The 196,043-nt window shown below is 71.9% G+C and carries 174 protein-coding genes, 1 tRNA gene, 4 pseudogenes and 1 riboswitch (1 of these 180 running past the window's edge); of the genes and pseudogenes, 75 read left to right on the forward strand and 104 right to left on the reverse strand.

The annotated features are described in order from the left end of the window. Positions 1–76, forward strand: partial view of a hypothetical protein gene (locus ABH937_RS00665; protein WP_280689087.1) — the end only. It extends 170 nt beyond the left edge of the window; 76 of the gene's 246 nt are visible here — the last part of the coding sequence; its start codon lies off the left edge, out of view; it ends in the stop codon at positions 74–76. A 305-nt stretch (positions 77–381) separates the two neighbouring features. Here ABH937_RS00665 and ABH937_RS00670 read toward each other — a convergent pair whose 3' ends face one another. From ABH937_RS00670 to ABH937_RS00680, 3 genes are all read right to left on the reverse strand, one after another. After that, positions 382–1,062, reverse strand: coding sequence for a DUF6629 family protein (locus ABH937_RS00670; protein ID WP_370216750.1), 681 nt, complete (start codon positions 1,060–1,062; stop codon positions 382–384). A 44-nt stretch (positions 1,063–1,106) separates the two neighbouring features. Then, positions 1,107–1,385, reverse strand: a complete 279-nt coding sequence (locus ABH937_RS00675; protein ID WP_370216751.1) for a hypothetical protein — start codon at positions 1,383–1,385, stop codon at positions 1,107–1,109. 63 nt (positions 1,386–1,448) lie between these two features. Then, positions 1,449–2,051: a superoxide dismutase gene (locus ABH937_RS00680; RefSeq protein WP_370216857.1), complete on the reverse strand. Its 603-nt coding sequence runs from the start codon at positions 2,049–2,051 to the stop codon at positions 1,449–1,451. 260 nt (positions 2,052–2,311) lie between these two features. Here ABH937_RS00680 and ABH937_RS00685 point away from each other — a divergent pair. The 5 genes and pseudogenes from ABH937_RS00685 to ABH937_RS00705 all read left to right on the forward strand — a co-directional run. Further along, positions 2,312–3,172, forward strand: a pseudogene (locus ABH937_RS00685) (HD domain-containing protein); the annotation flags it as partial. Positions 3,173–3,247: 75 nt separating this feature from the next. Then, positions 3,248–4,255: an ADP-ribosylglycohydrolase family protein gene (locus ABH937_RS00690; protein ID WP_370216858.1), complete on the forward strand. Its 1,008-nt coding sequence runs from the start codon at positions 3,248–3,250 to the stop codon at positions 4,253–4,255. A 274-nt stretch (positions 4,256–4,529) separates the two neighbouring features. After that, complete coding sequence (locus ABH937_RS00695; protein WP_280689091.1) at positions 4,530–5,186, forward strand: ScbR family autoregulator-binding transcription factor; 657 nt, start codon at positions 4,530–4,532, stop codon at positions 5,184–5,186. Continuing rightward, on the forward strand, positions 5,183–6,199 hold the full coding sequence (locus ABH937_RS00700; RefSeq protein ID WP_370216752.1) for an NAD-dependent epimerase/dehydratase family protein: 1,017 nt from the start codon (positions 5,183–5,185) through the stop codon (positions 6,197–6,199). The genes ABH937_RS00695 and ABH937_RS00700 overlap by 4 nt, the downstream gene beginning before the upstream one ends. A gap of 23 nt (positions 6,200–6,222) precedes the next feature. After that, positions 6,223–6,450: a hypothetical protein gene (locus ABH937_RS00705; RefSeq protein WP_370216753.1), complete on the forward strand. Its 228-nt coding sequence runs from the start codon at positions 6,223–6,225 to the stop codon at positions 6,448–6,450. Positions 6,451–6,542: 92 nt separating this feature from the next. On the opposite strand, the gene ABH937_RS00710 is transcribed toward ABH937_RS00705, so the two are convergent. After that, entirely contained in the window at positions 6,543–6,848 is a 306-nt protein-coding gene (locus ABH937_RS00710) for a hypothetical protein (protein WP_280689093.1), read from the reverse strand. 267 nt (positions 6,849–7,115) lie between these two features. Here ABH937_RS00710 and ABH937_RS00715 point away from each other — a divergent pair, with 267 nt between their 5' ends. The 4 genes from ABH937_RS00715 (at position 7,116) to ABH937_RS00730 (ending at position 10,956) form a co-directional block, all read left to right on the forward strand. Continuing rightward, entirely contained in the window at positions 7,116–7,604 is a 489-nt protein-coding gene (locus tag ABH937_RS00715; RefSeq protein WP_280689094.1) for a glutathione peroxidase, read from the forward strand. Between the two features lie 187 nt (positions 7,605–7,791). Then, positions 7,792–8,532, forward strand: a complete 741-nt coding sequence (locus tag ABH937_RS00720; protein ID WP_280689095.1) for an ABC transporter ATP-binding protein — start codon at positions 7,792–7,794, stop codon at positions 8,530–8,532. Then, positions 8,529–10,274, forward strand: coding sequence for a hypothetical protein (locus ABH937_RS00725; RefSeq protein WP_370216755.1), 1,746 nt, complete (start codon positions 8,529–8,531; stop codon positions 10,272–10,274). Before ABH937_RS00720 ends, ABH937_RS00725 begins: the two co-directional genes overlap by 4 nt. Positions 10,275–10,383: 109 nt before the next feature. Then, positions 10,384–10,956, forward strand: a complete 573-nt coding sequence (locus ABH937_RS00730) for an HAD domain-containing protein (RefSeq protein ID WP_280689097.1) — start codon at positions 10,384–10,386, stop codon at positions 10,954–10,956. On the opposite strand, the pseudogene ABH937_RS00735 reads toward ABH937_RS00730, so the two are convergent. Both ABH937_RS00735 and ABH937_RS00740 read right to left on the reverse strand, forming a co-directional pair. Further along, positions 10,895–11,179, reverse strand: a pseudogene (locus tag ABH937_RS00735) (N-acetyltransferase family protein); the annotation flags it as partial. The gene ABH937_RS00730 and the pseudogene ABH937_RS00735 sit on opposite strands and share 62 nt — an antisense overlap. Positions 11,180–11,532: 353 nt before the next feature. Beyond that, a complete protein-coding gene (locus ABH937_RS00740; RefSeq protein ID WP_370216756.1) occupies positions 11,533–11,979 on the reverse strand; it encodes an anthrone oxygenase family protein in 447 nt (148 codons plus the stop codon). Positions 11,980–12,069: 90 nt separating this feature from the next. On the opposite strand from ABH937_RS00740, the gene ABH937_RS00745 reads away from it, so the two are divergent. Beyond that, the gene (locus tag ABH937_RS00745) at positions 12,070–12,648 is read left to right on the forward strand and encodes a TetR/AcrR family transcriptional regulator (protein WP_370216757.1); all 579 of its coding nucleotides are present in this window, start codon (positions 12,070–12,072) and stop codon (positions 12,646–12,648) included. Between the two features lie 224 nt (positions 12,649–12,872). Here the strand turns inward: ABH937_RS00745 and ABH937_RS00750 are convergent, their stop codons facing one another. Further along, the gene (locus ABH937_RS00750; protein ID WP_370216758.1) at positions 12,873–13,571 is read right to left on the reverse strand and encodes a TetR family transcriptional regulator; all 699 of its coding nucleotides are present in this window, start codon (positions 13,569–13,571) and stop codon (positions 12,873–12,875) included. 86 nt (positions 13,572–13,657) lie between these two features. Here ABH937_RS00750 and ABH937_RS00755 point away from each other — a divergent pair, with 86 nt between their 5' ends. Then, entirely contained in the window at positions 13,658–14,128 is a 471-nt protein-coding gene (locus ABH937_RS00755; protein ID WP_370216760.1) for an anthrone oxygenase family protein, read from the forward strand. Between the two features lie 6 nt (positions 14,129–14,134). On the opposite strand, the gene ABH937_RS00760 is transcribed toward ABH937_RS00755, so the two are convergent. After that, positions 14,135–14,293, reverse strand: a complete 159-nt coding sequence (locus ABH937_RS00760) for a hypothetical protein (protein ID WP_280689103.1) — start codon at positions 14,291–14,293, stop codon at positions 14,135–14,137. Then, the gene (locus ABH937_RS00765) at positions 14,290–14,706 is read right to left on the reverse strand and encodes an ATP-binding protein (protein WP_370216761.1); all 417 of its coding nucleotides are present in this window, start codon (positions 14,704–14,706) and stop codon (positions 14,290–14,292) included. Before ABH937_RS00765 ends, ABH937_RS00760 begins: the two co-directional genes overlap by 4 nt. A gap of 577 nt (positions 14,707–15,283) precedes the next feature. On the opposite strand from ABH937_RS00765, the gene ABH937_RS00770 reads away from it, so the two are divergent. The 7 genes from ABH937_RS00770 (at position 15,284) to ABH937_RS00800 (ending at position 24,277) form a co-directional block, all read left to right on the forward strand. Then, on the forward strand, positions 15,284–16,381 hold the full coding sequence (locus tag ABH937_RS00770) for a hypothetical protein (protein ID WP_370216762.1): 1,098 nt from the start codon (positions 15,284–15,286) through the stop codon (positions 16,379–16,381). A gap of 4 nt (positions 16,382–16,385) precedes the next feature. Beyond that, positions 16,386–16,742, forward strand: a complete 357-nt coding sequence (locus tag ABH937_RS00775) for a hypothetical protein (RefSeq protein ID WP_370216764.1) — start codon at positions 16,386–16,388, stop codon at positions 16,740–16,742. Positions 16,743–16,939: 197 nt separating this feature from the next. Next, entirely contained in the window at positions 16,940–18,433 is a 1,494-nt protein-coding gene (locus tag ABH937_RS00780; RefSeq protein ID WP_370216765.1) for a cytosine permease, read from the forward strand. 76 nt (positions 18,434–18,509) lie between these two features. Continuing rightward, complete coding sequence (locus ABH937_RS00785; RefSeq protein ID WP_370216766.1) at positions 18,510–20,354, forward strand: RNA ligase family protein; 1,845 nt, start codon at positions 18,510–18,512, stop codon at positions 20,352–20,354. Then, a complete protein-coding gene (locus tag ABH937_RS00790; protein ID WP_370216767.1) occupies positions 20,354–23,182 on the forward strand; it encodes an RNA repair domain-containing protein in 2,829 nt (942 codons plus the stop codon). Before ABH937_RS00785 ends, ABH937_RS00790 begins: the two co-directional genes overlap by 1 nt. 82 nt (positions 23,183–23,264) lie before the next feature. Then, entirely contained in the window at positions 23,265–24,008 is a 744-nt protein-coding gene (locus ABH937_RS00795; protein WP_370216768.1) for a dienelactone hydrolase family protein, read from the forward strand. A 2-nt stretch (positions 24,009–24,010) separates the two neighbouring features. Then, positions 24,011–24,277, forward strand: a complete 267-nt coding sequence (locus ABH937_RS00800; RefSeq protein WP_280689113.1) for a DUF6295 family protein — start codon at positions 24,011–24,013, stop codon at positions 24,275–24,277. Positions 24,278–24,309: 32 nt separating this feature from the next. Here ABH937_RS00800 and ABH937_RS00805 read toward each other — a convergent pair whose 3' ends face one another. Both ABH937_RS00805 and ABH937_RS00810 read right to left on the reverse strand, forming a co-directional pair. Then, positions 24,310–25,911 carry a glycosyltransferase 87 family protein gene (locus ABH937_RS00805; protein WP_370216769.1) on the reverse strand — a complete coding sequence of 534 codons (1,602 nt, stop codon included), beginning with the start codon at positions 25,909–25,911 and terminating at the stop codon, positions 24,310–24,312. A gap of 124 nt (positions 25,912–26,035) precedes the next feature. After that, on the reverse strand, positions 26,036–29,062 hold the full coding sequence (locus ABH937_RS00810) for a tetratricopeptide repeat protein (protein ID WP_370216771.1): 3,027 nt from the start codon (positions 29,060–29,062) through the stop codon (positions 26,036–26,038). Between the two features lie 465 nt (positions 29,063–29,527). Here ABH937_RS00810 and ABH937_RS00815 point away from each other — a divergent pair, with 465 nt between their 5' ends. The 7 genes from ABH937_RS00815 to ABH937_RS00845 all read left to right on the forward strand — a co-directional run bounded on the left by ABH937_RS00815 (position 29,528) and on the right by ABH937_RS00845 (position 37,201). Beyond that, positions 29,528–30,094 carry a peroxiredoxin gene (locus tag ABH937_RS00815; RefSeq protein WP_280689115.1) on the forward strand — a complete coding sequence of 189 codons (567 nt, stop codon included), beginning with the start codon at positions 29,528–29,530 and terminating at the stop codon, positions 30,092–30,094. 170 nt (positions 30,095–30,264) lie between these two features. Further along, positions 30,265–32,154: a methylmalonyl-CoA mutase family protein gene (locus ABH937_RS00820; RefSeq protein ID WP_370216773.1), complete on the forward strand. Its 1,890-nt coding sequence runs from the start codon at positions 30,265–30,267 to the stop codon at positions 32,152–32,154. Beyond that, the gene (gene scpA / locus ABH937_RS00825) at positions 32,151–34,358 is read left to right on the forward strand and encodes a methylmalonyl-CoA mutase (RefSeq protein WP_370216774.1); all 2,208 of its coding nucleotides are present in this window, start codon (positions 32,151–32,153) and stop codon (positions 34,356–34,358) included. Before ABH937_RS00820 ends, scpA begins: the two co-directional genes overlap by 4 nt. A gap of 12 nt (positions 34,359–34,370) precedes the next feature. After that, positions 34,371–35,357, forward strand: a complete 987-nt coding sequence (meaB, locus tag ABH937_RS00830; RefSeq protein WP_370216775.1) for a methylmalonyl Co-A mutase-associated GTPase MeaB — start codon at positions 34,371–34,373, stop codon at positions 35,355–35,357. Positions 35,358–35,598: 241 nt separating this feature from the next. Then, positions 35,599–35,919, forward strand: coding sequence for a hypothetical protein (locus tag ABH937_RS00835; protein WP_370216776.1), 321 nt, complete (start codon positions 35,599–35,601; stop codon positions 35,917–35,919). Positions 35,920–35,921: 2 nt separating this feature from the next. Beyond that, the gene (locus ABH937_RS00840) at positions 35,922–36,998 is read left to right on the forward strand and encodes a putative T7SS-secreted protein (protein ID WP_370216777.1); all 1,077 of its coding nucleotides are present in this window, start codon (positions 35,922–35,924) and stop codon (positions 36,996–36,998) included. Then, the gene (locus ABH937_RS00845) at positions 36,995–37,201 is read left to right on the forward strand and encodes a hypothetical protein (protein WP_370216778.1); all 207 of its coding nucleotides are present in this window, start codon (positions 36,995–36,997) and stop codon (positions 37,199–37,201) included. The genes ABH937_RS00840 and ABH937_RS00845 overlap by 4 nt, the downstream gene beginning before the upstream one ends. Positions 37,202–37,275: 74 nt before the next feature. Here the strand turns inward: ABH937_RS00845 and ABH937_RS00850 are convergent, their stop codons facing one another. Then, positions 37,276–38,247, reverse strand: coding sequence for a hypothetical protein (locus tag ABH937_RS00850; RefSeq protein WP_370216779.1), 972 nt, complete (start codon positions 38,245–38,247; stop codon positions 37,276–37,278). Between the two features lie 298 nt (positions 38,248–38,545). Then, positions 38,546–39,298, reverse strand: a complete 753-nt coding sequence (locus ABH937_RS00855) for a helix-turn-helix domain-containing protein (RefSeq protein WP_370216780.1) — start codon at positions 39,296–39,298, stop codon at positions 38,546–38,548. A 152-nt stretch (positions 39,299–39,450) separates the two neighbouring features. Here ABH937_RS00855 and ABH937_RS00860 point away from each other — a divergent pair, with 152 nt between their 5' ends. Further along, complete coding sequence (locus ABH937_RS00860) at positions 39,451–39,627, forward strand: hypothetical protein (RefSeq protein WP_370216782.1); 177 nt, start codon at positions 39,451–39,453, stop codon at positions 39,625–39,627. 268 nt (positions 39,628–39,895) lie between these two features. Here the strand turns inward: ABH937_RS00860 and ABH937_RS00865 are convergent, their stop codons facing one another. The 6 genes from ABH937_RS00865 to ABH937_RS00890 form a co-directional block, all read right to left on the reverse strand. After that, positions 39,896–42,442 carry a collagenase gene (locus ABH937_RS00865; RefSeq protein WP_370216783.1) on the reverse strand — a complete coding sequence of 849 codons (2,547 nt, stop codon included), beginning with the start codon at positions 42,440–42,442 and terminating at the stop codon, positions 39,896–39,898. A gap of 176 nt (positions 42,443–42,618) precedes the next feature. Beyond that, complete coding sequence (locus tag ABH937_RS00870; RefSeq protein WP_280689120.1) at positions 42,619–43,563, reverse strand: LysR family transcriptional regulator; 945 nt, start codon at positions 43,561–43,563, stop codon at positions 42,619–42,621. A 64-nt stretch (positions 43,564–43,627) separates the two neighbouring features. After that, complete coding sequence (lnt, locus tag ABH937_RS00875; RefSeq protein WP_370216785.1) at positions 43,628–46,393, reverse strand: apolipoprotein N-acyltransferase; 2,766 nt, start codon at positions 46,391–46,393, stop codon at positions 43,628–43,630. 30 nt (positions 46,394–46,423) lie between these two features. Further along, complete coding sequence (locus ABH937_RS00880) at positions 46,424–46,702, reverse strand: dsRBD fold-containing protein (RefSeq protein WP_280689122.1); 279 nt, start codon at positions 46,700–46,702, stop codon at positions 46,424–46,426. Between the two features lie 104 nt (positions 46,703–46,806). Next, complete coding sequence (locus ABH937_RS00885; RefSeq protein ID WP_280689123.1) at positions 46,807–48,111, reverse strand: flotillin family protein; 1,305 nt, start codon at positions 48,109–48,111, stop codon at positions 46,807–46,809. 29 nt (positions 48,112–48,140) lie between these two features. Then, positions 48,141–48,365, reverse strand: a complete 225-nt coding sequence (locus ABH937_RS00890; protein ID WP_370216786.1) for a hypothetical protein — start codon at positions 48,363–48,365, stop codon at positions 48,141–48,143. A gap of 229 nt (positions 48,366–48,594) precedes the next feature. On the opposite strand from ABH937_RS00890, the gene ABH937_RS00895 reads away from it, so the two are divergent. Beyond that, positions 48,595–49,065, forward strand: coding sequence for a VOC family protein (locus ABH937_RS00895; RefSeq protein WP_280689125.1), 471 nt, complete (start codon positions 48,595–48,597; stop codon positions 49,063–49,065). Positions 49,066–49,076: 11 nt separating this feature from the next. Further along, positions 49,077–49,604: a pyridoxamine 5'-phosphate oxidase family protein gene (locus tag ABH937_RS00900; protein ID WP_370216788.1), complete on the forward strand. Its 528-nt coding sequence runs from the start codon at positions 49,077–49,079 to the stop codon at positions 49,602–49,604. A gap of 58 nt (positions 49,605–49,662) precedes the next feature. Here the strand turns inward: ABH937_RS00900 and ABH937_RS00905 are convergent, their stop codons facing one another. After that, entirely contained in the window at positions 49,663–50,691 is a 1,029-nt protein-coding gene (locus ABH937_RS00905) for a glycosyltransferase family 2 protein (protein WP_370216789.1), read from the reverse strand. A gap of 419 nt (positions 50,692–51,110) precedes the next feature. On the opposite strand from ABH937_RS00905, the gene lysA reads away from it, so the two are divergent. From lysA to metG, 3 genes are all read left to right on the forward strand, one after another. Then, positions 51,111–52,364, forward strand: a complete 1,254-nt coding sequence (gene lysA, locus ABH937_RS00910) for a diaminopimelate decarboxylase (protein WP_370216790.1) — start codon at positions 51,111–51,113, stop codon at positions 52,362–52,364. A 165-nt stretch (positions 52,365–52,529) separates the two neighbouring features. Next, positions 52,530–54,473 carry an LCP family protein gene (locus ABH937_RS00915; protein WP_370216791.1) on the forward strand — a complete coding sequence of 648 codons (1,944 nt, stop codon included), beginning with the start codon at positions 52,530–52,532 and terminating at the stop codon, positions 54,471–54,473. 109 nt (positions 54,474–54,582) lie between these two features. After that, positions 54,583–56,292: a methionine--tRNA ligase gene (gene metG / locus ABH937_RS00920; protein WP_280689130.1), complete on the forward strand. Its 1,710-nt coding sequence runs from the start codon at positions 54,583–54,585 to the stop codon at positions 56,290–56,292. A gap of 27 nt (positions 56,293–56,319) precedes the next feature. Here the strand turns inward: metG and ABH937_RS00925 are convergent, their stop codons facing one another. Both ABH937_RS00925 and ABH937_RS00930 read right to left on the reverse strand, forming a co-directional pair. Next, complete coding sequence (locus tag ABH937_RS00925; protein ID WP_370216792.1) at positions 56,320–57,189, reverse strand: ABC transporter permease; 870 nt, start codon at positions 57,187–57,189, stop codon at positions 56,320–56,322. Beyond that, complete coding sequence (locus tag ABH937_RS00930; RefSeq protein ID WP_280689132.1) at positions 57,189–58,178, reverse strand: ATP-binding cassette domain-containing protein; 990 nt, start codon at positions 58,176–58,178, stop codon at positions 57,189–57,191. The genes ABH937_RS00925 and ABH937_RS00930 overlap by 1 nt, the downstream gene beginning before the upstream one ends. A 221-nt stretch (positions 58,179–58,399) precedes the next feature. Between ABH937_RS00930 and ABH937_RS00935 the strand changes: the two genes are divergently transcribed. Next, positions 58,400–59,620 carry a cytochrome P450 gene (locus ABH937_RS00935; protein WP_280689133.1) on the forward strand — a complete coding sequence of 407 codons (1,221 nt, stop codon included), beginning with the start codon at positions 58,400–58,402 and terminating at the stop codon, positions 59,618–59,620. After that, complete coding sequence (locus tag ABH937_RS00940) at positions 59,617–59,850, forward strand: ferredoxin (protein WP_280689134.1); 234 nt, start codon at positions 59,617–59,619, stop codon at positions 59,848–59,850. Before ABH937_RS00935 ends, ABH937_RS00940 begins: the two co-directional genes overlap by 4 nt. 48 nt (positions 59,851–59,898) lie before the next feature. On the opposite strand, the gene ABH937_RS00945 is transcribed toward ABH937_RS00940, so the two are convergent. Beyond that, a complete protein-coding gene (locus ABH937_RS00945; RefSeq protein WP_370216793.1) occupies positions 59,899–61,743 on the reverse strand; it encodes a Xaa-Pro dipeptidyl-peptidase in 1,845 nt (614 codons plus the stop codon). Positions 61,744–61,861: 118 nt separating this feature from the next. Further along, positions 61,862–62,134, reverse strand: coding sequence for a DUF1876 domain-containing protein (locus ABH937_RS00950; RefSeq protein ID WP_370216859.1), 273 nt, complete (start codon positions 62,132–62,134; stop codon positions 61,862–61,864). 238 nt (positions 62,135–62,372) lie between these two features. On the opposite strand from ABH937_RS00950, the gene ABH937_RS00955 reads away from it, so the two are divergent. The 5 genes from ABH937_RS00955 (at position 62,373) to ABH937_RS00975 (ending at position 67,374) form a co-directional block, all read left to right on the forward strand. Further along, positions 62,373–62,807 carry a hypothetical protein gene (locus ABH937_RS00955; protein WP_280689136.1) on the forward strand — a complete coding sequence of 145 codons (435 nt, stop codon included), beginning with the start codon at positions 62,373–62,375 and terminating at the stop codon, positions 62,805–62,807. Between the two features lie 164 nt (positions 62,808–62,971). Continuing rightward, entirely contained in the window at positions 62,972–63,688 is a 717-nt protein-coding gene (locus ABH937_RS00960; RefSeq protein WP_280689137.1) for a class F sortase, read from the forward strand. A gap of 56 nt (positions 63,689–63,744) precedes the next feature. Continuing rightward, a complete protein-coding gene (locus tag ABH937_RS00965; protein WP_370216794.1) occupies positions 63,745–65,334 on the forward strand; it encodes an alpha-amylase family glycosyl hydrolase in 1,590 nt (529 codons plus the stop codon). A 130-nt stretch (positions 65,335–65,464) separates the two neighbouring features. Continuing rightward, positions 65,465–66,334 (forward strand): polysaccharide deacetylase family protein, encoded by an 870-nt coding sequence (locus ABH937_RS00970; protein WP_370216795.1) that lies wholly within the window; start codon positions 65,465–65,467, stop codon positions 66,332–66,334. Between the two features lie 116 nt (positions 66,335–66,450). After that, positions 66,451–67,374, forward strand: a complete 924-nt coding sequence (locus tag ABH937_RS00975; RefSeq protein ID WP_370216796.1) for a nuclear transport factor 2 family protein — start codon at positions 66,451–66,453, stop codon at positions 67,372–67,374. Positions 67,375–67,414: 40 nt separating this feature from the next. Here the strand turns inward: ABH937_RS00975 and ABH937_RS00980 are convergent, their stop codons facing one another. Continuing rightward, on the reverse strand, positions 67,415–68,233 hold the full coding sequence (locus tag ABH937_RS00980) for an SDR family NAD(P)-dependent oxidoreductase (RefSeq protein WP_370216797.1): 819 nt from the start codon (positions 68,231–68,233) through the stop codon (positions 67,415–67,417). A 234-nt stretch (positions 68,234–68,467) separates the two neighbouring features. Between ABH937_RS00980 and ABH937_RS00985 the strand changes: the two genes are divergently transcribed. Together ABH937_RS00985 and ABH937_RS00990 are read left to right on the forward strand one after the other, a co-directional pair. After that, a complete protein-coding gene (locus ABH937_RS00985; protein ID WP_280689142.1) occupies positions 68,468–69,337 on the forward strand; it encodes a 3-hydroxybutyryl-CoA dehydrogenase in 870 nt (289 codons plus the stop codon). Between the two features lie 203 nt (positions 69,338–69,540). Next, positions 69,541–70,368, forward strand: coding sequence for a GH25 family lysozyme (locus ABH937_RS00990; protein ID WP_370216798.1), 828 nt, complete (start codon positions 69,541–69,543; stop codon positions 70,366–70,368). Between the two features lie 452 nt (positions 70,369–70,820). Here ABH937_RS00990 and ABH937_RS00995 read toward each other — a convergent pair whose 3' ends face one another. The 8 genes from ABH937_RS00995 to infC form a co-directional block, all read right to left on the reverse strand. After that, positions 70,821–71,552: a hypothetical protein gene (locus ABH937_RS00995; RefSeq protein ID WP_280689144.1), complete on the reverse strand. Its 732-nt coding sequence runs from the start codon at positions 71,550–71,552 to the stop codon at positions 70,821–70,823. A 140-nt stretch (positions 71,553–71,692) separates the two neighbouring features. Continuing rightward, positions 71,693–74,212 carry a phenylalanine--tRNA ligase subunit beta gene (gene pheT, locus ABH937_RS01000; protein ID WP_280689146.1) on the reverse strand — a complete coding sequence of 840 codons (2,520 nt, stop codon included), beginning with the start codon at positions 74,210–74,212 and terminating at the stop codon, positions 71,693–71,695. Next, entirely contained in the window at positions 74,212–75,333 is a 1,122-nt protein-coding gene (gene pheS / locus ABH937_RS01005) for a phenylalanine--tRNA ligase subunit alpha (RefSeq protein ID WP_280689147.1), read from the reverse strand. Before pheS ends, pheT begins: the two co-directional genes overlap by 1 nt. A 237-nt stretch (positions 75,334–75,570) precedes the next feature. Next, positions 75,571–76,704, reverse strand: coding sequence for an ATP-binding protein (locus ABH937_RS01010; RefSeq protein ID WP_280689148.1), 1,134 nt, complete (start codon positions 76,702–76,704; stop codon positions 75,571–75,573). A gap of 66 nt (positions 76,705–76,770) precedes the next feature. Next, positions 76,771–77,661, reverse strand: a complete 891-nt coding sequence (locus ABH937_RS01015; protein ID WP_280689149.1) for an RNA methyltransferase — start codon at positions 77,659–77,661, stop codon at positions 76,771–76,773. A 126-nt stretch (positions 77,662–77,787) separates the two neighbouring features. After that, positions 77,788–78,183: a 50S ribosomal protein L20 gene (rplT, locus tag ABH937_RS01020; RefSeq protein ID WP_280689150.1), complete on the reverse strand. Its 396-nt coding sequence runs from the start codon at positions 78,181–78,183 to the stop codon at positions 77,788–77,790. A 107-nt stretch (positions 78,184–78,290) separates the two neighbouring features. After that, positions 78,291–78,485 (reverse strand): 50S ribosomal protein L35, encoded by a 195-nt coding sequence (rpmI, locus tag ABH937_RS01025; RefSeq protein WP_280689151.1) that lies wholly within the window; start codon positions 78,483–78,485, stop codon positions 78,291–78,293. Positions 78,486–78,626: 141 nt separating this feature from the next. After that, entirely contained in the window at positions 78,627–79,403 is a 777-nt protein-coding gene (infC, locus tag ABH937_RS01030) for a translation initiation factor IF-3 (protein ID WP_280689265.1), read from the reverse strand. 494 nt (positions 79,404–79,897) lie between these two features. On the opposite strand from infC, the gene ABH937_RS01035 reads away from it, so the two are divergent. Then, positions 79,898–80,230, forward strand: coding sequence for a DUF1844 domain-containing protein (locus ABH937_RS01035; protein WP_280689266.1), 333 nt, complete (start codon positions 79,898–79,900; stop codon positions 80,228–80,230). A gap of 16 nt (positions 80,231–80,246) precedes the next feature. Here the strand turns inward: ABH937_RS01035 and ABH937_RS01040 are convergent, their stop codons facing one another. Then, on the reverse strand, positions 80,247–80,981 hold the full coding sequence (locus tag ABH937_RS01040; RefSeq protein ID WP_370216799.1) for an SseB family protein: 735 nt from the start codon (positions 80,979–80,981) through the stop codon (positions 80,247–80,249). A gap of 49 nt (positions 80,982–81,030) precedes the next feature. Here ABH937_RS01040 and ABH937_RS01045 point away from each other — a divergent pair, with 49 nt between their 5' ends. Together ABH937_RS01045 and ABH937_RS01050 are read left to right on the forward strand one after the other, a co-directional pair. Next, a complete protein-coding gene (locus ABH937_RS01045) occupies positions 81,031–82,125 on the forward strand; it encodes a WD40/YVTN/BNR-like repeat-containing protein (RefSeq protein ID WP_370216800.1) in 1,095 nt (364 codons plus the stop codon). A gap of 39 nt (positions 82,126–82,164) precedes the next feature. Next, entirely contained in the window at positions 82,165–83,364 is a 1,200-nt protein-coding gene (locus tag ABH937_RS01050; protein ID WP_370216801.1) for an alanine racemase, read from the forward strand. A 101-nt stretch (positions 83,365–83,465) separates the two neighbouring features. On the opposite strand, the gene ABH937_RS01055 is transcribed toward ABH937_RS01050, so the two are convergent. Beyond that, on the reverse strand, positions 83,466–84,707 hold the full coding sequence (locus tag ABH937_RS01055) for a DUF2510 domain-containing protein (RefSeq protein ID WP_370216802.1): 1,242 nt from the start codon (positions 84,705–84,707) through the stop codon (positions 83,466–83,468). 219 nt (positions 84,708–84,926) lie between these two features. Here ABH937_RS01055 and ABH937_RS01060 point away from each other — a divergent pair, with 219 nt between their 5' ends. From ABH937_RS01060 to ABH937_RS01070, 3 genes are all read left to right on the forward strand, one after another. Next, positions 84,927–86,039, forward strand: coding sequence for a cation diffusion facilitator family transporter (locus ABH937_RS01060; RefSeq protein WP_370216804.1), 1,113 nt, complete (start codon positions 84,927–84,929; stop codon positions 86,037–86,039). A 48-nt stretch (positions 86,040–86,087) separates the two neighbouring features. Beyond that, entirely contained in the window at positions 86,088–86,939 is an 852-nt protein-coding gene (locus tag ABH937_RS01065; protein WP_370216805.1) for a PhzF family phenazine biosynthesis protein, read from the forward strand. A gap of 77 nt (positions 86,940–87,016) precedes the next feature. Continuing rightward, the gene (locus tag ABH937_RS01070; RefSeq protein WP_280689267.1) at positions 87,017–87,931 is read left to right on the forward strand and encodes a 5'-3' exonuclease; all 915 of its coding nucleotides are present in this window, start codon (positions 87,017–87,019) and stop codon (positions 87,929–87,931) included. A gap of 18 nt (positions 87,932–87,949) precedes the next feature. Here ABH937_RS01070 and ABH937_RS01075 read toward each other — a convergent pair whose 3' ends face one another. Both ABH937_RS01075 and ABH937_RS01080 read right to left on the reverse strand, forming a co-directional pair. Next, positions 87,950–88,507, reverse strand: coding sequence for a hypothetical protein (locus ABH937_RS01075; protein WP_370216806.1), 558 nt, complete (start codon positions 88,505–88,507; stop codon positions 87,950–87,952). Positions 88,508–88,703: 196 nt separating this feature from the next. Further along, positions 88,704–89,933 carry a hypothetical protein gene (locus tag ABH937_RS01080; RefSeq protein WP_370216808.1) on the reverse strand — a complete coding sequence of 410 codons (1,230 nt, stop codon included), beginning with the start codon at positions 89,931–89,933 and terminating at the stop codon, positions 88,704–88,706. A 414-nt stretch (positions 89,934–90,347) separates the two neighbouring features. Here ABH937_RS01080 and ABH937_RS01085 point away from each other — a divergent pair, with 414 nt between their 5' ends. Next, positions 90,348–91,400, forward strand: a complete 1,053-nt coding sequence (locus ABH937_RS01085) for a sphingomyelin phosphodiesterase (protein WP_370216809.1) — start codon at positions 90,348–90,350, stop codon at positions 91,398–91,400. 82 nt (positions 91,401–91,482) lie between these two features. Here ABH937_RS01085 and ABH937_RS01090 read toward each other — a convergent pair whose 3' ends face one another. After that, positions 91,483–94,326: a DEAD/DEAH box helicase gene (locus tag ABH937_RS01090; protein WP_370216810.1), complete on the reverse strand. Its 2,844-nt coding sequence runs from the start codon at positions 94,324–94,326 to the stop codon at positions 91,483–91,485. A 311-nt stretch (positions 94,327–94,637) separates the two neighbouring features. Between ABH937_RS01090 and ABH937_RS01095 the strand changes: the two genes are divergently transcribed. Continuing rightward, positions 94,638–95,012: a hypothetical protein gene (locus ABH937_RS01095; protein WP_280689162.1), complete on the forward strand. Its 375-nt coding sequence runs from the start codon at positions 94,638–94,640 to the stop codon at positions 95,010–95,012. Here the strand turns inward: ABH937_RS01095 and ABH937_RS01100 are convergent. From ABH937_RS01100 to ABH937_RS01130, 7 genes are all read right to left on the reverse strand, one after another. Then, complete coding sequence (locus ABH937_RS01100; protein WP_370216812.1) at positions 94,981–96,168, reverse strand: aminotransferase class V-fold PLP-dependent enzyme; 1,188 nt, start codon at positions 96,166–96,168, stop codon at positions 94,981–94,983. The genes ABH937_RS01095 and ABH937_RS01100 overlap by 32 nt on opposite strands. Before the next feature lie 4 nt (positions 96,169–96,172). After that, on the reverse strand, positions 96,173–97,951 hold the full coding sequence (locus ABH937_RS01105; RefSeq protein WP_370216813.1) for a glycoside hydrolase family 36 protein: 1,779 nt from the start codon (positions 97,949–97,951) through the stop codon (positions 96,173–96,175). A gap of 76 nt (positions 97,952–98,027) precedes the next feature. Further along, positions 98,028–99,014, reverse strand: a complete 987-nt coding sequence (locus tag ABH937_RS01110) for an ABC transporter ATP-binding protein (protein WP_280689165.1) — start codon at positions 99,012–99,014, stop codon at positions 98,028–98,030. Further along, positions 99,008–100,006 carry an ABC transporter ATP-binding protein gene (locus tag ABH937_RS01115; RefSeq protein ID WP_370216814.1) on the reverse strand — a complete coding sequence of 333 codons (999 nt, stop codon included), beginning with the start codon at positions 100,004–100,006 and terminating at the stop codon, positions 99,008–99,010. The genes ABH937_RS01110 and ABH937_RS01115 overlap by 7 nt, the downstream gene beginning before the upstream one ends. After that, positions 100,003–100,992 carry an ABC transporter permease gene (locus ABH937_RS01120; RefSeq protein WP_370216815.1) on the reverse strand — a complete coding sequence of 330 codons (990 nt, stop codon included), beginning with the start codon at positions 100,990–100,992 and terminating at the stop codon, positions 100,003–100,005. Before ABH937_RS01120 ends, ABH937_RS01115 begins: the two co-directional genes overlap by 4 nt. Beyond that, positions 100,989–101,939: an ABC transporter permease gene (locus ABH937_RS01125; RefSeq protein ID WP_370216816.1), complete on the reverse strand. Its 951-nt coding sequence runs from the start codon at positions 101,937–101,939 to the stop codon at positions 100,989–100,991. Before ABH937_RS01125 ends, ABH937_RS01120 begins: the two co-directional genes overlap by 4 nt. Before the next feature lie 16 nt (positions 101,940–101,955). After that, positions 101,956–103,689, reverse strand: a complete 1,734-nt coding sequence (locus ABH937_RS01130) for an ABC transporter substrate-binding protein (protein WP_280689169.1) — start codon at positions 103,687–103,689, stop codon at positions 101,956–101,958. Between the two features lie 309 nt (positions 103,690–103,998). Here ABH937_RS01130 and ABH937_RS01135 point away from each other — a divergent pair, with 309 nt between their 5' ends. Continuing rightward, the gene (locus tag ABH937_RS01135; RefSeq protein ID WP_370216817.1) at positions 103,999–105,444 is read left to right on the forward strand and encodes an aminopeptidase P family protein; all 1,446 of its coding nucleotides are present in this window, start codon (positions 103,999–104,001) and stop codon (positions 105,442–105,444) included. A gap of 36 nt (positions 105,445–105,480) precedes the next feature. On the opposite strand, the gene ABH937_RS01140 is transcribed toward ABH937_RS01135, so the two are convergent. After that, positions 105,481–106,641: a hypothetical protein gene (locus tag ABH937_RS01140; RefSeq protein WP_370216818.1), complete on the reverse strand. Its 1,161-nt coding sequence runs from the start codon at positions 106,639–106,641 to the stop codon at positions 105,481–105,483. 307 nt (positions 106,642–106,948) lie between these two features. Here ABH937_RS01140 and ABH937_RS01145 point away from each other — a divergent pair, with 307 nt between their 5' ends. Further along, positions 106,949–107,365, forward strand: a complete 417-nt coding sequence (locus tag ABH937_RS01145; RefSeq protein WP_280689269.1) for a PPOX class F420-dependent oxidoreductase — start codon at positions 106,949–106,951, stop codon at positions 107,363–107,365. 154 nt (positions 107,366–107,519) lie between these two features. Here ABH937_RS01145 and ABH937_RS01150 read toward each other — a convergent pair whose 3' ends face one another. Together ABH937_RS01150 and ABH937_RS01155 are read right to left on the reverse strand one after the other, a co-directional pair. Further along, positions 107,520–108,278, reverse strand: coding sequence for a GNAT family N-acetyltransferase (locus tag ABH937_RS01150; protein ID WP_370216820.1), 759 nt, complete (start codon positions 108,276–108,278; stop codon positions 107,520–107,522). Positions 108,279–108,589: 311 nt separating this feature from the next. After that, positions 108,590–109,636 carry an NAD(P)H-dependent flavin oxidoreductase gene (locus ABH937_RS01155; RefSeq protein WP_370216821.1) on the reverse strand — a complete coding sequence of 349 codons (1,047 nt, stop codon included), beginning with the start codon at positions 109,634–109,636 and terminating at the stop codon, positions 108,590–108,592. Positions 109,637–109,793: 157 nt separating this feature from the next. Between ABH937_RS01155 and ABH937_RS01160 the strand changes: the two genes are divergently transcribed. Continuing rightward, complete coding sequence (locus tag ABH937_RS01160) at positions 109,794–110,723, forward strand: hypothetical protein (RefSeq protein ID WP_370216822.1); 930 nt, start codon at positions 109,794–109,796, stop codon at positions 110,721–110,723. Between the two features lie 229 nt (positions 110,724–110,952). Further along, positions 110,953–111,900, forward strand: coding sequence for a hypothetical protein (locus ABH937_RS01165; protein WP_370216823.1), 948 nt, complete (start codon positions 110,953–110,955; stop codon positions 111,898–111,900). Between the two features lie 184 nt (positions 111,901–112,084). On the opposite strand, the gene ABH937_RS01170 is transcribed toward ABH937_RS01165, so the two are convergent. Further along, a complete protein-coding gene (locus tag ABH937_RS01170; protein ID WP_280689176.1) occupies positions 112,085–113,092 on the reverse strand; it encodes a LacI family DNA-binding transcriptional regulator in 1,008 nt (335 codons plus the stop codon). Between the two features lie 391 nt (positions 113,093–113,483). On the opposite strand from ABH937_RS01170, the gene ABH937_RS01175 reads away from it, so the two are divergent. Together ABH937_RS01175 and ABH937_RS01180 are read left to right on the forward strand one after the other, a co-directional pair. Then, complete coding sequence (locus tag ABH937_RS01175; RefSeq protein WP_370216825.1) at positions 113,484–117,104, forward strand: choice-of-anchor D domain-containing protein; 3,621 nt, start codon at positions 113,484–113,486, stop codon at positions 117,102–117,104. Between the two features lie 203 nt (positions 117,105–117,307). Further along, positions 117,308–117,850, forward strand: coding sequence for a YceI family protein (locus tag ABH937_RS01180; RefSeq protein ID WP_280689178.1), 543 nt, complete (start codon positions 117,308–117,310; stop codon positions 117,848–117,850). Positions 117,851–117,999: 149 nt separating this feature from the next. Here ABH937_RS01180 and ABH937_RS01185 read toward each other — a convergent pair whose 3' ends face one another. Then, on the reverse strand, positions 118,000–118,638 hold the full coding sequence (locus tag ABH937_RS01185; RefSeq protein WP_280689179.1) for a response regulator transcription factor: 639 nt from the start codon (positions 118,636–118,638) through the stop codon (positions 118,000–118,002). Further along, a complete protein-coding gene (locus tag ABH937_RS01190) occupies positions 118,635–120,197 on the reverse strand; it encodes a sensor histidine kinase (RefSeq protein WP_370216826.1) in 1,563 nt (520 codons plus the stop codon). The genes ABH937_RS01185 and ABH937_RS01190 overlap by 4 nt, the downstream gene beginning before the upstream one ends. Positions 120,198–120,485: 288 nt before the next feature. On the opposite strand from ABH937_RS01190, the gene ABH937_RS01195 reads away from it, so the two are divergent. Continuing rightward, complete coding sequence (locus tag ABH937_RS01195; RefSeq protein WP_280689181.1) at positions 120,486–121,559, forward strand: ABC transporter permease; 1,074 nt, start codon at positions 120,486–120,488, stop codon at positions 121,557–121,559. Positions 121,560–121,570: 11 nt separating this feature from the next. Continuing rightward, positions 121,571–122,281 carry an ABC transporter ATP-binding protein gene (locus ABH937_RS01200; protein WP_280689182.1) on the forward strand — a complete coding sequence of 237 codons (711 nt, stop codon included), beginning with the start codon at positions 121,571–121,573 and terminating at the stop codon, positions 122,279–122,281. Between the two features lie 12 nt (positions 122,282–122,293). Here the strand turns inward: ABH937_RS01200 and ABH937_RS01205 are convergent. The 26 genes and pseudogenes from ABH937_RS01205 to arc form a co-directional block, all read right to left on the reverse strand. Continuing rightward, positions 122,294–122,806 (reverse strand): annotated as a pseudogene (locus ABH937_RS01205) (Uma2 family endonuclease); the annotation flags it as partial. A 228-nt stretch (positions 122,807–123,034) separates the two neighbouring features. Beyond that, the gene (locus tag ABH937_RS01210) at positions 123,035–123,745 is read right to left on the reverse strand and encodes a GntR family transcriptional regulator (RefSeq protein ID WP_280689183.1); all 711 of its coding nucleotides are present in this window, start codon (positions 123,743–123,745) and stop codon (positions 123,035–123,037) included. 195 nt (positions 123,746–123,940) lie between these two features. Further along, positions 123,941–124,843, reverse strand: a complete 903-nt coding sequence (locus ABH937_RS01215; protein ID WP_348533634.1) for an ornithine cyclodeaminase family protein — start codon at positions 124,841–124,843, stop codon at positions 123,941–123,943. Further along, a complete protein-coding gene (locus tag ABH937_RS01220) occupies positions 124,840–125,823 on the reverse strand; it encodes a proline racemase family protein (RefSeq protein ID WP_370216827.1) in 984 nt (327 codons plus the stop codon). Before ABH937_RS01220 ends, ABH937_RS01215 begins: the two co-directional genes overlap by 4 nt. Next, on the reverse strand, positions 125,823–127,184 hold the full coding sequence (locus tag ABH937_RS01225) for an aldehyde dehydrogenase (protein WP_280689185.1): 1,362 nt from the start codon (positions 127,182–127,184) through the stop codon (positions 125,823–125,825). Before ABH937_RS01225 ends, ABH937_RS01220 begins: the two co-directional genes overlap by 1 nt. Next, positions 127,181–128,185, reverse strand: coding sequence for a proline racemase family protein (locus ABH937_RS01230; RefSeq protein WP_280689186.1), 1,005 nt, complete (start codon positions 128,183–128,185; stop codon positions 127,181–127,183). Before ABH937_RS01230 ends, ABH937_RS01225 begins: the two co-directional genes overlap by 4 nt. Before the next feature lie 135 nt (positions 128,186–128,320). Continuing rightward, a complete protein-coding gene (locus tag ABH937_RS01235) occupies positions 128,321–129,184 on the reverse strand; it encodes a dihydrodipicolinate synthase family protein (RefSeq protein WP_280689271.1) in 864 nt (287 codons plus the stop codon). Between the two features lie 274 nt (positions 129,185–129,458). Beyond that, on the reverse strand, positions 129,459–130,865 hold the full coding sequence (locus ABH937_RS01240) for an FAD-dependent oxidoreductase (RefSeq protein ID WP_370216828.1): 1,407 nt from the start codon (positions 130,863–130,865) through the stop codon (positions 129,459–129,461). Then, entirely contained in the window at positions 130,849–131,160 is a 312-nt protein-coding gene (locus ABH937_RS01245; protein ID WP_370216829.1) for a (2Fe-2S)-binding protein, read from the reverse strand. The genes ABH937_RS01240 and ABH937_RS01245 overlap by 17 nt, the downstream gene beginning before the upstream one ends. Positions 131,161–131,213: 53 nt before the next feature. After that, entirely contained in the window at positions 131,214–132,359 is a 1,146-nt protein-coding gene (locus tag ABH937_RS01250) for an NAD(P)/FAD-dependent oxidoreductase (RefSeq protein WP_370216830.1), read from the reverse strand. A 154-nt stretch (positions 132,360–132,513) separates the two neighbouring features. Further along, positions 132,514–133,422 (reverse strand): twin-arginine translocase subunit TatC, encoded by a 909-nt coding sequence (tatC, locus tag ABH937_RS01255; RefSeq protein ID WP_370146328.1) that lies wholly within the window; start codon positions 133,420–133,422, stop codon positions 132,514–132,516. Positions 133,423–133,532: 110 nt separating this feature from the next. Then, positions 133,533–133,808 (reverse strand): twin-arginine translocase TatA/TatE family subunit, encoded by a 276-nt coding sequence (locus ABH937_RS01260; protein ID WP_280689191.1) that lies wholly within the window; start codon positions 133,806–133,808, stop codon positions 133,533–133,535. Between the two features lie 203 nt (positions 133,809–134,011). After that, positions 134,012–134,191, reverse strand: a complete 180-nt coding sequence (locus ABH937_RS01265; protein ID WP_280689192.1) for a hypothetical protein — start codon at positions 134,189–134,191, stop codon at positions 134,012–134,014. After that, the gene (locus ABH937_RS01270) at positions 134,188–134,433 is read right to left on the reverse strand and encodes a hypothetical protein (RefSeq protein ID WP_280689193.1); all 246 of its coding nucleotides are present in this window, start codon (positions 134,431–134,433) and stop codon (positions 134,188–134,190) included. The genes ABH937_RS01265 and ABH937_RS01270 overlap by 4 nt, the downstream gene beginning before the upstream one ends. Beyond that, positions 134,430–135,383 carry a WYL domain-containing protein gene (locus ABH937_RS01275; protein WP_280689194.1) on the reverse strand — a complete coding sequence of 318 codons (954 nt, stop codon included), beginning with the start codon at positions 135,381–135,383 and terminating at the stop codon, positions 134,430–134,432. Before ABH937_RS01275 ends, ABH937_RS01270 begins: the two co-directional genes overlap by 4 nt. Further along, positions 135,380–136,381, reverse strand: a complete 1,002-nt coding sequence (locus ABH937_RS01280; protein ID WP_370216831.1) for a helix-turn-helix transcriptional regulator — start codon at positions 136,379–136,381, stop codon at positions 135,380–135,382. The genes ABH937_RS01275 and ABH937_RS01280 overlap by 4 nt, the downstream gene beginning before the upstream one ends. Before the next feature lie 141 nt (positions 136,382–136,522). Further along, positions 136,523–136,897, reverse strand: a complete 375-nt coding sequence (locus tag ABH937_RS01285; protein WP_280689196.1) for an FKBP-type peptidyl-prolyl cis-trans isomerase — start codon at positions 136,895–136,897, stop codon at positions 136,523–136,525. 172 nt (positions 136,898–137,069) lie between these two features. Then, positions 137,070–138,395 carry an FKBP-type peptidyl-prolyl cis-trans isomerase gene (locus ABH937_RS01290; RefSeq protein WP_370216832.1) on the reverse strand — a complete coding sequence of 442 codons (1,326 nt, stop codon included), beginning with the start codon at positions 138,393–138,395 and terminating at the stop codon, positions 137,070–137,072. Between the two features lie 152 nt (positions 138,396–138,547). Beyond that, positions 138,548–139,540, reverse strand: coding sequence for an FKBP-type peptidyl-prolyl cis-trans isomerase (locus tag ABH937_RS01295; protein ID WP_280689198.1), 993 nt, complete (start codon positions 139,538–139,540; stop codon positions 138,548–138,550). Between the two features lie 155 nt (positions 139,541–139,695). Further along, on the reverse strand, positions 139,696–141,057 hold the full coding sequence (gene pafA, locus ABH937_RS01300) for a Pup--protein ligase (protein WP_280689199.1): 1,362 nt from the start codon (positions 141,055–141,057) through the stop codon (positions 139,696–139,698). A gap of 153 nt (positions 141,058–141,210) precedes the next feature. Beyond that, complete coding sequence (gene prcA / locus ABH937_RS01305) at positions 141,211–142,059, reverse strand: proteasome subunit alpha (protein WP_370216833.1); 849 nt, start codon at positions 142,057–142,059, stop codon at positions 141,211–141,213. A 36-nt stretch (positions 142,060–142,095) separates the two neighbouring features. Beyond that, complete coding sequence (gene prcB / locus ABH937_RS01310) at positions 142,096–142,938, reverse strand: proteasome subunit beta (protein ID WP_280689201.1); 843 nt, start codon at positions 142,936–142,938, stop codon at positions 142,096–142,098. A 68-nt stretch (positions 142,939–143,006) separates the two neighbouring features. Continuing rightward, positions 143,007–143,483, reverse strand: a pseudogene (locus ABH937_RS01315) (endonuclease domain-containing protein); the annotation flags it as partial. A 6-nt stretch (positions 143,484–143,489) separates the two neighbouring features. Further along, on the reverse strand, positions 143,490–143,708 hold the full coding sequence (locus ABH937_RS01320; protein ID WP_280689202.1) for a ubiquitin-like protein Pup: 219 nt from the start codon (positions 143,706–143,708) through the stop codon (positions 143,490–143,492). 178 nt (positions 143,709–143,886) lie between these two features. Beyond that, positions 143,887–145,398 carry a depupylase/deamidase Dop gene (gene dop, locus ABH937_RS01325; protein ID WP_280689203.1) on the reverse strand — a complete coding sequence of 504 codons (1,512 nt, stop codon included), beginning with the start codon at positions 145,396–145,398 and terminating at the stop codon, positions 143,887–143,889. A 139-nt stretch (positions 145,399–145,537) separates the two neighbouring features. Next, complete coding sequence (arc, locus tag ABH937_RS01330; protein ID WP_280689204.1) at positions 145,538–147,304, reverse strand: proteasome ATPase; 1,767 nt, start codon at positions 147,302–147,304, stop codon at positions 145,538–145,540. Between the two features lie 221 nt (positions 147,305–147,525). On the opposite strand from arc, the gene ABH937_RS01335 reads away from it, so the two are divergent. Beyond that, positions 147,526–147,828 (forward strand): ferredoxin, encoded by a 303-nt coding sequence (locus tag ABH937_RS01335; protein ID WP_280689205.1) that lies wholly within the window; start codon positions 147,526–147,528, stop codon positions 147,826–147,828. 65 nt (positions 147,829–147,893) lie between these two features. Here the strand turns inward: ABH937_RS01335 and ABH937_RS01340 are convergent, their stop codons facing one another. From ABH937_RS01340 to ABH937_RS01350, 3 genes are all read right to left on the reverse strand, one after another. Next, positions 147,894–148,544, reverse strand: a complete 651-nt coding sequence (locus tag ABH937_RS01340; RefSeq protein ID WP_370216834.1) for a hypothetical protein — start codon at positions 148,542–148,544, stop codon at positions 147,894–147,896. A 175-nt stretch (positions 148,545–148,719) separates the two neighbouring features. Then, entirely contained in the window at positions 148,720–149,676 is a 957-nt protein-coding gene (locus ABH937_RS01345) for a tRNA (adenine-N1)-methyltransferase (RefSeq protein WP_370216835.1), read from the reverse strand. A 76-nt stretch (positions 149,677–149,752) separates the two neighbouring features. Next, on the reverse strand, positions 149,753–150,979 hold the full coding sequence (locus tag ABH937_RS01350; RefSeq protein WP_280689208.1) for a site-2 protease family protein: 1,227 nt from the start codon (positions 150,977–150,979) through the stop codon (positions 149,753–149,755). Positions 150,980–151,158: 179 nt separating this feature from the next. On the opposite strand from ABH937_RS01350, the gene ABH937_RS01355 reads away from it, so the two are divergent. Both ABH937_RS01355 and ABH937_RS01360 read left to right on the forward strand, forming a co-directional pair. Further along, on the forward strand, positions 151,159–152,073 hold the full coding sequence (locus ABH937_RS01355) for a RecB family exonuclease (protein WP_370216836.1): 915 nt from the start codon (positions 151,159–151,161) through the stop codon (positions 152,071–152,073). Further along, positions 152,074–152,745, forward strand: coding sequence for a response regulator transcription factor (locus tag ABH937_RS01360; RefSeq protein ID WP_280689210.1), 672 nt, complete (start codon positions 152,074–152,076; stop codon positions 152,743–152,745). Between the two features lie 124 nt (positions 152,746–152,869). Here ABH937_RS01360 and ABH937_RS01365 read toward each other — a convergent pair whose 3' ends face one another. The 3 genes from ABH937_RS01365 to metH all read right to left on the reverse strand — a co-directional run bounded on the left by ABH937_RS01365 (position 152,870) and on the right by metH (position 159,118). Beyond that, on the reverse strand, positions 152,870–154,486 hold the full coding sequence (locus tag ABH937_RS01365) for an ABC transporter substrate-binding protein (RefSeq protein ID WP_280689211.1): 1,617 nt from the start codon (positions 154,484–154,486) through the stop codon (positions 152,870–152,872). Between the two features lie 302 nt (positions 154,487–154,788). Continuing rightward, positions 154,789–155,493 (reverse strand): HAD family phosphatase, encoded by a 705-nt coding sequence (locus ABH937_RS01370; RefSeq protein WP_280689212.1) that lies wholly within the window; start codon positions 155,491–155,493, stop codon positions 154,789–154,791. 91 nt (positions 155,494–155,584) lie between these two features. Beyond that, a complete protein-coding gene (gene metH / locus ABH937_RS01375) occupies positions 155,585–159,118 on the reverse strand; it encodes a methionine synthase (protein ID WP_280689213.1) in 3,534 nt (1,177 codons plus the stop codon). Between the two features lie 225 nt (positions 159,119–159,343). Between metH and ABH937_RS01380 the strand changes: the two genes are divergently transcribed. Continuing rightward, positions 159,344–160,375: a hypothetical protein gene (locus tag ABH937_RS01380; protein WP_370146327.1), complete on the forward strand. Its 1,032-nt coding sequence runs from the start codon at positions 159,344–159,346 to the stop codon at positions 160,373–160,375. Positions 160,376–160,497: 122 nt separating this feature from the next. Here ABH937_RS01380 and ABH937_RS01385 read toward each other — a convergent pair whose 3' ends face one another. Beyond that, complete coding sequence (locus ABH937_RS01385; protein WP_280689214.1) at positions 160,498–161,124, reverse strand: disulfide bond formation protein DsbA; 627 nt, start codon at positions 161,122–161,124, stop codon at positions 160,498–160,500. 307 nt (positions 161,125–161,431) lie between these two features. Here ABH937_RS01385 and ABH937_RS01390 point away from each other — a divergent pair, with 307 nt between their 5' ends. Beyond that, positions 161,432–162,172 (forward strand): alpha/beta hydrolase, encoded by a 741-nt coding sequence (locus ABH937_RS01390; RefSeq protein WP_280689215.1) that lies wholly within the window; start codon positions 161,432–161,434, stop codon positions 162,170–162,172. A 37-nt stretch (positions 162,173–162,209) separates the two neighbouring features. Here the strand turns inward: ABH937_RS01390 and ABH937_RS01395 are convergent, their stop codons facing one another. The 3 genes from ABH937_RS01395 to ABH937_RS01405 form a co-directional block, all read right to left on the reverse strand. Further along, positions 162,210–162,611: a hypothetical protein gene (locus ABH937_RS01395; RefSeq protein ID WP_280689216.1), complete on the reverse strand. Its 402-nt coding sequence runs from the start codon at positions 162,609–162,611 to the stop codon at positions 162,210–162,212. Then, positions 162,608–162,805 carry a hypothetical protein gene (locus ABH937_RS01400; protein ID WP_280689217.1) on the reverse strand — a complete coding sequence of 66 codons (198 nt, stop codon included), beginning with the start codon at positions 162,803–162,805 and terminating at the stop codon, positions 162,608–162,610. The genes ABH937_RS01395 and ABH937_RS01400 overlap by 4 nt, the downstream gene beginning before the upstream one ends. 73 nt (positions 162,806–162,878) lie before the next feature. Continuing rightward, positions 162,879–164,027 carry a phosphoribosylaminoimidazolecarboxamide formyltransferase gene (locus tag ABH937_RS01405; RefSeq protein WP_280689218.1) on the reverse strand — a complete coding sequence of 383 codons (1,149 nt, stop codon included), beginning with the start codon at positions 164,025–164,027 and terminating at the stop codon, positions 162,879–162,881. A gap of 38 nt (positions 164,028–164,065) precedes the next feature. Next, a riboswitch (ZMP/ZTP riboswitch) is annotated at positions 164,066–164,151 on the reverse strand. A gap of 83 nt (positions 164,152–164,234) precedes the next feature. Between ABH937_RS01405 and ABH937_RS01410 the strand changes: the two genes are divergently transcribed. From ABH937_RS01410 to ABH937_RS01430, 5 genes are all read left to right on the forward strand, one after another. Beyond that, complete coding sequence (locus ABH937_RS01410; protein ID WP_280689219.1) at positions 164,235–164,942, forward strand: haloacid dehalogenase-like hydrolase; 708 nt, start codon at positions 164,235–164,237, stop codon at positions 164,940–164,942. 77 nt (positions 164,943–165,019) lie between these two features. After that, positions 165,020–165,796 carry a GNAT family N-acetyltransferase gene (locus tag ABH937_RS01415; protein ID WP_280689273.1) on the forward strand — a complete coding sequence of 259 codons (777 nt, stop codon included), beginning with the start codon at positions 165,020–165,022 and terminating at the stop codon, positions 165,794–165,796. A gap of 45 nt (positions 165,797–165,841) precedes the next feature. Then, positions 165,842–166,675 carry an SGNH/GDSL hydrolase family protein gene (locus ABH937_RS01420; RefSeq protein ID WP_280689220.1) on the forward strand — a complete coding sequence of 278 codons (834 nt, stop codon included), beginning with the start codon at positions 165,842–165,844 and terminating at the stop codon, positions 166,673–166,675. A 269-nt stretch (positions 166,676–166,944) separates the two neighbouring features. Next, complete coding sequence (locus ABH937_RS01425) at positions 166,945–168,060, forward strand: PAC2 family protein (RefSeq protein ID WP_280689221.1); 1,116 nt, start codon at positions 166,945–166,947, stop codon at positions 168,058–168,060. 312 nt (positions 168,061–168,372) lie between these two features. Then, the gene (locus ABH937_RS01430; RefSeq protein ID WP_280689222.1) at positions 168,373–169,413 is read left to right on the forward strand and encodes a slipin family protein; all 1,041 of its coding nucleotides are present in this window, start codon (positions 168,373–168,375) and stop codon (positions 169,411–169,413) included. Positions 169,414–169,479: 66 nt separating this feature from the next. Here the strand turns inward: ABH937_RS01430 and mshC are convergent, their stop codons facing one another. The 5 genes from mshC to ABH937_RS01455 all read right to left on the reverse strand — a co-directional run bounded on the left by mshC (position 169,480) and on the right by ABH937_RS01455 (position 174,380). Next, complete coding sequence (gene mshC / locus ABH937_RS01435; RefSeq protein ID WP_280689223.1) at positions 169,480–170,709, reverse strand: cysteine--1-D-myo-inosityl 2-amino-2-deoxy-alpha-D-glucopyranoside ligase; 1,230 nt, start codon at positions 170,707–170,709, stop codon at positions 169,480–169,482. Between the two features lie 172 nt (positions 170,710–170,881). After that, entirely contained in the window at positions 170,882–171,712 is an 831-nt protein-coding gene (locus ABH937_RS01440; protein ID WP_370146326.1) for an SCO1664 family protein, read from the reverse strand. Positions 171,713–171,801: 89 nt separating this feature from the next. Further along, complete coding sequence (locus ABH937_RS01445) at positions 171,802–172,377, reverse strand: DUF3090 domain-containing protein (protein ID WP_280689224.1); 576 nt, start codon at positions 172,375–172,377, stop codon at positions 171,802–171,804. 159 nt (positions 172,378–172,536) lie between these two features. Beyond that, positions 172,537–173,241 (reverse strand): histidine phosphatase family protein, encoded by a 705-nt coding sequence (locus ABH937_RS01450; RefSeq protein WP_280689225.1) that lies wholly within the window; start codon positions 173,239–173,241, stop codon positions 172,537–172,539. Positions 173,242–173,333: 92 nt separating this feature from the next. After that, positions 173,334–174,380 carry an LLM class F420-dependent oxidoreductase gene (locus ABH937_RS01455; protein WP_280689226.1) on the reverse strand — a complete coding sequence of 349 codons (1,047 nt, stop codon included), beginning with the start codon at positions 174,378–174,380 and terminating at the stop codon, positions 173,334–173,336. Positions 174,381–174,547: 167 nt separating this feature from the next. Between ABH937_RS01455 and ABH937_RS01460 the strand changes: the two genes are divergently transcribed. After that, positions 174,548–175,546: an aldo/keto reductase gene (locus tag ABH937_RS01460; protein ID WP_280689227.1), complete on the forward strand. Its 999-nt coding sequence runs from the start codon at positions 174,548–174,550 to the stop codon at positions 175,544–175,546. Next, entirely contained in the window at positions 175,543–177,741 is a 2,199-nt protein-coding gene (locus tag ABH937_RS01465; protein ID WP_370216837.1) for an ATP-binding domain-containing protein, read from the forward strand. Before ABH937_RS01460 ends, ABH937_RS01465 begins: the two co-directional genes overlap by 4 nt. Before the next feature lie 112 nt (positions 177,742–177,853). Here the strand turns inward: ABH937_RS01465 and ABH937_RS01470 are convergent, their stop codons facing one another. Continuing rightward, the gene (locus ABH937_RS01470; protein ID WP_280689229.1) at positions 177,854–178,459 is read right to left on the reverse strand and encodes a hypothetical protein; all 606 of its coding nucleotides are present in this window, start codon (positions 178,457–178,459) and stop codon (positions 177,854–177,856) included. Positions 178,460–178,872: 413 nt separating this feature from the next. Here ABH937_RS01470 and ABH937_RS01475 point away from each other — a divergent pair, with 413 nt between their 5' ends. Beyond that, on the forward strand, positions 178,873–179,067 hold the full coding sequence (locus tag ABH937_RS01475; RefSeq protein ID WP_266301036.1) for a DUF5703 family protein: 195 nt from the start codon (positions 178,873–178,875) through the stop codon (positions 179,065–179,067). Between the two features lie 195 nt (positions 179,068–179,262). On the opposite strand, the gene ABH937_RS01480 is transcribed toward ABH937_RS01475, so the two are convergent. From ABH937_RS01480 to ABH937_RS01490, 3 genes are all read right to left on the reverse strand, one after another. Next, positions 179,263–180,171 (reverse strand): chaplin, encoded by a 909-nt coding sequence (locus ABH937_RS01480; protein WP_348533635.1) that lies wholly within the window; start codon positions 180,169–180,171, stop codon positions 179,263–179,265. Between the two features lie 294 nt (positions 180,172–180,465). After that, on the reverse strand, positions 180,466–180,708 hold the full coding sequence (locus ABH937_RS01485; RefSeq protein WP_280689231.1) for a chaplin: 243 nt from the start codon (positions 180,706–180,708) through the stop codon (positions 180,466–180,468). Between the two features lie 328 nt (positions 180,709–181,036). After that, positions 181,037–182,374, reverse strand: a complete 1,338-nt coding sequence (locus tag ABH937_RS01490) for a M20/M25/M40 family metallo-hydrolase (RefSeq protein ID WP_280689232.1) — start codon at positions 182,372–182,374, stop codon at positions 181,037–181,039. 255 nt (positions 182,375–182,629) lie between these two features. Between ABH937_RS01490 and ABH937_RS01495 the strand changes: the two genes are divergently transcribed. Together ABH937_RS01495 and ABH937_RS01500 are read left to right on the forward strand one after the other, a co-directional pair. Continuing rightward, a tRNA-Leu gene (locus ABH937_RS01495) sits at positions 182,630–182,717 on the forward strand. 400 nt (positions 182,718–183,117) lie between these two features. Further along, complete coding sequence (locus tag ABH937_RS01500; RefSeq protein ID WP_280689275.1) at positions 183,118–184,005, forward strand: aminoglycoside phosphotransferase family protein; 888 nt, start codon at positions 183,118–183,120, stop codon at positions 184,003–184,005. Positions 184,006–184,144: 139 nt separating this feature from the next. Here ABH937_RS01500 and ABH937_RS01505 read toward each other — a convergent pair whose 3' ends face one another. From ABH937_RS01505 to ABH937_RS01515, 3 genes are all read right to left on the reverse strand, one after another. Next, positions 184,145–186,880, reverse strand: a complete 2,736-nt coding sequence (locus tag ABH937_RS01505) for a SpoIIE family protein phosphatase/ATP-binding protein (protein ID WP_280689233.1) — start codon at positions 186,878–186,880, stop codon at positions 184,145–184,147. 273 nt (positions 186,881–187,153) lie between these two features. Continuing rightward, positions 187,154–187,480 carry a nuclear transport factor 2 family protein gene (locus ABH937_RS01510; protein ID WP_280689234.1) on the reverse strand — a complete coding sequence of 109 codons (327 nt, stop codon included), beginning with the start codon at positions 187,478–187,480 and terminating at the stop codon, positions 187,154–187,156. 15 nt (positions 187,481–187,495) lie between these two features. After that, positions 187,496–187,630 (reverse strand): hypothetical protein, encoded by a 135-nt coding sequence (locus ABH937_RS01515; RefSeq protein ID WP_280689235.1) that lies wholly within the window; start codon positions 187,628–187,630, stop codon positions 187,496–187,498. 179 nt (positions 187,631–187,809) lie between these two features. Between ABH937_RS01515 and ABH937_RS01520 the strand changes: the two genes are divergently transcribed. After that, positions 187,810–188,550 carry a class I SAM-dependent methyltransferase gene (locus ABH937_RS01520; protein ID WP_280689236.1) on the forward strand — a complete coding sequence of 247 codons (741 nt, stop codon included), beginning with the start codon at positions 187,810–187,812 and terminating at the stop codon, positions 188,548–188,550. A gap of 49 nt (positions 188,551–188,599) precedes the next feature. Here the strand turns inward: ABH937_RS01520 and ABH937_RS01525 are convergent, their stop codons facing one another. Further along, positions 188,600–188,806 (reverse strand): hypothetical protein, encoded by a 207-nt coding sequence (locus tag ABH937_RS01525; RefSeq protein WP_370216839.1) that lies wholly within the window; start codon positions 188,804–188,806, stop codon positions 188,600–188,602. Between the two features lie 297 nt (positions 188,807–189,103). Here ABH937_RS01525 and ABH937_RS01530 point away from each other — a divergent pair, with 297 nt between their 5' ends. Both ABH937_RS01530 and ABH937_RS01535 read left to right on the forward strand, forming a co-directional pair. Continuing rightward, on the forward strand, positions 189,104–190,246 hold the full coding sequence (locus ABH937_RS01530) for a cytochrome P450 (RefSeq protein ID WP_280689238.1): 1,143 nt from the start codon (positions 189,104–189,106) through the stop codon (positions 190,244–190,246). 369 nt (positions 190,247–190,615) lie between these two features. Continuing rightward, positions 190,616–191,548, forward strand: a complete 933-nt coding sequence (locus ABH937_RS01535; protein ID WP_370216840.1) for a hypothetical protein — start codon at positions 190,616–190,618, stop codon at positions 191,546–191,548. 556 nt (positions 191,549–192,104) lie between these two features. On the opposite strand, the gene ABH937_RS01540 is transcribed toward ABH937_RS01535, so the two are convergent. From ABH937_RS01540 to ABH937_RS01555, 4 genes are read right to left on the reverse strand one after another with little or no spacing between them, the layout of a single operon-like run. Beyond that, entirely contained in the window at positions 192,105–192,737 is a 633-nt protein-coding gene (locus tag ABH937_RS01540; RefSeq protein WP_370216841.1) for a hypothetical protein, read from the reverse strand. Further along, positions 192,734–193,261: a hypothetical protein gene (locus tag ABH937_RS01545; protein ID WP_370216843.1), complete on the reverse strand. Its 528-nt coding sequence runs from the start codon at positions 193,259–193,261 to the stop codon at positions 192,734–192,736. Before ABH937_RS01545 ends, ABH937_RS01540 begins: the two co-directional genes overlap by 4 nt. Before the next feature lie 28 nt (positions 193,262–193,289). Further along, positions 193,290–195,572 carry a DUF6571 family protein gene (locus ABH937_RS01550; protein ID WP_370216844.1) on the reverse strand — a complete coding sequence of 761 codons (2,283 nt, stop codon included), beginning with the start codon at positions 195,570–195,572 and terminating at the stop codon, positions 193,290–193,292. A gap of 11 nt (positions 195,573–195,583) precedes the next feature. After that, the gene (locus tag ABH937_RS01555; RefSeq protein ID WP_370216846.1) at positions 195,584–195,925 is read right to left on the reverse strand and encodes a type VII secretion target; all 342 of its coding nucleotides are present in this window, start codon (positions 195,923–195,925) and stop codon (positions 195,584–195,586) included. Between the last annotated feature and the right edge of the window lie 118 nt (positions 195,926–196,043).

Raw genomic sequence — 196,043 nt, forward strand, 5'->3', positions numbered from 1 at the left:
CCCCACCGAGGCCCGCGCCCTGGCCCAGCTGCTCCTGGCCCAGGTGGCCCACGCGGAGCACGACGCGGCGGGCTGACGCCGGCCGGGCCACGTCCGTCGCAGCCACGCACAGGTTCAGGCAGTGCTATCTGGCGACTCCCCGCGGGCCTACGCGATCAAGGCCGTGCGTGCGACAGCCTCCGGACGGGAGGGTGAGAGCGCCGGCAGGCTCGAGTGCCGCTGGCAGCGCGAACAGCTCCCGGAGGTGATTCGCGAACTCGTCCTGGATGATCAGCGGTTGCGCAACGAGATCTGCTGGTCGGTCTTCGACTGTTGACGGGCGTGATGGCGTGTCTGGACTGCCCGACCACACGCCGTGGCCCGACGAGCCTCCGGCCTCGCCTACCGCTCCGCCACCGCCCGAGCCCCGCCACGCCCCGCCGAACCGATCCAGCGCAGCAGCACCACGCTGACCAGCGCGGCCAGCGCACACCAGGTCGAGATGAACGCCAGCCGCCAGAGCAGCGCACACACCACCGCCGCGCCACCCACCAACCAGCCGAGCAGCCGCAACAACCGGTCACCGCTCGCCAGCAGCGCGCCCACGGTCGCCAGCAGGTAGCCGGTCAGCAGCAGCGGGACGTACGGGATACCCGTACCGAAGGTCAGCAGGTGCCGGTGGGCCTCGGCGGTGACCGGGTGGGTCAGTACGGCTGCCAGCAGCAGGGCGGCGACCGTGACGCCGAGCAGCGCGAAGCCGGCCCGGCGCCGGTGCGCGGCGATCGACGAGGCATCCGCACTCGGCGGCCCCAGGGCGCACCAGACACCCGCCGGGACCAGCGCCGGCAGCACCGGCAGCGCGATGAGCACCCAGGCGGTGCGTGCCCAGAGCGCGGGACCGGCGCTGATCCGGCCGTCCACGCCGAGCCAGACGGCCGCCTCGGTCAGCTGATGGACGCCCAGCAGCAGTGGCACCGCCGCCAGCGGCAGGTCCCGTGGCCGCCGGACCCGCGCGAGGCAGAGCAGCCCGAGCCCGGCGACAGCCGTGCCCGTGACGAGATCGGCCTCGGCGCTCCAGCACATCCCGGCCTCCTGCGGCTCCCCGCCCGGAACTCTCTGACAGCAGCTCAGAACGGCGCCGGACCACCGCTGGAGACGAGCAGGCCGCCGGAGCCGATCTCGTTGCCGGCCCCGTCGAAATCCGCCTCGCGGCCGTCCGGCAGCCGCAGCCGACCGGCGCCGACCTCCGCCATCAGCTCGAAGTCCTCCTCCCGGTCCGCCTGGAGGTGTCCGCCCCAGCCCTGGCTCCCGTCCGGCGAGCGGCGGGTGGCCAGGTCGGCGTGGACCACGATCTCGAAACCCCGGTCGATCAGGGTTGCCAATCCTCGATACACGTTCTCTGTCACGCCGCCAGTCTCGGCTCTCCCCGCCCCACCCGCATGCCGGGCGGCGCGATCCGGCGGCCGGTGTCAGCCGCCCTGGACGGCGGCGAACCGGGTGGCGACGTCGTTCCAGTCGACGACGTCCCAGAGCTTCTCGACGTAGTCCGGGCGGACGTTGCGGTACTGCAGGTAGTAGGCGTGCTCCCAGGCGTCGAAGGCCAGCAGCGGGGTGGTGCCCTGGCCGACGTTGCCGTGGTGGTCGTAGACCTGCTCGACGACCAGGCTGCGGCTCAGCGGCTCCCAGGCCAGCAGGCCCCAACCCGAGCCCTGGACGCCGACGGTGGCAGCCGTGAGCTGCTTGCGGAACGCCTCGAAGCCGCCGAAGTGCTCCTCGATCGCGGTGCCGAGCGCGCCGTCGGGGCGGTCGCCGCCGTCCGGGGAGAGGTTCTGCCAGAAGAGCGAGTGCAGCACGTGCCCGGAGAGGTGGAAGGCGTGGGTCTTCTGCAGGCCCACCAGGTTGCCGAACTGGTCCCTGGAGCGTGCCTCGGCGAGCTGCTCCAGGGTGTCGTTGGCGCCCTTGACGTAGGCGGCGTGGTGCTTGGAGTGGTGCAGTTCCAGGATCTCGGCGCTCATCGCGCGCTCCAACGCCGAGTAGTCGTACGGGAGGTCGGGAAGCGAGTAGGTGCCCATCGGGACACGGCCCCTTTCGATCGTGATGATCATGCCTGGGCTCACTATTGCGTATATGTTGCAATAGCGTCCACTATGCATCAGCATGGTCGAGCGCGAGGTCGGCCCCGTCAGCCGTGGACAGCACTCCCCCTGTGGGCGCACGTCCTTCCTGATGACTGACGATCGTCTTCCCAACCGGCGCCCGCCGGGACATCCGGGCCGGCCTCGCCTCAGGGCCACCCCTCGGTCGCCAAAGGCGCCGGTAGTACAGTGCGCTGATGGTCTTTCTGAGCCTGGCCGAGGTCGAAGCGGTGGCACGGCGCGCTCATGCGAGGCAGCTGGACAAGGCCGGCCGGCCGTATGCCGAGCACCTGGCCGCGGTGGCGACGTCCGTGGCCCGCCGGAAGGGCAGCGAGGAGCAGATCGCCGCCGCCTGGCTGCACGACGCGATCGAGGACGGCGTGCTCTCGCCGCAGTGGCTGGCTTCGGCGCCACTCTCCGCGCACACCAAGGATCTGGTCCTCGCGCTGACCAAGCGTCCCGGCGAGGACCCGCGGGAGTACGCGGCGCGGATCAGGGCCACCCCCGGCGCGGTCGAGATCAAGGAAGCCGACCTCTCGCACAACTCGGACCCGGACCGCCTGGCGCGTCTGGACTCGGCGACGCGGATCCGGCTGCGGCAGAAGTACGCCCGGATGCGCCGACTGCTCCGCCCTTCCCCTGCGGCCGCCGAGCCGGTCACGCCGCCCGACCCCGCGCAGGACCCGGGGGACGCGGCGCTGCTCGCCGAGCTGGACCGCGGCCGGAGCGCCGACTGGCTGCTGCTCGGTGCGCTGGTGCGCGACTGGGTGGTCGAGGACGACGACGTCCGCTGGACCCTGCCCGCCGGCGGGTTCCCGTACCCCGCCTACGGGGAGCGGGTGAACCTGCTCACCGGGCTGCTGGCGACCGTGGGAGCGGTGACGCCGAGCTACGCCTGGATCAACTTCCGCCTGCCGCAGCTGACTTGGGAGGAAACCTACACGCCGGGCGACGCGGTCCGGGCCGCCACGGCCGTGGTGCGCGGGGAACGCTTCAGCGACGGCACCATCGCCACCGCGTACCTCGACGGCACGCTGTACGCGATCGCCGCCGCGCTGGTGGCCTGGCACCAGGCCGGCGCGGCAGGCGACGCGACGGGCGGATCGACCGGCGCCCGACCCGCGCCCCGCGCGCTGCGGAGGCCCGCCACCGGCGCACTGCTCGGGCTGGCGATCGGGGACGCGATGGGCAAGCCGACCGAGTTCAAGACGTTCGAGCTGATCAGGTCGCACTGGCCCGACTGGCGTGAACTTCCGCTGCCGAAGCAGGCGTTGGTCACCGACGACACCCAGATGACGCTGGCCCTGGCCCGTGGCCTGCGCACCGCGCTCGACCGCGGCCCGCTCACCCCGTTGCGCCTGGCGCCGCCGGTCCGCGAGGAATTCGTCGACTGGTCGAAGTCCCCCGACAACAACCGCGGTCCAGGCCGGACCTGCCTGGAGGCCTGCTGGCTGCTCAGCGCGCCCGACCGGCCCTGGCAGGACGCCAGCCAGGTCGGCTCCAAGGGCTGCGGCGCGAACATGCGGGTCGCCCCGATCGGCCTGCTGCCGGACCTGACGGAGCGTCAGCGCTCCGGCGCCGCACAGCTGCAGTCCGCGCTGACCCACGGCCACCCCACCGCGCTGGCGGCCAGCGACCTCACCGCGCACGCCGTCTGGCTGCTGGCCGAAGGCGCGGCGCCCGCCGAACTGCCCGGGCTGCTACGGGCGTACGCGCTCGCCCACCGGACCAGGTACGACGACTTCTGGCTCGGCGACCTGGTGTCACGCGCACACGATCACTCGGCCGCCGAGTTCATCGCCCGGGGCTGGGACGACTGCCTGGACGCGCTCGACCGGCTGGACGCGGCACTCGCCGCCCCCGACCTCGACGCCGACCCCTGCCTGGCCACCGGCGAGGGTTGGATCGCCGAGGAGGCCCTGGCCACCGGACTGCTCTGCTTCCTGCTGCTGCCCGACGACCCGGTGGCGGCGGTCCGCCGGGCTGCCTACTCCTCCGGTGACTCCGACTCGATCGCCTGCCTGACCGGCGCCTTCGCCGGCGCCCACGCCGGGGCGGACGCCTGGCCGCAGGAGTGGGTGCGGCGGATCGAGTACCGCGACGAGTTGCTCGCCTTCGGCGCGCTCTGGGACGGCAAGTAGCGGGGCCAGCAGCCTCCCGGTCCTGACCCTCGTTCGAGCCCGTTCGGCGCGGTGGCCGCAGTGCCGCCGCGCGCCGAACCATGCCCGCCGGCCGCCCCGGTCCGCCGCGCTCCCGGCCGCTGCGGCCGGGCAAGGTGACGAAGTCTCCACCCGTACCGGCCCGTAGGCCGTTCGCATCCTTCGAGGCAAGCCCTTCTCTCGTACAGTGAGGAACTTGCCGTGCATAACGTAACGAATGCTCGTTTTGTTTATCGAGGCGTGAGGGAGATCTTCGATGGCGGAGCCGAAGCAGGAGAGAGCGATCCGGACCAGGGCCGTGCTCATCCGCGCGGCGGCGGAGGTCTTCGACGAGCTGGGATTCAGCGGCAGCAGCCTCAACAAGATCCTGCAGCGGTCCGGCACCACCATGGGAGCGCTCTACTTCCACTTCGAGTCCAAGGAAGCGCTGGCCAGGGCGGTGATGGCCGCACAGGCGACCGATCTGGCACTGCCGCCCGGCGTGGACGGGCTGGCCCGCCTGATCGACATCACCAGGGACCTGGCCCGCCAGCTCCAGCACAATGTGCTGTTCCGGGCCGGCGTCCGATTGGCCGTCGAGCAGGGGGCGTTCGGGCTACGGGACGGCACCGCGTACGAGCTGTGGATCGCGGAGTTCGAGCAGCAGTTGGCGGCGGCGCGACGGCGCGGCGAGTTGCTGCCGGAGGTGCATGGGCCGGAGTTCGCCCGGCTGCTGGTCGGGGCGTTCAGCGGCACCCAACTGCTCTCGCAGATCGCCACCGGGCGCGCGGATCTGCCCGAGCGGATCACCGCGCTCTGGCGCTACCTGCTACCCGGGATCGCCGTCGCGGAGCTGGTGCCGCAGCTGCGTTCGACGCTCGATGCCGGCGCCACGGCTGCGAGGGCCACCGCCGGTGTCGGGGTGAACCGGTGAGGCCCTGGACGGTCGTCCTCACCGGAGCCGGCGGGTTCATCGGCGGGGCCACGCTCGACGCGCTGCGGCGGACGCACGAGCCCGACGGCCGTCCGGTGCGAGTGCGGGCGGTCGTCCGGACCCCGCCGCCGAGCGACGCCGACCGCGCTCCCGGGGTGCGGTGGGTGACGGCGGATCTCACCGATCCGGCATCGCTGCACGGCCTCTTCGAGGGCGCGGACGCGGTGGTGCACGCCGCCTCGTACGTGGGCCCGGACGAGGCGACGGCCGACGCCGTCAACCGGGCGGGAACCGCGAGCCTGATGGCGCGGGCGAGCGCGGCCGGCGTGCCACGGCTCGTCCAACTCTCGACCGTCGCGGTCTACGGCCGCGGCCCGCACCGGGGCGCCGCCGAGGACGAACTGGCCCCCGCTCCGGGCTCGGTGGCCAGTCGCACGCGGCTCGCCGGCGAGCCGTCGACGCTGGCCGCAGGTGGCCTGGTGCTGCGCGCCGGGCTGGTCCTCGGCGCGGGTGACCGCTGGGTGGTGCCGGCACTCGCGGATCTGGTCCGACGGGTGCCGGCCCACTGGGACGGCGGGCAGGCCCTGCTGTCGGTGGTCGCGGTCGAGGACCTGGCCCGACTGCTCACCGCCGCCGCGCTGGCACCGCGCCCGGTCACCGGCGTCTACCACGCGGGCCACCCGGCGCCGGTGCGCAATCGCGACCTGCTGGCGGCGCTCGCCGAACACGACCTGCTGCCACCCCTGGCAGCCGACCTGCCGTGGCCCGACTGCCTGCGCCGGCTACGGTCCACCGACGGATGGGTGAGCGAGCGCCAGTTCGTCCTGCTGGGCCGCGACCACTACTACCGCAGTGACCGCGCCTGGCAACGGCTCGACTGCCCGCCCGGGCCGGGGCCACTGGCCCGCCTCGACTCGGCAGCCGCGTGGTACCGGGACCACCTTCGGATCAGCACGTCAGGAACTCGTTCGGAAGGGCGCTCGGCAGCTCGCGCCTGCGATCCGGCGGTCTAGAGATCCAGCGGTCTAGAGTTGGCGTGTCCCGGCTGTACCTCCTCGACCCCAACGACTTCGCGACCACCACCTCGCCCGAGGTCGCCTACGACGCACGGGTCCAGACCGCCTACCTGCTCTCGCTCCAGGGCCACCACGCCGATTGGCTCGCCCCGTACCTCGACCTGCCCGCGGAAGCCGCCCGCACCATCGCCGAACACGCCGAACGCTCGGGCCCGGCCGGGCCCGCTGCCAGGCCGCCGCGCCGCTGAGCCCGAAACCGCCGGCCACCGGAACAGCCGCGCAGTGGCCGTCCCGGCCCACTGCACGGCTGCCAACTCGGCCGAGTTCCGGCGGGTTTGACTCAGCCCCCGCTGTTCGGCACGTCCGGAACGCAGAACAGGCCCTCCAGGTAGCGGAAGACGATGTGCTGACCGTCCGGGCACCAGGCCTGGCCCGGGTCCTTGTCGAACGGGATGCCGTTGTAGCTGCCGCCCGAACAGAACGCCTTGCCGGCGCTGTTGTAACCACCGTAGAAGCCATGGTTGTTGAAGCACTGATCAGCGGTGACGGTGGTCGGGGTGGTGGCGGCGGAGGCAGCGGCGGTCGCCATCGGCGCGAGCGCGAGGGTGGCCCCGGCGGCCAGGGTGGCCAGAATGCGGTGACGCAACGTCAACTCCTTGATCTTTCACGGGATATGGCTTGTCCTACCGCCGCTCATGCTTCCCCCTGACTCCCGGTGGGCCAACCCGGGGAACCGGCCGCCAGCCCCCTATCCGTCCCCTACGCGTCCCCTATCCGGACACGCGCGCACGCGGAGCGACGTTCCGGCGCCCGGACGGACTCGTCCACCGCCGGTCCCCGGCCGTCCGAGAGCCGCTGATAGAAAGGACCTCCAGCACCTTCAGCCCGCTCGACCCATGACCCGGAGGCCACCATGTCACTCGCCGACATCCCCCTGCAGACCCTGACCGGACAGCCCACCACCCTCGCCGAGTTCGCGGGCAAGGCGGTGCTGCTGGTGAACGTGGCCTCCAAGTGCGGGCTGACCCCGCAGTACACCGGGCTGGAGCAGTTGCAGCAGCAGTACGCGGAGCGCGGGTTCACGGTGCTGGGCGTGCCGTGCAACCAGTTCGGGGGGCAGGAGCCGGGCACCGCTGAGGAGATCCAGACCTTCTGCGCGGTCAACTACGGCGTCTCCTTCCCCATGCTGGCGAAGATCGAGGTGAACGGCGAGGGCCGGCACCCGCTGTACCAGGAGCTGACCGAGCTCGCCGACGCCGCCGGTGAGGCGGGGGACGTGCAGTGGAACTTCGAGAAGTTCCTGATCTCGCCCACCGGCACCGCGGTCGCACGGTTCCGGCCGCGCACCGAGCCGGCGGACGCGGAGCTGGTGGCCGCGATCGAGGCCCTGCTGCCCGCCTGAGCCGTGCGTAGTGGACCTCGCGGTCACCGCCCGGGCCCCGAGGTCCACCGCTCAGCCCGCCAAGGCGATGATCAGCAGCCCGGGGACGAGAACAGACCGGCGAGCCCTCCGTCCCGTCCGCCCCGGCGATCCCCGATCTCAGGTCGCTAGGCTGGCCGGACGCTTACCTCGAGAGGACTCCGTCCGGATGGCCAAGAAATCCGCCGCAGCGCGCACCACGACGCGCCCGGCCCTGCTGAAACTGACCGGGGTGAGCCGCTCCTACGGTGACCGTGAGGTGCTGCACCCGGTGAACCTCGCGCTGGCGGCCGGTGAGTGCGTCGCGCTGCTCGGCCACAACGGCTCGGGCAAGTCGACCCTGCTGCGGGTCGCGGCCGGGCGTGACCTGCCGACCAAGGGCACGGTCCACTTCGACGGACTCCCGATGGACGAGAACGACCCGCGGATCCGGGCCCGGGTCGCGGTGGTCGGCGACACGGTCGCGCACTATCCCGACCTGACCGTGCGCGAGCACCTGCTGCTGGTCGCCGTCGCGCACGGCGTGGCCGACGCCCGGAACTGGGTGCAGCAGGTGCTGGACGACCGGATGCTCACCGAGCGGGCCGACGCGCTGCCCTCCGCGCTCTCCTCGGGGCAGTTGCAGGCGCTGCTGCTGGCCTGCGCGCTGGTCCGGCCGCGCGATCTGCTGCTGCTCGACGAGCCGGAGCAGCGGCTTGACCCGGACGCCCGGCGGCGGCTCGCCGACCTGCTGCGGGCCGAGCTGGCGGACGGCGTGGCAGTCCTGCTGGTCACCCATCACACGGACCTGGCACGGGAGTTGGCGGACCGGGTGGTGATGCTGGAGGACGGCCGGATCATCGCCCAGGGCGCGCCGGGCAAGGTACTGGGGCAGGTTCCCGGCCAGGGCGACGCGGTGGGTACCCGGTGACCGCCGAGTCCGACACGGCATCGCGGGAAGCACGGCCCGCCGAGGACGGGACCGAAGCGGCCCTGGACCCGGCCCCCGCCGGTGACGGCTGGGGCGAGGAGGACGACTGGACCGACGAGACCCTCGCCCTGCTCCGCACGCTGCGGGCACCGCACCGGCTGAACCGGGCCAAGCAGGTCGGCTTCGCGCTCTACTGCGTCCTGCTCATGCTGATCATCTGGGGCGGGGTACCCAGTCTCGGTCTCTTCCTCCAGGCCTCGATGGGCGCCGACTACACCGGCCACGGCGGCGACCTGCTCGCGGCGATGCCCAGCGGCATAGCGGCCGTCGGGCTGGCCGTCGTGCTGCTCGCGGTCCGCGACGGGCTCTGGCGCGGTCCGGTGGTGCCGCCCCGGGCGGCGACCGACTGGCTGCTCGCCCACCCGGTGCGCCCGCGCCCGGTGCTGCGCCCGTGGTTCTGGCTCTCCTGCGGCCTGGCGCTCTTCCCGGGCCTGGTGACGGCGGTGGGCGCGATGGTGGCGCTGGGGCTGCTGCTGCGCGTCGGGCTGCCGGCCGCGCTCGGCTGGTCCCTGCTCGGCGGGGCCTGCCTGCCGCTGCTGGCCACCTGCGCCGGGCTGCTGGTGGAGCGCAACGACACCGCCGCCCGCTGGGTCCGGCGGCTCACCCCCGTCGCCACGCTGCTGGTGCTGCTGCTCGCCGCGCAGAGCGGGCTGGCGGTGGCCGGGCACCGGGTGCACTGGCTGGAACTGGTCGAGCTGTGGTCCGGGCCGTGGGGCTGGGCCGGGATCGCCGCCCTCGCGCCGACCCGGGGGTCGGTGCCGGGTGCCTGGGTGGCGGCCGCCCTGCTGCTCGGCAGCACCGCCGCCGGCCTGCTGCTCGCCGACCGGGCCGCCGGTTCGGTGCCGCTGGGCCGGCTGCGCGAGCGGGCCAGGACGGCCGCGGGAGTGCTGGCCGCCCTGCGCACGGTCGAGCTGCGAGCCGCCCGGCTGGCGGTCTCCGGCGCCTCGGGAAGCACCCGGCGGCTGCGGGTCCGGCTGCCGATGCCGCGCCACACCTGGCTGGTGGTGCCCTGGCGGGACGCCACCGCACTGCTCCGCTCCCCCGCCCGGCTCGGCCGGGCGGCGCTGCTCACGGTGCCGGCCGTGCTCTGCGCCGCACTGGCGCACGGGATCGGCAGCAAGCCGTCGGTGCCGACCACGGCCGTCGCGCTGGTCTTCGGCTACCTGGCCGTCGCCCAACTGCTGGAGCCGGCCCGGATCGAGACGGACGACGTGCGCCGGGCCGCCTGGTCGCCCTACCCGTTCGCCGACCTCATGCTGCGCCACGCGATCGTGCCAACCCTGGCCGGCGTGCTGATCGCACTCGCCGGCGCCGCCGCGGCGACGGTGGCGGGCGCCGGCCCGACCGTCTGGCTGGCACCCGCCGTGGTGCCGGCCCTGGTGGCCGCGGGCCTGGTGAACACCTGCCGGGGCGTGATGCGGCGCGACCTGATGTACAAGTCGCCCTCCTCCGGCGGCCTGGGCCTCTTCCTCTTCACCGCCTGGTACGCGGCGGGCCCGGCGGCGGCCGTGCTCGCGCTCACCCTGCCCTTCGCCCAGGCGCTGCGCGCGGACACCATCGCGACCTGCGGCCAGGCGGCCGGAGTGGGCGTCCTGGCAGCGGCCGCCCTGCTGTGGTGGGCACGGACCCGGGCCACCGAACTGACCGGCCTCTCCCGACCGGCCGCCCGGCAGGACGGCTAGCGAACGCTGGCGGCGGCGGTCCGGGGTGAGCAGGCGACAGAGCCTCACCCTGGGCCGCCGCGGTTGGTCGACCGTTCAGCGAAGTCTCGCGCCGCGCTATCGTGCGAGCGTGACCGCTTCCGCCGAGCGCCCGTTGCTCTTCCTCGATGTCGACGGCCCGCTCCTGCCCTTCGGGCCGACGTACCAGCCTCCGTACCGCCCGGCCCCCACCGCAAGCCCTGATGCGAACCCGCTGCTCGCGCGCCTCGACCCCGCGCTCGGCCCGCGACTGGCCGCCCTGCCGTGCACCCTGGTCTGGGCGACCGCCTGGCAGGAGGAGGCGAACGAGCGCCTCGGGCCCCTGCTCGGCCTGCCGCAACTGCCCGTGGTGGAGTGGTCCGAGCTGGCCGAGCAGGACGCCCTGGACCAGCGGGCCGGGCTGCACTGGAAGACCCGCACCCTGCTCGCCTGCGCCGCCGGCCGCCCCTTCGCCTGGGTGGACGACGAGATGACCGACGCCGACCGCCACTGGGTCACCGCACACCACCCGGCCCCAGCCCTGCTGCACCGCGTCGACCCCGGACTCGGCCTCACCGAACCGGACTTCGCGACGCTGGACGCCTGGCTGCGCGATGCGGTCGCTACAGATCGAGCTGGTACAGCAGCGAGTTGTGCGTCGGCCGATAGCCGAGCTCCTCGTTGATCGCCCGCATCGGCCGGTTGCTCGCCGCGGTGTCCGCCAACAGTCCTTCGAGATCCGGGTGTTGCTCGATCACCTGCCGGATCGCCGCCGCCTTCATCCAGCGCCCGAGGCCGTGCCCACGGTGCTCGGGCAGCACGCCGGTCCCGTAGTGCTGCGCGTCGCCCCGGCCGTCACCCGGGACGACCAGCTCGGTGAAGCCGACGATCGCAGCAACCGCGTGCCGACCCCCGCCCGCCCGTAGGAAGGCCGATGCGACCGGCCCGCCATCGGCCGTCGACCCGAGCCACGCCAGGCGGCGGCTGGTGGAACCCGCGTCGGGGTCGGTCAACGCTGTGATGCGAATCGACACGTGCCGCACAGCTCCTTCTCGTCGACGCCGCACGCAGGTCGGACGGCCGGGGCCAGCTACCGGGCGCGCCAGCTCGGCCACAACGGATTTGTGTTGGTGTCCGGGTCCTGGATGTAGATGTAGGTGGCGGTGCCGCGGGCACCGAAGCGCCGGACAGAGCCCTCACGGCACTTCGGGCGCACGGCCGAGCGGTTGCGGCTGACGACCGGGCGGGTGAGCCCGCGGGCTCAGGTGAGGGCGGCGACCAGCAGGGCGAAGGCGGCGATGATGACGGCGACGCGGGCGTAGTGGAAGCGTTCCCAGCGGTTCATCTGCTCCTTCCAGTCGGCGGGCCGGTTCTCGGGGGTCCACGTCTTGTTCCGGTTGTTGATCGGGACGAGCAGCAGGATCGACATGATCACGCTGAGGATCAGCAGCGCGGCAGCGATGACGAGGAGGCCGGTGCCGTGGTGGTGCCATCTGGCGATGGCCCAGACCGCGACGAGGACGAGCGAGGTGATGTACCAGACCGGCATCACGGCGCCGAGCATCCGGCCCCCGTGCGCGCGGCCGAGTTGGCCACTGTCATCGGGGAGTGCGTTGAGGATCCGGTTGATGACGAAGGCGACGGAGAATTCCACCCCCACCATCACGCCGACTACCACGGTGGTGAGGACCTCGAGTGCGTTGAGCATGATGACCCTCTCGGAATCTAGTGCCGCTAGATGATGAGGCAACGCTAGTACTGCTGCCGCTTGCTTGTCTAGCGATGCTAGGATCGAATCATGTCGGTACAGGAACGCAAGGAGCGTGAACGGGCGGGCCGCGAGCGCCTCATCGTGGCGGTGGCCCGCGAACTCGCCGAGCAGCAGGGCTGGGACGCGGTCACCACCCGCCGGCTCGCCGAGCGCATCGAGTACAGCCAGCCCGTCCTCTACAGCCACTTCCGCGGCAAGCGCGAGATCATCGGCGCCGTCGCCCTCGAAGGCGCCGCCGAGATGGCCGCGGCGCTGCGGGCCGCGGCCCGAGCCGAGGACGGCCCGCACAAGCGGGTCGCCGCCCTCGCCCGCGCCTACCTGGACTTCGCCGAACGCAACCCGGCGGTCTACGACGCCATGTTCCAGCTCGACGGCGGCCTGGCATTCGCGCGCGAGGACACCCCGGAACCCCTCAAGGACGGCTTCGCCGCGCTACTGGAGAGCCTGGGCGAGGTCGCCGGGGACGGCGTCCACCCGGGGCTGTTCACCGAGGTGTTCTGGGCGTCCCTGCACGGGCTCGCGACCCTGACCCGGGCGGGACGGCTGCCGCCGCAGGACACCGAGGCCAGGGTGGAACTGCTGGTGGACCGGCTCGCCGCGATCTGACACACCACCCCGGCGGGCGCGCGGCCGGGAGCTGCCTGCCTGCGGCATCGCTCTCTTGGTCACCCGCGCCCACGCGGCGCAGCCGCAGGCCGTCCGCCCCGGCGAATGCCCCCTTCGCCGCGGATGCGGGCTCGTTCGCGGCGTTGCGCGGCCAGGACGTCGGGGGCGGGCATCGGCATTGCGCCAGCGCAGCGCCGGGCTGGGCACCTTCGGTCGACACAGCGTCACCCGAAGGTGCCCAGCCCGGCGTCGAGCAGCCGCGCCGCCCGGTGGACGTCGGCCGTGACGGCGTCCCCGACCTCCGCCGGGGTCACCGACCCGCCCAAGTACTTCCGCAGCGCCCGGTACTGGACGGGCCACAGCCCGAGCAGCGCCGTCGCGGCGATCTGCGGCTCCGGGTCGCCCGGTGCGCCGCCGCTCCGCCGCGCCAACGCCTCTGCGGCCGTTGCGATCAGACGGTCCGTCATCTCCCGCTGGTAGCTGCGCAAGGCCGGCGTGCCCTGGATGAGGGCCGCGAACCGCTGGACCTGTCCGACGGCCAGCTCCGGATCGTCCTGCGCGGCCAACCAGCCGGTCAGCGCGCCCAGTTCGTCGGCCAGGATGCGCAGCACCGCCGCCATGGGCGCCGTCCCGGGGTCGGCCAGGTCGGTCCGCAGCGCGGCCATCGTGGCCTCCGGCTGGTCCAGGACCAGTGACTCCTTGGTCGGGAAGTAGTTGAACACCGTCTTCTCGGAGACCGAGCACGCCTCGGCGATCTCCGAGACCCGCACGGCGTCGAACCCCCGCTCCAGGAACATCTCCGTCGCGGTGTCGGTCAACTGCTGGCGGGTGGCGCGCTTCTTGCGCTCGCGCAGCCCCTCCGCACCCGAGGCCTCGCCCCTCGGTTCACGCAGGGCGGCCCAGTCCACTGTTCGTGCGCTCATGCGTCAAGGATAGTCGGGCCTCGGTATTTTTTCTGCTACTGTAATTTTCTAGTGGCAGCAATGAAGCCGAAGCCGGGAGGCAGATCATGCACACCCTCGAACTGATCAACCTGTTCTTCGCCGGACTGCTGGCGGGCGCCGAGTTCGTGGTCCGCTTCGGCGTCCGCTCGACCATCGGCGTGCTCGACCCGCCCTCCTCGATCCAGCTGCGCCAGGCCCTGATCCGCACCCTGCGGGTGGCGGTGCCCGCCGTCTACCTCCCGACGATGCTCACGGGCATCGCCGCAACGGCCTGGAACGGCACCACCGGACACGGCGGCGGCACCGGCTTCACCGCCCAACTCGCGGCCATGGCAGCGCTGCTCGGCTGGACCGTGGTGACGTTCGCCGGCACCGTCCCGATCAACATCGGCATCCTGGACTGGCAGCTCGACACACCCCCGGCCGACGCACCGGCGATCATCCGCCACTGGGAACGCCTCGACACCGCGCGCACCTGCGCGGCGAGCGCGGCCTTCGCGCTCTTCCTGACCAGCGTCGGGCTGCAACTCGCCTGAGGCTCATCACATCTGAGGGTCCTCGCACAGCGGCCAGGACTTGTAGCGCGGCGCGTAGCTCAGGCGGTCGTCGCCCGAGTACTCCTCACGCTCCACCTCGACCAGCTCGCCGTTCTCGTCCAACTTGCTGACAGTGAAGGTGCAGAACGGCTGCTGCTCGCTCACGCGGTGACCGCCGTGAGCGCGAGGTCGGCGGCGACCACGAAGTGCACCGCCTTGCCCAGCTCCCTCGGCTCCCACCCCCATGAGTACGCGAGGGCGCCGACCAGGGCGAGGCCTCGCCCCGAGCCCCGCTCGATTTCGGGCGTGAGCATCGCGGGCAGCCGGAGCGAACGGTCGGTCACCTCGATCCTGAGGTGCGATCCGGTCCACTCGGCGCGCACCCAGCACTCACCGCCCGCGTGGACCAGGGCGTTGGTGATGACCTCGCTGGCGCACAGCAGCGCGTTGGCCACGGCATCCCGCGACAGCGGTAGTTCCCGTTCCCGGAGGAGCGCAGCGATCCAGCGCCGGGCCTGGGCCACCGCGTCGGCCTCGGCGCCGACGTGGAGAGTCTCGATGGTGGAGAAGTCGGTCACGCCGACCTCCTGCTCCTGGCCGCGATCGTCACCATGCACGGCCACACGCACTCGCAACGGACACACCGGCCATGCGCGCTGCGGTGCTCGTCCAGCAGCATCCGGTCGGCGGTCTGGAGCGCACCGCCAGGGGACGATCGCGCCGGGATCCGCTGCGGCAACAGACTCCCGCGGTCGTTGGCCAGTGCTGCGGAACCGCTGGTCAGATTCCAGGGATGAGGGGATCGGTGCCGGGAGGGGGAGTTCATCGGCGTCTCCGTAGAGCGTTGGTGGATGCGATGTACCCGAGCCGCCGGAGAAGGTCGACGGGTCACCACAGACGGACGGTGAATCGCTATCAGTTACCGTTTCCCAGAGCAGAGTTCAGGCGCTCCGCAGGCGTTTTCCAGGCATTGGCGGCGCTGACGTTGGGCACGTCTTCTACGACGGAGGTGGGTGGGACGGCAACCAAGCGCAATCGTCTTGCGGACCGGCGTATCTCGCTCTCGGCCTGGCCGCTTCTACAGTTGTGCGCTGGGAGAACAACAAGGCCTCACCACGGCCGTACCTGCGACCCAAGATCGCCAAGCTCCTGAAGGTGACCTCCGCCGAGCTGGAGGAGTTGCTCAAGCCCCAGCATCCGTCACCTGCGGGCGCCACCACCCCTGAGACTCTCCTGGACATCGGTGATGCTGACGATATGAAACGCCGCGACGCCCTGGGCCTGCTGACCATCACCGGTGCGCTGATCGTCCTGCCGCGCAGCAGCGTAGAACCGAGCGCCAGCCACACTGAGTTGGACTCGACCGCTGCCGAGACGCTGAATTCCCACCTGTGGAAGACCTTCTCCCTCGCGGACTCCAAGCAGACCGTGTACCCGCTGGTGCACCGTCACCTCCAAGTCCTCGCCCGGCAGCTACGCGAAGCCCGAACCGAGAAGGAGCGGACGCAACTGTGCGCCTGGACCGGTGACCCCTACCAGTTGGCCGGCGAGATCTTCTTCGACGGAAATCGGTACACCGACGCCGCACACTGCTACCTGCTCGCAGCCAGCGCCGCCAAAGAAGCTGGGAACCACGACCTGTGGGCCTGTGCCATGACTCGGCATGCGTTCATCGAGCTGTACGAGCGCCGGTTCACTGTGGCCGCGCCGATACTCTCGGCGGCAGCTCGCGTCGCACAACACGGGGACAGCCGGCTCTCCACCCGGCATTGGGTTGCCGCCGTCCAGGCGGAGGCGTACGCGGGGCTGGGAGACCTGGATGCGTGCAACCGAGCATTGGACCGCGCCGACGAGGTCCACTCGCTGGGCAGCGGGATCCACAACGGCGGCTGGTTGCGGTTCGACGGCTCCCGACTCGCTGAGGACCGCGGCACCTGCTACCTCGAACTCGGACGCCCTGACCTCGCCGAGCAAGCGCTGACAGCGGCCCTGCGGCAAGCGCTGTCCCCACGACGGCGCGGTGCCGTTCTCGCCTCCTTCGCAGCTCTCGGTGCCGAACGTGGCGACCTCGACCAAGTGATGCAGTACGGCAGCGCCGCGATCGAGCTGGCAAGCCTCACGGGCTCCGGGTTCCTCGCGAAGAGACTCGAAGGGCTTCAGACACACCTTGGCCCGCTCATGGCGGATGGCCGGGTCTCAAACCTGCACCACCAGATCTCGGCGCTCTCCCGCGTCGCCCGACGAAATGGATGACCACATGACGAACGACGGCCGCATCTTCCGCGAAGCCTGGATCGCCGGTGTCACCAAGCACTACCCGGGCGAGCCCAAGCCCGGCTACGTCACGCCGTGGGACGAGGCGCCCGACTGGGAGCGGCAGTGCGCCGCCGCCGTGTACGGCCAGGTGCGCGGCTTCGTCCAGGTCAGCGCCGGCAGCACCGCCAGGCTCAGCCGGGAGCAGAAGGGCCGGTTCGTCGCTCTCTGCTGGATCGCTCAGATCCACAAGCACATCGAGAGCCCGAAGCCCGGCTACGTCGCCGACTGGGACGACCTGCCGGCCTGGCAGCAGGAGACCGACGCGGACATCTTCGAGCGGATCGAGCGGAGCGTCTGACGGGCAGATCCGCGAAACCCGCGAGCAGCCGGGACGGATCATCCGTTTAGGAGGAGTACACGGAAAAATCAGACATTCCCGGACCGTCTATGGACGATCGGGCGTGGTCGCAAGCCCGTTAACGCCCGAATGATGGGTGACCTGGCGGGTTTCTGCTCATACGGTGCCCGGCAGTCCGCTTGTCCAGGAAGGCGCCCATGACGAACGACTCAGCCCAGCAGAGCTCCCCGGGGGGACACGCACTCGTCGAGCAGCACGGTGTGGACACCATCCCCGAGGCGGAGCGCACCAGCACCCCGCGTGACGTGCTGAGCATCCTGATCGGGTCGAACCTCGCCTTCGGCGTCGTGGTCTTCGGCTGGCTGCCGGTCTCCTTCGGGCTCTCCTTCTGGGCCAGCTGCACCTCGCTCGTGGTCGGCACCATCCTCGGGATCGTGCTGGTGACGCCGCTGGCGCTGATCTCGCTGCGCACCGCGACCAACCTGTCGACCAGCAGCGGGGCGCACTTCGGGGTGCGCGGGCGGCTGATCGGGTCACTGGTGGGGCTGCTGCTCTCGCTCGGGTACACGGCGCTGGCGCTCTGGGTGGGCGGCGACGTGGTGGTCGGGGCGCTGAACCGGCTGGTCGGCCTGCCGGCCCACGGGCCCGCGTACGTGGCGACCTACACCGTGCTCGCGGTGCTCAGCGCGACGGCGGCCGTCTTCGGCTACCGGCTGCTGCTGAAGATGGAAAAGCTGCTGATGTGGTCGATGTCGATCCTGCTGCTGCTGGGCCTCTTCGCCTACCTGCCGCACTTCAACGGCTCCGCGCACGGCCACTACCTGCTGGGCGGCTTCTGGCAGACCTGGCTGCTGGCCGTGGTCTCGGCCGGCCTGAGCGGCCCGATCGCCTTCATCACGCTGCTCGGTGACTACACCCGGTACGTGTCGCCCATCAAGCACAGCAGTCGCAAGATCTACTGGGCGAACGCGGCCGGGATGTTCCTCGGCATGCTGATCCCGCAGCTGTTCGGCACCTTCACGGCGGTGGCGACCGGGGCCGGGAACAACTACGTGGCGGGGCTGCTGGCCGGCGCGCCCGCCTGGTTCCTGGTGCCGCTGCTGATCAACGGCCTGATGGGCAGCGCGGGCAACACCGGTCTGATGCTCTACAGCATGGGCCTGGACCTGGACGCGATCCTGCCCCGGGCCACCCGGCTGCAGGCCACCTACGTGGTCGCGGCGGTGGCCACCGTGCTGGTCTTCGCCGGGCACTTCGTGTGGAACGCGCAGGACGCGGTGACCTCGTTCGTCCTGGTCCTGACCGCGATCGGCACGCCGTGGGCGGTGATCACCCTGACCGGGTTCCGGCGCTGCAAGGGCGAGTACGACCGCGGGTCGCTGCAGGTGCTCAACAAGCGCAGCCGGGGCGGGATCTACTGGTACCGGGCGGGCTGGAACGTGCCGGCCACGGTGGCCTGGGCGGTCGGCAGCGTGGTGGGGCTGTGCGCGGTCGACACCCCCGTCTACCAGGGGCCGGTACTGCACTGGACCGGCGGGATCGACGTGAGCTTCCTGCTCTCGGGCGCGGTGGCCTGGGCGCTGTACGTGGCACTGTCCAAGCGCTCGGCGCCGACCCCGGCGGTACCTGTGCCGGCGACCACGCGCACCCCGGAGCCGACCACCCCGGAGTTGGCGGAAAGCACCCGGTAATTCGATGGCTCCGCTCCCCGACGGCTCCGTACAGTGAGCGCCACACCACTGCCACCGTCGCCAGGAGCGGATCACCATGCGCGTGCACTATCCCCGCACGCCGCATCTGCCCTGGTCGCCGGGGGTGACGGCGGACGACCTGCGGGTCGGTGAGCTGTCCGGACTGCGCGGCCGCGAGGTGGTGGTCACCGAGAAGCTCGACGGCGAGAACACCACCCTCTACCGCGACGGCCTGCACGCCCGCTCGCTGGACTCCGGCCACCACCCGTCCCGCGCCTGGGTCAAGGGGCTGCAGGGGCGGATCGGCGGCGCGATCCCGCCGGGCTGGCGGATCTGCGGGGAGAACCTCTTCGCCCAGCACTCCATCGAGTACCGGGAGTTGGCGAGCTGGTTCTACGGCTTCTCGGTCTGGGACGAGCGGGACCACTGCCTGGACTGGGACGCGACGGTCCGCTTCCTGCACCGCAGCGGCGTGCCGACGCCCCGGGTGCGGTGGCGCGGGGTCTTCGACGAACGGGCGCTGCGCGCGCTGCGGGTGGACCCGGCGCGCGAGGAGGGGTACGTGGTCCGCACCGTCGAGGGCTTCGCGCGCGCGGAGTTCGGGCGGCGGGTGGCCAAGTGGGTGCGCCCGCGGCACGTTCAGACCGACACGCACTGGATGCACGCCGCCGTGGTCGAGAACGGCCTGGGCCCGAGCGCCGCGCTCTGGGCGGTGCGCTCCGGCGCCGCACCCGAACTTCCCAAGCTGCTGGCCGCGTTGGGGCTGCCACCGACCAACCCGGAGGAGCAGCCCGTCGCCGAGGTGTCCGCCGCGCTCGACCAGCTCGACCTGCTCGGGCGCACCGGCGACGCCCGGCTCGCCGGCGTCCTCGCCACCGTGCTGCACGGCAGCCGCCGAGCCTGGCTGGCGCCCCGACTGGCGGCCACGCTCGGCCTGCCGCTGGCCCGCCGGATCGCCGACCTGGTCGGCCTGCACGCCGCGCTGCACCGCCCGTACCCGGACGAGGACCGGCGCGCCGGCCTCGGCAGTCTCGCGCTCGCGGCCGACCTCGGCGTGCTGCACGCGGTGTCCCGGGCGGTGCTGGCCGGCCGCGCGGACGCGCTGGCGGCCGAGGCGCGCGAGCAGGTCGACTGGTCCGCGCTGCACGCCGAGGAGGCCGGGCTGCTGGGCCCGGATCCGTTCGAGGCGCTGCGGGCGGGCCTGCGCGAGGAGTTCGCCGGTCCGGAGTCCGCCGGTCCGGAGCTCACCGCTCGGGACGGGGCGGCCGCCGACCGCTGCTGGGCCCAGGCACGCGAGGCCTACGCGCGCGGGCGCCTCGGCGGTGTCGCGGCGGGCGGTGTCGCCGAGGCGGTGGCGGCCACCTGGCGCTGGCGCTCCGGGGCGTTCCCACGGCTGATCCAGCTGGTCGGACCGTCCGGCAGCGGCAAGACCAGCTTCGCGGCCGGGCTGCGCGGGATCGACGCCCGGATCTCGCTGGACGACCTGCGCGCGGCCCGCGGCTCTCGCGCCGACCAGCGCGCCAACAGTGACGTGCTGCGCGAGGGCCTGGACCGCCTGGACGCCGCGCTGGCCGCCGCGAGTAGCGGCGGCGGCACGGTGGTCTGGGACGCCACGTCGCTGAACCAGCAGCAGCGCTCCCTGGTGCACACGATCGCGCAGCGCCGTGACGCGCTGGTCACCCACGTGGTGGCGCTGGTGGACGAGGCGGAGTTGGCCGAGCGCAACGCGCGCCGGGCCCACCCGGTGCCCGCCGAGGTGCTGGCCGGGCAACTGCACCGGTTCGGGCCGCCCTACCCCGGTCAGGCGCACCGCACCTGGTACCTGGGCGCCGGCGGCACCGTCGAGGACACCGACGGGACGCTGTACGACGGGACGCCGCACAAGCCCTTGCCCAGCGCGACCGGAGAGGAGCGCCCCTGATGCGCACCAGCGAGCAGATCTACCACCGGGTGCGCTGGGACCCGCAGTTCGACCCGGCCCGGTTCGTCCTCGGGGTCAGCCGCCGCGAGGCCGCACCCAAGCGGGTCCCGCTGCCCGCCTTCGTGCCCGGCGGCGACATCCCCTGGCACCGGGTGCTCTTCATCGAGGCGGACGGCGAGCTGGTCTGGGACCGCGCCACGGGCGTGGACCGCATCGACTCCTCGCCGGCCGGCCGGGCCCGCGAACCACGCCGTCTGCGGGCCCCGTACTTCGCCGCGCGCACCCCGCACCGCTGGCAGCCGGACGGCGGGTGGCGCCCGGACGCCGGCCCGACCGCGCCGACGGCCCCGCCCCCGCCGACCGGCCCGACGCCGCCCACGAGCCCGACGCTGCGCGTGCTGACCTGGAACACCCTCTGGGACCGCTACGACGGCGACCGGATCGACACCGCCCGCCGCCGCCCGCTGCTGCTGGCGGCCCTGCGGCAGGCCGACGCCGACGTCATCGCGCTCCAGGAGGTCGAGGCCGAGCTGCTCGGCCGGCTGCTCGCCGAGCCCTGGGTACGGGCGGACTACGCCGTGGGCGCCCACCCGAGCGGCCGGGACGTCGAGCAGAGCGGCCTGCTGCTGCTCAGCCGGCTGCCGGTGCGCGAGGCGGGCTACCACGTGCTCGGCCCGCACAAGGCGGTCACCGCGATCACCGTCGACACCGCCGCCGGCCCGGTCGTCCTGGCCGCCACCCACCTGAGCAGCGACCACTCGGCGCGCGGTGCGGACCGGCGCCGAGCCGAACTGGGCGAGCTGGCCCAGGGGTTGGCCGGCGTGGACGGCGAGCTGGTGCTGGTCGGCGACTTCAACGACGGCGGCGCGGCCCCGGCCACCGCGCTCGGCCTGCGCGACGCCTGGACGGCTGCGCACGGCCCGGCCGACCGGACGCCGACCTTCGACCCGGTCGCCAACCCGCTGGCCGCCGTCTCCTCGCTGACCGGGCGCGCCGCGCGGCTCGACCGCGTCCTGCTGCGCGCCGGCGGTGCGCTCACCGTGACCGCGGCCGCGCTGCTGGGCGACAGGCCGACGGCGGACGGGCTCTTCGTGTCGGACCATTACGGTGTGGCGGCGGAACTGAGCCTGGACGGAGCCGAGCCGCACGAGGTGCTGGACCTCGCGCCGACGGCGCGCACCGCGCTGGCCTGGCTGCCGCCGGCCGAGCTGTGGCCCGCGATCCAGCAGTTGCGGCAGCGCTACGACCCGCAGCTGCGGCGCTGGCCGCCGCACGTCAACCTGCTCTTCGGCTTCGTCCCCGAGTCCGAGTTCGAGCGCGCAGCCCCGCTGCTGGCCTCGGCGGCCGCCGAGGTCGCCCCCTTCGCCGCCCGGCTGGCGGGCGTCCACACCTTCGGCCATCGCGAGGACGCCACCGTCTGGCTCGACCCGGCCGCGAACGGCGAAGCGCCGTGGCACGCGCTGCACCAGGCCCTGACCGCCCGCTTCCCGCGCTGCCACGGCCGCGCCACGGGCTTCACCCCGCACCTGTCGCTGGGGCGCAGCGCGGATCCGCAGCCGGTCGCCGCCGCCTGCGCCGCAGCGCTTGGCGACCTGTCCGCGCAGGTCGGCGAGCTGGTGCTGCTCTCCCGCCGGGGCGCCGAGCCGATGCGGGTGCGGGCGACGGTGGAACTGGGGACGGGGGTGGTGCGCTGGGCAGCGGAGGACGGCGCGGCCGCGACCACCGCGGCCGCCGAGGACGACCACACCGCCGAGCGGATCGCCGCGCGCCTGTCGGCGGCTCTCCCCGAGGGCGTCGTGCACACCGCGGGATCCCGTCGGATGGGCTGCGCGCTGCCCGGCGCCGACCTGGACCTGGTGGCCGCCCTGCCGGGCGTCGTCGACCTGGCCGAGCTCCGCGCCCGGGTGGCGGCCGCCCTCCCCGAGGCCACCGGACTGCGACCGGTGACCGGCGCCCGGGTCCCCGGGCTGCGCCTGCGGGTCGACCCGCTCGACGTGGACCTGGCGGTGGTCGCCACCGGCTCCCTCGCCCCCGCCGAAGCGGTCGCCCGGCGCGACGAGTTGGGCGAGGCGGCGGCGATCGCGCTGAGCGCGGTCAGCGACGCGGACGCGCTGCGCGCCGCTGTCGGGGACACCGCCGTCGGGGACCGGCACGCCCAATTCGCGCGGCTCGCCAGGCAGGTGAAGGCCTGGGCGAAGGCGCGCGGGCTCGACTCGGCGCCGTTCGGCGGCCTGCCCGGTCTGGCCTGGGCGGTCCTGGCAGCCAAGACCGTACACGAAACTGACGAATCGTCAGATCTGGTGCTCCGCACCCGGTTCTTCGCCGACTGGGCCGCCCACGACTGGCACGGCGCGCCGTCGGTGGCGACCCCCACCCGCCCGGTGCGCAGCTGCACCGAGCAGGTCGGCGCCGGCGGCCTGGAGCTGCTGAGCCAGGAGCTCTACCGCGCCTGGGAGTTGCTGGAGACCTCGACGACCGACCCCTGGCCCGAGCTGCTCGCTCCCCCGCCGCTGCACCGCCGCCATCCGGCCTGGGCGATCCTGACGATCCGTCAGACCACTGGCGAGGACTTCGCCGAGACCCTCGGCCGCACCCGCGGCCGGCTGCGCGCGCTGCTCACCACCCTCGCCGAAGCGGGCGCCCCGGACCTGCACGCCTGGCCTCGCCCCTTCGAGTCCGGCCCGCCTGTCACCCGCTACGCCATCGGCCTGGGCCGCACCCCGCCGGACCGCGCCCGCCTCGCCGACCTCGCCGAGCGCTGGACCCGGGGCCTGCCGGGGGTCACGGTCGAGTGGGCGGAGTGCGGGGCGGTGCCGACGCTGCGCTGACTCGCGGCGTCAGCAGGGCGCAGCGGACCTGGTCGGACAACGCGCCGCCGAGGCGGCGATTTCGACGTGGTATAGCTGACGCATGAGTGATTCCATGACCGCTTCCACCGTCAAGTTCCCCGGCCACGACGGCGATGAGATCGAGGCCTACCTCGCCCGCCCGGACGAGGCGCGGTCGCGCGGCGGCGTCGTCGTCATCCATCACATGCCCGGCTACGACAGGGCCACCAAGGAGATGGTGCGCCGCTTCGCCGAACTCGGCTACGACGCGATCTGCCCCAACCTGTACTTCCGCGAGGCTCCGGGTGCCGCCCCCGACGACGCGGCCGCGGCCGTGCGCGCGACCGGCGGGGTGCCGGACGAGCGGCTGGTCGGCGACGTCGCCGGCGCGGCCGCGTACCTGCGCTCGCTGCCCGGCGCCAACGGGAAGGTCGGCGTGATCGGCCACTGCTCGGGCGGGCGCCAGTCCGTGCTGGCGGCCTGCCACCTGGACCTCGACGCGGCGGTGGACTGCTACGGGGCGTTCGTCACCGGCACCCCGCCGGAGGGCTTCCCGATGAAGGTCACCAACCTGGTCGACCAGCTCCCCGCACTGCGTACCCCGCTGCTCGGTCTGTTCGGCGCCACCGACCAGTTCCCCGGCCCCGAGCAGGTGGCGGAGCTGGAGAGCATCCTCACCCGCGACGGCAAGGACTTCGAGTTCCACACCTACCCCGACGCCGGCCACGCCTTCTTCGCGGTGGACCGCCCCGCGTACAACGTGGCCGCCGCCAACGACGGGTGGGAGCGGATCGCCGCCTTCTTCGGCACGCACCTGGAGGCCTGACCATGTGCACCTACCTGACCGTCAAGGACGAGATCGACGGCAGCGCCAAGGGCGCGGGCGGCAGTTGGCTGCGCGTCTCCGACCTGGCCGTGTACTTCGACCACCCGGTGCACGCGATGGCCGAGCACACGGTCAACATCGACCTCAGCGACCCGTCCAAGGGGCCGTCCGCGCGAGTCGCGCTGGAGCTGACGGCCGAGTCGGCCCGCCGACTGGTGGCCGCCATCCAGGAGGCGCTGGCGGCGGCCCCGCCGGAGCTGACGGTCTGAGGCCGTCCTAGGGCCTGTACGCCCCTAGGGTGCTAGCCCGCCGCTCCCGCCGCTCCCGGAGCGGCGGGCTGGCGACCGCCGGCCGCCTTGGCCGCCCGCCGCCGGCGCAGGATCCGCCACCCGCACCCGACCACGACCACCGCCACCAGCAGCAACTGCGCGTCCGGCACCAGCCGGTAGGCGATCTGCAGCACCAGGCGGTACAGCCACGCCGGGTGCAGCATGTGCGCCAGCCCCGGGTCGTAGACCAGCGTCAGCAGTACCGTGTGCGCGAGCAGCACCCAGTCCAGCCAGGACCGGGCCAGCATCGCCACCAGCACCCACGCCAGCGCGTCGTACCAGGGCCGGACATACGCCGTGCCCAGCAGGTAAGCCAGCACGACGGCCAGCGCCGGACGGGCGGCCAGCCGCGCCGGGTCGGTGCCCTCGGCCGGGTCCAGCGCCGCCAGCAGCAGCCCGGCCAGCACCACGGCCGCGATCAACTCCAGCACGGTGGTGGCCTGATCGGCCCGCGCGGCACCGAACACGGGGACCAGCACGGACCGTTGCAGCAGCTCCCACGGCGTGCCGTCGGCCGCCTGGTTGCTGACCGCCTGGGCATTGTGCACGGCGCGCGGGGTGAAGGCGTAGCCGGCCGCCAGCGCCACCGCGCCGGCCGTCGCGGCCAGGGCCAGGCGGCGCCGGTCGTGCCGCAGGTGCCAGGCGAGCGGGAGCGCGAAGACCCCGGCCGTCAGCTTGATCGCGGCCCCGGCGGCGATCGCCAGCGCGGCCGCGATGCCCGAGCGCCGCAGCGCCCAGAAGCCGACCACCACGCACAGCGCGCAGAGCGTGTCGACATGGGGACCGACCACCAGGTTCCACCACAGCACCGGATTCAGCGTCCAGAGCAGTTGCGAGCGCACCCGCCGGGCCGGATCGGGCCCGGCCAGCCGCAGCAGTAGCGCCCCGGTGGCCAGGAACGCCGCGCCGCCCAGCACCGAGAGCAGCCACACGGTGCGCAGCATCGAGGCGCCGCCGAGCAGCGAGGCCGCCCACTCGGAGACGGTGGCCAGCGGGCCGTAGACGGACGGCGTGTGCAGCCAGGGTTCGGCGAGCGCCAGCTTGCCGACCGGGTCACCGGTCTGCGCCAGGCCGGCCGGCGTCAGCTGATAGGGGTTCAGGCCGAGCGTCTCGATCCGGCCGTAGGCGGCGTAGTTGAGCGGATCGGTGGTGCCGGCCGGCGGCACGCAGAGCAGTGCCAGCACCGCGACCGCACCACCGGCCAGCAGCAGCCGGGGCCGTGGCGCCCAGCCGCGCCGCACCGCGAGCAGCCCGGCCACCACCGTCACCGTGCCGAGCCCCAGCACCGCGGCCACCAGCAGCCAGACCAGCAGGTCCGAGGGGTTCCCCTGGACGAACCAGGGCGGCAGGTCGCCGACCCGCCGCCCGAACACCGGCTCCACGGCGGACGGCCCGAGCAGCCCCGCCGCGACCGCCAACACCACGCACAGCGCGCTCGCCAGCAACGCCCCACCACCGAGCACCCGCCCGCGCCGCTCACCACCACGGCGGTGCCGGCCCCGGGCGGACCCACCCGCCGACTCCGGCCGCGGGCCACGCGCCCAGGTCGGCTGGGGCAGAGCAGATATCGGCACGCGTATGACCCCATCCCTCGTCCGACCAACCGGCAGGAAGACAGGAAGAGGATCCCACAAGACGATTGCACAGCAGCGCCTGACCCGAATATCTGATCGACTCAGCGGCCGGGGCGACCAAGCATCACCAGAGTCCAACCTGCGCGGCGAAGATGTCTGCCATGGCGAAGGCCCGACCCGCCTCCTCCGGATTGCCGTCGGCCAGCTGCGCATTGGCCAGATTGGTCAGGGCGCCGACCATGGCCTGGGTGTCGTCGATCTGGCCGTAACACTCGACAGCCGTGGCGTGCTCGACGGCCGCCTCAGTGAAGCTGCCCAACCCGGCCAGTGCCAGACCCAGATAGGTCCGAGCGTGTCCCTCTCCTGCGGGGTCTGTCCCTCGGCAGGCGGCCGCGGCGTCTCCGAACACTCCGGCCGCCTCGCGAAACCGACCCTGCTCGGCCAGCACGGTTCCCAGGAGCATCAAGCTCCGCGCCGCCGGGCCAGAGATCGGCTCATCCGGGGTACCGGAGCGGCAGCGGAGGGCCACCGCCTCCTCCAACGGCGTCATCGCCTCCTCCAGCTGGCCCGATTCCGCCAGGGCGGCGCCAAGACTGTCGAGCGCGTCGGCGGTGGCTTCGTCGTCGTCCAGCGACCGGTGGACTGTGACCGCCTGCTCCAGGGTCGCCGACGCCTCCGCATACGCTCCACGGTGGTGGAGCTCACTGCCGAGCATGGACAGACCCAGCGCGCGCCTTTCCGTCGATCGCAGCTCAGTGGCAAGGGCGACAAGCTCCCGGAGCAGCACGATGACCTCGGTGTTCCGACCGTCGACCCGCGCAAGGTGGATGAGATGGAGCAGGACATCGAGGCGCCCGGCGCGGTCCCCAAGGGTGGCGAAGGCCGTTGCAGCGGACTCCAGCACGGCTGCGGCCTCCTCGTGATCCCCCTCCGCACACAGACCAGCCCCGAGCAGGGTCTGCGCCGCGGCAAGATCACGGTGCGACGAACTGCCGGCAAGAAGTTCGACGGCTTGCCGGGCCTCCCTCACCGCCTCGGCGGTGCGCCCGACACGGAGGAGGACATGGCCAAGGCGGGTTCGCGTGTTGGCCTCGCGAAGTTCGTCGCCAATGTGCCGGTACAAGCCCAACGCCCGAGTGAGTGCCTCTTCTGCGTCGGCGCACCGATCGGTGCTGCTGAGAGCCATCGCGAGGTTCACCAGGCAACCGGCCTCGAAGTAGAAGTCTCCGGACGCATGGAACTGCTCGATCGCCGCCTTCGTCAGCGCGATCGCCTCGTCCCAGTTGCCCTCGCAGATCTTCGTCGCCGCCAGGTTGCTCAGCGCCTTCACCTCGCCATGGCGGTCGCCCAGGTCGTGCTGCAGAGCCACGGAGGCTGAATGCGCGGCGGCGGACTCCGCGTATCGGCCCACACCCCGAAGGCTCGTGCCCAGGGCGTCCAGGGCCAGGGCCTCGCGCTGAGGGTCGCCCAGTTCGGCCGCCATCGCCCTCGCCTGCCCCAAGGTCGCGATCGCTTCCTCATCCTCCTGCTGACAACTGAGGGCGTTGCCGATGTTGACCAGGAGTGCGCTCTCACCGTGCCGATCGCCGTGCAGACGGAACAACCGCAGCGCCTCGCGCTGTGCGGCCATGGCCTCGTCCGGCAGGCCCAACTCTCGTAGAGCTGTGCCGCGATGACCCAGGAGTGTCGCCTCGGCCAACTCGTCGGGTAGGCAGTTCGGATCGCCGAGCGCCGTGTTCACGACGGTCAGCAGATCGCCGAAGTGCCTGCGCCGATGCAGGAGTTTGACCAACGGAAGCGGGAAGGCCACACCTAGCCCATACGGGACGCACGCAGCTGCCAGCGCGACCAGGTTGGAGCGCTCCCGCTCGAACCATTCGAGCGCGGCGCCAGAGTCAACGAAGACGGCGGTGGACGCTACCGTCCCGCTGAGCCACGCCTCCGCCGCTTCGGTCGTCGTCAGGTAGTACCGGACCAGTCGGGTGAATGCCGCCTCGCGCTCGTCCTCCTCGACCTCCCCGAGCAGCCGTTCCTCCGCGTACAGACGGACCAGGTCGTGCATCCGCCAACGATCGTACGAAGTGCCGGCCTCGACCAGGTGCGAGCGTCCGAGTGCGGCCAGCAGGCGGGAGGTCACGCCCTGCTCGGCGTCGATCAGCTCCGCAGCGACCGGCGCCGAGATCTCCGGGCCGGGATGGACGGCAAGCAGTCGGAACAGGCGAGCCCTGGTGCGGTCCAGTTGACGGTACGACAGGTCAATGGCGGCCCGCACCGAGAGGCCGTCCCGGTCCAGTCCGTCCAGTCGACCGTGTGCGTCGCGCAACTCTCCGACCAACTGACTGAGCGGTCGGTCAGGCCGATCGGCAAGGAATGCGGCAACGATCCGCAATGCCAGCGGAAGACCCTCGCAGAGCACCGCGATCTCCTGCGCGTGCTCCGGTCCGGCATCCACCCGAGCATCCTGTGACCCGCGGGCTTCCCACACGGACCGGCGCAGCACGTCTACCGCCACGTCGGTATCGAGGACCCGAAGGTCCAGCAGGCGCGCGCCGAGCCCTGCCGGCGTGTCACGAGAGGTGACCACTGCCGCGTTGATCCCGTCGGTGGGTAGCAGCGGCCTGGCATGCCCCGCGTGCGCCGCGTTGTCGATCACCACCAACAACCGTCGGCCTGCACGGGCATGGGCAGTGAGGATAGAGGCATACAGCCTGGCCTGAGCGTCCGCAGTTGGCGGGATGGACTCGGCCGGTACGGCGAGCGCATGCAGAAGGGTGCCGAGGGCGTGCTCAGTACTTACTCGGCGTTCGCTGTCATATCCCAGCAGATCGATGAAGAGCACGCCGCCAGGGAACCAGCCGTCCTGCTCGACGGCATACCAGGCGGCTTGGACGGCCAGTTCCGTCTTTCCGACACCAGGCAGGCCCGAGACCGCCGTTACCGCCGGCGACTCGGCCGGGCGAGCTGGATTCAAGGCGGCCAGGAGCGCCTGGTACTCGGTCTGCCGCCCGGTGAAGGCGGTCGACTTGGCGGGGAGCGCGCAAAGAGCGGGGTAGGGCTGCCGAGGCAGCTCCAGCGTCACGTCGTGCGCTTGGACAACCGGGCCGAAGAAGAACCCGCCGTGGATCCGGTTGCTCTGGCCATCACCGCTCACACTGAGGCACCCCTCCATGTCAGGGCGGCCGATGCCCCCACGGGTGAGCCTCCATGCTAGCGATGTCCCGTCACCGGCCAGCCCGGAACGACAGCGCGAGGCCCCGATCACTCGGGGGATGATCGGGGCCTGTGCGCCGACGGCGCCGATCGTCAGCGGACCGGGCGCCAGTGTTCCGGCAGTTCCTCGGGGTCGACCAGGCGCTCACCTCTTGGGGGGACGAGCCAGGCGAACAGCTTCTTGAGCATCATGACCTCCTTTCATCGCGAACATGTCATTGCTATGGCTACACCATGTGCCTGCTCGAATCCACCGAGTGAGACTCCAACTGTCGTGATTCGGCCAAACTTCGGCCGGACCGGCCCTCTTGCCCCCTACCGAGGCGCCCCCGCCGAACCGCCATCGCCCGACTGGCGGGCGCCGTCCCACTCCCGACGCACCGTCAGTCGGCGTACCGTCAGAGGCATGCGCAGAACAGCGAACACCGAGGAGCCGCCGGAGCGGACCGGCGAGGCGTTCGAGCTGGGTGAACGCCTGACCGTGGTCGGCGAGCGGTTGCGGGCCGGCGCCGCCGCGCCCGCCTTCACCCTGGACTGGCTGGCCCAGCCGGACGGTGCCACGAGCCAGGTGCGGCTCTCCGACACCAGCGGCTCGAAACGGCTGCTCAACGTGATCAACTCGATCGACACGCCGGTCTGCCGGATCGAGACCCGCTCCTGGGAGGACCGGCTGGCCGAGCAGGCGGCCGAGGGCGAGGTGCAGCTCTACACCATCAGCATGGACCTCCCGTTCGCCCTGGCCGCCCGCGGCGCCCGCGAGCAGGACGGCACCGGCCACCTGCTGCTCTCCGCCCACCGCAGCGAGCGCTTCGGCCGCGACTACGGGGTGCTGGTCAAGGAGTGGCGGCTCCTGCAACGCGCGGTCTTCGTGATCGACCGGCACGACCGCCTGGCCCACGTCGAGTACGTCGCCGACCAAATGGCCGAACCCGACTACCAGGCCGCGCTGACCGCACTCGCCGAACTGCCGTAGCCGGACCGGCTCGAGCTCTCCCGGCGGTGCGCGCCCATGGCGCTTCGGGGGGATATGACCCGTTAGATACCCCTGCTGCGGCGCGCCACGACCCCTGTCCTGCGAGCGAGGGCAACGTCACACCCCGTAGCTCTGCTACGGCTCAAGGCCAGGGCACTAACCTTCCCACCATGACGGTCCCGCCCGAAGGGCTCCCCCTGGCCGCCGAGTTCCCGGATGCAAGCCGTGAGCAGTGGCGGCGCCTGGTCGAAGGCGTCCTGAGCAAGTCAGGTACGCAGAGCACCGCCGGTACGCCGGCGGAGGACGCACTGGCCACCGCGCTGCAGGACGGTCTGCGCGCTCGGCCGCTGTACACCGCCGAGGACGCCTCGGCGGTGTCCGAAACCGGCTACCCCGGATTCCCCCCGTTCGTGCGCGGCGGCCGCCCGCAGGGCTCGGCGGTCTCCGGTTGGGACGTGCGCCAGCGGCACGCCGACCCGGACCCGGCCCGCACCGCCGAGGCGGTGCTGGCCGACCTGGAGCACGGCGGCGGTTCGATCTGGCTCACCCTGGGTGACGCCGGTCTGCCCGTCGACGCGCTACCGACCGTGCTGGCCGGGGTCTACCTGGACCTCGCGGCCGTCGTGCTGGATGCGGGAGCGCAGACGAAGGCGGCCGCCGAGCGCCTCTTCGCGCTGCTCGCCGAGCGCGCGGTCCCGAACGAGGCGGCCACCGGCAACCTCGGCGCCGACCCGCTCGGCCTGCTCGCCCGCACCGGCGACGACGGCGCCACCGACGCGCTGCTGGCCGAGGCCGCCGAGCTGGCCGCCCGCTGCGCCCGCGACTACCCGGGCCTGCGCGCGCTGAGCGTCGACGCCCTGCCCTACCACGAGGCCGGCGCCTCCCCCGCTCAGGAGTTGGGCGCGGCACTGGCCACCGGCGTCGCCTACCTGCGCGCGCTGACCGCCGCCGGGCTCAGCGTGGACGAGGCAGCCGGGCAGCTGGAGTTCCGCTTCGCCGCCACCGAGGACCAGTTCCTCACCATCGCCAAGTTCCGTGCCGCGCGCCGGCTCTGGTCCCGCGTCACCGAGGTCAGCGGCGCCGGCCCCACAGCCGGTGCCCAGCGCCAGCACGCCGTCACCTCCGAGGTGATGATGACCGCCCGCGACCCGTGGGTGAACATGCTGCGCACCACGGTCGCCACCCTGGCGGCCGGAGTCGGCGGCGCCGACGCGGTGACCGTGCTGCCCTTCGACACCGCCCTCGGCCTGCCGGACGCCTTCGCCCGCCGGATCGCCCGCAACACCCAGGCGATCCTGCTGGAGGAGTCGCACCTGGGCAAGGTGATCGACCCGGCCGGCGGTTCCTGGTACGTCGAGCAGTTCACCGAGGAGCTCGCCCAGGCCGCCTGGAACTGGTTCCAGCAGCTGGAGGCGGCCGGCGGCCAGCGCGCCGCGCTCACCTCCGGGCTGGTCGGCGAGACCATCGCCGCCGGCTGGGCGGAGCGCTCGGCCAAGCTCGCCAAGCGGCGCGAACCGGTCACCGGCGTCAGCGAGTTCCCGAACCTGGGCGAGCAGCCGCTGGTCCGGCCCCCGGCCCCGGCCCCGCTCGGCGGCGGCCTGCCCCGGGTGCGCAGGGCCGAGGCCTTCGAGGCGCTGCGGGACCGCTCGGACGCGCACCTGGCCGCGACCGGCGCGCGTCCCAAGCTGTTCCTCGCCGCGATCGGCCCGGCTGCCGCGCACACCGCGCGGGCCACCTTCGCGGCCAACCTGTTCCAGGCCGGCGGGATCGAGACGGTGCTCGCAGCCGACACCGAACCGGCCGCGCTCGCCAAGGAGTTCGCCGCCAGCGGGGCCACCGTGGCCTGTCTCTGCTCCAGCGACCCGCTGTACGTCGAGCACGCCGAGGCCGTCGCCGCCGCGCTGAAGGCGGCCGACGCCACCCGGGTGCTGCTCGCGGGCCGGCCCGGCGAGCAGCGCGAGGCCTACCAACGAGCCGGGGTGGACGAGTTCGTCTACGCGGGCGGCGACGCGGTCGCGGTCCTCACCTCGCTCCTCGACCAGATCGGAGTGGCGCGTTGATCCCCGACTTCACCACCATCGGGCTCACCGGGTCCCCGGCCGGCGAGCCCCGGACCACCGACGACCAGTGGCGGGCCGCCTGGCGCGAGGCCACCGCCTCGGACGTCGCCGAGCAGCTCTGGGAGACCCCGGAGGGCATCGGCGTCAAGCCGCTCTACACCGCGGACGACCTGGCCGGCCTGGACTTCCTGGGCACCTACCCGGGCATCGCGCCCTACCTGCGCGGCCCCTACCCGACCATGTACGTCAACCAGCCGTGGACGGTGCGCCAGTACGCGGGCTTCTCCACCGCCGAGGAGTCCAACGCCTTCTACCGCCGCAACCTGGCGGCCGGGCAGAAGGGCCTGTCCGTCGCCTTCGACCTGCCTACCCACCGCGGCTACGACAGCGACCACCCCCGGGTGACCGGCGACGTCGGCATGGCGGGCGTGGCGATCGACTCGATCTACGACATGCGCCAGCTCTTCGACGGCATCCCGCTGGACAAGATGTCGGTGTCGATGACCATGAACGGCGCCGTGCTGCCGGTGCTCGCGCTCTACATCGTGGCGGCCGAGGAGCAGGGGGTGGCACCCGAGAAGCTCGCGGGGACCATCCAGAACGACATCCTCAAGGAGTTCATGGTCCGCAACACCTACATCTACCCGCCGCAGCCCTCGATGCGGATCATCTCCGACATCTTCGCGTACACCTCGCAGAAGATGCCGCGGTACAACTCGATCTCCATCTCCGGCTACCACATCCAGGAGGCCGGCGCGACGGCCGACCTGGAGCTGGCCTACACCCTGGCCGACGGCGTGGAGTACCTGCGAGCCGGACTGGGCGCGGGACTTGACGTGGACGCCTTCGCGCCGCGGCTGTCCTTCTTCTGGGCGATCGGCATGAACTACTTCATGGAGATCGCCAAGCTGCGCGCGGCCCGGCTGCTCTGGGCCAAGCTGGTCGGGCAGTTCGACCCGAAGAACGCCAAGTCGCTCTCGCTGCGCACCCATTCGCAGACCTCGGGCTGGTCGCTGACCGCCCAGGACGTCTTCAACAACGTCGCCCGCACCTGCGTCGAGGCGATGGCCGCCACCCAGGGCCACACCCAGTCGCTGCACACCAACGCGCTGGACGAGGCGCTGGCACTGCCCACCGACTTCTCGGCCCGGATCGCCCGCAACACCCAGCTGATGCTCCAGCAGGAGTCGGGCACCTGCCGGGTGATCGACCCCTGGGGCGGCAGCGCCTACGTCGAGAAGCTCACCCACGACCTGGCCCAGCGCGCCTGGCAGCACATCCAGGAGGTGGAGGCGGCCGGCGGCATGGCCAAGGCGATCGACGCCGGCATCCCCAAGCTGCGCGTCGAGGAGGCCGCCGCCCGCACCCAGGCCCGGATCGACTCCGGCCGCCAGCCCGTGATCGGCGTCAACAAGTACCGGGTGGCCACCGACGAGCAGATCGACGTGCTCAAGGTCGACAACTCCTCGGTGCGCACCCAGCAGATCGAGAAGCTGCGCCGGCTGCGCGCCGAGCGCGACGAGGCCGCCTGCCAGGACGCGCTGCACGCGCTGACCCGTTCCGCCGAGGCGGGCCCCAGCAGCTCGCTCGACGGCAACCTGCTGGCGCTCGCCGTGAACGCGGCCCGTGCGAAGGCCACCGTCGGCGAGATCTCGGACGCCCTGGAGAAGGTGTACGGCCGGCACGCGGGCCAGATCCGTACCATCTCCGGTGTGTACCGTGACGAAGCAGGAGCCTCCTCCACCGCCGTGCAGCGCACCCGCGACCTGGTCGAGAAGTTCGAGACCGCCGAGGGCCGCCGCCCGCGCATCCTGGTCGCCAAGATGGGCCAGGACGGCCACGACCGCGGCCAGAAGGTGATCGCCACCGCCTTCGCCGACCTCGGCTTCACGGTCGACGTCGGCCCGCTCTTCCAGACCCCGGCCGAGGTGGCCCGCCAGGCGGTGGAGGCCGACGTGCACATCGTCGGCGTCTCCTCGCTCGCGGCCGGCCACCTGACCCTGGTCCCGGCGCTGCGCGCCGAGTTGGCCGAAGCCGGACGCGAGGACATCACCATCGTGGTCGGCGGCGTGATCCCGCCGCAGGACTTCGAGGCCCTCTACGAGGCCGGCGCCTCGGCGGTCTTCGGGCCCGGCACGGTGATCCCGGACGCGGCGTACGACCTGCTCCAGAAGCTGGCCGCCGACCTCGGCCACGAGCTGTAGGCGGTCCGACTGATGGCCCGCACGATCGATCTCGACCAGTACCGCCGGGGAGTGCTCGACGGCTCGCGCGCCTGGATCGCGCGGGCCATCACCCTGGTCGAATCCACCCGCCCCGACCACCGCGAGCTCGCCCAACGCCTGCTGGTCGACCTGCTGCCGCACTCCGGCAAGGCGATCCGGATCGGGATCACCGGCGTGCCGGGCGTCGGCAAGTCCACCTTCATCGAGGGCCTGGGCACCCGGCTCACCGGGCGCGGCCACCGGGTGGCGGTGCTCGCCGTCGACCCGACCTCCAGCCGGACCGGCGGCTCCATCCTGGGCGACAAGACCCGGATGGAGAAGCTCTCCGCCGACCCGAACGCCTTCGTCCGCCCCTCCCCCACCTCCGGCACGCTCGGCGGCGTGGCCCGGGCCACCCGCGAGTCGATGGTGGTGATGGAGGCGGCCGGCTACGACGTGGTGCTGGTCGAGACGGTCGGCGTCGGCCAGTCCGAGACCACGGTCGCGGGCATGGTCGACACCTTCCTGCTGCTCACCCTGGCCCGCACCGGCGACCAGCTCCAGGGCATCAAGAAGGGCGTCCTCGAACTGGCCGACCTGATCGCGGTCAACAAGGCCGACGGCCCCCACGACCGCGACGCCAAGGCCGCCGCCCGCGAACTGGCCGGCGCCCTACGCCTGCTGCAAGCCCCGGACGCCGTCTGGACCCCACCGGTGCTCACCTGCAGCGGCCTTGACGGCACCGGCCTGGACGAACTCTGGGACCGCCTCACCCAACACCGCGAACTCCTCGACGCCACCGGCGCGTTGACCGCCAAGCGACGCGACCAGCAAGTCGCCTGGACCTGGGCCATGGTGCACGACCAGCTCTTCGCCCAGCTGCATGAGCACCCGGAAGTCCGCCGCCTCACCCCCGAGTTGGAGCAGCAGGTACGGGAGGGCACGCTCACGGCCACACTGGCGGCCCAGCGGATCCTCGCGGAGTTCCGCACCGCCTGACCGGCAGAGACGGGCGGCAGGCGGCCTCGGCCGGTCCGCCACCCGCCACCCGCCACCCGCCACCCGCCACCCGCCACGGACAGCCTGCCCTCGACCTGACCACCACCATCGCTGTCACCACCCAACTCTCCTGCGCAGCGCCTGCCTTGGCGGACATCGTGGCAGCACGACGAAGCCAGCTGGGCGGCCTCGCGGGTTAGGATGAGCCGGACGAGGAAGTCGCCAGGTAGGGGGAGCCACCATGGCCGGTGATTATCACGTGGATTTACAAGCGTTGACGGAAGCTGCTTCGGGGGTGAATGAGACGCTTGACCGGACCTGCGTCCAGAAGGTCAGCGACATCCCCCACGACGAGTCGGCCATCGGCCACCACGCCCTGGCGAGCACACTGTCCGACTTCTTGGACCGGTGGCAGCGCGGCGTGGACAACCTTGCCAAGGACGGCGAGGAGATCGCAACCCGGCTGACGGCGAACGTCAAAGCCTACCGGAATGCCGATCAGGCCGTATATGGCCAGCTCAACCAGATCCTCACGGGCAACAACGATCCCGGGGAGAAGTGACGATGGCGGAACTCGGGCAGACCACCGACCCGAAGGCCCTGGTCCCCGGTGACGCCAGCGCCATCGCGCATACCCAGGCCTCACTGAAGGCGTACGGCGACCTGCTGCATCTGGCCGGCGAGGGCCTGAAGCGCATTGATACCACCGACGGCTGGAGCGGTGACGCCGCCGACGCGTTCCGCAAGGTCTTCCATGGCCAGCCGAGCAAGTGGCTGGACGCCGGCGATGCCTTCCACGACGCGGCGGCCGCGCTGGGGGTCTACGCCCCGACGCTCACCTGGGCCCAGGACCAGGCTACCGAGGCGATCAATCTCTGGGCCTCCGGCGACGCCAATCACCAGGCCGCCCAGGACCAGTTGAACAGCGCCCGCAGTCAGCTGGACAGTGCTGGAAAGACCGCGGACGCCGCCGTCGGAAGAGCCCGCGACAAGGCCCCCGCCAAGCCCGGTTTCTGGTCGCGGGTGGGAGACGATATCGGCGGGTTCTTCTCCGATGCCGGGCATTTCACAAAGGAATTCGGCGAGACGGCGCTGGGTGACCTGGCCTCGGTCGGCAATGCCATGCTGCACGACCCGGGCTCGATGGCCGAGATGGCCGGCGGCCTGGCGCTCGCGTCCGTCGGTGCGGGCGGCGAGGTGCTCGGCGTCGCGCTGGACGCAACTGGGGTCGGCGCCGTCATCGGCGTGCCTGCCAACGTGGTCTCAGCCGGCGCTATCGCGACCGGCGTCGGCCTCATGGGCATGGGCGCGATGAACATCGGCAAGGACGCGGCGGGTTCGGATCGCGTCAATATGAACTCCGACAACGGCGGGGGCGGCGGGGGCAATACGACGGCTCGGGACATCCACGGGACCGGCCGGGTTACCGAGCGCGGGGTCGATGTGGGCCATGTCTGGGACAACGGCGACATGTATATTCAGAGCGACGGGCAAATCGTCAAAGTGCTCGACAATGGAAATGGGACCTGCGACGTTGTCGTTCGCGATATGTCGAATCCGAGTGGGCAGCCGACCACCGTACTGAAGGACGCGAAGCAGAGCTATGTTGACGGGAAGATCGAGAGGGGCGATTGGGAGTGAGTGACGGCGTGGTGGGTGGAGGCGTGTCCGGCCAGCGGCTCCGCTGCTGCATCTGCGGGCAGGGAACCGAGGATGCGCAGGACTATGTCCTGCTCGAAGTGAGCGCCGAATCGAGCGCGGCCCGTCAGTACTTGGGCGCCCATGCCGGGCACCTGAACTCGGTCCTGGCCAAGGGCTTCAGCGTCGAAGTGCACTTGATGTAGCCCCGGGCCGGGCCCTTCTGAGATCAGAAGGGCCCGGCCCGAGTTGCACCGACGTCCACGAGAGCGAGACCCGGTCACCTCAGCCTGACTGCTGCAGCGGTCCTGACCGCCTGCTCCTCCGCCGGATCGTCCCGCAGGCGGACCAACCGCTCCCGCACCTGCGGCAGTTCGGGGGCCGCGGCGATCCCCAGCAGCCGGGACTCCTCCTCACAGTCCCACAGCGACTCGACGAGCAGCTCGTCCACCCCGGGCAAGTCGATCGCCGCCAGCGCCTTCAGGTAGGCGGGACGCTCGTAGGAGTGCGGTGTCTCCAGCCAGTAGCGGCGCAGCAGCGGCTCGGCCTGGGCCGCCTCCGGGCCGAACCGGGCCAGCCCGGCCGCAAGCGTGTCGGGGCCGCACCAGCAGTGCACTTCCCACTGGGCGGCGAGTTCACCGAGCAACACGGGCAGGTCGCGCGACTCTCCATGGGCGGCCAGCACCTCGATACCGAGCCAGGATAGCCACGCCTGCTCGTCCACCGCCCACTCCCGCGCGGCCGGCACCACCTGCGCGCCCAGCCTCCCGACCGCAGGTGAGAGCGAGGGCAGTTGGCGCGTCCCGTCCTTGACGCCCAATGACGGGATCAGCGCGATCAGCGCCGGCTCCTCCGGGCGCCGTGCCAACTCCTGCAGCACACTGACCTTCACACCGTCTGCCACGCCGGGATCGGCAAGAGCAGCGATGAGCCGGTCGCTGCCGACCGCCTGCTGAGGTCCGGCCGGTCGCCGCCCGATCGGGCCGGCGCCGGACCGGAGTTGCCAACGCACCCAGGGCTCCCCACTCCACAGGTCCTCGTCGCCGACCAGCCGCCCCTTGGCCACCGCCGCCAGATCGTCCCACCACTCGACCGGCCAACTCCCTGCGACCGACTCGAGCACATCCACCCAGTGCTCGCCCCGCCGGACGTACTCCCGCAGCGCCTCCCTGGCCTCCCCCACTCCGGCCAGCGCGAGCAGTTCCAACACCCGGACAGCCCGCTCGCAGCTGTCCTCATCAGCCCCGAACAACGCAATCACTGGGCTCAGCGGAAGCGCCAACTCCCTTATCAGCCAGGCCAGATAGCAATGCCGCCCGTCCACCTGCCGATCCCACCGCCAGTCCCGCCGCACGCACCCGTACACCAGCTCAGCCGCTGCCCCCGGATCCTCCGACGCCCGCATCGCACCCAGCCCGCGCCCACGCTGCAGCAACCCTGCCAGCGTCCCGACCGGCGCGTAGCCCTCATCATTCGGCGCATCACTCATCAGCGCGGAGCATGCCCGAGCAGCAGCGCCTCCGCCAGCCGCTATCGGAACCGCGCCCAACTCAGCCCTCGTCCACCGGCGCGCCGTACCGCGCCAGCACCTCAGGGGTCGTCGCCTTGCTGAGCAGGCGCAACTCCCACGGCCCGGTGTTCACGTCGAACTCCTTGCCGAACCCGACCCATTTCCCGGCCATTCGCCGCCCGGTCGGATCCATCAGGAACTGGATCGCACCGTGGTACCGCGCCCCGTGGTAGTAGCCCTGGGGCTCCGTCTCCTCCACCCAGGTCCCGGTGACGACGTTCCGATCGATGGTCAGGTCGATGGTCAGCCGCGAGTCGGGCTCGCCCGAGGCGCTCAACGAACGCCCCTGCAAGCGGTTGCCGTTCTGCGTGAGCAGAACGTGGTGCTGTCCCGTGAACGTCTGCTCGCGACTGCTGCTGTAGAACTCGTAGCGGCTCAACCAGACCCCGGAGTGCTCCTCGGACGCCGGCCGCCCGGCACCTTGGGGCTCGACTTCACCGGTGGCGCGCATGTCGTGACCTCCCTGCCCGTCGACTGACACTCGCTCAGGCAGTTCCGGGACATCGAAGCCGAGCTGACCGGCCGACCTCCCGGTGACCGCCTCCAGCGACCTGAGATAGACGGGCCGCGGTGTCTGGGACTCGCCGGACTCCCAGCGCTGAACCAACCGCTTGCTCGCGTCGTTCGGATCGCCGAGCTCGTCCCCGACCTGCCGGAGACGCCTGGCGAACTCGTCCTGGCTGAGGCGCATCGCAAGTCGTACGTTCCTCAGCGCCTCGTTGGGAGTCGTCATCTCTCCACCATAGGGCCAACCCGCCGCCAATGACGTCGAAATGACGCCTTGCCATGACGGCCGAACAACACCTCTCCGCCGTCGCAACGCCCGGCCCGCCAGATCACCATGAGTAGCACCTTGACTACACATCAGCACCGAAGGGCCTGGCGGTGAAGACGATCGAACAGCAGCGCGCGGAGCGCCTCGCCATGGCACAGCGAACCGACGATCCGCTGGCGGACTACGACCCTGCCTGGTTCTCCCGCGTGTCGCTCCGCAAGCCCGCCGGGTGGCCACCCTGCACTTGCAGCGCGGCGATCTGCCCGGACCGGGACCCCAGCGAGTGAACGCCAACTGTGCCACGCCCGATGGCGACCCGTCACCGGCCGCCGAGTGCACCGAATGCGCCCGACTGCGCGAGCAGACCCGGGCAGCCTACCTCTGCGGCGACGCCTCACGCCTGGCCGACCTCCGAACGATGAGCCGCCTGCACCGGGAATGGCACATCACCCGCACGTCAGGTCAGCCTGAGAGGTCAACTCCCACCCGCCCGAGGCAAGCGGCGGCCCGGAGTCGTGCTCCGGACCGCCGCCGCTGAAGCCACCTGCGCAGGGATCAGTACTGCGTGCTGATGGTCACGCCGCTGAAGTCGGTCTGGGCATAGAGGCTGATGTAGCGGTAGCCGGCCGTCGAGTTGGTGACGGTCAGGGTCTGGCTGGTGCCGCTGTTGAGCGAGCCGTTGGTGTAGGCGCTCATCGTGGCCCAGGCGTTGGGGTTGTAGAGGAGGTAGGCCGTCCCGGTGCCGCCGGTGCTGCGGACGGTCAGCGTGGTCGTGCCGGCGGGCAGGTAGATGTAGTAGTAGTCCAGGTTGTCCACGGTCGCGGACTGGTTGGCCCGGTAGCAGTTCTGCGCCAGCACGCGGGTGTCGGTCGCGGTGCAGGCCGTGGTGCCGCCGCCACCGCCACTGCCGCTGACGGTCACGGACTGGGTGATGGCCGCGGTCTTGCCGTTGCCGTCGGTGACGGTCAGGCTGACGTTGTAGGTGCCGGCCGCGGCGTAGGTGTGCGACGGGCTGGCGGTGGTGGCGGTGGAGCCGTCGCCGAAGTTCCAGGCCCAGGAGGCGATGCTGCCGCCGGACTCGGTCGAGTGGTCGGTGAACTGCACGCTCAGGCCGGCGGGGGCGGCGTCGAACGCGGCGGTCGGGGTGCCGCCCACCGAACAGGCGCCGGCGGCGCAGGCGTCCAGCCAGGTGTTGAAGTCGGCGTCGTACGCGGTGCCGATCGAGTTGTAGACCGCGTAACCGCCGGTGTAGTCACCGGTGCGGAAGTGGCTCAGCATGCTGGCGATGACGTCCGGGTGCTTCTCGACCATGTACCGGACGGCCAGGTAGCCCCACGGGTAGGTGCGGGTCGAGTCACTGTTCTCGTAGGTGTTCTGGAACAGCGTGCTCAGCGCGTAGGTGTGCTTGGGTGCCTCGGCCATCGCGCCGGTGTCGGTCACGTTCCGGTAGGTGTACGAGACGTACTCGGCCACGCCCTCGATCCACCACACGTCCGGGACGGCGATCTGCTGCGTGAAGTCGCCCTTCATGTCGTAGCGGCCGTCGAGGGCGTGGGTGTACTCGTGGTTGAGGTTCCAGATGCCAGCCGTGAAGCCGTCGTTGCCGTTCTGGTAGGTGAGCGAGATCGGCTGGTTGGTGGTGCTGGTCGGGTCGCCGATCAGGGTTATGCCGCCGTTGTTGGTGCTCACCCCGTAGATGCCGCCGGCGTAGGTCTGGTAGTCCTGCGGGCTGGCGAAGACCACCATCTGCAGCGAGGACTCGTACTGGCCCGGGATCGGGCCGTTGTCCTTGACCAGATTGTGGACGAACGGGTCCTGGCCTTGCAGGCTCGCGCAGACCGCGGACAGGTCGGCCGCGGTCAGGCTCTGCGCCAGGATGCTGTGCGTGGCGTCGCAGGTGTGACTGACCGGCAGCGCCGCTGTCCTGAGCTGCTGCGACAGGTTGCAGACGCCGTAGTAGGAGCAGTTGGACTGGTCGTAGTAACTGGCCATGCCGGCCACGCCGACCCAGAGCGGGGCGGTCGGGCCGGTGATCGACGAGGCGTCGAGCAGGCCCTTGATCAGTGGCTTGACCGTGGCCGCCAGCGCCGAGTGCTCGATGAACCGGGACGTCTCCAGCCCGGCGTTGGAGTCCAGGAAGGAGTTGGTGGTGCCCAGCAGGGCCTTGTGGTTGAGCGCGAAGCTGTCGAGCGTGGTGATGATGCTCGGGTCGGCGGTGACCGCGGCGACGTAGGCCGGGTTCTGGTGGCCGCGGAAGAGCGGGGTGTACACCGAGTTGACGAAGTTCACCATGTACCAGGACGCGTCGTACGCGCTGGTGTAGCCGTTCAGCACCTGCTTGTACGTGTTGAGGTACCGGGCCTGCAGGTTGGCGCTGTCGGAGAGGATCATGGCCTCGCCGGCGACCTCGCCGTTGCCGTCACTGACGTCGTTCAGGTGCGGGCTGGCGACGACGGTGTCGAGGGCGGCCTGCACCGCGCTGGTCAGCGAGGCGTCGTAACTGCCGACGTCGGTGGGGTCGTTGTACTGGACGTAGTACCCGCCCTGGAGGAAGTACCCCAGCTGCCACAGGCCGGTCGAGTCGTCACCGGCATAGGAGGCCGCGGCGCTCCGGTACCCGTTGGCGACGGCGGTCATCTGGCTCTCCTTGAACACCCCGGTGGCATTGCCGCCGGTGACGGTGAAGAGCGAGCTGATGCAGTCGATGGTCGAGCCCTGGATGTAGGAGACCAGGGCCGACCCGGTCCGACCGGAGAAGTCGGCCGGGGTGCAGGAGGTGGCGGCATTGGCCGCCCGGCCGGCCGCGTTGGTGCCGGCGAGCCTGGGCGCGGGTGCCTTGGGGGTGGCGGACCGCGGGGAGCGCGGGGGCAGTTGGGCCGGGGCGAGCCGGCCGTTCTGCACGGCGTCCTGGTCGTCGGTGCTTGCGAGGCTGCCGGTCGGCGACACCAGGCCGTGGTGGGGGTTCACGGCCTGGCTGACCTGCTGAGCGGGCTTCACCGTCGCGGCGGCGAAGCTCGGGGTGGCGGCAAAGCCGGCGACAGCCGTACTCGCGGCGGCGAGCACGGCCATGATTCTGGGCAGCCCGAATGGCTGACGCATCATCACTCCTTGGTGGGGGACCAGTGGATGCGCCTCGGATGTAGCGCGTGGAGGCGTGTCAGGCACCGTCGCACGCGCCGTGAGCCAGATCAATGAGATGTGACATACCACATGTCGGATCACGGTCATACCATCGGCCGTGGCCCGGGCCCTGACCGTCCGGCTGGTCCGGTCGGGAGCTACCGGGCTCGGGCGGCCTGGGTCCGGGGGTCGGCGCTCCGGCCGCACAGCTCCTGGTAGGCGGCGGACGCGGCGCTGAACAGGGCCTGCGCGAGCTCCTCGTCGACGGCGCCGCGCCGCCAGACCAGGACGTACCGGCACCACAGTGGCGTGCCGGTCAGCGGTTTCAGCAGGACGCCGGGGATCGGTCGCGTGGTGGCCTGCACCAGCGCGACTCCCAGATCCTCCGCGATCATGTGCTGCAACTGCAGCGGATCCCCGAGGAACTCGTGCACGGCGGGCGGGGTGAAACCGGCCTCCGCACACGCCGCGTAGAAGACACCGGGCCAGCCCGCACCGTCGTCGGGGGTCAGGAACCAGGCGTCCTGGGCGAGCTCGCCCAGCGCGATGTCGGCGCGGTGCCGCAGGCGGTGCCGCGCCGACAGGGCGAGGATGGACGGCTCCGTGGCGATTCCGCGCACCGCGACGGCCTCGGAGTGCCGAAGCTCCAGCCCCGGGTAGTCCACCGCGATTCCGGCCTCCAGCTCGCCCTGCTCCAGCAGTTCGACGATCGCCGAGGAGGCGTAGACGCTGCGCAGCCGGAGGGTGCTGCCGGGCAGTCGGCTGTGCAGCCGGGCCACCATACCGGGCAGCACGGGCGAGTTGGTGACGGCCAGCCGCAGGACGCGTGGTGGGCGGGACTCGGTCTCGGCCGATCGGTGCCCGATCCCCTCCATCCGTGCCAGGACGTCACGGGACTGGGCGATCACCTCGGCGCCGTTGGCGGTCGGTTCGGTCCCGGACCGGGTCCGGACGAACAGCGTCACGCCGAAGTGCTGCTCGATCCTCAGCAGTTGACGGCTCAGCGCGGACTGCGAGCACCCCAGCACCGCCGCGGCCCGACCGAGACTGCCGGCGTCGGCTATCGCGCATACCGCACGCAGGTGCCGAAGCTCCAGTTTCATCCGCCTGTCCCCCCGATTCCCCGCCCGGCCTGGTGTGCTGGCGCTGCCGCCGACGGGGCCATCATTACCGCTCCCGTCGCCGCCCCGGCAACCCCGCCATCGTCCCAGCCGCCGCCAGCACGCTGAAGCTCACCGCCAGCATCCAGTCCCCCGCCCGCTGGTACGGCGTGCTCCCCGACACCAGCGGCACGTCCACCGCGAACGCGCCCCGGTACCCGGCCCCGTGCCAGGCCAGCACCCGCCCGTGCGCGTCGAACGCCGCGCTGTCGCCCGTCAACGACACCTGCACGGCCGGGCGGCCCGTCTCCATCGCCCGCACCGCCGCCAGCGAGGCGTGCTGCGGCTGCGCCCAACTGCCCTGGAACGTCGAGGTGGCCGCCTGGTACACCAACAGCTGGGCCCCGTCAGCGACTTCGGTGCGCGCCATATCGGGGAACGCCGACTCGAAGCAGATCAGCGGCCCGATCGCCACCGGCCCGCTGTGCATCACCGTGGTCCGCTCGCCACGCAGCACGTTGGTCGGGGCAGCCTTGCTGACGCTGGTCGCCCAGCCGAGCATGGAGCGCAGCGGGATGTACTCGCCGAACGGGACCAGCCGGATCTTGTCGTACGTCCCCAACACCCCGCTCCCGCCGATCAGCAGCGACTGCTTGTAGAACCCGGTGCCGTCGGCCGTCGGCGCGTTCCCGTTGACCAGCAGGTCGGTGCCCAGCTGCCCGGCGAAGGCGGCCAGCGACGCGTTCGACGATCCGCCGCTGTTCACGTCGTCGCCCAGGCTGCTCTCCCCCCACACCACCAACCCCGGATGCTGCGACGCCAGTTGGGCCGTCTCGAGCTCCTCGGACGCCTGCTGCTCGGCCGGCGTGCCGAGCACCCCGGGCTGCACCAGCCCCACCCGCACGCTCCCCGTCACCGGCAGCGCGGGCCGTACCGCCGCCCATACCGGGCCGACCGCCAGACACCCGCCCACCGCCACCAATCCCACCACCCGCAACCGAAACTGACGGACCGTCAGAAGCATCACCAGCGCCGTGTTCACCACCATCACCAGGAACCCGGTCAGCCACACCCCGCCCAGCGAGGCCGTCGACAGCAGCTGCGGCTGGTTCCACTGGGTCGCCCCGAGCAACGCCCACGGCCCGCCCAGGCTCTGCCAGGACCGCACCCCCTCCGCGCACACCCACGCGCTCGGCACCACCACCAGCGCGACCGCCAGCCGCCGACCGCCCACCGGCGGCGCCAGCAACCGGTGCACCGCCCACCCCCAGGGCAGCCAGAGCGCGCCCATCAGCAGCGCCAGCAGTCCGAGCGCCGGCCCGACGTCCGGCAGCAGCCAGTACTGGGTGGCCGCCTCGAACCCGGCCATCCCCCACCAGGCCCGCACCACGCCCTCGCGCCGGGTCGGCCCCGCCCGCACCACCAGCATCAGCGGCACCAGCGCGAACCAGGCCAGCCACCACCAGGCGGGCGCCGGGAACGCCAGCACCGGGACGGCCCCGACCGCGAAGGCCAGGCAGCGGCCCTTGTACCGGCCGGGCAGCCGGGCCCGGTGGCGGTGCGGCCGCCAGCCGCGATCCGCCGCCGACAGCACCACCCACCCGAGGGTGAACGCGGCGGCCACCCACCACAGCAGCGCGCGCTCGTGCCCGGTCCGCCACCAGGGCACCATCAGCAGGCCCGCCAGCACGAACGCGACGTTGTAGGCCATGTCGTAGAGCGCGAAGACCCGCCCCCGCGAGCGGTCCGGGGTCGCGCCGCCGAGCAACGCGTCCGTGCAGACCTTCAGCACCTGGAACGCGAAGGCCGCCACCCCGAGGCAGGGCACCAGGACCCAGATCGACGGGTCCAGACCGCCCACGTACGCGGCGGCCGCGGCCGGCAGGAAGGAGGCGGGAACGAGTGCCCGGGCGCCGTAGCGGGCGGCGAGTGGGGTGGCCGCCGCGCTGGCTGCGAAGGTGGCCACGCCGGTGGCGGCGATCGCGATGCCGTAGCCCGAGGCCTTCAGCCGGTACTGCGAGTCCGCGACCAGCACCAGCACCACGAACCCGGCGCCGAGCAGCAGCCGGTGCACGGCCACGGCGAGCAGCGGGCGCCGGATCGCGGTGGTCCGCGCGACCAGCCGGGCCCCGTCCCCGAGGTCGACGGCGACCTGCCGCACCCCGGGCAGGACGAGGTGCCCGGGACTGCCGCCCAGGTAGGGCAGGCGCGTGAAGACGCCCGCCGCCCCGGCGTACAGCACCCCTGCCGCCAGGAACCCGGCCGCCGTCGACCAGCCGACGAACTGCGAACCGCCCACCGCCCCGAGGAACGCCGCCGCCGACCCGACCAGCGCGGAGAACGCGTTGGCCGGCACCAGCCGCTCCCGTGGGACGGTGCGTGGCAGCGCGGCACCCTTGGCGGTCAGCACCAGACGGGAGGAGGAGAGCAGCAGCAGGACCGCCACGTACGCGGGCACCGTCCACCGCTCGGTGACGATCACCGCCCCGGCCAGCACCAGTACCGCCCGCAGCCAGGACACCAGCACCAGCACCCGGCGCCGGTCGAAGCGGTCGAGCAGCACCCCGGCGAACGGGCCGAGCAGGCTGAACGGGAGCAGCGTCACGGCCAGCACGACCGCGATCCGGCCCGGCGTGGCTCCGCGCCCCACGTCGAAGAGGACGAACTGGGCGAACGCGATCTGCGCCAGCCCGTCGGCGCCCTGCCCCAGGCACTGGCCACCGACCAGTCCGCGCAGCGGGCCGCGCAGGTCCTGCCGCAGGGAGCGCGGCCCCGGCGGCCCGGCCGCCGCTGCCGGCACCGGGCCGCCGGAGAGGTCCGTCCGCTCGCTCATCTGCGGCCCGTCATCCCGGGTCCCCGACCCTCAGTAGTCCGGGTAGGCGGGTCTGCGGTTCACGTCCCCGATGTCACCGTCCGCCTGGGCACGCAACTGCTGCGCCAGCGCCCGCAGTGCGCGGGAGGCCGCCAGCTCCTCGCCGAGCCGGTAGACGGGGCGGTCGGCGGTGTTCCGCTGCGCCTGGCCGTAGCCGTGCGCAGCGGGGGCCCGATCGCCGACCAGCCGGGCCTGGCAGGCCGTGGTCGTGCCGTCCTCCTCGAAGCTGAGCTCGACGTCCCACTGGTTGTCCAGCCGGTAGTTCCGCATGCCGCACCTCCAGGCCGCTTCACCGACCAGCCTGCGCCGACCGACCGGCCACGGCAACGCACGGCCGGTTCGCCAATGCACGGCCCGGTTCACCGCAGCGAGCCTCAGCTCAGCCCCGTGCCCTCCTGACCATCCGCACCATCCGCCTGCGGCACCGGAGCCTGCTGCGGTGCCACGACCCGCCCCGCCGCGCCACCCTGCGCCTGGGTCGAGCGCCTCAGCACGTCCAGGATCGCCAGCCCCTGCCCCACGATCCCGGCGGTGACCTGGCTGACGCCTTCGCTGCCGTTGAGGATGGTCAGGTTCGACCCGGCGATGCCCTGCGACGCCGCGTCCACCAGGGCCGGCAGGTTCTCCACCACCCGGCTGGCCGCGATCAGCTCCTGCGCCCCACCGCGCAGCGACTCGGCGCGGGCCGCGTTCGCGGCGGCCTGGGCCTCGGCGAGGGTCCGCTCGGCATAGGCGTCCCCATCGGCCTGCACCCGCACGGCCTGCGCCTCGGCGGTGGCCAGCGTGGTGCGCCGGTAGGCCTCGCCCTCGGCCTGGAACTTGGCCATGTCGCGCTCGGCCTCGGCGATCGCGCGCTGGCGGTAGGCCTCGGCGTCGGCGGGGCGGCGGACCTCGGCCTCCAGGCGCTGGGCCGCGAGCTCGACGTGCCGCTGGGCCAGCGCCGTCTGCTCCTCGATCACCTGCTGCGTGGCCTTCGCCTGGGCGAGCGGTCCGGCCTGCGCGGCGTGCGCGTTGGCCTGCTCGGTCTCGGCGACGAAACCGGCCCGCTTGATCGCGGTGTCGCGCTCGTACTCGGCCTTGAGCGCGAGCGCCTCCTGCTCCCGCTGGGCGGCCTCCTGGTCGGCCTTGGCCTGCGCGATCCGGGCCTGGCTGGCGACGGCGGCGGCATGCGGGGCGGCCAGGTTGGTGATGTAGCCGGTGGCGTCCTCGATCTCCTGGATCTGCAGGGCGTCGACCACGATGCCCAGCTTCTCCATCTCGTTGTGGCTGCCGGCCTTGACCTCCTGGGCGACCCGGTCGCGCTCGCGGATGATCTGCTCCACCGTCAACCCACCGACGATGGACCGCAGATGGCCCGCGAAGATCCGGCCGACCAGCTCCTCCATCCGCTCCTGCTCGGCCAGGAACCGGCGGGCCGCGTTGGCGATCGAGACGAAGTCGTCGCCGACCTTGAAGACGGTGACCGCGCGCACGGTCAGCCGGATGCCCTGCTGGGTGACGCAGTCCTCGGCGATCTCCGCCTCGCGCAGCGCCAGCGACAGCTTCCTGGCCTTCTGCTTGACCGGCATCACGAAACTGCCGTGGCCGGTGACGATCCGGAACTGGGTGGCCTGAGCCTGGCGCTTGGAGCCGGAGATCAGCAGCGCCTCGTTCGGCGCGGGAACCTGCCAGAACAACATCGCGTCCTCCTTGGGAGCGATCGAGCGAGCTAGGTGTGGGGGAACGGAACGACCAGCACGGAACGGGCCGATATCCGCTCCACGACCATGACCTGGGTGTTGCGTGCGATCGGCACGTCGGCCCAGGCCGCGAACGCCTCGCTCCCGCCGCGCACCGGCAACAGCACCTCGCCGGCACCGTCCGGCGGGATCGACACGGTGACCCAGCCGACGGCGCCGACCGGACTCTCCTCGGCCTCTTCCGGCTCCGCCATCAGCCTCACCCGCTCTCCGGCCCCGGCCTCGCCATTCGCACCACCGCGGTGCCCACCGCTGCTGTCCAATCTAACGAGCGGAGCGACCGTTGGGACCGCTCGCCGCGCTTGACCCACCCGATGGACCCCACCGCGCGGCTCGCCGAGGCCGTTCGGCGCCCCGTGACACGCTGGCCGGCGGGAATCCGCACGAGTCCGCGCCCGTCCGTCCACCCCATGGAGGTTGCCCATGAGCACCGTCAAGCCCATCCCGGACAACTACCCCCGCGTGTCGCCCTACCTCTTCATCAGCGGCGCGGCCGCCGCGATCGACTTCTACACCTCGGTGCTCGGCGCCGAGCAGCGCGGCGACCGGATGCTCGGCCCGGACGGCCGGATCGGCCACGCCGAACTGAGCATCGGCGACTCGGTGATCATGCTGGCCGACGAGAACCCGGAGATCGGCGTGCGCAGCCCGAAGACGGTCGGCGGCTCGCCGGTGCTGCTGAGTGTCTACGTGGCGGATGTGGACGCCGTCTGGGCCAAGGCGATCGCGGCCGGCGCGGTGGAACTGCGGCCGCTCGCCAACCAGTTCTACGGCGACCGGACCGGCACCTTCGAGGACCCGTTCGGCCACCGCTGGAGCGTGGCCAGCCACGTCGAGGACGTCCCGCCGGCCGAGATGGCGGCCCGGGCCAAGGCCGTGATGGGCGGCAACTGACGCCCGCGGCGATGACGCCCCAACCAGGGACACCCGAGCCCAGCGCCGCGCGCCCGTACATGCCGGGCTACGGCATCCGGCCCGCCGACCAGGGCACCGGCCTGCTGCCCTGGTCCTGGGCCGAGCGCAGGCTGACCGGCTCGCACGACTACTGGCTCTGCACGGTCCGCCCGGACGGCCGACCGCACACCATGCCGGTCTGGGGCGTCTGGCTGACCGGCGCGCTCTGGTTCAGCAGCAGCCGCCGGTCCCGCAAGTACCGCAACCTGGCCGCCCACCCCGACTGCGCGATCAGCACCGACGACCCGCACCAGCCCGTCGTGCTGGACGGCCGCGCCGAGGTGCTGGCGGGGCAGGCGGAGATCGCCGCCTTCCTGGCCGCCCTCAACGCGAAGTACGACACCGCCTACGGCCCGGACTTCCTCGACCCCGCGGTCAACGCCACCTTCCGGGTCCGGCCCGACTCCGTCTTCGGCCTGACCGACGCCGACTTCACCGGCTCCCCGACCCGCTGGACCTTCGGCCGGGCCAGCCGCTGAACGCTCGGCCGGCCCGAACGCTCAGGCCCGCCCGGACCCGCTCAACCCTGCCGGACGCTCAACTCGCCCGGCCGGCCCGCCCCGCGACCGCCGTGCGCGCGATCTGCGACAGCTTCGCCACCTCGAACGCGCTGTACACGCCGCCGGCCAGCAACGAGAACTTCAGGCCCTCCCGCCCGCCCGGGCGCCGGTAGCCCTCCGGCTGGTAGCGCTGGTAGTGCTCGGCGGCCCGGTGGAAGAACCGCGGGCGGGCCGCCCGGCTGACGCAGCCCGCGAGGTCGAAGACGAAGAGGTAGTGCCGGACCATTCTGGTGAACAGGTACGGTCTCAGCGATTCGCTGCCTTCCACCGCCTCCAGCGCCTCGAAACTCCGCTCGTACTGGTCGAACAGATCGAAGGTGCTGCTGCCGGGCGATCCGGCCGGGTGCACCGTGTGCCGCCGGCGCAACTGCACCAGTTCCTGCGGCAGCACGGCGATCCGCTCCGCCGCCAGCAGCGCCTGGTGCGCCACCGGCACCTCCTCGTACTGCCCCTCGGGAAAGGCCAGGCCCGCCGGAAACGCCAGGCCCGCGCCCTGCCAGACCCGTCGGCTGATCAGCCGGTCCCAGACGTGGGCCGGCGCCCCGAACAGCTCCGGGTGTTCGGACAGCGCGAACACCGAGTCGCCGATCCCGGCCAGCAGATCGGCCGCCGCCCCCGGCCAGATCCGCCCAGCGTGCAGCCGGGTGTGCCCGAAGAGCACCAGATCGGGGTGCTCTGCCGCGCCGACCCGCTCGGCCAGCGCCAGCAACGCCCCGGGGGCCAGCAGATGGTCGCTGTCCAGGAAGAGCAGGTAACGCCCCTCGGCCCGCTCCGCCCCCGCGTTCCGGGCGCGGCCGACCCCCACCGCCGCGTTCAGCCGCAGCACCGACACCCGCCCGTCCCGCGCGGGGTACGGCAACTCGGCGGCGCCGTCCGGCGACGGGTCGGTGACCACGATGACCTCGAAGCCGCCGAAGGACTGGTCGAGAATCGAATCCAGGCAGCTCGCGAGCTGTTCCCGCTGGTCATGGGCGGGCAGGACGATGGAGATGAGCGGTGCGGGCATGCGGCAGAAGGTAGGCCGATGTCCGGAACGCAGCAAGGCCCATCGAGTGAGGAATCGGGCATATGTGACGTTCCGTCGACATGCTCACCACACCCTCACGCGCCCGCCGGGTGACGGGCACAGTCGACGGACCGTCAGGCGGCTGCGGCGCTCCGTGACAGGCCCTGGCGACCATCGGCCGGCAGGTCCAGGACCCGCCCCGCCCTGAAATATTTCTTCGCCGCGCGCACCGGACCGTCCGATTTATCGGCATACCCCGATCGCCCGGGAATTCCTTTTCCGCTTTTCCCGCAAGGGTCGACCCGCAGTACAGTGACGGGAATTCCAGCACCGTCCGCTGTGTGGACACCAGAGCAATTTCCCCGCCCTTTCCGCGACAATTCCTCCGCCCACCCCGCCGGCCGAACAGGACCTCACCCGTGACCACCACCCCTGCCTTCGACGGACCGCAGCTGGCCCGGATCGCCGAGGAGTACGGCACCCCGGCCTGGGTCTACGACGCCGCGCACATCCGCGCCCAGATCGCCCGGCTGCGCAGCTTCGACGTGATCCGCTTCGCGCAGAAGGCCTGCTCCAACACGCACATCCTGCGGCTGATGCGCGCCGAGGGCGTGCTGGTGGACGCGGTCTCGCAGGGCGAGCTGGAGCGGGCACTGACCGCCGGGTACCAGGTCGACGGCCCGAACGAGCCGGTGGTCTTCACCGCCGACCTGCTGGACCGCGCCACGCTGCGCCGGGTGGTCGAGCTTGGCGTGCCGGTCAACGCCGGCTCGCCGCAGATGCTCGACCAGGTGGGCAGCGCCAGCCCCGGGCACCCGGTGTGGATCCGGATCAACCCCGGCTTCGGGCACGGCCACAGCCGCAAGACCAACACCGGCGGCGAGCACAGCAAGCACGGCATCTGGCACGAGCACCTGGCCGACAGCCTCGAGTTGGTCGACCGGCACGGGCTGGACCTGATCGGCCTGCACATGCACATCGGCTCGGGGGTCGACTACGGCCACCTGGAGGCGGTCTGCGAGACGATGGTCAAGCAGGTCAGGCTCTCGGGGCGGGACGTGCGGGCCATCTCGGCGGGCGGCGGCCTCTCGGTGCCCTACACGCCGGGGCAGCCGGAGGTGGACACCGAGCGGTACTTCCGGATCTGGGACGCCGCCCGGCAGGAGCTGGCGGCCGAACTCGGCCACCCGGTGCGGCTGGAGATCGAGCCCGGCCGCTTCCTGGTGGCGGGCGCCGGGGTGCTGGTCAGCGAGGTGCGGGCGCAGAAGCCGGTCGGCAGCAACCACTTCGTGCTGGTCGACGCGGGTTTCAACGACCTGATGCGGCCCGCGATGTACGGCAGCAGCCACCGCGTCTCGGTGCTCGCGCCGAGCGGCCGGCCGCGCCCGGAGCCGGTGTTGGACACTGTGCTGGCCGGTCCGCTCTGCGAGTCGGGCGACGTCTTCACCCAGCTCGAAGGCGGCGAGGTGGAGCCGGTGCCGCTGCCGCGCGCGGAGATCGGCGACCTGGTGGTCTTCCACGACACCGGGGCCTACGGCGCCAGCATGTCCTCCACCTACAACTCGCGCCCGCTGATCCCCGAGGTCCTGGTCGAGGACGGCACGCCCCGGCTGATCCGCCGCCGCCAGAGCGTTGCCGAACTGCTCGCCCTGGAGACCGGCCTGAGCGTCTGAGGGTCCACCGGCCGGTTCGTCGACCGACCTTCGCGTGAGAGTCAGTCAACTGAGCCTGCCCTAACCTCAGTAGCCTCAATTAAAACTATGATCTCAAATTGATATAGTCTCCCGCCAAGCGCCCAGGGGGAGGACCTGGCACAGCCAGAGCTTGGTGGTCACCGCATGACGTTCGACGGCAACGGCCTTACGGGGGACGGCAGTCCGGACCAAGGAGGCTACTCGCCCTACGGCGGTTTCCCGGCGCACGCCACCCCGGTCGAGCCCGCGGAGAGCGCCGCGGCCGCCCCGGGCTCCACCGGCCAGCACAGCACCGCTCCCACCGGCGGCCGGGCCGCCGCCCGCAAGGCCGCCAGGTCGGGCAACGGGCGCCGGGCGGCCGGTCAGCCGACGGACGGCGCCGCCGAGGCCGCCGCGCAGCCGGGCGGGCGGGCCGCCGCCCGGGGCCGTGGCGCCGGCAAGCTCAGCAAGGCCGCCAAGCGCAAACGGATCCTCAAGTACGGCGCGGCCGGCGTGGGTTTCCTGGTGGTGGCCTCGGTCGGTGGTGGCTACCTGTACATCCAGCAGCTCAACTCCAACATCCGCAAGGGCGATCTGAACAACGGCGGCGCCGCGCTCGCCCCGCCCTCCAAGCCGAACGCGGCGGGCCAGACCCCGCTCAACATCCTGATGATCGGCTCCGACGGCCGGACCAGCGCCGCGGACTGCAAACTCGGCGGTTCCTGCGACGGCAGCGCCCCGCACGCGGACGTCGAGATGCTGGTCCACCTGTCGGCGGACCGCAGCAACGCCTCCATCATGAGCATCCCGCGCGACACCCAGGCCGCCATCCCCACCTGCACCAACCCGACCACCAAGGCCGTGCTGAAGGCCCGGCACTCGATCATCACCGACAGCCTCAACGTCGGTGACCCGGGCTGCGTGGTGGACACCTGGGAGCAGCTCACCAAGATCCACATCGACCACTACATGATGGTCGACTTCGCGGGCGTGGTGAACATGGCCGACGCCATCGGCGGCGTGTCCGTGTGCACCAAAGAGAACGTGATGGACTTCCAACCCTCGACGGACGCCCAGGGCGTGCACCACGAGATCGGGTCGCACCTGGTGCTGCCGGCCGGCACCCACTCGATCCAGGGCGAGCAGGCGCTGGAGTGGCTGCGCACCCGGCACGCCTTCGGGGACGGCACCGACATCGGCCGCGCCCAGGCCCAGCACCTCTACATCAACTCGATGATCCGCTCGTTCAAGTCGGCCAAGACCCTCGCCGACCCGCTGAAGCTCAACGACCTCGCGCAGGCCGCCACCAAGGCGCTCCAGGTCGACACCGGCCTCGGCACGGTGGACGCGCTGGCCTCGCTGGCACTGGAACTCAACAAGGTGCCCACCGCCCGGATCACCACGGTGACCATGCCGTGGGCCTACCAGAAGGACCCGGGCAACCCGAGCGCCGACCTCGTGGAGACGACGCCCGACTCGGCCAAGCTGTTCCAGATGATCGCGGCCGATGTCGCGCTCGACCGCAACGCCCCGCCGACCGGCCCCGCGCCGAGCGACCCCGCCGCCGCGAGCAGCGCCCCGGCGAGCAGCGCGCCCGCCGCGCCGCCGGTGGACAAGGCCGCCGTGCGGATCGACGTGCAGAACGGCAGCGGCGGCACCGGTCGCAGCACGGCGGTCACCGACGCGCTCACCGCGCAGGGCTACACGCACGCCACCCGGGACACCACCCTGCCGCCCAAGTCCCCGACCAAGCTGCTCTATCCGGCCGCCCAGCAGGCGCAGGCGAAGGCGGTGGCCGCCTCGCTCGGCCTGCCCGACAGCGCGCTGAGCGAGTCCACCGTCTCAGCGACCCACCTCACCCTGGTGGTGGGCACCGACTGGACCACCGGCACCAGCTTCCCGGGCGGCACCGCCGCCGGCGCGGCGAGCCAGGCTGCCGCTCCGGTGCCCACCGCGCTGCCCACCACCGCGCAGTCGCAGAACGCGCAGGACGACGCCAACCAGTGCATGGACGTCAACCCGGCCCCGTACAGCTCGTTCAAGGACGGCCAGAACCACTACATCTACAGCTGGACGGGCCCGAACACGCCGAACGTGCCGCAGCCCTGAACCGCCGACGTCCGCGGCCGAGCCGCCCGTAATAACGGTTCGGGCGGCTTTCGCCGGGCCGATAGACTGGCGCCACAGTCCGTCACCACGACACGAGGAGCATCCCAGGATGGCTCGACACCTGATCACCAGCGCGCTTCCCTATATCAACGGGATCAAGCACCTGGGGAACATGGTCGGGTCCATGCTCCCGGCGGACGTCTACTCCCGGTACCTGCGCCAGCGCGGCCACGACGTGCTCTACATCTGCGCGACCGACGAGCACGGCACCCCGGCCGAACTGGCCGCCAAGGCCGCCGGCCAGTCGGTGGCGGACTTCTGCGCCGAGCAGCACGACGCGCAGAAGGCGATCTACGACGGCTTCCAGCTCTCCTTCGACTACTTCGGGCGCAGTTCCTCGCAGCAGAACCGCGAGATCACCCAGGAGTTCGCCCGCGAGCTGCAGGCCAACGGCTTCATCGAGGAGCGGGCGATCCGCCAGGTCTACTCGGTCGCCGACGGCCGGTTCCTGCCGGACCGCTACATCGAGGGGACCTGCCCGCACTGCGGCTACGACAAGGCCCGCGGCGACCAGTGCGAGAACTGCACCCGGCTGCTGGACCCGACCGACCTGATCAACCCGCGCTCGGCGGTCAGCGGTTCGACCGAGCTGGAGGTCCGCGAGACCACCCACCTCTTCCTGCTGCAGTCCAAGCTGGCCGACGAGGTCGAGGAGTGGATCGACGTCCACGGCAAGGACTGGCCGACGCTGGCATCCTCGATCGCCCGCAAGTGGCTGACCGAAGGCCTGAACGACCGGGCGATCACCCGCGACCTGGACTGGGGCGTGCCGGTCCCGGCCGACGTCTGGCCGCAGCTGGCGGCCGAGGGCAAGGTCTTCTACGTCTGGTTCGACGCCCCGATCGAGTACATCGGCGCGACCAAGGAGTGGTCGGACGCCGACCCGGCCAACCGGGACTGGAAGTCCTGGTGGTACCAGGCCGAGGACGTGCGCTACACCGAGTTCATGGCCAAGGACAACGTCCCGTTCCACACGGTGATGTTCCCGGCGACCATCATCGGCACCCGGGCGCCGTGGAAGAAGGTCGACTACGTCAAGGCCTTCAACTGGCTGAACTACTACGGCGGCAAGTTCTCCACCAGCCAGCAGCACGGCATCTTCACCAACGCCGCGCTGGAGCTGCTGCCGGCCGACTACTGGCGCTACTTCCTGATGGCCAACGCGCCGGAGTCCGACGACACCAGCTTCAGCTGGGAGATCTTCGCCGCCACGGTCAACAAGGACCTGGCCGACACCCTGGGCAACTTCGTCAACCGGGTGCTCTCCTTCTCGCTCAAGCGCTTCGGCGACACCGTCCCGGCCGGCGACGCGCCGGGCGAGGCCGAGCGGGCGCTGGGCGCCGAGGTCGCGGGCCTGCTCGCCGAGTACCAGGGCCACCTGGACACGCTGCAGTTCCGCAAGGCCGCCCAGGCGCTGCGGGCACTGTGGAGCGCGGGCAACTCCTACCTGGAGACCAAGGCCCCCTGGCTGGAGATCAAGACCAACGAGGCCGGCGCCGCGCTGACGCTGCGCACCGCGATGAACCTGATCCACCTCTACGGGGTGATCTCGGCGCCGTTCATCCCGAGCACCAGCGCCGCGATGCGCGCGGTCTTCGCTTCCGCGGACGGCGCCGAGCCGCAGTGGGTCAGCGCCGAGCAGGCCGCCGCGCTGGAGTTCGTCGCCCCCGGCACGCAGTTCACCATCCCGCCGGTGCTCTTCGCCAAGATCACCGACGAGGACCTGGCGGCCTGGCGCGAGCGCTTCGGCGCCTCGTAGGCACCGCGAGCCTTCCGCCGCCGGATGCTACGACAGCACCCGGCGGCGGAAGTTGCGCAGCCCGAGGCTGAGGAAGAGCACGCAGAAGCCGATCAGCACCGGGTAGACGATGTACAGGTGCATGTGCGAGGCCTCGGTGAGCCCCGCGCGCATGCCCTCGGCGATGTAGATCAGCGGGTTGATCAGCACCAGCGTCTGCAACCAGGGGAACCCGCCGACCTTGACGGCGGCGAGCCTGGTCCACTGGTAGTACGTCCCGCCGAGGAAGACCAGCGGCAGCACCACGAAGCCGAACATCAGCCCGATGTTGCGCGGCTCGAAGGTGGTGCCGAGCACCAGGCCCAGCGAGGTCATCGCCAGGCAGGCCAGCGGGATCAGGGTGACCACGATCCACCAGTGCACCGACAGGTGCGCGTGCACGCCGGGTGCGTGCACCACGGCGGCGATCGGGAAGACCATGATCGCCGAGATCATCCCCTGGGTGGCCCCCGAGAGCACCCGGGAGACCGCCACCAGCCAGAGCGGGCAGGGCGCCTGCACCCGGTCCTCGATCTCCCGGGTGTAGCCGAACTCCTGGGAGAGCTGGATCGCCACCGACTGGATGCCCTGGAACATGATGGTCACCGCGACCACCCCGGGCACCAGCACCGTCGCGAAGTCGGACTCCCCCGCCGTGCCGCCGCCCGAGCCCACCCCCTGGCCGATGCTCGGGAAGACGTAGAGGAAGACGAAGACCAGCAGCAGCGGCTGCATGATGGTCCGCACGGCGAACTCGCCGAAGTGCTTGCGCAGCACCAGCAGGTCGCGTCTGACCAGCGCGCCGAGTGCGGCGCGCGAGGCGGCGAACACCGAGCGCGGCGGCTCGACGCTGATCGTGGGGGTGGTCACGGCGGTCATCAGTCCCGCAGCTCCTTCCCGGTCAGGGTGATGAAGACGGTCTCCAGGGTGGGCTCGGCCACCGACAGGTCGGCCACCTCGAAGCCCCCCGCCTCGGCGGCGCCCAGCACCCGGGGCAGCAGGCGGTTCGCCCCGCCCTTGACGTGCAGCTCCACCCCACCGGGCAGCAGCCGGCTGCGGCTGACCCCGGCCACCTCGCGGGCCAGCATTTCGGCCAGGGCGGCCGGCTCACCGGGCGCCTGCACGGTGACCACGGTGTCGGCGTCCACCGCCTGCTTGAGCGCGGCGGGGGTGTCCAGCGCCAGCACCCGGCCGTGGTCGATGATCGCCACCCGGTCGCAGAGCTGCTCGGCCTCCTCCATGTTGTGGGTGGTGAGCATGATGGTCTGGCCGTCGGCGATCAGGCCGGTCAGCAGCTCCCAGAGCGCGAGCCGGCTCTGCGGGTCCAGGCCCGCGGTCGGCTCGTCCAGGAAGAGCACGGCGGGGCGGTGGTAGATCGCCCGGGCCACCATCAGCCGCTGGGCCAGGCCCCCGGAGAGCGCGTAGACCGAGGCGTCGGCCCAGCGGGTCAGGTGAAAACGCTCCAGCAGCTCGTCGGCGGTGCGCCGGGCCACCCGCCCGGAGCGGCCGAAGAGCAGGCCATGGAAGATCAGGTTCTCCCGCACGGTCAGCGAGCGGTCCAGGGTGTTCTGCTGCGAGACCACCGCGATCACCTGCTTGACCAGGGTCGGCTGGTTGACCACGTCGATCCCGCCGATCCAGGCGCCGCCCGAGGTGGGGATCACCCGGGTGGTGAGCATGCCGACGGTCGTGGTCTTGCCGGCGCCGTTGGGGCCGAGCAGTCCGAAGAGCTCGCCCTGGTGGACCGCGAGGTCCAGCCGGTCCACGGCGGCGATCTCGGTCTTCGGGTAGACCTTGCTCAGCGCGGCCGTGCGGATCACCGGTTCCGGCTGTTCACCGGTCCGCTGGTCACCTCGATCGCCGGCCACTGGACACCTCGTTCCTGAGACCTTTCTCCAGGTTGCGCCGCCGTCGGGCGACCCGCCAACCACGCCCGCCGCCCCCGGTGCACCACCGCCCGCCTCGTGCGCCCGGCGTACGCCTGCCGCGCGCTCCAACTCGTGCGCCACACCCCCTGGTTGGCATGCGCTTGACGCATTACCGTCGGTAGCGAGGCCAACCCGCCTGGTCAACCCGCCTGGCCATCCGCATGGAGGATCTCGTGTCGCTCGATCACACCGACCCGTCGGCCGCCGCGCCGCTCGTCCCGCTGCACTGCCTGCGCGCCGCCGAGGCCGGCCCGCCCACCCTGACCGAGCTGATGACCGGCACGCCGGTCTGGTGGGTCCGCCGGCACGCCGACGTCCGCCAGGTGCTCACCGACCCGAGGCTGAACCGGGTCGACCTCTTCGCACCGGACGCCCCCGCCATCACCGCGTACCCGAACATCCTGGACGACCCGGACACCATCCTGAACATCGACGGCGCCGACCACCAGCGGCTGCGCCGCACCGTGCAACGCGCGTTCACCCCCCGGGCCATCGAGCGCTGGCGCCCCTGGGTGGCGTCCGTGGTGGACGACCTGGTCGACTCGCTGGCCGGCGCCGAGCAGCCGGTGGAGCTGGTCGCCGCCTTCACCCGCCCGCTGCCGGTGGTGGTGATCAGCCGGCTGATGGGTCTGGACGGCCTGGACCTCAAGCGCCTGTCGCACTGGAGCGACCACGCGCTCTCCGCCAGCGCCTACACCCCGCAGGCGGTGCAGGAGGCGATGCTGGACTTCGGTATGTTCGGCGCCCAGCTGATGGCCGAGCGCCGCCGCAACCCGGGCGAGGACCTGGTCAGTTCGCTGGTCAAGGCCGCCGACGAGGACGGCGAGGTGACGGAGCTGCAGATCATCAAGCTGATCATCGGCCTGGTGGTCGCGGGGCACGAGACCACCATGACCACCCTCGGCAACGGTCTGGTCTTCCTGCTCACCGAGGCCCGGCAGGCCTGGCAGGAGCTGGCCGGCGACGAGCAGCGGGCGGCCACGGTCGCCGAACAGCTGCTGCGCTCGGTCCCGCTCGGCGACAGCACCGTCTCCCCCGGCCTGCTGCGCCGGGCGGTGGCGGACGTCGAGATCGGCGGGGTGCTGATACCGGCCGGCGCGGTGGTGGCCGCCGACTCCTTCGCCGCCAACCACGACCCCGAGGTCTACCCCGGCGACTGGCGCCAGGGCCTGCTCGCCCCGCCGAGCACGCCGCACCTGACCTTCGGCGCCGGGCCGCACCACTGCCTGGGCGCCTGGCTGGCCCGGATGGAACTCGAGCTGGCACTGCACCGGCTGGCCCGGCGGCTGCCCGAGCTGCGGCTCGCGGTGCCGGTCGAGGACATCGACTGGCGGCGCGGCCTGGTCACCCGCAGCCCGCAGACCCTCCCGGTGACCTGGTGAGCGCCGAGGAGGTGGTGGTCTCCGTCGACCAGGCCAGGTGCGTGGGGACCGGACTCTGCGCGGCGACCGCCCCCGCCGACCTGGAGCTGGGCCCCGACGGCCGGGCCCGCCCGCGCCGGGCCCGCACCGAGGCGCTGACCGAGGTCACCGAGGCCGCCGAGCTCTGCCCGATGGAGGCGATCGCCGTCCACCTGGCCGCCACCGGCGAGCAGCTCGCGCCCAACTGGTAGACGCGGCAGTGCTGGTGCCCCCTCAAGGTGGGGGGCACCAGCACCCGCTCAGCGCAGCGTCCCGCCACCAACCAGCGGCAGCCGCAGCGTCGAGTCGGCCAGGTCGACGGTGAGGGTGGGCCGGGTGTCCGGCGGGTCGATCAGCCCGTTGTCGGTCCCGGCCACGATCAGCGCCAACCGGTGCCCGGCCGGCACCACATGGTCGGTGGCGGCCAGCCGCACGGTCATCCGGTACGGCGTCCCCGGGGTGAGCGGCACGCCGTGGTCGAGCCCGGCGTAGTGCCCGAGGTCGGCCCAGCCGCGGCTGAACACGGTCTCCTCGACCTTGGTGGTGGCCGCCGCCGTGTCCAGGAAGCAGGCGCTGTCCCCGGCCGTGCTCTCGCCCCAGCAGGAGCGGGTGGTGAGCGTGCTGATCCCCTCCCCGCTGCCCTGGTAGTCACGGATGCTGGCCGGCCCGAGGTCCACCAGCACCGCGCTGAGGTGGGCGCTGCTGGTGCTCGAACCGACCGTCAGCGTCACCGAGCCGCTGCCGGAGAGCCGCAGGTCGTGGGCGAGCGCGCCGGTGGTGAAGGCGGCCTTCTCCGGGGTGGCCTGGTCGACCTCGCCGGCCCAGGCGTTCTCGTCCTTGCTCGGGTCGTCGCTGAAGGAGACCGTCCCGCCGTTCGAACCGCCGCCCAGCGCACCCGGGTTGAGGTGCACGGTGGTCGCCGTGGTGCCGGGCGCGGGCCACCGGGCGTCGGTGGACCACTGGTCGGGGGCCCGCTCGATGTCGGCCATCGGCTGGTTCTGGATCCCGTTCGGCACGCCCATCAGGTAGTGGTCGAACCACTGGTGCAGGGTGTCCACCCAGGCGCCACGCCGGTAGTCGAAGGGGTCGACGTGCCCGGTCTCGGAGAGCCAGATCTTGCGCTGCACCCCGTGCGAGGCCAACGCGTCCCACCACTGACCGAAGTTGACGGTCCGTACGTTGAGGTCCTGCATCCCGTGCACCACGAAGACGCTGGCCTTCACCTTGGCGGCGTCCGCGACGTAGTCGCGCTGCTGCCACAGCGCCGTCCAGTCGCCGTCGTAGGGGGCGCCGGCGGCCAACGCGCTCTGTTCGGCGCCGCAGTGGGCGGCGTCGGCCGGGTCCTCGACCACGCTCGCCAGGTCGGCCGGCGTGCCGCTGTAGAGCGGGGCGCCCTGCGAGCGGTAGTAGTCGTACCAGGAGCTGATCGCGGAGATCGGCACGATGGTCTTCAGGCCGGCCACGCCGGTGGCCGCCACGCCGTTGGCGATGGTGCCGTCCCAGGACTTGCCGATCATGCCGACCGAGCCGTTCGCCCAGCCGGCCGCGTCGACCGGGCTGCCCCCGGCGCGGGAGCTGTAGCCGGCGGCCCGTCCGTTCAGCCAGTCGATCACCGCCTTGGCACTGGTCACGTCGGAGGTCCCGCCGACGTCCACGCAGCCGTCCGAGCGGTTGGTGCCGGCCAGGTCGACCAGCACCACGGCGTAGCCGCGCGGCACGAAGTAGTTGTCGTAGTACAGCGGGAACTGCACCGGATTGCCCTGGGCGTCGTAGGTCTTGACCTGGCTCTCGTTGCCGCGCCCGCAGCATTCGTAGTACGGGCTGGCGTCCATGATCACGGGTATCCTGCGGCCGGCCTGGGCCGGCTCGCGCGGGCGGATGATGTCGGCGGCGACCCGGTCGCGGTGACCGTCGCCTTCACCGTCGAGGCCGGTGTCGACCCAGACGGTCTGGCGGATCGCGTCGGCGTAGGAGTAGACGGGCTGGCTGGCGCCGTCGTGGACGGTGCCGGCCCAGGCCGCGCCGGCAGGTGTCAGCAGCGCGGCGGCGAGAGCGAGCAGCAGGGTGGCGATCCCCGCCACCGGGCGGATGCGGTGGTTTCTCACAAACGGGGACGGTACCCAGTCATGTCCATGCTGACTCGTCAGGTACGCATCAATCCCACGGACCGGCCGTGCCACGGCCGACGGTCCGTCATCTCGTGGCGCAGCCGGCGCCCTCGGGTCACATCAACGGATAGCTCGGCACCGGCCCCACCTCGTCGATCTCGGTGTGCGCCTTCTCCAGCAGCTGCCTGACCAGGTCCTGCAAGGCCCGCGCCGCCGCGACCTCCTCACCCACCCGCAACTGCTCCGGATCGGCGGGGTGCCGGCTGGTGTCGCCGTGCGCCCGCAACTCGCGACCGTCCGGGAGCCTGACCAGCGCGGCCGCCCGGGTGTGCGCGCCCTGCTCGGCGAACTCCAGCTCGATGTGCCATCCGACCAGCGTCTTCGTCATCACCGTCACCTCCAGCGGTACCTCTCCAGGATGCACCTGGGCACCGGGGGACATCTCACGCTGGGTGAGCGAAGCACCGTCCGACACGCCGATCCGCATACCGAATGTCACACATTCGCACGCTGTGTGGTGGCGCCGTCGCGCTGCGCAGCGGACGGTGAAGCAGGCGCCCCGACGTCCCTCTGGCCGGCCCGATGCCGACCCCGTCCGTGGTGCGCCGCCGAAAGGGATCCCACTCATGCGTCGTGTACGTCACCTGGCAGCCGCCACCCTCACCGCCGCCGCTCTGAGCCTGGCCGCTCCGGCCGTCGCCTTCGCCGACACCGTTCCCGGTGTCCCGTCCGACCGCCCGATGAGCTCGTCCCCCCAGGACGACTACAAGAAGACGGACGACTACAAGAAGGCCGACGACAAGAAGGCCGACGACAAGAGCTGGGGCAAGGACAAGAAGACCGACGGCGACCACGGCTGGACCGGCACCAAGGACAAGGACAGCGACTCCAAGGACCCCAGCTCCAAGGACAAGGACCGCCGCCCGCACGGTGGCGTGCACACCGGCGGTGGCTTCGCCGCGCTGAACAGCGGCAGCGCCGCCACCGGCGCGGCGCTGCTGGCCGGTGGTGTCGGCGTCGGCGCCCTGGCGCTGCGCCGCCGCAAGCCCGCCGAGCGCTGACCCGCATCGGCGCCGCCGGCTGACTCCGCTCACCCGACCCACCGTCAGCCGCCCGGCCGACCCGGCCCACACCTCGCGCGCCGCGCCACCGCCCTGTCCCCGGCGGCGGCGTGGCGCGCGACGGCGCTCCCCCACCGGCTCACCCCGTCAAGAAAGGCCTGTCCATGGGCAACCACGCCCCCGCGAACGGCGACCCGACCGGCTACCGCGAACCCCTCAGCCGGCGGCGGCGCAACGTGCTGTTCGCCGCCCTGGGCGCCTGCCTGCTCGGCCTGATCATGATCCACCGGTCGGCCGACCCGAACGCCGGGCTCCCGCCGATGCCCCGGGCCGTCGCCCCCCAGCCCTCGGTCTCGGCCTCGGCCAGTGCCGGCGCATCCCACTCGGCGGCCCGGACGGTGCCCGCGATCGTCGTCCCGGACGCCCACCCCACCCGGCTCAGCATCCCCTCGATCGGCGTCAACGCCCCCTTCACCGGCCTCGGCCTGGACGCGAGCGGGGTGCTGAACGCGCCCCCGCCGGACAACACCAACCTGGTCGGCTGGTGGCAGGGCGGCACCGTCCCCGGAAACCGCGGTCCGGCGATCGTGCTCGGCCACGTCGACACCAAGACCGCGCCCGGCGTCTTCTGGGGCCTCAGCTCGGTGACCCGCGGGACCACCGTCGACATCGCCCGCGACGACAAGGTCACCGCGAGCTTCACGGTGGACAGCGTGGAGGTCTTCGCCAAGAACCAGTTCCCGGACGACCGGGTCTACGGCAAGACGGCCGACGCCCAGTTGCGCCTGATCACCTGCGGCGGCGCCTACGACCGCAAGCGCGGCGACTACACCGCCAACGTGGTGGTCTTCGCCCACCTGACCGGGCTGCGCGAGAGCTGACCGCCGGATCCCGGGAGTGCCGGACAAGCGTCACCCCGGCGTCCTACGCTGGCCGCATGGCGCCCCTGAGTCCCCGTCGGCCCGACGTTCCCGCCTGGCTCGCCGAGGCCGTGCTGTACCAGGTCTACCCGCAGTCCTTCGCCGACTCCGACGGCGACGGCATCGGCGACCTGCCCGGCCTCCTCGGGCGCCTGGACCACCTCGCCGAGCTCGGGGTGAGCGCCGTGTGGCTCAGCCCCTGCTTCAGCTCCGAGTTCGGCGACGCGGGTTACGACGTGGCGGACTACCTCAGCATCGCCCCGCGCTACGGCACCAACGCCGACCTCGCCGCACTGGTCGAGGCGGCCGGGACCCGCGGCATCCGGGTGCTGCTCGACCTGGTGCCGGGCCACACCTCGCACCGCCACCCGTGGTTCCAGCAGGCCGCCCACGATCCCGATGACGACCGTTACATCTGGTCCGACCGGATCACCGCCCCGGTGCACGAGTGGATCCCCAACCAGGGCCGGCGCGGCGGCTTCTACCGCGCCAACTTCTACCCGATCCAGCCCGCCCTCAACTTCGGCTACGCCCGCCCCCATCCGGCCGAGCCCTGGCGCAGCCCGGTGGACGCCCCGGGCCCGCGGGCCAACCGGGCGGCGCTGCGCGAGATCATGGCGCACTGGTTCGCGCTCGGCGTCGCCGGCTTCCGGGTGGACATGGCGGCCTCGCTGGTCAAGGACGACCCCGGGCAGCTGGAGACCGCCAAGCTCTGGGGCGAGCTGCGCTCCTGGCTGGACCGCGAGCACCCCGACAAGGTGCTGATCGCCGAGTGGGGCGACCCGGCCCGCTCGGTCCCGGCCGGGCTGCACGCCGACTTCCTGCTGCACTTCAACGGGCGCGGCCTGCGCTCGCTCTGGGACAACGGCACCGGCAGCCAGGGCAGTTGGGCACACGGCGAGCCCTGCTACTTCGACCAGGGCGGCGGCGGCTCGCCGGCCGAGTTCCTGTCGGCCTGGCAGGCGGCGGACACCGCGATCGACGGCCGCGGGCTGGTCGCGCTGCCCACCGCCAACCACGACTTCTCCCGGCTGGCCTGCGGTCCGCGCACCCGCGAGCAGCTGGCCTGTGCCTTCGCCTTCCTGCTGACCTGGCCGAGCCTGCCGGTGATCTACTACGGCGACGAGATCGGCATGCGCTACGTCCCCGGCCTGCCGGAGCGGGAGGGCAGCCAGTTCGGCACCGAGGCCCGGCAGGGCTCGCGGACGCCGATGCAGTGGGACGACACACCCGGGGCCGGGTTCTCCACCGCCGACCCCGGCGCGTTCTACCTGCCGCTGGACCCGGCCGCCGACCGGCCGAGCGTGGCCGCGCAGCGCGTCGACCCGGACTCGCCGCTGAGCCACGTCAAGCGGCTGATCCGGCTGCGCCGCGACACTCCCGAGCTCGGCACCGGCCACGGCGTCACGGTGGTCGCGGACGGCTACCCGTTCGCCTACCTGCGCGGCACCACCCATCTGGTGGTGGTCAACCCGCGCCGCGAGCCCGCCGAGCTGGCCCTGCCCCAACTGACCCCCGCTGCCGAGCCGCTGCTGGCACACGGGGTGACGGCCACCGCCGACGGGGTCCGGGCCGCCGGATTCTCCTACGGGATCTTCCGGCTCTGACCCGGTCCGCCGGCCCGTTGCGCCGCCCCGTTCGCGCCGACCGGATCCGCTGACCCGGGGTCAACGCCGCGTCGCCGTGTGGTTCCCGTTCGAATCGCAGGGTGTTTCCGCCCTCCTTATGCTGGCGGCGATGAGCGCCGACCGCCGCAGGATTCTGCGGACCACCGCCCAACTGGCCGCCCTGACCGCGGCCGGTCCACTGCTCGCGGCCTGCGGCCAGGAGGCCGCCACCGCCGGGGGCACCGCCGCCGCGGCCGGGTCCGGCCCGCCGCATCCGCATGCCTCGCCGGGCACGCCGACGGTGCTGACACCCAATCGGATCCCGAGCGCCACGCCGAGTTCGACACCCGGCGGCTCGGCCTCGGGCAGCCCGCCGGCGCTGCCACCGCTGGCCGCGAGCACGCCTCCCGAGGTGGTCACCGGCCCCCGGGACCGTCCGCAGATCGCGCTGACCTTCCACGGCCAGGGCGATCCCAAACTGGCGACCGCCCTGCTGGAGGCCGCCGAGCAGCACGGCGCCCAGGTCACCGTGCTGGTGGTCGGCAGCTGGCTGGACCAGCAGCCGCAGATGGCCCGGCGGATCCTGGACGGCGGCCACGAACTGGGCAACCACACGCTCAGCCACCTGGACATCTCCTCGATGTCCGGTGACCAGGCCTACGCCGAGATCGCCGGCTGCGCGGACCGGTTGCGGACGCTGACCGGCTCGATCGGCCGCTGGTTCCGCCCCTCGGCCGCGCAGTACGCCACCGCCGAGGTCAAGGCGCAGGCCCGCCGAGCGGGTTACGAGCACTGCCTCTCCTACGACCTGGACCCACGCGACTACGCCGACCCGGGGGCCGAGGTGGTCCAGCGCCGGATACTCGGCGGCATCAAGCCCGGCTCGATCGTCGCCCTGCACATGGGCCACCAGGGCACCGTGGACGCGCTGCCGGCCGTGCTGGAAGCGCTCCAGCAACGCGGGCTGCGTGCGGTGACGGCGAGTCAGCTCTGCTCGTGACCCGGGCGGTATCGACAAGATGATTGACTCGGTGTCATATTGGAGCTTGACTCGATGCCGGTCCAGCCGCTTGCCCGCGTGACGCAAGCCGCCGGGGACCACCCGAAGGAGCTGCCATGACGCAGGGGGCCCAGCAGCGCCCGGCGGCGGATCTGCGCGATCGGCTCGACGTCATCGCGCAGTGCGGCAGATTCGGCTGGTCGTTCGATCGGCGGGACTGGCCCGCGCTGGCCGAGGTCTTCGCCGAGCAGGTGGTCATCGGGCCGCCCGACGAGCCGCACACGCTGACCCGCGCGGAACTGGTCGACGCCTGCGCGGCGCAGGTGGCGGGGGTGTCCTCGACCGAGCACCGGCTCTCCGACCACCTGGTCATGGTGAACCGGTCGGCCGGCACCGCCAGTTGCACCGCCCAGTACCAGGTGTGGCACAGCCGAGCCGGCGCCTGGCCCGACGCCCGCCTGGAGAACGCCGGCCACTACCGGTTCGACCTGCGGGCCACGCCCGCGGGTTGGCGGATCACCCGGCTGGTGGCCACCCCGACCTGGCGCAGCGGTGACCCCGCGATCCTCACCACCCCGTCGGCACCGGCCGCCCCCGCGCAGGCGCAGGACGCGCAGAGCGTCGCCCGCCGCTTCCTGGGGGCGATCAGCGACCGGGACCTGGCGACCGCCTTCGCCTGCCTCGCCGAGGACGTGGTGCTGGACACGCCCTTCGCCCCGCCGGGCAGTCCGCGGCGCCTCGACGGCGCCGACGCGGTCCGCCGGCGCTACACCGGCGTGGTGACGGCCCTCCGGTCGATCGATCTGCCGGTGGTGCGCACCGAGGCCTTCGCCGATCCGCAGTGGGCGCTGATCGAGTACACCGGGAAGATGGTCCAGCCGAACGGCAAGGACTACACCAACCACTACTACGGGATGTTCCAGGTGGTGGACGGGAAGATCAAGGTGCTGCGCGAGCTGTACGACACCTACCGCTTCGCCGCCCAGGTGTCGGCCGCGGACCGCCAGGCGCTCTGCCAGGTCTCCCTGGGGCGGGCCTAACCCAGGGCCTGGCCAGGACCGGACCTGACTCGGGACCTGTTCAGGCCAGCGGATCGTCCGGGCCGTACGGGCGCAGCCGCAGGGTCCTGGCATCCTGCGCCCGGATCTCGGCCGCCTGGGACACCAGGTGCTCCAGGTTGTCCCGACCCGCGTGGATGAACCGCCCGTGCAGCCCGTCGAACCGCCCGCGCGCGGCGTCCACCGTGACGGCGACCATGTACGGGATGCTGTTCCACTCCTTCATCGTGGCGAACATCGCCATCCCGGCGGTCATGTCGGTGGCCACCGCACCCGGGCTGATGTCCAGCACCACCACACCGTGCTCCGCCAGCGAGTCGGCGATGTTGTCGGAGAGCTGCAGCAGCGCGCCCTTGGAGGTGGCGTAGGCGCTGTAGTGGCCGTCGGGACGGACGGCGAAGCCGGAGTTGAGGTTGACGATCCGCCCCCGCCGGCGCTTGACCATCCCCGGCAGCACGCTGCGCAGCAGGTTGACCGGCCCGCGCAGGTTCGCCTCCATCACCTGCCACCACTGGCCCAGGTCCGCCTCCCAGAACGGGACCTCGGAGCGGTCCACCTGCCCGGCGTTGTTGACCAGCAGGTCGATCGGCCCCAGGTCCCGCTCGATGACCCGCACCGCCTCGCGCACCGGGCCGGGCCGGGCCACGTCCGCGGTCACCGCGACGCCCCTGGCGCCCTGCTGGACGCAGGTCTTGAGTGTCGCGGTGAGCGTCCCCAGGGTCCGTCCGACCAGTCCGACCGCCATTCCCTCGGCGGCCAGGCCCAGCGCGATCTCCCGTCCGATGCCCCGGCCCGCGCCGGTCACCAAGGCCACCTGACCCTCCAGCGAACTGCTGCGCATCGCAGCTCCCTCCGCCCCGTTCGCGCTGTCGAGCCGTCGGCCCCGTACTCCCGGACAGCATGCTGGCTGCGCGCGTCCGGGTGCGCCCGGCCACACGGGCTCGCCCATCGGCCTCACACGAACGGCGCAGCAGCTGATCAGCAGGGCCCCCGCCCCACCGTGCCGCGCCAAGTAGTACGGTCGAGCGACATGGGCGGCGACCCCGCCCGGCTGGAAACCCGGAAAGGCAAGTGAGTGAGCGACATCGCGCGCGTCGGAGTGGTCGGCTGCGGTCTCATGGGATCGGGCATCGCCGAGGTCTTCGCCCGGGCCGGACTGGACGTCCTGGTCTCGGAGGCCACCGGCGAGGCCCTGGAGTTCGGTCGCACCCGGCTGACCAACTCGCTGGACACCGCGGTCAAGCGCGGCAAGCTCACCGAGGAGCAGCGCGACGAGGCGCTGGCCCACCTCTCGTTCACCACCGACCTGGCCGAGTTCGCCGACCGCGACCTGGTGGTCGAGGCGGTCGCCGAGCGCGAGGACATCAAGATCCAGATCTTCCAGACGCTCGATCAGGTGGTGCGCCGGCGGGACGCGGTGCTCGCCTCCAACACCTCCTCGATCCCGATCGTCAAGCTGGCGGCCGCCACCTCCCGTCCGGAGCAGGTGATCGGCCTGCACTTCTTCAACCCGGCCCCGGTGCAGCGCCTGGTCGAGGTGATCCCCACCCTGACCACCTCCGCCGAGACCACCACCCGGGTGGAGACCTTCGCCGTCCAGGTACTCGGCAAGGAGCCGATCCGGGCCCGCGACCGGGCCGGCTTCGTGGTCAACGCGCTGCTGGTGCCCTACCTGCTGTCCGCCGTGCGGATGTTCGAGACCGGTGTGGCCACCGCCGCCGACATCGACAAGGGCATGGAGGCCGGCTGCGCCCACCCGATGGGCCCGCTGCGCCTGTGCGACCTGATCGGCCTGGACACCATCGCCTCGATCGCGGAGTCGATGTACGCCGAGTACAAGGAACCGCTGTACGCGGCCCCGCCGGTGCTCTCCCGGATGGTCGACGCCGGCCTGCTGGGCCGCAAGTCCGGGCGCGGCTTCTACGACTACACGGCGACCGCCTGATCAGGCGACAGCCAGTCGTCAGGAGAGGTCCAGTCCGCTCGGACTGGACCTCTTCCGCGTTTCCGGGCCGCTGGGGACGATGCCCGGGCCGGGTCGACTTCCGCCGTTTCCGTTCGCGCCGCCAGCTATCAGCGAGGCCGGTTCTGGGTAACACCGCGAACGTTCGGGCACACCGCGCACCCACCCGCAGGGGACGGAGCAGCATGGGGATATACGGGCAGGACTGGGCCAGTTACCAGTCATCGACACCGGACACGACCGGGTTGAGCTTCGCCTTCGTGAAGGTCAGTCAAGGCCTGACCTACACCAACCCGGAGTGGAGCGCACAGCGTGACCACGCCCGCGCCGCCGGCCTGGTGGTGGGCTACTACCACTACCCGGAGATGGCCAACTCCCCGCAGCAGGAGGCCGATCGCTTCCTCGGCCTGGCCCAGCCGCAGGTCGGCGAGCTGGTCTGCCTGGACTGGGAGGGCTACGACAGCGCCAACGAAGCGGTCGCGCACAGCACCCAACTCTCCTACAAGGAAGCCTGGCTGCGGTACGTCAAGAGCCGGCTGCCGCACAACCCCGTCGGCCTGTACTGCAACCTGGAGTACTGGCAGAGCATCGACACCACCGGGTACGTCCAGGACTTCCTGTGGATCGCCACCTCCGGCCTGCCCGCCGGCCAGCCCGGCATCAACGCGAACTGGCTCTTCCACCAGTACACCGACTCCGGCAGCACCGACCAGGACTACTGCCACCTCGCCAGCACCGCCGAACTGCGCTCCTGGGCCGGCTCCTTCTCCCCGGCCGGGCCGCCGTGGCCGGGCGAGTACCTGAAACTGCAGACGCCGATGCTGCACGACGGCAACGTGCGCACCTGGCAGCAACGGATGCACGACCGCGGCTGGCCGCTCACCGTGGACGGCTGGTACGGCCAGCAGTCCGACCACGTGTGCCGGCAGTTCCAGCAGGAGAAGGGGCTCACCGTGGACGGGATCGTCGGTCCGGCCAGCTGGGCGGCGGCCTGGGCCGATCCGGTCAGCTGATCGAAGCTCGCCTGGCCGGTGCTCGACTGACCGTCAGTTCTCGGAGATTCGGAAAGAAGGAGGACCCGGGAGCGTAGCCAGCTCCCGGGCCCCTGTTTGCCGCCCAATTGCGCACGCCGGCACGTTGAAGAGTGCGGATCAGCGTTAAATCGACGCGTTCTGCCGTTGAACTACCGTGCCACGAGAGCGGCACAGACAGGATTTGAACCCGCATTCGTCGATATTCGTCCACACCCGGTCGATCCGGCGATCGGCGGCGAATGCTGAGACTGGAGCGAGAGTCTGAGATTGACAGGGACTGCCTCTGCCTGGCTTGGGCTACTCCTGCGTGTTCGTGCAGGAGGAGGGATTCGAACCCCCACTGGATCCCTGGGATCAGCTTCAACATCAGTGTCAGCTTGCGCCGGCTCCCCGGCGCACCCCTCACGCTCGGGTGAGGGGCGTTCATGAGGCTACCCGAACAGGTAGCCGAACACCGCGTCACCCACCCGCTGATCGGTGACCTCGACGTTGTTGGCCTCCTCGCGGGCGAACTTGACGGCCTGCTGGAGCTTCTCCACCCGCTCCTGCAGCTCGTTGACCCGCCGGGCCGGCAGCGCGCCGGAGAACTTCACGGTGGTCCAGTAGCCGACCGGGATGTCCTCGTAGTAGACCTCGACCTGGGCCGGGTGGTTCTCGGTGGCCTCGGCCTTGACGTGGTTGCGGGGCACCTTCTTGGTGCGGATGGTGCGCACCGCCTCGGTCTTCCAGGAGTCGGTCGACGGGTCCAGGTTCCAGGACTCGGCGGCGTCCAGCACCGGCAGCTTGCGCACGAAGGTGAACAGGTCGGTGAGCTGCTTCTCCAGGAAGAGCAGGTAGGGCACCGGCACCTGGGCGAGCAGCAGTTGCCCGTCCACCACGACGTCGGCGCAGGCGGAGCGGTTGGCCCAGTCCTTGGTGGCCGTCACGTCGAAGAGCCGGGTCAGCGTCGCCGCGGTCGCCCGCAGGATGTCCTCGGCCTTCAGCTGCACCCGGGTCGACTCGGGCGGCAGTTGCTCGCCCTCCTCGTCCTTGGGCTGGTAGGTGCGGGAGATCCCGGCCAGCAACGCGGGCTTCTGGACGTCCTGGTGAGCCTGGGTCAGCTCCTGGAACGACTTGGACTTGACGCCCTTTTCGACGGCGATGATCTGATTCAGCTTCGGCACACCCCGGACGCTAGCAGGACGAACAGACGTGCGGCGAACCGGTTTTCGCGCCCAGCTTTCGCACCCGGGCGGTTTCCGGGCGAACGACCGGGGCCCCGGCTCGGATCGCTCCGAACCGGGGCCCCGTGGGCCGGGAGGGACTACGCCCCGCGCAGCACCGCGCCGGTGCTGGCGAGCGCGGCGGCCACCGCGGCCTCGCGGGCGGCCGAGGCCTCGTCCGCGGTCAGCGTGCGGTCGGTGGCCCGGAACCGCAGCGCGTAGGCCAGCGACTTCTTGCCCTCGCCCACCTGCTCGCCGGTGAAGACGTCGAACAGCCGGATCGCCTCCAGGAGTTCGCCGGCGCCCTCGCGCAGCGCGGCCTCCACCTCGGCGGCCGGCACGGCGGCGTCCACGATCAGCGCCACGTCCTGAGTGGCCACCGGGTAGCTGGAGACCGTCGGGCCCTGGGCCTGCAGCTCGCCGTCGGCGGTCAGCAGGTCCAGGTCGATCTCGGCGACCACGGTGCGCTCGGGCAGGTGCAGCGCCTTGACCACCCGCGGGTGCAGCTCGCCGGCGTGGCCGACCACCCGGTCGGTGCCGGCCACCAGCAGCTCGGCGCAGCGGCCCGGGTGCCAGGGCAGGTACTGGCCCTGGCGGACCGTCAGCTCGACGCCCGCCGCGCGGGCCACCGTGCGGGCCGCCTCGACGGCGTCCGCCCAGCTCGCCGGCGCGCCCTTGCCCCACCAGCCGGACGGCAGCCGCTCGCCGGTCAGCGCGACGGCGACCCGGCGCGGCTGGTGCGGCAGCGCGGCGTTCAGCGCGGCGATCTCCTCGTCGCTGGGACGGCGGTCGACCGCCGGACGCGGGGCCACCGGCTGCTCGGCCTCGGGCAGGAAGACCAGGCCGGTCTCGAAGAGCGCCAGATCGGTGTTGCCGCGGCCGATGTTGCGCCGCACCGCGGCGAGCAGCCCCGGCAGCAGCGTGGTGCGCAGCGCCGGCTCCTCGTCGTTCAGCGGGTTGACCAGCTTGACGGTGCGCCGGCGCACGTCGTCCGCGGCCAGGCCGAGGCCGTCGAAGGCCGCCTCACCGAGGAACGGGTAGTTGTGCACCTCGACGTAGCCGGCCCCGGCCAGCGCCACGCCCACCCTGCGGTGCATCCGCTGCACCGGGGTCAGGCCCTGGCCCGGCGGGACGGTGGGCATCCGGGCGGGGACGTTGTCGTAGCCCTCCAGCCGGATGACCTCCTCCGCGAGGTCGTTGGGGTCGGTCAGGTCGGGCCGCCAGGTGGGCGGGGTGACCTCCAGCAGATCCCCGCCGGCCACCGAGCAGCCGACCTCCTGCAGCCGGCGGGCGACGGTCTCGCGACCGTACTCCAGGCCCGCGATCCGGTCCGGCAGGTCGGCGGCGATGGTGATGGTGCGCACCGGGTGCGGGGCCGCGATGTCGGTGACCCCGGCCTCGGCGGTGCCGCCGGCGATCAGCACCAGCAGGTCGACGGCGCGCTGCGCGGCGGCCCTGGAGGCCTCCGGGTCCACCCCGCGCTCGAAGCGCTTGGAGGCCTCGGAGGGCAGCTTGTGCCGCTTGGCGGCGCGGGCGATGGCCACCGGGTCGAAGTGCGCGGCCTCGATGATCACCTCGGTCGAGCCGACCACGGCGCCGGTCTCCTGGTCCACCACCGGGTCGAGGATCTCGGTGGAGGCCCCGCCCATCACGCCGGCCAGACCGATCGGACCGCTGTTGTCGCAGATCAGCAGGTCCTCGGCGGACAGCTCGCGCTTCTGGCCGTCCAGCGTGGTGAGCACCTCGCCGGCCTCGGCGCGACGCACCTGGATCGGGCCGTCCACCCGGCTCTTGTCGTACGCGTGCAGCGGCTGACCGACCTCCAGCATCACGTAGTTGGTGATGTCGACGGTCAGCGAGATCGGGCGGACGTGCATCTTCTGCAGGCGGCGCTGCAGCCAGATCGGCGACTGGGCGGCCGGGTCGATGCCGACCACGGTGCGGGCCACGAAGCGGTCGCAGCCGGCCGGGTCGGCGACCTTGACCAGGTAGCCGTAGGAGTTGGCCGGCGGCACGTCGAGCAGCGCCGGGTCGGCCAGCGGCAGGCCGTACGCGGCGGCGGCCTCGCGGGCCACCCCGCGCATCGACAGGCAGTAGCCGCGGTCGGGGGTGACCGCGATGTCCAGCACCTCGTCGACCAGCTCGAGCAGCTCGATCGCGTCGGTGCCGGGCTCGTAGTGCGAGGGCAGCACGATGATGCCGTCGTGATCGTCGCCCATGCCCAGCTCACGGGCCGAGCAGATCATGCCGGCCGAGGTGTGGCCGTAGGTCTGGCGGGCCGCGATCGGGAACGGGCCGGGCAGCACGGCGCCCGGCAGCACCACGACCACCTTGTCGCCCACCGCGAAGTTGCGGGCGCCGCAGACGATCTCCTGCGGTTCGCCGGTGCCGTTGGCGTCGCCGACGTTGACGAAGCAGTGCCGGATCGGCTTCTTGAAGCCGGTCAGCTCCTCGATCGACAGCACCTCGCCGACCACCAGCGGGCCCTTGAGGTCGGCGCCGAGCTGCTCGACGGTCTCGACCTCGAGGCCGGCCCGGATCAGCTTCGCCGCCAGCTCGCGACCGGTCACACCGGCCGGCAGGTCGACGTACTCACGCAGCCAGGAAAGCGGGACGCGCATCAGATCTCCATCCCGAACGGGAGAGTGAAGCGCACGTCACCCTCGACCATGTCGCGCATGTCGGCGACGTTGTGACGGTTCATCAGGATCCGCTCCAGGCCCAGGCCGAAGGCGAATCCGCTGTAACGCTCGGGGTCCACCCCGGAGGCGACGAGCACCCGCGGGTTGACCACGCCGCAGCCGCCCAGCTCGATCCAGCCCTCGGAGGAGCAGGTCCGGCAGGGGGCGTCCGGGTTGCCCACGCTGGCACCCCGGCAGACGAAGCACTGCAGGTCCACCTCGGCGCTCGGCTCGGTGAACGGGAAGTACGAGGGCCGCCAGCGCAGTTCCAGCTCGTCCCCGATCAGCTTGCTGACCAGCAGCTCGATGGTGCCCTTGAGGTCGCCGAAGGTGATGCCCTCGTCCACCGCGATGCCCTCGACCTGGCGGAACACCGGGGTGTGGGTGGCATCCAGCTCGTCGGTGCGGTAGACCCGGCCGACCGAGACGGCGTACAGCGGCGGCTGCTTCTCCAGCATGCTGCGGATCTGCACCGGCGAGGTCTGGGTGCGCATCACCAGACCGGAGTCGGGCGAGCCGTCGGCGGCCGCGACGAAGAAGGTGTCCTGCATCGAGCGGGCCGGGTGGTCCGGGCCCAGGTTGAGCGCGTCGAAGTTGAGCCACTCGGCCTCGACCTCGGGGCCCGAGGCGATCGAGTAGCCCATCGCGACGAAGGTGTCCTCGATCCGCTCGGCCAGCGTGGTCAGCGGGTGCCGGGCGCCACGCGGAGCGCGGTCGTACGGCAGCGTGACGTCCACCGCCTCCTCGACCAGCACCCGGGCGTCGCGCTCAGCCTCCAGCTCCGTCTGACGCTTCGCCAGCGCCTGGTTGACCGCGCCGCGGGCCTGGCCGATCAGCTTGCCGGCCGCCGCCTTGGCGTGCGGGGGCAGCGCACCGATCTCGCGGTTGGCCAGCGAGAGTGCGGAACGGTCGCCGGTGTGCGCGACCTTGGCCTGCTTGAGCTCATCCAGGCTGGTGGCGGCGGCGAAAGCGGCTACCGCCTCGTCCCTGGCACGCTCGACCTCTTCGGGCTTCAATGCCTCAACCTCGACCGGGTCGTAGGACTTATTGGGTGCCGACATCTCGATGTTTTCCCGTGCTCCTGCTCGTCTCCGTGGCGTTACACCAGGTCGAGTGTAGTCGCAGCGCGCACACGGCCCTGGAGCGACTGAGCTGCGACGCAGCGGAGGGTGGGGGCCTCCGAGGTACGAGGGGGCACCCGCCCGCAGCGTAGGAGCAGCTCACCAAGCGACCCTGGTGTGGTTCGTTCCCTTGGCGGAACGCCTGCACAGCCCGCCGGGCCCGGGAATCGGTCGTTGTCAGACCATGAAGTCGGGCACCCCGGCGGGCAGGATAAATCGGAACCGCGCGCCGCCGCCCGGCGCCCGGTCGATCCGGATCGTCCCACCGTGCGCCTCGACGATGCCCTTGACGATGTAGAGGCCCAGGCCGGTACCGCCGCGCTTGCTGCCGCGCCAGAAGCGGGTGAAGACGCGCGGCATGGCCTCCTCGGGGATGCCGCTGCCCTCGTCGCTCACGGTGACCGCCGTTCCTTCCACGATCCGGGGCGGAGTGCCCGGGTGCTCCCAACTGGCGGCCTCGACGATCTCCTTGGCCGGCGCGACCTCGATGGTGACAGTTCCCTCGCCGTGGCGCACCGCGTTTTCCAGCAGGTTGGCCAGCACCTGGTCCACCTTGTCGGGATCGGCCCACTGCTGCGGCAACTCGTCGACCAGGCGGATGTCGAAGCGCTCGGCGGGGATGCCCGCGGCCACCTTGCCCTCGACCTGCCGGCGCACCGCGGCGGCCAGGTCCACCACCTGCTTGCGCACCTCCAGGCGCCCGGCGTCGATCCGGGAGATGTCGAGCAGCTCGGCGATCAGCCGGGTGACCCGGTCGGCGTCGGCGTTCACGGTCTCCAGCATCACCCGCTTCTGGCCGTCGGTGAAGCGCTCCCACTTGTTCAGCAGGGTGGCGGTGAAGCCCTTGACGCTGGTCAGCGGTGAGCGCAGCTCGTGCGCGACGGTGGCGATCAGCTCGGCGTGCGCCCGCTCGGTGCGCCGCCGCGCCTCGGTGCCGCGCAGTGCCACCACCACCTGGCGCAGCGGGCCGCCGGGGCCCTCGCGCAGGTAGGAGGCCGAGACCAGCAGTTCGCGGTTGGCGCCGGGCAGCAGCAGGTTGCGCTCGGGCTGGCGGGTGCGGATCGCCAGCCCGCCGTACGGATCGGTGAGCGGCCACCAGCGCCGGCCGTCCAGGTCCTCCAGCGGCAGCGCCTCGGCCAGCGGGCGGCCGAGCGCGGCGGCGGCGCTGATCCCGGTGAGCCGGGCGGCGGCGGCGTTGAAGCCGACCACCAGGCCGTTCCGGTCGGCGATCACCAGGCCGTCCGGCAGGTCGTCGAGCGCCACGGCCACCGTGCCCGGCCCGGCGCTCGCCCCCTCCTCGCTGCCCACCATGGGTGTCCTCCCCGATCCGCCCGACCCACACCTGAAACTGGTGAATGGCCCCCGCCGAGGCAGACCCTAGCGCTCCGTACCCGACTCGCGACAGCCTGCGGGCGAACGCTGTGCCCGAGCGGAGGCATAGAGGCAGACGGCGGCGGCGGTGGCGAGGTTCAGGCTCTCGGCGTGCCCGTGAATGGGCACGCGCACCACCTCGTCGGCGAGTGCGCGGGTCTGCTCCGGCAGGCCCCAGGCCTCGTTGCCGAAGATCCACGCGGTGGGGGCGCCCAGCGTGCCCTCGTCCAGCTCGTGGTCCAGGTCGCGCTCCCCCGCCCCGTCGGCCGCCAGCACCCGCACCCCGGCCGCCTTCAGCTCGGCCACCGCCTGCTCGACCGGCACCCCGACTGCCACCGGCAGGTGGAACAGGCTGCCCACCGAGGCCCGCACGGCCTTGGGGTTGTAGAGGTCCACCGAGGCGTCGGTGAGCACCACCGCGTCCGCCCCCGCCGCGTCGGCGGTGCGCAGCACGGTGCCGGCGTTGCCGGGGTCGCGGACGTTGGCCAGCACCGCGACCAGCTTGGGCCGGGCCGCCAGCACCTCGGCGAAGGGGGTGTCCAGGAACCGGCAGAGCGCCACGATCCCCTGCGGGGTGACGGTGTCGCAGATGTCGGCGATCACCTCGTCGGTGGCGGTCAGCACCGGCAGGCCCGCGGCCCGGGCCTCGGCGACGATCTCGGCGTGCCGCTCGGCGGCCTCCGCGGTCAGGTAGATCTCCACCACGGCAGGCCTGGCAGCGTCACCGTCCGCGCCACCCGGCAGCAGTCCGAAGGCCACCGCCTCGCGCACCGCCTGCGGGCCCTCGGCCAGGAAGCGGCGGTCCTTGCCGCGCTGGGCCCGCCGGGCCAGCTTGCGGGCGGCGATCACCCGCGGCGAGCGGAGCGAGCTGAGCTGGGGGGTGTCGGTGCTGGCCATGTTCTCTCTCGCGGGGGTGGGTAAGAGGGCCGGGCCCTCTGAGAGGGTCCGGCCCTCGACTGGCGGACCCTCCAAAAGAACCCGCAGGCTCACGAGGAGCCTGCGGGTCCGGGGTACAGCGGTGGATCAGGCGGCGTCAGCGGCGACCTTCGGCGCGTTGACGTCGGTCGGCAGCGCCTTCTGGGCAGCCTCGACCAGCGTGGCGAACGCGTTGGGGTCGTTGACGGCCAGCTCGGCCAGCATCTTGCGGTCGATCTCGATGCTGGCGGCCTTGAGGCCCTGCACGAAGCGGTTGTAGGTCATGCCGTTGGCACGGGCCGCAGCGTTGATGCGCTGGATCCAGAGCTGACGGAAGTCGCCCTTGCGCTTCTTGCGGTCGTTGTAGTTGTAAACGAGCGAGTGGGTGACCTGCTCCTTGGCCTTGCGGTACAGGCGCGACCGCTGGCCGCGGTACCCCTTCGCTCGCTCGAGGATGACCCGGCGCTTCTTGTGGGCGTTCACTGCCCGCTTGACGCGTGCCACTTCATTACTCCTTGGGTTGGACCACGGACTACTTCACGCGGTCCGTCAAATCGAATAGGTCGGGAAGGATCAGCCGGACTCCGCGACCACCAGGTCGCGGCGGGCGATCACTTGCCGAGAAGCTTCTTGATCTTCTTGGCGTCCGCGGGGGCGACCTCGACGGTGCCGGCAAGCTTGCGGGTCAGCGTCGAGGGCTTGTGCTCCAGGAGGTGGCGACGACCGGCGCGCTCGCGCAGCACCTTGCCCGAGCCCGTGATCTTGAAGCGCTTGCTGGCGCCACTGTGCGTCTTCTGCTTCGGCATGTCGCCGTATCTCCTCGTCGGTCCGCCCCAGGCCCGCGTGTTGCCACGCAGGCCCGGGCGCTGTGTTTGCTCGGTCATCGGGACGGGAGTCCCGGGACCGCGTTGGCCGGATCACTCGGACCGACCGGAGCCCTGGAGGGCTCAGGCGTCCTGAGCGACCTCGGCCGGCTGCTCGGCGTCGGCGGCGGTGTCGCCGGCCTCCACCTCGTCGTGGGTGGCGTCGTCGTCGGCGTCCTCGTCGTCCTCGGCGCCGTCCGCCTCGGCCTCGAGGGCGGCGTTCTCCGCCTCGAGAGCTGCGTCGTCCGCGGCGCTGTCGCCGTCCGCGTCAGCCGGGCCGGCGTTGCGGCCCTGGCGCTCGGCCTTGCGGGCGTCCTGCGCCGCGCGGGCCTCGGCCATCGCCTCGGTCTTCTTCTTGTGCGGGCCGAGAACCATGATCATGTTACGGCCGTCCTGCTTGGCCGAGGACTCCACGAAGCCCAGGTCCTGGACGTCGTTGGCGAGCCGCTGCAGCAGCCGGAAGCCCAGCTCGGGACGGGACTGCTCGCGACCACGGAACATGATCGTGATCTTGACCTTGTCGCCCTGCTTGAGGAACCGAACGACGTGACCCTTCTTGGTGTCATAGTCGTGCGGGTCGATCTTCGGCCGGAGCTTCATCTCCTTGATGACCGTGTGCGCCTGGTTCTTGCGCGCCTCACGGGCCTTCATGGCCGACTCGTACTTGAACTTGCCGTAGTCCATGAGCTTGCACACCGGCGGCCGGGCGGTCGCCGCGACCTCGACCAGGTCGAGGTCGTACTCCTGCGCAAGCTCCAGCGCCTTGGCAAGCGGCACGATGCCGACCTGCTCGCCGCTGGGACCGACGAGTCGCACCTCGGGGACGCGAATCCGGTCGTTGATGCGGGGCTCGGTGCTGATGGGGCCTCCTCGGTTGCACCTTCTTCGATACGGCCGTCAGGGAGGCGGTCGTACGTAGGCTCTGACCACTGGGCGGGGCTTCATTCGTGCTGCGCTGCCGTCGGCGTCTGAACCTGGCACCGCGGCACGAAAAAAGCCCCGCTCATCGCAAGCGGGGCTCCACACAACCGGGGGCGGCGCCCGGAAGGGCGCTGCGGGCGACTCACGGCCTGACGGCTGGTGTCGCTGACCGGAGACCTGTCGACCGCCAAGTCGATCAGGTGGGAGACTTTCGCGGTTGCCCTCTCGGGCCTCCTGGGTGGAGCCTCCACTTGCTGGCCGGGCACGATGAAGCGCCTGGCCGGTCTCGAGCCACTTTACACCACCGGCGGGGATGGTGTCTGCCGGTACCCTCCCAGGGGTAACCGGATCCATCGCTAGGGAATGAGCCTTCCTTGAACAGCCAGCCCGACAACGTTGACGAGGCCCGCGACGAGACCGTCGGCGACCAGACCGTGGGTTACGACGAGCTGACCCGCGACATCGCGGACGTCCCGGCGGTCGAGGTGATCACCACCGTCGCGGTGCACCTGATGAGCGCGGCGGCCGTGAAGTGCGGTCTGGCCGAGGGCGGCGAGAAGGACAAGGACCTGGACGAGGCCCGCAAGCTGATCACCGCGCTGGCCGGCCTGGTGACCGCGGGCGCGCCCGAGATCAGCAACTTCCACGCGGCCCCGCTGCGCGACGGCCTGCGCTCGCTCCAGCTGGCCTTCCGCGAGGCCTCGCTGGTGCCGGACGCCCCGGGTACCGGCCCCGGCGAGAAGTTCACCGGGCCCGTCTACTCCTGAGCTGCCCGTCCCGTAACTACGCGTTGTAGAAGCCGCTGCCCGTCGACCCGCCGTCGGCGGGCAGCAGTGCGAGGTCCAGGCCGCGGGCCAGCCGGACCCGCAGGGTGGCGTCGGCGGCCAGCGCGCCGGCCAGCCGCTGGGCCAGCTCCGCGACCGGAGCGCCGTCGGCCAGCGCGAGGGCGAGCACCGCGTCGGTGGCCTGACCCGGGCGCAGCTCGGCCCGCAGCACCTGCGGCTCGGCGGCCAGCAGCGCCCGCAGCGCGGCCAGCACCTGCGGGTCCTCGACCGGCGGCAGCCAGGTCCGGTTCTCCGCCACGGCGCGCATCCGGGCACCGGTCAGCTGGTAGGGCACCGGGCCCGCCGGGTCGATCAGGAGGGTGTCGGCCCGCTCCGCGTAGGCGGTCAGCACGGCCTGCGGGGCGCTCACCGGCGCCGGGCGGGCGTCGGCCTGCCAGGCGGCCAGCGAGGCCAGCGAGGTGAAGGCGGGCAGCGCGCGGCGTCCGTCGGCGGCCTCGATCACCGGCACCGCCATGTCGCTGGTCTTCTCGTGCTCGAGTCCCCGGGCGTCGGTCTCCACCTCGCCGAGCAGGGCGACGATCGGGACCATCAGCCGGGCCGGGCGCAGCGCGGCCAGCACGGCTGCCTCGGCAGCCGGGTCGCGCGCCCAGTCGGCGAGCGCCGCGGCCAGGACGGGGTCGGCGCTGCCGTCGTCGGCGGCGAATCCGGGGTTCGGGATGTTCTTGCGGTCCACCCGGCGAGCCTAGCCGCTGGTGCGGGGCGCTCTTGCGCACAGTGGTGGCATGAGCGAGGTACTACTGGCGGTCGGCACCGAGAAGGGCCTCTTCCTGGGCCGCAGCCGGGACCGGAAGGTCTGGGACTTCACCGGCCCGATCTTCCCGATGAACGGCGTCTACGCGATCGGCATCGACAACCGCGACGGACGCACCCGGCTGCTGGTGGGCGCCGACAGCAGCCACTGGGGGCCCTCGGTCTGGCATTCGGACGATCTGGGCGAGACCTGGCTCGAACCGACCACCCCCGCCGTGCGGTTCCCCGAGCACACCGGGGCCGCGCTGGCCCGGCTCTGGCAGCTGCAGCCGGCCGGGCCCGAGGCGCCCGGGGTGGTCTACGCCGGTACCGAGCCGGCCGCGCTCTTCCGGTCCACCGACGGCGGGGTGAGCTTCGACTTCGTCGAGGCGCTCTGGTCGCACCCGCAGCGCGAGCAGTGGGGCGCCGGCTTCGGCGGGCAGGGCCTGCACACGATCCTGACCGACCCGAAGGATCCGGCCGCGCTCACCGTGGCGGTCTCCTCGGGCGGCGTCTACCGCAGCGGGGACGGCGGAGCGAGCTGGCGGCCGTCCAACACCGGGATCAAGGTCAGCTTCCTGCCGGAGGAGTACCCCGAGTTCGGGCAGTGCGTGCACAAGATCGCACCGGACCCGGTGCTGCCCGACCGCCGCTACCTGCAGAACCACGGCGGGGTGTTCCGCAGCGACGACGCCGGGGACAGCTGGCAGCCGATCGAGAACGGCCTGCCGGCCACCTTCGGCTTCGCCGTCGCCACCCATCCGCGCCGCTCCGGGGTGGCCTACCTGGCGCCGCTGGAGGCCGACTTCATGCGGATGCCGCCCGACCACCGGTGCCGGATCTACCGCACCGAGGACGGCGGCGAGCACTGGGCGCCGCTGACCCTCGGACTGCCCGGCGAGGACCACTACGGCGTGGTGCTGCGCGACGCGCTGCGCTGTGACGACGCCGACCCGGCCGGGGTCTACTTCGGCAACCGCAACGGTGAGCTGTACGCGAGCGCGGACGAGGGCGACAGCTGGCGGCTGATCAAGTCGCACCTGCCCGACATCCTCTGCGTGCGGGCGGCCGTGGTTCCCGTCTCCTGACCCTACCCAGCGGTAGGGGCGCTGTGGCAGGCTGCGCCAATGACGACCTCTGCCGCCGCCGACCGGGCCCGCTATGACCGCGCCACCGCCGAGTTGGACGCGCCGCTGGCCATCGTCGACCTGGACGCCTTCGACGCCAACGCCGCCGACCTGGTCCGCAGGGCCGCCGGCAAGCCGGTCCGGGTGGCCAGCAAATCGGTCCGCTGCCGGGCGCTGCTGGAGCGGGTGCTCGCGATGGACGGCTTCGCCGGGGTGATGAGCTACACGCTGGCCGAGTCGATCTGGCTGGTCCGGGCCGGGTTCGAGGACGTGCTGCTCGCCTACCCCTCGGCCGACCGGGCGGCGTTCGCCGAGCTGACCGCCGACCCGAAGCTGGCCGCCAACATCACCGTGCTGCTGGACGACCCCGCACAGCTGGGGCTGATAGAGCAGGCCAGGGCGGGCGAGGAGCCGGTGCGGGTCTGCCTGGAACTGGACACCGCACTGGAGTTGCTCGGCGGGCGGCTGCGGGTCGGTGCCCGGCGCTCGCCGCTGCGCGCCCCCGAGCAACTCGCCGCCTTCGCCGAACTGGTGCACACCAAGCCCGGGTTCAAGGTGGTCGGGCTGATGGCCTACGAGGGGCACATCGCCGGGGTGGGCGACCGGATCGCCGGCCGGCCGGTCCGCTCGCGGATGATCCAGCTGATGCAGGCCAAGGCCCGGGCGGAGCTGGCCGAGCGGCGCGCGGCGGTGGTGCGGGCGGTACGGCGGGTGGCGGACCTGGAGTTCGTCAACGGTGGGGGCACCGGCAGCGTGCGGAGCACGGCGGCCGAGAGCGCGGTGACCGAGGTGGCGGCCGGGTCCGGGCTGTACCTGCCGCGGCTCTTCGACAACTACCGCTCGTTCCAGGGTCGCCCGGCGGCGCTCTTCGCCCAGCCGGTGGTGCGGCGGCCCGGGGTGGGCGTGGTGACGGTGCTGGGCGGCGGCTACCCGGCCTCGGGCCCGGCGGGGGCCGACCGCTCCCCGGTGCCCCACCTGCCGGCCGGGCTGCGCTACGACCCGATGGAGGGGGCCGGCGAGGTGCAGACGCCGCTGCTCGGGTCGGCGGCCGACGACCTGCTGATCGGGGACAAGGTCTGGTTCCGGCACGCCAAGGCCGGCGAGCTGTGCGAGCGCTTCGAGCGGCTGCACCTGGTGGCTGGCGAGGCGGTGGTCGCGACGGTGCCGACCTACCGGGGCGAGGGGCGGACGTTTCTCTGAGCGGGCGTTCCGCTGAGCTGGCCGGCCCGGGTTGGGGCGGGCAGACCCGTGCCCCGTCGCGTCGGCATGCGGCGGGGCACGGTGGGTGAGCTGAGGCGGCGTCAGGTGGTGGTGCCGCCTGAGGCGTTGCCGCCGGCGGCGCCGGATCCCGAGTAGTTGGTGATCCCGCTGACGATGGTGTCCATCTGGGAGACCGCCGGGGCCTTGGCGGCGATGTCGAAGCCGAGCCGCACCGAGATCAGGCTCTTGCCGTCGGCGGACGGGAAGACCACCGACTCGACTGTGCCGTTGTTGCCCTGCGCCGCGTTGACCTGCCAGCGCACCAGGTAGCCCGCGCGGCCGTCCACGGTGACCGACTGGGACTCCAGCTCCTTGTGGCCGGTGTTGCCCGGGTAGGAGGCGTTGGCGGCGTCCACGATGTCCTGCTTGGCGGCGGCCTGCGGGTCGGTGCCCTGGATCTGGCCGGTGTTGACGCCGCCGAGGGTGCACTGCTGGCTGTTGCCGCTGCCGCCGGTGCCACCACCGCTGCCACTGCCACCGCTGCCGCTGCCGGCGCCCGGGCACTGGTAGGGGCCGATGGCGAGGAAGGCCGTGCCGTCGCCCGCGGTGCCGCCCTGCCAGCCGGTCGGGACCGGCAGCTGGATGCCGCTGTTCATGTCGGCGGCCACGCCGGGCTGGCCGTTGCCGCCGCCAGTGCCCCCGGAGCCGCTGCCGCCGCTGTTTCCTCCGCCGGGGAAACCCGGGATGCCCGGGAAACCGTTGCCGCCGGTGGAGCCGCCGCTGCCGCCCGAACCGCCACCGCGCTGGCCGGGGAGCCGGCCGCCGCCGTTCTGCGGGTTGTTCGGCTGCTGCGGGACCGCCTGCGCCGTCTCGCGTGAACCGTGGTGGTCCGTCGCGAGGTAGGTGATGCCCGAGCCGACGGCCGCGCCGAGCAGGGCGGCCACGGCCGCGGTGATCAGCACCGGACGGCTGATCCGCCGCAGGACCGAGGGCCGCTGGGGCGGGAGCGGCTCGCCGTACGGGCCGAAGCTCGGCCCCGGGCCGTCCGGCGGAACCGGGTAGCGCACGGCGCCGTTCTCCAGCACCTCACCCTCGATCACCTGGGTGCCCTCCAGCACGGCGGTCTCCTCGACGTCCGAGACGCCGGAGCCGCTCTCGCCGGAGCCGACCGTGTCGCCGGAGCCGGTCGCGTGGCTGGCGCCGGTCGCGTGGCTGGCGCCTGGGTCGCCGGGACGGGTGGTGGCCGTCCAGCCCATGCCGTCCCACCAGCGCTCGGGCCGGGGGTCACTGGTGGTGTCCTGCGGGTCCGGGTACCACCCGGCCGGGATCTTCGCTTCGCTCACACCAGAAAATGTATGGGCAGGCGGATAAGCGCGATATCAACTGAGTGCCACAATCGGGCCGATTCGCATGAGATTACGGTGAGAGTGCCCATTCGGAGCAGCAGGAAAGTGGAACGACAACGGTCACCACTGCAGTCTTTGGATCTTCGTCCGATCTACGGTTCACTTCCTGCAGGGCATCCGTCCTCGACCGCACCCGGCACTCAGGAGACGACCGCGATGGCCGGCCACCACGACCACCCGCACGACGAGCATGACGCGCACGACGCCCCTGACGCCCACGGGCACGGCGCGCACGGGCACGGGCACGGCGCGCACGGGCACGGGCACGGCGCGCACGGCCACTCGCACGGCGGGCACGGCCACTCGCACGGGGTGGCGGCCGACGCCGACCGCCGCTGGCTGACCAGTGCGCTGACCCTGATCGTCCTCTTCATGGCCGTCGAGGTGGTGGTCGGGTTCGCCGCGAGTTCGCTCGCCCTGATCTCGGACGCCGCGCACATGCTCACCGACGCGGCATCGATCGTGCTCGCCCTGATCGCGATGCGGCTGGCCGCCAAACCGGCCCGCGGCGGGTTCACCTACGGCCTCAAGCGTGCCGAGATCCTCTCCGCCCAGGCGAACGGCGTCACCCTGCTGGTGTTGTCCGCCTGGCTGGGCTACGAGTCGATCGGCCGACTGATCAACCCGCCCGAGGTCTCGGGCGGCCTGGTGCTGGTCACCGCGCTGGTCGGGATCGTGGTCAACCTCGCCGCCGCCTGGTGCATGTCCAAGGCCAACCGCAGCTCGCTCAACGTCGAGGGCGCTTTCCAGCACGTCGTGACCGACCTCTACGCCTTCATCGCCACCGCCGTGGCCGGCGCGATCATGCTGACCACCGGCTTCGGCCGGGCCGACGCGATCGCCTCGCTGATCGTGGTGGTGCTGATGCTGCGCGCGGGCATCGGGCTGGTCCGGGACTCCGGGCGGATCTTCCTGGAGGCCGCCCCGGCCGGGATCGACCCCAACACGCTGGCCGACCGCCTGGTCGAGACCCCCCTGGTCGAGGAGATCCACGACCTGCACGTCTGGGAGATCACCTCCAACCAGCCCGCGCTCTCCGCGCACATCCTGGTCACCCCCGGCGGCGACTGCCACGCCATCCGCCGCGACCTGCAGCGGCGACTGCGTGAGGAGTACCGGATCACCCACGCCACCTTGCAGGTCGACCATGTCGGCGAGGACGAGGACCAGCAGCTGCTGCAGATCACCGACGCCGCCGAGGCGCTGGCGGTCGAACACTGCACCGACTCGCACGGCCCGGTGCACCGCTCCGGGCCGCACACCCACTGAAACGGCGGCCGGCGGAATGGCGCTCGGGCCCGTGGTGTTCGGACGACCATGACTACAGTGCTGCGCTATGCCGCCTTCACCACCGACCCCGCCGGAGGGAACAGGGCGGGCGTGGTGCTGGACGCCACCGGCCTGACGGGCCAGCGGATGCTGGCCATCGCCGCCGAGTTGGGCTACTCGGAGACCGCCTTCCTCACCCGCGACCCGGCCGGCGGTGAACGCGCCTACCGGGTGCGGTACTTCGCGCCCACCCTGGAGGTGCCGTTCTGCGGCCACGCCACCATCGCCGCCGCCGTGGCGGTGGCCGAGGCGACCGGCCCGGGTGAGCTGGTCTTCGAGACCGCGGCGGGCACCGTGCCGGTGGCCGTCACCGCCGGTCCGGACGGAGTGCTGCGGGCCACCCTGACCAGCGTCGAGCCGCACGTGCTGCCGGTCGACCAGGCCGACGTGACCGACGCGCTGGCCCTGCTCGGCTGGACCGCCGCCGAGTTGGACCCGACCCTGCCGCCCCGCTACGCCTATGCGGGCGCCCGCCATCTGGTGCTGGCCGCCCGCAGCCGGGAGCGGCTGGCCGAGCTGGCGTACGAGTTCGACGGACTCGCCGCCTTCATGACGAAGCGTGAGCTGATCACCCTGCAGCTGGTCTGGCGCGAGTCGGCCACGGTCTTCCACGTCCGCGATCCCTTCCCCGTCGGCGGCGTGGTCGAGGACCCGGCCACCGGCGCGGCGGCCGCCGCGTTCGGCGCCTACCTGCGCGAGCTGGGCGAGGCCGGCGAGACGGCCGAACTGACCCTGCGTCAGGGCGAGGACATGGGCAGCCCCGGCCTGCTGAGCGTGGAGCTGCGGGCGGGCGACCCGCGGGTGCGGGTGTCCGGCGCGGCGGTGCGACTGCCCGCGTAGCGCGGCGCTGAGGGGCCGCCGCGCCGACCGGTCCGTGACTTGTCGGTGCGGTGCGGGATGATCGGGGCGTGACCCTGATGCTCCTCGACACCGCCAGCCTCTACTTCCGGGCGTACTTCGGCGTGCCCGAGTCCGTGAAGTCCCCGGACGGCGTTCCGGTGAACGCCGTCCGCGGGCTGCTGGACTTCATCACCCGCCTGGTCCAGGATCACCGTCCGGACCAGCTGGTCGCCTGCATGGACGCCGACTGGCGCCCGCAGTGGCGGGTCGACCTGATCCCGACCTACAAGACCCACCGCCTCGCCCCGGAGCAGCCCCCGGGCGAGCAGAACACCGAGGAGATCCCGGACACCCTCTCCCCGCAGGTCCCGATCATCGAGCAGGTGCTGGACGCCCTCGGCATCGCCCGCGTCGGCGTCCCCGGCTACGAGGCGGACGACGTGATCGGCACCCTGGCCACCCGGGCGAGCGTGCCGGTGCGGATCGTCACCGGCGACCGGGACCTCTTCCAACTGGTCGACGACGCCCGCGGTGTCCAGGTCGTCTACCCGCTCAAGGGCGTCGGCGCCGCCCAGCTGATCGACGAGGCCGCGCTGCGCGAGAAGTACGGCGTCACCGGCTCCCAGTACGCCGACATGGCGGCCCTGCGCGGCGACCCGAGCGACGGCCTGCCCGGCGTCAAGGGCATCGGCGAGAAGACCGCCGCCCAACTCATCCACGAGTACGGCGACTTGGCCGGCATCCGGGCCGCCGCCGCCGACCCTTTCACCAAGCTCACCCCGGCCCGCCGCAGGAACCTGCTGGAGGGCGCCGCCTACCTCGACGTCGCCCCCACCGTGGTCCGGGTCGCCACCGACATCCCGCTGCCGGACTTCGATCCCGCCCTGCCCCATGAGCCGCTCGACCCGATGACCTTGGAGTCCCTCGCCGCCCGCTGGGGCCTGGGCTCCTCTCTCACCCGCGTCCTCGACACCCTCGCAGCCACCCGCTGAGAACGGAATCCCTCAAGGTCAGACGGGCGGCAGCAGATCGCTCTCGCTGATGGTGTACGTCAGCAGGGGGTAGCGGAAGTCCGTTTGCGTGTTCTCACGGCGCCGTAGTTGGTAGAACTCGTGCCGCTGGTCATCGTCGGCCAACCTGAGGCGCGCACCCTGCGGGAGGTATACCTGTCCGTCGCGAAACCGAACGAAGGTCTTCGACGTTCGAAACGTCACCCCCAGCCATTGGTTGTCCGCCGTCTGGGCGGGCTTGTCCAATACGATTTTGTGCCTGAGCTGCCGATTCAAGTCGACAGAAAACGCGACGATACTGTTGTGGGCGAGAGGGATCTCGAACTTCTCGCCATCGGACCCCTTTGATTCGAAGACCAGCTTCCTCGGCGGGCTCGCTTCGGGATGCTGGTAGCAGGAGAAGACGGCGATAGACGACTCGCCGGCCAGATCGAGGGCCTGGTCGGAATGGCTGCCCATGGTTGTGTAAGCGTTCGTGTAGCACTCGATGAGAGCGTTGTTGAAGCCGACCGAAAGCGCCGCGCTTTCCTGGACCTGTTGCGCCAGCCGTTCGTGCACAGCCTGGAAACGCTGCGCCGGGCTGCTGTACCGAGCGGTCGTACGTACGAGAGGCACACCACCAGCCTCGTCGATCTTGGTGAGCGTGGCGCCTCGCCGACCTTTTCCTACGTCCGCCAAGCGAGCCGACGCGGACAGCTTCGCAAAGAGATCCTCCTCGGTCGGCAGAGCGCATGAGAGGATCCCGTCCGAGATCCTAGAGTCGGGGGGCAATGTAGTCCCCCGTGTTCATACTGAAGAGAAACTCGTCGCCGTAATCAATGAAGGACGAGGTCCTGTTCTCCTCGGCGTACAACCTGCGCAGCTCGTCCATGCCGACCTGCGTGGGTGGCCCCAGCTTCACCAGATCCCCGGCCGCTTTGAGGAACGTGTGGCCGTTCTTGTGAACGGCTTCGGCGCTCGAACAGCGCACCACGTATCCCAGGCGGGTCGGGAGCAACTCGGCGTCCAATGCCGAGGGCCGGATCTCATGCGTGTACAGGCGGTTGGTGGACAGTGGCATGAAGAACACGGAGCCGGGATAGAGAGTCAGGGTGAACTGCGGGGGGAGCGCGACCCCGCCGCGTTCTTCGGTCGGCTCCTTGAGGCGAAAGTGGAGTTTGGTAAGCCCGCTGGCACCCTTCACGCCGTGGTCGAAGGCGTCTTCGGCCAGGGGCTGCAGCTTGTCGATCCGGTCATAGAAAGTGCAGAAGGCCATGATGCCATTGGCGGGCATGTCCTTGGTCTTGTCGGCATGGGCCGAGATCTTGGCCTTGGACTGCTTGCGCTCGGCCGTGGCAAGGGTGTTGTGGTAGATCTGAGCGAGGACGTGATTGAGCGGTGCCTGGTTCCGGAAGACGGCGGCGGCCTCGCGGTTCAGCGCCTCGACGATGCGCGCGTCGGTCGGGCGAAAGCTCTCGGTCGGCCCCGAGAGATTCGTGGAGCACCGGAGCAGGCGGAAATGTAGTTCGTCACCGTTTCGCGTGACGGGCGTCAGATAGATTCCGCTGCGATGGGCTGTTCCGGGTTTGGTGGACTCCGTCAGGGACTGGAAAGCGTGCTCCGCACGGATCCGTTCGAAGTGATCGGCGCCGAGTCCGAAAAATCGGCGATAGTACACGCCCGCGCCGTGTACGCGGATGGGAACTCGGCCGAGGTCGACGAGGGTCCAAGGCTTGTCGACGTCCTCGTGGTAACCGTGTGACAGCTCCCGGATGACGAATACCCGGGCAGCCGCGTGCAGTTGGCGGCCGCTGATCCCGGATACATCGCCACACAGGTAGACGGTCTTCTGTGCGAGGTCGGGCGAACCAGAAGCAAGGTCCTCCGGCGTGATCGTGGACCCGAAGAAGTCCCTGATCAAGTCATTGTCTTGCACCATCGAAGGCGCAACCAGGATGTTGCTCGCATCCTCGATGCGGGCTTCTGTCAGTTCTGGTGTGTACATCAAACGGTACCTGCCGTTCGCAGATCTTGGTGGATTGCTCAAAACCGTTGAGATGCTCCCACGGGGCTCGACAACGGGCAACGGATCCTGCCGGGCGGACGGTCCGCGGCGATCCTCCTGCTCCGCCACCACCCGGTGCTGGGCCTGGCCTTGGGGTCCCCCAGGATCGAGCGGAACGGCCGTCAGCGTCTCGGAGGTCTCCCTGCGCGCGCCCTACGTGCGGCGCCCGGAGCTGACCGGAGTGCCTTGAAATCACCCATAGTTGTACAGACAGGCCGCTCCGCATGCCCACAATGTTGTGCAGACATCTTGCTGCCGAAGATTGGTCGGTTGGAGTTCTTCCAAACGTACTCATCGGTAGCTACGGTTCCGGCTGTCATGCACAGCTGACCTTCCTCCAGGAGCCGTTCCCCCATGACCCTGCGCCGCTCCGCTGTCGCGCTCTCCTCCGCCGCCGCCGCGCTCACCCTGCTCACCGGCACCGCCGCCACCAGCGCCTCGGCTGCCGCCACCAGCCCGGCCGCCCCCGCCGGCAGCACGCTGTCCGTCTTCGCCTGGAACGTCGACCTCGGCACCTCCGTGGTCGACTGGAGCCAGAACGAGAAGGCCAGCACCCGCACCCCCGTGGTCGAGTCGATCATCCGCCAGCACAGCGCCGACGTGGTGGTCCTGGACGAGCTGTTCAACGACTCCTCGATCAGCGACATCAACAGCAAGCTCGCCGACCTCTACCCCTACCGCACCCCGGTGGTCGGCGGCACCTGCTCCGGCGGCGGCTGGAACGGCACCAGCGGCAACTGCTCCAGCTCCCCGTTCGTGATCAACGGCGGGACGATGATCCTCTCGAAGTACCCGATCACCGCCCAGTACCAGCACGTCTTCTCCAACTCCACCTACGGCACCTGGGACTACCACTCGGACAAGGGCGCCGCGCTGGTCCAGGTCGACAAGGGCGGCGTGAAGACCTGGGTGGCCGGCACCCACCTGCAGGCCGACGAGTCCGACACCTCCACCGACACCACCCAAGCCACCCGGCTCGCCCAGCTCGGCGAGATCAAGTCCTGGGTGAACGGGATCGTCGGCACCAGCGCCCCGGTGCTCTTCGGCGGCGACCTGAACGTGGAGTACTACCACGGCCAGGCGCGCGGCGACTACGCCAACGCGCAGAACGCGGTGAACGGCGTGCTCGGCTCGCCCGCGCTGGACCCCAACCAGACCGTGACCACGATGGACTGCACGGTCTCCGCCTGGTGCCAGTACATGAGCGGCATCGAGACCTTCCCGGTCGACTACCGCGACGACCTGGACTACCTCGGCTACCTGAACGAGGCCGGCCGCCCCACCCCGGTCGCGCTGCCGAACGTCGTGATCGACCTCGACCCGCAGGCCGGCTGGAGCGCCGGTCAGCTGGACACCAACTCCCCCAGCGACCACTACCCGGTCGAGGCCACCTTCCAGCTCGGCTGACCCCCACCGGCCCGAGCCACAGCTGCCCCCGACCGTGCACGACGGTCGGGGGCAGCCGCACTTCGCGGAATCCGACGGCCCGTCAGGCCACCGACGAGTACGCGATGATCCCGCGCCGCAGCGCGTCCACCGCCTTGCGGGCCGTGGAGCGCAGCTGGGCGTCCTCGCCGGCCGCGTCCTGGATCTGGCCGAGCACGTCGATCAGTTGCTTGGTCCAGCGCACGAAGTCGCCGGCGGGCATCTCGGCGTCGCGCAGCACCGCGTCCAGGCTGTGGCCCAGCGCCCAGCGGTAGGCGACCCAGGCGAAGCCCAGGTCGGGCTCGCGCTGGCCGACGCCCTCGGCGGTGTTGATCCGGTGCTGCTCCTCCAGGGCGTCCAGGTGGCCCCAGATCCGGACCATCCGGCCGAGCGCCTCCTTGGCGCCGCCCTCCGGCAGGCGCGGCGTCGCCGCGTCGTCGGACTGGCGGGCTTCGTAGACCAACGCCGAGGCGCAGGCCGCGAGTTCGGCGGCGGCCAGGTCCTTCCAGACGCCTTCGCGGATGCACTCGGAGGCGAGCAGGTCGAGTTCGCCGTAGAGCCGGCCGAGCCGCTTGCCGTCGTCGGTCACCGAGTCGCCGACCAGGTAGCCGAGGTCGGTGAGCAGCCCGCTGACCCGGTCGAAGGTGCGCGCGATGGTGTGGGTGCGCGAGCGCATCTTGCGCTCCAGCACCTCGGTGTCGCGGTGCAGCCGCTGGTAGCGCTCGGCCCAGCGGGCGTGGTTCTCCCGGTCGTCGCAGCCGTGGCAGGGGTGCTGGCGCAACTCCGTGCGCAGCCGGGCGATCTGCGGGTCGTCGGCGGCAGCCGCCCGGCCCTTGCGGTAGCGCTCGGGCTCCAGGTGGCCGGCCTTGGTGCGCAGCGCGGAGGCCAGGTCGCGGCGGGACTGCGGGCTGCGCGGGTTGAAGGACTTGGGGATCTTCACCCGCTCGACGGCGACCACCGGGTACGGGAAGTCGATCATCGCCAGCCGCTTGACCTGTCGCTCGGCGGTGAGCACCACCGGGCGCGGCCCGTCCTGGTAGTCGGGGTGCCGGATCGCGCCGCGGCCGTTGCGGCTGACCGGCGGCAGGCCCGGGTCGATGACCAGCGCCAGCCCCGCGAACTTGCCGGTCGGCACGTGGATCACGTCGCCCGGCTTCAGCGCCTCGATCGCCTCGATCGCGGCCGCCCGGCGCTGGCTGCCGCCCTCGCGGGCCAGCTCGTTCTCCCGGTCCTTCAGCTCCCGGCGCAGGTCCATGTACTCCTGGAAGTCGCCGAGGTGACAGGTCATCGCCTCGCGGTAGCCGTCCAGGCCCTCCTCGTTGCGCTGCACCTGCCGGGAGATGCCGACCACCGAACGGTCCGCCTGGAACTGGGCGAAGGAGGTCTCCAGGAGTTCGCGCGAGCGGTGCCGGCCGAACTGACCGACCAGGTTGACGGCCATGTTGTAGGACGGCTTGAAGGAGGAGCGCAGCGGGTAGGTGCGGGTGCCGGCCAGGCCGGCCAGCGCCTCCGGGTCCAGGCCGCGCTGCCAGAGCACCACCGCGTGGCCCTCGACGTCGATGCCGCGCCGCCCGGCGCGGCCGGTCAGCTGGGTGTACTCGCCGGGGGTGATGTCGGCGTGCATCTCGCCGTTCCACTTGACCAGCTTCTCCAACACCACCGAGCGGGCCGGCATGTTGATGCCCAGCGCCAGCGTCTCGGTCGCGAAGACGGCCTTGACCAGGCCCTTCAGGAAGAGCTCCTCGACCACCTCCTTGAACCGGGGCAGCATGCCGGCGTGGTGCGCGGCCACCCCGCGCTCCAGCGCGTCCAGCCACTCGAAGTAGCCGAGCACGTGCAGGTCCTCGTCGGGGATCGCGGCGCAGCGGTCCTCCACGATGGCCCGCACCTGCAGCCGCTCCTGCTCGTCGTTGAGCCGCAGCCCGGAGGTGAGCACCTGCTGGACGGCGGCCTCGCAGCCGGCCCGGCTGAAGATGAAGGTGATCGCGGGCAGCAGGCCCTCGGCGTCCAGCCGGTCGATCACGTCGGCCCGGCCCGGCGTCCAGACCCGCCCGGGGCGCCCGCTCGGCATCGAGCGGCCCCGCCCGCGCCCGGCGAACCGGGGGTTGCGGTCGGCCTCGCTGCGGGCGAGGCGGACCAGCTCGGGGTTGACCGCCTTGGCCGGATTCTTCTGGCTGAACTTGGGGCGGCCGTCCACGTCCGGGTCGGAGAACAGGTCGTACATCCGGTTGCCGGCCATCACGTGCTGCCAGAGCGGGACCGGGCGGTGCTCGGCGACGATCACCTTGGTGCCGCCGCGCACGGTGTCCAGCCAGTCGCCGAACTCCTCGGCGTTGGAGACGGTGGCCGAGAGCGAGACCAGGGTGACGGACTCGGGCAGGTGGATGATCACCTCCTCCCAGACCGCGCCACGGAACCGGTCGGCGAGGTAGTGCACCTCGTCCATCACCACGTAGCCGAGGCCGTCCAGGGTGTGCGAGTTCGCGTAGAGCATGTTCCGCAGCACCTCGGTGGTCATCACCACCACGGGTGCGTCGCCGTTGACCGAGTTGTCGCCGGTCAGCAGGCCGACCTTGGCGGCGCCGTAGCGCTTGACCAGGTCGGCGTACTTCTGGTTCGACAGGGCCTTGATCGGGGTGGTGTAGAAGCACTTGCGGCCGGCCGCCAGGGCCAGGTGGACCGCGAACTCGCCCACGATGGTCTTGCCGGAGCCGGTCGGCGCGGCGACCAGGACGCCCTGACCCTCCTCGAGGGTCCGGCAGGCCTCCAGCTGGAACTCGTCGAGCGGGAAGTCGTACAGCTCGCGGAAGCCGTACAGGGCGGTGGCCTGCTCCTTGGCGCGGCGGCGGGAGGCCGCGTACGCCTCGGCGGGGCTCATCGCATCGTCGTCGGACAGGGCGCTGCTCATCGGCGTCACCTCTTCTTCCCGTGGTGGTGGGTCGCAGACGGTGACGCCTGCGGCTGCGGGCCGGCTCCGGGGCACTGGGCCGAACGGGGCGCGCAGCTGGTCTGGTCGGTGTGGTGTTCCAGCATCTCAGCCTGAGATTACCCGCCGGGGCTGACATTGATCGCACCGTTTTCCCGACCTTGAACGATCACTCATGGTCCCCAGCGATCAGGCACGACCGCCTTCGTTCAGCTGTGAACATTTGTCAACCGAGCGTTGCGGTTCTCCCTACAGTCAGCGACACAGACCTGGTCACCTGGAGGGGCGCAGACATGGCGAACGTGGACACCTCGCTCAAGGAAGCGATCAGCATCGAGGGCGCGATCGGCGTCGCGCTGGTCGACTACGGCAGCGGGATGGCGCTCGGCGCGCTGGGCGACAGCCCCGAGCTGGACCTGAACGTGGCGGCGGCCGGCAACACCGATGTGGTGCGGGCCAAGATGCGCACCATGGAGATGCTCAATCTGCACGACAACGAGATCGAGGACATCCTCATCTCGCTGACCAACCAGTACCACCTGATCCGGCCGCTGACCCGGCCGGGCGGCCGCGGGCTCTTCCTCTACCTCGCGCTCGCCCGCAGCCGCTCCAACCTCGCGATGGCCCGCCACCAGCTCAAGCTGATCGAGGCCGGCCTGGAGATCTGAGCAGCCCGGCCAGGCCGGCCGCGAGCTTCTCGTACTCCTCGGCCCGGTTGTAGACCTGCGCGCTGATCCGCAGCACCCCGCCGCCCGCCCACGGCCGCACCGCGACGCGCGCACCGAGCTCGTCCCGGACGGCGCCCATCAGCGCCCGCACGCCGGCCTCGTCCTCGGCCACTCCGGCGGGCAGCCGCACCGCCCGCATCGCCAGCCGATCGGAGCCGGGCAGCGGCGGCAGGCCGGCCAACTCGGTGAGCAGGTGCTGACCGTGGGCCGCCAGCCGCGCGTTGTGCTCGCGCACCCGTTCGACGCCGAGCTCGTCCAGCACCCGCAGCGCGGCAGGGGCGGCCAGCCAGCCGGTGTAGTCGGCGGTGCCACGCCACTCGACGTTGGACGGGAAGCCGCGCTCGTGTTCCCAGGAGTAGGTGAGTGGGCGGACCCGCTCGCGCCAGGCCTCGCTGACCGCGAGGACGGCGGTGGGGCGGGGCGCGAAGGCCCACTTGTGCAGGTTGCCGAACCAGAAATCGGGCCAACCGACTTCCGGGTCGGGAGCCAGCATGCCAGGCGCGTGCGCGGCGTCGACCATGGTCAGCACCCCGCGCTCGGCGAGCGCCCGCAGCAGCGCCGGGGTGGCGATCTCGCGGGCCGTGGGCGAGGTGATCCGGTCCAGCAGCGCGACCCTGGTCCGCTCGGTGACGGCATCGAGCACGGCGCGGGCCGGGTCCGCCTCGTCCAGCGCCAGCCGGGCCACCCGGACGGTGGCGCCGCACTCGGCCGCCCGGCGCTCGGCGGCCCGGGTGACCACGCCGTAGCCGTGGTCGGTCACCAGGATCTCGTCGCCGGGCTGGAACGGAACGCTGTCCAGCGCCACCGCGACCGCCTCGGTCACGTTGCTGAGCAGCGCCAGCCCGGCCGGATCCGCGCCCAGCACCGGGGCGATCGCGGTGCGGGCGGCCGCGACCCGCTCGGGCAGGGCGAGGAAGAAGCCGTCCGGGTCGGCCTCCTGCTCGGCCCGGAACACCTCCTGGGCCTCGCGCACCGGGATCGGGACGGCACCGTAGGAGCCGTGGTTGAGGTGCGCGAGGGCCGGGTCGAGCGCGAACAGCTCGGCGGCACCGGGGATGGGGGCGGGGGCGTCCGCTGCGGACACGTCGGCTGTCACGGGATCACCCTTGACCAAGCCGGTCGGCCGGCGCAAGGGTCAGCAACCCGCCGCGCGGCACCGTGACCGCCAACTCCTGCCCTGCCACGGTGACCGTCGTGTCCGCCACGGTGGCGCCCGCGCAGTCGCGCACCAGCAGGCACAGCGGGCCCGGCGAGCGATCGAACGCCAGCCGGACCAGCGGATCGGGGTCGGCGTTGGCCACCAGCAGCAGCTCGAAGGCACCGGTGACGGTGATCGGCACCGGTGCGTACCGCCCGAAGGCCAGCCCGGCGCCCTGCCGGGACTCCAGCAGCGGATAGCCCGACTCGGGCCGGTGCGGCCGGAACGCGCCGCGCTGCAGCAGCCCCACGTGCTCGCGCATCACCGCCAACCAGAACCGCAGCACCGCCAGTTGCCCGGCATCCTGGGTGCCCAGGTCCACCGAGACCTGGGCGGTGGCGAAGAGCACCGACTGGAGCAGCACCGCGATCTCCACCGGCCGCTCGTCCGGGTGCCAGGTGAGCGGGTCGGCGTGCACGGCCAGCGGCCCGGCGGTGAGCCGCAGGTCGGCGGTGCGGGCCCGGTTCTCCACCGCGTTGTGCGGGCAGTCGGTGGCCCGCACCATGGTGGCGTACGGCCACAACCCCGGTCCCACGTACGGCTGCCGGTGCTCGATCAGCAGCTCGGGGCGCTGCGGACGCAGGCGCTCGTCCAGCCCGGTCAGCAACGCCCGCAGGCCCTCGGCGACCGCCTGCCGGTCGGTGGCGTGCCGGGCGAAGGTGTCGATGAAGTCGATCTTCAGCCCGTCCGCGCCGTACTCCTCCACCAGCGCCGCGAGCCGCTCGATCAGGTGCTCGCGCACCTCGGGGTCGGCCGGGTCGAGGACCGAGGTCTCCAACTCCTCCAGGTGGGCGAGCCGCCGGTCGGCGAACCGCATGCCGGCGGCGCTGCGGTCGCCCGCGAAGGGCAGCGCGACCCAGAGCAGGTAGGCCAGGCCCAGCGCGCGCACCCGGGCCACATGGTCGGCGAAGTCCGGGAACGGGCCCTGCGCGGGCTGCCAGTCGCCGGTGGTGGCGTAGGAGCGGGTGGTCTCCTCGGTCTGCCAGCCGTCGTCGACGATCAGCGCGCCGAAGCCCAGCGGCACCGCGAGCGCGGCCAGCCGCTCGACCTCGGCGGCCGTGATCTCCAGGTGGCGGACGTACCAGGTGCAGAAGACCGGCTCGAAAGCGCCGTCGGGCACCGCCGGTTGCGCACCGGTGCCCCACCAGGCGACCATCTCGGCGATGGTCTCGGCGAAATGACGTCCCGTCAGATCAAGCCGCAGGGACAGTGGTTCGCGGTCCACCTGGTGCTCCACCCACCAGACGAACTCGCCGGTCTCCTCCACCGCCCCCTCGCCGATGGTCACCGGCCGCAGCAGCTCACCGACCGCGAAGGTGCACAACGCCGTGTCGCCGGCGCCGAGCAGGCTGCCGATCGGCACCCCGGCGGCCAGGTCGGCCACCCGGGGCTTGCTCCAGGAGGGCGGCAGCCAGCGGGAGTCCGTGTGCGGGCGCCACAGGCCGGTGGCGCCCGCGCACGGCAGCCGCCACTCGACCCGCACCCGGGCGGGCCGCTCGCCGAGGGGTTCGGCCTCCACCAGCAGCAGCCGCTGATCGCCGCCACGCACCCGCGCCTCGACACCCGCCGCCCCGATCGCGGTCACCCGCAGCCGCAACCCCGGTACGCCGGTGTCCAGTTCTCGCACGCTCTCGGTCAGCCCCGAGCTCGGCGCGCTGCCGTCCCAGTTCAGCGGAGACACAGATACTCGCCTTTCGAAAGTGGATCCCGGTCGGACGAGGCCCTCAATGGGTTCCCCGCCCCGCCCGACCGGGGGTCTAGTGAGCCGCGTTCTGCGGGAAGTGGCAGGCCACTTCCCGGCGGCCCGGTCCCGCGATCTGCAGCAACGGCGCCTCGGTCCGGCAGATCTGCTGCGCCTGCGGGCAGCGCGGGTGGAAGGTGCAGCCGCTGGGCGGGTTGGCCGGGCTCGGCGGGTCGCCGAGCAGCACGATCCGCTCCCTGGCCCGCTCGGCCGCCGGGTCCGGCAGCGGCACCGCGGAGAGCAGCGCCTTGGTGTACGGGTGCGCGGGGTCGCCGTACACCTGGGCCTTGTCGCCGATCTCGACGATCCGGCCCAGGTACATCACCGCGACCCGGTGGCTGATGTGCTTGACCACCGCCAGGTCGTGGGCGATGAACAGGTACGCCACCCCCAACTCGCGCTGCAGCCGCTCCAGCAGGCCGACGATCTGCGCCTGGATCGAGACGTCCAGCGCCGAGACCGGCTCGTCGGCGACCACCAGCGCGGGCCGGGTGGCCAGCGCCCGGGCGATCCCGATCCGCTGGGCCTGGCCGCCGGAGAACTGGTAGGGATAGCGCTCCAGATGCTCCGGCGCCAGGCCCACCAGCCGTACCAGGTCCCGCACTTCGCGCCGGATCTCCGCCGTCGCCACGCCCTGGGCCCGCAGCGGCGCCGCGATGATCTGCTGGACCGTCTGCCGCGGGTTCAGCGAGGCGAACGGGTCCTGGAAGATGATCTGCAACCTGCTGCGCAGCGGGCGCAGTTCGCGCTGCCCGAGCCGGGTGATGTCCTGGCCCTGGAACTCCACCCGCCCGCCCGTCGGGTCGAGCAGCCGCACCAGCATCCGCCCGGTGGTGGACTTGCCGCAGCCGGACTCGCCGACCAGACCGAGCGTCTCGCCGGCCCGCACGTCGAAGCTGAGCCCGTCCACCGCCTTGACCCCGGGCCGCCTGCGCAGCCCCTCCCGGCCGCCCGGGAAGGTCATCTGCAACTCCCGTACGGTGAGCACCGAATCCGTCAGCATGGGGATGCCACCTCCGGGTGGACACAGGCGCTGCGGTGCCCGCTGGGGGCGACCTGGACCAGCGGGGGCCGGGCGTCGGTACAGGCGGCCTGCGGGGCGGCCGCGTAGAGCGGGCAGCGCGGGTGGAACGCGCAGCCGGCCGGCGGCGAGAGCAGCGAGGGCGGCGAGCCGGGAATGGCCCGCAGCGCCGTCTCCTCTCCCTGCGCACCGCCGGCGTCCAGGCGCGGCAGCGAGTCCAGCAGGCCGCGGGTGTACGGGTGCCGGGGCGCGGTGAAGAGCGCGTCGGCGTCCGCCTGTTCGACGGCCGAGCCGCCGTACATCACCAGCACGTCGTCGGCCACCCGGGCGATCACCCCGAGGTCGTGGGTGATCATGATGATGCCCAGTCCCCGCTCCTCCTTGAGCTTCATCAGCAGGTCGAGCACCTGGGCCTGGACCGTGACGTCCAGCGCGGTGGTCGGCTCGTCGGCGATGATCAGCTCGGGCTCGCAGGAGAGCGCGAGCGCGATCATCGCGCGCTGGCGCATGCCGCCGGAGAACTGGTGCGGGTACTCCCCCGCCCGGCGGGCCGGCTCGGGGATCCCGACGTCGCCGAGCACCTCCACGGCACGGGCCCAGGCCGTCCTGCGGCTGGAGCCGAAGTGCTCCCGGTGCGCCTCGGCGATCTGGTCGCCGATGGTGAAGTACGGGTGCAGCGCGGTGAGCGCGTCCTGGAAGATCATCGCCATCCGCCGCCCGCGCAGCCGGCGCACCGTCTCGTCGGGCGCCCCGATCAGCTCGGTGCCGTCGAAGTCGACCGAGCCGGTGACCTCGGCCCCACGGTGCAGGCCCATCACGGCCAGCGAGGTGACCGACTTGCCCGAACCCGACTCGCCGACGATCCCCAGGGTGCGGCCGCGCTCGACGTCGAAGTCGACGCCCTTGACCGCCCGGACCAGCCCCTCGGCGGTGCTGAACTCGACCGCGAGGTCGCGGACCTGAAGCAGCGTCACGAAAGCCTCGCTCTCGGGTCGATCCAGGCGTAGAGCAGGTCCACGACCAGGTTGGAGGTGACGATGAAGAAGGAGGCCAGCAACGTGATGCCCATCACCACCGGCTGGTCCGCCTTGTGCAGGGAGTCGGCGAAGAGCTTGCCGACGCCCGGCAGGCTGAACAGCGACTCGGTGATCATCGCGCCGGCCAGCAGCGAGCCCAGGTCCATGCCGAGCATGGTGGCCACCGCCGTCAGCGCCGGGCGCAGCCCGTGCTTGCCGACCACCTTGCGCTCGCGCAGGCCCTTGGCCCGGGCGGTGCGCACGAAGGGTTCGGCGAGCGTCTCGATCACCGAACTGCGGGTCATCCGGGCGTACATGGCCGCGGTGGCCAGCGCCAGGGTGATCCACGGCAGGATCAGGTTCTGCACCCAGCCCACCGGGTCCGAGGTGAAGGCGACGTAGCTCGGGAAGGGCAGCCAGCCGAGCAGCACGACCACCACGTAGAGCAGGATCATCGCGGTGAAGTAGACCGGCACCGCGGCCGCGCCGATGGTGGCGACCATCAGCGTGCGGTCGACCCAACTGTTCTTGCGCAGCGCGGAGACCACGCCGACGCCCAGGCCCAGCAGCACCCAGACCACGGCCGCGCCGATCGCCAGCGAGACGCTGGTCGGCAGCCGGTTCATGATCAGGTCCCAGACCGGGGCGCCGCTCTGGAAGGAGTACCCGAAGCAGGGGAAGCCGCAGTGCACCGCGTACTGCCCGGTGCCCATGGTGCGGCCGGCGAAGATGGCCAGCACGTAGCGGGCGAACTGCACGACCAACGGGGCGTTCAGGCCCATCTGCTGGCGCACCTGGGCGACCCGGTCGGGCGGGCAGTCCTTGCCGCAGAACATCACCGCGGGGTCGGTGGGCAGCAGGTAGAAGATGACGAAGGTGATCGCGCAGATCACCAGCAGGGTGCCGGCGATGCCGAGCAGCCGGCGGACCAGGTAGCCGATCATCCGCGCCCGCCCTTCGGGTCCAGGGCGTCGCGCAGCGCGTCGCCGAGCAGGGTGAAGGTCAGCACCAGCAGGAAGAGGCAGGCGCAGGGCAGCACGAAGAACATCGGGTCGACCTTGTAGTAGAGCACCGAGTCGGAGATCATCTGTCCCCAGGACGGGGTGGGCGGGCGGACCCCGACGCCCAGGTAGGTCAGGCCGGCCTCGGCGCCGATCAGGTTCGGGATGGCCAGCGTCAGGTAGACGATGATGGTCCCGGTCAGGTTGGGCAGGATCTCGGTGAGCAGGATCCGGACGCTGCCGGTGCCGCTGGCCCGGGCCGCCTCGATGTACTCGCGGTGGCGCAGCGAGATGGTCTGACCGCGGATCACCCGGGCGATGTAGGGCCAGGTGAAGAGGGTCATCACCAGGATCAGCAGCAGCACCCGGTTGGCGTCCTTCACCACCGAGAGCAGCGCGATCATGAAGATCAGGCTCGGGAAGGACATCATGACGTCCATGAACCGGCTGATCACCGCGTCCACCCGGCCGCCGAAGTAGCCGGCCAGGCTGCCGAGCAGCACGCCGATCGCGGTGATCAGCACGGCGGCGCTGAACGCCACCAGCAGGCTGACCTGGGCCCCGTAGAGCAGCCGGGCGAAGATGTCCCGGCCCAGCATCGGCTCGACGCCGAGCCAGTGCGAGGGGCTCATCCCGCCCAGGCTGCCGCGCGGCAGCCCGCCGAGATAGGGGTCGATGGCCTTTCCGTCGGTGTCGGCCGGCCCGTGGCCGCTGATCCCGGTGAGCACCGGGGCCAGCAGCGCGGCCAGCACGAAGAAGGCGATCAGGCCCAGGCCGAACAGCGCCGCCTTGTCGCGGCGCAGCCGGCGCCAGGTCAACGTCCAGGGTGAGAGTCGCTCCTGACTCTCCGTCAGTTCGACCGGTTCGCCGGTCTGGAGTACAGCGGTCATCCGTGGGATCCCCGTATCACTTCAGCGACTTGAGGCCGACGGTGGCGTAGTCGATCTGCGCCGACCAGACCGGCGCGCCGAACGCCCCGGCGATGTTGGAGCCGACCAGCAGCGGCTTCTTCTGCCAGGTGAGCGGGACGGCCGGCGCCTCGCCCATGATCTTGGCGTCCAGCGCCAGCCAGGCCTGGTTGGCCGCGGCGACGTCGGTCAGGCCGGCGATCCGGTCCATCTCGGCGTCCACCGCCGGGTCCTTGAACCGGGTGATGTTGCCCTGGTTGCCGGTGTCGGTGATGATCCGGCTGTCGAACATCATCGGCAGGAAGGTGCTGGCCGACGGGTAGTCGGGGCACCAACCGGCCAGCGAGAGACCGGTCTGGGTGGTCTTGCTGCCCTCCACCGAGTAGGCGACCGAGGCGTCCACCGCGTTGATGGTGACGTTGATGCCGACCCGCTTGAGCGAGGCCTGCAGCGACTCGGCGCGCTGCTCCTGGCTGCTGGCGACGGTGAGGGTGGTGGAGAAGCCGTTCGGGGCGCCGCCGGCCGCCAGGTACTGCTTGGCCTTGTCGACATCGCCGTTCACCGGGATCTTGAGCTGGTCCACCGAGGAACCGCCGGTGAGCTCCGGCGGCAGGTAGGTGGTGGCGATGTCGGCCAGCGCAGGGCCGCCGACGGCCGCCTGGTACGCGCCCTTGTCCACCGCGTACTCGACCGCCAGGCGCAGGTTCTGGTTGTCGAACGGCGGCTTGCTGGTGTCCATGTCCAGCAGCGCGTCGCAGTTGGAGTTCTCGCTGACCAGCCGGGCCTTGACGGTCGGGTCGGTGACCACGCTGCCGACCTTGGAGGGGTCGAGGTCGGCGTAGGCGATGGCGTTCTGGTCGTCGCCCTGGTTGGCGATCATCCGGTCGGCGACGTTGGTGGGGCTGAGCGTCTGGTCCACCACGATCTTGTCGGGGTAGGCCTTGCGGACCGGGTCGGTGGACTGGTCCCAGTACGAGTTGCGCACCAGCACCAGCTGCTTGCCCCGGTCATAGCTCTGGATCTTGTAAGGCCCCGAGGAGAACGGGTGGTTGGCGTAGTTGGCGCCGGTGTCCTTGGCGATCGGCACCGGCGCGAAGGTGGGCAGCGTGACGGTGTAGCCGAACTCGGCGACCGGGCGCTTGAGGTGGAAGACGATCGTCTTGGCGTCCGGCACCTCGATCGCCGAGGGGCCCAGGCGCTGCCCCTTCAGCGGGCCCTGGTAGTCGGCCGGCGCGTTCAGGTACGTCTTGGCGTAGTCCGGGCCGCCGGGCAGGTCGGGCGAGAAGGAGCGCTCGACGTTGTACTTGATGTCGTCGGCGACGATCGGTGAGCCGTCCTCGTACTTGAGGCCGTCCTTGAGGTGGAAGGTCCAGGTCTTGTCGCCGTCGCTCGGCTCGCCCAGGTCGGTGGCCAGGTCCGGGGCGATCTGCAGGCCGCCCGAGCCCGGCTCGGCCTTGAAGGTGGTCAGCGTGCGGTAGAGGGTGCGGATGCCGAAGTCCATCTCCGGCTCGACCCAGTTGCGGGTCGGGTCGAGGTCGGAGAAGTCCTGGTCGGCCAGCACGTGCAGGGTGCCGCCCTTGACCGGAGTGCCGCCGATGATGCCGTCGCCCGCGGTGGTCAGGCTCTTCTCGTCCGCGCCGGAGCCGCTCCCGGTGCTCGAACAGGCCCCGAGGCCGAGGGTGAGTGTCGCCGCGATCGCTGCCGCGAGGGCGGCGTGGGTACGCCTGGTCATGTGCTCTCCGCAAAGGGTTCTGGCGCGTGGTGTGGGCGGCGCGTTGGGGGCCGGGGCGCTGGGGGCTGGCCTCGTCCGAGGTGTGACGAGTAACATAGTAATGTGAAATTGCACAGGCAAGAGATCGACCATCCCGTTATCCAGCTGTGTCCGAACGGGGCGTCAATCTCCGGTCAGCGCAACGAGATCAGCGCAGCTCAACCCCCGTCGCAGCACCGCCCCGCAGCCCCGCCGCTGTGCTGCGGGCCGACCGCAGCGCACCCCGCAGCTCGACCCGCACCGCCCTCAGGCCGTCGAAGGAGCCCGCCCGTGACCCGTCCGATCCCCTCCGCCAACACCGGGAGCCACGACCAGCCCATCTCGCCCGCCCTCGCCGCCTTCATGGGCGCCTCCTGGGCCGCCACCCCGCTGCCCGCCTCGGCGCGGGTGCCCGGCTACCGGATGATGCCGGCCCGCCGGGCCAGACTCTCCGCGGCCTTCCCCGGCGAGCGGCTGATCGTGCCGGCCGGGCAGCTCAAGGTGCGCACCAACGACGTCGATTACCGCTTCCGCCCGCACAGCGCCTTCGCCTGGCTGACCGGCCTGACCGGCGAGGAGCAGGTCGGCAACGTGCTGGTGCTGGAGCCGGACGGCGGCGACGGCCACGAACCGGTGCTCTACCTGCGGCCGCGCGCCGCACGGGACGGGGTCAGCGACGAGTTCTACCGCGACCGCCGGTACGGCGAGTTCTGGACCGGGCGGCGCCCCGACCTGGCCGAAGCGGCGCAGCTGACCGGCCTGCGGACCGAGCACGCGGACGCCCTGGAGAAGGTGCTGGGCGACCGGCACGGGGTCGTCCGGGTGCTGGGCGGCGTCGACCCGGTGGTCGACTCCCTGGTCGAGGGCGACGGGAATGCCGAACTCGCCACTGTGCTCGGCGAGTTGCGTCTGGTCAAGAACGCCTGGGAGGTCGAGCAGATGCAACTGGCCGTCGACTACACCACGCTGGCCTTCGAGGACGTGGTGCGCGCGCTGCCCGCCGCGCTGCGCCACCGGCGCGGCGAGCGGTGGATCGAGGGCGTCTTCAACCTGCGGGCCAGGGCCGAGGGCAACGGGATCGGCTACGAGACCATCGTCGCCTCCGGCGCGCACGCCGGTGTGCTGCACTGGATCCGCAACGACGGCCCCCTCGACCCGAGCCAACTGCTGCTGCTGGACGCCGGCGTGGAGACCGACACCCTCTACACCGCCGACATCACCCGCACCCTGCCGCTCGGCGGCACCTTCACGCCGGTCCAACGCCAGGTCTACGAGCTGGTGCTGGCAGCCCAGCAGGCGGGCATCGACGCGCTGCGCCCCGGCGCGCGCTACCGCGACTTCCACGAGGCGGCCATGGTGGTACTCGCCGAGGGGCTGGCCGACTGGGGCGTGCTGCGGATCTCCGCGGAGGAGGCGCTGCGCCCCGACAGCGGGCTCTACCGGCGCTACACGCTCTGCAGCAGCGGCCACATGCTGGGCCTGGACGAGCACGACTGCGCCAAGGCCCGCGCCGAGACCTACCTGGACGGGGTGTTGGAGGCCGGCCAGGTGCTGACCGTCGAACCCGGCCTCTACCTGCAGCGCGACGACCTGACGCTGCCGGCCGAGCTGCGCGGGATCGGGGTGCGGATCGAGGACGACCTGGTGATCACCGAGGACGGGGCGCGCCTGCTGTCCAACGGGCTGCCGCGCACGGTGGCCGGGATCGAGACGTGGATGGGAGAGCTGCTGGGGTGACGGGAGGGGCGCTGGCCGGCTCTCCCTGACGCCTCGTCAGATCACTGACTGCCAGGACGTCAGCAGGTACGCCCCGTACCAGCTCCCCACCAGCAGCACCGCCCCCGCGACCGCCCAGGCCACGCGCGGGCGGGCCTTGGCCAGGGCGACCGCGGCGGGCAGCAGGAAGAGCAGCCCCGGGACCAGCAGCCGCGGCTTGCACGCGGCGAACTCGCTCTGGCCGAGCGCCAGCCCGGTCACCAGCACCCCGTAGAGCGCGAGCGGCGGCCACGGCCGGCGCAGCAGCGCGAGCAGGCAGCCGCCCAACGCCGCGACCACCAGCAACGCGACGCTGACGTCCACCCACCCGGTGCCGCCCGCCAGTTGGTCGGTGACGTAGTCCCAGCTGTGCGCCCCCCAGTCCAACTCGGCACCCCAGCCGGCCCGCTGGATCCGGAACCAGCCGTCGGGCCGCCCGGTGCGCAGCCCCACCCAGAGCAGGTACCCCGGGGTGGCGCAGCAGGCGAGCAGCGCGGCGAGCAGCGGTCGCCACGACCAGCCCTGACGCACCGTCAAAACAGCTGCCAACCCGAGCGCCAACCCGACCGCGAGCCCGCCGGGCCGAGTCAGCCCCGCCAGCACCCCGAGGAGTCCCGCCGCGCCCCACCGACCCCGATGCGCGGCAAGCAACGCACCCACCGCACAGGCCAGGAACACCGCCTCGCTGGAGGCCATCCCGAGCACCACCGCCAGCGGCTGCGCCAGCACCAGGGCCAGCAGGAAGAGCCCGGTCCACCGGTCGTACAGCCGCTCGACCAGCCGGTAGAGCAGCACCGCGGCCAGCGCCCCCGCGGCGCGCGAGACCAGCAGCGCCGCGTCCCCGAAACTCAAGGCGGTCACCAGGTGGACGAGCCGGACCAGCGCCGGGTAGAGCGGAAAGACAGCCAACTCACCCGCGTCACGCGGCGCCCCGGCCGCCGGATACCCGTGCTCGGCCACCGCCAGCACCAACCGCCCGTCCCCGCCGAGCAACAGCCGCCCCAGCGGCGCCGAACCCGGCCGGCGCAGCACGGCGAGCAGCCCGAGCTGAAGCGCGCAGACCACACCGTAGAGCAGCAACGGCGGCGCCACCTCCCTCGCCCAGCGGCGCACCCGGGCCAGCGAGGCCCGCTCCGCCGCGGACAGCCCGGGGTGCGGATCGAGCACGTAGTCGGTCATGGACGCGACGGTACGGTCCAGCCCCGACCGGACTCGACCGGACGCCGAGGAGTTCCGCCGAACGGCAGCGGGCACTACGCCGAACGCCTGGAAGGTGTGGCCTCGCCGGATGAACCCGAAGGTCCCAATCACCCGGTGGGATCGGTCAGTCCCACCATGCGCTCGTTCTGAGGGGGCTCGACCTCACCGGTCGTGCAGGAACCAGCGGATGCCGTCCGCTGGTTCCTGCACGGGCCTTGATCGCCGCGCGCCGCGCGTCCGCTGGCCCGCGCGCTCGGCGTTCCGTCAGGATGGCCCCATGACGATCATGACCGAGGACGCCTGGCGCGCCTTCCTCAGCTCCGGCACCCGCACCGCCAAGCTCTCCACCGTGCGGGCCGACGGGCGCCCGCACGTGGCGCCGATCTGGTTCCTGCTCGACGGGGACGAGATCGTCTTCAACACCGGCCGCTCCACCGTCAAGGGTCGCAACCTCGCCCGCGACCCCCGGGTGGCGATCTGTGTGGACGACGAGCAGCCGCCCTTCGCCTTCGTGCTCATCGAGGGCCGCGCGGAACTGAGCGAGGAGCTGCCCGAGTTGCGTTCCTGGGCGACCAGGATCGCCGCCCGCTACATGGGCGAGGACCGCGCCGAGGAGTACGGCGCGCGCAACGGCGTGCCGGGTGAGCTGGTGGTGCGGGTGCGGATCGAGCGGGTCAACGCCCAGGCGGGCGTGGCCGACTGAGGCCGCCAGGAACCGGAGGCCGCCCGGCCTCGCGCCCCGCTACCCCTGCCCGAACGCCCCGGCGGCGACCGCCACGGTGAAAGCGGCCCACGTTCCCCCGGCGAGGTGACCGTGGGTGGGGCCGCCGATCGCGCTCGGCGGCCCCACCCACGGTTCAGCCCTCCAACGAGATGTACAGCCGCGTCCCCTGCGGCCGGAACCCGACCCGCTCGTACACGCGCTGCGAGCCCTCGCCCGAGTACTCCAGCCACACCGACTCCGCCCCGGCCGCGAACATCGTCTCGGCCAGGGCAGCCGTGACGCGGGCGGCGATGCCCCGACCACGGTAGGCGGGGCGGGTGCCGACTCCGGCGAGTTCCGAGGTGCCGACAGCCGGTGCGGAGGTCATCGCGCCACCCGCGCAACCGCCGTCGGGGGAACGGACGAAGCGGACCGCGCCGCCCATCTCCTGGGTGCGGCGCAGGCGGGCCGCGCCCTCGGGTGAGGAGGTGAACTCGCCGGCGAAGGCCTCGGACAGGGCGGCGTCGACCGCGGTGTAGTCCTCGTCGGTGGCCGGGGTCTCCACCAAGGGCGCGCCTGGACCGGCCGGCGGGACGGCCAGCGTGGCCGGGGTGCAGACCAGGTACTCGTGCACCGCCTCAGTGCTGAAACCGACTGCGCGCAAGGCGGGTTCCACGGCCGGCGCGGCGTCGGGGGCGAATTCCAGGCGCGGCTTGAGACCACGTTCGCGGAAGGCCGCGATCAGCGCCGCGACGTCCCGCGCGGTCGGCTCGGCGCCGGGCAGCGGCGTCGCGTAGTTGATGAACGGGCTGGTGGTGCTGGGGTCGAACCCCGCGACGAAGCCTGCGGTCTCGATGACCACGGGGCGGCGGCGGAGGTTGGCGACGGCAAAGCTCTGGACATTGGTGTCCACGATGATGATGACCTCACGTTGATGACATGGTGAAGCGCGCTCCGTTGAGCTGCGCCTGCTTGTCGAAAGCGGTGCCGAAAACACCGCACGTGGGGCCGCCGTGCGAAGACGGGCGTGGTACCGATCGAGGCGATGCTGCCGGGGAAGGCAGACCGCTCAGTACCGACGGCGGCCACTGAAGGGCGCCGAGACCATGGACTTCAATCCTCTGTCTGATGTGTGTGCGTGCTGCACAGCGGGTCCAACCCTTCCATGAAGATCGAGAGTTCACAAGGGGTTGGGACGATCGCTGCGACCACACCCGCGACCGATCAGTGCCGCGCGTCCCGCCAGAGCCGCGCCGTCAGCTCCCCCGCGCCACCGGGCCGCGCCTGGCGGAACGCCGTGCCGGCCCACAGGTGCATGGTCTGCGTGTCCCCGCGCCCGGTGGCCGCGGCGCGCAGCGGGGCGGTGAGGTGGTGCACCTCGGGGTAGGCGTGCGGGGCCTGGTCGGCGTGACGGTCGGTGAAGGAGTTCCGCAGGCCTCGGGCCACCCGGCCGGTGAAGGCGCGGGTACGGACGGTCTCGGTGAAGGCGGGATCGGCGAGGGCGGCGCGGTGCGGGGCGGAGGTGCCGGCCTCGTCGGTGAGCAGGTAGGCGGTCCCGAGCTGGACGGCGGCGGCGCCGGTGGCGAGCGCCGCGGCGATCCGGGGGCCGTCGCCGAGCCCGCCGGCCGCGATCAGCGGCAGGTCGGCGGTGACCCGGACCCGCGCCAGCAGGTCGAGCAGGGGCAGGTCGCGCAACGGCTCGGTGCCCCGCTCGGCCTTGACGGTGTGCGTGCCGCGGTGCCCACCGGCCTCGGGACCCTGCACGCAGAGCCCGTCCATGCCCAGTTCGGCCGCCGCCCGGGCCTCGGCCACGCTGGTCACCGTGGCCACCTGAGCCGTGCCGGCCGCCCGCAGCGCGCCCGCCTCCTGACGAGTCGGCAGGCCGAAGGTGTAGGAGACCACCGGGACCGGGTCGGCGAGCAGCGCGGCGATCTTGGCCGCCCAGTCCTCGTCGTCCGGCGCGATCCGCTCGGGCAACGTGACGTCCCAGCGCTCGGCCTCGGGCAGCAGTTCGGCACGGTAGGCGGGCAGCGCGGCGAGCTCGGCCGGGTCGGTGGCGGTCGGCACGAAGAGATTCACGCCGAACGGGCGGTCCGTCAACTCGCGGGTGCGGGCGATCTGCTCGGCCATGGCAGCCGCCGTCCGGTAGCCGGCGGCCAGGTAGCCGAGCCCGCCGGCGGCGTTCACGGCGGCGACCAGTTCGGGGGTGGAGGCGCCGCCGGCCATCGGGGCGGCGATGATCGGCAGGGCCAGCTCGTCGAGAGTGAACACGGCTCCACTGTACGGCGGCAGTGATCGTCGTCCGAGACGCCTTCGACAGGCCCTGGGGCCGAGCGGAGTAACTCCCCAGGCCGACCCGTGGCGGCCGTGCATAACTTCGTGATCGAACGACGACGTTCACCCACCACCCTCCCACCGGAGTACCCCGATGCGGATCCCCGCCCTCCTCACGGCTGCCCTGCTGCTGCCGCTCCCCCTCGCCCAGACGGCCGCGGCCGCCGCCGTCCCCCGACTGCACGGCGCGAGCCACGGCCCGGCCCTGCGCGGCGCCACCACCGCCGCCGGCCACCGCTCGACGTTCGCCAAGGACCTCAGCGTGCAGGTCAGCCCGCCGTCCTTCCCGACCGCCCCCGGCGCGGTCGGGAAGGTGCTGGTGACCATCTGCAACAACGGCACCGAGACCCCCACCTCCGCGACGCTGGTCGTCAACGGCCCGGCCAATCCGGGGCTCACGCTGGTCCCCGGCCCGTTCCAGTCGGGACCGGTCGACGGCGGCTGGAACTGGACCCGCTTCCCGGTCGCGCAGAACCTGAAGCCGGCCAGCTGCGAGACCGACACGATCTTCGCCAACACGATCAGCACCACGCCGGGGCCGGCCGGCTACCCCGGCGGCACCGCCGTGGTGACCTGGGACCCGAGCCAGAACCCGAACGACAACTCCACCACCTGGAGCTTCGACACCTCGGCCCCGGTGAACAACGCGGTGCTGGAACTGGTCCGTCCCCCCAAGCCCGCCGCCCCCGGCAACCCGGCCGACTTCGAGGTGCTGGAGCGCAACCTCGGCCCCTCCAGCGGCTATCCGGTGCCGGGCAAGGTGGTGGCGACGCTGCCGGCCGGCTCGAAGTTCCTGAGCAGCGCGCCCGACTACCGGCCGTGCGTGATCTCGGCCGACGGCACCACGGCGACCTGCGACGACGACGTGCTCAACACCTGGGCCAACGTCAACCGGGGCTTCGCGCTCCAGGTGGACCCGCACGCGACGCCGGGGACCAGCATCCCGGTGACGGTCACTCAGCTGGCGCCGGGCAACCCGGCCCCGCACCGGTTCACGCTGACCGTGCTGATCCCGGTCTGCTGATCAACCCACCGAGTCGCCCCCAGGGGCACTGAACGGCCCGCATCAGATTCTGCTGATGTGGGCCGTTTCGTCAGCAGATCGTCCCGCTGATCGATGACGTCTCCGTAAAATCTGTCGACTTGTCATGTCCGAGGTATGGACGGTTCGCGAAGCAGCTGGTTGGGTTGCGCGCGGCACCACGTAGGTCCTCCGATTCCCGCGCGACCCCCACCTTCGGGAAGGACTCCCCATGCCCATCCGCTCCCTCGCCGCCGCCGGCGCCGCCCTCGGCGCCGCCGCACTCGCCACGGCCACCCTCGGATTCGCGGGCCCGGCCTCGGCCGGCGTCAGCCACTTCGGCGTCAAGCCGCTGCACCCGGGCGCGCACGCCCAGGCGGCGACGGCGACCTCCACCAACACCCTGTCGGTCGACTCCAACGGCACCCAGGGCGTGGTCTCGCCGACTCCGAAGGTCTACCTGGTCTTCTGGGGTTCGCAGTGGTCGAAGAGCGACCCGGCCGGAGTGGCGCCCGACATGCAGGCACTGTTCAAGGGCCTCTACGGCAGCCAGGACACCTGGGGCACCATCCTCGACCAGTACTGCGAAGGCGTCGCGAAGGGCACCAGCACCTGCGGCACCAAGGGCACCCACGTCCAGCACCCGACCAGTTCCCCGCTGGCCGGCGTCTGGTTCGACAACGCGGCCGCCGAGCCGACCAGCGCCACCGCCGCCCAGTTGGTCGCCGAAGCGGTCAAGGCCGCCGGGCACTTCGGCAACAAGACCCAGGCGCCGAACCTGAACGCCCAGTACGTGATCCTCTCCGACACCGGCATGCACCCGGACGGCTTCCCGAGCAGCGGCTTCTGCGCCTGGCACGACTTCACCACCTCGGCGTCGTACGGCAAGATCGCCTACACCAACATGCCCTACGTCCCGGACACCGGCGTCGACGGCTGCACCACGCTGACCGACGGCCGCGCGCTGTCCGGCATCGAGTCGACCGAGACGCACGAGTACGCGGAGACGGTGACCGACTTCTGGCCCAGCATCGGCTGGAACGGCACCAACGGTGAAATCGGCGACGAGTGCGAGAACATGGACGCCTTCGTCAAGCTGAGCACCGGCAGCTTCGACCTGCAGGGCCTCTGGTCCAACTCGGCCAACGCCTGCGTGACCTCGACGGCCGCCAAGCACTGACCGCCACCCCGCCCCACACTCCGGGTGGCCCGGCCTGACGTACGGTCAGGCCGGGCCACCCGGCCACCAGTTCCCACAGAAGGGCCGGACCCGTGCCGGGTCCGGCCCTCACCGCACCTCGCCTCGCCCTATCGCACCTCGCCTCATCGCGCGCAGAGCCGACCGAACGGCGAGCCCGGCAGCACTACTTGGGCGCCGGTCCGGTCGAGCCGCGCACGACCAGCTCCGGCTCGAAGAGCAGCTCGTCGTGGGTGACCTTGGCGCCGGCCAACTCGCCGATCAGCAGCCCGACCGCCGCGCGCCCCATCGCCTCGATGGGTTGCCGGATCGTGGTCAGCGGCGGATCCGTGCAGGTCATGAAGGACGAGTCGTCGTAGCCGACGATCGACACGTCGCCCGGCACGTCCATCCCGCGGCGGCGAGCCGCCCGCACGGCGCCCAGGGCCAGCGGGTCGGAGGCGCAGACGATGGCGGTGACGCCGCGCCCGAGCAGCCGCGCCGCGGCGGCCTGACCGCCCTCCAGCGAGAACAGCGCGTGCTCGACGTCGGCCTCGCCGAGCTCCAGCCCGGCCCGGCCGAGGGCCGGCCCCGCGGCCGCCAGCTTGCGCCGTGAGGGCATGTGATCGGGCGGGCCGAGCACCAGGCCGATCCGCCGGTGCCCGAGCGAGACCAGGTGCCCGACCGCCTGCTCGACCGCCACCGCGTCGTCGCAACTGACCTGCGGGAAGCCGAGTTCCGGGATCGCGGCGTTCATCAGCACGGTCGGCAGGCCTCGCTGGGAGAGCAACTCGTAGTGCTCGTGCACGGATTCGGCCTGCGCGTAGAGCCCACCGAAGAAGACCACGCCCGATACCTGCTGCTGGAGCAGCAGTTCGACGTAGTCGGCCTCGGAGACGCCGCCCGCGGTCTGCGTGCAGAGCACCGGGGTGAAGCCCTGCTGCGCCAGCGCGCCGCTGACCACCTCGGCGAAGGCGGGGAAGATCGGGTTCTGCAGCTCCGGCAGCACCAGCCCGACCAGCCGCGAGCGTTCGCCGCGCAGCTGGGTCGGACGCTCGTAGCCGAGCACGTCCAAGGCGGTCAGCACCGCGCCACGGGTCTGCTCGGAGACGCCGGGTTTGCCGTTGAGCACCCGGCTGACCGTCGCCTCACTCACCCCGACCTTCTTGGCCACCTCGGCAAGTCGTCGTGTCATGGCGACCAGCCTAGGGCATCCACCGCAACCCGCTTGCTTCTTCTTGCAAAAATCCAGCACCGCTTGCCGCAAGCGATCTGCCGCATTTCGCGGGGAAGACGGCCGGCAGGCCGACTCGGCCCACTTCAGATCTTGCAAGTGAACGTCGCGATTCGACAGTCTTGCGTCTAGATATTGCACGCACGTGTCAGAGCAGTTACGGTTCCCCTCGCGTCGGCACCATGTCCGCCCGCTCACCCAAGCCCGCGGACCACCTCGCCGCTCTGCCACGCACGGACCCAGCGAGGCGCATTCCCCGCCCCACTCCCCCACCCCACCACATCCCGCTCCGCTCGCCCGGTGGTGGTGCCGACCGCGCTCACTGGCATGTCCATGCTGAATGGAGCAAGAGATGTTCCACCCCATCAGGAACCTGACCCGAGACCTGAGACGAGCGCTCGCCCCGGCGGTCGTCACCACGCTGCTGGCCGCCACCGGCGTCCTGGCGGTGGCGAACCAGCCGGCCTGGGCCACCACCACCGCCTCCACGACCACCGCCGCCGCCACGGGCACCGCCGCCACGGCCACCGGAGGCAGCGGCGCAAGCCTGCCGTACGTCGAGGTGCAGGCCGAGAACTCCGCCACCAACGGCACTGTCATCGGCCCGAGTTACACCCAGGGCCAGCTCGCCGACGAGGCGTCGGGGCGCAAGGCCGTGACGCTGCAGGGCAGCGGCCAGTACGTCTCGTTCACCACACCGGTGGCGACCAACTCGATCGACTTCCGGTACAGCATCCCGGACACCTCGGACGGGTCGGTCTACACCGCGCCGCTGTCGCTCTACATCAACGGCACCAAGCAGAGCGACTTCACCCTGACCAACGCCTACAGCTGGTTCTACGGCGGCTACCCGTTCACCAACACCCCCGGCAGCAACCCGCACCACTTCTTCGACGAGACGCACCGCCTGCTCCCGACCAGCTATCCGGCCGGCACCACCTTCAAGCTCCAGGTCGACCCGGGGGACACCGCGTCCTCCTACACGATCGACTTCGCCGACTTCGAGCAGGTCGGCCCGGCCCTGACACAGCCCGCGGGCTCGGTCTCGGTGACCAGCGAGGGCGCCGACGCGACCGGCGTGAACGACGCGACCAGCGCGTTCAACGCGGCGATCAGCGCGGCCGGCGCCGGCGGCACGGTGTGGATCCCGCCGGGCACGTTCAACATCCCGGGCCACATCAGCGTGAACAACGTGACGATCGCGGGCGCCGGCATGTGGTACTCGACCGTCACCGGTTCGGCCCCCGGCTTCTACGGCAACTCGGCGCCCTCGCCGAGCAGCAACGTGCACCTGCAGAACTTCGCGCTCTTCGGCAACGTCCAAGACCGCAACGACGGCGCCCAGGTCAACGGCATCGGCGGCGCGTTGAGCGCCTCGACCGTCTCGAACCTGTGGATCGAGCACGACAAGGTCGGCGCCTGGATGGACGGGCCGATGGACAAGCTGACCTTCAGCGGCATGCGGATCCGCGACACCACCGCGGACGGCATCAACTTCCACGGCGGCGTCACCAACTCCACCGTCACCAACAGCGATATCCGCAACACCGGTGACGACGGCATCGCCACCTGGGCGGACTCCAGCATCGGCGCCGACGCCAACGACACCATCTCCAACAACACGGTGCAGTTGCAGATGCTCGCCAACGGGATCGCGATCTACGGCGGCCACGACAACACCGTCACCGGCAACCTGGTCCAGGACAGCGGGATCACCCAGGGCGGCGGCATCCAGGTCGGGCAGCGCTTCACGTCCACCCCGGTCGGCACCACCACCATCTCGAACAACACCCTGATCCGGGACGGCGACCTCGACCCGAACTGGCAGTTCGGCGTCGGCGCGCTCTGGTTCGACGGCAGCCAGGGGTCGATCACCGGACCGATCAACGTGAGCAACGCACTGATCGAGCAGAGCCCGTACGAGGCCGTGCAGTGGGTCGAGGGCACCATCAGCGGGGTCTCGCTCGACAACGTGACCATCGCCGGCACCGGAACCTTCGCGCTGCAGGAGCAGACCGGCGGCGCTGCGAGCTTCAGCAACGTCACCGCGAGCGGCGTGGGCGCGTCCTCGCCGGTCTACAACTGCGAGGGCGGGAACTTCACGGTCACCGACGGCGGCGGAAACTCGGGCGTCAGCGGCACGCCGCTCTGCGGCCCGTGGCCCGCCCCGGTCTACCCGCCCTACCCGGCCACCGGCGTGACCGCCACCCCTGGCGCGCTCAACTTCGGCTCGGTGGCGACCGGTTCGACGGGCGCCGCGCAGAGCGTGACGGTCAGCAACCCGACCGGTTCGGCCGCCGCCGTCGCCTCGATCGCCACCAGCGGCGACTTCGCGCAGCGCAACACCTGCGGCTCCAGCATCGCGGCGAACGGCTCGTGCACAGTCAACGTGACCTTCACGCCGACCGCGACGGGCGCCCGCAGCGGCACCCTGACCGTCAACGCCGGTGGGAACACCGACACCGTCAGCCTCTCCGGCACCGGCACCGCGCCCGGCCCGGTGCTGAACGCCGCCCCGGCGAGCCTGTCGTTCGCCGGCACCGTGGTCGGCTCCTCGACCGCCGCCCAGGCCGTGACGGTGACCAACTCGGGCACCACCTCGGCGAGCGTCTCCGGCGTCGCGGCGACCGGTGACTTCAGCCAGACCAACAACTGCTCGACCGTCGCGGTCGGTGCGTCCTGCACCGTGAACGTCACCTTCACCCCCACCGCGGGCGGCTCGCGCACCGGCAGTCTGACCATCACCGGCAACGCGAACAACAGCCCGACCACCGTCGCGCTGACCGGCAGCGGCATCGACAGCAGCACCGACATCGCGGCCGGCCGGCCGGCTGCGGCGAGTTCGGCGAACAGCCCCTACGTCGCCGCCAACCTCACCGACCCGGATCCGTCGACCTACTGGGAGAGCCAGAACGGCTCGTTCCCGCAGTGGGCCCAGGTCGACCTCGGCCAGAGCTTCCGGATCGGCAAGGTCGTCCTCAAGCTGCCGCCGTCCACCGCTTGGGCCACCCGCACCCAGACCCTGTCACTGCTGGGTTCGACGGACGGCTCGACCTTCTCGACGATCGTCGGCTCGGCCGGGTACACCTTCGACCCGAACGCCAACAACAACACGGTGACCATCACCTTCAACGCCACCACGGCCCGCTACGTGCGGGCGAACATCACGGCGAACACCGGATGGGCCGCCGGTCAGCTCTCCGACTTCGAGGTGTTCCCGAGCGGCGGCGGCACCAACTCGGCCACGCTGGCGGCCAACCCGAGCTCGCTGGCCTTCGGCGGACAGACGGTCGGCACCGGCAGCGGCGCGCAGACCGTCACGGTCAGCAACACCGGCACCGCGGCCGCCACCGTCTCCGGCATCACCGCCACCGGTGACTTCGCGCAGAGCAACACCTGCGGCGCCTCGATCGCACCGAGCGCGTCCTGCACGGTCAGCGTCACCTTCACGCCGACCGCCACCGGCACCCGCACGGGCAGCGTCACGGTCAACGGCAGCGCGGGCAACAGCCCGCTCACCATCGGCCTGACCGGGAGCGGGAACCCGTCCTCGACCACCAACCTGGCGCTGGGCGCGACCATGACCGCCAGCGGCTACACCCAGACCTACGTGCCGTCCAACACCAACGACGGCAACACCAGCAGCTACTGGGAGAGCACCGACAACGCCTTCCCGCAGTGGCTCCAGGCGGACCTGGGCACGAGCCAGCAGCTCGGCTCGATCACCCTTGACCTGCCGCCGTCCACCGCCTGGGCCGCCCGCACCCAGACCCTGAGCGTGCTGGGCTCCACCGACGGCAACACCTGGACGACGCTGGTCGGCTCCGCCAACTACACCTTCGATCCGGCGACCGGAAACTCCGTCGGCATCACGCTGCCGAGCGGAACCGACGACCGCTACCTGCGGCTCAACTTCACCGCGAACACCGGCTGGCCGGCCGGGCAGATCTCCGAGTTCCAGATCTTCGACTGACCGGCTACTGAACCGGCTCACTGGGCGGTTCAGGAGGAAGGGGGTGGGGCCGTCGCTACGTGCGGCGGCCCCCACCGCTGTGGAGGTGACTCTGGGAGTGGCTCCGGGAGTGATTCTGGGAGTGGCTATAGGCTGCGGAAAAGTAAGGAGATATGCTATTGATAGCTACAAGCAAAATGTCACCTCCTGAAGGCGTGATCGCCATGGCGAACCCCACTTCCCAGTCCTCTCCGCTCCCGGCCGCCGATCTGAGCGTCGGCGCCTGGCACCTCGACCCAGCCGCTTCCTCGGTCCGCATCCAGCACAAGGCGATGTGGGGCCTGGTCAACGTGAAGGGCGCCTTCACCAAGCTCAGCGGCGAGGGCGAGCTGCTGCCCGACCGCTCCGCGCACGGCACGCTGACCGTCGACGCCGCCTCAATCGACACCAAGAACGCCAAGCGCGATGTCCACCTGCGCTCCGCCGACTTCTTCGACGTCGACAATCACCCGACGTTCACCTTCACCGCCGACAGCGTCACGGCGGACAACGCCGGAATCGCCCAGGTCACCGGCCACCTCACCGTGCTCGGCACGACCCGCCCGCTGGAGTTCACCGCCCAGGCCGCCGCAGCGACTCCCACGGATGTCACGCTCACCGGCGAGGTCGCCGTCGACCGTGTCGACTTCGGCATGGGCTGGAACAAGGGTGGAATGCTCAAGGGCCTCACCACGGTCACCCTCAGCCTGCGCTTCACCCGCCACTGAGCGGGGCGCAACCCGGCATGGCCGATCACGCGTAGCGGCTGTCGGGAGCGCCGGCCTGCTGGACGGCGCGGTCACCCGGGCGCGGGCCGGCCCGGCGAGGGCCGCCCCGCGGTCCGGCGCCCAGCGCCCACCCCGTTACAGCTGCAGTACTAGCCGGCCCGGATCAGGCCGCTGCTGAGGCCGGCCGCGATCGCGGAGGTGCGGCTGTCGACGCCGAGCTTCTCGTAGATGTGGACCAGATGGGTCTTGACGGTGGCCTCGCTGATGAAGAGGCGTTTGGAGATCTGACGGTTCGCCAGCCCCTCGGCGAGCAGCTGGAGGATCTCGGCCTCCCGCGGTGACAGGGTGGGCCGGCCGGCCCGGACTCGCCCGAGCAGCCGAGCCGCCACCGGAGGAGCCAGCACCGTCTCGCCCCGCGAAGCAGCCTGGACGGCGGCGACCAGCTCCTGGGGCGGCGCGTCCTTGAGCAGGTAACCGGTCGCGCCGGCCTCGACCGCGGCCAGGATGTCGGCATCGGTGCTGTAGGTGGTCAGGATCAGCACGGCGGGCGGGTCGGGCAGCGCGTTGATCTGCCGGGTCGCCTCGACGCCGTGCATGCCGGCGCCCATCTGAAGGTCCATCAGCACCACATCGGGCCGCTCGGGCCCGGGCAGGGCCGCCAGCAGGCGCAGCGCCTCGGCGCCGTCGCCGGCCTCGCCGACCGCTGACAGCTCGGGGAGTTCGTCCACCATCGCGCGCAGGCCACGGCGCACCACGGGATGGTCATCGACCAGCAGGACCCGGATCATCGCCCGCCCTCCGCACTGTGGTCGGGGCTGAGCGGGCCGACGATCACCCCGGAGGTGATGAACGCGGCCGGCGCGTACTTCTGCCGGTTGGGCCTGCCCCAGCCGAAGCCGTATGTGCCGAGGCTGTCCAGGTCGACGTCGTCCAGGCCGATGTTGCCCGGTCCGACGCCGTCCGGGCCGAACTCGGCAGTGCCGAACTCGGCGGTGCCGAACTCGGCGGTGCTGAACTCGGCGGTGCCGAAGCCGTCGACGCCGAGGCCGTCCGTGTCGAGGCCGTCCGTGTCGAGGCCGTCCGCCGGGAGCTCGCCCAGCGGCAGCGAGACCGCCACCGCCGTACCCTCGCCCAGGGCGGACTCGACCGTGAGGCTGCCGCCGAGGGCGGCGATCCGCTCGCGCATCCCGTGCAGGCCGAAGCCGCCGGTGCCGGTCGGATCGGCCAGCTTGAGCGGGTCGAAGCCCACGCCGTCGTCGAACACGTCGAGCGTCACTTCGTCGTCCAGGTAGCTGAGAGTCACCGCGATCCGGCCCGCTGCGGCGTGGCGCACCGCGTTGGCCAGCGCCTCCTGGGTGAGCCGCAGCAGGGCGACCTCGGCCTCCACCGGCAGCGGGTAGGGCTCGCCGTCCAGATGGAAGACGGCGCCGCGCCCGGCCGAGAGCCGGCGCAGTGCCTCGGCGAGGGTGGCGTCGTCCAGTGCCGGCGGGGTCAGCGCCCGGACGAAGCGGCGGGCCTCGGCGAGGTTCTCGGAGGCGGTGCGGCCCACCTCGCCGATCCGCTCGGCGGCGGCCTGCGGATCGGCGGGCAGCGCCGCCTCCGCCGCGCGGGCCAGCATCACGATGCTGGACAGACCCTGCGCAAGGGTGTCGTGGATCTCCCGGGCCAGCCGCTGGCGCTCCGCCAACCGTCCGGCCGCGCGCTGGCTGGCCACCAGTTTGCTCTCGGTGCGCACCAGGTCCTCGATCAGGCGCTGGCGGGCGCGGCTCTCCCGGTAGAGCGCCGCGTACCCGTAGGCGGTGAGCAGCGCGACCGCGGCGCCGGCCAGCGGGCCGAGCACCTTCGCCGTGCTGAGACCGCCCTCGGTGCCGGCCTGGGCGGCCACCACGATGCCGGTCAGCCCGAGCACGGCGGGCACCGCCCAGCGCACCGGCAGCAGGTGCAGGCAGACGAAGTAGAGCGGGAAGGCGAGATAGCAGAACTCGGGATGCAGCAGGGTGAGCGCCGTCCAGAGCACCACCACGGCGGCCAGCCAACCACCGGCCCAGCGCCGGTCGGTACGCACCCGCTGAACCCGGCCACCGAGCGCGTAGGCGGCGCCGAGCGCGATCGCGAGGAGCAGACCGGCCGGGCCCGGGCCGCCGTGGCTCAGCTCACCGGCCAGGAGACCGCGCAGCAGCAGCACTGCCAGCAGGACGAAGAAGAGCCCGTGCAGGGCAAGGTTCATCGTCCGCAGGGCAGGCGTGCTGGCGGCGTGTCCGGCGAGGACGGGGGCGGGGCGGCCGGCGTCGGCACGACCGTTCGCACGGTCCCGGTCGGCGCGGCCTGGGTGGTTGAGGCGGTTCACGCCTTCCGAGAGTACGGGCATCGGTGCGCCTGGCCATGCCCTGCGGCATCAACCGTTCGATGGATTCCCGCCTCCATCGAGCGAACGGCCCGCAAGCCGCTCCTCTCGGCGATGGCAAGCAGGGCGCCGATCGCCAGAGTTGGAGACGTCGGCAGCCGGCCGATGCCAACCGTCGCCCGTCAGCACCAGCCACCAACCAGCCACCGACCAGCCACTAACCACCAGCCACTAACCACCAACCACCAACCACCAACCACCAACCACCAACCACCACCGAAGAAGGTAGTCGTGTTCGTCGCCCTGCGGGACATCCGCTTCGCCAGCGGCCGCTTCGCCCTGATGGGCGCGGCGGTCACGCTGATCACCACCCTGGTGGTCTTCCTCTACGGACTGACCGGCGGGCTGGCCGCCGCGGCCTCCTCCACGGTCGCCGGGTTGCCGGCCGACCGGATCGTCTTCGGCGCGCCCGCCGGTGCCGCGCCGACCGTCTCGTTCAGCTCCAGCACCGTCTCGGCCGAGCAACAGGCCGGCTGGTCCGCGGGCCCGGGCATCTCCGCGGTCGAGCCGTTCGGCCTGTCGATGACCCGCCTGACCTCCGACGGCCCGGCCGCCTCGGTCAGCGTGCTCGGCGTCCCCGGCGGGCTGCTGCCGACGCTCCGCTCGGGCGCCGCCCCGAACGACGAACAGGTCGCCGTGGGAGCCGACACCGCCGCCCAGAACCACCTGACCGTGGGTCAGCAGGTTCGGATAGGGCCTAAGACGCTGACCGTCAGCGCGATCACCGAGCCGCGCTCCTACGCCCACGCGCCCACCGTCTGGACCACGCTGCCCACCTGGCAGGCGCTCAGCGGCCAGAGCCGACCCACCGCACTCGCGATCACCACCGGCACGGGCGCCGACCTCAGCGCCCTCGATCAGGCCCAGAACACCAAGGCCGTCACGGTCGACGACGCACTGACGGGCATCGACGGCTACGCGGCCGAGCAGGGCAGCCTGCAGCTCATCCAGGGCTTCCTGTTCGCGGTCAGCGCCCTGGTGGTCGGCGCCTTCTTCACCGTCTGGACGATCCAGCGCAAGCCCGACATCGCGGTGCTCAAGGCAGTCGGCGCGAGCAGCGCCTACCTGGTCCGGGACGCCCTCGCCCAGGCCGCCGTGGTGCTGCTGGCCGGAGCCCTGCTCGGCGGCGCGGCGGGCGCGATCGGCGGGGCGGTCGCCTCGGCCGGAGTGCCCTTCGACCTGAGCCTGGCCAGCATCGCGGTACCCGTGGTCGCCATGGTCCTGCTGGGCCTGCTGGGCGCCGTGCTCGCCGTGCGCCGGATCACCGCCGTCGACCCGATCGCCGCCCTCGGCGCCAACCGATGAGGAAGCAACTGATGCCCTCCACCCTCGCCGCCCCGCGGACCCGCACCGGCCTGGCCCTGCGCGACGTCACCCTCACCTACCCCGACGGCGAGCAGCGCCTGACCGCCCTGGACGAGGTCTCCTTGGAGGTCGCGCCGGGCGAGTTCACGGCGGTCGTCGGCCCCTCCGGCTCCGGCAAGTCCAGCCTGCTCGCGGTCGCCGCCACCCTGCTGCGCCCCGACCGCGGCCAGGTCCTGCTCGCCGGTCAGGACGCGGGCACCCTCTCCGACCGGGCCCGCACCACCCTGCGCCGCGACCACCTCGGCATCGTCTTCCAGCAGTCCAACCTGCTCGCCTCCCTCACCGCGGCCGAGCAGTTGCTGGTCCTCGCCGACCTGCGCGGCGAGCGCCCGGCCCGGGCCCGCTCCCGCGCCGAGGAGCTCCTCGCTTCCGTCGGCCTCGACCCCGCCAAGCAGCGCCGCCGTCCCCACCAGCTCTCCGGCGGCGAACGCCAACGCGTCAACATCGCCCGCGCCCTCTTCGGTGAGCCCTCGGTCCTGCTGGTGGACGAGCCCACCTCCGCCCTGGACCACGAGCGCGGCGCGCAGATCGTGGACCTACTGGCCGAGGTCACCCGAGTGCACAGGACGGCGACGGTCATGGTCACGCACGACCGCGCGCTGCTGGGCGGCGTGGACCGGGTGCTGGAGATGGCAGACGGGCGACTGACGGTCGGTCAGTGAGAGTCCGGGTGGTCAGGCCTCAGGGCCCAGGACGCTGTCCACGTCGAGCTTCACGAGCGCACCGATCGACTCGGGGAGCTCGAAGGACTGCCCGGGGTGGTGGACGGCGTGGACGCGGTACTCGCCGTCCTGCGGGTCGGTGAGCACGCGCACGCGGCGGTTCTTCCAGTCGACGATCACGTAGAGGGGAATGCCGGCGCCGGCGTAGACCGTGGGCTTGGCCATGAGATCCATACGGTAGTCGGCCGACGTGACCTCGACCACGAGTCGGAAGACGGCGGGCTCGCAGCAGCCGTATTCGGCCAGGTGATCTCGGTAGTCCGCGTCGACGACCACGAGATCAGGGATGGCGTAGCCCGACGGACCGTCCGGGAGCCAGAGTCCGATGGCGTGCAGCACTCGTGCCTGCTCAGCATGCAAGCCGGCTGCCGCGAGCAGCAGCATGAGGTCAGTCAGTGATTCGGCGTGTGAGCCGTCGGCGGGCGGCGTCACGATGAGCTGGTTCCCGAGGATCTCGACGCGATAGCCCTCGTGATCCCGATGGAACTACTCAGCCAGCTCAAGCAGCGACGGCTGGTGAAGCGGGTGCTCCGCAGCAGCGGCAGACATCGGCGACCTCCGGTCGGGGCCAGGCATCGATGCCGTCATCGTAGGCCGCCCGCACCCACCGGAAGCGAAGCCTGCTCGTTCACCCGAACGAGTCCGTCCCCGCCCGGCCTCACCCCGCGGCCCGCGGCCCGCCGCCACCCGCACCTACCGCAGCCCGAGTCGCAGGGCCGGCTTCTCCTCCTCGTTCTCCCCCTGGCCCTCGGCCCAGAGCGAGCGGATGTGGCCCAGGTGGCGGGCCATGCAGGCCTCTGCGGCCGGCGCGTCGCCGGCCAGCATCAGGTCGAGCAGTTCCACATGCTCCTCGGCGGAGGAGACGAGTTCGCCGCGCTGGTCGAGCCGGGTCAGGCCGTAGAGGCGGGAGCGCTTGCGCAGGTCGCCGACCACCTCGACCAGGTGGGCGTTGCCGGCCAGGCCGAGCAGGGTGAGGTGGAAGCGGCGGTCCGCCTCCAGGTAGCCGATCAGGTCGTGCTGACGGGCGGCGGCGACGATCTCCTGGGCCACCGGGCGCAGCGCCTCCAGCTGCTCCTTGGTGGCGCTGCGGGTGACCCGGCCCACCGTGGGGACCTCGATCAGCGCGCGGATCTCGGTGAAGTCGTCCAGATCGTGCTCGGTCATCTCGGTGACCCGGAAGCCCTTGTTGCGCACCGCCTCGACCAGGCCCTCGCGGGCCAGGTCGAGCATCGCCTCGCGGACCGGAGTGGCCGAGACGCCGAAGTCGGCGGCCAGCGCGGGGGCGGAGTACACCACGCCGGGGCGCAGTTCACCGGAGATCAGCGCGGCCCGCAGCGCGTGCGCGACCTGGTCGCGCAGACGCTCCTGGACGGAGATGAGGGGGCGGGGCTTGGGCTCGGTCACTGCGGTCCTCCGAAAGGTGCGGAGCACCAGCGTACAATGTCACGTTTTGGCTGGCCCGTAGGTGGGCCGAACCATCATGCCCCCTGACGGTGGGTCACGGGAACGGTCCGGTCACTTCTGCGAGCACGACCTTCAGCGCGCCCAGGCACGACCCGGGGTGACCCTGGGCCGCCCGGGCGCCGACCCTGAGCCGGGTCAGCACAACGCCCCGTACCGCCGGTGCAGTTCGGCGGCGACCGCGAGGTCCTGCCAGGCCATCCCGACGCTCTTGAAGAAGCGCGGCCGGTCACCCGGCACCACCTCCCCCGCGACCAGCTCGCCCAGGTTGGTCCACCGCTCGGGCGCGGTCGCCTCCCCCGCCAGCAGCAGATCGCCGGCCTCCCGCCGGGCCACCGCCCGCGCCTCCACGTAGCAGGCGGCCCGCGCCACCAGCGCGGTGTCCACCTCGCGCCCGGTCGGTGAGTGCGAGCCGACCGCCGCCACCACGGCGTGGTCCGGCACCAGGGCACCGGCAAAGAGCGGCTCGCTCGCGGTGGTGCAGCAGACCACCAGGTCGGCCTCGGCTACCGCGTCCGCCTCCCCCACCACCGCCGCCAGCCCTGCCGCGCGGGCGTACCGGGCCAACCGCTCGGCCGGCTCGGCCCGCCGGGCCACCACGGTGACCCGCTCCAGCGGCCGCACCTCGCGCAACGCGTCCAGATGCCCGTAGGCCTGCGGCCCGGCCCCGAAGAGCACCAGGTGCGCGGCCTCGGCCCCGGCCAGCCGGTCGACCGCCACCGCGGTCACCGCAGGTGTGCGCAGCGCGGTGAGCGCGGCGCCGTCCAGCAGCGCGACCGGGACCAGGGTGGCGCCGTCCAGCAGCAGGTAGCTGCCGGTGATCCGGGGCAGTCCGCGCCCGGGGTTGGCCGGCGCCACCCCAGCGATCTTGACCCCGGCGTAGCCACCCAACGCCGCTGGCATCAGCAGCAGTTCACCCCCGGGCACGGCGATGTTGCTGCGGGCCGGACAGCCCTCCACGTCCAGCCCGGCCCGCAGCGCGGCGGTGATCGCCTCACAGGCCTGACGGCAGGTCAGGTCGACCGCCAGCTCGGCGATCACAGCAGGAACCCGGTGCCGAGCGCGTCGGCGGGGTCCAGCACGAACCGGTGCAGGCCCGTGCGGTGGGCCTGCCCGGTGACCTCGGTGAGCACCCCGCCGGCCCGGTGGCCGAGCAGGCGGCCGGTGAAGACGGTGCCGACGATCGATTCGTGGCGCAGCTCTTGGTCCGGGCCGAGGCGCCCGTCCTCGGCCAGCAGGGCGAGTCGCGCCGAGGTGCCCGAACCGCAGGGCGAGCGGTCGATCTGGCCGTCCGCGAAGACGGTGACGTTGCGCTGGTGCGGGCCCGCCGGAGTGTCGGGCAGTTCCTGGTACAGGATCACGCCGTAGAGGTCGTACTCCCCGAGCAGCGCCGCCCGGATCTCGCGCCCGAGCTCGGTCAGGCGGGGCAGTTCGGCGGGCGTCACCGCCTCGACGGCGACCGAGGCGTAGACGGCGCCGGAGTCGGCCAGGTCGACTTCCAGCGTCCCGACCGAGGTGGCCACCGGGCGCTTGCGGGCCAGCACCCGGGTCGGCACGTTGCGGAAGGCGACGGCCGTGGTGCGCCCGCCTTCGCGGTGCACCAGTGCGGTGACCCGGCCGGAGGGCACATCGATCCGGACCCGGGCCGTGCCGTCGTCGGGCGCCGGGACCAGGCCGCTGTCCACTGCCCAGGCGCCCAGCGCGATGGTGCCGTGGCCGCAGGCGGTGGAGTAGCCGTCCTTGTGGAAGAAGAGCACGCCCAGGTGCGCTTCGTTGTCGTCAGGCGGCACCAGGAATCCGCCATACATCCCGGCGTGACCGCGCGGTTCGCGGGTGAGCAGCTGCCGCACGGTGTCCAGCGGGCCGGGCCGGGGATCGGTGGCACCGCGGCCCGCGCCGAGCGCGATCGCCCGGCGCTCGGCGACCGAGTCACCCGGCACCGCAGGCAGGCCGGCGACCACGATCCGGAACGGCTCGCCCGCCGTGTGGTAGTCGACCGTCTCGACCGCGCGCAGGTCCATCAGCCGACACCGCCGGCCGGCAGCAGCGAGACGGTGCGGCTGGCGGTGTAGAAGTCGAGCGCCGCCTGCCCCTGCTCGCGCGACCCGTAGGAGGCGGCCTTCGCGCCGCCGAACGGCAGGTGGAAGTCGACGCCGGTGGAGGGCGCGTTGATCCGGATCATGCCGGCGTCCAGCCGGTCCGCGGCGGCCAGCGCGACGTCCAGCTCGCGGGTGTGCACGGAGGCGGCCAGGTTGTGCCGGGTCGCGTTGGCCAGCGCGATCGCCTCGTCCAGATCGGCGGCGCCCAGCAGCACGGCGACCGGGCCGAAGAACTCCTCGGTCAGCAGCGGGTGCCCGGCCGGGACCTGTGCCAGCAGCGTCGGCTCGATGAACCAGCCGTCCCGCTCGGGCAGCTGACCACCCGTCAGCAGCTCAGCGCCGCCCTCGACGGCGGTGGCGATCGCAGCGGTCAACCGCTGCCGGGCGGTGGCGGAGATCACCGGTCCGCCGTCCGCCCCGGCGGCCGCCAGCGCCTTCGCCAGCGCCGCCCGCAGCGGCTCCAGCGCGCCGCCCACCGCGATCACCCGGCTGGTCGCGGTGCACTTCTGACCCGCGTACCCGGCGATCGCGAAGGCCAGCTGGGCAGCGGCCTGCTCGATGTCGGCGTCCGGCAGCACGATCGCCGCGTTCAGCCCGCCCATCTCGGCCTGCACCGGCACCGAGCGCTCGGTCGCGGTGCGGATCACGGCCTGTCCGGTGCCGGTGGAGCCGGTGAAGGAGACGACGTCGGCGGCCGAGACCACGGCCGCGCCCTCCTCGGCGCCGCCCGGCAGCACGATCAGCACGTCCTCGGGCAGCGCCAGCAGCTCGGCCAGCCGCAGCGCGCAGGCGGTCGCCTCCGGCGCGGGCTTGAGCGCCACGGTGTTGCCGACGGCGAGCGCGGGCGCGGCCTTCCAGACCGGGATGGCGAACGGGAAGTTCCACGGCGTGATCAGCCCGGCCACCCCGTACGGGCGACGCCGGGTGAGCAGCAGGCCAGAGCCGGCGGCGGTCTCGTGCACCGCGCCGGAGGCCGCGAACGGCGCCTGCGCGTAGTAGCGCAGGATCGCCACCGTGCGGGCCACCTCGCCGCGGGCCTCGCCGAGCGGCTTGCCCACCTCGCGCACGGCCAGCGCGGCGAGCTCCTCGGCGTGCTGCTCGACGGCGTCGGCGGCCCGCCCGAGCGCGGCCGAACGGGCGGCCGAGCCGGCCGCGAGCCAGCCGGGCTGGGCGGCCCGGGAGCGCTCGACGGCGGCGGCAGCGGCGAAGGCGCCCGGTGCCGCGACCTCGATCACCAGGTCGGCGGGGTCGGCGGGGTTGTACGAGCTGACGGTGGCGCTCACAGCAGGAAGCCTCCGGGGAAGGGGTCGGTGGGGTCGAGGAAGTACTGGGCGGTGCCGGTCACCCAGGCGCGCCCCGTGACGGTCGGGATGACGGCCGGGTGACCGGCGACGGTGCTCTCCTCGATCAGTCGCCCGACGAAGCGGGTGCCGATGAAGGACTCGTTGACGAAGTCCTGCCCGAGCGGCAGCTCGCCACGCGCGTGCAACTGCGCCATCCGGGCCGAGGTGCCGGTGCCGCAGGGCGAGCGGTCGAACCAGCCGGGGTGGATCGCCATCGCGTGCCGGGAGTGCTCGGCGGTGGAGCCGGGAGCCAGCAGGTTGACGTGGTGGACGCTGTGGAAGGACGGGTCCTCGGGGTGCACCGGACGGGCCTCGGAGGCGTTGATGGCGTCCATCAGGGCCAGTCCCGCGGCGAGCATCTCCTGCTTGCGCTCGCGTTCGAAGGGCAGCCCGAAGGCGGCCAGCGGCAGGATCGCGTAGAAGTTGCCGCCGTAGGCGAGGTCGTAGCCGACGGTCCCCCAGCCGGGGACCTCGATCTTCTGGTCGAGCGCCACCGCGTAGGAGGCCACGTTGCGGATGGTCACGGCGGTGGCGGCGCCGTTCTCCACCCGCACCTCGGCGGTGACCAGGCCGGCGGGGGTGTCCAGGCGCACCGTGGTGACCGGCTCGACCACCGGCACCATGCCCGTCTCCACCAGCACGGTGGCCACGCCGATGGTGCCGTGCCCGCACATCGGCAGCAGGCCGGAGACCTCGATGAAGAGCACCCCGTAGTCGGCGTCCGGCCGGGTCGGCGGCTGCAGGATGGCGCCGCTCATCGAGGCGTGGCCGCGCGGCTCGTACATCAGCAGGGTGCGGAAGTGGTCCAGCTGCTGCTGGAAGTGGACCCGGCGCTCGGCCATCGTGGCTCCGGGGATGACGCCGAAGCCACCGGTGATCACCCGGGTGGGCATGCCCTCGGTGTGGGAGTCGACGGCGTGGAAGACGTGCCGGGTGCGCATGGGTGACCCTTCGTCAGCTGGCGGCAGGGGACGGGTGGGGCGCCGGCCGCCACCTAGGTCCTGTCCGGCCGATCTTGCCGGGCGCGCGACGCCGGGCAAGATCGGCCGGGCAGGACCTGGGCGACCGGCGGCGGTTCAGCTCAGGCCCTCGGCGAGCGCCTTCTCGGTGGCGGCCCGCACGGCTGCCTCGACCTGCGCGGTGAGTGGGCCGCGCGGCGGGCGGACCGGGCCGCCGGGCAGTCCCGCGATGTCCATCGAGAGCTTGATCGCCTGCACGAACTCGGTCTTGGAGTCCCAGCGCAGCAGCGGGTGCAGCGCCTTGTAGAGCGGCAGCGCGGTCTCCAGGTCGTGCGCGACGGCGGCCCGGTAGAGGGCGACCGAGGCGTCGGGCAGCGCGTTCGGGTAGCCGGCGATCCAGCCCACCGCCCCGGCGAGGGCGAGTTCGAGCAGCACGTCGTCCGCGCCGATCAGCAGGTCGAGGCCCGGGGCCAGCTCGGCGATCTGGTAGGCGCGCCGGACGTCGCCGCTGAACTCCTTGACGGCCACGATGCTGCCCTCGGCGTGCAGTTCGGCCAGCAGTTCGGGGACCAGGTCGACCTTGGTGTCGATCGGGTTGTTGTACGCGACCACCGGCAGGCCGGCCCGGGCGACCTCGGCGTAGTGGGCGCGCACCGCGGCGGCGTCCGCGCGGTAGGCGTTGGGCGGCAGCAGCAGCACGGAGCCGGCCCCGGCCTCGGCGGCCTGCTCGGCCCAGCGGCGGGACTCGGCACTGCCGTAGGCCGCCACGCCCGGCATCACCCGGGCCCCGTCGCCGGCCGCCTCGACCGCGGTGCTGACCACCTTGGCGCGTTCCTCGGCGGTGAGTGTCTGGTATTCGCCGAGCGAGCCGTTGGGCACCACGCCGTCGCAGCCCGCGTCGATCAGACGGCGGACGTGCTCGGCGTAGGCGTCGTAGTCGACGGAGAGGTCCGGGCGCAGCGGCAGTGCGGTGGCGACCATGATGCCGCGCCACGGACGGGTGCTGTCGTGCTGAGGGTGGGTCACGAGCATTTCTCCTTGGTGAGGTGTGACATTTTATAAATGAACGGCCGGGCGGCGCAAGAGGGCACACGCGCGCGCCCACGGCATGCTGCTCGACCGGGGGACACGGCGGGCCCGGGGCCTCTCCTGCGTCCAGGCGTGATGCCCGGCGTCGCGCGCCCGGCAAGATCCGTAAGAGCGGCCCTAGGGCCGGCCCGGCGAGGGTGCGCCGAGCCGGCCCGGTCGACCCGGCCTACGGCAGCTGTGCCAGATCGCCCAGCCGGACGGGACAGGAGAGCGGACGGCGGTCGGCGGCCGGCTCGGGCGTCCCGGCCAGTGCGGCCACGGCCGGACCGCACATCCGGCCCTGGCACCAGCCCATGCCGGCCCGGGTGAGCAGCTTGACGGTGCGGGCATCGGTGGCACCCAGCTCCTCGACGGCCTCGGTGATCCGCTGCGCCGGCACCTCCTCGCAGCGGCAGACCTCGGTGTCCGGGCGCAGCCACCCCGGCCAGCCGGCGCCGGGCCGATGAGCGGCGGCCATCAGCTCGGCGAAGCCGCGCAGCCGCCGGCGCCGGGCCAGCAGCGCGCCGGACGGCGCCGGCTCACCCGCGATCGCCAGTGCGGCCAACTCCCCCTCAGCCAGGGCCAGTTCCGCACCGCCGACGCCGCAGGTCTCCCCCGCCGCCCAGAGCCCGGGCACGGTGGTGCGCTGGCGGGCGTCGACCCGCAGCGCCAGGGTGCCGTCCGGCACCGTCCGGGTCTCGGCGCCCAGCTCGGTGGCCAACTCCAGCTGCGGCACCAGCCCGTGGCCCACCGCGAGCGCGTCGCAGGCGATCCGGCGCTCGGTGCCGGCCACCGGGCGCCAGTCGGCGTCCAGCCGGGCCACCGTCACGGCGGTCACCCTCTCGGTGCCGTGCGCCTCGATCACCGCACTGGCACGGCGCAGCCGCACCGCGTGCCGGGCCAGGGCCACGCCGTGCGTGAGGCCCTCGCCCAGCTTGCCGGGGACGGCGGCGAGCACGCCGGGGCGGCGGGCGTAGCCGAGGTAGTCGCCGGCCTCGACCACGGCGGGCACCTGGGCCCCGGCGGCGGTCAGCGAGGCGGCCGCCGCCAGCAGCAGCGGGCCGCTGCCGGCCACCACGATCCGGCGACCGGGCAGCACCAGGCCCGCCTTGAGCATCGCCTGCGCGCCGCCTGCCGTCACCACGCCCGGCAGCGTCCAGCCGGGGAACGGCAGTTGGCGCTCGTAGGCACCGGTGGCCAGCAGCACGGCCGCGGCCCGCAGGTGGCCGGTCCGCTCACCGGTGGTCACGTGCAGCCGCCAAGCCGACCGCCCGGCCGCGTCACCGCCCTGCTCGGCTTCCAGCAGGAAGACGTGCCGGCCGCTGAGCAGCTCGATCCGACCGGCCTGCCGGTGCGCGGCCAGCCGGTCGGCGAGCCCGATGAAGGTGGACCAGTGGTGGTGCAGGCGGTCGGGACGGGCCGCCCGCAGCTCAGGGGCCGGATGCCGGTAGTACTGGCCGCCGGGACGGGCCCCCGCGTCCAGCAGCGCGCAGCGCAGCCCCCGGTCGGCGGCGGCCACCGCACCGGCCAGCCCCGCGGGGCCCGCGCCGATCACGGCCAGGTCGTAGCCGGTGACGTCAGGCGAGGTCGGCATGGCCGTGGCCCTCCTGGGTGGTGACGACGGTGCCGGGGTCGGCCGGCAGCAGGCAGGTGCGCTGGTTGGGCCGCCCGTCGACGGTGGCCAGGCAGTCGTAGCAGGCGCCGATCCCGCAGAACGCCCCGCGCGGGCGCCCTGCGATCCGGGTGGTGCGCCAGGCCAGGATGCCCTGCGCCCAGAGCGCGGCGGCGATGCTCTGACCGGGCAGCGCGGGGATCGGGCGACCGTCGAACTCGATGGTGTGGGCCGGTCCGGGGTCGGCCGCGGCCAGGGAGGCCGGGGTACGGCGCATGGGTGGGGTCCGTTCTGCGCGGAGGTGGGCAGGAGAGGGCGGGGTGGACGCCGTCAGAAGCGCTCGGGTCGAAACGGCGCCAGGTCGATCTGCGGCACGGCGCCGGTCAGTTGCCCGGCGATCAGCAGCCCGGTGGCCGGCGCCAGCCCGATGCCCGCGCCCTCGTGGCCGCAGGCCTGGTACAGGCCCGGCACCCGGGGGTCGGCGCCGATCGCGGGCAGGTGGTCCGGCAGGTAGGGGCGAAAGCCCCGGTAGGTGCGCAGCACCTTGACCCCGGCCAGCACCGGGAAGAGCGCGGCCGCCTGGGCGGCCAGCCGGCGCAGCGCCTCGGTGGAGACCCGGCGGTCGAACCCGACGCGTTCCCGGGTCGCGCCGATCAGCACCGAGCCGGCCGGCGTGCCCTCCACCACGCCCGAGCTCTGCAGCGCGGCCGAGCCGCTGGCCACGTCGGCCACGTAGTCGGCGGCGTAGACCTTGTGCCGGACCAGGCGCGGCAGCGGCTCGGTGACCAGGACGAAGCCGCGCCGGGGCAGCACGGGCAGCTGCGTGCCGGCGAGCTCGGCGACCTCCCCGCCCCAGGTGCCGGCCGCGTTGACCACGGCGCCGGCCGCCAGCGTGCGGCGCGGGGTGCGCACCCCGCGCACCGCGCCGCCCGGTCCGGTGAGCACGGCGATCACCTGCTCGCCCAGGTGCAGTTCGGCGCCCGCGCGGCGGGCGGCGCGCAGCAGGTGGGCGGCGGCCAGCGCCGGCTGCACCTGGGCGTCCTCGGGGTAGTGGAAGCCGCCGGCCAGGCCGGGGGCCAGGTGCGGCTCGTACTGCGCCAGCTGCTCGGCGGCCACCTCGTGGGCCGTCACCCCGGCCGCCGCCTGCCTGGCCGCGAAGGCCCGCAGCGCCCGGTGGCCCGCCGGGTCGGCGGCGACCACCAGGCCGCCCTTGGCCTCGTACTCGATGGCCGCCGGCAGCTCCTGGGCCAGCTCGTTCCAGAGCCGGGCGGAGAGCTGGGCGAGTTCGAGCTCCGGCCCGGGCGCCTTGTCGGAGAGCAGCAGGTTGCCCTCCCCCGCGCCGGTGGTGCCGCCGGCCACCGGGCCGCGGTCGACCACGGCGACGGTCAGCCCGGCCCGGGCGGCGTAGTACGCGCAGGCGGCGCCGACGACACCGGCGCCGATCACCACGACGTCATGGGAGGGGTTCGTGAGCACGTCAGTAATATGTCACATTGCCGCAGCTCTGCCAAGCATGTCCACGCAGGCGGTCTATACCACCCGACCGTCCGCACCCCCGCGATACGCCGGTGCCCCGACCCGCAGAAGCGTCTGCGGGCCGGGGCACCGGCGGATCAGGGCTGACGCCCCGTCAGGTGATGTCGTCGTCGACCTGCTCCCCGCGCGCGCCGGGGACCGAGGCGACCGGAGTGGGCGAGGCGAGCTCGGCAGCGGAGGCGGCCACCGACTCGGCGCCGTCGACCGCGGCGACCGACAGGTCCAGGTGCGAGGCCTCCTCGTCCGACAGGTCGGCGTCCGGGTTGCGGCGGCGCCGGCGCCGGTCGTTCAGCAGCGAGAAGCCGACCGCCAGGAAGTACAGGATCCAGATCGGCGAGGCCAGCGCCAGCATGCTGACCGGGTCGGCGCTCGGGGTGGCGACCGCCGCGAAGACCGTGATCGCCATCACCATGCCGCGCCACCAGCCGAGCATCCGCTTGCCGGTGAGCACCCCGCCGATGTTCAGCATCACCAGCAGCAGCGGGAACTCGAAGGCCAGGCCGAAGACCAGCAGCATCCGGGTGGCGATGTTCAGGTAGTTGTCCACCGGCAGGATCTGCTGCGCCCCGATCGGGGTGAACGAGCCCAGCACCTCGAGGGTGGTCGGCAGCAGCAGGTAGGCGCAGGCGACGCCGCCCAGGAAGAGCGGGGTGCCCAGGCCGAGGAAGGTCAGCGAGTAGCGCCGCTCGTGCCGGTGCAGGCCCGGCGAGATGAACGCCCAGGCCTGGTAGAGCCAGACCGGGACGGAGGCCACCAGACCGGTCAGCAGGCAGACCTTCAGGGTGAGGTTGAACGGCTGGGTGACACCGATCACCGCCACCTGGGCGCAGTGCTTCACCCCGGGCCTGGGCTGCCCGTCGGGCAGGCAGCCCGGCAGCGGCTTCATCAGGAAGTGCAGCAGCTGGTCCTTGAAGAACGCCGCCACGATCATGCACACCACGATCGCCAGGACCGACTTGACCAGCCGGTTGCGCAGCTCGCGCAGGTGATCCCCGAGGGACATCCGTCCGTCGGCGCTCTTGGGCGGCTTGGAAGACTTGCTCAACCCCGGTCCTCGAAATCGTGGGTCGTGGCCCGCCGGGCGGCGGGCCACACGGTGGACCGGCCGGACGCTCAGCGCGTGCGGCCGCCTCGCTGCTCGTCGGTCGGCCGCGCCGAGGACACGCCGCCGGGCGCGGCCTTGATGGTCAGCGTCGGGTCCGGCACCGCCGCGGGCGGCTCGACCGGCTCCTTCGCCTCCTTGGCGAACTCCTCGCGCAACGCCGAGGTCTCGCTCTTCAGGATGCGCAGCGAACGTCCCACCGCACGGGCCAGATCGGGCAGGCGCTTACCGCCGAAGAAGACCGCCGCCATCACGATGATGATCAGGAACGCCAGGATCCTGCCCATGGACGACTACCTTCTGACTCGACGCGGTGCCCGGGGATCCGCGCGGGACCCCGGCCGCTGGGTGGACGGGACAGTGTGAGCACCCCGCCGGATGGAGGGCGGCCCTGGGAGAGCCTAACCCGCGCGCCGTGGCCGCAGGAGCCCCCAGGGCGCACGAGCGGGTGAAGTTTGTCCGTCACCGGTTGCACTCCGCCGCGCGGTGCTCAGCCCCGCGCGCTCTCGCCCAGTTCCTCGGCCGCCCCGGCCAGCGCCCGGGAGGCCGTGTCGACCTGCTCGGCCAGCCCCCGCACGTCCAGCCAGAGCCGCAGCCCGAGCATGCCGAGCACCAGCAGGCCCGCGGTGGCCAGCCCCACCGCCGCCATCAGCAGCCAGGTCACGGTCATCCCTCCACCACCTGGAGCAGCCGGATGGTGGAGACGCCCGCGCCGGTCAGCGCCTCGACGATCTTCTCCCCCGCGGGCTTGCGCACCGCAGCCCCGCAGGCGGGGCAGGTGAAGCTGTAGAAGGTGCGCTCCTTGGTGCGGCCGAGCGCGAGGCGGAACTCGGCGGCGGCCAGCTCCACCTTCTCGCGGCACTGCGAGCAGTAGACCTTGAATCTGGTGCCGGCTTCGGCGTCCTCGGTCATGGCTGCTCCGGGTAGCCGGCCAGGGCCGCCAGCGCCGCCGCCTTGGCCTGCTCGGCCAGCGGGGCAGGGGCCACGATCCGCCCGTCCCGGCCCAGCCGCAGCGCCAGGGTGCGCAGGCCCAGCGGGTCGGAGCTGCGCAGGGTGATCCGCAGGCCGCCGTCCGGCAGTTCCTCGGCCAGGTCGTGGGTGTAGTACTCGGCCACCCAGCGCCCGGCGGGGCCGACCTCGACCACCACCTCGGGGTCGTCGGCCCCGGGGTTGACCAGGCCCTGGGAGAGGTCACGCGGCTCGAGCCGGGGCGGGTCGGCCGGCTCGTCCAGCACCTTGATCTCGGCCACCCGGTCCAGCCGGAAGAGCCGGCGGTCCTCGGAGCTGCGGCACCAGCCGTCCAGGTAGGTGTGACCCTCCGTCAGCAGCCGGATCGGGTCCACCTCGCGCTCGGTCATCCCGCCGCGCCCGTGCGAGTAGTAGCGCAGCCAGATCCGCCGGCCCTCGCTGAGCGCCCGGTCGATGTCGGCGAAGACCTGGCCCTCGGCCTCGAAGGTCACCCCGACCCGGGCGCTGCCCTCGGCGCTCTCCCCCGCCGCGTTCTCGATCTTGACGACGGCCCGGGTGAGCGCCTGCCGGTCCCGCTCGCGCAGCCCGGGCAGGCCCGCCACCGCCCGCGCGGCGACCAGCAGCGCGGTGGCCTCGTCGGCGGCCAGCCGCAGCGGCTGGGCCACGTCGTCGACGTTGTGCCACCAGATCCGCTCGCCGTCGGTGTCGATGTCCAGCAGGTCGCCGCCGCGGAAGCTGGTGCCGCACATCGGCAGCACGTTCAGGTCGGCGATCAGCTCGCGCTCGGAGATCCCGAAGGCCCGGGCCACCTCGGCGACCTCCGCGCCGGGGCGCTCCCGCAGGTAGGTGACCAGCGAGAGCATCCGCCGGGTCTGGTCGATGGCGTTGCTCATCGCAGTCCTCCCTCAACAGCCAGGCCCTGGGCGGGCAGACCGGCCACCGCGCGCAGCCGGTCGATGACGTCGGCCCGCAGCTCCTCGGGCGCCAGCACCACCAGGTCGGGCCCGTACTCGGCCAGGTCCGCGCCCAGCCCGTGCCCGTAGGGGATCTCCAGCTCGTCCCAGTCGCCGTCCAGCTGGCGGGCGCCCAGCGCCTTGGTGCGCAGCGGGAACCCGGCGCCGCGCCGCAGCCGCACGGTGGCGGAGGCGGTGGCGCCCTCACCCGCGAAGGCGGCCACGGCGGCCCGCACGTCCACGTGCTCGGGCACGGGGGCGGTGAAGGCGGCCGAACGGGAGCGGACCTTGCCGGTGATCCGGCTGAGCCTGAAGACGCGCACCGCGCCGCGGTCGCGGTCCCAACCGGCCAGGTACCAGTGGCCGCGCCAGCACTCCAGCGCCCAGGGCTCCACCGAGCGCGGCTCGGTGAGGGCGGCGCCGGCCTTGCGGTAGTCGAAGGAGACCGGGCGGCGGTCCCGGGCAGCGATCAGCAGCGGCTCGAACGCCGCCTCGCGGACCGGGATGTAGGGCTCGAGCGCGGTGCGGCCCTCGGCGGCGTCCTCGGTGAACGGCACTCCGGCCGCGCGCAGCTTCTGCAGTGCGCCGCTGGCCGCGCCGGAGAGCCGGGCCTGCTGCCAGACCTTGGCGGCCAGGCTCAGCGCGGCGGCCTCCTCGGCGTCCAGCGCGATCTCCGGCAGCCGGTTGCGGTCCCGGCGGGCCAGGTAACCGGCCTCGCCGTCCAGGGTGTTCTCGTCGACGTCGATCACCAGGCCCAGCTCGCGCAGGTCGTCCTTGTCCCGCTCGAACATCCGGTTGAAGGCGTCCTCGCTGCCGGACTGCCAGGCCTCCCGATAGGCCTCGACGGACTCCCGCAGCTCCCGCTTGGAGAGCGGCCGTCTGGTGTTCATCAGGCACAGGGCGAGGTTCATCAGCCGCTCTGCCTTGGCGATCGCCATCGCTGACCCTTCATCGTCGTTGCGTCCCGGGAATCCCGGCGGACCCGACCGTACCGGTAGCGAGTCCTGCCGCGAAAGCCGAGACGGCCGCACCCCCGACCCGGGAGTGCGGCCGCCTCCACGCGGCGGTCCGACGGACCGTCAGACGCCGATCAGGTCGACCACGAAGATCAGGGTCGAGTTCGCCGGGATCGCCGGGGTCGGCGACTGCTTGCCGTAGCCCAGGTGCGGCGGGATGGTCAGCTTGCGACGGCCGCCCACCTTCATGCCCTGCACGCCCTGGTCCCAGCCCTTGATGACCCGGCCGCCGCCCAGCGGGAAGCGGAAGGTCGAGCCGCGGTTCCAGCTCGCGTCGAACTCCTCGCCGGTCTCGAAGGTCACGCCGACATAGTGCACCTCGACATTGGCGCCGGCCTTGGCCTCGGCGCCGGTGCCGACCTCGATGTCCTCGATGAGCAGCTCGGCCGGAGCCTCGCCACCGGGGAAGTCGATCTCGGGCTTCGTCTTCTGGCTCACAACTACCTCTTCTCATCGGCCGCCTGAGGCGGCCTCACATCAGTCCACACAGCACGGCGGCGGATCCGCCGCACGAGGGCTCCGCCAGGAACCACCGTACGGGCATCCGCCGCCCGCGCAGATCAGGCCCGGCCGCAGGTCGCCCCGCCGGCCGGAAGCCACCATCCTGCCATCACTGGCCGCCGGACCCCTGACCCGCGTCCAGAATGTCGATCACGAAGACCAGCGAGGCGTTGGCCGCGATGCCACTGCCGGCCGGCGGCTGCGCACCGTAGGCCTGCGCGGCCGGGATCACCAACTCGATCCGGCTGCCGACGTTCTGGCCGACCACACCCTTGTCCCAGCCGGCGATGACCTGGCCGCCGCCGGTGACGAAGCTGAACGCCTGGCCCTTCTCCACCGAGGAGTCGAACTTCTTGCCGTCCTTCAGGGTCACCCCGGTGTACTGGACGACGACCTCCTCGCCGCTCTCCACCTTCGGGCCCTTGCCCTGGATCAGCACCGCGGTCTTCAGGTCGGTCGGGTCGGTGACGCCGGCCGGCGGGGTGATGGTGTCGGCGGTCTTGCCACCGTTCACCTTGACCTGCGGGAAGTCGGCCGGCGGGGCGGTCATGTCACCGCTCACCCGGGCGTCCGGCGCGCTCACCCGCTGGATGTCGATCACCAGGACCAGGGTGTCCTTGGCGCCCAGGCCCAGCTGCGCGTTGCCCTGGTCGCCGAAGGCGGCCGCCGGTGGAGCGACCACCAGCAGCCGGCTGCCCGCCTTCTGGCCCACCAGGGTGGCGTCCAGCGCCGGGATCACCTGTCCGGTGCCGGGCTGCAGGATCAGCGACTTGCCCTGGTCGTAGGAGCCCGGGATGTCCTTGCCGGTCTGCCAGTCCTTGAGGGTGAAGTCGGCGGAGACCCAGTCACCCTTGTTGATCTTGCTGCCGTCACCCTCGGAGATCGGCTTGACCACGAAGGTGCCGTCCGGCGCCTGCTGCGGCACCGTGATGTTCGCCTTCTTGCCGAAGTCGCCGGCGACCGTCGGCAGCACCTTCGCGTCGGTCTTGATCGGCGGCACGGGGGCCTGGCTCGGCGAGGGCGGGGTGCTCGGCGTGGCGGTGGCCGCGTCCGAGGCCTTGGCCGCCTTGTCGTTGTGCTGGTTCACGGCGTAGAGCCCGACGCCGCTGCCGACCAGCAGCAGCGTGATCACCACGCCGAGGATCACGCCCAGCCGGCCGCCGCCGCCCACGTTCTCGTAGTCGGCCTCGGAGATCTCCTGCTTGCGCACGGTGGAGGCGAAGACCTGCGGCTCCTCCGGCTTGGCGGCGCCCGGGATCGGCGGCGCGCTCTCACCGGGCTTGGTCCAGCCCGCCTGCTGCTTGAGAATCGACGGCGGAATCACGATCGACTCACCGTCGCCAGGCAGCGGGCCTCCGGGCCGGGGCGCCGCCGGGTCGGCGACAGGGGCGCTCGCGGTGTCGGCCTCGCTCGGGCCCGACGGATTCTCAGCCATTTCTCCCCATCCTCGCCATCAGATCGCTCGCCGCTGTGCGAATCGGCAGCAGTATGTCAGCTTGCCATGAGCGCGGGCACTCATTGGGTGTGCATGACACACCAGGAGTACCCGCGCGCGTGACAGAAGCACCGCCGGCCGAGCAGCCGTGGTCAGACAGCTTCCAGGATGTCGATGACGAAGACCAGGGTGGAGTTGGCCGGAATTCCGCTCTGCGCGGTCGACCCGTAGCCCAGCGACGGCGGGATCACCAGCATCACCCGGCTGCCCACCGGCTGCCCCACCAGCCCCTGGTCCCAACCCGCGATCACGCTGCCGGTGCCCACCTGAAGCGCCTGCGCGCCGCCGTGGCTCCACGAGGAGTCGAACTGCTGCCCGTTGCTGTAGAGCACCCCGGTGTACTGCACCAGCAGGGTCTGGCCGGACTGCACCGGCTTGCCGTCGCCCTTGATCAGCACCGTGGTCTGCAGCGAGGTCGGCGCGGGCTGCCCGGCCGGGATGGTGATCGTCGGCGCGGCCTTGCCGTTGTCCTTGACCTGCGGCTGGTTGGCCGGCGGCTCGGTCTGCGTCCCGGTCACCACCGAGTCCGGCGGCACCGCCTCCACGATGTCCAGCGCGAACACCACGGTCTCGTCCTTGCCCACCCCGAGCTGCTGGTTACCGGTGCTGCCGAAGGCCGTCGAGGGCGGCGCCACCACCAGCACCCGGCTGCCCACCTTCTTGCCCACCACGCTCTGGTCGAAGGCCGGCACCAGCTGGCCGTTCCCCGCCTGGTAGAGCTGCGGCTTGGCGCCCGCGTCGTAGGAGCTCGACAGGTCCTTGCCGGTGGTCCAGTCCTTGGCGGAGTAGTTGACGGTCACCCAGTCGTTCTTGTTGACCGTCGCCCCCTCCCCCTCGGAGACCGTGGTGACCACGAACTGGCCGGTGGGCTGCCCGGTCAGCGTGATGGTGGCCTTCTTGCCGAAGTCCCCGCTGACCGTCGGCATCGGCGAGGCGGAACCCACCGGGGCGGGCACGCTGGGCGAGGCGCTGGTCGGTGCCGCGGACGGCCCCGCCTTCGTGGGGGTGCTGCTGCTGCACGCGGCGAGCACCAGCATCGGCAGGAGTACGAGCAGTCCGGCTCTGCGGCGCACGGCGATCCTCACGGTCGGTCACATTTACGGATCAGTAAACGTGATCAGCCTAGAACCAGCGCGCCCCGCCTCCCGAGGAGGCGGGGCCGCAGCGATCGGATCAACCCTCTTCACTCAGCCGATCAGGCCTCTCAGCGGCCCGCTCAGCCGGCCGCTCACCTGCCCGCTCACATGCCCGCGATCAGCTTCTCCACCCGCTCGTCCACCGAGCGGAACGGGTCCTTGCAGAGCACCGTGCGCTGCGCCTGGTCGTTCAGCTTCAGGTGCACCCAGTCCACCGTGAAGTCCCGCCGCTGCTCCTGCGCCTTGCGGATGAAGTCACCGCGCAGCCGGGCCCGAGTGGTCTGCGGCGGCACCGACTTGGCCTCGAAGACCTTCAGGTCGGTGGTCACCCGCTGCGCCTGCCCCTTGTTCTGCAGCAGGTAGAAGAGGCCGCGGCGGCGGTGGATGTCGTGGTACGCGAGATCGATCTGGGCGACCCGCGGGTTCGACATGCTCATCTGGTGCTTCTCCCGGTACCGCTCGATCAGCTGGTACTTCATGATCCAGTCGATCTCGGTGCCGACCTTGGCCAGATCCTCGGTGCGCACCGCCTCCAGGGTGCGGCCCCACAGCTCCAGCACCCGACCCACCGTGCCGGTGTTCAGCCCCTTGCGGTCGGCGAACTCCAGCGCCTTCGAGTAGTACTCCTCCTGGATCTCCAACGCGCTCGCCTCCCGCCCGTTGGCCAACCGCACCTGGTGGCGGCCGGTCAGGTCGTGGCTGACCTCGCGGATCGCCCGGATCGGGTTCTCCAGCGTCAGGTCGCGCATCACCACGCCCGCCTCGATCAGGCGCAGCACCAGATCGGTGGCGCCCACCTTGAGCAGCGTGGTGGTCTCCGACATGTTGGAGTCACCGACGATCACGTGCAGTCGGCGGTAGCGCTCGGCGTCCGCGTGCGGCTCGTCCCGGGTGTTGATGATCGGCCGGGACCGGGTGGTCGCCGAGCTGACGCCCTCCCAGATGTGCTCGGCCCGCTGGCTGACGCAGAAGACCGCGCCGCGCGGGGTCTGCAGCACCTTGCCCGCCCCGCAGATCAGCTGGCGGGTCACCAGGAACGGGATCAGCACGTCCGCCAGCCGGGAGAACTCCCCGTGTCGGGCCACCAGGTAGTTCTCGTGGCAGCCGTAGGAGTTGCCGGCCGAGTCGGTGTTGTTCTTGAAGAGGTAGACGTCCCCCGCGATGCCTTCCTCGTGCAGCCGCCGTTCGGCGTCCACCAGAAGGCCCTCGAGGATCCGCTCGCCCGCCTTGTCGTGCGTCACCAGTTCGGTGACGTCATCGCACTCCGGGGTGGCGTACTCCGGGTGCGAACCGACATCGAGGTACAGGCGGGCGCCATTGCGCAGGAACACATTGCTGCTGCGGCCCCAGGAAACTACGCGGCGGAAGAGGTACCTGGCCACCTCGTCCGGAGACAGACGCCGTTGTCCCCGGAACGTACACGTGACGCCGTACTCGTTCTCCAGCCCGAAAATTCGGCGGTCCATGCCTGGACTTTACGCTTTTGGCGGGGATCTGAAACCGTTTCGGAGAGGCCAATCGGATCACGATCCGTGCCGGCCCGGTCACCCACGGGTCACCCGCGAGCACGCCGGTGGGGTGCGGCGGTCAGCCCGTCGCACCCCACCGGCGACCCGCCGTCACTCCTCGGCGCCGGGCTCCTCGGTAGCGGAGGTGGCGTCGGAGGTGGCGTCGGAGGTGGCGTCGGACGTGGTGTCGCCGGACGTGGCCGCAGCCGTGTCGGTACCCGTCTGCGGCTCCGCGTCCGAGTCCGCGTCGGTCGTGGCGTCGCCGCTCAGCAGCCGGCTCAGCTGGCCGCCCAGGATCCGCTTGAACTTGCGCTGCTGGGGCCGCTGCCGGTCCAGCACCGCCACCTCCAACTGCTCGGGGGTGAGGGTGCGCGGCGAGCCGCCGTTGGGGTCACGGGCCAGCGACTCGACAGCCACCCCGAGCGCCTCGGACAGGCTCATCCCCACCCGGTGGCGCTGCCCGAGGTAGTTCCCGATCGAGTCGGCGTTGCCACCGACCACCACCGAGTTCTGCTCGTCGACCACCGAACCGTCAGGGGTGAGCCGGTAGATCTGGTCGTCCTCGGGGCCCTTGCCCACCTCGGCGACGATCAGCTCCACCTCGTACGGCTTCTCGCCGACCGACGAGAAGATGGTGCCCAGCGTCTGCGCGTAGACGTTGGCCAACCCACGGGCCGTCACATCGGCCCGGTCGTAGGAGTACCCGCGCAGATCGGCGTAGCGCACGCCGCCGATCCGCAGGTTCTCGAACTCGTTGTAGCGACCGACCGCGGCGAAGGCGATCTTGTCGTAGATCTCGGACACCTTGTGCAGCGCCCGGGAGGTGTTCTCGGCCACGAAGACGATGCCGTCGGCGTAGGTGAGCACGACCACGCTGCGACCACGCGCGATGCCCTTGCGGGCGTATTCCGCGCGGTCCGCCATGGCCTGCTGCGGCGAGACGTAGAACGGTGTGGACACCGGCGGGTCATCCCCTTCTGGTGGTGGACGGCGGAGTTAGAGGAGCGGAGCCTGGGGACCGTCGGGCTGGTTGCGGCGGTGTTCGGTGATCGAGATCGCGATCTCGCCCACCTCCTGCTCGGAGAGCCGGCGGAAACCGTCCGCGGTGATCAGCGAGACGATCGGGAAGATCCGGCGGGCCAGGTCGGGACCGCCGGTGGCCGAGTCGTCATCGGCCGCGTCGTACAGCGCCTGGACCACCAGGGTGGCGGCCTGATCCGCCGTCAGGTCACTGCGGTAGAGCTTCTTGAGCGAGCCTCGGGCGAAGACCGAGCCGGAGCCGGTCGCGGCGAAGCCGCGCTCCTCGGAGCGCCCACCGGTGACGTCGTAGGTGAAGATCCGCCCACGCCCCAGGTCCAGGTCGTACCCCGCGAACAGCGGCACCACGGCCAGCCCCTGCATCGCCATCCCCAGGTTGCCCCGGATCATGGTGGTCAGCCGGTTGGCCTTGCCCTCCAGCGAGAGCACGGTGCCCTCGATCTTCTCGTAGTGCTCCAACTCCAGCTGGAACAGCCGCACCATCTCGACCGCGAGCCCCGCGGTGCCGGCGATGCCGACCGCGCTGTACTCGTCGGCCGGGAAGACCTTCTCGATGTCGCGCTGGGCGATCACGTTGCCCATGGTGGCCCGCCGGTCACCGGCGATCACCACACCACCGTCGAAGACCGCCGAGACGATGGTCGTCCCGTGCGGCGCCTCGATCGTCAGCCCTTCGGGCAGGGCGCGGCGGCCGGGGATGAGTTCCGGCGAGTGCTCCGCCAGGAACTCCATGAAGGAGGAATGTCCGGGGGTGAGGAAGGCAGCCGGTAGACGCCCGGTGCCACGAGTGTTGGCTTCCACACGATTCCTTCCAGGTAGTCGGCAGCCCGCCGGAGCGCGTCGGGCCGGTCCCGCATCTGCCCCAGCGCCGCGTTGCACGCGAAACAGAGGATGCCACGGACCCTACCCGTTTCGTGGTCGTGATCCACATGCTCTGCGCGTTTGTCCTGGCAGATCGGGCAGATGTGGCACTGCTCCTTGAGCATGGCCCGGAGGTCGGCTTCGGTCATGCCGTAGGTACGGCGGAAATGGCTCTCGCGATTCCGGGCCGAACGACACGGCTTGCAGTACGGCGCCAGGCCGCTTGACTGCTTCGCGTTCCTGTCCCACTCGGAATGCGGTTTCACCTCGCCGCAATCAGGGCACCGCTTGTGACCTTTAGGCACTTCGACGCGCGGCCTCGGGATTCTCCCCTTCGCCCGCTGCCGCGCGTCGTAGTACTTCGCTGAACATTCACGACAATAGGCCTGCAGGCCGCTCCTCATCGACCTATTGCGCGCAAACTGAGCACGGCCCGGCCATTGCTGGCACCGACTGCACCATGCCCGATTTTCAAATTCGGACATCTGGGATTATTGCCCACCCTTCTGAACAAATCCCCGAACGAAGTCCTCTGCGTTGGACTCGAGCACTTCATCGATTTCGTCCAGCACGGAATCGACGTCCTCGCTCAGCTTCTCCTGGCGCTCCTTGAGCTCCTCGGACTGCTCCGCCTCCGCGGTCTGCTCCTCGACGTCCTCCGAGGAGCGGTTCGCCCGCTGCTGGCCGCCGCCGGTGTCCTTGGTCGCCATGTCCCTCACCCCGCTCGCAATCGTCTGGCACGGTTGGTCGGTCCGGGCTTGCTGCTCAGACCCTATACACCGGGTGGCGCGAGGCGCTGCCCGTTCGTGGTTGGTACTTGATGAAACGCCGGAACCTCACCCTGATGATTCCCATCGCCGGGGGCTTTCACCCGTGGTGACGGATCACTCACCCACCGCTCAGCACCCGGACCAGTTCCTCGGCGGTGCGGCAGCGGTCGAGCAGTTCCTTGACGTGGTTGCGGGTGCCGCGCAGGGGCTCCAGGGTGGGGACCCGCTGCAGCGAGTCGCGGCCCGGCAGGTCGAAGATGACGGAGTCCCAGGAGGCCGCGGCCACGTGCTCGGCGTACTGGTCGAGGCAGCGGCCGCGGAAGTAGGCGCGGGTGTCGTCCGGGGGCTGGTGGACGGCGCGCAGCACCTCTTCCTCGGTGAGCAGGCGCTCGAAGCGGCCGCGGGCGACCAGGCGGTTGTAGAGGCCCTTCTCGGCGCGCACGTCGCTGTACTGGAGGTCGACCAGGTGCAGCCGGGGGTTGTCCCAGTCCAGGCCGTCGCGCTGGCGGTAGCCCTCCAGCAGTTCCTTCTTGGCGACCCAGTCGAGCTGCTTGGACAGGCTCATCGGGTCGCGCTCCAGCTTGCCGAGCACGTCCTCCCAGCGGCTGAGCACGTCCTTGGTCTGCTCGTCGGCGTCGTGGCCGTAGCGGTCCTCGACGTACTTGCGGGCCAGTTCGTAGTACTCCATCTGAAGCTGGACGGCGGTGAGCTTGCGGCCGTTGCGCAGCGTGATCTGGTACCGCAGCTCGTGGTCGTGGGAGACCCGGTGCAGGGTGCGCACGGGCTGGTCGACGGCGAGGTCGACGGCGATGAAGCCGTCCTCGATCATGGCCAGCACCAGCGAGGTGGTGCCGAGCTTGAGGTAGGTGGAGATCTCCGAGAGGTTGGCGTCGCCGATGATCACGTGCAGCCGGCGGTACTTCTCCGCGTCGGCGTGCGGCTCGTCGCGGGTGTTGATGATCGGGCGCTTGAGGGTGGTCTCCAGGCCGACCTCGACCTCGAAGTAGTCGGCCCGCTGGCTGAGCTGGAAGCCGTGGGCGGAGCCGTCCTGGCCGATGCCGACCCGGCCGGCGCCGGTGACCACCGGGCGGGAGACGAAGAACGGGGTGAGGTGGCGCACGATGTCGGCGAACGGGGTGGCCCGCTGCATCAGGTAGTTCTCGTGGGTGCCGTAGGAGGCGCCCTTGTTGTCGGTGTTGTTCTTGTAGAGGTGGATGTTCTGCCCGTTGGGCAGCTCCAGGGCGCGGGCGGCCGCCTCGGCCATGATCCGCTCGCCGGCCTTGTCCCAGAGCACGGCGTCGCGCGGGTTGGTCACCTCGGGCGAGCTGTACTCGGGGTGTGCGTGGTCGACGTAGAAGCGGGCTCCGTTGGTGAGGATGATGTTGGCCAGGCCGATGTCCTCGTCGGTGAGTTGGCTGGCGTCGGCCACCTCCCGGGCGAGGTCGAATCCCCTCGCGTCCCGCAGCGGGTTCTCCTCCTCGAAGTCCCAGCGGGCGCGGCGCGCCCGGTGCATCGCCGCCGCGTAGGCGTTGACGATCTGGGACGAGGTGAGCATGGCGTTGGCGTTGGGGTGTCCGGGTACGGAGATCCCGTACTCGGTCTCGATGCCCATCACGCGCCTTACGGTCATGCGGCCCTCCTTGCCCGTCGCTCCGCCCCGAGCGGGCGGGGCACCGACGTCCCTGCTGTGCCACCGCGGCTGACGGACCATCGGGTCCGCCAGCCGCGTCTGTCGAGCCTGTCCGGCCTGCCGGGGCCGTGGGCGCTTGCTACAGGTACTGCCCGGTGTTGGCGACGGTGTCGATGGAGCGGCCGGACTCCGCGCCCTGCTTGCCGGTGACCAGCGTGCGGATGAAGACGATCCGCTCGCCCTTCTTGCCCGAGATCCGGGCCCAGTCGTCCGGGTTGGTGGTGTTGGGCAGGTCCTCGTTCTCCTTGAACTCGTCCACGCAGGCGGCGAGCAGGTGGGAGACCCGCAGACCGCGCTGGCCGTGGTCGAGGAAGTCCTTGATCGCCATCTTCTTGGCCCGGTCCACGATGTTCTGGATCATGGCGCCGGAGTTGAAGTCCTTGAAGTAGAGGACTTCCTTGTCACCGTTGGCGTAGGTGACCTCCAGGAAGCGGTTCTCCTCGCTCTCGGTGTACATCCGCTCGACCACGGTCTGGATCATGGCGAGCACGGTGGTGTCCACCGAGCCCTCGTGCTCCTTGAGGTCGTCGGGGTGGAAGGGCAGCGAGTTCCTGAGGTACTTGGAGAAGATGTCCTTGGCGGCCTCGGCGTCCGGACGCTCGATCTTGATCTTGACGTCGAGTCGGCCGGGGCGCAGGATCGCCGGGTCGATCATGTCCTCGCGGTTCGAGGCGCCGATCACGATGACGTTCTCCAGGCCCTCCACGCCGTCGATCTCGGCGAGCAGCTGGGGGACGATGGTGTTCTCCACGTCCGAGCTGATGCCGGAGCCGCGGGTGCGGAAGAGCGACTCCATCTCGTCGAAGAAGACGATGACGGGGGTGCCCTCGCTGGCCTTCTCGCGCGCCCGCTGGAAGACCAGGCGGATCTGCCGCTCGGTCTCGCCGACGAACTTGTTGAGCAGCTCGGGGCCCTTGATGTTGAGGAAGTAGCTCTTGCCCTGCGGGCGGCCGGTGACCTCGGCGACCTTCTTGGCGAGCGAGTTGGCCACCGCCTTGGCGATCAGCGTCTTGCCGCAGCCGGGCGGGCCGTAGAGGAGGACGCCCTTGGGCGGGCGCAGCTCGTACTCCTTGAAGAGGTCGGCGTGCAGGTAGGGCAGTTCGACCGCGTCGCGGATCTGCTCGATCTGGTTGGCGAGGCCGCCGATCTGGCGGTAGTCGATGTCCGGGACCTCTTCGAGGACCAGTTCCTCGACTTCGGCCTTGGGCACCACCTCGTAGACGTAGCCGGAGCGCGGCTCCAGCAGCAGCGCGTCGCCGGCGCGCAGCGTGATGTCACGCAGCGGCTCGGCCAGCCGCACCACCCGCTCCTCGTCGGTGTGTCCGACGACCAGCGCGCGTTCGCCGTCCTCGAGCACCTCCTTGAGGGTGACGAGGTCGCCGATCGACTCGAAGGCGAAGGCGTCGACGATGTTGAGTGCCTCGTTGAGCAGGACTTCCTGCCCGCGACGCAGCTCGTCCAGGTCGATGGTGGGGCTGACGTTGACGCGCAGCTTTCGCCCGCCCGTGAAGATGTCGGCGGTGCCGTCCTCGTTCTGCGTGAGGAAGGTGCCGAATCCGGCGGGGGGCTGGGCCAGCCGGTCCACTTCCTCCTTGAGGGCCACGATCTGGTCGCGGGCCTCGCGCAGGGTGGCTGCGAGCCGCTCGTTCTGAGCGGTCACGCCGGCCAGGTTGGTCTGAAGCTCGACGATCCGGTCTTCGAGAACTCTCGAAGAGCGCGGGGAGTCGGCCAGCTTGCGACGCAGCACGGCGATCTCCTGCTCCAGGTACGAGACCTGTGCGGCCTCGTCGGAACCACGGGCGGGCTTGCCGGCACTGCGGTTGTAGTCGTCATCGTGGGCTGCCACGGTCCTCACCTCCTCCGGGGAGCGGGATGCTTCCAGACCCTACCTGCACTAGGGGTCGCGTAAACCCCTAGATCAAGAAAGACGGAAGGGGTGTGTCCGATCTTCACCCGTGTGTGCTTCCCCTCGGCAAGCAGATACCCACCGCACACGCCCGGAAAGCGGGCGGAGGGTAGGGTCGAGCGAGTCAATATCCGATCGTGACCGTTTCTAGGCAGGAACCGATGTCAGTGACCAGTGGGGCGGGTGCCGCCGAGCCTCTCGAGGTGTGGATCGATCAGGACCTGTGCACCGGGGACGGGATCTGTGTCCAGTACGCGCCGGAGGTCTTCGAACTGGACATCGACGGTCTGGCCTATGTGAAGGGCGAGGACGACGAGTTGCGCCAGCAGCCGGGGGCCACCACGCGGGTGCCGCTGACGCTGCTTCAGGACGTGGTGGACTCGGCGAAGGACTGCCCGGGCGACTGCATCCACGTGCGACGGGTCGCCGACCGCGTCGAGGTGTACGGGCCGGACGCGGACTGAGCCGCGAGTGGCCCCTGACCGGGGCGAGTTGGCGCCCCGTCAGGCTGAGCGGTGCTGACCCTCGGTCAGGTCGCGGCGGTCGGGGCGATCTGCTGGGTGCGCTGGTAGCCGTCGGCGTGCCGGGTCCAGTTGAACTGGACGGTCAGGTCGGGGCAGCAGCGCGGCACGTCGGCGGTGGAGTAGCCCTTGGCGATGGCGGTGATGGTGCCGTCGGAGCGCAGCGCGAGCCGGGTCACGGTGAAGCCCTCCTGCCAGCGCAGCAGGGTGTCGCGCACGGCCGGGTGGCCGTCCTGGCCGGGGGCGAGGACGAAGACGCCGTCGGGGGCGGTGCCGCTGCCGGCCTGGCAGTGGGCGGCGACCACGGTGGCCGGGGTGCCGTCGCCCAGGTCGGCGGTGAAGCTGATCGACACGGCGGTGGGCATCGGTCCGCAGTCCAGCGGGAGCTGGGCCTGGGCGGGGTCCGGGGCCTGCGCGGTGGGCAGCGCGTGCGGGGTGTCGGTGGCGCCCTGCGCGCTGCCCGGGGCGCCGAGCGGGTGGCTCGCGACGCTCGGTGCGGCGGCCAGCGTGCCGGTGACCAGGGCGGTGCAGGCCAGCGCGACCAGGCCCCAGCGCCAGGGGCCCGAGCGGGCGGCGGCGGGTGCCGGCGCCTGGGCACGCTCGGTGGGTCGGGGGGTGCGCGCCGGATCGGGTGCCGTCGTGTCCGCTGCGTTGGCCAAGAGGTCCCCTCCACCGGCCCGGGGTGAACGTGTACGCGCAGATCGTCGCACATGGGCGCGGTGTGGTCGGCACCGGGGGCGCCGCCCGTCGAGCAGCCGGCCGAACGCCTCCGGGGCGGCGCTCCGGGCGGGAGCGCCGCCCCCGAGGGCGGACGGGCGGGACGGGTCGTCCCGGTCAGTCCTGGTCGATCACCGGCGTGGCGGCCTTGGCGGCGGCCCGGGCGGCGGCGCGCTCGGCCAGGCTGGTCTCGACCGAGCCGTTGTCGTAGTCCTCGCCGTAGGCGCCCTTGGCGGGGCGGCGGCGGCGCAGCGGCGGCTCGACGCCGTCGGCCAGCCGGCGGGAGGTGAGCAGGAAGCCGGTGTGCCCGATCATCCGGTGGTCGGGGCGGACGGCCAGGCCCTCGACGTGCCAGGTGCGGACCATGGTCTCCCAGGACTGCGGCTCGGTGAAGGTGCCGTGCTCGCGCAGCGCCTCGACGGTGCGCGACAGCTGGGTGGTGGTGGCCACGTAGCAGCAGATCAGGCCGCCGGGGACGAGCGCCTTGGCGGCGACGTCCAGGCACTCCCAGGGCGCCAGCATGTCCAGGATGATCCGGTCGACGTCGCTCTCCACCAGGTTGTCCTGGAGGTCGCCGACGGTGAGCTTCCAGGCCGGGTGGGCGCCGCCGAAGTAGCGCTCGACGTTGCTGCGGGCGATGTCCGCGAAGTCCTGGCGGCGCTCGTAGGAGGCCAGCAGCCCGGTGTCGCCGACGGCCCGCAGCAGGTAGGTGCTGAGCGCGCCGGAGCCGACGCCGGCCTCGACCACGCGGGCGCCGGCGAAGATGTCGGCCATGGCCAGGATCTGCCCCGCGTCCTTGGGGTAGATCACGGCGGCGCCGCGGGGCATGGACAGGACGTAGTCGGGGAGCAGGGGGCGCAGCGCGAGATAGGGGACGTTCCCGGTGGTGCGCACGACGGTGCCCTCGGGGGCGCCGATCAGCTCATCATGTGGGAACGCGCCCTTGTGGGTGTGGAAGTTCTTTCCACCCTCGAGCGTGAACGTGTAGTGACGGCCCTTGGGGTCGGTCAGCTGAACCTGATCCCCGACCGTGAATGGCCCCCGCCTGCGGGTGGCACCGGTCGGTTCGGACATGCCGACAATCCTATCCCGGCCCGGACACCGCTCGACGCCGGGCGATCATCACGGTCCGTGACCGGCAGCTGTGGGCTCAGCGGCCGGTGAGCACCGCGCTCAGCCGGCGTTCGACGTCGGAGACGGCGAGCACGCCGTAGGGCCGGCCGTCCTCCTCGACCACCAGGTACTCGCTGGCCGGGGTGGTGCGCAGCGCGGCCAGCAGCTGCTCGCCGTCCAGGTCGGCGGAGATCCGCAGGCCGGGTTCGAGCGAGCGGGCCAGCGCCCCGACGGCCACCCAGGGGCGGCGGTGCTCCGGGACCTGGAGCACGGCGGCCTCCTTGACCAGCGCGATCGGGTCGCCGTGGCCGTCGATCACCACCACCGCGCCGGCCTGGGCCTCGCGGGCCTGGCGCAGCGCCTCGGCGAGCGGGGTCTCGGCGGTGACCGAGACGGCCCGACGGGTCAGGCCGCGCACCGCCAGGCCGGGCAGCGCCTCCTTGAGTCTCGCGTTGCGCAGGGCCCCGCCGGCGCCGTTCCAGATCACCACGGCGAGCACCGCGGCCAGCACCGAGTCGAGCAGCGCCTGGCTGCCGCTCTGCTGGGCGCCGGCCCGGGCCGAGCTGATCGCGGGCAGGCCGAACAGCACGACCAGGGCGAGCACCCGCCCGGCCCAGGCGGCCGCGATGGTGCCGGTCATCTGGCGTCCGGTCAGGCCCCAGACCACGGCGCGCAGCATCCGGCCGCCGTCCAGTGGCAGGCCGGGCAGCAGGTTGAAGACGGCGACCACCAGGTTGGCCACCATCAGGCCGGCCAGCAGCACGCCGGGCACGGTCTCCAGCTCGACCAGGTCCAGGAAGAGCCAGCAGATCCCGCCGAGCACCAGGGAGAGCAGCGGCCCGACGAAGGCCAGCCAGAACTCCCGGCCGGGGGTCTCGGCCTCCTTCTCGATCTCGGAGATGCCGCCGAAGAACTGCAGTTGGATCCGGCGGACCCCGAGCTTGTAGCGCAGCGCGACCAGGGTGTGGGCCAGCTCGTGGACCAGGACGGAGGCGTAGAAGGCGATCGCGAAGGAGAGCGCCACCAGGTAGCGGGTGAAGCCGAGGCCGGGCAGCACGTTGGAGAGCTGGTCGCCGAAGAGCCAGGTGATCAGGGCGGCGATCAGGAACCAGGTGGGGGTGACGTAGATCGGCACGCCGAACGGACGGCCCATCAGGATCGCGCCGCCGGGACGCTCCGGCTCCTTGGCGGGGCCGTCGGGGCCGGCGGGACCGTTCTGGCGTGGCGGTTGCTGTGAGGTCTGCTGCCCTGTGGTGTCGCTCACCGTGACCCCTTCAGGTCGTCGTCCCCGCCTCGGCCCCGTCCCTGGCGGGCGGAGGCTGCCCACGCTACGTGATCTCGGACCGCGATGGCGTGAGTGCCCCCTGGTGAACGTTCTACCCAACTTGCGGGCGGTGAGTGGTCTGACAGCCGGATGACAGCCGGACCCCATAGGGTCTGGGTATGCAGCAGACCGAGACCGCCCGCCAGGCCGTGCCGCCGAGCGGGCTGTCCCCTTCGCGCGCCGGGGACTTCCTGACCTGCCCGCTGCTCTACCGGCTGCGGGTGATCGACAAGCTGCCGGAGCCGCCGAGCCAGGCGGCCACCCGGGGCACCCTGGTGCACGCGGTGCTGGAGCGGCTCTTCGACCACCCGGCCGGCGAGCGGACCCCGCAGCGCGCGCTGGAGCTGCTGCGCCCGCAGTGGGAGCGGCTGCTGGGTGAGCGGCCGGAGCTGGCCGAGCTGTTCCCGGGTGCGGACGCGGGCGCGGACGGGGAGGCGGACGGGGAGGCGGCCGAGCAGTTGGCGCGCTGGCTGGCGGACGCCGAGAAGCTGCTCGCCCAGTGGTTCCGGCTGGAGGACCCGACCCGGCTGGAGCCGGTGGAGCGCGAGCTGTACGTGGAGACCGTGCTCGACTCGGGGCTGAAGCTGCGCGGCTACATCGACCGGGTCGACGTGGCGCCCACCGGCGAGGTGCGGCTGGTGGACTACAAGACCGGGCGCGCGCCCTCGCGGGACTTCGAGGGCAAGGCGATGTTCCAGATGAAGTTCTACGCCCTGGTGGTGTGGCGCTGGAAGGGCGTGCTGCCCAAGCGGCTGCAGCTGGTGTACCTGGGCGGCGGCGGTGACGTGGTCAGCTACGACCCGGACGAGGCGGACCTGCGCTCGGTGGAGCGCAAGCTGCTGGCGCTCTGGGAGACCATCGGCCGGGCGGTGGCCACCGGGGAGTTCCCGGCCACCCGCAACCGGCTCTGCGACTGGTGCGACCATCAGGCGAGCTGCCCGGAGTTCGGCGGGACTCCCCCGCCCTACCCCCTGCCGATCACCGGGCTGCCGCCGCAGAAGACCGTGACGAGCATGACGAGCAAGGAGTCCTAGGTGGCGATCCGAGTGCTGCTGGTCGACGACCAGCCACTGCTGCGCACCGGTTTCCGGATGATTCTGGAGGCCGAGTCCGATCTGGTGGTGGTGGGCGAGGCCGGGGACGGTCAGCAGGCGCTGGAACAGGTGCGGGCCCTGCAGCCCGATGTGGTGCTGATGGACATCCGGATGCCCCGGATGGACGGGGTGGAGGCGACCAGACGGATCGTCGGGCCGGGTCGGGACGGCCCGGTGAAGGTGCTGGTGCTGACCACCTTCGACCTGGACGAGTACGTGGTGGAGGCGCTGCGGGCCGGGGCCAGCGGGTTCCTGCTCAAGGACGTGCCGGCCGAGGAGCTGGTGCAGGCGATCCGGGTGGTGGCCGACGGGGCCGCGATGCTGGCGCCCTCGATCACCCGCCGGCTGCTGGACATGTACGCGACCCGGCTGCCCTCGGGCGACGAGACGCCCTCGCCCGCGCTGACCGCGCTGACCGAGCGGGAGATGGAGGTGTTGCGGCTGGTCGCCAAGGGGCTGTCGAACGCCGAGATCGCCGCCGAGCTGTTCGTCAGCGAGACCACGGTGAAGACGCACGTGGGCCATGTGCTGACCAAGCTCGGGCTGCGCGACCGGGTGCAGGCCGCGGTCTTCGCCTACGAGAGCGGGCTGGTCCGGCCGGGCGCGGCATAGGCCCTGCCCTGCCCTGCGGGAAACGATTCGTCGATTCGTCGATTCGTCAGCTGGCAGCAGCCGTACGAGAAGCCCGAGGGGCCGTCCGGAGTTCCGGACGGCCCCTCGGCGTACCGCGCCCGGCTCAGCCGCGGCTGAGCTCGGAGAACCGGATGAGGGAGGTGGAGTCCACGGCGGCCTCCACGCCGTTGATGTCCTCGCGTGCGGTGTAGAGCGCCTTGCTCTGCACCAGCGGGACCATCGGGACGTCGACGGCCAGCTGGTTCTGGATGGTGCCGAAGGTGCCGGCGGACTGCAGGCGGTCGGCCTGGCGCTGGGTCTGCGGGAGCAGCTGCTGGCTGATCACCGGGTCGTCGAAGCCGTTGTGGAAGGATCCACCGTCGACCACCAGCGGCGCCACGAAGTCCTCGGCGTCCGGGTAGTCGGCGCTCCAGCCGGTGGTGTAGGCCTGGTAGCTGCCCTGTGCCCAGGCCTTGCGGTAGACGCTCCAGTCGGCCACCTGCTGGGTGGTGACCTGGAACAGCCCGCCGGCCTCCAGCTGCTTCTTCAGTGCCGCGGCCTCGGCGCCCGAGGCGGCGGCGCCGGTCCAGGCGAGGTTGAACTTGACCGGCGTGGCGATCTTCGCGGTTGCCAGGATCGCCTTGGCCTTGGCCGCGTCCGGCTGACCGTACTTGTCGAAGAAGGCGGTGTTGTGCCCGGCGACGCCCTGCGGGACGACCGAGTAGAGCGGCTGCACGGTGTTCGAGAAGACCTGGCTGCTGAGCTGGTCGCGGTCGACCAGCTGGGCGGCGGCCTGGCGCACCGCCTGCTGACTCAGCGTCTGGTCCTTGGTGTTGAAGACCAGGAAGCCGGAGTCGCTGCCGTCCACCTCGGTGACCTTGAGGGTGCCCTTGCCGGCCGTCTGGTCGGCCTGCAGCTGGGCGGCCACCTTCGGGTCCAGGCTGTTGTCGGCCAGGTCGACCTGGCCGCTGTCCAGCGCGCTCTTCAGCTGGTCGGGCTGGGTGAAGAAGCGGACCGCGATCTTCGAGGTCTTCGCCTTCTCGTCGCCCTGGTACTTGCCGTTGGCCGACAGGCTGACCTTGGCGGGGGTCTTGGTGCCGTCCGAGGCGGTGGTCTCGTCCACCGAGTCGATCTTGTACGGCCCCGAACCGATCAGCTGGTCGTTGGCCAGCTCCTTGTCGGCCGGGAAGACGCTGTGGTCCACGATCGAGCCGGCGCCGCTGGCCAGCTTGTCCGGCAGCACCGCGTCGGGCTGGGTCAGGTGGAAGACCACGTCGCTGTCGCCCTGCGCCTCGACCGACTTGACGGTGTCGAGGAGCGAGGCGGGACCGTTCGGGTCGGCGATCTTCTTCATCCGGTTCACCGAGAAGACCACGTCCTGCGCGGTCAGCGGGTGGCCGTTGGAGAAGGTCAGGCCCTGGCGCAGGGTGCAGTGGTAGGTCATCGCGTCAGAGCTGAACTCGCAGGACTGCGCGGCGTCGGGCTGCGGCGTGGTGGCGCCGACCGGGAACCGGAGCAGCCCCTGGAAGGTGTTCTCCAGGATCAGCCAGGAGCCGATGTCGTAGGCACCGGCCGGGTCGAGCACGGTGGTGCTGTTGACGGTGCCCAGGGTGATCGGGCTGCTGCTGCCGCCACCCGCGATGGACTTGACCGAGCCGCAGCCGGCCAGCGAAGTGGCGACCAGGGCCGCACACCCCAGGGTCGCGATGCGCCCGGGCACGCGTCGTATGGCTGAAGTCATGCGTTCCTTCTCCGTGCAGGCCGGCCGTGGGGACCGGTGGGCAGGCCGCTGGACGGCCCCGGATCAGGGATTCGCGCCGCACGCTCTGCCCAAGGCGTGTCGGGATAGACCGCGCCAGCCTGCCATATCCCGCAGGTCGCGCTCACCGCCGCCGGGGAACGGGGTATGCGAAGGACGTGCGCAGAGCCGACGAGTTGTCAGCCGATGTCCGGTTTCGCCCTACCAGGCCGGGCCGACTCGCGGCCCGGCGGGCGGGAAAAGGAGACGAGCGTCACATTCGGGCGGCGAAATCACAGGTGGTATCACACCTGGGCGGCGACCGCCGAGCGCAGCAGGTCCAGGTCGAGTTCGGCCAGCGAGCGCAGCACAACGCGCCCGGGAGCGGCGGCGATCGGCGCCACCGAAGGCACCGCGATCACCGGACAGCCGGCCGCCTCGCCGGCCTGGACGCCCAGCGGCGCGTCCTCGATCACCACGCAGCGGGCCGGTGTGGCGCCGAAGCGGGCGACCGCGGCCAGGTACGGGTCGGGGTGCGGCTTGGTGCGGGTCACCTCGTCACCGGCCACCGAGAAGGCGAACGGGTGGTCCCCGAGGTTCTTCAGGACCAGGTCGATGATCCGCCGGTGCGAGGCGGAGACCAGCGCGGCCGGGATCCGGTGCTCGGCGAGCAGCGCCAGCAGCTCGGCGGCGCCGGGCATCAGCGGCGCGCCACCGTCCAGCAGTTCGACGAAACGCTCGTTGATCCCGACGGCCAGCTCGGCCGGGCTCACCTCCAGGCCGGTGACGCCGAGCAGGTAGTCGATCACCCGGGTCATCGGACCGCCGACCACGTGGGCCCGGTGCGAGTCGTCCAGCGGGTGGCCGAGTTCGGCGAAGAGCGAGGCCTCGGCCTGCCACCAGTACTGCTCGCTGTCGATCAGCGTGCCGTCCATGTCCACCAGCACCGCCTGCGGGTCCGGGCCGCCGAGCGCGTCGAGCTGCACGGCTGCGGTGTCGACAGTGGTCATGCGGCACGCTCCTTCGCTGTTCGACCCCGCCCCTGCGGAGCGGGGTCGTCCAGGATACGCGCCCGGACACGAACGGCACGCGACCAAGGCGTTACCGCGCGTTGAAGTACTTCGCCTCGGGGTGGTGGATCACGATGGCGTCGGTGGACTGCTCGGGGTGGAGCTGGAACTCCTCGGAGAGCACCACGCCGATCCGCTCCGGCTTGAGCAGCTCGGCGATCTTGGCGCGGTCCTCCAGCTCGGGGCAGGCACCGTAGCCGAGCGAGAAGCGGGCGCCGCGGTACTTGAGCGCGAACATGTCCCGGACGTCCTGCGGGTCCTCGTCGCCGAAGCCCAGCTCGAAGCGGACCCGGGCGTGCCAGAACTCGGCCAGCGCCTCGGCCAGTTGCACCGACAGGCCGTGCAGCTCCAGGTAGTCGCGGTAGGCGTTGGCCTGGAACAGCTCGTTCGCGGCCTCGGAGACCCGGTTGCCCATGGTGACCACCTGCAGGCCGAGCACGTCGCGCTCGCCGCTCTCCTCCGGACGGAAGAAGTCCGCCAGGCACAGGCGGCGGCCGCGCCGCTGGCGCGGGAAGGTGAACCGGGTGCGCTCGGTGCCGTCCTGGTGGTAGACGATCAGGTCGTCGCCCTTGGAGTTGGCCGGGTAGTAGCCGTAGATCACGGCCGGCTCCAACCAGCCCTCGGTCTGCAGCCGGTCCAGCCACATCCGCAGCCGCGGCCGGCCCTCGGTCTCCACCAGCTCCTCGTAGGACGGTCCCTGGCCGGTGCGCGCCGCCTTCAGACCCCACTGGCCCTTGAACAGCGCGTCCTCGTCCAGCCAGGAGGCGTAGTCGGCGAACGGGATGCCCTTGACGATCCGGTCGCCCCAGAACGGCGGGGTGGGCAGCCGGTTGTCCACCGCGACGTCCGAGCGGATCTGGCCGAGGTTCGGCTCCTGCTCCTCCTCGACCACCTCGGTGCGGGCGTGCCGGCGCTGGCGCAGCTCGGGCAGGGCCGCGCCCGGCACCCCGCGCTTGACGCCGATCAGCGCGTCCATCAGCTTGAGGCCCTCGAAGGCGTCCCGGGCGTAGCGGACCTCGCCCTCGTAGATGGCGTGCAGGTCCTGCTCGACGTAGGCCCGGGTGAGCGCGGCGCCGCCGAGGATCACCGGGAAGTCGGCGGCCAGCTTGCGCTGGTTCAGCTCCTCCAGGTTCTCCTTCATGATCACGGTGGACTTGACCAGCAGGCCCGACATGCCGATCACGTCCGCCCGGTGCTCCTGGGCGGCCTCCAGGATCGCCGAGACGGGCTGCTTGATGCCCAGGTTGACCACGGTGTAGCCGTTGTTGGACAGGATGATGTCCACCAGGTTCTTGCCGATGTCGTGCACGTCGCCCTTGACGGTGGCCAGCACGATGGTGCCCTTGCCCTCGTCGTCGGACTTCTCCATGTGCGGCTCCAGGTACGCCACCGCACCCTTCATCACCTCGGCGGACTGCAGGACGAAGGGCAGTTGCATCTGGCCGGAGCCGAACAGCTCGCCGACCACCTTCATGCCGTCCAGCAGCGTCTCGTTGACGATCGCCAGTGCCGGACGCTCGGTGAGCGCCTCGTCCAGGTCGGCCTCCAGGCCCTTGCGCTCGCCGTCGATGATCCGGCGCTTGAGCCGCTCCTCCAGCGGCAGCGCCGCCAGCTCCTCGGCCTTGGACGCGGCGCTGGAGGCGGCCGAGACGCCCTGGAAGATCTCGAGCAGCTTCTGCAGCGGGTCGTAGGCCGGTTCGTCCCCGTGCTCGGGGCGGCGCCGGTCGTAGACCAGGTCGAGCGCGACCTGGCGCTGCTCCTCGGGGATCCGCGCGATCGGCAGGATCTTGGCGGCGTGCACGATCGCCGAGTCCAGACCGGCTTCGACGCACTCGTGCAGGAAGACCGAGTTGATCACCTGACGGGCCGCCGGCGAGAGGCCGAAGGAGATGTTGGACAGGCCCAGCGTGGTCTGCACGTCCGGGTGACGGCGCTTCAGCTCGCGGATCGCCTCGATGGTCTCGATGCCGTCGCGGCGCGACTCCTCCTGCCCGGTGCCCAGGGTGAAGGCCAGGCAGTCCACCAGGATGTCGCTCTCGGCGATGCCGTACTCGCGGCCCAACTGCTCGATCAGCCGCTCGGCGATGGCGACCTTGGTCTCGGCGGTGCGGGCCTGACCGCTCTCGTCGATGGTCAGCGCGATCAGCGCCGCGCCGTGCTCGCGAGCCAGCGCCGCGACCTTGCCGAACCGGGTGTCGGGACCGTCGCCGTCCTCGTAGTTGACCGAGTTGAGCACCGCGCGCCCGCCCAGCAGCTCCAGGCCCGCGCGCAGCACCTGCGGCTCGGTGGAGTCCAGCACGATCGGCAGGGTGGAGGCCGTCGCGAGGCGGCCGGCGATCTCCTTCATGTCCGCTACGCCGTCGCGGCCCACGTAGTCCACGCACAGGTCCAGCAGGTGCGCGCCCTCGCGGATCTGCTCGCGGGCGATCTCCACGCAGGCCTGCCAGTCGCCGGCCAGCATCGACTCGCGGAACTTCTTCGAGCCGTTCGCGTTGGTCCGCTCGCCGATCGCCAGGTAGGAGGTGTCCTGGCGGAACGGGACCGCCTGGTAGAGCGAGGCGGCGGCCGGCTCGGGGCGCGGGTGGCGCTCGGCCAGCGGGCGGCCCTGGACCCGCTCGACCACCTGGCGCAGGTGCTCGGGTGTGGTGCCGCAGCAGCCGCCGACCAGCGACAGGCCGTACTCGCGGGTGAAGGTGTCGTGCGCGTCCGCCAGCTCGGCGGGGCTCAGCGGGTAGTGCGCACCGTCCTTGCCGAGCACCGGCAGACCGGCGTTCGGCATGCAGGAGAGCCCGATCCGGGCGTTCTTGGCCAGGTAGCGCAGGTGCTCGCTCATCTCGGCCGGGCCGGTGGCACAGTTCAGGCCGATGTAGTCGAGGGACAGCGGCTCCAACGCGGTCAGCGCGGCCCCGATCTCCGAGCCCAGCAGCATGGTGCCGGTGGTCTCGACCGTCACCTGGGCCAGCACCACCAGGTCGAGGCCGGCCTCGGCCAGCGCGTCCTTGCAGCCCAGCACCGCCGCCTTGGTCTGCAGCAGGTCCTGGCTGGTCTCCACCAGCAGCGCGTCCGCGCCGCCCGCGATCAGGCCGGCCGCGTTCTGCTTGAAGCCCTCGCGGACCAGGTCGAAGGTGGTGTGACCCAGCGTCGGCAGCTTGGTGCCCGGGCCGATCGAACCGAGCACCCAGCGGGTGCGGCCGTCCTCGTAGGAGTCGGCCACCTCGCGGGCGATCCGGGCGCCGGCCTCGGACAGCTCGAAGATCCGCTCGGGAATGTCGTACTCCCCCAGCGCCGTGAGGTTCGCGCCGAAGGTGTTGGTCTCCACGCAGTCCACGCCGACCGAGAAGTACGCCTGGTGCACCCCGCGCACGATGTCGGGACGGGTCACGTTCAGGACCTCGTTGCAGCCTTCCAGGTCCTGGAAGTCCTCGAGCGTCGGATTCTGTGCCTGCAGCATCGTCCCCATCGCGCCGTCGGCGACGACGACCCGGCTGGCGAGGGCCTCGCGCAGCGCGGTGGCGCGGGCCTGGTGGACGGCGGTCTGGGTGCCTGCGGGGACACTGGTGGCCATGGGGCTACTCCCTGGATGCGACGGCTGTCGGCTATGCGCACCCTCCGGACGGGGGCGCACCCCGCCAGCGTATCCGGCCGGGCGCTCTGCGACGGAGACCATTCCGTATGGTGGGCCATCAGAGCTGACCCAGGGGCGGAATTCGTGGTCGAAGCGTGGCATTCGAGCAGGTGGCGGCAGGTCTCGGCGAGGTGGCGGCAGGTCCTGGCGGGCGGTGGGCGGCGGCTGCGGGCCGGGTGGCGGGGCTGGTCACGGCGACGGCCGATCGTCACGCTCACCGCGCTGGCGCTGGTGGCCCTGCTGGTGCTGCCACCGGCCGGGATCGCCACGGCGCTGCGGCTGGAGGCCGCCGGGACGCCCTCCGCGCTGGCCCGCACCCGGGGGCAGGACGCGGCCTGGCTCGGGCACGCCTGGGTGGACGGCCGCAAGGGCCCGGCTGACCTGGCCGGGCTGCCGCAGCTGATCCAGGGCGGCATCCGGGACCTGTTCGTACATGCCGGCCCGCTGAACGACGACGGCTCGCTGCCCGCCGACCGCTACCCGCAGGCCGGCGCCCTGCTCGCGGCGGTGCACCGCGAACTGCCCGGTGTGCGGGTGCAGGCCTGGCTGGGCGACCTGGTGGCACCGGAGGAGGTCGGGCTCCACTTGGACGACCCGGCGGTTCGCCGACGGATCACCGACTCGGCGGCGCAGGTGCTGGACGCGGGCTTCGACGGCGTGCACTTCGACCTGGAGCCGGTGCACTCGGGCGACGCCGGCTACCTCGCGCTGCTCGACCAGGTGCACGCGCTGACCGCCGCGCGCGGCGTGCCGTTCTCGGTGGCCACCCCGCAGATCGATCCGCTACCGGGGCTGCACGCCGTGGCGGGCACCCTCACCGGGCATCCCAAGTGGTGGTCGCAGGCCTACTTCGGGCAGGTGGCGCGGCGGGTCGACCAGGTGGCGGTGATGTCCTACGACACCGCGATGCCGCTGCCCTCGCTCTACACCGGCTACGTCGCGCAGCAGACCGCGCTGGCCTTGGAGGTCACCCCGGCCTCGGTCGACCTGCTGATGGGGCTGCCCGCCTACGACGCCGACCAGGTGGGCCACCGGGGCTCGGCCGAGACGGTGGCGGCGGCGGTGCGCGGGGTGCGCCTGGCGCTGGGGCGGCACGCGGCGGGGCGGCAGGCCTTCGGGGTGGCCGTCTACGCGGACTTCACGGCGACGGCGGCGGACTGGGCGACGTACCGGCGGGACTGGTGCGGGCTGGACTGACCGGGCGGTGAGCGGTGCGAGGGGAACCGGTGCTGCCGAGCAGATCTGACGATCCGTCACCCGAGCGCGCAAGCCGGCCGCTGGGCCCCGACCTCCCGGGGCCCAGCGGCGGGCGGGGCGGCTCAGTTGAAGTCGAGCTCGCCGGTGCGGGTGCGCTTCAGCTCGAAGAACTTCGGGAAGCCGGCCAGCAGCCGGGCGCCGTCGAAGAGCTTGACCGCATCCTCGCCACGCGGGATCGCGGTCAGCACCGGGCCGAAGAAGGCCACGCCGTCGATGTGGATGGTCGGGGTGCCGACGTCCTCGCCGACCGGGTCCATGCCCTCGTGGTGGCTGCGCCGCAGCGCCTCGTCCCACTCGGTGCTGGTCGCGGCCTCGGCCAGCTCGGCGGGCAGGCCAACGTCGGCCAGCGCCAGCGGGATGACCTCGGCGTAGTCCTTGTTGTCCTGGTTGTGGATCCGGGTGCCCAGCGCGGTGTAGAGCTCGCGCAGCACCTTGGGACCGTGCTGCTCGGCGGCGGCGATGCAGACCCGGACCGGGCCCCACCCACGGTCGAGCATCTCCTTGTAGCGCTCAGGCAGGTCCTCGCGCCCGGCGTTGAGCACGGACAGGCTCATCACCTTGAAGTCAAGGTCCAGGTCACGCTGCTGCTCGACCTCCAGGATCCAGCGGGAGGTGATCCAGGCGAAGGGGCAGATCGGGTCGAAGTAGAAATCGACCTTCGTGGTCGTGTTCTGCTCGGAAGTCGTCATGGGCCCAACCATAGGACGCCGCTCTGACACTCGGCAGACCCTTTCGCGATTGTCCGCCCGGCGGCCGCCGACTTCGTCGGGTACCCGGTCGGGCGGTCAGCCGGTGCGCTTTCTCCAGGTGGTCAACCGGGCGGCCGGCGCGCGCAGTTCGGTCCGCAGCTCGGCCGGGCGCGGCACCGTGTGGGGGCGGCCGGGGTGGGCCAGCTGGGTTCTCCGAGGGAACTCGCGAGGCCGACGCCATCCGGACGGGTTCCGTCCTGATTCGATCCTAGGGTCGGTGGTGAGCGACTTCGAGGAGGAGATTTCCGTGAGCACGTTCGTTCTTGTTCCCGGGTACTGGCTGGGCGGCTGGGCCTGGGACCGGGTGACCGAGCCGCTGCGGGCGACCGGGCACGCGGTGCACGCCGTCACGCCGACCGGGCTCGGCGAGCGGGCCGACGAGGGCGGCCCTGAGGTCGACCTGGAGACCCACATCGGCGACCTGACCGACCTGATCACCGCCGCGGACCTGCACGAGGTGGTGCTGGTCGCGCACAGCGGCGCCGGCGCGCCGGTGACCGGGGCCGCAGACCGGGTGCCCGAGCGGATCCGGCGGGTGGTCTACCTGGACAGCGGCCCGCTCCCCGACGGGCTGGCGCCGCTCGACCAGCAGCCGCCCGAGCAGCGGGCGCGCATCGAGGCCGCGCTGGTGGACGGCTGGCGCTACCCGCTGCCGTCCTGGGAGCAGCTGGCGGCGAACGGCGTGAGCCTGACCGGACTCGACGAGGCGGAGCTGGCGCTGTTCCGCGAGCGGGCCACCGACCAGCCCGTGGGGACCCTTCGACAGGCACTCGAACTCACCGGCGCGGCAGCGGGGGTGCCCAAGACGCTGGTGAGCTGCTCGTACCCGCTGGACGCGGTGCGGGCGATGATCGCGCAGCGGCACCCGTGGTTCGCGGCGCTCGGCGGGCCGGAGTGGCAGCTGGCGGAACTGCCCACCGGGCACTGGCCGATGTTCTCCGAGCCGGCGCAGACGGCTCGAGTGCTGGCGCGGGTGGCCGACGCCTGAGGGAGCGTCACCGATCCTGGCTCGTCGTGCCGGACGCTCAGACCTGTGCGCGCCCTTTCTGACTGAGGAGTTGAGAGACGCGTTGAGGGGTGATGCCGAGAACCGCAGCGATCTCACGGCCGGACAGGCCGAGAGCCTTGAGCTGCGCCGCGATCGTGCGCCGCTTCTCACTCGCGCGCTGCTGCGCGGCGGTCGCCTCGTCGTCGGCCGCACGCAGGACGACGAGTTCACCATCGACGCCGGCCCCGATCTCGGGCGTGACACGGACCTCGAAGGAGTCCTCGGGGATGTCCCGCTCCAGGGCGATGTAATCGCGAGCCATGTGCTCGGCGTCGAGCAGCGTGCGGGACTGCGTGACACCGACGCCGTCGATGTGCAGCTCCCAGCCGTGCCGCCACCGCTTGGCGACGACGGTGTACGAAGTCGGCTTCTCGGTCACTTGATCCATCCCTTCGGCAGGCAGGCGAGCTTCTTCGCCGTATCGTTCACAACCCCCGGCGACACCATGGTGTGCCGGGGGATGTGGGCCTGGTGTCGGCCACACGGGCAGATCCACTTGGTGTGACTGCCGAGGTCCGACTTGACCGTGCAGCCCTGGGCCATCAGCTTGCGCTCCAGTTCCCTGAGCTTCATTCCCGCTACCATGACCAATAATCTAGCCCCCTTGATCCTGAGATCTAGAGGCCCTTGATTAATCATACCGGACTCAATGATGGAAGAGCCGCAGCCCGGTGCGGGCTAGCGTGATCCCGTGCTCGCGGCAGGCCTGCTCCACCTCCGCCGAGCGGATCGAGCCGCCCGGTTCGGCGATCCGGGTGACGCCGTGCCGGGCCGCGAAGTCGACGTTGTCGCGGAAGGGCAGCGCGCCGTCGGAGGCGAACGAGACGCCGGTCAGTTCGGCCAGCCAGTCAGTCCGCTGACGGAACGTCAATTCAGCAACCGGGGTGGCCAATACGCTGGTGACGTCGGCCGGGAGGTCGCCCTCCAGGTAGCGCAGCTGCCAGTTGATCCGGTCCTGGCGGCGCACCTCGGGACGGAACTCCAGCGCCCGCACGGCCGGGTGGCGGCGCAACCACCACAGGTCGGTCTTGGCCCCGGCCAGCCGGGTGCAGTCGACCCGGGACTGCTGACCGGCGCCGATGCCGACCGTGACGCCGTCGCGCACGTAGCAGACCGAGTTCGACTGGGTATAGCGCAACACCGCGAGACCGAGCAGCAGATCGGCCACGGCGGCCGGCGACAGCTCCTCGCCGACCGACAACCGGAGCAGGTCGGCGGAGAGTTCGGCCTGATCGCGGTCCTGCTCCAGCCGCAGGCCGTAGAGTTCGCGGACCTCGCGGGCCGGCGGGCGGTAGCCGGGGTCGGCGGCCAGCACCAGGAACCGCCCGCCCTTCTTGCGGCTGAGCCGGTCGACGGTGCCGGGGTGGTAGTCGGGGGCGATGATGCCGTCGCAGACCACGGTGGCCAGCAGCTCAGCGAGTTCGGCGTCCACCGGGTGCGAGACGGCGGCGAAGTCGCCGTAGGAGGACTTGGGGTCGGCGTCCCGGGCCCGCAGGTAGGCACTGGTGACCGGGCCGAGGCCGGCCGCACTCACCCCGTACAGCTCGGCCGCCGCCTGGTCCACCGGGCCCGCCAGCGCGGCGCCCGCCGGGGAGACGTGCTTGAACGAGGCGGCGGCCACCTGCCCGCCCAGCGCCCGGCTGGCCTCGCTCACCAACTGCCAGGCGTTCAGCGCGTCCAGCAGGTTGATGTAGGAGGGGGTGCCGCTGAGCAGGCGGACCGGCTCATCGCCCGGACGGACCGGTAGTACGGGGGCAGCGGCCTGGTGGGGATTCATGCCATAACGCAGTCGCATGGTGACTCCTCGTCAGCGAGATCGTCGGAATTCGCTGATGGAGGCGCCCAGGCGGTCGACGCTCGCATCGGATCACCGGCCGCTCCCCGGTGGTGGCCCACCTTCGCCAGTCGCGGCCGGGTCGGAAGTATAGGCCCAGCACCGATGCGCGATGATCGGCTCGGGGGGCCGTCCGGTACGGCCACACTGGACCAAGGGAGCTCGACCATGGACGAGTCCGCGCCGCTGCTGGTGCTCTGGGACATCGACCACACGCTGATCGACGCCGGCACGGTCAACCGCCGCGCGTACGCCGCCGCGTTCAACCGCGCCACCGGGCAACCGCTCACCCGGGCTTGGCAGTTCGACGGCCGTACCGAGCTGGCCGCGGCCGCCGAGGTGCTCCGGGCGCACGGCTTCGACCCCGGGGACGGGCTGCTCGACAGCTTCCTGGAGCTGGTGGTGGCCGAGATGCACGACCGGGCCGCCGACCTGACGGACGAGGGGCGCGTGCTGCCCGGCGCGGTGGCCGCGCTGGCGGCGCTCGGCGCGCTGCCCGGGGTGTGGCAGTCGGTGCTGACCGGCAACCTGCGGCCGCTGGCCGAGTTGAAGCTGGCCGCCTTCGGCCTGGCCGGCCGGTTGGACCTGCGGTTGGGCGCCTACGGGGACGACGCGGTCGACCGCACCGACCTGCCGGAGTTCGCGTTCGCCCGGGCCGAGCAGGTGCTGGGCCGGCCCTTCACGGGCAGCCGGGCGGTGATCATCGGCGACACCCGGCGCGATGTGGCCACCGCGCTGGCGGCCGGCGCCCGCAGCGTGGCCGTGGCGACCGGGGCGGCGTCGGCCGCGGAGCTGGCTGCGGCCGGCGCGGACGTGGTCCTGCCGGACCTGGCGGACACGGCGGCGGTGCTGCGCGCGATCACCGGGGAGCGCTGACCGGCGGGGCCGGGGCGGCGAACAAACCGGTTGCCACCGCCCGGTGCGCCTGCTCAGCTGGGCGGATGGCACTGGAACTGGATGCGGCGCAGGTACTGGCGGAGTACGACCGGCAGGCGCGCCGGGAGCGGGGCCCGGACGGGCCGGACGCGGTGGTCGAGCGGGTCGGGTCGGTGGTCCGGCAGGACGGCGGGGAGCACGGCTGGTCGGGCGTGCTCTGGTCCGAGCTGGACGAGCGGACGGCGGATCCGGCGATCGCCGAGCAGCTGCGCCACTTCGGTGCGCTCGGCCGGGAGTTCGAGTGGAAGCACTACAGCCACGACCGGCCCGCCGACCTCGCCGACCGGCTGCGCGCCGCCGGCCTGGTGCCCGAGCCGCCGGAGACGCTGATGGTGGCCGAGGCCGCCGCGCTCACCAGTGCGGTCGAGCTGCCGGCCGGTGTCCGGCTGCGCACCGAGACCGACCGGACGGCGATCGAGTTGCTCGGCCGGGTGCACGAGCAGGCCTTCGAGAACGACGGCTCGCGGCTCACCCGCGAGCTGCTGGACGTGCTCGACCAGGCACCCGAGACGCTCGCCGTGGTCGTCGCGATGGCCGGTGACGAGCCGGTCTGCGGGGCCCGGCTGGAGCTGCTGCCCGGCACCTCCTTCGCCGGTCTGTGGGGCGGCGGCACCGCACCCGGGTGGCACGGCAAGGGCCTGTACCGGGCGCTGATCGCGCACCGCGCGCGGCTGGCCGTCGACCGCGGCTACCGCTACCTACAGGTGGACGCCTCCGACCAGAGCCGCCCGATCCTGGCCCGGCTGGGCTTCACCGCGCTGAGCGTCACGACACCTTTCACCTACGAGCCGTAATCGCCTGAGCACCTGCCGTCACGGTTCGCGCTAGCATGCGTCGCCATGATCACTCTGCGCCACCGGACGGGCACCGTCCTCGCCGCCCTGCCGCTCCTGCTGCTCGCCGTCGCCGCGCCCGGACCCGCCGCCGCTGCCACGACGGCGGGCCGGCCGGGCTATGTCGCGCTCGGCGACTCCTATGCCGCCGGCGTGGCGGCCGGCTCCTACGACCCGGCGAGCGGCGACTGCCACCGCAGCACCCGCGCCTACCCGGCACTGTGGGCCGCCGGCCACCCCGGCGGCGACTTCCTCGATCTCGCCTGCGGCGGGGCGGACACCGCGGCCGTGCTCTCCGGCCAGCTGCCCCGGCTGCCGGCCGGCACCGCAATGGTGACGCTCACGGTGGGCGGCAACGACCTGGACTTCTCGGACGCGGTGGTGGACTGCCTGCAACCGCTGACCACCGAGGGCAGGTGCACCCAGGCACTGGACCACGCGGCCGAACTGCTGCACGACCAGCTGCCCGGCCGGCTCGACCGGCTGCTCGGCGCGATCGGCCAGGCCGCCCCCGGCGCCCGGGTGGTGATCACCGGCTACCCGCACCTGCTGCAGGAGCACGCGGCCGCGACCTGCTGGGCCGGGACCGACGACCGCCGGACCCGCTTCAACCAGCTGGCCGACCAGCTGGACGAGCTGATCCAGCGTCAAGCGGCCGCCCACGGTGCCCAGTTCGCCGACCCGCGCGCCACCTTCGCCGGGCACGGGATCTGCGCCGGGCGCGGCGGCGAGTGGATCACCGGCATCGTGCTGCCGAGCCTCTGGGAGTCCTTCCACCCGACCGCTGACGGGCAGTCACAGGGCTACCTCCCGGTGGTCGCGCAGGCGCTGGCCGGATAACCGCTGGCCGCCGGGCCCTCCCCCGGTCGAGACTGTCCCGGTCGCACCCACCCGGCCGGCGCCTTCCACACGTGCGTCCGGACGGTCCGGGACGGGCCCCGGCGGGCGGGCGGCCCGTCGGGGTCGGCGCGCATCAAAGCCCGTAGGCTGGGCAGGTAGGGTCCGTGGAACGGAGCGTTCCACGTGGTCAGGAGAGCAGTCGGCAGTCGGCCGGCCGCGACCGTCCCAGGGCGGGGAGCGCGGCCGGATCGGCCGGAGGGAGACGCTGGGTGATCGAGCTGGAAGATGTTCCCGAGTTGATCGACCCGGTCATGGTCTGTGCCTTCGAGGGCTGGAACGACGCGGGCGACGCCGCCTCCACGGCGGTCGGACACCTGGAGGAGACCTGGGGCGGCAAGGTGATCGCCGCCCTGGACGCGGAGGACTACTACGACTTCCAGGTCAACCGGCCCACGGTCTGGCTGGACGGCGGGGTGCGCCGGATCACCTGGCCGACCACCCGGCTCTCGGTCGTCCGGGTGACCGAGCCGACCACCCGGGACCTGGTCCTGGTGCGCGGCATCGAGCCCAGCATGCGCTGGCGCTCGTTCTGCAACGAGCTGCTGGGCTTCGCCCACGAGCTCGGCGTGGAGCTGGTCGTGATCCTCGGCGCGCTGCTCGGCGACACCCCGCACAGCCGCCCGGTGCCGGTCAGCGGCGTCACCTCGGACGCCGAGCTGGCCCGCCGGCTGGACCTGGAGGAGAGCCGCTACGAGGGTCCGACCGGCATCGTCGGCGTGCTGCAGGAGGCCTGCGCGCACGCCGGGGTGCCAGCCGTGACCCTCTGGGCCGCAGTGCCGCACTACGTGGCGCAGCCGCCGAACCCCAAGGCCACGCTGGCCCTGCTGAACAAACTGGAGGACCTGCTCGACCTGCGGATCCCGCCCGGCGAGCTGCCCGAGGACGCCCGGGCCTGGCAGCTGGGGGTGGACCAACTGGCCGCCGAGGACAGCGAGGTGGCCGAGTACGTCCAGCAGCTGGAGGAGGCCCAGGACACCGCCGAGCTGCCGGAGGCCAGCGGCGAGGCGATCGCCCGCGAGTTCGAGCGCTACCTGCGCCGCCGGGACAACCAGGGCCCAGCCGGCGAGAAGCCGGTGGCCGGGCGGGCGATCACCGAGCGCGCCACGGACGGCCCGGCGGGCGGGGCGGGGGCGACCGAGGCCGAGACGGGCGTGGACACGGACGCCGACGCGGATGCCGCGCAGGACGGCGGCGCGACCGGGTCCGACTCGGGCGCCGGGCCCAACTCCGGTGCGGCGGACGGGAATCGCGACGAGGACGGCGACGGCGCCGACGGTCACGGGGCCGATGGCCGCGGGGCCGACGGCAAGGGCACGGCGCGCTGACCCGTCATCAGCCGATCATGATCAGATGATCCGGCGACCAGGCGGTCCGGTGGTCAGCCGATGACCGGCGTCGGGCAGCCGCCGGTCATCGGCCGCCACCAGTGCACCCGTCAGGACCGATACCTGTCAAGGGTCTAGACCATTCTCCGCCCCGCTCTCCGCCAAACCCACCCATCCCACGCCAGGGCCCAGTTCTCCCTCCGGCGGCCGCCGCCGCTCCCGCGTCCGCATCCACGTCCACGTCCGCGTCCGCGTCCGCAGCTGCGGAGTACCGTGGAGGTTCGGAGCCGGTGCGGGCCGAGGTGATCAGCCATGGTTGTCCTGGATGTGGTGTTGGGTGTGCTGGGCGGACTCGCCGCGTTCGGCGCGGTCTGGACCGCGCTGAGCGTCCGGGTGGTGCAGCAGTTCCAGCGAGGCGTGGTGTTCCGGTTCGGCCGGGTCCGCGACGAGGTCCGCGACCCGGGCCTGGTGATGCTGCTCCCGGTGGCCGACCGGATCCGCCGGGTGAACGTGCAGATCGTGACCATGCCGGTCCCCGCCCAGGAGGGCATCACCCGCGACAACGTCACGGTCCGGGTGGACGCGGTGGTCTACTTCCGGGTGGTCGACCCGGTGCGCGCCACCGTCAACGTGCAGGACTACCAGTTCGCGATCTCCCAGGTCGCGCAGACCTCGCTGCGCTCGATCATCGGCAAGAGCGAACTGGACGACCTGCTGGCCAACCGCGAGCCGATCAACCAGGGCCTGGAGCTGATGCTGGACAGTCCGGCGCTCGGCTGGGGCGTGGAGATCGACCGGGTCGAGATCAAGGACGTCGCGCTGCCCGAGTCGATGAAGCGCTCGATGGCCCGGCAGGCCGAGGCGGACCGCGAGCGGCGGGCCCGGATCATCACCGCGGACGGCGAGTTCCAGGCGTCCAAGAAGCTCTCCGACGCCGCCAAGATCATGAGCCGGACCCCGGCCGCGCTCCAACTGCGGCTGCTCCAGACCGTGGTGGAGGTCGCCGCCGAGAAGAACTCGACCCTGGTGCTGCCGTTCCCGGTCGAGCTGCTGCGGTTCCTGGACAGCGCGACCAAGACCAGCGACGCCCAGCGCGGCGAGGAGCCGGCTGAGCTGGCTGAGCCGGTTGAGCCGGCGGCGAGCGAGCTGCCCGGGATGCCCGAGGTGCCCGAAGTACCTGACGTGCCCGACGTGCCCGACCTACCGGTGCCCGAGCTGCGTGCCGCGACCGAGGTCCAGGCGCCCGAGATCCCCGGTCAGGAGGCGCTGGCGCTGGAGGTCCCGACGGTGTCCGTCAACGGCACCTCCCCTGGCGGCACCGCGGCGTCCGGCGGGGCGTCCGCGAGAACGTGAGAACGCCGAGGGCCGCCGACCCGGTATCGGGTCGGCGGCCCTCGGCAGTGGTGACGGCACGCGCTGTTACAGCGCGACGCCCAGCAGCGCGTCGACCGTGCGCGAGACCAGGCCGGGCGCGCCGGTGTCCTCGCCGCCGGTGGCGGCCTGCTGCTCGGCCCAGCGATCCACGGCGGCCAGCGCGGCCGGCGCGTCCAGGTCGGCGGCCAGCGCCGCGCGCACCTCGGTGAGCAGCTGCTCGGCCGGCGGCCCGTCCGGGCGGGAGACGGCGGCGCGCCAGCGGGCGAGGCGCTCGACGGCCTCGTCCAGCGTGTTCTTGGTCCACTCCCAGTCACTGCGGTAGTGGTGCGACAGCAGCGCCAGGCGGATCGCCGCCGGGTCGACGCCATCGCGGCGCAGCGCGGACACGAAGACCAGGTTGCCGCGGGACTTGGACATCTTCTGACCGTCCAGCCCGACCATGCCCGCGTGCACGTAGGCCTTCGCGAACGGGTGCAGGCCGGTGGCGGCCTGGGCGTGCGCGGCACCCATCTCGTGGTGCGGGAAGGCGAGGTCGCTGCCGCCGCCCTGGATGTCGAAGGACATGTCCAGGTACTCCAGCGCGATCGCGACGCACTCGATGTGCCAGCCGGGCCGGCCGTGACCCAGCTCGGTGTCCCAGGCCGGCTCGCCGGGCCGGGCGGCCAGCCAGAGCAGCGCGTCCAGCGGGTGGCGCTTGCCGGGCCGCTCGGGGTCGCCGCCGCGCTCGCCGAAGACCGGCAGCATCTCCTCGCGGCTGAGCCGGGAGACCTCGCCGAACCGCGGGTCGGACTCGATGGAGAAGTAGATGTCGCCGTCCAGCTCGTACGCGGCGCCGCTCGCCAGCAGCTTCTTGACCAGCGGGACGATCCACGGGATCGACTCGACCGCACCGATGTAGTGGGCCGGCGGCAGGATCCGCAGCGCCGTCATGTCCTCGCGGAACAGCGCGGTCTCCCGCTCGGCGAGTTCGGTCCAGTCCTGTCCGGTGGCGACCGCGCGTTCGAGCAGCGGGTCGTCCACATCGGTGACGTTCTGGACGTACCGGACGTCGAGTCCGGCGTCCCGCCAGACCCGCTGGATCAGGTCGAAGGCGTTGTAGGTGGCGGCGTGGCCCAGGTGGGTGGCGTCGTACGGGGTGATGCCGCAGACGTACAGACGAGCGGTCGGGCCGGTGGGCACGACCTCTCTGATCGCACCCGCGGCGGTGTCGTGGATGCGCAGGGGGAGTCCCTGACCAGGCAGGGCGGGAACCTCGGAGGCGGGCCAGGCATGCATGAAAATGACTCTAACCTTGCGATCATTTGAAAGGCTAACCAGTATGCGGAATCGGCTGAAATGAGCGCGCGCTCACACCGGGCCGCAGCAACACCAGGGCGCAGCAACACCGGGCCGCAGCAACACCAGGCCGCAGCCAGGATGCCGGGCCGCGCTCACCCGGAGCACGGGGTCAGACCGGCGGCCAGGGGATCGAGGGCCACTCCTGGGACGGCACCGGGTGCCGTGCGCTGTGCAGCAGCCCGCCGACCCGCTCCCGAGTCGCCGTCACCTCAGCCTCCGTCAGATGCGGCCGCAGCCGCTCCCCCAGCGGCCCCGCCAGCTCGCCGCGCAGCCGCTCCAGCATCTCGACCGCCTCCCCGGTCAGCGGCTGCCGGGCCCAACCCCAGAGCAGGGTGCGCAGCTTGCCGGGGACCGCGAAGGTGACACCGTGGTCGATCCCGTAGATCCGTCCGTCGGCGGCCGGCAGCAGGTGACCGCCCTTGCGGTCGGCGTTGTTGAGCACCGCGTCGACCACCGCGAGCCGGCGCAGCCGCTGGTCGTCCAGGTGCACCAGCAGCGCGGTGCGGCCCTCCCCCACCTCGGCCTCGATGATCGGCAGCCAACCCGCCTCGGGTCCGCTCGGGTCCTGCAGGGCCAGCAGCGGGGCGGCCTTCGGGTCCGGCTCGACCCAGATCTGCACCATGCCGGTGCCGAACGGACCCTCGCGCAGCACCGTGGGCGGGATCAGTGCCCAGCCGGTGGCGGCGGCCACCTCGTAGGCGGCCACCTCGCGCCCGGCCAACGTGCCGTCGGGGAAGTCCCAGAGCGGGCGTTCGCCGCGCACCGGCTTGTAGACGCAGAGTGCCGAGACGCCGTCCAGGGTGACCGAGCAGTAGAGCGCGGCGTTGGAGGCGTCGGTGAGCCGCCCGTGCAAGGTGAGCGTGCCGGCGCGCAGCAGCTCCAGCGCGGCGGGGACGTCGGCGGCCAGCGCCGCGCCGGCGACCGGGTCGGCCTCCGGTATGTCCTGCTCCTCCGGGTCCTGCTCGTCCGGCTCCGGCGGGTCCGGCGTGGGCTGCGGGTCCCGGTCGGTCTGCGGTTCGCGGTCGGCGTTCAGCGCTTGTAACCGTTCTGACGCGGGCACAGATGGCCCTCCGGGTCCAGCGGGAGGTTGCAGAACGGGCAGGGCTTGCGACCGGCCGCGACCAGGTCGAGCGCGCGCTTGGCGAACACCCGGGCCATCGCGCCGGTCAGCCGCACCCGCAGCATGTCCGGGCCGTTCTCGTCGTCCTCGAAGGCCAACTCGGCGGCGGCGTCCTCGTCGTCCTCGGCGTCCTCGATCACCGCCTGGGCCTCGACCACCAGGTAGCCGTCGGTGTTGTCCCAGGCCAGCGCCATGGTGCCGACCCGGAACTCCTGCTCCAGCGGCAGGTCGAGCGGGGCGGTGTCGACCAGTTCGGCCGGTGCCATGGCCGGGATCGGCGCCTGGCCGCCGCTGCGTCGCAGCGCCTCGTCCAGCACCTCCTCGACCCGCTCGGCGAGCGCGGCCACCTGCGTCTTCTCCAACAGCACGCTGGTGATCCGGCCGCGCGCGCTGGCCTGCAGGAAGAACGCCCGCGAGCCGGGCTGGCCGACGGTGCCGGCCACGAACCGCTCGGGCTGGTCGTAGAAGAAGACCTGTCGGGGCACTCTCTCGCTCCGGGGTGTGAAACGGATCGGGTTTTCGGTGGCGCGCCTTTTCACCCTACGGCTTCGGCACGGCAGTCAGTCGGCGCCGCAGGCAGTCCGCGCGCGGCCGTTCGCCGGTGCTCGGTCGGTGGCGCGCAGTCGGTCCTACGTTGCCGGTGGTCAGTCCGTGCCGGTGGAGCCGCCGACCACCGCGTCGCCGCTGCCGGCGGCACCCGCACGGTCGGCGGTCTTCGGGCGCAGGCCGCTCAGCTCGCCGGTGTCGCCCATCCGCAGCAGGAACGGGCGCAGCGGGGTGTAGCGGATCGCGGTGACCGTGCAGGGGTCCACGTTGATCCGCTGGAAGTGGTCCAGGTGCAGGCCGAGCGCGTCGGCCACGATCGCCTTGATCACGTCCCCGTGGGTGCAGGCGATCCACACCGCGTCGGGTCCGTGCTCGGCGGCGATCTTCTCGTCCCACTCGCGGACCGCCGCCACCGTGCGGTGACTCAGCGCGCGCAGGCTCTCGCCGCCGGGGAACGCGGCCGCCGAGGCGTGGTCCTGGACGGTGCGCCAGAGCGGCTCGTTGGCCAGCTCCATCAGCGGACGGCCGGTCCACTCGCCGTAGTGGCACTCGCCGAGCCGCTCGTCCAGGGTCGGCTCGCCGAGCTCGGGACGGGCGGCCAGCAGCGGGGCCAGGGTCTGCCGGCAGCGCTCCAACGGGCTGCTCAGCGCGACCGCCAGCGGCACCCCCGCCAGCCGGCCGACCAGCGCCTCGGCCTGCGTCCGGCCGGTCTCGTCGAGGTCCACGCCGGGCGTCCAACCGGCGAGGATCCCGGCGGAGTTCGCAGTCGACCGGCCATGGCGTACCAACAGCAGTGTGGGCATGCCCCAAGCCTACGGGGTCCGCTATTGCCGCCGGCCCGGGGCTGGGTCCAGGGGCCTCTCGGCCCTCCGGGAGGCGCTCAGTCCGGATGCGCTCAGGCCAGGCCGGCCAGCTCCAGCGCCTCGACCCCGGTGCGCAGCGCCGTCACCCGCTCCTCCAGGGTCCAGCCGGCCGGTGAGAGGGTCAGGGTGGTGACCCCGGCCGCCGCGTAGGCCTGCATCCGGTCGGCGATCCGCTCCTTGGTGCCGAGCAGCGAGGTCGAGTCGATGAAGCCCTGCGGCACCGCGGCCGCCGCGCCCTGCTTGTCACCGGCCAGGTAGCGCTGCTGGATCTCCTCGGCCTCCTGCTCGTAACCCAGCCGCTGCGCCTGCTGCTTGTAGAAGTTCTGCTCCTTGCTGCCCATGCCGCCGATGTACAGCGACGCGTAGGTCCGCTGGGTGTCGGCGGCCGCCGCCAGGTCGGTGCCGACCGAGATCGGCACGGTGGGGCAGAGGTCGAACCCGTCCAGGGTCAGCCCGGCCTTGGCCCGCCCGGCCCGCAGCCGGTCGACCGAGGCCGCCGCCTGCTCGGGCGCGAAGAAGAGGCCGAGCCAGCCGTCGGCGATCTCGCCGGCCAGTTCCACGTTCTTGGGCCCGATCGCCGCCAGGTAGAGCGGGATCCGCTCGCGCACCGGATGCACCGTCAGCTTCAGCGCCTTGCCCGGCCCGCCCGGCAGCGGCAGGGTCCAGTTGGCGCCCTCGTGGGTCAGCCGCTCACGCGACATCGCCTTGCGGATGATCTCCACGTACTCCCGGGTTCGGGCCAGCGGCTTGTCGAACTTGACGCCGTACCAGCCTTCGGAGACCTGCGGACCCGACACCCCGAGGCCGAGCCGGAACCGGCCGCCGGAGAGGGTGTCCAGGGTGGCGGCGGTCATCGCCGTCATCGCCGGGGTACGGGCCGGGATCTGGAAGATCGCCGAGCCGACGTCGATCCGCTCCGTCTTCGCCGCGACGTAGGAGAGCACCGTGGCGGCGTCCGAGCCGTACGCCTCCGCCGCCCAGCAGACCGAGTAACCGAGCCGGTCCGCCTCCTGGGCGACCGCGATGTTGTCGGCGTCCAGGCCGAGTCCCCAGTAGCCGAGGTTGATGCCGAGTCGCATAGCGTGCCACGCCTTTCGGGAGGGGAATGCCGTGGCCGAGCGTAGTCCCGGGGCGGCGGGCGATGCTACCGGCTGGTAGTGGTGGCGCGGGTCACATCACCGGCTCTGCTCGCGGGGTCCTGCGGGTCTGCGCGGCCGACCAGCGCCTGCGCACTACGCTCGATGCCATGGAGCAGCGTCAACTCGGCCGCACCGGTCTGCGGGTCTCGCGGTTGGGCCTGGGCACCATGACCTGGGGCCGGGACACCGACGAGCAGGAGGCCGCCGAGCAGCTCAAGGAGTTCACGGCGGCCGGCGGCACGCTGGTCGACACCTCCGACAGCTACGCGGACGGCGGCGCCGAGTACCTGCTCTCCCGGCTGATGGACAGTCTGGTCCCGCGCTCCGAGCTGGTGATCGCCACCAAGGCCGGCTGCGTCCCCGACGCCGACCGTCGTTTCGACGCCTCCCGTCACTTCGACACCTCCCGCGGGTACCTGCTGGCCGCACTGGACGCCTCGCTGCGCCGGCTCGGCACCGACCACGTCGACCTGTGGCAGGTGCACGCGTTCGACCCCGACACCCCCACCGAGGAGACCCTGCACGCGCTGGACCTGGCCGTCGGCTCCGGCCGGGCCCGCTACGTCGGCGTCTCCAACTTCAGCGGCTGGCAACTGGCCAAGGCCGCCACCTGGCAGCGCTGCGCGGCCGGCCGGGTGCCGCTGGCCGGGACGCAGATGGAGTACTCGCTGGTGCAGCGCGGCATCGAGCGCGAGGTGCTGCCGGCCGCGCTGGACGCCGGGGTCGGCCTGCTGGCCTCCTCGCCGCTGGGGCGCGGGGTGCTCACCGGCAAGTACCGGCACGGCGTGCCGCCGGACTCCCGCGGCGCTTCGCCCTACCTGGCCGGGTTCGTCCAGCCGTACCTCGGTGAGCGCTCGCGCCGGATCGTGGACGCGGTGGCGACCGCCGCCGACGGCCTGGCCAGCAGCCCGCTGGCGGTGGCGCTCTCCTGGGTGCGGGACCGGCCCGGGGTGGCCGCCGCGATCGTCGGCGCCCGCACGGCGACCCAGCTGCAGGCGGCGCTGTCGGTGGAGGCGCTTACGCTTCCGGATGAGATCCGCGGTGCGCTCGACGACATCTCGGCGCCGGTGCGTCGCTACCCTGATCAGGACTGGAACGAACTGTGAGTCAGACGCACGACCCGGACTCGGGTCCGCAGGAGGCCGCACTGCCCGAGCCGCGCGCGGAGGCGGGCGGCGGGGCCGGCAGCGAGCCGGACACCGGGGCCGGCAGCGCCCCCGGCGCCGCGGCGCCGGCCGGAGCACCGGCGGCGGCCGGTGACGCCGGGCGAGCCGCCGAGGTGGCCGCGCTGGCCGAGGCGATCCGGACCATCGGCGGCGGGACCGCCCGGGCGGACGGGGCAGCCGGCGCCGCCGCGCGGGCGACGAGCGGCGAAGACGCTCCGGCCACCGCCGCGTCCGCTGCTGCTTCCGCCGCCGCTGCCACGGCCGCGCTGGACGAGGCGCGGGCCGCCGCGCTGAACGCCGTGAGCGAGGTGCTGACGGCCGGCGGCGCGCCCGCCGCCGCTGTCGCCGGGCTCGCGGCAGCCGCCGTGGCCGCCTTCGGCGAGGCCGCGGCCACCGCCCTGCGAGAGGACCCGTGGGGCCTGCTCGCACTGCCCGGGGTGCGCCCCGAGCAGGCGGACGGCTTCGCCCGCGCGCTGCTCGGCGCCGAGGCCGGCCCCGGCGACCTGCGGCGCGGACAGGCGCTGGCCGTCTGGCTGTTGGAGCAGGCCGCGCTGCGCGGTCATTCCGCGCTGGAGGCGGGCGAGCTGCGCGAGGGCCTGGCCAAGCTCGGCTTGCCCGAGCCCGAACAGGCGCTGCAGGAGGCCGTGCTGGACGGGCGGGTGATGCCGTTCCAGGAGGAGGAGACCGGCCCCGGCGCCCAACCGGCCGAGGAGGACGAGGAGTCGCCGGTCCGGATGCTGCTCGCGCTGGAGCGGCTCGCGCTCGCCGAGGACAGCGCGGCGGACGGGCTGGTGCGGATCATGTCCACCTTCGAGGTGCCGGGCGATGAGGCGTCAGCCGACGAGGCTGCTGCCGATGAGGTGGCGCCTGACGAAGTTGATGAGGCGTCAGCAGGCCGGCAGCCCGTCGCGCCCGCGGCCGCGGTCTGGGAGGCCGCCGCGGCCGCGGCACCGTCCACCTCGGCGAGCGCGCTGATCCGGGCCGTCGCCGCGCACCCGCTGGTGCTGCACACCGGCGACGCCGCCGCGCGGATCGAGCTCGCCGCGCTGCTCTCCACCGCCGACGAGCTGGGCCTGCGGGCCTGGGCGGCCTCCTGGAGCGAGCACGGGCGGGACGCGTTGGCGGCGCTGCTCCCCGACGGGCGCGGCAGGTCGCTCACGCTGCCCGAACTGCTGCAGAACGGGCCGGGCGGCCCGGGCGCGCCGGGTGCGCCGACCGGACCGGGCCGGGCCGAGGACGGCTCGCTCGCCGTTGATCTGCTGATCGTGCAGGACGCCCCCCTGCTCGACCTGGAGCTGGCCGCCACCCTGGTGGAGGCGCTCGCCGACGGCACCCGGCTGGTGCTCAGCGGCGATCCTGGCCAGCTCTGGTCGGCCGGGCCCGGCCGGCTCTTCGCCGACCTGCTCGCCGCCAAGCCCGCTCCCGTGGTCGCCTCCCGCACCCCCGACCTCAGCCCGATCGGCGAGCTGGTCTCCGGGATCGGCATCGGCGAGCTGCAGAGCGTCGAGGCGCCGGAGAAGGAGGTGATGATCCTCACCGCGCGCGAGGCCGGCGAAGCCGTCCACCGGGCCGTCCAGTTGCTCACCGACTCGATTCCGCGTGCGCTCGGCATCCCTGCCGAGCAGACCGTGCTGCTGACCCCGGGGCACGGCGGCCCGGCCGGCACCCGCGCGCTGAACGCGGCGGCCAAGGCCCGGCTGAACCCCGGCCCCGGGCGGTTCGCCGGCTTCGATCCCGGCGACCGGGTGGTCTACTCCCCGCTGCCCGGGGTCAACCGCCCCGGCACCGTGCTCGGCGGCGACCCGGCCGGTCTGCGGCTCGCACTGGCCGGCGCGACCGACGAATTGCTGCTGCCGCCGGCCCAGGTCGACCGGCTGCGCCACGGCTGGGCGCTGACGGCGCATCAGGCCGTCGGACGGCGCTGGCCGGGCGTGGTGGTGGTGCTGCCCGAGGACGCGGCCGCCACGCTGACCCGCCAGTGGGTCTACACGGCGTTCAGCCGCGCCGAGCGTCACCTGTCCGTGGTGCACGCCGCGGGTCCCGCGCTGGCGCAGGCCGTCGCGGAACGTCCTGCCGCCGCACGGACCACCCGGCTGCGGGCGATCCTCGCGGAGCAAACCGAGCAGGCGTACTGACGCACGCACGGGGCGCGCAGCGGGCGCGTACGACCGTGGGGTGCGCCGGGTCGATCGACCCCGCGCACCCCACGACGGTTTGACCGGTCACCTGGTCACCCGGTCACCCCGGTCAGTCGTCCAGCTCGTCCTCGTCGTAGACCTCGCTGACGTCGAACCGGCAGAGCAGCAGGTGCGGATCCGGGCTGTCGAACGGCTCGGCGAGCCACTCCCCCGGCTCGCCCGGCTCCGTCGCCGTGACCCAGATCGTCGAGTCGCCCTCCTCCAGACCGAACTCCTCGGCGCGGGCCGCAATCTCGTCCGGCTCGTACTCGCCGAAGACCACGCCGACCGCGGCGGTCACCCCGTCGGCACCCTCCGGGACCGCGGGCAGCGAACCGTCCAGTCGCTCGGCCTGGCCGCGCAGCCGGCACGGGTCGGCGATCCGGTAGTCACGGCGGATCAGCACGCTGATCGCCTCCGGCTCCTCCGGTCCGCGATAGCTGCCCGGGCCACCGTCGCCGGGGACCTCGAACGGGGTCACCTCGTCGTAGACCTCGTACAGCAGCTGGTCGTAGTGGACGGCCGCCGCGGCCAACCCCTCGTACGCGGCGAAGACCGCAGGATCGTCGGCTTCGGTGGTGCTGGACACCGCTTCCAGATGGCGGTCGATAGCGGCCTTGACCGCCTCGGCGGCTTCGCGTACCTCGGTGCGGGTGAGCTGCGCGGCATCAGACATGAGGCAGACGCTATCCGTACCGGGGCCCGGGGCGCACAGGGGTTCCGCTCTCAGTTTCCGAAAGCCCGGCAACTTGACCCGTGATGTCCGAATGCGTGCGCTTCTGTGCCCGCCACCGTGCGCCCTTCCCGGAGCCTGCGGCCGGCGCATCCATGGCCTGCGAGCCGGGTAGGACTCCCCTCGAAGGAGGGCCGAGCACTCCGTCCGAGGACGGTCGGCGTGCTGGTGGGCGAGCCGTTCAGGGAATCGGCTCAGGGAATTGATCGACCATCAGGCGGCTTCTCCGAAGAGCATGGCGCTCGACCGACGAGAGGCCGGTCCGGCGGCTCGGCCGGACCGGTGTCATCGTCGGGGGCAAGTCGTAGGCTTGCCCGCAGACATCGCTGAGGAGGCGACCATTGACCCCACCGAAGCTGGTCCGACAGCCCGAGTACGAGTACCAGTCGCTGCGCATGCCGCGCGGCACCACGCGCAACGCGGCACGGCAGTTGCTCACCGAGCACGCCGAGTACGGGCACTGGGAGCTGGACAGGCTGCGGCTCTTCCCGGACGGCAGTCGCACGGTGCTGCTGCGCCGCCGGATCATCCGGCAGGTCCGCAGCTGGTGATGCCGGGCGGCGGGCGGCAGCGAGCGGTGGCACGGCTGTAGCGGCGGCGTGCCGCACGGACCGCTGGGGCAGCCAGGGCAGCTGGGGCAGCTGTAGGGGCGTCGCCCGCGTGCAGCCGTCACGACGGCTGCGCGGGCGACGCCCCTGGGTCGGTGACGTCCTTCGCTCTGTGACGCCCCTCGATCAGCGGTCCGGTCAGGCCGCCGCGCGCGAGCGGCGGTAGAGCACCCCACCCGCGATCAGCAGCGCGAGCCCGGCCGGGGCGAGCACGTCGATCCCGCCGGCGCCCGTGTAGGCGAGCCGGCCGACCGTGGCCGGGTGGCTCGCGGTCAGCGCCGGGGCGGCCGCCGGCGCGGCGACGGGCACCGCGGCCGGCACGCCCCCGGTGCGGGTGGTGCCGCCCGGCATCGACTGGGTGGGCGGCGTCTGGACCGGCGGCGCCTGCGGACCGGGCGCCGGGGTGACGACCGGCGCGACCTCGTGGTTGGCGCAGTCATTGCCCATCACCGGGTTGAGCAGGCCGATCACGTTGCCCGAGTTGCCGCAGAGGTTCAGCGGGACGTCCGTGGGGAGCTGCGCCGTGTTGCCGGAGCCCACACCGGGCGAGTGCGCGGCGACCCCGGACGCCGAGCTGCCGGCGGTGCCGGTGGGGCCGTTACCGGTGGGACCGTTGCCGTTGCCGGCGGTGCTGCCGTTGTCGCCGCCGGTGGGCGGGTTGACCACCGGGCCACCGGGGCTGCCCGGCAGCGGGGGCACACCTGGCATCGACGGGGTGCCCGGCCACGAACCCTGCTGGGGCGTGCCCGGACCGGTCTGCGCCCCCGAGCCGCCCTGGTCACCGGCGCCCGGCTGGCCACCCTTCTGGCCACCGTGCCCGCTGTGCTGATCACCATGCGGCGCGCTGTTCCCGCACTGGTTCCCGTACGCCGGGTTCAGCAGCCCGACCACGTCGACCGTGTTGCCGCACACGTTGATCGGCGCGTCCACCGGCACCTGCACCGCGTTGCCCGAGCCGACCCCCGGGGAGCCTGCCGCGACCCCGTCCGCGTTCGCACTCGCGTACGCATAACCCGCGGTGGAGGCCAGCACGCTGCCGGTGGCCACCGCCGTGAGGATCCCTTTTCTGGCAACCTGTCGCATAGGTACCCCTGACATGTGATGGTCGGAATTTCCGACGAAATCTTTTCCCGCCCACTAAGTAACGAGCCAACCCCCAAAAGGTTGGCCCAACCGGGCGCACCTCACTCGATCAGGTGGATTACGCCACGAAAAAGGGCGCCCCCACCGGGACGCCCCTCTTCCGAGTGCTGCTCTGCCTACCGAGCTGACGGCCCCGCAGGCCCCGCAGGGCCTACCGAACCTGCCCGCCCGAGGTGGCGGCAGCCGACCGGCACACCGTCAGCTGTTGAAGCAGGTGTCGCCGAACGCCGGGTTCAGCAGGCCGATCACGCTGATCGTGTTGCCGCAGACGTTCACCGGGATGTGCACGGGAACCTGGACGACATTGCCGGACGCGACGCCAGGCGAGTGCACCGCGGCACCCTCGGCACCGGCCCCACCGGTCGCGCTCGCGACACCCGCACCGGCCAGCAGCAGCCCACCGGCCGCAGCCGTGACCATGGCGATCTTCTTGGTGTTCATCTTTCCTCCTGATCATCTGAGCGGCCCGGTCCCCGAGCCGCCATAGGAGTGAACGAGGCTCTGCCAAATGGGGTACGCAGCCCCGGATCCATTCACCCGCAGCGGTGATGGTTCGCTCTGATGATCGATAGGCGAAAGAGCGGAAGAAACGATTCATCTCGCCGCCGATCACCGCGCCACTCTTCATCCCCTCAGATGGAAAAGCCCGCCCCGGAAGTCACTCCGACTTCCAGGGCGGGCCTGACCGCCTTCCAGCTGCCTGCCGCCGCCAGCAGGACTCACCGGGCGTCAGCACGCGTGAGCAGGTGTCAGCACGCGTGAGCAGGCGTCAGCAGGCGTCGAGGAACCGGTCCAGCACACGCACGCCGAACTTCAACCCCTCGACCGGCACCCGCTCGTCCACACCGTGGAACATCCCGGCGAAGTCCAGCTCCGGCGGCAGTTGCAGCGGCGCGAAGCCGAAGCAGCGGATCCCGAGGTCCTGGAACGACTTCGCGTCCGTCCCGCCCGACAGGCAGTACGGCACCGCCCGGGCGATCGGGTCCTCGGCCCGTAGCGCCGACTGCATGGCCTCCACCAGAGCGCCGTCGAAGCTGGTCTCGATCGCCTTGTCGGAGTGCAGGCTCTCCCGCTTCACCCGCGGCCCGAGCACGCTGTCCAGCTCGGCCAGGAACTCCTCCTCGTACCCGGGCAGGAACCGCCCGTCCACGTGCGCCGTGGCCTGCCCCGGGATCACGTTCACCTTGTACCCGGCGCCCAGCATGGTCGGCTGCGCGGTGTTGCGCAGCGTGGTGCCGATCATCTTGGCGATCCCGCCGAGAACGCGCAGGGTCTCGTCCATGTTCTCCGGGTCGAGCGGGACGCCCAGCGCATCGGAGAGCTCGTCCAGGAACGACCGGACCGTCTTGGTGATCCGCAGCGGGAACTCGTGCCGGCCGAGCCGGGCCACCGCCTCGCAGAGCTCGGTGATGGCGTTGTCGTCGTTCATCATCGACCCGTGCCCGGCCCGACCCTCGACCGTGAGCCGCATCCAGTGCATGCCCTTCTCGGCCGTCTCGATCAGGTACAGCCGCGCCTTGTCGTTGACCGTGAACGAGAACCCGCCGACCTCGCCGATCGCCTCGGTGACGCCCTCGAACAGGCCCGGGTGCTTGTCGACCAGGTAGCGCGCCCCGTAGGTGCCACCGGCCTCCTCGTCCGCGAGGAAAGCGAGCACCAGGTCACGCGGGGGCTTGCGCCCGGTGCGCAGGCGGTCGCGGACGACCGCGAGGGTCATCGCGTCCATGTCCTTCATGTCCACGGCGCCGCGCCCCCAGACGCAACCGTCCGCGACCTCGCCGGAGAACGGGTGGTACGTCCAGTCGTCCGCGTTGGCCGGCACCACATCGGTGTGCCCGTGGATCAGCAGCCCCGGCCGCGACCGGTCCTCACCCTCGATCCGCACCACGGTCGAGGCTCGCCCCTTGGCCGACTCGATGATCTTCGGCTCCAGCCCGAACTCGGCCAGCTGCTCCGCCACATACTCCGCCGCGGCCCGCTCACCGGGCCCCGACCCGTCCCCGTAGTTACTGGTGTCGATCCGGATCAGATCACGACAGATGTCGACGACCTCCGACTCCCCCGTCACCCGCGACCCGCCGGCCCGCTCCGCGTTCGACTCGCTCACGCCCACTCCTCGTCGTCTGGCCCCGCCCGGCACACCAGTCCGGACCGCCCCCGACCTCGCCGGGAACCTTTCGAGCACGGTCCCGCCATCCTCCCCCACTCCCCGCCCCACCCCAAGGAAATCCCCCCAGAACCTCTCCGAACCCTTCCGTCCACCCCCCAGCCACCCCCACTCCCCCAGGCTTTTGGGCCCCTGAGCCGATCTTTGCTACAGTTATGCATGTCAGCGAGGCCGACGGGCCGAGCGGACCACCTAGTCCGGGTGGCGGAATGGCAGACGCGCTAGCTTGAGGTGCTAGTGCCCTTTATCGGGCGTGGGGGTTCAAGTCCCCCCTCGGACACCAGATCGAATAGCCCCCTACCCGGGGCTTTCGTCATTTCTGGGATACCGCGTGACCAACAGCGCCAGCAACGACCTGCACCAGGGCTGACAGCCCTACCCGGTTCGTGTTGCTCGCGGCCAGCTTCCTGGCTCCGTCCTTACGACTGTGCCCGTACCCTCGTGCAACCGGGCCAGTGGTGCCGGACGTTCGCCGACACCTCTACCGGGTTCTCCCTCGCTTCAGGGCGTTCATCAGGTGGCTGTGTCGCAGGTCGTGAATCCGGAAGTCCTCCGGCAGCCCCCTGCGTCCGCGTGGCGGTGATCGTGAGCATGCATCGCAGGAAAGTCCGGTGCATCGATGAACTGCCAGCCCCTAGCATGCGTGGGTGAATCTTTCGCATCTCGGCGCGCCGATCAGGCCGATGATCCGCGTCCACGGCGGGTTCGCCAACCGGATGTACCGGCTCGACACTGACCAAGGGTCCTTCGCCGTGAAGGAGTTGAACCTCGTCGACCGCCGCTGGACCTACCACGTCGAGGACGTGTTCAGGTTCGAGCGGGCGGCCTTCGGCGCCGGCATCCCGATGCCGGAGCCGGTCTCGGCCAGCCACCACATGCTCGTCCACCGATGGGTCGAGGGAGAAACGGTGCCCGAAGCACCGGTGTCGGCGGCGTACGCGTTCGAGATCGGTGAGGTCCTCGCGCGCATCCACGCGCTCGACGTCCCGTGGACCCACGTGTCGGTCGAGGATCCGACGTCACGGGACTGGCCCGAGCTCGCCGAGCGGGCGGCGGCGACCGGACAGCCGTGGGCCGACGAACTCGCCTCCCACGTCGAGACGTTCCTCGCGATTGCCCACTTCGTCGACACCTGCGAACGGCCAGGCCCCGTCGTGCTGACCCATAAGGACATCCAACCGTGGAACCTGCTCGCTCGAGAGGGTCGGCCGGTGGTGCTCGACTGGGAGCTCTCGGGGATGCTCGACCTGGCCAGTGAGCTCGGCTCGACCGCGCTGAGCCTGGCGAAGGGACCTGGCTTCGACGACATCAAGCCCGCCATCTTCCGCTCGGTCCTCGACGGTTACGTCGCGGGGGGCGGGGCGCTGCCGCCGTCAGGGCCAAGCTGGTTCGTGTTCATGATCGGCGGCTGGCTGGGGCACACGAGGTGGAACGTCCTCCGGTGCCTCGCCGGTGTCGAGGCGAGCACCGGCCCTGACCTCGCGCTGTCGCACGAGTCCGTGCGCAACGGCGTGCGCGGCCTCCCCGACCTGTTCGGCCGACTTCCGGAGCTCGAGGCGCTGCTCGTGTGACAGCGACCCGCGTCTGTGCTTGGTATGCGGCGTAAGGCGCGCTCCCGACTCCTGCCCAGCCTTGTGCGCCGCGCCGTCCGCCGTCTCCCCTGCCGGCGAAACCTGAAACGCACCGTCCCGCACACGCTGGCGGCACGGCTCACGGCGAGGGCAGCGGGACGGCGTGCGGGGTCTCGTGACGTTGCGGGGTCAGGGTGCGGACTTGGGCGGGGAAGGCCTGCTCGGCCCAGATGATCTTGCCGTGCGGCGTGTAGCGGGTGCCCCAGCGCTCGGTGAGCTGGGCTACCAGGAACAGGCCGCGGCCGCCCTCATCGGTGCTCGCCGCGTAGGTCAGGTGCGGCGAGGTGTTGCTGCCGTCGCAGACCTCCAGGATCAGGCTGCGGTCGCGCAGCAGCCTGACCCGCACCGGGTCCGAGCCGTAGCGGATGGCGTTGGTGACCAGCTCGCTCAGGGCGAGCTCGGTGGCGAAGGACAGCTCGCCCAGGCCCCATTCATCCAGCGTCGCCGCGCTCCATGCCCGAATGTCGGCGACGGCGGCCGGGTGGGACGGCACGTCGCGCTCGGCGACCCGCTCCGGACCGAGCACCCTGGTCCTGGCGATCAGCAGTGCCACGTCGTCCTGCGGGTGCTCCGGCAGCAGCGCGTCCAGCACCGCCCGGCAGTTCTCCTCCGGATCCCGGTCGCGCTGCGACAGCGCCGCGCGCAGCAGGTCCATGCCGACGTCGAAGTCCCGGGTGCGCTCCTCGATCAGGCCGTCGGTGTAGAGCACGATCTGGGTGCCCTCGGTCAGCTCCAGCTGGGTCGTCTCGTACGGCATCCCGCCCGCGCCGAGCGGCGGGCCGGTCGGCAGGTCCGGGAAGACGACCTTGCCGTCGGGCTCGACCAGCGCGGGCGGCGGGTGGCCGGCGGTCGCGATGGTGCAGAGCCGGGAGGTCGGGTCGTAGATCGCGTACAGGCAGGTGGCGCCGGTGACGCCGGTGCCGGTACCGCTGTCGGCCTCCTCCTGGTCGATCCGGTTGACCAGCTCGTCGAGGTGGCCGAGCACCTCGTTGGGCGGCACGTCGAGCGTGGAGAAGTTGTGTACAGCCGTGCGCAGCCGGCCCATGGTGGCGGCGGCGTGCAGCCCGTGGCCGACCACGTCGCCCACCACCAGGGCGACCCGGCTGCCGGGCAGCGGGATCACGTCGAACCAGTCGCCGCTCACACCGGACTGCGCGGGCAGGTAACGGTGGGCGACCTCCAGTGCGCTCTGGTCGGGTAGGGCGCGCGGCAGCAGGCTGCGCTGCAGGGTCACGGCCATGGCGTGCTCGCGGGTGTAACGGCGGGCGTTGTCGATGCTGACGGCGGCCCGCGCGACCAGCTCCTCGGCCAGCGAGCGGTCGTCGTCGTCGAACGGCTCGGGCTTCTGCGACCGCCAGAAGTTGACGACGCCCAGGACGATGCCGCGGGCCTTCAGCGGGATGGTGATCAGCGTGTGGACGCCGTAGTCCAGGATGTGCCCGGTCCACGTGGGGTCCTGGGCCCGCCAGCCGTGCGCGACCTCCAGATCGGGGACGACCTGCGAGCGGCCGCTGTCGAAACCGCGGGCCATCGGGGAGGACGGGATGAAGGCGGTCAGTCGGCCGCAGGGGTAGAACGGGTGGTCGTCGCGGATGCCGTGGACAGCGGTGCGGCGCAGATTGACGGCGCCGCCGGTGGGCTCCTCGCCCTGCAGCACTGGGTCGGCGAGGTCGACGGTGACGAAGTCCGCGAAGCCGGGCACCGCGACCCCGGCCAGCTCCTCAGCGGTGCGCTCGACGTCGAGCGTGGTGCCGATGCCCACGCCGGCCTCATACAGCAGGGCGAGGCGCTGGCCGGCCACCTCGGCCTTGCCGGAGAGAGCGAGCAGCTCCGTGGAGTCGCGAATGGTGGCGACCGTCCCCATGGCGCGGCTCTGCGGGCCGGTCGGCCGCTGGTTGACCGCGACGAGCCGGCTGCCGACGTGGAGCAGTTCGTCGGTGACCGTCCGGCCCGACAGCAGCAGGTCGGCGGTCTCGGGGGTGAGACCCTCGATGTCGCCCACGTGCCGGCCCTCAGCCTGCGCGGGCAGACCCAGCAGCTCGCGCGCCTCGTCATTGGCCAGCAGCAGCTGCCCGTCCTGTCCGACGATGACCACCCCCTCCCGGACCGCGTGCAGGACGGCGTTGTGGTGCTCGTACATCCGGGCCAGCTCGCCCGGATCCATGCCGCGGGTCTGGCGCTTCACCCTGCGGGCGATCAGCGCGGTGCCGGTGGTGGCGACCAGGACGGCGACGCCGCCGGTGCCGAGGATCAGCGGCAGCAGCCGGTTGTCGGCGGCGGTGACGTTCTTGACCTTGAGCCCGGCCGACACCAGGGCGGGTACCGATCCGTCCGGGGCGGTCACCGGCACGGTCGCCTGGACCTCGTGGCCCAGCGGGCCGTGCACGCTCTCGGTGTAGATCTGCCCGTGGAGGGACGGGCCGATGGTGCCGACGAACCGTTGGCCGATCTTGCTCGGCAGCGGGTGCGTGTAGCGGATTCCCTGGTCGTTCATGACCACGATGAAGTCGACGCCGGCCACTTTGCGGGTGGCCTCGGTGATCGGCTGGAGAATCGCCGAGGGATCGGGCGATTTGAGGGCCGCGAGCAGGCCAGGAGAATGTGCGAAGGTTTCCGCGACCGCAATCGACCTGTTCTTCGCCTCGGCATCGCTGCTCCGCCGCGACTCCAGGACCTGCGCCAGGATCGCCCCGAGCACGAGGAGGACCACGACCACGAGTTCCAGAGCGAATACCTGAGTGGCTACGCTGCGTCGGTTTCTCGCGATCAGTGGCTTTCTGAATACGATCTGCGATCGGTCGCCATGTTCGACCATGCTGTCATGTCTAGCACCGTGCCCGGATTTTTCCGCCAGGCTTTCTTCGTTGTCTCACTCCTCGGATTCCTGCCGTCCGCGTTCTCTGCCCCGGACAGTCACGCTCGGTGACCGTGCTGAGCTCGCCAGACGAGCCGGCCTGCCGCGGTGCACCGCCGTGCTCGCGTGCCGCGCCGGGCCGTCTACGTCGCAGGTGGTCTGTGCGGTGGGTCGGCCGGTGACATCACCGTCGGGCGGCGCTGCGCGGGGGCCGCCGGAACGGGACCATGCTGCTCAGCTGAGGAAGTCGACGCGGTCGATGAGACCTTCGCGCACACGGTAGGCCACCAGGACGCGGATCGGTTCGTCGGCCAGGCCATGCGCGAGTTCGTGGTCGACCACCCAGTCGCCTTCGGTGAGCCGCCCCAGGATCTCCGCCCGGCAGCGGCCTTCGGCGAAGAGTCCGGCGTATGCGTCACGCAGAGCTTGACGGCCCTGCATGGGGCTGCCGTTGCGCCGCTGGACCAGGACGTCCTCGGCGTAGGTGGCGGCGAAGGCGTCCACATCGTGGCTGTTGTAGGCGGCGAGCTGCTGCTCGACCACTTCGCGGGGATCGGTCATGCCTGTGATCATTCCTCACCAACCCGCGAAGTGGTCGAGCAGCAGCTCGCCGCCTGTGATCCATCGGCCGCTCGTCGGGCCGGCCCAGGTCATGGCCTGGCTCAGCGTGGGACAACTGGCCACCACCGGAGCCCCTTGACTGGTGCTCACGTCTTCGACGCGTCCAGCAGCAGTCATCCGGTACGAACACGAAGACCGCACCAGCTGCGGGCCACGGCATATTCGTGGCTTCCGCCAATGCGACGCCCGGCCGATGGGAGGAAGACTTCCCGCCAAGGGCTGCGGCCTGTCCCGAAGGCCGACGCCAAGGACAGAGGGGGAACAGCACGATGAGCGGTCAGCTGTACGACGAGATCGGCGAGGCGTTCGAGGGCTTCAAGACCCTCCCTCTCGCGCGCTACGCGGAGGTGCCCGGCTTCCTCGCCCTCGTCGGCGATGTGAACGGCAAGTCGATCCTCGACCTGGCCTCCGGAACCGGCTTCTACAGCCGGGAGTTCAAGCGCCGCGGCGCGTCCCACGTCCTCGGCGTGGACATCTCCTCCGCGATGGTCGACGCGGCCCGGGGCCTGGAGGACAGCGACCCCCTGGGCGTGCACTACGAGGTCGGCGACGTCGCCGAACTGCGCACCTTCGAGCAGCGCTTCGACATCGCGGTTGCGGTCCAGCTGTTCAACTACGCCGAGGACGTCGCCACCATCGAGCGGATGTGCCACAACATCCGCCGCAGCATCGCGGAGGGCGCCGAGTTCTTCGTCTTCACGCAGAACCCGGACTTCCGTTTCGACGGGCCGTCCCTGGCCAAGTACGGCTTCCTGTGCGAATCGCTCGGCGAGGAAACCGAGATCGGCCCGCGCGAGCGGCTCACCGCGCTCCTCGACCCGCCGATCTCGTTCGTCGCGAACCCGCCCAGCCGCGAGGTCTTCGAGAAGTGCCTGCGGGCGGCCGGATTCAACGAGGTCACCTGGGTTCCCCTGGAGGTCTCCGCCGCCGGCGTGCGCGAATACGGCAGGGACTTCTGGGACGACTACGCCGCCAACCCCCCGCTGACGATGCTGCGCTGCCGCGCCTGACCCCGAGCGGCCGTCCCCTGTTCAGCCGAGGACGGGCCGCCATCCGGCATCAGGCACCAGGCACCAGGCACCAGGCACCAGGCACCAGGCACCAGGCCGGCCACCTCGAGTGCGGGCTGAATCCGATCGGCCGGTGCGCGTCGCGGCGGATCGCCGCGTACAGATCGACCTTGGGCTGCGGCAGCACCCGAGTCGGCAGCAGTCGGAAGGCGGCGAACACGTTGCTGACGATCAGGTACGCCAAGCGAAGCAACACGACTGATCATCCTGCGCCAGCCGCCCACAAGCCCTTGAACTGCACGGATGACATTCTCGGCAGGCGCGGACTCGTGTGCGGCTTTCGGTCCTGACAAGTCAATACGCCTGATCAAAATGACTCACAACTGGATTCGGCACTACGGAGCGTGAATCCGAAAGCGGTACCCGTACCGACTGTTCCCACACGACGACCGCTCGGCTAGAGTCAGCTGGCGCACCACAAACACGGGCCGACGTCACCGAGTTCAGGTCCGTGAGCCGTAGGGCAAAGACTCATCAGGGGGGTTTGGTGAGGGTGGGCTATCAGCGCCGGCTCCAGCACGATCCATTCGAGTATCTCGAGGAACTTCGTCGCCGCAGTTCAAACGGCATACTCCGACTGCCCTGGGGCGGCAGGTGCGTGAGTGACGCCGCTCTGGCACACACATTGCTACGCGACCCGGAGCTCAACGGCGACAGGTCGGGCTTCTTCGGGGACCTGCTGCCGACCCGTTCCGCACAGGTCGATGTCGGCCACGCGGTACGAGACCTCCTGCGAGCACACGTGGCGGACTACCGCGAGGTGCTCTCCGCCGAGATGGCCCGACTGCCGGCCGTCAGCCAGTGGCCGACCACGGCGACCGACCTTGTCTACCGTGCCCTGGCAGATCTGCTGTTACATCCGGACACTCCGCCGCAGATCCGGCACTTCATGGACAAGGCCGTCCATGGCGGCGTCGTATTCCAAGCTCCAGGCACGTGGCAGCGGGCGCGCGCGGAAATACTGCGCGCCAAGCTCATCGCGGCGATCACCGAACACGTCGGATATCGCCGAGAGAACCATGCGGGCGAGTCCCGCGATGTACTGGACGCCGTGCTCGGCGCCTGTCCGCACAATCTGGCGGATCGGACCGTGGCCGAGGTATTCCTGGTGATGTACCGTTCGATCGTGGCGCCCGTCAGCTCCTCACTGGCGTGGTCGGTTCTGCTGGCCTTCTCGCACCACACATCGGATTGTCCGCTGCCCTGGCCCGCGGACTGGATCGTGCGAGAAGCATTGCGGCACCGTCCGATGGTGTGGATGGTCGGCCGCACCTTCCCCCACCCGACTGAATTCGGCGGTATCCCCTTCCAAGCGGGCGAGATGCTCTCGGTCAGCCCCTACCTGCTGCACCACGACGAACAAGGCTGGACCGACCACGACGTCTTCCGACCCGACCGCTGGGCGGAACCGCACCAGCGCGGTCCCTACATACCGTTCGGCGCAGGCCCTTTCACCTGTGCCGGCGCAGCGGTGGCGCATGTGTTGATGACCGAAGCGCTGATCGCCCTCACCAGCGACTGCCGTATGACCGTCACTGGCGGCGACATGCGCGCCGTCATGGTCGAGGGCGCCATCCCTCGGCCCTTCACCGTCCACCGCACCGTCAGGCAGGTCCACGAGACCGAGAGGAGGTGAGCGAACATGGCAGCTGTACTGCACCGCATCCTCAACCGGAAGCCGGCCCGGAACTGGTTCTGGGTGTAAGCATCGATTGGTGAACCTCGGCTCGGTGGGCTCACACGGCGAACCGCACGTATGAGCCCACCGAGCGTTGCGTCACCGGGCACCTCCCCCACCCAGTGGTCCACCACCAGCCGCCCGGCCTGATAGGCAGCCAATTACGCGCCGGGATCAACGGGTTCGGCGGCCGCGAACGCCTCGAACCTCCGCGGGCACCTGCGCCTGCCGAATTTCTCATCCGCGCCGGGGCCGGCCCGGTGACGGCGCGTCCGCCGCCTACCTGCTATCACACGGGCCAAAACAGGTGTTCTAGGATGTCGGCCCATGACGGACACACGGGGGCCAGGACCGCTCTGGAGCGGCGAACCGATGGCGGCGACGACCGCCGAACCTGACTGGGCGGCTCTCGCCGAGACTTACCAGCGCTCGTCCCAGCGGCGCCAGCAGGTCCGCAAGGTGGCAGCCTGCGTCGCGGCCGCGGCAGCTGTGGGCGGCATCGTCGTCACCGCGGTCGAGGTCACCGGCTCGGGGCAGAAGCCCGGCCACAGTTCCGCCCTCGCGGGAGTCGGTCCCAGCGGCATAGCAGGTTGGCGCGACACCACAGCATCGGCCACCGATTCCGGCAACAGCGCCTCACCGTCGGCCAGTTCGAGCACCGGACCCGGCGCTCCCGCGTCAGCCGGTGCCAGCGCCACACCCGACGCTCCTGCGTCGACTGGTGCGAGCGTCCGACCCGGCGCTCCTTCGTCAACCGCTCCCCGCCCGTCGACCGCCACTCAGCCGGCCGACCCGATCGGGTCCACCAGCCACCCGGCCGCCCCGGCACCGGGCGGCTCGGCGGGAAGCACCGCACCAACAGCACCAGCCGCCCCCGCGCAGACTCCCGGCGCCGGCCCGACCGCCAAGGGGTCGCCGACGCCGACGCCTCCGGCCGCCGCCAACCCGTACAGCCCCGGTCAGGTGTGCGGCACCGGGTACGGCGTCATCGATTCGCACAGCCTCGGCGACGCCACCGTCTACCTGCTGTACAACAACGCCACCGGCGTCGACTGTGCGGTCACCCTCGCAGCCCACCCGAGCGGCGCTGTCCCGATGAACGCCACCCTCGCCGTCCAGGGCGGCGCCTCGACGAGCAACCCGGGCAACTTCGCCGACTACGCCGGCCCGGTCACCGAGCACGCCCCGCACATCTGCGTGTCCTGGGGCGGCTCCTACCGCGGCACCTCCTGGACCAGCGGCTGGAGCCACTGCGGCTGACCCCGACCCTGCCGCAGGACAGCGCGGCGGCGCGGGCACGCCGCGCGAGGGCGCGGGCGACTGAACGGCGGCGCGGTAGTCTCCGGGCACACCTCCGCCGGCGCGGCGGACCGCCTCGCGGGCCACGGCGCGGACCTGGCCCGACGGGTCGTCAAGGTACGTCGCGGCCTCGGCTGTCTTTCCCGCTCGCATCAGTCCTGCGAGTGCCAGGGCGCGGACCTCGCGATGACGGCTTACGGCGAGTCTGCACAGCAGGTCGAGCCGTTCGGTCCACACCGCTTCGCGAACGGCGGCCTCAGCCGCCATCGCCGTACCCGCTGGTCGCCGTCGCCCTCGGCGAGGGCGACCAGCTTTCTTCAGCCGCCTGGAACCAATACTGAATTTCGCAGTGAGACAAGCGAGTTGGACATGCTGCAGTCGATGGGAGTGGGGCTACCTCACGCCACTCGAGATCCGCCAGCGGCACCAGCAAGGACACACCCTCACGGCGTAAACGGATAGTGTCCAACCACAGGGTGGAAGCCGGTCGTCCTCGCGCGATAGCCGGCCATCCCCGTCAGTGGAGGGCGATTGGGCCGGTGGGCAGGTCGACGGGGTTGGTGCACGCGAGTGGCTTGGTGGCCGCCTGGCGGGCAAATGCCACCACTAGTTCGGCGGTCGTCGGGCCGCCGGGGCCCTGATACGACTTGTCGCCGGGGTCCTTGAGGTTGAGGGTCGCCAGGTAGTACCAGGTCTGCTCGGTGCCGTCGGCCGGGGACTTCGTGACACAGGTGAAGCGCACCACCCCCACGCGGGCGTCGCCCTCGCCGTCCGGGAACTTAAGGAAGTCCGACGGCGCCTGCCCGTACTCCTCGTGGACGCGTTCGGGATCGGTGGCCCAGCCGGCTGCGGTGACGGTCAGGGTGCGCCGGCCCGACCCCTGCACCGAGCAGGAGAGACTCAGCGGGTCCGACGGCTGGCCCTTGGTGGACTGGGAGTGCACCGACACCGTTCGAGCGGAGCCCAGTGTCGCACCGAAGCGCGGATCGTCGAGCAGACCTTGGCACTCGCCGTGCGAGAGGCTCACGGCCGGTGGCCGAGCCTCGTGGGCATCGAGGTACTGGTGCCAGCCGAACAGGCCGCCGGCGAGTACCAGCGGCACGGCGGCCATCGCCCCCGCACGGCGCGTTCCGCTCCAGCGGACGGTCATCCGCACACCCCATTCTTCTGTTCGGGCAGGACCGCGGCAGCGATGGCTTCGAAGTCGGCCCGACCACCGTCTGGTTCAGCCGTCCGCGCCGCCTCGCCGGCCGTGACCTCGAGCTCCACGTGCCCGTTGCTGACCAGGCAGTAGTCCGCGACGGCGGCTCCCCGGCTCCAGGCGGCCGAGACCCTGCCCACATCGAAGCTCTGCGTCCCGTCCTGCTTCGCCGCTGAGGCGGGAAGCGCCGGTTCGCCGTCGTGGTGTCCAGCGCTGATGACCAGTACCGGGCGGCCGTCCACCCGGACCGTGCAGGAGCGCGAGGTTGCGTCGGCATCCCGCACAACCCCGTACTCTTCCTGCTCTTGGTCACCGGCGGGCAGCAGCCGGCCCAGTGGTGTGTCGCGCCCGGTGGGCAGACCGCAAAGGGTCGCGGCCCGCCCCGATCGCTCATCGGCTTGGTGAGCACGCCAGTCCAGGTACCCACCGACCCCGCTCGCCACGACCACCATCGCAAGTCCGCCGAGCAGCAAGCCCGTTCCACTTCGCCTCACCGTGCGATCAGCCTCCATCGGCGGTGCTGTTCGCGTCGCCGCCGACGGCTCCGCCCTGTGCCGCCTCGTGGCCGACCCGGGCAGCGAGCTCCTCGACCTGGCTGTTGGTCAGACCGGTGCCTGCGGCGGCGTCCCTGACCGCCTGGGCCGCGCTGATCGCGTTGGCGTTGCGTCCCGCATCCGACTGCTGGCCGGCCTGTTCCTGGGCCAGTGCAGTGGTGTCCTGTTGAGAGTTGCCCACGACGCTCTGCAGGATCTGGTCGACGATGAAGTCCGAGCCCGCGGACACCCCCGGAGTCTCTCCCGCCAGGGCGCCGATCGTGGTGCTGAACGTGGTCTTGACCCACCAGGAGCCCTGCTGCACACCCTGGTTGTAGGCCTGGTCCGAGGCTTCGTGCGTCTTGAAGACGGCGTCCGCCCGAGCTTGGTTGAGGACACCGGCGACGATGCCCCCTGCCGAGGCCGCGTTCTCCGTCGGGAGGGCGAGCTTCGCGGTGTCGGTCTCCCCGCTCGCGAAGGCGCCGTGGATCAGCGCGGTGGTGTACGCCTGCTGGGCGTTGATGACACTCCCGTACGCCTGCGGATCTCTCCCCAGGACGTTGAGGACGGCGCGGACGTCGGAGGTCGGGAGGTTCGCCGGCACCCCGTTGACAGGCAGGGTGTGATCCCAGGGGGACATCGCTCCCTGGACATCGCCCATGTAGTCGGCGGTCATGTGCCCAAGGCTCGCCCGCAGCGGCGCGAGTGGCGCGTTCGGCCCGGTGATCCGGGCCAGGCTGCCGCCCGTGTTCTGGCCGAACTCGGTCATCACCTTGTTCATGACGTCCGCCTGCCCGGGGGTGTGCTGGGCCGGCTGAGCGGGCGCGGCATCGTACGGGTGACCGCTGGTCGCCGCCTCCAGCGCGTGGCCGAACGCGGTGGGTCCGCTCGCGAGGCCCTTCGCGATCAAGCTGTCCTGCTGGGAGAGGGTATCGGCTGTGAACTGCTTGTCGTGTGCCAGGTAGTGCAGATAGTCCGGGGGGTTCGGCACGCCGTTCGGGTTGACCGTGCCGTCGGCGTTGTAGGCGGTCGGCTTGTTCTCGAAAAAGTCGGTGGCCGCCTCCGGGCTGTGGCCCAGTGCCTCCAGGACACCCGTCACCGGATCGAAGCCGGCCCCGCCGTCTGGCCCCAGGATGTTGAAGCCGCGCCGCTCAGGGTTGCTGCTCAGGGCGGGATTGGACCAGTCGACCTTGTGACTGGCGTCGAGCTGAACGACGTTTTCGGCGATCGGGTCGAGGAAGTGAGGGTCGTAGTCGCCGGTGCGCAGGATGCCGGAGAGCACCTGGTAGCCGTACGGCACGTACGGGCGGTCGTAGATCATCTGCGGCGGCACGTCCCACAGCGGCTGGGCCCCCGCCTTGCGCAGGTCCGCCTCCCACTGATCGGACAGGTGCGGCTGGTTGGTGCTGCGGGTGGCGGTGGCCAGGGCGGTGCCGAGGTTCTTCTGCAGTTCCTGGTACTGCGCCCAGCGGGCGTCGCTGGCGTTCGCGACACTGTCCTCGTCGTCCACCATGCTGTTCCAGGACATCAGGAGACCCTTGGGCCCGAGGTTCTGGTAGAACGTGGTCGTGAACACCGGGTCGTTGCCGTATGCGTGCAGCAGACTGTTGAGTTCGAGGAGTTCGGTGTCTGACAGCTTGTTGCCCTTGGCCGCGAGTTGGGCCGCCCGCCGGGCATCCGCCTCCGGGCCGGCGCCGATGGCCTGGGCGTTGAAGGAGCCGTCCTTGTCGGAGGAGGCGTCGGAGCGCAGGGCGAAGCAGGCCCGCTGGTCCGCCTCGGTGGCATCCTGGACGGCACTGTCGATCCGGCTGCGAACGTCGTCGGCTTTGGGGCGGTACTGGTCGTCGTAGTCCTGTGCCGCCTGCGGATCGTGCCGAGTCGCGTTGTCCTGCGGGGGCCAGCTGACGGTGCCGTCGGGGCTGACGGTGAGTCCGGCGCTCTTGGCGCCCGCGAGCGCAGCGTCGATCTTGGTTTTGGCGGCCTGGATCTCGCCGGCTGCCTCCCGCAGCACGGACGCGATCGCACTGGCTTCGGTCGCCGCAGCGGCGAGCTGGTCATTGCCGCGGCTCAGCGCGGGCTTGGCCTGGTCGGCCGCCGGGCCGGACCAGCCGGACCCGTTGACTTTGGCGACAACGACGCTGTTCCACTCGGCGTCCATCGCCGTGAGTTTGGTGGCGATCTGGTCCCAGGCATCGGCGGCACCGGTGAGCACGTCCACCTTGGCGTTGGTCAGATCGTAGAAGTCGACCATGATGTCTCCCCTCAGCCCTGGAGCCCGCTGGCAGCAGCGGATTCGGCATCGCGGTAGTTCTTCGCAGTCGTCTGCAGATTCTGGGCGAGCCCACCGATGACCTTGTTGAGGGCCAGGATCTGCTGGTCCCAGGTGGTCGACGCATCCGCGCACGCGGCACCCAGACCGAAACCGGTCAGGCCGCCGGAGACCGCAGCCATCTTGTCGTCCGCACCCTGACACTCCCCGCCCAGGCGGCAGTTGATCTGCTCAGCATCGGCGGCAGCGGCATCGAGCGCGACCGGGTCAACGGAGTAGCCACCGCCACCGGCGCTGTTCGCGTCCAGTGACTGGATCTGGGTCCGGGCCCGCACTCTGGCGCTGCGCCTGGGGTGTCTGAAGTTCCCCCGTTGATCTGGACAGCTTGATACTGGGACGGTTGGGTCCCGGAGGAAGCAGTCCAGGTAGTGAGTGGCAAGAGCAACATGAGCA

It is taken from the genome of Kitasatospora sp. GAS1066B (assembly GCF_041262605.1).
GTDB lineage: Bacteria > Actinomycetota > Actinomycetes > Streptomycetales > Streptomycetaceae > Kitasatospora.

Bases quoted from the DNA above. Each gene is read 5' to 3' on its own strand.
- ABH937_RS01185 (WP_280689179.1), bottom strand. From the start codon at position 118,638: ATGATCCGGGTCCTGCTGGTCGATGACCATCCCGTGGTGCGCCGTGGC.
- ABH937_RS01410 (WP_280689219.1), top strand. From the start codon at position 164,235: ATGGACGAGTCCGCGCCGCTGCTGGTGCTCTGGGACATCGACCACACG.
- ABH937_RS00935 (WP_280689133.1), top strand. From the start codon at position 58,400: ATGGAGGATCTCGTGTCGCTCGATCACACCGACCCGTCGGCCGCCGCG.
- lnt (WP_370216785.1), bottom strand. From the start codon at position 46,393: ATGAGCGAGCGGACGGACCTCTCCGGCGGCCCGGTGCCGGCAGCGGCG.
- ABH937_RS01015 (WP_280689149.1), bottom strand. From the start codon at position 77,661: ATGGCCAGCACCGACACCCCCCAGCTCAGCTCGCTCCGCTCGCCGCGG.
- ABH937_RS01230 (WP_280689186.1), bottom strand. From the start codon at position 128,185: ATGCGCACCCGGCACGTCTTCCACGCCGTCGACTCCCACACCGAGGGC.
- ABH937_RS01365 (WP_280689211.1), bottom strand. From the start codon at position 154,486: ATGACTTCAGCCATACGACGCGTGCCCGGGCGCATCGCGACCCTGGGG.
- ABH937_RS01505 (WP_280689233.1), bottom strand. From the start codon at position 186,880: ATGGTCGAACATGGCGACCGATCGCAGATCGTATTCAGAAAGCCACTG.
- ABH937_RS01265 (WP_280689192.1), bottom strand. From the start codon at position 134,191: ATGACCGTGACCTGGCTGCTGATGGCGGCGGTGGGGCTGGCCACCGCG.
- ABH937_RS01085 (WP_370216809.1), top strand. From the start codon at position 90,348: ATGACCCTGCGCCGCTCCGCTGTCGCGCTCTCCTCCGCCGCCGCCGCG.
- ABH937_RS01400 (WP_280689217.1), bottom strand. From the start codon at position 162,805: ATGAAGCTCAGGGAACTGGAGCGCAAGCTGATGGCCCAGGGCTGCACG.
- ABH937_RS01460 (WP_280689227.1), top strand. From the start codon at position 174,548: ATGGAGCAGCGTCAACTCGGCCGCACCGGTCTGCGGGTCTCGCGGTTG.
- ABH937_RS01520 (WP_280689236.1), top strand. From the start codon at position 187,810: ATGAGCGGTCAGCTGTACGACGAGATCGGCGAGGCGTTCGAGGGCTTC.
- meaB (WP_370216775.1), top strand. From the start codon at position 34,371: ATGGCCCGCACGATCGATCTCGACCAGTACCGCCGGGGAGTGCTCGAC.
- ABH937_RS01200 (WP_280689182.1), top strand. From the start codon at position 121,571: ATGCCCTCCACCCTCGCCGCCCCGCGGACCCGCACCGGCCTGGCCCTG.
- ABH937_RS01290 (WP_370216832.1), bottom strand. From the start codon at position 138,395: ATGGCTGAGAATCCGTCGGGCCCGAGCGAGGCCGACACCGCGAGCGCC.
- ABH937_RS00820 (WP_370216773.1), top strand. From the start codon at position 30,265: ATGACGGTCCCGCCCGAAGGGCTCCCCCTGGCCGCCGAGTTCCCGGAT.
- ABH937_RS01535 (WP_370216840.1), top strand. From the start codon at position 190,616: ATGACGGACACACGGGGGCCAGGACCGCTCTGGAGCGGCGAACCGATG.
- ABH937_RS01335 (WP_280689205.1), top strand. From the start codon at position 147,526: ATGTCAGTGACCAGTGGGGCGGGTGCCGCCGAGCCTCTCGAGGTGTGG.
- ABH937_RS00970 (WP_370216795.1), top strand. From the start codon at position 65,465: ATGAGCGCCGACCGCCGCAGGATTCTGCGGACCACCGCCCAACTGGCC.
- ABH937_RS00780 (WP_370216765.1), top strand. From the start codon at position 16,940: ATGACGAACGACTCAGCCCAGCAGAGCTCCCCGGGGGGACACGCACTC.
- ABH937_RS01385 (WP_280689214.1), bottom strand. From the start codon at position 161,124: ATGACGACTTCCGAGCAGAACACGACCACGAAGGTCGATTTCTACTTC.
- ABH937_RS01180 (WP_280689178.1), top strand. From the start codon at position 117,308: ATGGCGAACCCCACTTCCCAGTCCTCTCCGCTCCCGGCCGCCGATCTG.
- ABH937_RS00975 (WP_370216796.1), top strand. From the start codon at position 66,451: ATGACGCAGGGGGCCCAGCAGCGCCCGGCGGCGGATCTGCGCGATCGG.
- ABH937_RS00925 (WP_370216792.1), bottom strand. From the start codon at position 57,189: ATGACCGCCGTGACCACCCCCACGATCAGCGTCGAGCCGCCGCGCTCG.
- rpmI (WP_280689151.1), bottom strand. From the start codon at position 78,485: ATGCCGAAGCAGAAGACGCACAGTGGCGCCAGCAAGCGCTTCAAGATC.
- ABH937_RS00775 (WP_370216764.1), top strand. From the start codon at position 16,386: ATGACGAACGACGGCCGCATCTTCCGCGAAGCCTGGATCGCCGGTGTC.
- ABH937_RS01095 (WP_280689162.1), top strand. From the start codon at position 94,638: ATGGCGAACGTGGACACCTCGCTCAAGGAAGCGATCAGCATCGAGGGC.
- ABH937_RS01240 (WP_370216828.1), bottom strand. From the start codon at position 130,865: ATGCCGACCTCGCCTGACGTCACCGGCTACGACCTGGCCGTGATCGGC.
- ABH937_RS01420 (WP_280689220.1), top strand. From the start codon at position 165,842: ATGATCACTCTGCGCCACCGGACGGGCACCGTCCTCGCCGCCCTGCCG.
- ABH937_RS00680 (WP_370216857.1), bottom strand. From the start codon at position 2,051: ATGGGCACCTACTCGCTTCCCGACCTCCCGTACGACTACTCGGCGTTG.
- ABH937_RS00950 (WP_370216859.1), bottom strand. From the start codon at position 62,134: ATGACGAAGACGCTGGTCGGATGGCACATCGAGCTGGAGTTCGCCGAG.
- ABH937_RS00895 (WP_280689125.1), top strand. From the start codon at position 48,595: ATGAGCACCGTCAAGCCCATCCCGGACAACTACCCCCGCGTGTCGCCC.
- ABH937_RS00890 (WP_370216786.1), bottom strand. From the start codon at position 48,365: ATGGCGGAGCCGGAAGAGGCCGAGGAGAGTCCGGTCGGCGCCGTCGGC.
- mshC (WP_280689223.1), bottom strand. From the start codon at position 170,709: ATGCATGCCTGGCCCGCCTCCGAGGTTCCCGCCCTGCCTGGTCAGGGA.
- pheT (WP_280689146.1), bottom strand. From the start codon at position 74,212: ATGCGCGTCCCGCTTTCCTGGCTGCGTGAGTACGTCGACCTGCCGGCC.
- ABH937_RS01510 (WP_280689234.1), bottom strand. From the start codon at position 187,480: ATGACCGATCCCCGCGAAGTGGTCGAGCAGCAGCTCGCCGCCTACAAC.
- ABH937_RS01355 (WP_370216836.1), top strand. From the start codon at position 151,159: ATGCAGCAGACCGAGACCGCCCGCCAGGCCGTGCCGCCGAGCGGGCTG.
- ABH937_RS01010 (WP_280689148.1), bottom strand. From the start codon at position 76,704: ATGGTGGGCAGCGAGGAGGGGGCGAGCGCCGGGCCGGGCACGGTGGCC.
- ABH937_RS01370 (WP_280689212.1), bottom strand. From the start codon at position 155,493: ATGACCACTGTCGACACCGCAGCCGTGCAGCTCGACGCGCTCGGCGGC.
- ABH937_RS01060 (WP_370216804.1), top strand. From the start codon at position 84,927: ATGGCCGGCCACCACGACCACCCGCACGACGAGCATGACGCGCACGAC.
- ABH937_RS00870 (WP_280689120.1), bottom strand. From the start codon at position 43,563: ATGAAACTGGAGCTTCGGCACCTGCGTGCGGTATGCGCGATAGCCGAC.
- ABH937_RS01455 (WP_280689226.1), bottom strand. From the start codon at position 174,380: ATGCGACTCGGCATCAACCTCGGCTACTGGGGACTCGGCCTGGACGCC.
- ABH937_RS00745 (WP_370216757.1), top strand. From the start codon at position 12,070: ATGTCGGTACAGGAACGCAAGGAGCGTGAACGGGCGGGCCGCGAGCGC.
- ABH937_RS01220 (WP_370216827.1), bottom strand. From the start codon at position 125,823: ATGGACCTGCGCGCGGTCGAGACGGTCGACTACCACACGGCGGGCGAG.
- ABH937_RS00695 (WP_280689091.1), top strand. From the start codon at position 4,530: ATGGCGGAGCCGAAGCAGGAGAGAGCGATCCGGACCAGGGCCGTGCTC.
- tatC (WP_370146328.1), bottom strand. From the start codon at position 133,422: ATGTCCCTCGGGGATCACCTGCGCGAGCTGCGCAACCGGCTGGTCAAG.
- ABH937_RS00720 (WP_280689095.1), top strand. From the start codon at position 7,792: ATGGCCAAGAAATCCGCCGCAGCGCGCACCACGACGCGCCCGGCCCTG.
- ABH937_RS01125 (WP_370216816.1), bottom strand. From the start codon at position 101,939: ATGACCGCTGTACTCCAGACCGGCGAACCGGTCGAACTGACGGAGAGT.
- ABH937_RS01145 (WP_280689269.1), top strand. From the start codon at position 106,949: ATGACCGAGGACGCCTGGCGCGCCTTCCTCAGCTCCGGCACCCGCACC.
- ABH937_RS00790 (WP_370216767.1), top strand. From the start codon at position 20,354: ATGCGCACCAGCGAGCAGATCTACCACCGGGTGCGCTGGGACCCGCAG.
- ABH937_RS00865 (WP_370216783.1), bottom strand. From the start codon at position 42,442: ATGATGCGTCAGCCATTCGGGCTGCCCAGAATCATGGCCGTGCTCGCC.
- ABH937_RS00965 (WP_370216794.1), top strand. From the start codon at position 63,745: ATGGCGCCCCTGAGTCCCCGTCGGCCCGACGTTCCCGCCTGGCTCGCC.
- ABH937_RS01450 (WP_280689225.1), bottom strand. From the start codon at position 173,241: ATGCCCACACTGCTGTTGGTACGCCATGGCCGGTCGACTGCGAACTCC.
- ABH937_RS00900 (WP_370216788.1), top strand. From the start codon at position 49,077: ATGACGCCCCAACCAGGGACACCCGAGCCCAGCGCCGCGCGCCCGTAC.
- ABH937_RS01065 (WP_370216805.1), top strand. From the start codon at position 86,088: ATGACTACAGTGCTGCGCTATGCCGCCTTCACCACCGACCCCGCCGGA.
- ABH937_RS00795 (WP_370216768.1), top strand. From the start codon at position 23,265: ATGAGTGATTCCATGACCGCTTCCACCGTCAAGTTCCCCGGCCACGAC.
- ABH937_RS01140 (WP_370216818.1), bottom strand. From the start codon at position 106,641: ATGACCGACTACGTGCTCGATCCGCACCCCGGGCTGTCCGCGGCGGAG.
- ABH937_RS01430 (WP_280689222.1), top strand. From the start codon at position 168,373: ATGGTTGTCCTGGATGTGGTGTTGGGTGTGCTGGGCGGACTCGCCGCG.
- ABH937_RS00800 (WP_280689113.1), top strand. From the start codon at position 24,011: ATGTGCACCTACCTGACCGTCAAGGACGAGATCGACGGCAGCGCCAAG.
- ABH937_RS01540 (WP_370216841.1), bottom strand. From the start codon at position 192,737: ATGACCGTCCGCTGGAGCGGAACGCGCCGTGCGGGGGCGATGGCCGCC.
- ABH937_RS01120 (WP_370216815.1), bottom strand. From the start codon at position 100,992: ATGATCGGCTACCTGGTCCGCCGGCTGCTCGGCATCGCCGGCACCCTG.
- ABH937_RS00880 (WP_280689122.1), bottom strand. From the start codon at position 46,702: ATGCGGAACTACCGGCTGGACAACCAGTGGGACGTCGAGCTCAGCTTC.
- metG (WP_280689130.1), top strand. From the start codon at position 54,583: ATGGCTCGACACCTGATCACCAGCGCGCTTCCCTATATCAACGGGATC.
- ABH937_RS01165 (WP_370216823.1), top strand. From the start codon at position 110,953: ATGCCCATCCGCTCCCTCGCCGCCGCCGGCGCCGCCCTCGGCGCCGCC.
- ABH937_RS00740 (WP_370216756.1), bottom strand. From the start codon at position 11,979: ATGCTCAACGCACTCGAGGTCCTCACCACCGTGGTAGTCGGCGTGATG.
- ABH937_RS01550 (WP_370216844.1), bottom strand. From the start codon at position 195,572: ATGGTCGACTTCTACGATCTGACCAACGCCAAGGTGGACGTGCTCACC.
- ABH937_RS00815 (WP_280689115.1), top strand. From the start codon at position 29,528: ATGCGCAGAACAGCGAACACCGAGGAGCCGCCGGAGCGGACCGGCGAG.
- ABH937_RS01260 (WP_280689191.1), bottom strand. From the start codon at position 133,808: ATGGGCAGGATCCTGGCGTTCCTGATCATCATCGTGATGGCGGCGGTC.
- ABH937_RS00835 (WP_370216776.1), top strand. From the start codon at position 35,599: ATGGCCGGTGATTATCACGTGGATTTACAAGCGTTGACGGAAGCTGCT.
- ABH937_RS01090 (WP_370216810.1), bottom strand. From the start codon at position 94,326: ATGAGCAGCGCCCTGTCCGACGACGATGCGATGAGCCCCGCCGAGGCG.
- ABH937_RS01070 (WP_280689267.1), top strand. From the start codon at position 87,017: ATGCTCCTCGACACCGCCAGCCTCTACTTCCGGGCGTACTTCGGCGTG.
- ABH937_RS00785 (WP_370216766.1), top strand. From the start codon at position 18,510: ATGCGCGTGCACTATCCCCGCACGCCGCATCTGCCCTGGTCGCCGGGG.
- ABH937_RS00980 (WP_370216797.1), bottom strand. From the start codon at position 68,233: ATGCGCAGCAGTTCGCTGGAGGGTCAGGTGGCCTTGGTGACCGGCGCG.
- dop (WP_280689203.1), bottom strand. From the start codon at position 145,398: ATGACCGTAAGGCGCGTGATGGGCATCGAGACCGAGTACGGGATCTCC.
- ABH937_RS01050 (WP_370216801.1), top strand. From the start codon at position 82,165: ATGACGACCTCTGCCGCCGCCGACCGGGCCCGCTATGACCGCGCCACC.
- ABH937_RS00960 (WP_280689137.1), top strand. From the start codon at position 62,972: ATGGGCAACCACGCCCCCGCGAACGGCGACCCGACCGGCTACCGCGAA.
- ABH937_RS01345 (WP_370216835.1), bottom strand. From the start codon at position 149,676: ATGTCCGAACCGACCGGTGCCACCCGCAGGCGGGGGCCATTCACGGTC.
- ABH937_RS01485 (WP_280689231.1), bottom strand. From the start codon at position 180,708: ATGAACACCAAGAAGATCGCCATGGTCACGGCTGCGGCCGGTGGGCTG.
- ABH937_RS01280 (WP_370216831.1), bottom strand. From the start codon at position 136,381: ATGGCGATCGCCAAGGCAGAGCGGCTGATGAACCTCGCCCTGTGCCTG.
- ABH937_RS00715 (WP_280689094.1), top strand. From the start codon at position 7,116: ATGTCACTCGCCGACATCCCCCTGCAGACCCTGACCGGACAGCCCACC.
- ABH937_RS01045 (WP_370216800.1), top strand. From the start codon at position 81,031: ATGAGCGAGGTACTACTGGCGGTCGGCACCGAGAAGGGCCTCTTCCTG.
- ABH937_RS00755 (WP_370216760.1), top strand. From the start codon at position 13,658: ATGCACACCCTCGAACTGATCAACCTGTTCTTCGCCGGACTGCTGGCG.
- ABH937_RS01320 (WP_280689202.1), bottom strand. From the start codon at position 143,708: ATGGCGACCAAGGACACCGGCGGCGGCCAGCAGCGGGCGAACCGCTCC.
- ABH937_RS00905 (WP_370216789.1), bottom strand. From the start codon at position 50,691: ATGCCCGCACCGCTCATCTCCATCGTCCTGCCCGCCCATGACCAGCGG.
- ABH937_RS00840 (WP_370216777.1), top strand. From the start codon at position 35,922: ATGGCGGAACTCGGGCAGACCACCGACCCGAAGGCCCTGGTCCCCGGT.
- ABH937_RS01130 (WP_280689169.1), bottom strand. From the start codon at position 103,689: ATGACCAGGCGTACCCACGCCGCCCTCGCGGCAGCGATCGCGGCGACA.
- ABH937_RS01170 (WP_280689176.1), bottom strand. From the start codon at position 113,092: ATGACACGACGACTTGCCGAGGTGGCCAAGAAGGTCGGGGTGAGTGAG.
- ABH937_RS00915 (WP_370216791.1), top strand. From the start codon at position 52,530: ATGACGTTCGACGGCAACGGCCTTACGGGGGACGGCAGTCCGGACCAA.
- ABH937_RS01245 (WP_370216829.1), bottom strand. From the start codon at position 131,160: ATGCGCCGTACCCCGGCCTCCCTGGCCGCGGCCGACCCCGGACCGGCC.
- pheS (WP_280689147.1), bottom strand. From the start codon at position 75,333: ATGTCGGCACCCAATAAGTCCTACGACCCGGTCGAGGTTGAGGCATTG.
- ABH937_RS01470 (WP_280689229.1), bottom strand. From the start codon at position 178,459: ATGTCTGATGCCGCGCAGCTCACCCGCACCGAGGTACGCGAAGCCGCC.
- ABH937_RS01270 (WP_280689193.1), bottom strand. From the start codon at position 134,433: ATGACCGAGGACGCCGAAGCCGGCACCAGATTCAAGGTCTACTGCTCG.
- ABH937_RS01160 (WP_370216822.1), top strand. From the start codon at position 109,794: ATGCGGATCCCCGCCCTCCTCACGGCTGCCCTGCTGCTGCCGCTCCCC.
- ABH937_RS00955 (WP_280689136.1), top strand. From the start codon at position 62,373: ATGCGTCGTGTACGTCACCTGGCAGCCGCCACCCTCACCGCCGCCGCT.
- ABH937_RS01500 (WP_280689275.1), top strand. From the start codon at position 183,118: ATGATCCGCGTCCACGGCGGGTTCGCCAACCGGATGTACCGGCTCGAC.
- pafA (WP_280689199.1), bottom strand. From the start codon at position 141,057: ATGGACCGCCGAATTTTCGGGCTGGAGAACGAGTACGGCGTCACGTGT.
- ABH937_RS00670 (WP_370216750.1), bottom strand. From the start codon at position 1,062: ATGTGCTGGAGCGCCGAGGCCGATCTCGTCACGGGCACGGCTGTCGCC.
- ABH937_RS00750 (WP_370216758.1), bottom strand. From the start codon at position 13,571: ATGAGCGCACGAACAGTGGACTGGGCCGCCCTGCGTGAACCGAGGGGC.
- metH (WP_280689213.1), bottom strand. From the start codon at position 159,118: ATGGCCACCAGTGTCCCCGCAGGCACCCAGACCGCCGTCCACCAGGCC.
- ABH937_RS01275 (WP_280689194.1), bottom strand. From the start codon at position 135,383: ATGAGCAACGCCATCGACCAGACCCGGCGGATGCTCTCGCTGGTCACC.
- ABH937_RS01405 (WP_280689218.1), bottom strand. From the start codon at position 164,027: ATGCGACTGCGTTATGGCATGAATCCCCACCAGGCCGCTGCCCCCGTA.
- ABH937_RS01175 (WP_370216825.1), top strand. From the start codon at position 113,484: ATGTTCCACCCCATCAGGAACCTGACCCGAGACCTGAGACGAGCGCTC.
- ABH937_RS01235 (WP_280689271.1), bottom strand. From the start codon at position 129,184: ATGGTCGCCACCGCACTGCCGCTGCGCCCGGACCTCTCCGTCGACTAC.
- ABH937_RS00885 (WP_280689123.1), bottom strand. From the start codon at position 48,111: ATGTTGTTCTGGCAGGTTCCCGCGCCGAACGAGGCGCTGCTGATCTCC.
- ABH937_RS00855 (WP_370216780.1), bottom strand. From the start codon at position 39,298: ATGACGACTCCCAACGAGGCGCTGAGGAACGTACGACTTGCGATGCGC.
- ABH937_RS00990 (WP_370216798.1), top strand. From the start codon at position 69,541: ATGGGGATATACGGGCAGGACTGGGCCAGTTACCAGTCATCGACACCG.
- ABH937_RS01110 (WP_280689165.1), bottom strand. From the start codon at position 99,014: ATGCTGACGGATTCGGTGCTCACCGTACGGGAGTTGCAGATGACCTTC.
- ABH937_RS01080 (WP_370216808.1), bottom strand. From the start codon at position 89,933: ATGTACACACCAGAACTGACAGAAGCCCGCATCGAGGATGCGAGCAAC.